General features: G+C 50.0%; 187 protein-coding genes, 1 tRNA gene, 3 rRNA genes, 3 pseudogenes and 3 riboswitches (1 of these 197 cut by a window edge). Of the genes and pseudogenes, 24 read left to right on the forward strand and 170 right to left on the reverse strand.

Annotated features, from left to right (window positions below; genetic code table 11):
* Window positions 1–8: 8 nt before the first annotated feature.
* From rplK to P40081_RS32910, 14 genes are all read right to left on the reverse strand, one after another.
* A complete protein-coding gene (gene rplK / locus P40081_RS32850; protein ID WP_020427083.1) occupies window positions 9–434 on the reverse strand; it encodes a 50S ribosomal protein L11 in 426 nt (141 codons plus the stop codon).
* A gap of 75 nt (window positions 435–509) precedes the next feature.
* Window positions 510–1,043 carry a transcription termination/antitermination protein NusG gene (gene nusG / locus P40081_RS32855; RefSeq protein WP_020427084.1) on the reverse strand — a complete coding sequence of 178 codons (534 nt, stop codon included), beginning with the start codon at window positions 1,041–1,043 and terminating at the stop codon, window positions 510–512.
* A 21-nt stretch (window positions 1,044–1,064) separates the two neighbouring features.
* Window positions 1,065–1,256, reverse strand: a complete 192-nt coding sequence (secE, locus tag P40081_RS32860; RefSeq protein WP_020427085.1) for a preprotein translocase subunit SecE — start codon at window positions 1,254–1,256, stop codon at window positions 1,065–1,067.
* A 20-nt stretch (window positions 1,257–1,276) separates the two neighbouring features.
* Window positions 1,277–1,426 carry a 50S ribosomal protein L33 gene (rpmG, locus tag P40081_RS38060; RefSeq protein WP_074086515.1) on the reverse strand — a complete coding sequence of 50 codons (150 nt, stop codon included), beginning with the start codon at window positions 1,424–1,426 and terminating at the stop codon, window positions 1,277–1,279.
* Window positions 1,427–1,792: 366 nt separating this feature from the next.
* Entirely contained in the window at window positions 1,793–2,437 is a 645-nt protein-coding gene (gene sigH, locus P40081_RS32865) for an RNA polymerase sporulation sigma factor SigH (protein WP_020427086.1), read from the reverse strand.
* Between the two features lie 138 nt (window positions 2,438–2,575).
* A complete protein-coding gene (locus P40081_RS32870; protein WP_039298569.1) occupies window positions 2,576–3,097 on the reverse strand; it encodes an NYN domain-containing protein in 522 nt (173 codons plus the stop codon).
* Window positions 3,098–3,099: 2 nt separating this feature from the next.
* A complete protein-coding gene (gene rlmB / locus P40081_RS32875; protein ID WP_042140140.1) occupies window positions 3,100–3,861 on the reverse strand; it encodes a 23S rRNA (guanosine(2251)-2'-O)-methyltransferase RlmB in 762 nt (253 codons plus the stop codon).
* A 60-nt stretch (window positions 3,862–3,921) separates the two neighbouring features.
* Window positions 3,922–4,359 carry a Mini-ribonuclease 3 gene (locus P40081_RS32880; protein ID WP_042140141.1) on the reverse strand — a complete coding sequence of 146 codons (438 nt, stop codon included), beginning with the start codon at window positions 4,357–4,359 and terminating at the stop codon, window positions 3,922–3,924.
* On the reverse strand, window positions 4,356–5,762 hold the full coding sequence (gene cysS, locus P40081_RS32885; RefSeq protein WP_042141725.1) for a cysteine--tRNA ligase: 1,407 nt from the start codon (window positions 5,760–5,762) through the stop codon (window positions 4,356–4,358). The genes P40081_RS32880 and cysS overlap by 4 nt, the downstream gene beginning before the upstream one ends.
* A 52-nt stretch (window positions 5,763–5,814) precedes the next feature.
* Complete coding sequence (gene cysE, locus P40081_RS32890) at window positions 5,815–6,507, reverse strand: serine O-acetyltransferase (protein WP_042140142.1); 693 nt, start codon at window positions 6,505–6,507, stop codon at window positions 5,815–5,817.
* Between the two features lie 519 nt (window positions 6,508–7,026).
* Window positions 7,027–8,490 (reverse strand): glutamate--tRNA ligase, encoded by a 1,464-nt coding sequence (gene gltX / locus P40081_RS32895; protein ID WP_042140143.1) that lies wholly within the window; start codon window positions 8,488–8,490, stop codon window positions 7,027–7,029.
* A 55-nt stretch (window positions 8,491–8,545) separates the two neighbouring features.
* Complete coding sequence (gene ispF, locus P40081_RS32900; protein ID WP_042140144.1) at window positions 8,546–9,034, reverse strand: 2-C-methyl-D-erythritol 2,4-cyclodiphosphate synthase; 489 nt, start codon at window positions 9,032–9,034, stop codon at window positions 8,546–8,548.
* Window positions 9,031–9,729: a 2-C-methyl-D-erythritol 4-phosphate cytidylyltransferase gene (ispD, locus tag P40081_RS32905; RefSeq protein WP_039298554.1), complete on the reverse strand. Its 699-nt coding sequence runs from the start codon at window positions 9,727–9,729 to the stop codon at window positions 9,031–9,033. The genes ispF and ispD overlap by 4 nt, the downstream gene beginning before the upstream one ends.
* 94 nt (window positions 9,730–9,823) lie before the next feature.
* Window positions 9,824–10,912, reverse strand: a complete 1,089-nt coding sequence (locus tag P40081_RS32910) for a PIN/TRAM domain-containing protein (protein ID WP_042140145.1) — start codon at window positions 10,910–10,912, stop codon at window positions 9,824–9,826.
* Window positions 10,913–11,123: 211 nt separating this feature from the next.
* On the opposite strand from P40081_RS32910, the gene P40081_RS32915 reads away from it, so the two are divergent.
* Window positions 11,124–11,519 carry a nucleoside triphosphate pyrophosphohydrolase family protein gene (locus tag P40081_RS32915; protein WP_039298549.1) on the forward strand — a complete coding sequence of 132 codons (396 nt, stop codon included), beginning with the start codon at window positions 11,124–11,126 and terminating at the stop codon, window positions 11,517–11,519.
* Between the two features lie 122 nt (window positions 11,520–11,641).
* Here the strand turns inward: P40081_RS32915 and pssA are convergent, their stop codons facing one another.
* The 12 genes from pssA to P40081_RS32975 form a co-directional block, all read right to left on the reverse strand.
* Window positions 11,642–12,382 carry a CDP-diacylglycerol--serine O-phosphatidyltransferase gene (gene pssA / locus P40081_RS32920; RefSeq protein WP_039298546.1) on the reverse strand — a complete coding sequence of 247 codons (741 nt, stop codon included), beginning with the start codon at window positions 12,380–12,382 and terminating at the stop codon, window positions 11,642–11,644.
* A 65-nt stretch (window positions 12,383–12,447) separates the two neighbouring features.
* A complete protein-coding gene (disA, locus tag P40081_RS32925; RefSeq protein WP_039298543.1) occupies window positions 12,448–13,524 on the reverse strand; it encodes a DNA integrity scanning diadenylate cyclase DisA in 1,077 nt (358 codons plus the stop codon).
* A 13-nt stretch (window positions 13,525–13,537) separates the two neighbouring features.
* Window positions 13,538–14,905 (reverse strand): DNA repair protein RadA, encoded by a 1,368-nt coding sequence (radA, locus tag P40081_RS32930; protein ID WP_039298540.1) that lies wholly within the window; start codon window positions 14,903–14,905, stop codon window positions 13,538–13,540.
* Between the two features lie 225 nt (window positions 14,906–15,130).
* A complete protein-coding gene (gene clpC / locus P40081_RS32935; protein WP_042140146.1) occupies window positions 15,131–17,608 on the reverse strand; it encodes an ATP-dependent protease ATP-binding subunit ClpC in 2,478 nt (825 codons plus the stop codon).
* A 36-nt stretch (window positions 17,609–17,644) separates the two neighbouring features.
* Window positions 17,645–18,709 (reverse strand): protein-arginine kinase McsB, encoded by a 1,065-nt coding sequence (locus tag P40081_RS32940; RefSeq protein ID WP_039298534.1) that lies wholly within the window; start codon window positions 18,707–18,709, stop codon window positions 17,645–17,647.
* A 29-nt stretch (window positions 18,710–18,738) separates the two neighbouring features.
* The gene (locus tag P40081_RS32945) at window positions 18,739–19,263 is read right to left on the reverse strand and encodes a protein-arginine kinase activator protein McsA (protein WP_039298531.1); all 525 of its coding nucleotides are present in this window, start codon (window positions 19,261–19,263) and stop codon (window positions 18,739–18,741) included.
* 30 nt (window positions 19,264–19,293) lie between these two features.
* On the reverse strand, window positions 19,294–19,755 hold the full coding sequence (locus P40081_RS32950; protein WP_039298529.1) for a CtsR family transcriptional regulator: 462 nt from the start codon (window positions 19,753–19,755) through the stop codon (window positions 19,294–19,296).
* 363 nt (window positions 19,756–20,118) lie between these two features.
* A complete protein-coding gene (locus P40081_RS32955) occupies window positions 20,119–21,291 on the reverse strand; it encodes a GNAT family N-acetyltransferase (RefSeq protein ID WP_042140147.1) in 1,173 nt (390 codons plus the stop codon).
* 434 nt (window positions 21,292–21,725) lie between these two features.
* Window positions 21,726–21,842, reverse strand: a 5S ribosomal RNA gene (gene rrf, locus P40081_RS32960).
* A 123-nt stretch (window positions 21,843–21,965) separates the two neighbouring features.
* A 23S ribosomal RNA gene (locus P40081_RS32965) occupies window positions 21,966–24,896 on the reverse strand.
* 301 nt (window positions 24,897–25,197) lie between these two features.
* Window positions 25,198–25,273: transfer RNA gene (locus P40081_RS32970), tRNA-Ala, on the reverse strand.
* Between the two features lie 102 nt (window positions 25,274–25,375).
* Window positions 25,376–26,933 (reverse strand): 16S ribosomal RNA (locus tag P40081_RS32975).
* The 16S, 23S and 5S rRNA genes sit together here with 1 tRNA gene alongside, the layout of an rRNA operon.
* A 401-nt stretch (window positions 26,934–27,334) precedes the next feature.
* Here P40081_RS32975 and P40081_RS32980 point away from each other — a divergent pair.
* Window positions 27,335–28,585 (forward strand): MFS transporter, encoded by a 1,251-nt coding sequence (locus P40081_RS32980; protein ID WP_042140148.1) that lies wholly within the window; start codon window positions 27,335–27,337, stop codon window positions 28,583–28,585.
* 10 nt (window positions 28,586–28,595) lie between these two features.
* On the opposite strand, the gene P40081_RS32985 is transcribed toward P40081_RS32980, so the two are convergent.
* The 4 genes from P40081_RS32985 to P40081_RS33000 all read right to left on the reverse strand — a co-directional run bounded on the left by P40081_RS32985 (window position 28,596) and on the right by P40081_RS33000 (window position 32,994).
* Window positions 28,596–30,437 (reverse strand): transglycosylase domain-containing protein, encoded by a 1,842-nt coding sequence (locus P40081_RS32985; RefSeq protein ID WP_231575238.1) that lies wholly within the window; start codon window positions 30,435–30,437, stop codon window positions 28,596–28,598.
* The gene (locus tag P40081_RS32990) at window positions 30,434–31,057 is read right to left on the reverse strand and encodes a hypothetical protein (protein ID WP_042140150.1); all 624 of its coding nucleotides are present in this window, start codon (window positions 31,055–31,057) and stop codon (window positions 30,434–30,436) included. Before P40081_RS32990 ends, P40081_RS32985 begins: the two co-directional genes overlap by 4 nt.
* 104 nt (window positions 31,058–31,161) lie before the next feature.
* On the reverse strand, window positions 31,162–32,268 hold the full coding sequence (locus P40081_RS32995; protein WP_052422126.1) for a sensor histidine kinase: 1,107 nt from the start codon (window positions 32,266–32,268) through the stop codon (window positions 31,162–31,164).
* 18 nt (window positions 32,269–32,286) lie between these two features.
* Window positions 32,287–32,994, reverse strand: coding sequence for a response regulator transcription factor (locus P40081_RS33000; protein ID WP_042140151.1), 708 nt, complete (start codon window positions 32,992–32,994; stop codon window positions 32,287–32,289).
* Window positions 32,995–33,171: 177 nt separating this feature from the next.
* Between P40081_RS33000 and P40081_RS33005 the strand changes: the two genes are divergently transcribed.
* Together P40081_RS33005 and P40081_RS33010 are read left to right on the forward strand one after the other, a co-directional pair.
* Window positions 33,172–34,446, forward strand: coding sequence for a molybdopterin-dependent oxidoreductase (locus P40081_RS33005; protein ID WP_042140152.1), 1,275 nt, complete (start codon window positions 33,172–33,174; stop codon window positions 34,444–34,446).
* 193 nt (window positions 34,447–34,639) lie between these two features.
* A complete protein-coding gene (locus P40081_RS33010; RefSeq protein WP_042140153.1) occupies window positions 34,640–35,911 on the forward strand; it encodes an alkaline phosphatase in 1,272 nt (423 codons plus the stop codon).
* 81 nt (window positions 35,912–35,992) lie between these two features.
* On the opposite strand, the gene ligA is transcribed toward P40081_RS33010, so the two are convergent.
* The 19 genes from ligA to rfbA all read right to left on the reverse strand — a co-directional run bounded on the left by ligA (window position 35,993) and on the right by rfbA (window position 59,647).
* Complete coding sequence (gene ligA / locus P40081_RS33015; protein WP_042140154.1) at window positions 35,993–38,005, reverse strand: NAD-dependent DNA ligase LigA; 2,013 nt, start codon at window positions 38,003–38,005, stop codon at window positions 35,993–35,995.
* Window positions 38,006–38,081: 76 nt separating this feature from the next.
* Window positions 38,082–40,445, reverse strand: a complete 2,364-nt coding sequence (gene pcrA, locus P40081_RS33020) for a DNA helicase PcrA (protein ID WP_042140155.1) — start codon at window positions 40,443–40,445, stop codon at window positions 38,082–38,084.
* A 36-nt stretch (window positions 40,446–40,481) separates the two neighbouring features.
* Window positions 40,482–41,198, reverse strand: coding sequence for a heptaprenylglyceryl phosphate synthase (locus P40081_RS33025; RefSeq protein WP_042141728.1), 717 nt, complete (start codon window positions 41,196–41,198; stop codon window positions 40,482–40,484).
* Between the two features lie 219 nt (window positions 41,199–41,417).
* A complete protein-coding gene (locus tag P40081_RS33030; protein ID WP_042140156.1) occupies window positions 41,418–42,284 on the reverse strand; it encodes a phosphatidylinositol-specific phospholipase C/glycerophosphodiester phosphodiesterase family protein in 867 nt (288 codons plus the stop codon).
* A 120-nt stretch (window positions 42,285–42,404) separates the two neighbouring features.
* Window positions 42,405–43,805: an undecaprenyl-phosphate glucose phosphotransferase gene (locus P40081_RS33035; RefSeq protein ID WP_042140157.1), complete on the reverse strand. Its 1,401-nt coding sequence runs from the start codon at window positions 43,803–43,805 to the stop codon at window positions 42,405–42,407.
* Window positions 43,802–44,701 (reverse strand): glycosyltransferase family 2 protein, encoded by a 900-nt coding sequence (locus tag P40081_RS33040; RefSeq protein ID WP_042141730.1) that lies wholly within the window; start codon window positions 44,699–44,701, stop codon window positions 43,802–43,804. The genes P40081_RS33035 and P40081_RS33040 overlap by 4 nt, the downstream gene beginning before the upstream one ends.
* A gap of 460 nt (window positions 44,702–45,161) precedes the next feature.
* The gene (locus P40081_RS33050; RefSeq protein ID WP_042140159.1) at window positions 45,162–46,175 is read right to left on the reverse strand and encodes a glycosyltransferase family 2 protein; all 1,014 of its coding nucleotides are present in this window, start codon (window positions 46,173–46,175) and stop codon (window positions 45,162–45,164) included.
* Between the two features lie 434 nt (window positions 46,176–46,609).
* On the reverse strand, window positions 46,610–47,470 hold the full coding sequence (gene rfbD / locus P40081_RS33055; protein WP_042141731.1) for a dTDP-4-dehydrorhamnose reductase: 861 nt from the start codon (window positions 47,468–47,470) through the stop codon (window positions 46,610–46,612).
* Between the two features lie 8 nt (window positions 47,471–47,478).
* Window positions 47,479–48,501, reverse strand: a complete 1,023-nt coding sequence (rfbB, locus tag P40081_RS33060) for a dTDP-glucose 4,6-dehydratase (RefSeq protein WP_042140160.1) — start codon at window positions 48,499–48,501, stop codon at window positions 47,479–47,481.
* A 239-nt stretch (window positions 48,502–48,740) separates the two neighbouring features.
* Window positions 48,741–50,285 (reverse strand): alginate O-acetyltransferase AlgX-related protein, encoded by a 1,545-nt coding sequence (locus P40081_RS33065; protein WP_042140161.1) that lies wholly within the window; start codon window positions 50,283–50,285, stop codon window positions 48,741–48,743.
* An 11-nt stretch (window positions 50,286–50,296) separates the two neighbouring features.
* Entirely contained in the window at window positions 50,297–51,712 is a 1,416-nt protein-coding gene (locus P40081_RS33070; RefSeq protein WP_042140162.1) for an MBOAT family O-acyltransferase, read from the reverse strand.
* Between the two features lie 47 nt (window positions 51,713–51,759).
* Complete coding sequence (locus P40081_RS33075) at window positions 51,760–53,643, reverse strand: rhamnan synthesis F family protein (protein WP_197074309.1); 1,884 nt, start codon at window positions 53,641–53,643, stop codon at window positions 51,760–51,762.
* Between the two features lie 43 nt (window positions 53,644–53,686).
* Window positions 53,687–54,535: an NAD-dependent epimerase/dehydratase family protein gene (locus tag P40081_RS33080; protein ID WP_042140164.1), complete on the reverse strand. Its 849-nt coding sequence runs from the start codon at window positions 54,533–54,535 to the stop codon at window positions 53,687–53,689.
* Window positions 54,536–54,569: 34 nt separating this feature from the next.
* On the reverse strand, window positions 54,570–55,298 hold the full coding sequence (locus P40081_RS33085) for an ABC transporter ATP-binding protein (RefSeq protein WP_156118806.1): 729 nt from the start codon (window positions 55,296–55,298) through the stop codon (window positions 54,570–54,572).
* Window positions 55,299–55,324: 26 nt separating this feature from the next.
* Complete coding sequence (locus P40081_RS33090; RefSeq protein ID WP_042140166.1) at window positions 55,325–56,098, reverse strand: ABC transporter permease; 774 nt, start codon at window positions 56,096–56,098, stop codon at window positions 55,325–55,327.
* Between the two features lie 25 nt (window positions 56,099–56,123).
* A complete protein-coding gene (gene rfbD / locus P40081_RS33095) occupies window positions 56,124–56,984 on the reverse strand; it encodes a dTDP-4-dehydrorhamnose reductase (protein WP_042140167.1) in 861 nt (286 codons plus the stop codon).
* Window positions 56,985–57,051: 67 nt separating this feature from the next.
* Window positions 57,052–58,089 carry a dTDP-glucose 4,6-dehydratase gene (rfbB, locus tag P40081_RS33100; protein ID WP_042141732.1) on the reverse strand — a complete coding sequence of 346 codons (1,038 nt, stop codon included), beginning with the start codon at window positions 58,087–58,089 and terminating at the stop codon, window positions 57,052–57,054.
* Between the two features lie 86 nt (window positions 58,090–58,175).
* The gene (rfbC, locus tag P40081_RS33105; RefSeq protein WP_042140168.1) at window positions 58,176–58,727 is read right to left on the reverse strand and encodes a dTDP-4-dehydrorhamnose 3,5-epimerase; all 552 of its coding nucleotides are present in this window, start codon (window positions 58,725–58,727) and stop codon (window positions 58,176–58,178) included.
* 47 nt (window positions 58,728–58,774) lie between these two features.
* Complete coding sequence (rfbA, locus tag P40081_RS33110; RefSeq protein ID WP_042140169.1) at window positions 58,775–59,647, reverse strand: glucose-1-phosphate thymidylyltransferase RfbA; 873 nt, start codon at window positions 59,645–59,647, stop codon at window positions 58,775–58,777.
* 134 nt (window positions 59,648–59,781) lie between these two features.
* On the opposite strand from rfbA, the gene P40081_RS33115 reads away from it, so the two are divergent.
* The gene (locus P40081_RS33115; RefSeq protein WP_042140170.1) at window positions 59,782–62,523 is read left to right on the forward strand and encodes an O-antigen ligase family protein; all 2,742 of its coding nucleotides are present in this window, start codon (window positions 59,782–59,784) and stop codon (window positions 62,521–62,523) included.
* A 123-nt stretch (window positions 62,524–62,646) separates the two neighbouring features.
* Here the strand turns inward: P40081_RS33115 and galU are convergent, their stop codons facing one another.
* The 5 genes from galU to P40081_RS33140 form a co-directional block, all read right to left on the reverse strand.
* The gene (galU, locus tag P40081_RS33120) at window positions 62,647–63,534 is read right to left on the reverse strand and encodes a UTP--glucose-1-phosphate uridylyltransferase GalU (RefSeq protein WP_042140171.1); all 888 of its coding nucleotides are present in this window, start codon (window positions 63,532–63,534) and stop codon (window positions 62,647–62,649) included.
* A gap of 246 nt (window positions 63,535–63,780) precedes the next feature.
* Window positions 63,781–66,300: a U32 family peptidase gene (locus P40081_RS33125; RefSeq protein ID WP_042140172.1), complete on the reverse strand. Its 2,520-nt coding sequence runs from the start codon at window positions 66,298–66,300 to the stop codon at window positions 63,781–63,783.
* Window positions 66,301–66,621: 321 nt separating this feature from the next.
* Window positions 66,622–68,583 (reverse strand): stalk domain-containing protein, encoded by a 1,962-nt coding sequence (locus P40081_RS33130; RefSeq protein ID WP_197074310.1) that lies wholly within the window; start codon window positions 68,581–68,583, stop codon window positions 66,622–66,624.
* A complete protein-coding gene (locus P40081_RS33135) occupies window positions 68,564–69,709 on the reverse strand; it encodes a S1C family serine protease (protein ID WP_081970302.1) in 1,146 nt (381 codons plus the stop codon). The genes P40081_RS33130 and P40081_RS33135 overlap by 20 nt, the downstream gene beginning before the upstream one ends.
* Before the next feature lie 128 nt (window positions 69,710–69,837).
* Window positions 69,838–70,047, reverse strand: coding sequence for a DUF2759 family protein (locus P40081_RS33140; protein WP_042140174.1), 210 nt, complete (start codon window positions 70,045–70,047; stop codon window positions 69,838–69,840).
* A gap of 425 nt (window positions 70,048–70,472) precedes the next feature.
* On the opposite strand from P40081_RS33140, the gene P40081_RS33145 reads away from it, so the two are divergent.
* Entirely contained in the window at window positions 70,473–70,712 is a 240-nt protein-coding gene (locus tag P40081_RS33145) for a DUF3977 family protein (protein ID WP_042140175.1), read from the forward strand.
* Window positions 70,713–70,779: 67 nt separating this feature from the next.
* Here the strand turns inward: P40081_RS33145 and uvrA are convergent, their stop codons facing one another.
* Entirely contained in the window at window positions 70,780–73,656 is a 2,877-nt protein-coding gene (gene uvrA, locus P40081_RS33150) for an excinuclease ABC subunit UvrA (RefSeq protein ID WP_039307097.1), read from the reverse strand.
* Window positions 73,657–74,469: 813 nt separating this feature from the next.
* Window positions 74,470–76,461, reverse strand: a complete 1,992-nt coding sequence (uvrB, locus tag P40081_RS33155; RefSeq protein ID WP_042140176.1) for an excinuclease ABC subunit UvrB — start codon at window positions 76,459–76,461, stop codon at window positions 74,470–74,472.
* 181 nt (window positions 76,462–76,642) lie between these two features.
* Here uvrB and P40081_RS33160 point away from each other — a divergent pair, with 181 nt between their 5' ends.
* The 3 genes from P40081_RS33160 to P40081_RS33170 all read left to right on the forward strand — a co-directional run bounded on the left by P40081_RS33160 (window position 76,643) and on the right by P40081_RS33170 (window position 79,038).
* Window positions 76,643–77,431, forward strand: a complete 789-nt coding sequence (locus P40081_RS33160) for a flagellar motor protein (RefSeq protein WP_042140177.1) — start codon at window positions 76,643–76,645, stop codon at window positions 77,429–77,431.
* Window positions 77,428–78,321: an OmpA/MotB family protein gene (locus P40081_RS33165; protein WP_042140178.1), complete on the forward strand. Its 894-nt coding sequence runs from the start codon at window positions 77,428–77,430 to the stop codon at window positions 78,319–78,321. The genes P40081_RS33160 and P40081_RS33165 overlap by 4 nt, the downstream gene beginning before the upstream one ends.
* Window positions 78,322–78,405: 84 nt before the next feature.
* Window positions 78,406–79,038, forward strand: coding sequence for a hypothetical protein (locus P40081_RS33170; protein WP_042140179.1), 633 nt, complete (start codon window positions 78,406–78,408; stop codon window positions 79,036–79,038).
* A 133-nt stretch (window positions 79,039–79,171) separates the two neighbouring features.
* On the opposite strand, the gene gcvH is transcribed toward P40081_RS33170, so the two are convergent.
* A complete protein-coding gene (gene gcvH / locus P40081_RS33175) occupies window positions 79,172–79,564 on the reverse strand; it encodes a glycine cleavage system protein GcvH (RefSeq protein WP_042140180.1) in 393 nt (130 codons plus the stop codon).
* A gap of 184 nt (window positions 79,565–79,748) precedes the next feature.
* A riboswitch (glycine riboswitch) is annotated at window positions 79,749–79,844 on the forward strand.
* A gap of 3 nt (window positions 79,845–79,847) precedes the next feature.
* Window positions 79,848–79,947: riboswitch (glycine riboswitch) on the forward strand.
* Between the two features lie 86 nt (window positions 79,948–80,033).
* On the opposite strand from gcvH, the gene gcvT reads away from it, so the two are divergent.
* The 3 genes from gcvT to gcvPB are packed head-to-tail and all read left to right on the forward strand — an operon-like array spanning window position 80,034 to window position 83,964.
* Window positions 80,034–81,155: a glycine cleavage system aminomethyltransferase GcvT gene (gene gcvT, locus P40081_RS33180; protein WP_042140181.1), complete on the forward strand. Its 1,122-nt coding sequence runs from the start codon at window positions 80,034–80,036 to the stop codon at window positions 81,153–81,155.
* Window positions 81,155–82,507 (forward strand): aminomethyl-transferring glycine dehydrogenase subunit GcvPA, encoded by a 1,353-nt coding sequence (gene gcvPA / locus P40081_RS33185; RefSeq protein ID WP_042140182.1) that lies wholly within the window; start codon window positions 81,155–81,157, stop codon window positions 82,505–82,507. The genes gcvT and gcvPA overlap by 1 nt, the downstream gene beginning before the upstream one ends.
* A complete protein-coding gene (gcvPB, locus tag P40081_RS33190) occupies window positions 82,504–83,964 on the forward strand; it encodes an aminomethyl-transferring glycine dehydrogenase subunit GcvPB (RefSeq protein ID WP_042140183.1) in 1,461 nt (486 codons plus the stop codon). Before gcvPA ends, gcvPB begins: the two co-directional genes overlap by 4 nt.
* Before the next feature lie 118 nt (window positions 83,965–84,082).
* Here gcvPB and P40081_RS33195 read toward each other — a convergent pair whose 3' ends face one another.
* A complete protein-coding gene (locus P40081_RS33195; RefSeq protein WP_042140184.1) occupies window positions 84,083–84,889 on the reverse strand; it encodes a helix-turn-helix domain-containing protein in 807 nt (268 codons plus the stop codon).
* Between the two features lie 221 nt (window positions 84,890–85,110).
* Here P40081_RS33195 and P40081_RS33200 point away from each other — a divergent pair, with 221 nt between their 5' ends.
* The 4 genes from P40081_RS33200 to P40081_RS33215 all read left to right on the forward strand — a co-directional run bounded on the left by P40081_RS33200 (window position 85,111) and on the right by P40081_RS33215 (window position 88,322).
* The gene (locus P40081_RS33200) at window positions 85,111–85,461 is read left to right on the forward strand and encodes a hypothetical protein (RefSeq protein ID WP_042140185.1); all 351 of its coding nucleotides are present in this window, start codon (window positions 85,111–85,113) and stop codon (window positions 85,459–85,461) included.
* A 202-nt stretch (window positions 85,462–85,663) separates the two neighbouring features.
* Window positions 85,664–86,680: an ABC transporter ATP-binding protein gene (locus P40081_RS33205; protein WP_042140186.1), complete on the forward strand. Its 1,017-nt coding sequence runs from the start codon at window positions 85,664–85,666 to the stop codon at window positions 86,678–86,680.
* Window positions 86,681–86,695: 15 nt separating this feature from the next.
* A complete protein-coding gene (locus P40081_RS33210) occupies window positions 86,696–87,505 on the forward strand; it encodes an ABC transporter permease (RefSeq protein ID WP_231575239.1) in 810 nt (269 codons plus the stop codon).
* Between the two features lie 19 nt (window positions 87,506–87,524).
* Window positions 87,525–88,322 carry an ABC transporter permease gene (locus P40081_RS33215; protein ID WP_042140187.1) on the forward strand — a complete coding sequence of 266 codons (798 nt, stop codon included), beginning with the start codon at window positions 87,525–87,527 and terminating at the stop codon, window positions 88,320–88,322.
* Between the two features lie 193 nt (window positions 88,323–88,515).
* Here P40081_RS33215 and P40081_RS33220 read toward each other — a convergent pair whose 3' ends face one another.
* The 3 genes and pseudogenes from P40081_RS33220 to P40081_RS38065 all read right to left on the reverse strand — a co-directional run.
* A complete protein-coding gene (locus tag P40081_RS33220) occupies window positions 88,516–88,902 on the reverse strand; it encodes a hypothetical protein (RefSeq protein WP_042140188.1) in 387 nt (128 codons plus the stop codon).
* Window positions 88,903–89,663: 761 nt separating this feature from the next.
* Window positions 89,664–92,687, reverse strand: coding sequence for an efflux RND transporter permease subunit (locus tag P40081_RS33225; RefSeq protein WP_042140189.1), 3,024 nt, complete (start codon window positions 92,685–92,687; stop codon window positions 89,664–89,666).
* A gap of 238 nt (window positions 92,688–92,925) precedes the next feature.
* Window positions 92,926–93,439: pseudogene (locus tag P40081_RS38065) on the reverse strand (cation:proton antiporter); the annotation flags it as partial.
* A gap of 481 nt (window positions 93,440–93,920) precedes the next feature.
* Between P40081_RS38065 and P40081_RS33240 the strand changes: the two are divergent.
* Complete coding sequence (locus tag P40081_RS33240) at window positions 93,921–94,376, forward strand: hypothetical protein (protein ID WP_042140192.1); 456 nt, start codon at window positions 93,921–93,923, stop codon at window positions 94,374–94,376.
* A gap of 134 nt (window positions 94,377–94,510) precedes the next feature.
* Here P40081_RS33240 and P40081_RS39625 read toward each other — a convergent pair.
* The 3 genes and pseudogenes from P40081_RS39625 to P40081_RS33250 form a co-directional block, all read right to left on the reverse strand.
* Window positions 94,511–94,811, reverse strand: a pseudogene (locus P40081_RS39625) (IS3 family transposase); the annotation flags it as partial.
* A gap of 366 nt (window positions 94,812–95,177) precedes the next feature.
* Entirely contained in the window at window positions 95,178–95,663 is a 486-nt protein-coding gene (locus tag P40081_RS33245) for a hypothetical protein (RefSeq protein ID WP_042140193.1), read from the reverse strand.
* Window positions 95,664–96,493: 830 nt separating this feature from the next.
* Window positions 96,494–96,829 carry an RNA polymerase sigma factor gene (locus P40081_RS33250; protein ID WP_042140194.1) on the reverse strand — a complete coding sequence of 112 codons (336 nt, stop codon included), beginning with the start codon at window positions 96,827–96,829 and terminating at the stop codon, window positions 96,494–96,496.
* Between the two features lie 167 nt (window positions 96,830–96,996).
* On the opposite strand from P40081_RS33250, the gene P40081_RS33255 reads away from it, so the two are divergent.
* Window positions 96,997–97,191: a hypothetical protein gene (locus P40081_RS33255; RefSeq protein ID WP_042140195.1), complete on the forward strand. Its 195-nt coding sequence runs from the start codon at window positions 96,997–96,999 to the stop codon at window positions 97,189–97,191.
* A 397-nt stretch (window positions 97,192–97,588) separates the two neighbouring features.
* Here the strand turns inward: P40081_RS33255 and P40081_RS38070 are convergent.
* The 4 genes and pseudogenes from P40081_RS38070 to P40081_RS33275 all read right to left on the reverse strand — a co-directional run.
* Window positions 97,589–98,190, reverse strand: a pseudogene (locus P40081_RS38070) (cation:proton antiporter); the annotation flags it as partial.
* Window positions 98,191–98,384: 194 nt separating this feature from the next.
* Complete coding sequence (locus tag P40081_RS33265) at window positions 98,385–99,548, reverse strand: ABC transporter permease (protein ID WP_042140196.1); 1,164 nt, start codon at window positions 99,546–99,548, stop codon at window positions 98,385–98,387.
* The gene (locus P40081_RS33270) at window positions 99,541–100,707 is read right to left on the reverse strand and encodes an ABC transporter permease (protein ID WP_042140197.1); all 1,167 of its coding nucleotides are present in this window, start codon (window positions 100,705–100,707) and stop codon (window positions 99,541–99,543) included. Before P40081_RS33270 ends, P40081_RS33265 begins: the two co-directional genes overlap by 8 nt.
* A 15-nt stretch (window positions 100,708–100,722) precedes the next feature.
* On the reverse strand, window positions 100,723–101,658 hold the full coding sequence (locus tag P40081_RS33275; protein ID WP_042140198.1) for an ABC transporter ATP-binding protein: 936 nt from the start codon (window positions 101,656–101,658) through the stop codon (window positions 100,723–100,725).
* A 216-nt stretch (window positions 101,659–101,874) separates the two neighbouring features.
* Here P40081_RS33275 and P40081_RS33280 point away from each other — a divergent pair, with 216 nt between their 5' ends.
* Together P40081_RS33280 and P40081_RS33285 are read left to right on the forward strand one after the other, a co-directional pair.
* The gene (locus tag P40081_RS33280; protein WP_042140199.1) at window positions 101,875–103,035 is read left to right on the forward strand and encodes a sensor histidine kinase; all 1,161 of its coding nucleotides are present in this window, start codon (window positions 101,875–101,877) and stop codon (window positions 103,033–103,035) included.
* Between the two features lie 52 nt (window positions 103,036–103,087).
* On the forward strand, window positions 103,088–103,747 hold the full coding sequence (locus P40081_RS33285; RefSeq protein ID WP_042140200.1) for a response regulator transcription factor: 660 nt from the start codon (window positions 103,088–103,090) through the stop codon (window positions 103,745–103,747).
* Window positions 103,748–104,341: 594 nt separating this feature from the next.
* On the opposite strand, the gene P40081_RS33290 is transcribed toward P40081_RS33285, so the two are convergent.
* From P40081_RS33290 to ftsE, 5 genes are all read right to left on the reverse strand, one after another.
* A complete protein-coding gene (locus P40081_RS33290) occupies window positions 104,342–105,664 on the reverse strand; it encodes a PDZ domain-containing protein (RefSeq protein WP_442950219.1) in 1,323 nt (440 codons plus the stop codon).
* Window positions 105,665–105,833: 169 nt separating this feature from the next.
* Window positions 105,834–107,300, reverse strand: coding sequence for a S41 family peptidase (locus tag P40081_RS33295; protein WP_042140201.1), 1,467 nt, complete (start codon window positions 107,298–107,300; stop codon window positions 105,834–105,836).
* 117 nt (window positions 107,301–107,417) lie between these two features.
* A complete protein-coding gene (locus P40081_RS33300; protein ID WP_042140202.1) occupies window positions 107,418–108,725 on the reverse strand; it encodes a murein hydrolase activator EnvC family protein in 1,308 nt (435 codons plus the stop codon).
* 43 nt (window positions 108,726–108,768) lie between these two features.
* Window positions 108,769–109,683: a permease-like cell division protein FtsX gene (gene ftsX, locus P40081_RS33305; RefSeq protein WP_042140203.1), complete on the reverse strand. Its 915-nt coding sequence runs from the start codon at window positions 109,681–109,683 to the stop codon at window positions 108,769–108,771.
* Window positions 109,673–110,359: a cell division ATP-binding protein FtsE gene (ftsE, locus tag P40081_RS33310; RefSeq protein WP_042140204.1), complete on the reverse strand. Its 687-nt coding sequence runs from the start codon at window positions 110,357–110,359 to the stop codon at window positions 109,673–109,675. Before ftsE ends, ftsX begins: the two co-directional genes overlap by 11 nt.
* A gap of 289 nt (window positions 110,360–110,648) precedes the next feature.
* On the opposite strand from ftsE, the gene P40081_RS33315 reads away from it, so the two are divergent.
* A complete protein-coding gene (locus P40081_RS33315; protein WP_042140205.1) occupies window positions 110,649–112,076 on the forward strand; it encodes a VanW family protein in 1,428 nt (475 codons plus the stop codon).
* Window positions 112,077–112,285: 209 nt separating this feature from the next.
* Entirely contained in the window at window positions 112,286–112,684 is a 399-nt protein-coding gene (locus P40081_RS33320; RefSeq protein WP_042140206.1) for a CBS domain-containing protein, read from the forward strand.
* 19 nt (window positions 112,685–112,703) lie between these two features.
* Here P40081_RS33320 and P40081_RS33325 read toward each other — a convergent pair whose 3' ends face one another.
* The 8 genes from P40081_RS33325 to P40081_RS33360 all read right to left on the reverse strand — a co-directional run bounded on the left by P40081_RS33325 (window position 112,704) and on the right by P40081_RS33360 (window position 121,234).
* On the reverse strand, window positions 112,704–113,306 hold the full coding sequence (locus tag P40081_RS33325; RefSeq protein ID WP_052422130.1) for a DL-endopeptidase inhibitor IseA family protein: 603 nt from the start codon (window positions 113,304–113,306) through the stop codon (window positions 112,704–112,706).
* Between the two features lie 239 nt (window positions 113,307–113,545).
* Window positions 113,546–114,172, reverse strand: coding sequence for a type 4a pilus biogenesis protein PilO (pilO, locus tag P40081_RS33330; protein WP_042140207.1), 627 nt, complete (start codon window positions 114,170–114,172; stop codon window positions 113,546–113,548).
* Window positions 114,156–115,784, reverse strand: a complete 1,629-nt coding sequence (gene pilM, locus P40081_RS36865; protein WP_052422131.1) for a pilus assembly protein PilM — start codon at window positions 115,782–115,784, stop codon at window positions 114,156–114,158. Before pilM ends, pilO begins: the two co-directional genes overlap by 17 nt.
* Window positions 115,785–115,799: 15 nt before the next feature.
* Window positions 115,800–116,549: a prepilin peptidase gene (locus P40081_RS33340; protein ID WP_042140208.1), complete on the reverse strand. Its 750-nt coding sequence runs from the start codon at window positions 116,547–116,549 to the stop codon at window positions 115,800–115,802.
* Between the two features lie 86 nt (window positions 116,550–116,635).
* Window positions 116,636–117,079, reverse strand: coding sequence for a type II secretion system protein (locus P40081_RS33345; RefSeq protein WP_052422132.1), 444 nt, complete (start codon window positions 117,077–117,079; stop codon window positions 116,636–116,638).
* 192 nt (window positions 117,080–117,271) lie between these two features.
* The gene (locus P40081_RS33350; RefSeq protein WP_042140209.1) at window positions 117,272–118,477 is read right to left on the reverse strand and encodes a type II secretion system F family protein; all 1,206 of its coding nucleotides are present in this window, start codon (window positions 118,475–118,477) and stop codon (window positions 117,272–117,274) included.
* Window positions 118,477–119,526 (reverse strand): type IV pilus twitching motility protein PilT, encoded by a 1,050-nt coding sequence (locus P40081_RS33355; RefSeq protein ID WP_081970306.1) that lies wholly within the window; start codon window positions 119,524–119,526, stop codon window positions 118,477–118,479. The genes P40081_RS33350 and P40081_RS33355 overlap by 1 nt, the downstream gene beginning before the upstream one ends.
* Before the next feature lie 43 nt (window positions 119,527–119,569).
* The gene (locus tag P40081_RS33360) at window positions 119,570–121,234 is read right to left on the reverse strand and encodes a GspE/PulE family protein (protein WP_042140210.1); all 1,665 of its coding nucleotides are present in this window, start codon (window positions 121,232–121,234) and stop codon (window positions 119,570–119,572) included.
* Window positions 121,235–121,601: 367 nt separating this feature from the next.
* Between P40081_RS33360 and P40081_RS33365 the strand changes: the two genes are divergently transcribed.
* Complete coding sequence (locus P40081_RS33365) at window positions 121,602–126,296, forward strand: collagen-binding domain-containing protein (protein WP_081970308.1); 4,695 nt, start codon at window positions 121,602–121,604, stop codon at window positions 126,294–126,296.
* A gap of 96 nt (window positions 126,297–126,392) precedes the next feature.
* On the opposite strand, the gene P40081_RS33370 is transcribed toward P40081_RS33365, so the two are convergent.
* Genes P40081_RS33370 through P40081_RS33380 form a run of 3 tightly spaced genes read right to left on the reverse strand, consistent with a single transcriptional unit; the run spans window position 126,393 to window position 129,315 of the window.
* Window positions 126,393–128,165: a hypothetical protein gene (locus P40081_RS33370; RefSeq protein ID WP_042140212.1), complete on the reverse strand. Its 1,773-nt coding sequence runs from the start codon at window positions 128,163–128,165 to the stop codon at window positions 126,393–126,395.
* Window positions 128,166–128,177: 12 nt separating this feature from the next.
* Window positions 128,178–128,726, reverse strand: coding sequence for a type II secretion system protein (locus tag P40081_RS36870; RefSeq protein ID WP_052422133.1), 549 nt, complete (start codon window positions 128,724–128,726; stop codon window positions 128,178–128,180).
* Window positions 128,710–129,315 (reverse strand): type IV pilus modification PilV family protein, encoded by a 606-nt coding sequence (locus tag P40081_RS33380; protein ID WP_042140213.1) that lies wholly within the window; start codon window positions 129,313–129,315, stop codon window positions 128,710–128,712. Before P40081_RS33380 ends, P40081_RS36870 begins: the two co-directional genes overlap by 17 nt.
* 206 nt (window positions 129,316–129,521) lie before the next feature.
* Between P40081_RS33380 and P40081_RS33385 the strand changes: the two genes are divergently transcribed.
* The gene (locus P40081_RS33385; RefSeq protein ID WP_042140214.1) at window positions 129,522–130,325 is read left to right on the forward strand and encodes an alpha/beta hydrolase; all 804 of its coding nucleotides are present in this window, start codon (window positions 129,522–129,524) and stop codon (window positions 130,323–130,325) included.
* 232 nt (window positions 130,326–130,557) lie between these two features.
* On the opposite strand, the gene argH is transcribed toward P40081_RS33385, so the two are convergent.
* From argH to P40081_RS33815, 86 genes are all read right to left on the reverse strand, one after another.
* A complete protein-coding gene (gene argH / locus P40081_RS33390; RefSeq protein WP_042140215.1) occupies window positions 130,558–131,973 on the reverse strand; it encodes an argininosuccinate lyase in 1,416 nt (471 codons plus the stop codon).
* A 138-nt stretch (window positions 131,974–132,111) separates the two neighbouring features.
* Window positions 132,112–133,347 (reverse strand): argininosuccinate synthase, encoded by a 1,236-nt coding sequence (locus tag P40081_RS33395; RefSeq protein ID WP_039302739.1) that lies wholly within the window; start codon window positions 133,345–133,347, stop codon window positions 132,112–132,114.
* A 690-nt stretch (window positions 133,348–134,037) separates the two neighbouring features.
* On the reverse strand, window positions 134,038–135,006 hold the full coding sequence (gene argF / locus P40081_RS33400) for an ornithine carbamoyltransferase (protein WP_042140216.1): 969 nt from the start codon (window positions 135,004–135,006) through the stop codon (window positions 134,038–134,040).
* Window positions 135,003–136,295 carry an aspartate aminotransferase family protein gene (locus P40081_RS33405; protein ID WP_231575240.1) on the reverse strand — a complete coding sequence of 431 codons (1,293 nt, stop codon included), beginning with the start codon at window positions 136,293–136,295 and terminating at the stop codon, window positions 135,003–135,005. Before P40081_RS33405 ends, argF begins: the two co-directional genes overlap by 4 nt.
* 152 nt (window positions 136,296–136,447) lie before the next feature.
* Complete coding sequence (argB, locus tag P40081_RS33410; protein ID WP_042140217.1) at window positions 136,448–137,263, reverse strand: acetylglutamate kinase; 816 nt, start codon at window positions 137,261–137,263, stop codon at window positions 136,448–136,450.
* A 112-nt stretch (window positions 137,264–137,375) separates the two neighbouring features.
* Window positions 137,376–138,608, reverse strand: coding sequence for a bifunctional ornithine acetyltransferase/N-acetylglutamate synthase (gene argJ, locus P40081_RS33415; RefSeq protein WP_042141746.1), 1,233 nt, complete (start codon window positions 138,606–138,608; stop codon window positions 137,376–137,378).
* 22 nt (window positions 138,609–138,630) lie between these two features.
* Window positions 138,631–139,686 (reverse strand): N-acetyl-gamma-glutamyl-phosphate reductase, encoded by a 1,056-nt coding sequence (argC, locus tag P40081_RS33420; RefSeq protein ID WP_042140218.1) that lies wholly within the window; start codon window positions 139,684–139,686, stop codon window positions 138,631–138,633.
* A gap of 183 nt (window positions 139,687–139,869) precedes the next feature.
* Complete coding sequence (locus P40081_RS33425) at window positions 139,870–140,754, reverse strand: YitT family protein (RefSeq protein ID WP_042140219.1); 885 nt, start codon at window positions 140,752–140,754, stop codon at window positions 139,870–139,872.
* A 97-nt stretch (window positions 140,755–140,851) separates the two neighbouring features.
* A protein-coding gene (prfB, locus tag P40081_RS33430) for a peptide chain release factor 2 (protein WP_152679813.1) occupies window positions 140,852–141,965 on the reverse strand; the annotation gives its coding sequence in 2 pieces (ribosomal slippage) (window positions 140,852–141,892 and window positions 141,894–141,965; 1,113 coding nt in all).
* Between the two features lie 574 nt (window positions 141,966–142,539).
* Window positions 142,540–145,044: a preprotein translocase subunit SecA gene (secA, locus tag P40081_RS33435; RefSeq protein ID WP_042140220.1), complete on the reverse strand. Its 2,505-nt coding sequence runs from the start codon at window positions 145,042–145,044 to the stop codon at window positions 142,540–142,542.
* Between the two features lie 312 nt (window positions 145,045–145,356).
* The gene (gene hpf / locus P40081_RS33440; RefSeq protein ID WP_042140221.1) at window positions 145,357–145,914 is read right to left on the reverse strand and encodes a ribosome hibernation-promoting factor, HPF/YfiA family; all 558 of its coding nucleotides are present in this window, start codon (window positions 145,912–145,914) and stop codon (window positions 145,357–145,359) included.
* Between the two features lie 260 nt (window positions 145,915–146,174).
* Complete coding sequence (locus P40081_RS36875) at window positions 146,175–147,623, reverse strand: S-layer homology domain-containing protein (RefSeq protein WP_052422134.1); 1,449 nt, start codon at window positions 147,621–147,623, stop codon at window positions 146,175–146,177.
* 340 nt (window positions 147,624–147,963) lie between these two features.
* Window positions 147,964–148,161, reverse strand: a complete 198-nt coding sequence (locus tag P40081_RS33450; RefSeq protein WP_019915069.1) for a cold shock domain-containing protein — start codon at window positions 148,159–148,161, stop codon at window positions 147,964–147,966.
* A gap of 228 nt (window positions 148,162–148,389) precedes the next feature.
* Window positions 148,390–148,725 (reverse strand): flagellar protein FliT, encoded by a 336-nt coding sequence (locus P40081_RS33455; RefSeq protein WP_042140222.1) that lies wholly within the window; start codon window positions 148,723–148,725, stop codon window positions 148,390–148,392.
* Complete coding sequence (fliS, locus tag P40081_RS33460) at window positions 148,718–149,110, reverse strand: flagellar export chaperone FliS (protein ID WP_042140223.1); 393 nt, start codon at window positions 149,108–149,110, stop codon at window positions 148,718–148,720. Before fliS ends, P40081_RS33455 begins: the two co-directional genes overlap by 8 nt.
* Before the next feature lie 27 nt (window positions 149,111–149,137).
* Entirely contained in the window at window positions 149,138–150,649 is a 1,512-nt protein-coding gene (gene fliD / locus P40081_RS33465; protein ID WP_231575241.1) for a flagellar filament capping protein FliD, read from the reverse strand.
* A gap of 18 nt (window positions 150,650–150,667) precedes the next feature.
* A complete protein-coding gene (locus tag P40081_RS39630) occupies window positions 150,668–151,063 on the reverse strand; it encodes a flagellar protein FlaG (protein ID WP_042140224.1) in 396 nt (131 codons plus the stop codon).
* Window positions 151,064–151,199: 136 nt separating this feature from the next.
* Window positions 151,200–152,693 (reverse strand): flagellin N-terminal helical domain-containing protein, encoded by a 1,494-nt coding sequence (locus P40081_RS33475; protein WP_042140225.1) that lies wholly within the window; start codon window positions 152,691–152,693, stop codon window positions 151,200–151,202.
* Between the two features lie 240 nt (window positions 152,694–152,933).
* A complete protein-coding gene (gene csrA, locus P40081_RS33480) occupies window positions 152,934–153,176 on the reverse strand; it encodes a carbon storage regulator CsrA (RefSeq protein ID WP_042140226.1) in 243 nt (80 codons plus the stop codon).
* A 1-nt stretch (window position 153,177) separates the two neighbouring features.
* A complete protein-coding gene (locus tag P40081_RS33485) occupies window positions 153,178–153,624 on the reverse strand; it encodes a flagellar assembly protein FliW (RefSeq protein WP_052422135.1) in 447 nt (148 codons plus the stop codon).
* A 123-nt stretch (window positions 153,625–153,747) separates the two neighbouring features.
* Complete coding sequence (locus P40081_RS33490; protein WP_042140227.1) at window positions 153,748–154,314, reverse strand: DUF6470 family protein; 567 nt, start codon at window positions 154,312–154,314, stop codon at window positions 153,748–153,750.
* 15 nt (window positions 154,315–154,329) lie between these two features.
* Window positions 154,330–155,247, reverse strand: a complete 918-nt coding sequence (gene flgL, locus P40081_RS33495; RefSeq protein WP_042140228.1) for a flagellar hook-associated protein FlgL — start codon at window positions 155,245–155,247, stop codon at window positions 154,330–154,332.
* Window positions 155,248–155,261: 14 nt separating this feature from the next.
* Window positions 155,262–156,857, reverse strand: a complete 1,596-nt coding sequence (gene flgK, locus P40081_RS33500) for a flagellar hook-associated protein FlgK (RefSeq protein WP_042140229.1) — start codon at window positions 156,855–156,857, stop codon at window positions 155,262–155,264.
* A gap of 57 nt (window positions 156,858–156,914) precedes the next feature.
* Entirely contained in the window at window positions 156,915–157,415 is a 501-nt protein-coding gene (locus tag P40081_RS33505; RefSeq protein WP_039302665.1) for a flagellar protein FlgN, read from the reverse strand.
* A gap of 12 nt (window positions 157,416–157,427) precedes the next feature.
* Entirely contained in the window at window positions 157,428–157,715 is a 288-nt protein-coding gene (gene flgM, locus P40081_RS33510) for a flagellar biosynthesis anti-sigma factor FlgM (protein ID WP_039302663.1), read from the reverse strand.
* Between the two features lie 106 nt (window positions 157,716–157,821).
* The gene (locus tag P40081_RS33515; protein WP_039302660.1) at window positions 157,822–158,229 is read right to left on the reverse strand and encodes a TIGR03826 family flagellar region protein; all 408 of its coding nucleotides are present in this window, start codon (window positions 158,227–158,229) and stop codon (window positions 157,822–157,824) included.
* 142 nt (window positions 158,230–158,371) lie between these two features.
* The gene (locus tag P40081_RS33520; protein WP_052422136.1) at window positions 158,372–158,938 is read right to left on the reverse strand and encodes a ComF family protein; all 567 of its coding nucleotides are present in this window, start codon (window positions 158,936–158,938) and stop codon (window positions 158,372–158,374) included.
* 373 nt (window positions 158,939–159,311) lie between these two features.
* Window positions 159,312–161,408, reverse strand: a complete 2,097-nt coding sequence (locus tag P40081_RS33525; protein WP_042140230.1) for a helicase-related protein — start codon at window positions 161,406–161,408, stop codon at window positions 159,312–159,314.
* A 501-nt stretch (window positions 161,409–161,909) separates the two neighbouring features.
* Complete coding sequence (locus P40081_RS33530; protein WP_052422137.1) at window positions 161,910–162,353, reverse strand: hypothetical protein; 444 nt, start codon at window positions 162,351–162,353, stop codon at window positions 161,910–161,912.
* A gap of 320 nt (window positions 162,354–162,673) precedes the next feature.
* Window positions 162,674–163,396, reverse strand: a complete 723-nt coding sequence (locus P40081_RS33535) for a response regulator (protein ID WP_039303779.1) — start codon at window positions 163,394–163,396, stop codon at window positions 162,674–162,676.
* Window positions 163,397–163,400: 4 nt separating this feature from the next.
* Window positions 163,401–164,558 (reverse strand): sensor histidine kinase, encoded by a 1,158-nt coding sequence (locus P40081_RS33540; protein ID WP_042141753.1) that lies wholly within the window; start codon window positions 164,556–164,558, stop codon window positions 163,401–163,403.
* Between the two features lie 57 nt (window positions 164,559–164,615).
* Window positions 164,616–167,333: a stalk domain-containing protein gene (locus P40081_RS33545; RefSeq protein WP_042141754.1), complete on the reverse strand. Its 2,718-nt coding sequence runs from the start codon at window positions 167,331–167,333 to the stop codon at window positions 164,616–164,618.
* A 252-nt stretch (window positions 167,334–167,585) separates the two neighbouring features.
* Window positions 167,586–171,620 carry an Ig-like domain-containing protein gene (locus P40081_RS33550; protein WP_042140231.1) on the reverse strand — a complete coding sequence of 1,345 codons (4,035 nt, stop codon included), beginning with the start codon at window positions 171,618–171,620 and terminating at the stop codon, window positions 167,586–167,588.
* Between the two features lie 197 nt (window positions 171,621–171,817).
* Window positions 171,818–173,020, reverse strand: a complete 1,203-nt coding sequence (gene metK / locus P40081_RS33555) for a methionine adenosyltransferase (RefSeq protein ID WP_042140232.1) — start codon at window positions 173,018–173,020, stop codon at window positions 171,818–171,820.
* A gap of 203 nt (window positions 173,021–173,223) precedes the next feature.
* Entirely contained in the window at window positions 173,224–173,496 is a 273-nt protein-coding gene (locus P40081_RS33560) for an alpha/beta-type small acid-soluble spore protein (protein WP_039303766.1), read from the reverse strand.
* A 190-nt stretch (window positions 173,497–173,686) separates the two neighbouring features.
* Window positions 173,687–174,256 (reverse strand): hypothetical protein, encoded by a 570-nt coding sequence (locus tag P40081_RS33565; protein ID WP_042140233.1) that lies wholly within the window; start codon window positions 174,254–174,256, stop codon window positions 173,687–173,689.
* An 85-nt stretch (window positions 174,257–174,341) separates the two neighbouring features.
* A complete protein-coding gene (locus tag P40081_RS36880; RefSeq protein WP_052422138.1) occupies window positions 174,342–177,170 on the reverse strand; it encodes an S-layer homology domain-containing protein in 2,829 nt (942 codons plus the stop codon).
* A gap of 584 nt (window positions 177,171–177,754) precedes the next feature.
* Window positions 177,755–178,096 carry a hypothetical protein gene (locus tag P40081_RS33575; RefSeq protein WP_042140234.1) on the reverse strand — a complete coding sequence of 114 codons (342 nt, stop codon included), beginning with the start codon at window positions 178,094–178,096 and terminating at the stop codon, window positions 177,755–177,757.
* 172 nt (window positions 178,097–178,268) lie between these two features.
* Window positions 178,269–181,904 (reverse strand): S-layer homology domain-containing protein, encoded by a 3,636-nt coding sequence (locus P40081_RS33580; RefSeq protein WP_042140235.1) that lies wholly within the window; start codon window positions 181,902–181,904, stop codon window positions 178,269–178,271.
* A gap of 187 nt (window positions 181,905–182,091) precedes the next feature.
* Window positions 182,092–183,219, reverse strand: a complete 1,128-nt coding sequence (locus P40081_RS33585; protein WP_042140236.1) for a glycosyltransferase family 4 protein — start codon at window positions 183,217–183,219, stop codon at window positions 182,092–182,094.
* Window positions 183,220–183,332: 113 nt separating this feature from the next.
* Window positions 183,333–184,091, reverse strand: coding sequence for a WecB/TagA/CpsF family glycosyltransferase (locus P40081_RS33590; RefSeq protein WP_042140237.1), 759 nt, complete (start codon window positions 184,089–184,091; stop codon window positions 183,333–183,335).
* Window positions 184,092–184,098: 7 nt separating this feature from the next.
* The gene (gene csaB, locus P40081_RS33595) at window positions 184,099–185,274 is read right to left on the reverse strand and encodes a polysaccharide pyruvyl transferase CsaB (RefSeq protein ID WP_042140238.1); all 1,176 of its coding nucleotides are present in this window, start codon (window positions 185,272–185,274) and stop codon (window positions 184,099–184,101) included.
* Window positions 185,247–187,286 (reverse strand): DUF5693 family protein, encoded by a 2,040-nt coding sequence (locus P40081_RS33600; RefSeq protein WP_042140239.1) that lies wholly within the window; start codon window positions 187,284–187,286, stop codon window positions 185,247–185,249. Before P40081_RS33600 ends, csaB begins: the two co-directional genes overlap by 28 nt.
* 147 nt (window positions 187,287–187,433) lie before the next feature.
* Window positions 187,434–189,152 (reverse strand): phospho-sugar mutase, encoded by a 1,719-nt coding sequence (locus P40081_RS33605; protein ID WP_042140240.1) that lies wholly within the window; start codon window positions 189,150–189,152, stop codon window positions 187,434–187,436.
* A 50-nt stretch (window positions 189,153–189,202) separates the two neighbouring features.
* Window positions 189,203–189,625: a 3-hydroxyacyl-ACP dehydratase FabZ gene (gene fabZ / locus P40081_RS33610; protein WP_039303787.1), complete on the reverse strand. Its 423-nt coding sequence runs from the start codon at window positions 189,623–189,625 to the stop codon at window positions 189,203–189,205.
* A 305-nt stretch (window positions 189,626–189,930) separates the two neighbouring features.
* Complete coding sequence (locus P40081_RS33615; RefSeq protein WP_042140241.1) at window positions 189,931–190,164, reverse strand: DNA-directed RNA polymerase subunit beta; 234 nt, start codon at window positions 190,162–190,164, stop codon at window positions 189,931–189,933.
* A 9-nt stretch (window positions 190,165–190,173) separates the two neighbouring features.
* Window positions 190,174–190,995 (reverse strand): flagellar hook-basal body protein, encoded by an 822-nt coding sequence (locus tag P40081_RS33620; protein WP_042140242.1) that lies wholly within the window; start codon window positions 190,993–190,995, stop codon window positions 190,174–190,176.
* Window positions 190,996–191,062: 67 nt separating this feature from the next.
* A complete protein-coding gene (locus P40081_RS33625; RefSeq protein WP_042140243.1) occupies window positions 191,063–191,941 on the reverse strand; it encodes a flagellar hook-basal body protein in 879 nt (292 codons plus the stop codon).
* 46 nt (window positions 191,942–191,987) lie between these two features.
* Window positions 191,988–192,986 (reverse strand): rod shape-determining protein, encoded by a 999-nt coding sequence (locus P40081_RS33630; RefSeq protein WP_042140244.1) that lies wholly within the window; start codon window positions 192,984–192,986, stop codon window positions 191,988–191,990.
* 128 nt (window positions 192,987–193,114) lie between these two features.
* On the reverse strand, window positions 193,115–193,402 hold the full coding sequence (spoIIID, locus tag P40081_RS33635; protein ID WP_019915029.1) for a sporulation transcriptional regulator SpoIIID: 288 nt from the start codon (window positions 193,400–193,402) through the stop codon (window positions 193,115–193,117).
* Between the two features lie 226 nt (window positions 193,403–193,628).
* The gene (locus P40081_RS33640; protein WP_042140245.1) at window positions 193,629–194,369 is read right to left on the reverse strand and encodes a M23 family metallopeptidase; all 741 of its coding nucleotides are present in this window, start codon (window positions 194,367–194,369) and stop codon (window positions 193,629–193,631) included.
* A 61-nt stretch (window positions 194,370–194,430) separates the two neighbouring features.
* Window positions 194,431–195,591 (reverse strand): stage II sporulation protein D, encoded by a 1,161-nt coding sequence (gene spoIID / locus P40081_RS33645; RefSeq protein WP_042140246.1) that lies wholly within the window; start codon window positions 195,589–195,591, stop codon window positions 194,431–194,433.
* A 246-nt stretch (window positions 195,592–195,837) separates the two neighbouring features.
* On the reverse strand, window positions 195,838–197,220 hold the full coding sequence (gene murA / locus P40081_RS33650; protein WP_042140247.1) for a UDP-N-acetylglucosamine 1-carboxyvinyltransferase: 1,383 nt from the start codon (window positions 197,218–197,220) through the stop codon (window positions 195,838–195,840).
* A gap of 198 nt (window positions 197,221–197,418) precedes the next feature.
* Window positions 197,419–197,676 carry a DUF1146 family protein gene (locus P40081_RS33655; RefSeq protein WP_042140248.1) on the reverse strand — a complete coding sequence of 86 codons (258 nt, stop codon included), beginning with the start codon at window positions 197,674–197,676 and terminating at the stop codon, window positions 197,419–197,421.
* Window positions 197,677–197,871: 195 nt separating this feature from the next.
* Window positions 197,872–198,288, reverse strand: coding sequence for a F0F1 ATP synthase subunit epsilon (locus P40081_RS33660; protein WP_039309326.1), 417 nt, complete (start codon window positions 198,286–198,288; stop codon window positions 197,872–197,874).
* A 57-nt stretch (window positions 198,289–198,345) separates the two neighbouring features.
* Window positions 198,346–199,743 carry a F0F1 ATP synthase subunit beta gene (atpD, locus tag P40081_RS33665; protein ID WP_039309318.1) on the reverse strand — a complete coding sequence of 466 codons (1,398 nt, stop codon included), beginning with the start codon at window positions 199,741–199,743 and terminating at the stop codon, window positions 198,346–198,348.
* Between the two features lie 124 nt (window positions 199,744–199,867).
* On the reverse strand, window positions 199,868–200,737 hold the full coding sequence (atpG, locus tag P40081_RS33670; RefSeq protein ID WP_039309316.1) for an ATP synthase F1 subunit gamma: 870 nt from the start codon (window positions 200,735–200,737) through the stop codon (window positions 199,868–199,870).
* A gap of 112 nt (window positions 200,738–200,849) precedes the next feature.
* A complete protein-coding gene (atpA, locus tag P40081_RS33675; protein ID WP_042140249.1) occupies window positions 200,850–202,361 on the reverse strand; it encodes a F0F1 ATP synthase subunit alpha in 1,512 nt (503 codons plus the stop codon).
* An 11-nt stretch (window positions 202,362–202,372) separates the two neighbouring features.
* The gene (locus P40081_RS33680; RefSeq protein ID WP_042140251.1) at window positions 202,373–202,924 is read right to left on the reverse strand and encodes a F0F1 ATP synthase subunit delta; all 552 of its coding nucleotides are present in this window, start codon (window positions 202,922–202,924) and stop codon (window positions 202,373–202,375) included.
* Window positions 202,921–203,409, reverse strand: coding sequence for a F0F1 ATP synthase subunit B (atpF, locus tag P40081_RS33685; RefSeq protein WP_039309309.1), 489 nt, complete (start codon window positions 203,407–203,409; stop codon window positions 202,921–202,923). Before atpF ends, P40081_RS33680 begins: the two co-directional genes overlap by 4 nt.
* A gap of 97 nt (window positions 203,410–203,506) precedes the next feature.
* Window positions 203,507–203,719, reverse strand: a complete 213-nt coding sequence (gene atpE, locus P40081_RS33690) for a F0F1 ATP synthase subunit C (protein ID WP_036699216.1) — start codon at window positions 203,717–203,719, stop codon at window positions 203,507–203,509.
* 107 nt (window positions 203,720–203,826) lie between these two features.
* Window positions 203,827–204,594 (reverse strand): F0F1 ATP synthase subunit A, encoded by a 768-nt coding sequence (atpB, locus tag P40081_RS33695; protein ID WP_042140252.1) that lies wholly within the window; start codon window positions 204,592–204,594, stop codon window positions 203,827–203,829.
* A 29-nt stretch (window positions 204,595–204,623) separates the two neighbouring features.
* The gene (locus P40081_RS33700; RefSeq protein WP_042140253.1) at window positions 204,624–205,001 is read right to left on the reverse strand and encodes an ATP synthase subunit I; all 378 of its coding nucleotides are present in this window, start codon (window positions 204,999–205,001) and stop codon (window positions 204,624–204,626) included.
* Complete coding sequence (locus tag P40081_RS33705) at window positions 204,994–205,227, reverse strand: AtpZ/AtpI family protein (protein WP_042140254.1); 234 nt, start codon at window positions 205,225–205,227, stop codon at window positions 204,994–204,996. Before P40081_RS33705 ends, P40081_RS33700 begins: the two co-directional genes overlap by 8 nt.
* A 179-nt stretch (window positions 205,228–205,406) precedes the next feature.
* Complete coding sequence (wecB, locus tag P40081_RS33710; RefSeq protein ID WP_039309304.1) at window positions 205,407–206,567, reverse strand: non-hydrolyzing UDP-N-acetylglucosamine 2-epimerase; 1,161 nt, start codon at window positions 206,565–206,567, stop codon at window positions 205,407–205,409.
* Window positions 206,568–206,634: 67 nt separating this feature from the next.
* On the reverse strand, window positions 206,635–207,264 hold the full coding sequence (upp, locus tag P40081_RS33715; protein WP_020426095.1) for a uracil phosphoribosyltransferase: 630 nt from the start codon (window positions 207,262–207,264) through the stop codon (window positions 206,635–206,637).
* Between the two features lie 444 nt (window positions 207,265–207,708).
* The gene (gene glyA / locus P40081_RS33720) at window positions 207,709–208,956 is read right to left on the reverse strand and encodes a serine hydroxymethyltransferase (RefSeq protein WP_039309300.1); all 1,248 of its coding nucleotides are present in this window, start codon (window positions 208,954–208,956) and stop codon (window positions 207,709–207,711) included.
* A gap of 69 nt (window positions 208,957–209,025) precedes the next feature.
* Window positions 209,026–209,679 (reverse strand): TIGR01440 family protein, encoded by a 654-nt coding sequence (locus P40081_RS33725; protein ID WP_081970317.1) that lies wholly within the window; start codon window positions 209,677–209,679, stop codon window positions 209,026–209,028.
* Window positions 209,680–209,777: 98 nt separating this feature from the next.
* Window positions 209,778–209,861, reverse strand: a riboswitch (ZMP/ZTP riboswitch).
* Window positions 209,862–209,911: 50 nt separating this feature from the next.
* Complete coding sequence (locus P40081_RS33730; RefSeq protein ID WP_042140255.1) at window positions 209,912–210,499, reverse strand: low molecular weight protein arginine phosphatase; 588 nt, start codon at window positions 210,497–210,499, stop codon at window positions 209,912–209,914.
* A 99-nt stretch (window positions 210,500–210,598) separates the two neighbouring features.
* On the reverse strand, window positions 210,599–211,171 hold the full coding sequence (locus P40081_RS33735; protein WP_042140256.1) for a manganese efflux pump MntP: 573 nt from the start codon (window positions 211,169–211,171) through the stop codon (window positions 210,599–210,601).
* Window positions 211,172–211,271: 100 nt separating this feature from the next.
* Complete coding sequence (locus P40081_RS33740; RefSeq protein WP_231575243.1) at window positions 211,272–212,432, reverse strand: L-threonylcarbamoyladenylate synthase; 1,161 nt, start codon at window positions 212,430–212,432, stop codon at window positions 211,272–211,274.
* A 303-nt stretch (window positions 212,433–212,735) separates the two neighbouring features.
* Window positions 212,736–213,515: a stage II sporulation protein R gene (gene spoIIR / locus P40081_RS33745; protein WP_042140258.1), complete on the reverse strand. Its 780-nt coding sequence runs from the start codon at window positions 213,513–213,515 to the stop codon at window positions 212,736–212,738.
* A 76-nt stretch (window positions 213,516–213,591) separates the two neighbouring features.
* Window positions 213,592–214,791: an FtsW/RodA/SpoVE family cell cycle protein gene (locus P40081_RS33750; RefSeq protein ID WP_042140259.1), complete on the reverse strand. Its 1,200-nt coding sequence runs from the start codon at window positions 214,789–214,791 to the stop codon at window positions 213,592–213,594.
* A 600-nt stretch (window positions 214,792–215,391) separates the two neighbouring features.
* Window positions 215,392–216,576 carry an FtsW/RodA/SpoVE family cell cycle protein gene (locus P40081_RS33755; RefSeq protein ID WP_042140260.1) on the reverse strand — a complete coding sequence of 395 codons (1,185 nt, stop codon included), beginning with the start codon at window positions 216,574–216,576 and terminating at the stop codon, window positions 215,392–215,394.
* A gap of 157 nt (window positions 216,577–216,733) precedes the next feature.
* On the reverse strand, window positions 216,734–217,789 hold the full coding sequence (locus tag P40081_RS33760) for a N5-glutamine methyltransferase family protein (RefSeq protein WP_042140261.1): 1,056 nt from the start codon (window positions 217,787–217,789) through the stop codon (window positions 216,734–216,736).
* A 4-nt stretch (window positions 217,790–217,793) separates the two neighbouring features.
* Window positions 217,794–218,861 carry a peptide chain release factor 1 gene (prfA, locus tag P40081_RS33765; RefSeq protein WP_039309100.1) on the reverse strand — a complete coding sequence of 356 codons (1,068 nt, stop codon included), beginning with the start codon at window positions 218,859–218,861 and terminating at the stop codon, window positions 217,794–217,796.
* Window positions 218,862–219,641: 780 nt separating this feature from the next.
* The gene (gene ychF / locus P40081_RS33770; protein WP_042140262.1) at window positions 219,642–220,742 is read right to left on the reverse strand and encodes a redox-regulated ATPase YchF; all 1,101 of its coding nucleotides are present in this window, start codon (window positions 220,740–220,742) and stop codon (window positions 219,642–219,644) included.
* Window positions 220,743–221,150: 408 nt separating this feature from the next.
* Window positions 221,151–221,621, reverse strand: a complete 471-nt coding sequence (locus P40081_RS33775; protein WP_231575244.1) for a GNAT family N-acetyltransferase — start codon at window positions 221,619–221,621, stop codon at window positions 221,151–221,153.
* A 44-nt stretch (window positions 221,622–221,665) separates the two neighbouring features.
* A complete protein-coding gene (gene fni, locus P40081_RS33780) occupies window positions 221,666–222,805 on the reverse strand; it encodes a type 2 isopentenyl-diphosphate Delta-isomerase (protein WP_081970319.1) in 1,140 nt (379 codons plus the stop codon).
* 139 nt (window positions 222,806–222,944) lie between these two features.
* Window positions 222,945–224,420 (reverse strand): phytoene desaturase family protein, encoded by a 1,476-nt coding sequence (locus P40081_RS33785; protein WP_042140263.1) that lies wholly within the window; start codon window positions 224,418–224,420, stop codon window positions 222,945–222,947.
* Entirely contained in the window at window positions 224,417–225,574 is a 1,158-nt protein-coding gene (locus tag P40081_RS33790) for a glycosyltransferase family 2 protein (protein WP_042140264.1), read from the reverse strand. Before P40081_RS33790 ends, P40081_RS33785 begins: the two co-directional genes overlap by 4 nt.
* Entirely contained in the window at window positions 225,571–226,311 is a 741-nt protein-coding gene (locus P40081_RS33795) for a lysophospholipid acyltransferase family protein (protein ID WP_042140265.1), read from the reverse strand. Before P40081_RS33795 ends, P40081_RS33790 begins: the two co-directional genes overlap by 4 nt.
* The gene (locus tag P40081_RS33800; RefSeq protein ID WP_042140266.1) at window positions 226,280–227,065 is read right to left on the reverse strand and encodes a carotenoid biosynthesis protein; all 786 of its coding nucleotides are present in this window, start codon (window positions 227,063–227,065) and stop codon (window positions 226,280–226,282) included. The genes P40081_RS33795 and P40081_RS33800 overlap by 32 nt, the downstream gene beginning before the upstream one ends.
* A gap of 2 nt (window positions 227,066–227,067) precedes the next feature.
* Window positions 227,068–227,925, reverse strand: a complete 858-nt coding sequence (locus P40081_RS33805) for a phytoene/squalene synthase family protein (RefSeq protein WP_042140267.1) — start codon at window positions 227,923–227,925, stop codon at window positions 227,068–227,070.
* On the reverse strand, window positions 227,918–229,438 hold the full coding sequence (locus tag P40081_RS33810; protein ID WP_042140268.1) for a phytoene desaturase family protein: 1,521 nt from the start codon (window positions 229,436–229,438) through the stop codon (window positions 227,918–227,920). Before P40081_RS33810 ends, P40081_RS33805 begins: the two co-directional genes overlap by 8 nt.
* Window positions 229,435–230,686 carry the 3' portion of a phytoene desaturase family protein gene (locus P40081_RS33815; protein WP_081970321.1) on the reverse strand. Its footprint extends 305 nt past the window's final position, so 1,252 of the gene's 1,557 nt are visible here — the last part of the coding sequence; its start codon lies beyond the right edge, outside the window; the stop codon is at window positions 229,435–229,437. The genes P40081_RS33810 and P40081_RS33815 overlap by 4 nt, the downstream gene beginning before the upstream one ends.

A 230,686-nucleotide genomic window follows, 5' to 3' on the forward strand; every position in this document is an offset into this window, starting at 1 on the left:
AATACATATTAGTCTTCGATTGTGATACCCATACTGCGGGCAGTACCTTCAACCATACGCATTGCAGCTTCGATAGATGCAGCGTTCAGATCGGGCATTTTTGTTTCAGCAATTTCACGAACCGCTGCGCGGCCGAGTTTTGCTACTTTTTTCTTGTTTGGTTCACCGGATCCTTTTTCTACTTTTGCAGCGATGCGAAGCAGAACAGCAGCCGGAGGAGTTTTAGTGATGAAGGTAAAGGAACGGTCTTCAAATACTGTAATTTCAACCGGGATGATCAGGCCAGCCTGGTCGGCAGTACGAGCGTTGAATTCCTTACAGAATGCCATGATGTTGACACCTGCTTGACCTAACGCCGGACCTACTGGAGGCGCTGGATTCGCTTTCCCTGCAGGAATCTGCAGTTTCACCATTTTAATAACTTTTTTAGCCATGAGTGACACCTCCTTGCGTAAATAGTGGTATTCGAATGCTAAGCAGCATTCTCCCACAAGAAACCCTTGCGCTTGTTATATCTTCTCCACTTGAGTGAAATCCAACTCGAGCGGGGTTTCCCGTCCAAACATGTTGACATGTACCTTGATCTTGCTTTTGTCTGCCAAAATCTCTTCCACGGAGCCCACAAAATTCGCAAACGGACCGACCATAATACGTACGGATTCCTTAATTTCGAAATCAATCTTCGCTTTAGGTTCAACCATGCCCATATGCTTCAGAATTTGTTCAACCTCTTCAGGGAGTAGAGCGGTAGGCTTGGAGCCCGAACCAGTTGAACCGACAAATCCGGTAACGCCCGGCGTATTGCGGACTACATACCAGGAATCATCAGTCTGAACCATTTCGACCAAAACGTAACCAGGGTAAACTTTGCGCATGACAGTTTTTTTCTTGCCATCCTTGTTTACCAGTTCTTCTTCCATAGGAACAAGAACGCGGAATATTTTGTCTTCCATGCCCATGGACTCAACGCGTTTTTCCAAATTGGCCTTGACCTTATTCTCATACCCGGAATAGGTATGAACGACATACCATCTTTTTTCCATATCAAGCCACCTGGGACCTCTCTAAATAATCGCTTCAATCACAGCGGAAATACCGATGTCCAGAACCCAGAAGTAAAGAGCGATAACTACAATTGTACCGAGAACGATCAATGTATAGTTTTTCAGTTCCTTACGGCTAGGCCAGCGAACCTTTTTGAGTTCACTCCAGCTCTCAGTGAAAAAGGAAAACAAAGACTTGAAACTACGTTTCACGCCGACTACACCTCCAAAGACTATCTGGTTTCGCGATGAGGAGTTTGCTCGTTACAAAACTTGCAAAATTTCTTCATCTCCAAGCGGTCGGGGTGATTTCGCTTGTTTTTGGTTGTTGCATAGTTTCTTTGTTTGCAACTTGTACAAGCTAAAGTGATAATTACCCGCATGATATGCACCTCCCGAAGACGTACTTCTAACCGTTAAATTAGAAGACGCAAATATTGATTCAAAAAAAAAGCCGCGAATTTAGGCCTACCTAAAACACTTTAGCATAATATCATTGCCCGTGTCAACGAAAGAATTCCCCCATCGCACTGGGTTTTTCCGGGTGGTGTAGCCTGGTGCCGTACATAATCTTTGGTCTTGAGTATTCCTTCATCACTCGCTGTCTTCACTACCATTATGGATCATTCCGCCATGGTATAAACCTGCAGCCTACTGTTGTCTGAACAAATTACACTTCCATCACGCCGAAATCTTGCGGGACACTAAAAAAAGACTCGAGTCCCGAGCCTTTCTAGTTCATTATATCATTAATTGTCACGCACTTCCAGATATCTTTCCAACTTACGTTTCACTCGCTGCAGAGCATTGTCAATAGACTTCACATGCCGCTTCAAGTCCTCAGCAATTTCCTGATAGGACCGTCCATCCAGATAGAGCATCAGAACCTTGCGTTCCAGATCACTAAGGATCTCCGCCATCTTATCTTCCAGTCCGATGAACTCCTCCTGGTTGATAATCAGTTCTTCAGGATCAAGCACCTGCGTTCCGCAAATCACATCCATCAGCGTCCGGTCGGAATCCTCATCATAGATGGGTTTGTCGAGCGAGACATATGAGTTCAGCGGAATATGCTTCTGGCGGGTCGCCGTCTTAATGGCAGTTATAATCTGTCGGGTGATGCACAGCTCGGCAAACGCCTTGAACGAGGAAAGCTTGTCCCCCTTGAAGTCACGAATTGCCTTATATAAGCCAATCATGCCTTCCTGTACAATATCTTCACGATCTGCCCCGATCAAAAAATAGGAACGAGCCTTGGCACGTACGAAATTACGGTACTTGTTGATTAAATGTTCCAATGCGCCACTGTCGCCACCACGGAAGATCTCGACAATTTCTTCATCACTTATGAAATCATACTCGGATAGCATTAATTCCTTGAGGTCGACACTCACCAAGAATCCCCCCGGCTGCAACGCAAGACACATCGTTACTTCGCGAAATATAGGATCAGTATATATTATGTTACCTTACAACGTCAACCGAAGATTGTCCAAAAACAATCTTCTATAACATATTATGGCATTTCTTAATTACTGCCTGCGCCAGTCTTCAAGACGTTTCCGCGTTTCCGGAGGCAGCTTGTCTTCCAGGGAGTGACGGGTGCTGCTTACACTTCCCGGTTCAATAGCCTTTTTAACCTGTTTATGATTCTCTTCAATCTCCAGTCTCAGTTCTCTTGCCGAGATCCGGAGCGCCCCTTGTGCAAAAACAACATGCTGCTCCACAAAATCGCTGGTCGCCACAGAAATCTGTCTGCGGCGGTGAGTGAATTCTCCCACCAGCCGCTCAATGCATTCATCTGCCGTTTCCTTTTCCTTAGTGAAGAAGACCTGGACTTTCCCCTGTACAAACGACCGTCCAAGTCCCGGCACACGGTATGCATCGAATACGGCTATGACGCGCAGCCCGGAGAATGCCTGATAATCGGCCAGCATATCGAGCAGCCGGTCGCGTGCCCCCTGCATGCCGGTCTGCGACAGCGCCGCAAGTTCCGGCCAGCCGCCGATCATGTTGTATCCGTCCACGAGCAGTATATCGCGCCAGTCTGCCATAGTTATCCCTGTTCTTGCCGGCGGCGGAGCACCTCGTACATAATTACACCGGCTGCTACGGAAGCATTAAGAGAGTTGATTCTTCCCGCCATCGGCAGCTTCAGCAGCACATCGCATTTTTCACGGATCAGGCGGCCCATTCCTTTATTCTCATTGCCGATAACCACTGCTACCGGTCCGGTAAAAATATCAGATCCGAAGAGATTCTGATCCGTATCCACATCGGTTCCAACCACCCACACCCCTAGTTCCTTCAGGCGGTCTATCGTCTGGCCCAGATTGGTTACGCGTGCAACAGGCACATATTCCACTGCACCGGCAGAGGTTTTGGATACTGTTGCTGTAATCTGCGCCGAACGCCGTTTCGGTACAATGACACCATGCACACCGGTGCAGTCGGCAGTACGCAAGATAGATCCCAGGTTATGAGGGTCCTCAATTTCATCCAGCAAAAGAAGAAAAGGCGGTTCCCCTTTGGCTTCAGCAGCCGCAAGAATATCAGCAACCTCGGTGTAGGCAAACGGTGCCGCCTGCGCTACCACCCCTTGATGCTGAACTCCCGGTGCAAGCTGATCCAGCTTCCGCTTATCTACATGCTGAATTACAATGCCTGCTTTGCGGGCTTCAGCGACGATAGGTGCCGTTAAGTGCTTTTGTGCAGTTTCGGCGATCCATATTTTGTTCAGTGTCCGGCCGGCACGAAGCGCTTCAAGGACTGAATGCTTGCCCGCCAGTATTTCCTCTTCCGTTCTCAATTCTTCCATGTTCATGTCTCCTGTTCTAAGTACCCATATATAACTATAAACTCCGCGGCCTGTTTAAACTCACTTGGTCCGGTTCAACATGTATTCGATGCTGCTGTGAACAAGCTCCTGGATTCTCGTCTGCTGTCCTGTATAATACAAATGCCCGATCAGGCATTCAAAAGCAGTCGCGTGGCGGTATTCCAGCACATCCGCGTTTTTGGGAATCGTGCCGGACTTGGCATTGCGCCCTCGTCTTACCACATCCTTCTCTTCCTCCGTAAGCACCGGCTCAAGGTAGGCAAGAATCGTGCTCTGGGCTTTGGCCGAGACCAGTCCCGTTGCCGAGCGGTGCAGATGATTCGGACGCAGATTGGGCAGCGAAATCAGATACTGCCGCACAGCCACTTCATAAATGGCATCTCCTGCATACGCCAGAACAATTGGCGAGAGCAAACGGGCCGGCTTGGACGGTTCATACGGGAACCATGCGCTGTTCAGATCAAACTGCCCGCTCATTTACGCCGCCACCGCATTCCCTGTGGAGTGTCTTCCAGCAGGATGCCCAGAGCATTCAGCTCATCGCGGATTTCATCGGACCGGCTCCAGTTCTTATTCTTGCGCGCTTCAGCGCGTTCAGCAATGAGACGCTCAACCTCTTCACTGGCGACCTCTTCATCAGCCTCCGGAGTAAGGCGCAGTACTGAATTCATTTCGGAAAAAGCCTTCAGCAGTGCTGCAAAGTCTGCGGAATGAGCGTCATTATCAGCAAGCGTCAAATTGGCCAGGCTTACCCAGTCAAACAGAGCGGTAATCGCATCCGGCGTATTGAAATCATCCTGCATTCTGGCGTGGAAATTGCCAACAATAGCTGCCAGGCGTTCCACGATCTGCGGACTTGCCGCTCCCTCTGCCCCGTCCGTATCCAGTTCAAGGCGATGCTTCACATTACCTGCTGCCGTAGTGATGCGCTCCACGCTTTTTTCAGCAGACAGCAGTGCTTCCTCCGAGAAGTTCAGCTGATTGCGGTAATGGCTTGAAAGCATGAAATAACGGATAGTCCCCGCTTTGAAGCGTGCACGAATATCCTTCACAAGGAGACCGTTTCCAAGTGATTTCGACATTTTCTCATCACCAATGTTCAAAAATGCGTTGTGCATCCAATACTTCGACAGCGGCTCACCCGTCAGTACTTCTGTTTGCGCGCATTCGCACTCATGGTGCGGGAACTTCAAATCCTCACCGCCGCCATGGATGTCGATCGTTGTACCCAAATATTCGCGGACCATTGCCGAGCACTCAATATGCCAGCCCGGACGCCCCTCTCCCCATGGACTGGACCAGTGTACCTCACCCGGCTTGGCTGCCTTCCAGAGCACAAAATCCTCCTGGTTCTCCTTGCGTGAATCCACCTCGACACGGATACCGAAGCGCAGCTCCTCCAGATTCTGGCCTGACAGCTTGCCATAATTGGCAAACTTGCCGGTCCGGTAGTACACATCTCCGCCGTTCTCGTAAGCATATCCCTTCTCCTCAAGCTCCTTAATGAACTCAATGATCTTGTCCATGCTCTCTGTAACGCGCGGATTCATTGTTGCCGGCTTTACACCAAGTCCGGCCAGATCCTCCTGATAGGCGGAGATGAACATTTCTGCAACCTCAGCTACAGTAATGTTCATTTCTTCCGCTTTGCGGATCATTTTATCATCCACATCGGTAAAGTTCGTCAGATAGCGGACTTCATTGCCGAGGGCCTCCAGGTAGTTGCGGACCATATCAAAAACGATAACCGGTCTGGCATTCCCGATATGCATATAGCCGTAAACGGTTGGACCGCATACATACATTTTTACTTTGCCAGGTTCCTGCGGTATGAATTCTTCCTTGCTCCGTGTCATTGTGTTATAAATCTGTACAGCCATTCTGTTCCCAATCCTTTCTGTTCCCCCTGGATTCTCTTGAATCTCCATATGGTTATATTTCATAATCGCCGATATACTGCTGGCTCTCCAGCCGCCGCTGTTCCTTCTTCTGCTTGTCTTCAGACCCCATCTGCTCGCGCAGCTCTTCGATTTCCTTCTGCAGGAAACGCAGGGAATCAATCAGCGGATCCGGCATCTGGGTATGATCCAGCCGGTCGGACACGCGTTCCCCGTTGCGCTTAACCACGCGTCCGGGATTTCCAACAACGGTGCTGTTGCTGGGCACTTCGCGCAGAACCACTGAATTGGAGCCGATATTGCAATTATCGCCGATTCTAAACGATCCCAGTACTTTGGCACCGGAGCCGATGACAACATTGTTGCCGACGGTAGGATGGCGTTTGCCCTTTTCTTTCCCTGTCCCTCCAAGTGTGACCCCCTGATAGATAATGACATCGTCACCAATCTCACAGGTTTCACCAATGACTATACCCATTCCATGGTCGATGAACAACCGGCTGCCGACAACCGCACCCGGATGAATCTCCACTCCGGTCATAAATCTGCTTATCTGCGATACGATGCGTGCCAGTGTAAACCAGCGGCGTTTATAAAAAGAGTGGGCAATCCGGTGTGCCCAGATGGCATGAAGTCCGGCGTAGGTGAAGACAACCTCGAACTTGCTGCGGGCAGCGGGATCGTTGTCGAATACTGCCCGAATGTCCGACTTGATATGCTTAAACATCACGGTTCCCCTCTTCTTTGACTTCCCCACCTCCTGTTTACAGGTGCGCAAAGGAAGATAGTGTCTTCAGCCCACTTGCTCTATTCATCTGTATGCTGTGAGCATTCAATCGGTATCCTTATAGTTCAACAAAAAACGCCCCTGCAGCATTATGCTGCAGAGACGTTTAACCGCGGTCCCACTCTGCTTGAACATTCGCACAATCAGACTGCCGTTAACTTCGCGGCAGGTGCATGCGGTGTTCCTCTTGGCGTCTGTAACGGCAACGTCCCCGGCACAGTCTACTGTCCCCTGACAGACAGGGACGCTCAACTGTGCAGCTCACAGGTGCATGTTCAGCGGCAGACAAATGAATAACTCCCAGCCTGCAAGGGACATCTCCCTCAGCGGTTATTCTCTCTGGCAATTGCCCGTATACGCGTACTTTTCCTGATCACAGCTATTATTAGTTATTATATTCTTCTATCTTAGCGAAAAGCCGCAGGGCTGACAAGGGGTTCTACCCTCATATCCCCCGGTTTATGCGCCTTTGATCTGCGATTTCAGACGTTCGATGACCCGGTCCCGGCTAAGCAGCGCGATGGTCGCATTCAAATCACGGCCATGCATCTGACCGGTTAGAGCGACACGGATCGGCATAAACAGCGCCTTGCCTTTGTGTCCGGTTTCCTTCTGGACTTCTTTGATCAGCACAGCCATATTGGCAGCGCTGAAATCCTCAGCAGCTTCCACTTTAGCGAGAAAAGCGGAGAGCACTTCAGGAACCTGGGCTTCGGCAAGTACTTGTGCCGCTTCCGTCTCCAGTTCCAGATGGCTGCGGAAGAAGAGCTCGGAGAGCCCCACAATATCCGAAGCGGAGTTCATCTGTTCCTGATACAGCGCAACCAGGCTCTCTGCCCAGATCTGCTGCTCATCACTCAGAACCTCCGGCAGACGTCCCGCCTTCTGCAGATGGGGAATAGCAAGTGCCGCGATCCGCTTAGGATCGGCATGCTTGATATAGTGATTATTGAGATGTGCCAGCTTGTTCGTATCGAATACAGCCGGGCTCTTCGACAGACGGTCGGCAGTGAAGATAGAGATCAGCTGTTCCTTGCTGAAAATCTCCTCCTCACCCTCCGGCGACCAGCCGAGTAATGTGATGAAGTTGAAGAGCGCTTCCGGCAGATAGCCAAGCTGGTCATACTGCTCGATAAACTGAATGATCGATTCATTCCGTTTGCTCAGCTTCTTGTGGTCATCGCCGACAATCAGTGTCATGTGGCCGAACAGCGGCGCTTCCCAGCCAAGAGCTTCATAGATCATGAGCTGACGCGGCGTGTTGGAGATATGGTCTTCCCCGCGCAGCACATGGGAGATGGCCATCAAATGGTCATCTACAGCTACAGCGAAGTTATAGGTTGGAATACCATCCTTCTTCACGATAACAAAGTCGCCCATTTCTTTGGTGTTGAACGAAATGCTGCCTTTAACAATATCATTGAAGGTATAAGTACGGTCTTCCGGAACCAGGAAACGGATGCTGGCAATACGGCCTTCCGCCTCATAGGCAAGGCGCTGCTCCTCCGTCAGATTACGGTGTCTGCCGGAATAACGCGGGGTTTCGCCGCGTGCGGTCTGCTCTTCACGCTCTGTTTCCAGCTCCTCTTCTGTACAATAACAGCGGTAAGCAAGGCCGCGGTCCAGCAGATCCTGCCAGTAGACACGGTACAGATCCAGACGTTCTGTCTGGCGGTAAGGGCCATATTCGCCGCCTACATCTACGCTCTCATCCCAGTCCATTCCCAGCCATTTCAAATATTTCAACTGGCTTTCTTCACCTTCTGCGATATTACGCTTAAGGTCTGTATCTTCGATCCGGATAATGAATTTGCCGCCCAGATTGCGGGCGAACAGGTAGTTAAACAACGCCGTTCTGGCATTTCCGATATGTAAATGTCCCGTAGGGCTCGGTGCGTAACGCACCCGGACTTGATCCGTCATGGGTTTCCCTCCGCTTCATATTGGTTAAAATTAGGCTGTTGTTACTTCAGCCATCTCAAGATGATATCACATCTTGGAGCAGACAGACAATAGATTGTGCGGCAATTCCTTCTCCGCGTCCGGCGAAGCCGAGCTGCTCGGTAGTTGTCGCTTTTACATTGACCTTTGAGAGGTCCGCATCCAGTGCACGGGCAATAACCTCGGTCATTTGCGGAATATAAGGCGCCATTTTGGGTTTCTGGGCAATGATGGTCGAATCTATATTTCCCAGCCGGTATCCCCGGTCACGGGCAAGCGCCCATACATGCTCCAGCAGCTTCAGGCTGTCTGCATCCTTGAAGGCAGGATCGGTATCTGGAAAATGTCTGCCGATATCCCCCAGTCCAAGCGCCCCAAGTATAGCATCGCTTACTGCATGCAGGAGCACATCCGCGTCAGAGTGTCCCAGTAACCCCTTCTCATAGGGAATAGTCACTCCCCCAATAATACACGGCCTTCCTTCCACCAGCTGATGCACGTCAAATCCTTGTCCTACAGCGATCATCTCTGTTCCTCTCCCCTGCTTCTTTCTGTGAATTCAGCGAAATCCAGGTCTTCCGGTGTCGTAATCTTAATATTCCTGTAGCTTCCTTCTACTACAGAAACGGTAATTCCGCTGCGTTCCGCCAGACTGGAGTCATCTGTACCGAGGAAGCCGTCACGTTCTGCCTCGTCATAGGCTGACAACAGTTCGGACAGACGAAAAGTCTGCGGGGTCTGAATCGCCCACAGACTTCGCCGGTCCGGCGTAGACAGCACATTGCCTTCGCCATCCACCTGCTTGATCGTATCCTTAACCGGAACTGCAAGCACAGAGGCTCCGGCAGATCTGGCCCGTTCATAACAAGCTTCAATCTCACTGCCCTGTACGAAAGGCCGGACACCATCATGTACCATTACCCAGGTGGTCGTAAGTTCTCCCAGTCCCCGGCGTACCGAGTGCTGGCGTTCAGCCCCTCCCGGAATAACAACAGACACTTTGTCCAGCTTGTAGGCCTGTACCCATTGCCGGCAGCGCTGCACATCCTCTTCACCGGTGACAAGCACGATTTCAGAGATGAGTTCATGCTTCTGGAATACCTCCAGGGTATGCACGATAATCGGTTTGCCCTGAAGCAGCAGATATTGTTTGCTCTCTGCCGTTCCCATTCGTGTCCCTCTGCCTGCCGCCACTATAACGGCGCCTACACTGTTTGACATTCTTTCGGCTCCTGTCTTTCACGTATATCCCCATCATAACGTGTTTGGACGGCATTTCCAAGCCTATAAGACCGCTCCAGGGGCTGATTTACCCTTATTGCGCTTTTTCCAGCAGCTTCGGTTTGGCAAAAATCATCCGGCCTGCGGAAGTCTGTAGCACACTGGTAACCAGGACCTCCATCGTAGTGCCGATATAATCACGGCCGCCTTCCACGACAATCATGGTGCCGTCGTCAAGATAAGCCACGCCTTGTCCATGTTCTTTGCCGTCTTTGATCACCTGCACAATAATTTCCTCACCAGGCAGAACCACCGGCTTCACCGCGTTGGCCAGATCGTTAATATTCAGCACCGATACGCCCTGGAGCTCGCAAACCTTGTTGAGATTGAAGTCATTGGTGACAACCTTGCCATGCAGCACCTTAGCCAGCTTGACCAGCTTGCTGTCCACTTCGGAAATCTCCTCGAAATCACCTTCGTAGATCAGCACTTTGACATCCAGCTCTTTCTGAATCTTGTTTAGGATATCAAGCCCTCTGCGCCCGCGGTTGCGCTTCAGCAGATCTGACGAATCCGCGATATGCTGAAGCTCCTCAAGAACAAACTCGGGAATAACGATGGTTCCTTCAATGAAACCCGTTTTGCAGATATCGGCAATCCGGCCATCGATAATAACGCTCGTATCAAGAATCTTATGCTCCTCAGGTCCCCGTCCCTCCGGTTCAGCAGAACGTCCCCAGCGTCCGGTAGTCCATAGCGAAGCCAGCTCTTCCTTCTTCTCCAGCCCGATCCGCAGGCCCATATAACCCAGAGCCAGGGTTGCTGCCACCTGCAGCAGCTCTCCGGCCTTGCCCAGCCAGGCCATGACTGGATACAGCAGCAGTGACAGCAGCAGACCTCCTGTAAGCCCTGCAGCGCCTGCAGCGAGTTCGCTCATCGGTATACGCGAACAATACTGAACCGCCTCCTGCAGTTTTGTACTCGCCCAATCCGCGCATAACGTCCCCGCAATCAAAAAAATAATGGCACCCAGCACCGCAAACAAAATGCTTCCTTCCACAGGCAAGCTATCACCCAGTTTCCCCATGCCCTTCGGGAACCCTCTTTCTGCCGCATGATATAGCGAATAACCGGACCAGGCTCCACATAACCCGGCAAGCGTCAAAATAATCTTTTTCCACATAACCAGCACCTCCTTCTATTCATCCAAAAATCATCTATACCTCACCAGTATGTTCCAATTTTCAGGACGATAATCCGGGGGGCCGTTATTTTTTCTGAATCCATTAATTTCCTGGTCTGCAAAGCCTGCCGTAAACTTCTATTCCTTGTTGAAAACAGGGGAGACCCTGGCATATAATGAACTCAATTACGAACCCAGGGGTGAATGGAAAATGAGCGCACCAAGTTTACAGGCTTTCCAGGATCAAGTTTCCGAACTGCTGCTCCGTCACCGCAGTCTTCTGGATGTAATGTCCAAGAACGGACAGAGCAGTGCATCCGTCAACCGAGCTGTCGTCAAATCCATTACTGAATGCGGCTGCATTCAGCTGCACGCAACTAAGCAGGTCTTCGAACCGGCTTTGGGACTTGAACAAGCCAAAGAGCTTGCCGGAACCCACCTTGAAGGTGAACTGTGTGAGAACTGCCGGGAAGTCATTGCCTCAGAACTGGGCCGCGAGCTGTTCTATATGTCTGCACTTTGCAATTTGCTCGATATTAATATGGACGAGGTTGTGTCAAAGGAATCTCAAAAATGCGCTACACTCGGATTATTTAACTTGTCCTAGCAGGGCAGCCCGCGCTCTCCTTCATCCGTTACAAATACAGAAAAGGCTGTGCCTTCTCCTGAGTCAGGGAGGGCACAGCCTTTTGTGTATAGATAAAAAAAGTAATAATTACGTAGTTAGGACTATCCGTTCTTGGAGTGATACACCTTATCTTCCGCATGTCTCTTCCTGCGGCGGCGTTGACGACGGGCTGTCAAGAGGCCCAGACTCTGCCTGAACCCGTATAGGGCATATAACGCAAGCAAAGCAAAGATCAGCTTGGCAATCTGTTCAGGGAAAACAACGGCTACCGCTACGGCGATCACAATTACTACAGGTGCACCTATAACTGCCTTTTTGGGGAAGCCGATCTTCTTGAAGTTAGGGTACTTCACCGTGCTAACCATCAGGTAAGACAGCAGCAGGGTAGCGACAATCATAAACGGTGCAGATACATCTTTATGAAAAAGTGCCAGCGTGGCCAGAACGCCACCTGCAGCAGGAATCGGCAATCCTACAAAATATCCCGGAATCCCCGGGCGGACATTAAACCGGGCCAGACGCAAAGCTCCAAACACCGGGAAAATCGCTGTAATAGTCCATCCTAGTGCAGAGTTCAAATCCTGCAGGCTTGTGAGATACATGATCAGCGCTGGTGCCACACCGAAAGAAACTACATCGGATAAGGAATCCAGCTCCTTGCCGAACTCACTCTCACACTTCAGCGCGCGCGCAACACGGCCATCGAGCCCGTCGAGCAGCATAGCGATAATCACCATGATAGCGGCCATGCTCAGCTTACCGTCAAACGCCATCATGATACCAAACATTCCAAGCATCAGATTACCGATGGTAAAAAGACTCGGAATTGATTTTTGTATCATTTCTTCACCTCAATTTTCCTACTTTGAACTTCATGGGTTCCCAATATTACGTGATTGTATGTTATTTACATTTGCCTGTCAATAAGAACTTGTTTCTGGAGCCGCTTCAGTCCGTCCTGAATATTACGTGCGCGAACCTCGCCAATGCCGTCTACCTCATCAAGTTCAGCAATGCTCGCCGTCATCAGATTAGGCAGCATTTCAAAGCGTTCCACCAGATTGTGGATGATCACATTCGGCAGCCGCGGAATTTTGTTGAGCAGACGGTAACCGCGCGGAGTTACGGCTTCCTCGGATGCAATAGCCGTGGAGGAATAGCCCAGCAAGCGGGCAATATGATTGTCATCCATCAATTCATCGTCACTGCTTCGCTTCAGCCCGGCGATAATTTCGCGGATTTTGTCCTCCTGCTCCTCTCTTGCATAGTCTCTGTACAGAAGCCAGGCTTCTTCCTCTGTATTTCCGACCAGTTCTTCCATCTGCATGCTGATCAGCCGGCCTTCATTGCCGAGTTCGTTAATATAACGCTTAATTTCCATTTTGATCCGCAATACCATTTCTACCCGCTGGATCACGCCGACTACCTCAGCCACCGTCACAAGCCCCTCATATTCGGCAGCAGAAAGGTTAGTCAACCCCTGTGTCAGCACGGCTTTATACTTTTCTAAGGTCTGAATCGCCTGATTGGCTTTGGCCAGAATCGCTCCGATCTCCTTCAGCGCATAGCGGATAGAGCCCTGATACAGGGTGATTATATTCCGCCGCTGGGAAATGGAAACAACCAGTTTGCCGGTCTGTTTAGCCACCCGTTCAGCGGTCCGGTGACGGATGCCTGTCTCGATGGATGAAATAGAGGAATCGGGGATCAGCTGGGTGTTGGCATACAGAATCCGCTTCAGATCCTCACTCAGGATGATCGCTCCGTCCATTTTGGCCAGCTCGTATAAATAATTGGGTGAAAAATCGCAGTTAATGGAGAATCCGCCATCGACAACTTCCATCACTTCCGGACTGTATCCGACAACAATAAGTGCCCCGGTCTTCGCGCGCAGCACATTCTCCAGCCCCTCCCGGAAAGGTGTTCCGGGTGCGGCCATTCTAAGCAGATCATTCATATTATCTAATGGATTGTATTCTTTCATGTCCCTGTGCCCCCTAATCTAACGCGACCGCTAGTGCATCTGCTACGGTGCTGACGCCTATAATCTGGATATCCTGCGGATGCTTCCAGCCTTTCATGCTTTTCTCAGGCATAATTACCCGCCGGAAGCCGAGCTTAGCGGCCTCCTTCACCCGCATCTCTGCGCGTGACACCCCTCTCACCTCGCCGGTAAGTCCTACCTCCCCAAAAAACACATCATACGGCTTGGTCGGAATATCCCGGAAGCTGGAAGCAATACTGATGGCGACAGCCAGATCCACCGCCGGCTCATCCAGCTTAACACCTCCGGCAACATTGAGGTAAGCATCCTGATTCTGCAGGAACATGCCCATCCGTTTCTCCAGGACAGCAATGATCAGCGCCATTCTCTGATGATCCATACCTGTGCACATTCTGCGGGGCGAAGGGAAATGGGTTGCTGCAACCAGCGCCTGTAATTCAACAAGCACCGGTCTTGTGCCTTCCATGCTGGCTACAACCGCGGAACCGGCCACTCCGAGCGGCCGTTCAGAAAGAAACAGCTCGGAAGGGTTCTCCACCTCGGTAAGGCCAACCTCACCCATCTCGAAAATACCGATTTCATTGGTTGAGCCAAAGCGGTTCTTCACCGCACGCAGCAACCGGTACGTATGATGACGTTCCCCTTCGAAATAGAGCACACAGTCCACCATATGCTCCAGCATCCGTGGACCGGCAATTGCGCCTTCTTTCGTTACATGTCCTACAAGTACCGTTGCGATTCCACGGATTTTGGCAATCCGCATAAATCTTGTCGTACATTCCCGCACCTGTGTTACACTGCCTGGCGCACTGGTCACTTCAGGCATAAATACGGTCTGGATCGAGTCGATGACCAGAAACTGCGGCTTAATCTGCTCGATTGCTTCTTCAATGCTCTCCATGTTCGTCTCACACAGAACATACAGTTCCGCCGACAACGCCCCGAGGCGGTCAGCCCGAAGCTTGGTCTGGCGCACCGATTCTTCCCCGGAGATATACAGAACACGGAGCCCCTGGGTTGTAAGGGCGTGCGATGTCTGCAGCAGCAGTGTGGACTTCCCGATTCCGGGGTCGCCACCGACCAGTACCAGCGAGCCGGGTACGATACCGCCGCCAAGCACACGGTTAAGCTCTCCGATGCCTGTCAGGATACGCGGCTCTTTGTCACTTTCTATATTTATGATCGATTGCGCCTTTTCTTTACTCTGAAAAATAGGTGCATTCATGCCTTGGGTTTTGACTACGCTTTCCGTTTCTTCCACCATTGAGTTCCATTCCTGGCAGCCCGGGCATTTCCCGAACCATTTCGGTGATTCGTAACCACATTCGGTGCAGAAAAATTTTGTTTTTGGTTTGGCCATGTGCGCTCCTTACGGTCCGAACTTGCTAAAATTGCGGATAATTTCCTCTTAATCAAAGTTTACCATTTCTGCACACTGAACGAAAGGTCACTTAAGATCTACTTTTCGTTTGCGTCCTCCTTAACCTGCCTGATTCAGGGCAGAATTATTAATCATTCCGGACATATAAAAGCTCCCGCCCCTCTATACGGAGGAGCGGGAGCTTTGTTTCATATTGCTGGAAAATTATTCAGTTTCGACTTCCCTCTCTTCCTTCTCCAGGGAGAGCTCGGCCGGCACTTCCACTTTGGTTACCACAAGCTCACCGTTCACCTCATCAATGTTGAGGGAGTCACCTTTCTTGATGTTGCCCTTAAGCAGCTCTTCGGAAAGGCGGTCTTCGATGTGCTTCTGAATCGCCCGGCGGAGCGGGCGGGCACCGAAGGCCGGGTCATAGCCCTCTTTGGCCAGGAACGCCTTGGCGCCGTCAGTAAGCAGGAAGTCTACATCATATTCACGCAGACGCTTGCGCAGCTCCTCGGACATCAGGGTAACGATCTCGGCGATATGCTTCTCATCCAGAGAGTGGAAGACAATAATCTCGTCGATCCGGTTCAGGAACTCAGGGCGGAAGCTCTTCTTCAGCTCTTCCATTACCTTGCCCTTCATATTGCCGTAATCGGCACCGGCATCCTGTACCGCGGTGAAGCCCAGAGTCGAATTCTTACGGATTGCTTGTGCGCCTACGTTAGAGGTCAGGATAATTAAGGTATTGCGGAAATCGACTACACGGCCTTTGGAGTCGGTCAGACGGCCGTCTTCCAGTACCTGCAGCAGAATATTGAATACTTCAGGGTGAGCCTTCTCAATCTCATCCAGCAGGACCACGGAATACGGTTTGCGGCGTACCTTCTCAGTCAGCTGTCCGCCTTCTTCATATCCTACATAGCCTGGAGGCGCCCCGACCAGACGGGATGTAGAATGCTTCTCCATGTACTCCGACATATCGATACGGATTACCGCATTCTCGTCACCGAACATGGCTTCGGCAAGTGCCCGTGCCAGCTCGGTTTTACCGACCCCGGTTGGACCGAGGAAGATGAAGGAGCCCATTGGACGTTTCGGATCCTTCAGACCCGCACGCGCCCGGCGGAGTGCCCGGCTGACAGCCTTAACGGCTTCATCCTGCCCGATTACACGTTCATGCAGCAAAGACTCCATATTCAGCAAACGGTCTGTCTCTTCTTCCTTCAGCTTGCTGACCGGAATTCCGGTCCAGCTGGCAACCACCTGTGCGATATCCTCAGGTGTAACCTGGGAGTCCGTACGGCCCTGCTTCTCTTTCCACTGGTTCTTCGTTGTGTCCAGCTCTTCACGGATCTTCTGCTCGGTATCGCGCAGCGCTGCAGCCTTCTCGAATTCCTGGCTTTGTACAGCGGAATCCTTCTCCTTGCGGATATCATCCAGACGCATTTCGAGTTCCTTCAGATTCGGCGGGATCGTGTAAGAGTTAAGTCTTACCTTGGAGCCTGCTTCATCAATCAGGTCAATCGCTTTGTCCGGCAGGAACCGGTCAGGGATATAGCGGTCAGACAGCTTCACAGCTTCCACAATAGCTTCATCCGTAATCTTCACCCGGTGATGGGCTTCATAACGGTCCCGAAGACCGAATAGGATCTGTACAGCTTCTGCAGGAGAAGGCTGATCCACCGTAATCGGCTGGAAGCGGCGTTCAAGTGCTGCGTCTTTCTCAATGTATTTACGGTATTCGTCAAGCGTTGTGGCACCGATGCACTGCAGTTCACCACGGGCCAGAGCGGGCTTCAGGATATTGGAGGCATCAATTGCACCTTCCGCACCACCGGCTCCGATCAGCGTATGCAGCTCATCGATGAAGAGCACGATATTGCCTGCCTGGCGAATCTCATCCATGATTTTTTTGAGGCGGTCCTCGAACTCACCGCGGTATTTCGTACCGGCAACTACAGAACCCATATCCAGGGTCATTACGCGTTTGTCGCGCAAGGTTTCCGGAATTTCATTGTTGATGATCTTTTGGGCCAGGCCTTCAGCAATTGCTGTCTTACCAACTCCTGGCTCACCGATCAGTACCGGATTATTCTTGGTACGGCGGCTGAGCACCTGAATGACACGTTCAATTTCCTTGCTACGGCCGATAACAGGGTCGAGGTTGCCGTCCTTGGCATAGGCAGTCAAGTCACGGGCCAGACCATCCAGCGTTGGTGTGCTGACATTAACCGGAGCACCGCTATGGCTTGAAGTGGCTTCACTGCTGCCCAGAAGCTGCAGCACCTGCTGGCGGGCTTTATTCAGGCTGATACCGAGATTATTCAGCACGCGGGCAGCTACGCCCTCTCCTTCACGGATGAGTCCGAGCAGGATATGCTCTGTGCCCACGTACGTATGTCCAAGCTTGCGGGCTTCATCCATAGACAGCTCGATAACTTTTTTGGCACGAGGAGTATAAGCGATGTTGGTCGGTTGTTCCTGACCTCTGCCAATCAGCGTTTCCACTTCATCCTGAATCTTCTCAAGACCCAGACCGAGTCCGATCAGTGCCTTGGCGGCAATGCCGTCACCTTCACGAATCAGTCCGAGCAAAATATGTTCTGTCCCAATGTTGTTGTGTCCCAAACGTACGGCTTCTTCCTGCGCCAGCGCCAGCACCTTTTGTGCGCGTTCCGTAAATCTTCCAAACATCATATCTCCTGCACCTCCACGGATAATATATATCTATAATTAATGTTGTGATCCCAGTGTTTCCCGTAGCAGCTTCGCCCGGTACATATCGCGTTCGGTGGACGAAAGCTCGTCGCCGAACAGCTTTTGCAGAAAACCCGGCTGAGTCTTGACATTCAGCTCATTAAGCACTGAAATCGAAGGCCCTTCCAGTATCCCCAAATCTACACCAAGCCTTAGATCGGAGAGCCGCTGTGCTGACTCTTTAAGCTCCATCACAGCCGCGTAGGCTAAAATCCCATATGAACGTTTGATGCGGTCGGTAATCCGCAGGGCGGAATCCACAAGCAAGCGCTCACGTGCGTTCCGCTCATGCTCTATAATCTGGGTGACTACGCTGTGGAGATTCTCAATAATCTCATTCTCGGTCTGACCGAGCGTAATCTGGTTGGAAATCTGAAAGATATTCCCTACTGCTTCGCTGCCTTCACCATAAATTCCTCTAACGGTAAGACCGACCTGATTAACAGCGGATAGAATCCGGTTAATCTGATGGGTCATAACCAATGCCGGCAGATGAACCATTACCGAGGCTCTGAGCCCGGTTCCCACATTGGTGGGACAACTGGTCAGGTATCCTCTGCGGTCATCAAAAGCGTAATTGACAGCAGCCTCAAAGATATCATCGATGGCTGTTGCCCTTACCCAGGCTTCTCTCACCTGCAGACCCGGAAACAGGCATTGAATGCGGAGATGATCCTCCTCGTTGATCATAATGCTGACTGACTCGTCCTCATTAAGAATGACTGCTCCGCCTTTGGAATCATCAGCCAGATTAGGACTGATCAGATGCTTCTCCACCAGTACTTTTTTATCCAGCTCATCGAGCTCATCCAGCCTCAGCAGCTGAAAGTTGCCGAAATCCGCAGAGGCTTCTCCCTGAAATACAGGAGCAAGCTGCTCCAGCACCTCTTCCGACTGCTGCGCAGACGCCAATAGCGGGAAAGGAAGGTGCTCCAGATTACGGGCGATACGCATTCGGCTGCTGATAACAATCTCGGAATGACTCCCGCCGCAGCGCATCCAGTCACTAAGTGCTTGTTCGGTAAACCGGAGACTTGACATGTGGAATCCCCTCCTATATATCAAAGACTTTACTCTTGTGGCATTTCTTTTTCAAGTTTGCGGATTCTGTCCCTCAGCTCGGCTGCAGTTTCAAACTCCTCCTGCATAATGCTCTGCTGTAATTCCTGCTTCAGCTCATCAATTTGGCGTTTACACATGATCTGTGCACCCGCCCGTTTGGGAAGCTTACCCACATGGGCTGTACTTCCGTGTACCCGTCTGAAGAGCGGGTCCAGCGTGCTGTCAAAATATTTGTAGCATGAGCTGCAGCCGAACCGTCCAAGCTTGCTGAACTGTGAGTAGGTCATACCGCAGTTCTCACACTGCAGCCCCTGCACAGTCTGTGCGGCCTCTGACTTGCCCTTGCCTGCGCTCTCCAGATCAAGCAGCCCGGAAAGCAAGCTGTGTATGGAGAATCCTCCGGCAGTACCGGGGATGAGCTCCCCTTTTTCCCGCGCACAGCTTTCACAAATATGAAATTCTGTCTTCTCTCCGTTCACGATCTTCGTGAAATGGAGTGTAGCCGGTTTGACCCCGCATTCCTGGCATAGCATGAGCGGTGTCCCTCCCTCACATTTTGACAATTATTTGCCTAACAAAGAGATTAGCATGGCCTTCATTAGCTTGGCACGAATCTCATCCCGGTACGGCAGATTAACCGTCAGGCATTCCCGGGAAACAGCGGACCGCATAAGACACGCTTCACGCTTGGAGAGAAAACGGGCCTCCTCCAGCTGATAAATCAGTCCTTCGGCGGAATTCTGGTCAATATCATTCCCTATTGTGGAGTTCAGATGTGCATACAGTGCCACATTCTGAGGCAACTCGAAGCGCTGAATCCGGATATACCCTCCACCGCCGCGTTTGCTCTCCACTACATATCCCTTTTCCAAAGTAAAGCGTGTACTGATGACGTAATTGATCTGCGACGGCACACAGGAGAACTGGTCCGCCAGATCATTGCGCTGAATTTCCACCGTACCTTCGGGACTTTCATGCAAAATATTCTTCAGATATTGTTCAATAATATCGGAGATATTACGCATCACTCATCCTCCAGTGTGTAAGCCTTGGTTAAGCTTGTGCTGTATCAACGTCCGCCGTCCATACATAGCTCTAAAGAATTTAACCCGGGGACTGAAGTGCGAATCGGCTGCAATAGCCTTCGTACTGAGCCTGACCTCCAACTGTTACAATCCTAAGAACACTGCTGTCGAGCTCGCGTTGACTTTGACTTTCTTTGACTTTTTTCATATTATAACATATTCTCACTGAATTCCAAGGGGTTGCTCTTATTTTTTACTTTTTAGCCGCATTGTATTCCGAATAGCTTCACGGATCCCATTGCAAGGGGATATGTATTTTAGGCTCTCCTGCTTCTAATGTAAGCGGAAGAGCCTTCAGGTTTGTCAGAAAAAATCAAATAAAGCCGTTTGCGCCTGCGGGATCAGCTTCTCCAGCCAATCTACAGCTTCATGTGTACCGGATAACTGTCCATACCGGGCCATTTCAACTGGACGTCTGTATCCCATCAACAGTGCGGTAAGTGTACCAATACTGCATATAAGATCAGCGTTTGATCTGTCCCCCTGGATCTGAGTAAATGATACCTCCCCATGTTCAGCTACTGTCCACCGCCACAGGCCGTTATTCCAGGGGGCATGCTCATCTTCAATATAAAGCAGCCGCTCCCGGATACCGCTCAGCGCATGGAAAGACAAATTCTCTATAAAGGCTTGGGCGTTGACAATGCGTGCCATGAAGTACGGATAATTCTCCTGGGCAATCCGCGGGTCGGGAAGCAAATACGGCAGAATGTCATCAGAGGGAACCAGCTTCAATGAAGCTCCGGTGATCATAGAGTCATGGTTAGCCAGAAATGTCCACAGCCCTTGCCGGGCCTTCTCATTCAGATAGACAAATTCATCGATGACCAGTTCTTTGTTCACTATTTTATACAGCACATACCCTTCCGGTTCACCCTGCTGCGAATAAAATACACACTGATGTGTATCTTCATCGAGTACTTTTTCCTTCCACCATTCCTCCGTACGCTGCAGTGTGCCGTTGTACCGGGCTGCAAATGAGACATACAGCTGTTGCAATACTTTAATATCAGCCGCCCCGCGCTTCACAGAGCCCTGTATTTCAGCCTTCCGCGGAAATTTATCCACAGGTATGTTGTATTTCTTATATTCACAATAGATCTCCCAGCCGAATTTCCGGTAAAAGGGGATTAAAAACGGGTGCAGAAAAGACAGTGTTTGCCCTGCTTCGTTCATGGTTTGCAGCGCATGGGTCAACAGCTTGGCCACATATCCCTGCCTGCGGTTCTCCGGCCACGAGGCTACGCCCGCAATTCCGCCCATAGATACGGGCTTGCCCTGTATGTATGCCTGAAGTGGAAGAAGTACCAGCTTGGCACTTAAACTTGGTCCTTCGAATACTCCCCATATTTGTTCCGGCTTGAACTTCTCTCTGGCGCGTTCCCTGTCTTCTCCTATCACCTTGTACTGAAAAGCATATTCTGACAAGCCTAAGCCTTCTTCAAAATCATCTGCGTGCAATTGCCTTATTTCCATGCTGCTCACCCCGTTAATGAATTTATAGAGATAGAGTCCAATGGTTGCTCAGATTGAGTATATCAAGCAAATTGTCCAGAAGCTAATGAGGTACAAAAATAGCCCGCGGACAAAAGTTATCCACAGGTTTTGAACAATAAAACAAAAAACCGGAAAGAGTTTCTTCCGGCAAAAATTAGTTATCCACGATTCATATTTATCTATCCACAAAATTCACTTTTTATCCACAAAAACAGTGGATTACTTAGGTTTTCTCTTGACTCATTCGCCTGAATATGCGTTTTAATCCACATTATCAGGGAAAAGACTTCTTCCTGAAATTGTATCCACATGTGCGTAAGTTTTCAGCAGTTACTGAAATTTATCCACAGCTTTTCCACAACCCTGCACAAACCAAAAAAGCCACTGTCGATTACTCAACAATGGCTTCATGTGCTTGGCAACGTCCTACTCTCCCAGGACCCTTCGGTCCAAGTACCATCGGCGCTGGAGGGCTTAACGGTCGTGTTCGGGATGGGTACGCGTGGAACCCCTCCGCTATCGCCACCAAACATGATTTTTCGAAGCTTCCGCTTCTCGAAATCGCTGCAGAAAATATCAAACCATAGGTTTAACATCCTGCCAGGCTTGATCACCTGAAAACTGAATCCGAAACGAATCTGCGCTCTAAGAATTTGGATAAGCCCTCGACCGATTAGTATTGGTCAGCTCCATGCATTGCTGCACTTCCACCTCCAACCTATCTACCTCGTCGTCTTCAAGGGGTCTTACTAATTGGGAAATCTCATCTTGAGGGGGGCTTCACGCTTAGATGCTTTCAGCGCTTATCCCGTCCGTACGTAGCTACTCAGCCATGCTCCTGGCGGAACAACTGATGCACCAGCGGTACGTCCATCCCGGTCCTCTCGTACTAAGGACAGCTCCTCTCAAATTTCCTGCGCCCACGACAGATAGGGACCGAACTGTCTCACGACGTTCTGAACCCAGCTCGCGTACCGCTTTAATGGGCGAACAGCCCAACCCTTGGGACCTACTTCAGCCCCAGGATGCGATGAGCCGACATCGAGGTGCCAAACCTCCCCGTCGATGTGGACTCTTGGGGGAGATAAGCCTGTTATCCCCAGGGTAGCTTTTATCCGTTGAGCGATGGCCCTTCCATGCGGTACCACCGGATCACTAAGTCCGACTTTCGTCCCTGCTCGACTTGTAGGTCTCGCAGTCAAGCTCCCTTATGCCTTTGCACTCTGCGAATGATTTCCAACCATTCTGAGGGAACCTTTGAACGCCTCCGTTACTCTTTAGGAGGCGACCGCCCCAGTCAAACTGCCCGCCTGACACGGTCCCCGTACCCGATTAGGGTACCAGGTTAGAACCTAGATACGATCAGGGTGGTATCCCAACGGCGCCTCCGCAGAAGCTTGCGCTCCTGCCTCTACGGCTCCCACCTATCCTGTACAGATCGTACCCAAATTCAATATCAAGCTGCAGTAAAGCTCCATGGGGTCTTTCCGTCTTGTCGCGGGTAACCTGCATCTTCACAGGTATTAAAATTTCACCGGATCTCTCGTTGAGACAGCGCCCAAGTCGTTACGCCATTCGTGCGGGTCAGAATTTACCTGACAAGGAATTTCGCTACCTTAGGACCGTTATAGTTACGGCCGCCGTTTACTGGGGCTTCGGTTCACAGCTTCGGGTTTAACCCCTAACCACTCCCCTTAACCTTCCAGCACCGGGCAGGCGTCAGCCCGTATACTTCGCCTTGCGGCTTCGCACAGACCTGTGTTTTTGCTAAACAGTCGCTTGGGCCTTTTCACTGCGGCCCCCTCGGGCTATTCACCCTACCGAGGCACCTCTTCTCCCGAAGTTACGAGGTCATTTTGCCGAGTTCCTTAACGAGAGTTCTTCCGCGCGCCTTAGAATTCTCTTCTCGCCTACCTGTGTCGGTTTGCGGTACGGGCACCTTCTCCTGGCTAGAGGCTTTTCTTGGCAGTGTGAGATCATGACCTTCGCTACTACAATTTTCGCTCCCCATCACAGCCCAGCCTTAGTGATGTGCGGATTTGCCTACACATCAGCCTCACTGCTTAGACGGACATATCCATCAGTCCGCGTCACTACCCTCCTGCGTCACCCCATCGCTCATAGCGGATTACGGTGGTACAGTAATTTCAAACTGTTGTCCTTCGACTACGCCTTTCGGCCTCGCCTTAGGTCCCGACTTACCCTGAGCGGACGAGCCTTCCTCAGGAAACCTTGGGCTTTCGGCGGATCAGATTCTCACTGATCTTTTCGTTACTCATACCGGCATTCTCACTTGTATGCTGTCCAGCGCTCCTTACGGTACACCTTCAACCTGCATACAACGCTCCCCTACCCCAGATGCAAAGCATCTAGCCATAGCTTCGGTGGTGTGTTTAGCCCCGTTACATTTTCGGCGCAGAGTCACTCGACCAGTGAGCTATTACGCACTCTTTCAATGGTGGCTGCTTCTAAGCCAACATCCTGGTTGTCTGTGCAACTCCACATCCTTTCCCACTTAACACACACTTGGGGACCTTAGCTGATGGTCTGGGCTGTTTCCCTTTTGACAATGGATCTTAGCACTCACTGTCTGACTCCCGGCAAGAAGTTAATGGCATTCGGAGTTTGACTGAGCTTGGTAACCCTTGCGGGCCCCGCACCCAATCAGTGCTCTACCTCCACCACTCCATTCACCGAGGCTAGCCCTAAAGCTATTTCGGGGAGAACCAGCTATCTCCGAGTTCGATTGGAATTTCTCCGCTACCCCCACCTCATCCCCGCATTTTTCAACATGCGTGGGTTCGGGCCTCCAGTGCGTGTTACCGCACCTTCACCCTGGACAGGGGTAGATCACACGGTTTCGGGTCTACGTCCACATACTAAATCGCCCTATTCAGACTCGCTTTCGCTGCGGCTCCGGCTTCTCACCTTAACCTTGCATGTTAAACGTAACTCGCCGGTTCATTCTACAAAAGGCACGCCATCACCCATAGATCGGGCTCTGACTTTTTGTAAGCACACGGTTTCAGGTTCTATTTCACTCCCCTTCCGGGGTGCTTTTCACCTTTCCCTCACGGTACTGTTTCACTATCGGTCGCCAGGTAGTATTTAGCCTTAGCAGATGGTCCTGCTGGATTCATACGGGGTTTCACGTGCCCCGCACTACTCGGGATCCGTCTCGGAGAGAACACAGTTTAGGCTACAGGGCTTTTACCTCTATCGCGGGCCTTTCCAGACCTCTTCGCCTACCATATTCCTTTGTAACTCCATGTGAGACGTCCCACAACCCCAAGAGGCAAGCCTCTTGGTTTAGGCTGTTCCGCGTTCGCTCGCCGCTACTGACGGAATCACTATTGTTTTCTCTTCCTCAGGGTACTTAGATGTTTCAGTTCCCCTGGTCTGCCTCTGCGTATCCTATGTATTCAGATACGAGTAACTGCGAATTACCACAGCTGGGTTTCCCCATTCGGACACCCCCGGATCAAAGCTTGCTTACAGCTCCCCGAGGCAGTTTCGTTGTTCGCCACGTCCTTCGTCGGCTCCTGGCGCCTAGGCATCCTCCGTGTGCTCTTATTAGCTTAACCGTCACTCCGGTGTTTCGCTTGCTTGCTCATCTTGTTTTGAATGCCGCTCATGGATTGCTCCATTCACTAACACATTCAAAGCCAAAGGTCGCTGCACAATCGAAAACCTTCGTTCTGCACTAATAACTATTTCAACTTGCTTACACAAGTTTCAGCTAAAAGATGTTCTAAAACGCAAATTCGTTTCGGTATCCAGTTTTCAAGGATCAAGGTGCTGTAATCACGGGACAAACACGGTTGTGTTGTTCGAAATTACAGAAGATATTAAAGTTTCTAGACATAACAAATTGATGAAGTTTGTTGGTGGAGCCAAGCGGGATCGAACCGCTGACCTCCTGCTTGCAAGGCAGGCGCTCTCCCAGCTGAGCTATGGCCCCGCAAATTCCATCAAAACCGAACAAATGGATACGCGTTAAGTATCTTTTGGAAGTAATACTTCCGATTTGAATGTTTCCGTTGCAGGAAACGATTCTCCATAGAAAGGAGGTGATCCAGCCGCACCTTCCGATACGGCTACCTTGTTACGACTTCACCCCAATCATCTACCCCACCTTCGGCGGCTGGCTCCCTTGCGGGTTACCCCACCGACTTCGGGTGTTGTAAACTCTCGTGGTGTGACGGGCGGTGTGTACAAGACCCGGGAACGTATTCACCGCGGCATGCTGATCCGCGATTACTAGCAATTCCGACTTCATGCAGGCGAGTTGCAGCCTGCAATCCGAACTGAGACCGGCTTTGCTGGGATTGGCTCCACCTCGCGGTTTCGCTTCCCGTTGTACCGGCCATTGTAGTACGTGTGTAGCCCAGGTCATAAGGGGCATGATGATTTGACGTCATCCCCACCTTCCTCCGGTTTGTCACCGGCAGTCACTCTAGAGTGCCCAGCTTCACCTGCTGGCAACTAAAGTCAAGGGTTGCGCTCGTTGCGGGACTTAACCCAACATCTCACGACACGAGCTGACGACAACCATGCACCACCTGTCTCCGATGCTCCGAAGAGGGGCACTATCTCTAATGCTTTCATCGGGATGTCAAGACCTGGTAAGGTTCTTCGCGTTGCTTCGAATTAAACCACATACTCCACTGCTTGTGCGGGTCCCCGTCAATTCCTTTGAGTTTCAGTCTTGCGACCGTACTCCCCAGGCGGAGTGCTTACTGTGTTAACTTCGGCACCAAGGGTATCGAAACCCCTAACACCTAGCACTCATCGTTTACGGCGTGGACTACCAGGGTATCTAATCCTGTTTGCTCCCCACGCTTTCGCGCCTCAGCGTCAGTTACAGCCCAGAAAGTCGCCTTCGCCACTGGTGTTCCTCCACATATCTACGCATTTCACCGCTACACGTGGAATTCCACTTTCCTCTTCTGTACTCAAGTCACCCAGTTTCCAGTGCGACCCCAGGTTGAGCCCAAGGTTTAAACACCAGACTTAAATGACCGCCTGCGCGCGCTTTACGCCCAATAATTCCGGACAACGCTTGCCCCCTACGTATTACCGCGGCTGCTGGCACGTAGTTAGCCGGGGCTTTCTTCTCAGGTACCGTCACTCCGGTAGCAGTTACTCTACCGGACGTTCTTCCCTGGCAACAGAGCTTTACGATCCGAAAACCTTCATCACTCACGCGGCATTGCTCCGTCAGGCTTTCGCCCATTGCGGAAGATTCCCTACTGCTGCCTCCCGTAGGAGTCTGGGCCGTGTCTCAGTCCCAGTGTGGCCGTTCACCCTCTCAGGTCGGCTACGCATCGTCGCCTTGGTGGGCCGTTACCCCACCAACTAGCTAATGCGCCGCAGGCCCATCCCCAAGCGGCAGATTGCTCCGCCTTTCATTCTCTCTTCAGGAGAGGAAAGAAATTATCCGGTATTAGCTACCGTTTCCGGTAGTTATCCCAGTCTTGAGGGCAGGTTGCCTACGTGTTACTCACCCGTCCGCCGCTAAGTAAGAATGGAAGCAAGCTTCCATTCAAACTCCGCTCGACTTGCATGTATTAGGCATGCCGCCAGCGTTCGTCCTGAGCCAGGATCAAACTCTCCAAATTGTATTTAGAAAGAGCGATTGCTCATTTTGAAACTGACGATTCATTAAATGAATCTTGTAAAAATTAACGCGTTCCATTTGTTCAGTTTTCAAAGAACTTGCTCCCGGCATTTCAACATTATGTATCTTGCACAGGAATTAGATCATATCATGTTTCTATATTTCATGTCAACTTTTTTTCCTTCGCCGCTTGTTTCAGCGTCGATGTCTCATAAGCACAAGAGATAATATATCATGCCGCCCAGATGTTTGCAAGCCTTTTTTATAAATAAAACCAGGAACGCATAATTACGCTCTATACCGCACAAATTGATTCCCATAATACATCGCTTATGGCTACAATAGGATTTATCTTCATCTTATAGATGCTCTTGCTAATTCCCGTCTCTGAAAGGAGTCCAAATGTCCAACAAGTCAATACCCGCTGCTCCTGCCACCGCTATTGAGGAATCCCGCAATTTGCAGCAGGCAACTATTTACCGGATTTTACTCGCAGTCAGTTTTGTTCATCTGTTCAATGATTCCATCCAGGCGCTTATTCCGGCGATGTTTCCTGTACTGAAGGATAACATGCTGCTCTCTTATGCCCAGATTGGCTGGATTGCGTTCGCGCTTAACCTCACCTCCTCGGTGATTCAGCCCATTATCGGCTTTGCCGCTGACCGCAAACCCCGCCCAATTCTGCTTCCTCTGGGGATGTGCTGCACTTTTGCCGGCGTCTTCTTACTCGCTTTTGCCGGGAACTACGTACTTGTCATCGTATCCGTGATGCTCGTGGGCTTTGGTTCAGCCGCCTTTCATCCGGAAGGCATGCGTGTAGCCCATATGGCCGCCGGTCAACGGAAGGGGCTGTCGCAATCTATTTTTCAGGTGGGCGGCAACGCCGGTCAGTCCTTGGGTCCGCTTCTGATGAAATGGGTATTCATTCCTTTCGGGCAGATGGGGGCTCTCGGGTTCACCGTAATCGCCGCTGCCGGGATCGCCGTCCAGACTTATGTGGCCCGCTGGTACCGGGAAATGCTTGATTCCGGGTATACTTTTCGCAAAAAATCAGTGTCCCGCTCCATTGACCCCGCCCGCAGCAAACGTATTCTGATTACAACGGTCATTCTGGTCTTCATTGTGTTCGTGCGATCCTGGTACGGCGCCTCCATCGGCGGCTATTATGCCTTCTACTTAATGGACAAATACGGAATGACACTTGATGATGCCCAGATCTATATTTTCATGTACCTCGCGACTGGTGCAGTCGGGACGTTCTTCGGGGGTCCGCTCGCCGACCGTTTCGGCCGCCGTAATCTCATCCTGGTCTCGATGATCGGGACGGTGCCGTTTGCGCTGGCTCTGCCTTTTGTGAATCAGTTCTGGGCGGCAGTGCTGCTGATCATCTCCGGGTTCATCCTATTATCCAGTTTCTCCGTAACTGTGATCTACGCGCAGATGCTGTATCCCGGCAATATCGGTACGGTCTCAGGTCTGATTACCGGACTTGCCTTCGGTCTTGGCGGTATAGGATCTGTCGTGATCGGACATTTAATTGATACGATCGGAATTGCGACGGTGTTCGTGGCATGCGGATTTCTCCCCCTGCTTGGTCTGCTTGCACTGCTTCTGCCCGGTGACAGGAGGCTTGAGGAATGGGCGGCTGAGTAAACAAATCTATTCAAAGCTTTGAGAGAACCCTGGAGAATAAAGCAGCCGCCAGCCCGCTTCCGGCAGTTATATAGTTGTCAGGGTCGGAGCGGTCAAAGCCCATCCATACCGCCGCTGTCCATCTAGGGGTATAACCGACGAACCATAAATCCCGGTTGGCCTTGCCGGGGACTCCCGGCAGATCCAGCTGTGTGGTTCCTGTCTTGCCGGCCACTGTAACGTTCATACGCGCCCGTCTGCCCGTTCCTTCACTCACCGCCTGACGGAGCATCCCGGTCATATCCGCTGCGGTGCGCGCCGAAATGACCTGCTGCGGCGCAGAGACATGCGCGTACACCTCCCGGCCCTGCGCATCCCTGATGCTGCGCACCAGATATGCCTTATTAAGAATGCCTCCGTTCGCAAAGACGGTGTAAGCCTGGGCCATCGTAAGCGGAGAGACGCCGCTGTGCAGACCTCCAAGGGCAATAGCCAGATGATTGTCCTCTGCCGCGAGTTTCACCCCCAGCCTGGCGGCAAAGCTGCGGGCATAGCTGACCCCCACCTGCTGCAGCAGCCATACCGCAGGGGCATTGATGGACTGCTGCAGGGCTACCCTCATGCTCACCTGCCCACGATATACTCCGTTCAGATTGGCGGGACTGTAGCTGCCATAGGCTGTTTTGACGTCAGGCAGGAGACTGTCCGGCGTATATTTGCCGCTCTCCAGCGCCGGCCCATAATCTATAATGGGCTTGAGCGCGGAGCCTGGCTGCCGGGAAGGGATTACAGCTCTGTTCAGATCGCCTGTACTCGGGTTTCGCCCGCCTAACAGCGCGGCCACTTCACCAGTCCGCTGGTCGATGATGACCATGGCTGCTTCGGCTCTCTGGTCTTTTCCATCCGGAGGGAACGCATCCTCCTGAGAGAATATGTGTTCCATGGCCCGCTGCGCCCCGATATTCATTCCCGTCACGAGAGTGTACCCGCCTGTGCGCAGCTCCTTTTGGGATAACCCGGTCTGCTGCATCGCTTCCTGAAGTGCCGCATCCATATAGGACGCCCCGACAACCTCAGTCTTAGCCATAACTGGAGGCTGATAGGTGCTGTTCATTGCCGCCGTCATCTGATCCGTTGTTATCAGCTTGTGCTGCTGCATAATCCTCAGGACAAGATTCCGTCTGCTTGCTGACCGTTCAAGGTTGTCTGCCGGATTGTAAATGGACGGGCCTTTAGGAATAGCTGCCAGCGTCGCGATCTGCCCAATCCCCAGTTGCTTCAGGTCAGATATGCCAAAATAACGCTCCGCTGCAGACTTTACCCCATATTGCCCTTGCCCCATATAAATTTGGTTGAGATACAGCTGCAGAATCTCATCCTTCGATAACCGCCTCTCCAGCGCCAGCGCTATCGAAGCCTCATTCAGCTTGCGCAGCAGATTCTGCCCCCGGTTCAGATACAATCCCCGTGCCAACTGCTGGGTGATGCTGCTTCCGCCTTCGGATACCCCCATCCGTACCGTATTGTTCACCAATGCGCGGGCTATTCCCTGGTAGTCCAGACCCTCATGGCTGTAAAAACGGCGGTCCTCGACAGCAATAAAAGTATCTATGAGCAGCTGCGGCATCTCTCCAAGTCCGGCATTGGTCCGATAGCCTGTTTCAGGCAGCGGTATTCTCCGCAACACAGTTCCGTCTGAGGCCATAATGACGCTCGATTCCGGTAAAATCAGTTTCTCCGGATAACGGTCCAGCATCAGCCCCCCATACTGAAAAATATAGATAAGTCCTGCCAGCATCGGTATGGTTAGGATGACCGCCAGATCAAAACCGGCATAGCAAATACGCAGCAGTTGCTTCCGTCCTGTTCTCATACCTGCCGTATCCATCTCTCCAGAGTCTTCTCCAGTCCCTGCGCCTCGAGCCTGGCAATCTCCAGCTGCTGCAGAACCGCACCCGGTATGCTGCAGCCCGCCTCCCCTGACTCCGCTTCTGCCTGTCCCAGCATGCGGATCAGCGTTCGTGTCCGCAGAATAAGCGCCATGGACTCCTGCGGGTCCGGCGCCGGTATTTGTATGGCGGAGGCCGCCGCCGGCCGCAACCCGGCCTGCTGAATCCGGCGCAGACTGGCGGCCAGCCGGCCGAATTCCCCGCCGGATTGCACCTCAAGGTCCGCAAGCTCACAGGAGCCGCGGGCCGCCAGCTGCTCTGCGGCGCGCAGCAGCGCCGTGGTATCGTTGGCTGCTTTTTGCGAACGGAGCAGGAACAGCCCTGCACATACAGCGGTGAACATCATGACAGCCGCCGGTCTTGCGCCGATATGATTCATTATCCAATGCGTGAAACGGACAAACAGCGCCGCCGAATCAGGCGTATACCGGGAGTAGAGCATAGCAAACAGCCCCCGCATAGCCAGAAGCAGCCCTGCACTAAGCAGGGCGCTACCGCAGAACATGTAGAGGTAAAGTGAGCGTATCGTGTGTATTTTTGACATCAGCCAATTCCTCCTGCCTTCCCGGGTTTCATCCCCATAGCACAAGGATATCGGCTAAATCTTAAGAATTACCGCTGCCACTTCTTAAGAAACGCTGAAGATTGTTAAGAAGTCACCGGAAACCGGGTAATAAAGTCCGTCCGGGAACTGCTGCTGCGGGCCGTGATCTCTCCATGATGCCGTTCCACAACCCCCTTGGCAATCGCCAGCCCCAACCCCGATCCCCCGGTGACCTGCGATCTGGAGCGCTCCGCCCGGTAGAACCGTTCAAAAATATGCGGGAGATCCCCTTCCGCGATCATCTCGCCGAAATTACTGATCCGCACGAGCGCATCGTCTCCTTCACGGCTCAGCCCGATCTCCAGCCGCTTCCCGTCCTTGCCGTACCGGATCGCATTGGCAATCAGATTCTCGTAAGCGCGCACCAGTTCATAAGGAGCCGCTTCAATCCACAGCGATTCGGTATCATCGTACAATTCATAAGTCATGCCTGCACGGGCCAGAGCCGGAACGGATTCTTCCGCAAGCTGGCGCATAAAGGCCTTGAGATCGAGCCGTTCCAGCACAAGCGGCAGTCTGCTGCTGTTAACCCGTGTGTATTCAAACAGGTCGTCAATCAGTTTGCGCAGCACTAATGCTTTCTGATAGGCAATCCCTACGTAGTAGCGTATCTCCGTCTCTTCCCGGCAGCGGTCCTGCTCAATATACTCCAAGAAGCCAAGCACCGATGTCAGCGGGGTGCGAAGATCATGCGATACGCCGGTAATCAGCTCGTTTTTGGACTCAACAGCCTTGCGCTCTTCCAGCAGCGAACGCTGCAGCCGCTCAGACATAATGTTGATGTTCTCCGCAAGCACCCCCAGCTCGTCCGCCGTACGAACCTCGATCCGGTGCGATTCATCAAGCTTCGTAATCTGCTGGATACCTCTGGTGATCTCTTCGAGGTAGGAGACGATTTTACGCGTGTAGATGAAGAAGAAGATCAGGAAGCTGGCGATCCCGACAGCAGTCATCAGCGGCGCCGAACCGATATGGTTGATAATCCATTTCAGAATACGAGAGTACGGTGCGGAGGGCTCCGCCGGATTCAGATAGATCATGGAATTGACCAGCCGATAGCCACCCAAAAGCAGCACTGCCCCCGACATAATACTCAGCACAAAGGCCCAGATGAACTTCCAGCGGATGGTACTGATATATTTGGTATTCACTACGTTTCACCTCAGCTTTCAGGACGGATGATCCAGCTTGTAGCCAATGCCCCACACGGTCTGCACATAACGGGGCTGCTTGGCGTCCAGCTCGATTTTGTCACGGAGATTGCGGACATGCACCATCACGGTGTTGCCCCCATCCAGAAAAGGCTCATTCCACACCTTCAGGTAAATCTGCTCCATACTGAGCACCTGTCCCTGATGCCGCGCCAGCAGTTCCAGGATAGAAAACTCGCGGGGCGTCAGCTTTACCTTGCGGTTGTCCACGCTCACCTCATGCCGAAGCGTATCTATCAGCAAATCTTCAAAGACCAGTTCATGCTCATTCGTTCTGGCAGGAGCGTCCCGATTCAATTTATGGTAACGGCGCAGCTGCGATTTGACCCGCGCCACAAGCTCCAGCGGATTAAACGGCTTGCCTACATAATCGTCTGCCCCGATGCTGAGTCCAAGAATTTTGTCCATATCCGCATTCTTGGCGGAGAGCATAATAATCGGCATGTTCCGTTCCTCACGGATCTTCATGCAGGCGGCAATCCCGTCCATGCGGGGCATCATCACATCGAGTATAATGAGATCCACCTCCTCTTTGCCAAGGCACTCCAGCGCCTCCATTCCGTCAAAAGCCTTAAGCAGCCGGTATCCCTCATTACTAAGATAGATATCCAGCAGCTCCACAATCTCCACTTCATCATCCACCAGCAGAATCGTTTCTTGGTTCACGGGTACTTGATCCTTTCCAGAGCTCTTTCCATTAGTCTATAAGATAAAGTTCAGGAAAGGCAACCACTCTGTCCAGCCTGGCTGGGGAACATTATTCAACAGGCTTTTTTTGCGGTACAATTAGTTTAAACTTGAATTATCTATTGTCAGGCTGGAAGCTCCGAAGGAGGTAGGCAATTGAAGAATATACTTACGAAAATCCGCAAAGGGTATGGTAAAAAGCTAGTATCCATTCACATGTGGAATGCCTGGCTGGTCTTGTTCCTCGCGCTCAGCGGCCTGATGCTGGTGGGCGGTTTCTGGAGGGAGATGCTGGGCGAAGGCAGAGTGTGGCTGAAATGGGGCCATATTGTGTTTGGACTGGCGCTGCTGATCCCTGTCGTCTATTATCTGCTGCTGGCTGCGAAGCATTGGAAGCGATTGAAGGGCAAAACGGGTCAAAAGGCTAATGTCATCTTCGTGCTCACTCTTCTGATCGGCTGGCTGGTCTCCGGAGTTGTCCTGTGGCAATTCAGACTTGCCGGGCCCAGAGCGGCTAACAGTGCGCTGTTCGTTCATGATCTGCTGACCTGGGTAGGACTCCCGGTGATCATCTACCATTCCGTTACCCGGGTTAAATGGCTGAAGGAGCCTAAGAAGCGCTCTATCATAGCGGAGACGTTACCTGTAGAGAGTAATACTGAACCTACTGTACGGCCACGACCCGCAGCTTCGTCAGAAGCTCAACCTATGTACACACGCCGAGGTTTCATCAAAGTAGCTGTAGGAGCAGGTCTCGCCGTAACGCTCGGCCCAACCTTTGTACGCTGGATCGGCAAATCCCTGCAGCTTCCGGGTACAGCCGATTATGCGGCCTCCAATGCCAATGCCCTGATTCCCGATCCGGTTCCGCTGGCGGAATCAGCCCCTCCCATCGGCGGGGGAGCCGAAGGCAGCTTTCGTGTATACACCGTCACTGACATTCCCGCCTTCGATAACTCCAACTGGTCTTTTACAATCGACGGTCTGGTGGACAAAAAGTTCACCTGGAGCTGGGAAGAATTCGTCAAGCTGCAGCGCGAGGTGCAGGTCAGTGATTTTCACTGTGTAACCGGCTGGTCGGTCTATAAAAACACATGGGAGGGTCTTCCACTCTATAAGCTGCTGGATATGGCCGGTGTGCAGGATGAAGCTGTCACGGTCAAGCTCTACTCGGGAGACGGTGTCTACACGGACTCTCTAACGCTGGCTCAAGCGCGGATGGAGGATATCATGGTGGCTGTAATGCATGACGGCAAACCTATCCCTAATCAGCTCGGAGGGCCTGTACGCCTGGTTACTCCGCAAATGTATGCCTACAAGTCAGTTAAATGGCTGAACCGCATCGAATTGATCGCAGGTGATCATGTCGGCTACTGGGAACAGCGCGGGTATGACATTGATGCCTGGCTGCCTAACGCCAAGCGGGTATAACTTCTCCATTCTACTCTATATATGCTGTAACTTAAGGCTACTCTTAATCTCTCGCTTCCCTTGTTCAGGGACGGGAGATTTTTATTTTATAGAAACAGCCTCATCTTTACATTAAATGTATATTTGAGTAACACTCTCTTAATGAATGCTCTCTAGTATAAGGGAGTAAACCAAAGATTATAGGAGGGTAAATATGAAATCAGCTAAAAAGTATGGAGTGAAGACCGCTTTTGCCGCAACTGCAGCCGCTGCGCTGCTCGTCTCAGGTGTAGTCACCACAGGATCTTCAAGCAATCAGGCCGACGCGGCAACCTCCAAAACCAAAAATGTAATTCTATTCGTCGGCGACGGCATGGGGACTGCTCAGCGTAATGCCATCCGGTTAGCCACTGTAGGTGAAAAAGGCAACCTTGCTATGGACTCGATGCCATACGTCGGCCTGATTCATACAAGCTCCACGGTTCCGGTAACGGACTCTGCGGCATCCGCAACAGCCTACGCAAGCGGTGTGAAGACTTATAACGGGGCCATCGGCATGGATGCCGACAAGAAATCGGTTGCGACTCTTATGGAATATGCCAAAAAAGCGGGTAAGTCCACCGGAGTGGTGACGACGAGCCAGGTTACTGACGCTACAGGAGCTGCTTTTGGCGCACATGTGGAAGACCGTTCCAAGCAGAGCGATATCGCACTCCAGCTGCTGACCAAGAGCAGGGTAGATGTGCTACTCGGCGGAGGGGAGGATTTCTGGTATCCGGCCGGACAGCCCGGCAAATTCCCGGACGAGCCTGCTGAAGATCCTTCCGAGAAGAGCAAGGGAACCCAGGGGAATCTGGTAGAAAAAGCGAAACAACTGGGCTACAGCTATGTCTCCACTAAGACTGATCTGCAGAAGGCTAAGGGCAGCAAGCTGCTGGGGCTTTTCGCCAATGAAGAAATGTTCCAGCAGAATGAAGAAGGCAAAGGGGATATCTATAAGCCTGTAGTCTCCCTGGCTGAGATGACGAAGAAAGCGATCGATACGCTGGACGCCAACTCCAAAGGATTCTTCCTGATGGTTGAAGAAGAAGGCACGGACGAGTTCGCCCACAAAAACAACGCCAAAATGACGATCAAATCCGGCCAGGAGCTGGACAAATCCGTTCAGGTGGCTAAAGACTATGCGAAGAAAAACCCTGACACCCTGGTACTTGTACTGGCTGACCATGAAACGGGCGGATTCTCGATTGAAGCGGTGGATGCAGAGGATGAGAGCGGAGATGCTATTTCTCAGGAAGATGGCCCTTTCGCTATTGCCAACTCCAAGCTTAACTTTGTAGTCGACTGGACGACTTCGGGACATACTGCTGTTGATATTCCGGTTACGGCTATGGGCAAGAACGCTCAGCTATTCACTGGCGTCTATGAGAACACTCTTATATTTGATAAGCTTCTGCAGTCGATGGGGCTGAACGCGGCGAAATAATGCAGGCATAGTCTATATTTGAGATAAAAAAAGTCCCGGTGTCGTTCGCTAAGTGCGAGGACCCCGGGATTTTGTGTATGCTTAGCTTTCCAGAAGCCGAATCAGTTCGTCTTCATCTTCAATGACCTGAATGCCGAGTTGCTGCGCTTTGGCCAGCTTACTGCCTGCCTTCTCACCGGCAATGACCAGATCGGTCTTCTTGGAGACACTGCCGGACACCTTAGCTCCGAGAGCCTCCAGACGCTCAGCCGCTTCCTCGCGGGTCATTTTCTGCAGGGAACCGGTCAGGACAACGGTTTTGCCGCTAAAGAAAGTATTGGTACTGACTACACGCGGAGCTTCGGGTGCCTTAGCCTCTACACCCAGCGCCAGCATACGGTTAATGCTTACAACCACGAACGGGTCGGCAAAATAATTCACGATGCTCTCAGCCACAATCCCGCCGATATCCGGCAGACCGGCCAGCTCCTCCGCCGTAGCGGACATTACAGCGTCCAGACTGCGGTAGTGGTCAGCCAGCATTCGGGTGGTTGCTTTTCCGGTATTCGGGATACCGAGGGCATATAAGAAGGAGGCGAGGTCCCGCCCTTTGCTCTCTTCCAGTGCTTGGAGCAGATTATCCGCCTTCTTCTCCCCGAAACGGTCCAGCTTCACGAGCTGCTCGAAGGTCAATTCATAGAGATCGGCCGGCTCACGTACACTAAGCTCTTCATGCAGCTGAGCAGCCGTCTTCTCACTGAATGTCTCAATGTCCATGGCATCTCTAGAGGCAAAATGCGTAATCCGGCTGACAATCTGCGGCTTGCAGTCCAGCTTGTTATTACAGAACAGATGTGCACCGCGCATCTCCAGCGGGAAGCCGCAGGCCGGACAATTCTCAGGGAAAATAATCTCCCCGCCGTCACTCTCTTCGGTCACCTTGCCCAGAATCTCCGGGATTACATCATTGGAGCGGCGGATGAAAACCCGTGTGCCCAGTGCAAACTTCAGATTCTTCCGTTCAATGTCGCCCACGTTGTTAAGTGTGCAATTCTGCACCGTAACACCGGCAAGCTCCACAGCCTCTACGCGCGCCAGCGGAGTTACTTTGCCTGTACGGCCTACGTTCCAGCTGACCGACTCCAGAATCGTCGTGGTTTCTTCCGCCTCGAATTTATAGGCAACCGCCCAGCGGGGAAACTTATCCGTATAGCCCAGCGCTTCGCGGATCCGGAAATCTGTCACCTTGATGACTGCCCCGTCAATCAGATAATCGAGGCCGGAACGGCTCTCTTCGATCTCAGCCAGCTGCTCGGTAACGTCATCGAAATTACTGAAGTAATTGAGATACGGGTTGACCTTGAACCGGTTGCTGCGCAGGAAATCCATCATTTCCTGATGATCGGCAAACTGTACGCCCTCCGAGTACCCCACATTATAAAAGAAGGCATTCAGTCTGCGGTCCGCAGTCATCTTAGGATTCAGGTTGCGCAGCGCACCGGCTGCACCGTTGCGCGCATTCTTGAGCGGCTCCGCCGCACGTGTATTATAGTCAGCCAGTACAGACAGGTTCATGATCCCCTCGCCCTGCACTTCGATCAGGCCTTCCTTGAACGGGATGTTCAAAGGAACGGATTTGATCGTCTTCACCTGGGCAAGGATACCTTCGCCTGTTACGCCGTTGCCCCGTGTTGCCGCCTGGACAAGTACGCCGTCACGGTAGGTCAGGTTCAGCGTTAAGCCGTCAAACTTCAGCTCCACCGCATAACACGGGTCAGGCAGAGGATTCTCCGGATTCTTGGTGTTGTAGTCATTCACCAGCTTCAGCACACGGGCGTTCCAGGTGCGCAGCTGTTCAATATTCTGCGCCTTGTCGAGACTCCACAGTGGTGCCAGATGGCGGTGTGGCGTGAAGCCCTTCAGCAGTTCCCCGCCCACCCGCTGTGTTGGAGAATGCGGCAGTACAATTCCGCTCTCCGCTTCCAGCGCCACCAGCTTGTCATAGAGCGCATCATATTCCTTGTCGCTGATCTGCGGCGCATCCATTGTATAGTAATGATAGTTATATTGATTCAGCTCGGCTACGAGCTCTTCCATCGTGAACATAATATCCATCCGGCACATCCCTCCGTCAAATAGGTTTCCTACGGTTAGCGTGATCCAAAAACACAATCGTTAATCGCAGCTTGCTTTATTCAACTTTGGTGATCGGTGCAAAGCCGGCCAGCAGCCGCTTCACGCCCACCGGCGCCGGGAAGGCAATCTGCAGCTCCGTATCGTTGCCGCTGCCCTTCACGGCCACAACGGTGCCTATGCCCCATTTGCCGTGGGAGACCTTGTCGCCCGCCTTGAAGCCGGCGGACGCTGCGGCCCCTGCTCCCGGAGCGCTCTGCGCGCCTCCGGTCGTCACTACGACACGGCCCGCGCCCGGCACCGCGCTCGCCGAGCTGCCGCTGCCGAAGCTGGCGGCCCCGCCGCCTGCCGGCGCATTCCCGGCAGCAGCGGTGCGGCTGCCGAAGTTCCCGCGGCTGCCTCCGCCTCCGCCGAAGCCGCGGCCGCCATAAGCACCGCCAACCTCCGCGCCTCCGCGCCGGAAGCGGTCCGATTCCTTCACGGTGTCTTCCTTCAGCTCCTCCGGAATCTCCTCCAGGAAGCGGGACGGCGCATTCGCGGTCGTCCGCCCGAACAGCGTGCGCATCCGTGCACAGCTGAGGAACAGCTGCTTCTCCGCACGGGTAATGCCCACATACGCCAACCGGCGTTCTTCTTCCAGTTCGTCATTGTCCTGGAAGGCACGGCTGTGCGGGAACACGCCCTCTTCCATCCCGATGATGAACACGGTCGGGAACTCCAGGCCCTTCGCGCTGTGCATCGTCATCAGCACAACCGCATCGCTGCGCTCTTCTTCGTCATTCACGCTGTCAATGTCGGCGATCAGCGCCAGATCCGTCAGGAAGGAGACCAGCGACTTATCCTCGTTGTTCTTCTCGAATTCCATCGTTACGGACAGGAATTCATCGATATTTTCCAGACGGGAACGGGATTCAAGAGTATTCTCATTCTGCAGCTCCAGTCGGTACTGGGACAGTTCAAGAATCTTCTCTGTCAGCTCGGTCACCGAGAGGAATTCCACCATGCGGTGCAGGGCTTCGATCATATCATAGAACTCCACCAGCGTATTGCGCGTCCGGCCGGCAAAGCCCAGATCATCCACCGTCTGCAGCGCACGGAAGATTGATACTCCCTGGGAAGCTGCTGCTGCCGCCAATTTACCGACAGTCGTATCCCCGAGGCCACGCTTGGGAACATTGATAATCCGCGTCAGGCTGATATCATCATCGGGATTGGAGAGCAGGCGCAGATACGCCAGCAGATCCTTGATTTCTTTGCGGTCGTAGAACTTGATCCCGCCGACGATCTGATAAGGGATATCCGATTTGATCAGAATTTCTTCTATTACACGTGACTGGGCGTTCGTACGGTACAGAATCGCATGATTCTGGTAGGCCTGGCCCTGCTTCACATTCTTGCTGATCTCACCGGTGACGAAGTATCCCTCATCATGCTCGGAGTCGCCGCGGAACACCTTAATCTTCGCGCCTTCGTCCGAATCGGTCCACAGCTTCTTCGGCTTGCGTCCGGTATTGAGTGCGATAACACCATTGGCTGCGTTCAGAATATTGGAGGTTGAACGGTAATTCTGCTCCAGCAGAATGGTTTTGGCTTCCGGATAGTCTTCTTCGAAATTAAGGATGTTCGAAATATCCGCCCCGCGCCAGCGGTAGATCGACTGGTCACTGTCCCCGACTACGCAGATCCGGTGATGACCCTCGGCCAGCATCTTGCAGAGCATATACTGCGCCCGGTTCGTATCCTGATACTCATCGACATGAATGTATTTGAACTTCTTCTGGTAGAAATCCAATACCTCAGGAACTTCCTTGAACAATTGGATCGTCTTCATGATGAGGTCATCAAAATCCAGTGAGTTATTGCTTCTCAGCCGTTGCTGGTACTTGGTATACACTTTGGCCACAAGGCCTTCGAAATAATCGCCGATCTTCTGCTCATACTGCGCCGGTGTAATCAGCTCATTCTTGTTCGTACTGATCACAGCCTGAATGGCCTTCGGCTCGAATTTCTTGGTATCAATGTCCAGATCCTTCATACAATTGCGGATAACGGATAACTGGTCCGTCGAATCCAGAATGGAGAAGTTCGAAGTGAAGCCGATTCGCTCAATATCCTTCCGCAGGATCCGCACACACATCGAGTGGAAGGTGGATACCCAAATATCCCGGCCCTCCGTCCCTACCAGCTTGGAGACACGATCCTGCATCTCCCGGGCGGCCTTGTTCGTAAAAGTAATCGCCAGAATCGCCCAAGGCGGTGCCTTGCGGTTCGCAATCAGCCAGGCGATCCGGTGGGTAAGCACGCGGGTCTTACCGCTGCCCGCTCCGGCCATGATCAATAAAGGCCCTTCGGTAGCTTCTACAGCCTGACGCTGCGGGGGGTTTAGCCGGCTTACGGCGTCTTGTATGTTAACAAGTTGCATGTGTGACATGCTCCTTTCTGAATATAAGCTTGAAATTTATAAGTTCTCCCGGTCCAGCTGCTGCGTATTTCTCACTGCCTGAACGGTCAGCAGCGCCTGCTCCACATCATAATAAATAATATTGCCGACCACTACTGTATCACATAGAGCAGCTGCCTGCATGGCTTCTTCCTCACCTGTAATACCGCCTCCATAAAAAAGCTGGCTGTGCTCGACCATTGCCCTGACCTCACGCACAGTCTCCATATCTCCAAACCTTCCGCTGTACTCCAGATAAACGACAGGCAGATTCATCAGCTTGTCCGCAATCTGCGCATAAGCCGCTGCCCCGTCTGCGCTAAGCGAGTGGTCTGCCCCTGTAAGCCGCGCTACGGATGAATCGCCATTGAGCACAATATAGCCCTCTGTCAGCAGCAATTCCCATGGAATCAGACTGCCGAACCGTTCAATTGCCCGGCGGTGATGGCCAAGAATCCATGAAGTATCGGCAGTGTTGAGCACCATGGGAATCATATACAGATCAAATCCGGGCACAGCGGCTTCGAGATCCGACACCTCCAGGGCACAAGGCAGATCATACTGCCGGATTCTCGAGAGAAGACTCACCGTATTCTCATAAGTCACGCCAGTGGAGCCGCCTACCAGTATCGCATCGGTTCCCGAGAGACAGACAGCCGCAAGTTCCCTATCAGCAAGCTCCCGGTCCGGGTCCAGCTTGAACACATGCCGCCACGGCTTGATCATTTGCCGCATTCCATTCATTATCGTCCATCCTCAATGTTCATCTAAGTAAATACTCTATTTCCCAGTATTTCAAAACAACAAATATACTCCTGCACATGCAAAAGCCGTATCTCTAGTCTAAGTCAGTACGAAGGCGGGTGTCAATTTAAAGCGAACAAAAATGCGAACATTTTTTCGCATTTTTAGAGTATAAGCTTTTTGATGTACAGAAGCCTGCACGTTCAACTACTAGCGGACACCCTTGACCCTGCTTAAGTCGTCCTCAGAGACAAAATCGGTATAGAATCCGTCCACTCCCATTCGGGACAGCTCCGAAATTTCCTTCTCGTCATTCACTGTATGCACATAGACTCTTGCCCCGGCATTCTTCAGCTTCCGCACGAAACTCTTGGTAGCTCTTACCGTCGGCATGGTGATATCCACTCCGGTTTGACTGGCGAAATCAATGACCCCTTCATCACTATCCTGCGTCTGATATAGCGTAAAGATCACTTCAGGAAAAGCGTACACCCGGTTCACCACATCCAGCATATCCCGGCTGTAAATCTGCGGAACAATCCGCTGCAGCAGGGCAGGGTCCCTCTTCTCGGCCGCTTCCACAATCAGCTGAAATTGTTTCGTTACAAGTTCCGGTTCGAGCTCTTTCGTGTCCGTTACAATGTAGGCATCCGGGTAGATCACCATCAAGTCCATGATCTTATCAATATCCAGCGGGGAGTAGAGTTCAAGAATCGGGCTGCTCATGACATCCGCATAGTTGAGTACGATCCCTTGCTTCGCGGCAGGAAGAACACCCTGCTGGCCCAGAAGCTTGCTCATATTAGCGGTCCATTCATGGCGGGCCACCAGCTTGTCATCACTTGTCAGCAGCAGGTCTGCCTCAAAAACCCGGGTTCCCTGCTCATAGTTAGCGATAAAAGCATCCAGCGTATTCGTATACGTATAGTTATGAATCCCTCCCATAGCATGAGCTACAACTCTATGGGCTGCAAAGCCGGTAGCCGGCTGTTTCTCTTTTCCCCCAAGTGTGAGTACAAGCAGGAGTACAATAGCTCCGATCATAATGACGGAGGCGATAATCTTTTTTCTATCCATGATGGCAGGTTCCTTTGCAAGTGTTAGAGTAGTTGGCCTGAAAACAAGAAGAAACGGCTGTGTCGTCCTCAGGGGGGCAGCAACCGTTTCTATGGAATGATATAGTATGAGACCGGTCCATTAATAAGCGTTCTTGAAGCCGTTGCGGATGGTTTTGGCGATGATCCGGATGTCGAACAGTAGTGACCAGTTTTCGATATAGAAAATGTCGTGTTTGATCCGGTCCTCAATCGACGTGTCCCCGCGCAGACCGTTGCTCTGAGCCCAGCCGGTAATCCCCGGACGCACATGGTGCTTCACCATATACTTCGGAATCTCACCGCGGAACTGCTCTACAAAGTACGGGCGCTCCGGACGCGGACCGACCACACTCATCTGGCCAAACAGCACATTGAAAAATTGCGGCAGCTCATCCAGACTGGTCCTGCGGATAAAGGTCCCAAAACGTGTGCGGCGCGGATCCTCACGCGTACTCCAGCCCGTATCCACTTCACCGTCTGTCTGCATCTTCATCGAACGGAACTTGTACATCATGAAGTTACGGCGGTTAAGTCCTACACGCTCCTGCTTGAAAATAATAGGTCCGGGCGAGGTTAGGCGCACACCCAGCGCTACAATCAGCATTACAGGAGACAACATAATAATGGCGAACAGGGAAAACACCAGATCAAACGCCCGCTTCGCCATTTTGTTGCCGGCCATATCCAGCGGAATGTCGCGTACGTTAATCATCGGCATCCCGGCGAAGTTATCGAAGTAAGGACGGGCTGGCAGGTAGTCGAAGAAGTCAGGGATAATCAGTGTCCGTACACCCGCCTTCTCGCAGGTAGCGATAATGGTCGGATATTTCGAATGGGCATCCAGCGGAAGCGCCAGAATGACCTCATCGACCGGCAGCATCTCCAGCATGCCTTCCAGCTGATCCACGGTGCCGAGAATCGGCTTATACCGTTGTTCCTCAAGACCATCCCATTCATGAAAATCATCCAGGAAGCCGATGGCCTCGTACCCCAGCTCAGGATACTGCTCCAGATTATTGTAGAATCTCTTACCCAGCGTACCTGCGCCGAGAATCAGTACAAACTGGCGGTTGAAGCCTTTTTCACGCAGCGATTTCAGCATCTTCTTCAGCACATAACGGTACAGCATAATGGAAAGAATATTGAAGCCCATATATATAGCGAGATATTGACGGGAGACGTCAATCTCCTTCAGGAAGAACATCAGGCCGAGCAGAATGAAGATACCCATGGCGTGAACCTGAAAGATTTTGATGAATTCGTCAATGAACCGTTTCTTGCGCTTCGGCAAATACAATTGAAGCACAATTCCGATCAGAATAGCGATGGCTCCGTAGATAATACTCCAGTAAGCATAAGACTCTACAGGAAGAGTCCTGTAGGATTCCAGCAAACCGCTTTTGAACTTCAGCCACCAGGCAGCCAGAAAGGCCACTTGAATGACCAGGAAATCGGCAACCATATATAACTTTGTTAGAAACTTTTGATTACGGCGGATCATAATCTCACCTCAGCATTCGATTCATTGCGTAAACCGGCTTCCCCGGGGACAGTCAGACTCTGTGCTGGTGTTGGAACCTTGCGTGGAGCAATCAGCGCATTGCGCAGCAGCGAAAGCGTGAACTTGACGCCAACTCCCGCATATACCGCTCCGTTTATCATACTGTTGTACCGCCTGCTATAATGCTTCTTATGGAATAAAATCATCGCCCGGTGAAATTCGTACACGATCTTAAACGGTCTGCGGCGCGCACTGCCACCTTTGAGATGCACGATCGATGTCTGCGGATAGTAATAAATCCCCCAGCCGGCCGCTTTGATCCGGTAACACCAGTCCAGATCCTCTCCATACATAAAAAACGTCTCATCCAGTCCGCCCACCTGCTCGATGGTCTCCCGCCGCAGCAGCATGAACGCTCCCACCAGACAATCTACCGGGTAGGAGTCGTCGGGGTCCAGATAACCAAGCTGATAGCCGTTGAACCTTGGACGGTCCGGAAACAGCTTACTGAAGCCAAAAGCATAATAGAAGGAAGCGGATGGCGTCGGGAATCCTCTTTTACACGCCTTATCCAGCGAACCATCCGGCAAAATCACCTTACAGCCAGAAGCCCCCAGATCCGGACGGGTGTCCATAAAAGCAACCATTGTCTCCAGCGTATCCTTACGCACCACCGTATCGGAATTGAGCAGCAGCACATATCGCCCGGAGGCCGCTTCCATCCCCTGATTATTACCCTTGGCAAACCCTACATTCTCCGAATTGGCAATCAGCAGCACATCCGGGAATTCCTTGCTTATCGTCTCTACCGAGTGATCATGGGAGTTATTATCTATTAAAATAATTTCATAGGAGTAGCGGGTCTCGGAGTCATATACCGACCTCAGACAGTCCATCGTCAGGCGGCATGTGTTGTAATTAAGAATGATTATACTAACATCTACATTCACTGCTATACTCTCCTGACAAATATAGTAATCTATCGACAATTATTATAACACAAAAACCTCCTTGATAGGCGCAGCCTGTTCAGGGAGGTTTTTACAAGCGTGAGGATAATGTGGGAGGAACAGTGCTATAAGATTGAACTTGTATTTTATCTATTATCGGATTGCCGTGACTCCAAAGAAAGTTTGGCCCTCCGGCCGCTGTTGTCTGCAGATTTCTTGATTTTTACCGCTGTTCTCGGTGGAAATCCGCAGACAAAGGCGGACGCTATCGCTCCTACAGTTCCAAAATTCTCCTCCGCCACTTTTCCCTGTCCATTTATTTTTAAGTTCAATCTAAATAGCTGACGGAAATCCGGGGAATAGAAGAATCTTTTTCACAATCGGTTGAGTTCTCTCTCGTTTCGCTTCATAATCCCTGACGCTTAGCCTTCTCCTGAATATAACGGCGCTTGCGTTTCAGAGCTGTCCACTGCGAGAAGAAAGATGGCCAGGCTCCTAATAACTTAGGTTCCTTCAATAACGAGTAGCCATGTGCGGCGATCTCATAAGGCAAGGAATATAACAGGGTAAGCAACATCCTGCGGGAGGACTCGTTCTTATAAATCATTTTATAACGGTTGATATAAGAAATCCGCTTGATGAACATCGCCTTGCCGCTCCGCCCGGATGTCTTCCAGCCCCGTTCGTGGTAACCTATCGCTTCCGCATCATAGTAGGCCTGCCACCCAAACAATCCGGCGCGCCAGGCTACATCCACATCTTCCTTATAGGCAAAAAAGTCCGCATCAAAAAACTCGCCTTCGACGCTGACATCCTCAATCATCCGCCGGGAGTACATCGCTGCTGCACCGGATACACCGAATACCACACCAGACTCGTTCCACAGATCAGCGGACTCTCCCGCTCCACGGTCAAACGCCCGGCGTGCTCTATTCATCCGCAGTCCCGTGCTGTCAACGAGTGAGTGATCCGCCTTCAGCAGCAGTTTGCCTGTGGCACTGCCGATCTGGAGATTGTCTTCAAAGCGGGCGACAAGTCTGGATATATAGTCCGGGGCAAGCGTAAGATCAGGGTTCAACACCAGCACATAATCTGTATTTGTACCGGCAATAGCCTGATTGTGTGCTGGGGCAAAGCCGGTGTTATGTTCATTCTCAAGTAAGACAAGTGAAGGTGTCAGGGTACTGCTACTTGCAGAATCGGCTACTCCTTGGGCAGTTGTAGCTCCTTGGGCCGAGTTCGAGTTTAGCCCGTGGTAGAACGCTCTGACTTTATCCGCCGAACCATCCGTTGAAGCGTTGTCCACTATGACAATTTTTTTGACCGGATAATCCTGAGCTAATACAGCCGACAAGCATTCAATGATGTCATCCGCGCTGTTATAGGTAACGATATGTACACTGACTGTTTTAGGGTTCATAGGTGACCTCGAATTCCTGGTTCTTTATTGGGAAATCTATATCTATTATAGCGAAAAGAAGGTTGACAGGCTATGTTAAGCACATTAGAAGGTAATGTTAGTTACATAGTTATTGTGGTTCAACCCTATTGCTATATTGTCACAGACAGCAAAAAACTCCTTACCGCATAAGCGATCAGGAGTTTCATTAGTTGCTATATAAGACTCACTTTTAATTTGAACTTGAAGCTTAGTCGTCACTGCGGTGAACATTTGGACTTCCGGCCGCTGTTGTCCCATATTTCTTGATCCGCTATTCGCGGTAGAAATCCGGTGACAAAGGCGGTCGCTACCGCTCCTACAGTTCCAAATTTGTCCTCCGCTTCTTTCGCTTTTTGTTTATTTTTTAATGCGGCTTATATAGTTAGTTATTTATGCAAATCCCGCGCCAATGGTTACTTCAGCTCCAGCAAAAAGTCTCTCAGACCTTCCCGCCATGGGCGGATGTCCTGAAACCCGTTGGTACGGATGGCCAGATGCTCCATCACCGAGTTGCGCGGACGCGGCGCTGGACGTGGAAACTGTTCGGTAGCACACGGCTCAAGCTTCGCTGTGAACTTCAGCCCCAGAATATCTTCTGCTTCCGCAAAGATGGCCTGGGTGAATTCATACCATGTACAAGACTCTGTGTTCGAGGCATGGTACACTCCATACTTTTCAGTCTGGATAAGCTCAAGCAAGAATCTTGCCAGGTCCACCGTATAGGTAGGCGAGCCCTTCTGGTCATCTACAACCTGCAGCAACGGCTTTTCCTGCCCCAGCTTCAGCATGGTTTTCACAAAGTTATTGCCGTATTTGCCATAAACCCAAGAGGTACGTACGATAAAGAATTTAGACGATAAAGACTGGACCAGGATCTCTCCAGCCCGCTTAGACTTACCGTAGATACTCTTAGGATCTGTATTATCATATTCATGGTAAGGCTGAACCCCCATGCCATCGAACACATAATCCGTGCTGATATAGACCAGCTTGGCGCCCGCCTTTTCTGCAGCAAGAGCCACATTCCGGCTTCCGGTAGCATTAATCAGGTACGCTGCGTCAACATCGGTCTCTGCCGCATCAACCGCGGTATGGGCCGCACAATGAATAACAGCATCAGGAGCAAAAGCACCGATAACCTCCTGGCACTGGTCCAGATCAGTAATATCCATCTCCTGACGGTCACAGCCCAGAACCTCATAATCCTGACCTTGAAGTAAGAGCATAAGATCTTGCCCCAGCTGTCCTCCCGAACCTGTAACGAACACTTTCATTTTCGCCATTACAGTGAATCCCCCAGACGGCTGCCGTACTGGAGTGCGGCATACTTCTGGTATTCTCCGGACTGAATGCGGGTCCACCATTCTTTGTTATTCAGATACCACTGAATGGTTTCCTTAATGCCCGTTTCGAACGTATGCTTTGGCTTCCACCCCAGCTCGTTCGTGATCTTGGTCGGATCTATACCGTAACGGCGGTCATGTCCAGGACGGTCCTGAACATAAGAAATCAGCGAATCCGGTTTGCCCAGCTCCTGTAACACGGTATTCACGATATGCACATTCGTCCGCTCATTATTGCCACCGATGTTGTACACTTCACCGTTAACACCCTCATGAATTACCAGATCGATTGCGCTGCAGTGATCCTCAACATACAGCCAGTCACGGATATTCATTCCGTCACCATATACAGGCAGCGCCTGATCAGCCAGCGCACGGGAGATCATCAGCGGAATCAGCTTCTCCGGGAATTGATAAGGCCCGTAGTTATTGGAGCAACGGGTAATATTAACCGGCAATCCGAATGTTTCGTGATAAGCTCGAACCAGCAAATCCCCGCCCGCTTTGCTCGCGGAATAAGGACTGTTCGGTGTCAGCGGTGTTTCTTCAGTGAACAGACCCGTAGCGCCAAGCGATCCATAGACCTCATCCGTGGATACTTGCACGAATTTAGTTATACTGTATTTCTTAGCTGCATCCAGCAGCACCTGCGTACCGAGAACATTCGTCTTTACAAATATATCAGGCTCCAGAATACTCCGGTCCACGTGAGATTCAGCTGCAAAGTTGACTACAATATCAACGCCTCGGCTGAACAATCCATCCATCGCCTGGACACCCCTAATATCCGCCTTGGCAAAGGAATAGTTAGGATGACTCTCGATGGATTTCAAATTCTCCAGATTACCCGCATACGTCAAGGCATCTACGTTTACTATTTGATATTCCGGGTGCTGCTGCAGCATGTATATTACGAAGTTGCTGCCGATGAAGCCGGCTCCGCCGGTAACGAGTATCCTCATTTTTCCACCCTATCCATTCAATAATATTAATTGGCGCTAAATGTCCTCATGTATAATATTCTTGAATGGATATGTGGTGAATAAAATCTAAAAGACAGGCGAATTTTAAATAAGTCATTAAATAATCCATAATAAATAAAAAAATAACTACGATAGAAAACTACTATAAAATCCAAATAAACTGAACTCATTAGAGAACAAAGCTGCCTTGAAGCCGTAGCTTCAAGGCAGCTCTTGTATTACTTCCAATTGATATTAATATCAATTGGTGCATATTGATAAGATCTATCATTTGAAACAATCACCAAACTAACTTTATTAGCATTGATAATATCATCTTTATTTATATTAAAAGTAAAGCCCGAATTAATAAGTTGCGGGTTCCCAAAATAATCAGAAACACTTGACCTACCTATTCCATAATATCCATTGTAATATTTATCATTAATTTTGAGGTAAACATCAGCAGCAGTTTTCCCAGCGTTTTTATCTAAAGCCCAGCCAGTTAGCTTAAAAAATTGATCTTCCTTTTCCAATATAATACCAGTTTGTGATTCAACTAATTTTTTATTCACAGTATCCAACCACATCGAACCATCCTGACTAGCGACAACAGGTAAATCTTTATATGCTTCATATTCATTAAAATATCCATCCGGATAAGAAATTGAATCAGTGAATTGTTCAAGTGCTGGCTCCATAAACTCTAAAAGGATTAAATCGGGCTTATAAATATTCACCAATCCTTTAACTGAACCCATATTAAACCAGTGAACAAAATTAACTTCCGAGAAACTTTCAGCAATATTATTTAGCATAAAGGAATATATATAACTATCCCCTATGATCAACAATTTTGGTAGTTTATCATTCGTTTTATTAACATATTTGAATGCCAAATTATTAGAAATCAAATTCAGATCATCAAACGAACCGGTTTCTTGAGTTGCACTATATGTTTTTTTGTAAGTAAATTTATAATCCGTTTCTTTAAAGGGAAGCACTCCATATAATTTCGACTCTCTAATATAAGGTTCAACTGAGAAGTCGTTAAAAGATAGTATCTTCACCCCCGGCTGATATTCTTTAATTTTATTCATTAATTCTAGATAAGCTATGAATGCTCCATATGAATTCCAATGCGATAGATCATAGTTTTGAGAATATAAAGTTGCATCCTTTTTACTACGCAATAAGGAATCCTTTGTATAGAAAATATCAATATTATCTTTCTCGGATAAATTTTTGACGATTGTATCTACTTTTGTTTCATTATCCTTTCTTAAATAAGTATCCGGCATATTCTCAGGATATATTGTCTCTTTATCCGGATTAACCATAGTAATAAATGGAATATCCTTTACATCAAAATATTTCTTTAGTCCAATAAACTTTTCAGCTATCTGGGAATAACGTTCATCTGTTAACGGATTCATGTTTTGGTAACTTTTTATCATTTCAGGATACATTAAGTATAGCCAATCGTTTTTCCCCAATACTGTATCAGGTCTCGTTATTTTTCCAAAAAGGTTGTACTGAAATACTGTGTTCGCCGCAACCAGTTCATTTCTAAAACCTAAGTTATCATTAAACCAAGACTCAAACTCACTCACAAAATTCCGATTATAGCTACTATTTTTCTTCAATGAAGGAAAACTAGCCAACACTCGATTTTCTGCAGTAGAAATCTTTCCAGGCTCTTTATTTACAAATATTATCGGAATAGAAATACCTATTACAAAACAGAAAACTAACAACAAGTTGAATATCTTATGCAACTTCATATTTTTACTCCTTAAAATCTAAAGTAAATGAAAGGGTTATAGGTCGATGTTGCCAAGAACATTATACAAAGTATAAGCAACAACGCCACATATAAATTCTGTACAACTTGGCTAAAAGTACTATGTGATTCATATTCACCAATACTTACTCTGACATACTTGGTTATTGGAACAGATGCAATACAAGCGATTATTATAGTCGTTATAACCATCGGACTCAAATAGTAACCAACACTAAAACCAACTTGATTAGGTTTTATTATACCAAACATCACTTTTATATAGTCGACAGCATAAGTTAAATTATTCGCTCTGAATATTACCCAGCCAATTACTACTATAAAGGAAGTGTAGCACCATGAGATAATCTTGAAGGAATGAATATTTATCCCTTTCTTTTTTAGTACACGTTCGATAATAAGGAATATTCCGTGCCAGAGACCCCATATAATAAAATTCCATGCTGCACCATGCCATAGTCCCGTAACAATAAAAACAATTAGCAAATTAAGATATACATTCCCTTTTCTATTACCCCCAAGTGGAATATATAAATAGTCTTTAAACCACGAGGAAAGAGAAATATGCCATCTTCTCCAAAACTCAGTCACTGACTTTGATATATATGGAAAATCAAAATTTTCCTTAAATTTAAATCCGAACATTCTCGCCAGTCCGATGGCCATGTCGGAGTAACCAGAAAAATCAAAGTAGATTTGGAATGTATAACATATCGCTCCTACCCATGCAATAGCTGAAGTGTTTTGATCAGCAGGTAAGGAGAATATATTATCAGCTACCTGTCCTAACGTATTGGCGATAATTACCTTTTTGCCCAAACCCATAACAAATCGCCTAACACCATAAGCAAAATCATCAATGGTGGTTACGCGCGAGTCAATCTGATCATGAACATCTACATATCTGACAATTGGACCAGCAATTAGTTGCGGGAAAAACGCTTTAAAAAGTGCGAATTTCAATATATTTTTCTGAACATCAACTTTATTTAGATATAAATCAATTACATAAGAAAGCCCTTGAAATGTAAAGAATGAGATACCAATAGGCAGTATTATATTTCGCAAAGGTATTTCCAATCCAGAAATACTATTAAAGCCAGAAATAAAAAAATCGAAATATTTAAAATAGAATAATAAACCACAGTTTGCCGCCACACCTATAAGCATTGTGATTTTACTAAGCAGATGACCTTTTTTCTTAGATAAATAGATAAGTAACCCGAAACCGTAGTTTATCAAAATGGATAATATTATTACGAAAACGAATTTGGGTTCTCCCCAAGCATAGAAGGCTAAACTCGCAATTAATAAAAGCCCATTTCTGTAGCTTTCCTTTAACAGATAGTAAATAAGTAACAGGGCTGGAAGAAAGCAAAACAAAAAAACAGAGGAACTGAAAACCATCAGGTACTACCTCTTTCCACAAGTTTTGTTACTAACCTTTTTTAAGCTTAAGACACTAAACTTTTTAATCTTTTAAGTCTGTTAATAACGGGAGACGGTAAGTATTTCTTCATTGCCATCTTAAGTTTATGTTTAATAGACTTATTAACAATTGGACGATTCCGCAAATCAGATAAAACGCCGTAATGGGCATTTCCACCACGCATTCTAAAGTATTCAATATTAATTGTTCTAAGCATGTAATAAAGATTTGTCACCTCAATTCTCGCGTATGAGTCCGCCATCAACCAAGCTGGATAATAACCCTCGTGTTGCGCAACAAAAGGATAAATTCTCTCAATGGCATGTAGAATTGTACCATCATTATTATTTGGTTCTTTAGGGAAATCTTCGTACTTCCAACCATGATTTATTAATGTGGCGAGTGCCTTTGGTCTAAACCAGAACATTGTTCCCAGAGGGGCAATGGGTTCCTTATTAGGATCCATACTTACTTTCAGCTTTAATTTGTCAGCTAACTGCGCTGTGGTATTAAAGTTATTACTCCACTCATACCCAATAGTAGGATAAAAATCAGCATGATTAGGCGGAGGCGGAGACATAATACCCAATCTCGGATTTTCTTCGAATGTGTTGATTACATTATTAACAAAGTGACTGTTTTTCAATACATTTTCAAAACACTTATAGGCAAAAGATTCACCTTTAATATATGGCTCTAATTGTTTTGTTTTCTTATCGTGTGCAAAACAAACATAATCATAGTCAAGCAAAAAATCTTTACAACCAACCAATAGTGCACTTATATCTCTACCTCTATTTCCAATCAAAATAACTTCTACTTTTGCACAATTCATTTGCTCAAACGCAGTTTCAATCAATCTTTTTTTAACTTCTGTATTAGTGGTTATATAAACATCCGTTTCTGGAGGCATTGCTTGAGCATAGTGAAGACAATAATCTATTAAATCCTCAAAGTATATATGCATTACTAATGCTATTTTTTTCTTAATTGAACCTTGATTTTCGTTTTTAGATGACGAAGTTGACAAGATGTAATTTAAATTCATAGCATTCTTTATATCAGTCTGATTATTCGTTCGTAATATATTATCCCAAATTAGATTAACATCATAATCAGTTTTGTTTTTTATATATTCATAAAGCTCTAAGGTTTGTTCACCGGTTGTATTGTTAATAAAATCAGCAATTTGATGAAAAAAACTTCTGCGTTTAAATATTGGACACTTTCTATTTTTAACCAATTCTAAGGGACTCATAAGTATAGGATGAAACACATGTTTTTCCAAATCATCTGTATTCACATAAACATCCCATTTGAATCCTTTATCACTAAAAGTTTTTGTGAAAATCGCTTCATGGAAACCAATTGCTTCTTCATAAGAGTTAATCATTTTCATTTCGTTCCAATATCGCTTAAACTCATAACTTCTCAGCATAGTATTACGAACAACAATAAAATGAGATTGTATATGTTCTGGCGTATATCCATATTTAATAGTTCCAAATGGATCATGGCTCATTTTGTGATATTTTGTTATTCCCCAAAAATCTAAGTCTCTCTTATCCATCTCATTAAACATTTCCTTAAAAGGATATACTGGACCAAAGATAGTAGAGTTAAATAGAACGAGTTCGCTATAATTCAGAAGAGCAACCTCTCCTATATATTCCATGCCTTCCTTATAGGCCCACACATCAAATCCTTTGTTATCCCTAACTAAAACTTTATCTGTTAAACGTAGTAATTGGGCTCTTCCTTCAACAGTTAGTTTGCCGTTACATACTACTAATAAATCTTTTAAACTCTTTTTAATATCTGTAAGTAGTTTTATTACGTATTCATCTACAATCCCATCTTCATCATAAAAGAAAAATACACCTAAACGATTATTGTCCTGAACCAGCAAAACTAAATCCCCCTCATTCCTAATCGATTAATTCCTAACTATATTACTGTTTATAGGCACTTAGGATATTTTGTATTTTTTTACTGTCTCCCCATATCCCAGGTGAATCATACGCCCTCTCGGGAAAGGCACCGTATTCAAGGCGTATTGAAAAATTATTAATCTTTAAGAACTCTTCTACTTTGTCTTTTAGGCTAATCGGAATACCAGAACAACAGTTGATGATCCCTTTGACTTTTGTTTGCATTGCAGCCAAAGAAATTTGTTCGGCCAGTTCCTCTATGGTAATGAAATCGTATTTATTTTCACCAGTAGTGAATGGAAATACTTCTTTCCCTTCCTCTTCTGCTTGAATAATTTTAGAGAACACAGATTTACTTTTAGAATCATCGCCATAAATATAGAACGCCCTCAACCATTGGAATACAACAGCTTTATCTTGTAATAGTAGATTTAAGGATTGACGCAGACTATTTTTGGCAATTCCATACAATGAATGAGGGTTAGTTGGGGTATCCTCATTTATTTCACCTTCAAAATATCCAATCTCATGCATTGTCCCCATAACTGCAACATGTTGCAGCCCACCATCAACCATGCTGCGTATGAATTTATAGTGAGAGTATAGGTTTTGCAAATGCGACTCTGAATTATGAACGAACCCATCCCTCCAGGCTAAATGTAAACAGACATCAGGTTTTCCTAATTCTTCATAAATGTTGTCATAGTCTGCAAAAATATTAAATTCAAATTTCTTTGCTCTTTCATCAATAAACTCTGTATTATAATCAACCGCAGATACTTGAACACCAAGATTCAGTAAGTACTTTACAACAAACCTACCTATATACCCTCCCGCACCAGTAACTAATATTGTTTTATTTTTATACATTTCCGCACTCCCAACTAAATAAATATTCAATTACTCAAGCGTTTTGGTAAGCCTCAAATACTTCATCAACTGTTCCTACCGCCTTGATTTCTCCTTTGTCTAGCCAAATGGCATTCCTGCAAACCTTTTTCACTTGCTCAAATGAATGTGACACTAATATTAGAGTGGCTCCCGCTGAAGTCATTTTATCCATTCTTTCTTCACATTTTTCCTGAAATGCAGCATCGCCTACTGCCAAAATTTCATCAACAATAAGTACATCTGGATCAACTATTGTAGCAATAGAAAAACCCAGTCTGGCAACCATCCCAGATGAAAAATTTTTCAATGGAACATCTACAAAGTCGTGTAATTCTGAAAATTCTATAATATCCTCATATCGTTCTATCAAGAACTTTTTAGAATAACCCAATAGTGCACCATTGAGAAATATGTTCTCTCTTGCGGTTAGTTCCATATCGAATCCAGCTCCCAACTCGATTAAAGGAGCAACTGACCCCATAACAGAAACCTTACCGGTAGTAGGACGGAAAATTCCTGATATAATCTTCAAAATCGTGCTTTTTCCAGACCCATTGCTTCCTACTATGGCAAATGAATCACCTTTTTCGACCTTAAATGATACATTTTTCAGGGCATAGAATTCATCATGATTGACATCACGTTTCAGTACTTTTATAAAATATTCCTTAAGACTATTTATTTTCTCTTTTTCCAAATTAAATTTCATTGAAACATCAGTTACTTCAATTGCATAGTCCAATGTAGTCCCAATTCCTTTCATTAGTTTCAAATGTGGAGAACAAAATTTTTCTGATTCTTATAAAAAATCGTTAAACCAAGCCCTAGTGAGATCACAGAAAACAGAATACACATTAAGTTTGTATGAAAATCAGGAAGCTGATTATATAACACGACATCACGGAAAGCTTCAACATAATAATACATTGGATTACTATAAATTATTGTTTTTACATAATCAGGAACAATGCTAATAGGATAAAAAATAGGAGTGAGATATGTCCAAGCCGATAATAATATGGTGTAGAGGTGTAGCATATCTCGAAAATAAACTGCTAGAACAGACATAATTAGCCCCATACCAATTGAAAAAATCAAAATATACAAAAGAGGAAAAGGAAAAAAAAGAACTTCAGGGGTTATTTTCACTCCAGTAAATAATATAACGATAAAAATAGCTACTAAAGAAAATAAAAGCGTCACAAATGATGAAAGCACTCTGGAAACAGGAAAAATGTACTTAGGTACGTACACCTTTTTAATCAAGGAACCTCCACTCAATATTGAAGTCATCGACATTGAAGTTGATTCAGAGAAAAATGTAAATATAATCTGTCCCGATAACAAATATACAGGATAGTTAGGGATATCGAACTTGAAGAAACTAGAAAATACAGCAGTCAATACAATCATCATCAGTAATGGGCTTAGCAAACTCCATAAATAACCCAAAAATGATCGTCTATATTTAACTTTTAAATCGCGTGCTACAAACTCACGTAATAACCCTTTATATTTCCAGAAATTTTTAAAATATCTCAATTGAAATCATTCCTTATTCTTATCTCTATTTATCATCAAATTCATAAGCGATTTTTTTCATGTAGGATTCTAAGGAAATCATCCAGTGCGGCAAACGAACAAAGCCATTAATATCCAACACCTTTTTTGACATAGTAGAGTTTTTAGGGCGTATCACATTAACCGGGTACATATCAGTGGTAATAAAATTCACTTTCGTTGAAAGATTAGCTAGTCTAAATATCTCAACTGCAAATTCAGCCCAGCTACAAAAACCTTCATTCGTAGCATGATAAACTCCATATTTTTCAGTTTTTATCATGCTAACTATCAATTTAGAAAGATCAGCAGTATATGTTGGAGATCCCACTTGATCAGATACTACATCGACTGACTCCTGTTTCTTACCAATTCGTAACATGGTACTAACAAAATTTTTTCCGCTAACTCCGTATGCCCAAGAAGTTCTTATAATGAAGAACTTATCAGTTTTTTTCATCACTTCGAACTCGCCGTCTAATTTTGATCTACCATAAACTGAAAGGGGACCTGGTTCAGAATCAATCTCATATGGTTCTGCACTATCACCCGAAAAAACATAATCTGTACTTATATATACAAGTTTTGCGTTAATACTATTGCACAACATTGCAATATTGCCTGTGGCATCAACGTTTATACGTCTGCATTTCTCGACTTCCATTTCTGCCTTTTCAACATCAGTAAAAGCGGCAGAATGGATCACAACATCTGGCATGTACTCCATGAATACTTCTCTCGTAGATTGAAAATCAGTTAAATCCAACTTATTTATATCCAGTCCTGTGTATTTAATTCCCTCATTCTTCAATTCAAGAATTATATCTGAACCAAGTTGGCCCTTTGCTCCGGTTACTAAAACTCTCATATAATTTGTACTCCTAAGCATATCAGCATATTTAAAGCACCGTAAAGTTTGAATGTTGCTTTCTACACTAAAGAATTTCTAATTGATATTCACCATTCTTCACTCTATTTAGCCAAGTCTGGTTATCGAGATACCATCTTATTGTCCTACGAATACCTTCTTCAAACATAACCGTAGGTTCCCAATTTAATTCATCTTTCATTTTATTTGGATTGATAGCGTATCTTTTGTCATGCCCTAATCTATCTTCAACATATTGAATTAGAGTATTAGGTTTCCCAAGTTCCTCTAGAATGATTTTAACAATGTCAATATTTGTTTTTTCATTATGACCACCAACATTGTAGACTTCTCCCGCCTTACCTGAGTGAAGTACACTGTCTATTGCTATACAATGATCCTCTACATATAGCCAGTCTCTTACATTAAGCCCATCCCCATAGACAGGTAGTTTTTTGTCTTCTAAAGCATTCGAGATTATCAGCGGTATTAATTTTTCCGGAAATTGAAAAGGTCCATAATTGTTTGAACATCTTGTTATGGAAGTATTTAGACTAAATGTCTCATGATAAGCTCGTACGAACATATCCGCAGAGGCTTTACTTGCTGAGTACGGACTATTGGGAGCTAGCGGCGTCGTCTCTTCGAAGTAACCTGTTTCTCCCAAAGAGCCATATACTTCATCAGTAGATACTTGAACAAATCTTGCTTCAGGATTCGATACCCAATGATTCTTTGCCGCATCAAGTAATGTCTGTGTACCTAAAATGTTAGTTCTAAGAAAAACTTGCGGGTCAAGGATACTACGATCTACGTGAGACTCAGCAGCAAAGTTCACTACAGCTTCAGGTTGGTATTCTTTAAAAATACTATCCACAAACTGCGAATCACAAATGTCACCCTTCAAAAATACATGAGACTGGTTTCCTTCAATACTTTTAAGATTATCCAAATTCCCTGCATACGTTAAAGAATCCAGATTGATTATTTTATAATGCGGATATTTAGAAATCATATGAAGAACAAAATTGCTGCCAATAAACCCAGCGCCACCTGTAACCAATATCGTCTTTGATGTTTCGTTTTCTTGATTAGCGCCCACCATTTGATCTTTAACTTTATCATTCATAGCCAATTCATTCTTCCCCTTATTGTTTATTTATTCCCATGTAATTAAAACACCGAAAAAGTTTAAAGTCCTAGTTCTTTCAATGTTTTGAGCACCTTATCTTTGTCTGATAGGAGTACATCCTTTATATCATTTAGATGCCAATCAATATTCAACTCCGGATCATTCCAGAGTATGCCACTTTCGAATTCAGGGCGGTAGTAATTAGTACACTTATACACAAATTCCGCCTCATCAGACAAGACTACAAACCCATGGGCAAATCCTTCTGGTACATAAAATTGCTTTTTGTTGTCCCCTGAAAGTAATACGCCATGCCATTGTTTATATGTCGCAGATCCTTTCCGCAAGTCAACAGCTACATCAAACACCTCACCAGATAAAACTCTGACTAATTTGCCCTGAGGATATTGGGTCTGGAAATGCAATCCCCGAAGAACTCCCTTTTTGGATTTAGATTGATTATCCTGAACAAAAACCATATCCAAACCTTCATTTTTAAAATCGTTATAATTATAAGTTTCCATAAAGTATCCTCGATCATCGCCAAAAATCCTGGGTTCGATTACTACCAGATCTTCAATATGAGTTTTAATAAAAGTAAACTGTCCCATATGATCCTCCTAAGATAATTGTTTATTATAGTAGACAAAAATAAATATCAAATGAAATCGTCAGCAACTTGAACTAAATACTTACCGTAATCTGTCTTCAAAAGTGGTTTTGCTAAAGTTAATAACTGTTCCTTTGAAATATATTTTTTCTTAAATGCAATTTCCTCTAAACAAGCAACATATAAGCCCTGTCTTTTCTGAATAGCCTCAACGAAATTACTCGCTTCCAGCATTGCATCATGAGTTCCAGTATCCATCCATGCCATTCCTCGTCCTAACAATTTAACATTCAGCATACCCCTGCGCAAATATTCATTGTTAATTTCAGTAATTTCAAGTTCTCCGCGTGCTGAAGGTTTAATCCCCTTGGCAATCTCTACTACCTGATTATCATAAAAGTATAGACCAGGAACTGCATAATTAGACTTGGGATTTAGCGGTTTTTCTTCTATTGATAATACTTTACCATTCTCATCCGATTCAATTACTCCGTATGCCTCTGGGTTCTTAACAAAGTAGCCGAAAATTGTACCACCAGTTTGTATCTCAGCAGCTTCTTTAAGAAATTTACCAAAGCTCTGTCCATAAAAAATATTATCTCCGAGTATCAGCGAGACAGGTTCCCCTCCAATAAACTCTTCACCTATAATGAATGCTTCTGCTAAGCCTCTTGGTTCATCTTGTATTGCATAAGAAATCTGCAATCCTAGATGGGAGCCATCTCCAAACAACTCTTTAAAACCCTTGATGTCTCTGGGAGTCGAAATAATCAAAATTTCTTGAATTCCAGCAAGCATCAATACCGACATTGGGTAATAAATCATGGGCTTATCATACACTGGAATAATTTGTTTGGATATGGCAATTGTTAGAGGATAGAGTCTTGTCCCTGAGCCTCCAGCTAATATAATTCCCTTCATAACAAAAGAGACCCCTTTCGACAATCTAATAATTTTATGTATTTCCTCATTCTGTAAAAATCATTTTTATACTAACTCTGAGCGCTTGCATATGTTAAAATATCCACGTACCTACAGGAAAAGGAGATCATAACGTGTCGAAACCAGTATACGGTAAAAATGCTGTACAGTCGAGAAATGTTGAAAAGATATCCAGTTACATATGGGCTTTGGTTATTGGTTTCATTGTGTTTTTGGTTTGGACCCCGTTTCAAGTGGGATTGTTTAATGGGCAGCAGATCGACTTCGAGAAGCCGATTTATGTGTCATCGCTGCTGAGCAGCCTCTTGCTGCTGGTATGGGTAGGCTTGTACTTCACAAAGTTCAAGCTGGAAGGTCAGCGTGACTTGTTGGCTGTAGCCTCGCTCCTGCTTCCCGCTACGTATGCGTTGTCGCTTATTGGCGCTGTTTCGCATTATATGGCGATGAACCTGCTGTTTATACAGAGCATGTATGTCGCAATATTCATTATAGCGTTATATCTGCTCCAGCAAAAGCAACTAAATGTTGTCATTCAGAATGCCATTCTGGCGATTGCCTATTTCATCGTGGGCTTTGGCCTGCTGAACTGGCTTGGAAGCTGGAAATTCGCTGGAGGCCTTATAGGCTGGTTCTCCAACACAGTACGCAGTGGTAAATACTTGGATGCCGTGATGACAGACTCGAACGGCCTGCGTCTGACTTCTATTTTCCAGTATGCCAACACTTACGCTGCTTTCCTGATGGCTTTCTTGTTTGTTGCAGTGTTTGCACTCGTCCGCTCTAAAAAGTGGTACGGTACATTGACTCACAGCTTCATGCTTGTACCGATTATTGTATCTCTGCTGCTGACCTTATCCCGTGGCGGGCTCGTAATGCTGCCTGTAGTGTTTATTCTTCTGCTGTTGTTCCTGAAGCCTGCTCAGCAGATTCTGTGGATTATGCATCTTGCGATTTCCGGTATCGCTGCTCTGCTGGTTACCAGTCCGTTAACTACACTTGGAACTGAGCTGAACACTACCTTCACTTCATCAGCTGCATTAAATGCCTGGGCGTACCTGCTTGTTGCCTCAGCGGCTGTTGCTGCTCTGGGCTGGGCAATTCAGCGTTTCGCCGCTCCGTGGCTGCAAGAGAAGCTGGGAAGCTGGGAAACACGTAAATTAACAGGGCTGTGGATTCCACTCGGTTCAATCGTTCTTGTAGCTATTGTTGCTTTCCTGCTTATCGGGACAAGCGTACGTAGTATATTACCTGATAATATTGAAACACGGCTGGAGAACATTAACTTTAAACAGCATAGTGTACTGGAACGCATCACTTTTTATAAGGATGCTATGAAGGTTGTGAAGGATTATCCGATAATCGGATCCGGCGGCGGCGGCTGGGCTTCCTTATATGAGCATTATCAGAACAACCCTTATGTAAGCCGCCAGGTTCACAATTTCTTCCTGCAGTATTTGATTGAGGTTGGAATTGTCGGATTTATCGTGTTTATGGGCTTTATCGGATATATTTTCTATAAATACATCCGTGCATACCTGAAACGGGACAAGGACGAGTTCAATAATGGATTCTTCTTCTACATTATTGCTCTGTCCATTCTTGTTCACAGTCTGCTGGACTTTAACATGAGTTACGCGTTCATGGGGATTCTGGTATTCATTGGTTTGGCAGGTATGGGAGCAGGTATGGACAACAAGCCTCTACGCCAGAGCTGGAACAAGGCTGGACTGCGCTTCGGGTACTTTGCTGTGCTGGCCATCGGTTCTGTGTTCCTGCTCTTCCTGTCCATCAGCTACATCGGGTCCAGCAATGCTGCACTCAAAGGTAAAAATTTAGTTAGCGTAAGTCAATCATACGAAGAGATTAAGACTCCGCTGGTCGAGGCGCTGAAGAGCCGTCCGTTCCAGCCGGAAGCAGCAATCTACCTTGCATCCCTTGACCTGACGGTCTTTAAACAAACACAAGATGAGCAGTATCTGGCTGAAGCTTATAATGTTCTGAGCCGTGCACTCAAGGATGAGCCTTACAATAAAGATCTACTGAAACAATTGATCAGTTACTACGATCTCAAAGGACAAAGTGATCTGGGCTTCAATGTCTACCGCGACAATGCAGATAAATTCAATTGGGATATCGATTGGTATGAAGCATTGATTCGCCGTGCACAGGCTTTTGCAGCTGCTGCCGATGTGCAAAAAGACGAAGCTAAGAAACAGGAGTACCTGACTGCCGGTCTTGAAGCGTACCAGCATGTGGTTGACGGGGTAGAGCACCTGAAGACTTTGCCGCCTGAACAGCTGCAGGGCCGCCCGTTCTCAATCACGCCAACAATTGCATTGAATGCCGGAAAGCTGCAATTGCTATCAGGACAAGCTGAGCAAGCTGCTGCTACCTTGAAGCTCGGTTTTGCAGACAATTATGCAGATATCGTCAGTAGCACAACACTATGGGACACTAACTGGTATGGTTCTCTGATTGCCCGTGCCTTTGAACTGGCACAACAATCCTTCACTCAGCAGGATGAGGCTAACAAGATGATTCATCTCAATATTGGACTGGATGCCTACAATCAAGTGGCATCTGATCTGCAAGGCCAGCCTCTTCCTTCGTCAATCAACTTGAACACAGGAAAACTTCAGTATATGGCAGGTCAGATACAGGCAGCTGCGGCGACTTTAAAACTTGCCTTGAGCGATGACTACAGCGATGCAGCCAACCGCGATGCAGCCCGCTGGTATTTAGCGGCACTGAAAAAGGCTGGAGCGGCACAGGATCAACCTGTGTACGATAAGCTCATTGCAGCTGATCCTGCAGAGGCCGCAGAGATTGATACTATTGTAAATACACAATACTGAACCGAATAACTGAACACATATAGAAAAGCGGCCCCTGTCAGAGTACAGTGGGCCGCTTTTTACATTTTAATAATGAATAGGCAAGGGTACATAGTAGCTGATTGTTAGCCTCAAGATGAACTTTTATCTGCTAATGAGTCTTTCCTCATTCTCGATTACTTCTTTAAGATACTGCAACAGCCCTTCTTTAAGCTCCTCATGCTGAAGCGCATAATGGATGCTTGTCTGAATGAAGCCCATCTTCTCACCGACATCATGACGTTTGCCTTCAAAATCATAAGCAATGATCCGCTCCACTTCACTTAAACGGGAGATAGCATCGGTAAGCTGGATTTCTCCGCCTACGCCCACCTGCTGTTCACCAAGCATGTCGAAGATACGCGGAGTCAGGATATACCGTCCCAGGATCGCCAGGTTGGATGGTGCATCTTCACGCTTCGGCTTTTCGACTAGCCGGTTGGCCTTATAGACACGTTCTGCCAGTTCAGATCCATCGACCACCCCGTAGCGGGAAACCTCTTCCCAAGGCACGGGCTGAACGCCTACGATAGAGGACTTGTACTGCTCGTACACTTCAATCATCTGTTTAAGACAAGGTTTATTTGATTCTACGATGTCATCTCCCAAAAGCACCGCAAACGGCTCATTACCGATGAACTTCCGTGCGCACCAGATGGCATGTCCAAGGCCGCGCGGTTCTTTTTGACGAATGTAGTGGATATCGGCCATTTCCGAGGATTTACGCACCGATTCCAGCAGCTCCCACTTCTGCTTCTCAGCCAGGTTAAACTCCAGTTCGAATGAGTTATCAAAATGGTCCTCAATTGCACGCTTGCCCTTCCCGGTCACAATAATGATATCTTCTATTCCGGAAGCCACTGCTTCTTCAACAATGTATTGGATAGTTGGTTTGTCTACAATCGGCAGCATTTCTTTGGGCATTGCCTTAGTTGCGGGTAGGAAGCGGGTACCTAGACCAGCTGCGGGAATAATAGCTTTACGGATCTTCATCACATAGCTCCTTCTGGCTTCATGTTTTATCACTAATTCCTTATGGAAAAATGGCATATTTGATTCAATTATAGCAGTTATGGGCTATATTGGGCAGATCGATTATGATGCTTAGAATGTATATGTAATGCTGTTTATGATAGAAGAGGCACTTTCAAATGAAAGTCTAAAAAAAGAGGCCAGCCTGTTCCGAAGATTATCCATTAATACTTCGGTAAGACTGGCCTTGTATACAGTTTTCAATCCTTACTTCGCATTAACCAACTGCCCGCGTGTAACCCCAAGCTGGTTGGTGGCCTTCAGGCTTTTCCAAACCTGCGTTCCGGAGATTTCTCCGCGCAGTGCGCGGCTGTACAGGCTGATAACCTCAGCTACCTGCTCCGGTGTTTCCTCCAGGAACTCTACGCGGAAAGAAGATACGCCAAGCTCACGGAAGTGATTCAGGTATTCTGCACCTGACTGTTCAACGGCGTTATAGACGGTGTTGCGGCAGCCTTCGTCTACACGGACAGGATGGGACATGCCGATCCGGTCCTGCAGCGAAGCACGCTGCTCCTCGCAAGGACGGCCACAGTTAGTGTAGTCAGTACCTTCACTCATGAAGGTGCAGTATACGCAGTGCTCAGTGTGGAACATTGGCAGATGCTGGTGAATAACAACCTCCATCCGCGAGGTGTCGCTGTGTCCGAGCAGATCAACCATCTGCTGGATGTTCAGGTCATACGACGGTGTCACCACATCAAGGCCGGCATTCAGGAACAGATCAACCGCTCTGTGGTTGGCGATATTCAGCGAGAAATCGCCGATTAGCCGGGGATGCACAGCATCCGGATGCTCCATCCGGTGGCGCAGGTAATAATACAGCGCGCCGGTATTGCGCACCAGCACAGCATCCGGCTGCAGCCGCAGGATGTTGGCATGGTAGCCGTTCTCGTTCGGCATATGGATGCGCGGTGTGGCCAGCGTGATGCTGGCCCCTGCAGCCCGCACAGCGTCTACTGCCGCCGGGAACTGCTTGATGAACTCGAAATCGGCGTAAATGCTCGTCACGCCGGCTTCGAGCGCAGCCTGCACCTGCGGCAGGCTGCGGCACAGCGCGGTGAGCTCTGCTTCACCGCGCGCCTCTGCGGCGCCCCTGCGGGAAGCGCCGCCGTAGACCTCTACCTCCCGTTTCACATACACGGGAGGCTTCGGGCGCTCGCCTGCAAGCAGGTCCACCGCCTGGCGGCGGATGCTGTTCAGCTCGCGCATAGGCACAATCACGTCGCCTTGCAGATGCGACTCCAGCGCTTCAAGCTGGAATACGGTTCCGCCCAGGCGGCCAAATTGTTCTTCCAGCAGCGCGGTATCCATCGGACGCTTCTGCGCTGTCTCCAGCGCGAGCTCCGAATCCACACGGACGGTTACCTTCTTCTGAATGTCCGTCCACCAGGTCGTCAGCTTCTCCCCCGCGCAGCCTTGCACTCTCACGTGAACCGGGAAGACCCGGTAAGGCTTCTCAGTCTCATACGACTGGCGCAGCGCCTTGTCGAGCGCCGGATCATTCGTCTTCCAGATGCGGTCGCCAACATGCAGACGGCGCAGATCCACGTCATTACGGCCGGGTACGATGTCGATAATCCAGCCTTCACCGGCTTCGCCCTCCAGCTTGACGCCTTTGCGGCGCAGATCGTAGACGCGGCCGCCCTCCTCCTTCTTGGTCGGATCTCCGGCATCGAACACGATTCCGTCTCCGCGCTTAAGCGGAGCATGAATACGGCAGACTACACCGTCGCGCAGAATCTGTTCGACGGTTCCCATGAACACACCCCGGCTTTTCGGGAAGGTGCCATCAACTAATTTCTTATTGTTAGTACCGTCCAGGAAACCATGAGTGAAGCCGCGCGAGAAGCTCTGCTGCAGCTCACGCATGTCCTCCTTCGAGGTCGGTGTCCAGTTACCGTCAAAATACTTATCAATCGCTTTGCGGTATTTACTAACCACATTCGCAACGTATTCGGGAGTCTTGAGCCGGCCTTCAATTTTGAAAGAGGTCACTCCAGCTTCAATCAGTTCGGGCATCAGATCAATAGCGGCAAGATCTTTCGGGGACAGCAGGTAGGTTACATCACCCATCGGCTTCACTTCTCCGTCTACCACCAGGTCATACGGCAGGCGGCAGGCCTGGGCACATTCTCCGCGGTTCGCAGAGCGTCCGCCCCACATTTCGGAAGTCAGACATTGTCCGGAATAGGATACACATAGTGCACCATGCACGAAGACTTCCATCGGCAGGCGGGCTTGTTCGCCAATCGTGCGGATCTGCTTCAGATTATTTTCACGGCCAAGGACTACACGTTCCAGCCCCCAAGGCTTCGTGAACTCCACCGCTTCCGGTGAAGTAATCGTCATTTGCGTAGAACCGTGAATCGGGAAATCCGGAGAGATCTCACGAATCATCTGGACCAGACCCAAGTCCTGTACTATAACCGCATCCACACCGGCATCCACGCAGGCATCAATCAGTTCTTTGGCATCCGGCAGCTCATTCTCAAACACCAGTATATTAAAGGTCAGAAACCCCTTCACTCCATAGCTGTGCAGAAAGGCCATAATCTCCGGCAGCTCGTCCATACGGAAATTGTTGGCTCTGGCCCGTGCATTGAATTTCTCTACGCCAAAAAAGACAGCATCCGCCCCGTTCGCCACTGCTGCACGCATGCAGTCCCAGTCTCCCGCCGGAGCCAGCAGTTCTACGTCTTCTCTGCGTATTTGTTGCTCTTTCATTTATATCCTCCTAAACCGCCTGTTCGGCGGGTCATTTACAGCTTTTTAACTTATTAATTGTATCAAATATCACACCTCTGCGCCATCAAAATGGCAAGAATTATATGAATAATAGGAGGACAGAAACATCATGCTGCAATTTTTTGTCTTTTACATCGCAAATCACCAGTGTACGGAATACCGTCCGGCTGTAGTAAATCATATCTTATCCATGATTCATATACCTTCCTCGAGCTCTTTCCCTTACAGAAAAAAAACGCCCCACTGCCTGCCGGCAACTGAGACGTTCTTAGTCATAGCTAATTTTACGCTAACATTAAACTATGAGGATTCCCCCCACCCAAACGACCCCAGCACCCTCTCCAACACCGCCAGCTGGCTGGCCGTCGCATTGGCATCGTTCAGTGTGACGGTGATCGTAAACACCACTTCATTCTTGCTGAAGATAATGTTTCGCGTGCTCACAGGGATGCTGCTCTTGGTCTGTTCTACTGTGAGGATGGTGGCGGGCACTCCCGCAAAGGTGGTTTCCTCCACACATTTCACCTGCGGCCCTTTCGGGTCTTTTTTGGTGTTCTGATAATAGCTCTGCAGCTGGCTGACGGCATATTCCATGGTAACATCCGGACTGGCATAAATCTGGAACCGTCCGCCGGTGAAGCGGTATTCCACGGTCTGGCTCTCAAAAAGATCCTGATATGGCGTCCACAGGCGCGGAATATCAATACTGTAGCCGTAAGCTTTGGAGCTCTTAGGGATCGACTTTGTGCTGAGCAGCGCGTAATCATCGGTTTCCAGACGGCCAAAGTTCTCCTTGATCTGCGCAAAATCAATATCGATGGAGTTAAGCACATCTGTGAACCGCGCCTTGTCGCCATCCTGTCCTGGCGCTGTCCGGTATTCAAAATAATAGCGGTAGCCGTTCTTCAGCAGCAGAATCTGATATTCCGTACTCCAGCTGTTGCCTGGATTGAGTCCGATTTCATGGATCAATACCGGCTCACCGGAGACTTTGCCTGCGATGCCGTTCTTCAGCGTATAAACTTCGGCCACGTAGGTGTCACGCAGCTGCGACTCCAGTTCCCGGCTCCAGCTCTCGAGCGTTGATCCCGCAGGGGCAGAGCTCACTTTTACACGCAGATAGCTTCCCTGTTTGCTCTCATAATATAAATGCTGGTCATCCACACTCCAGTCTGCCGGCACCAGCAGTGAGATTCCGTAGTCTTCGTTATATCCTTCGCGCAGGCCGTTTGTGACTGTGGAGAGATCACGGATGCTTTTGTCAGAAGAATTATAGGAAGGTTGGAAGGAGTCCAGCAGCACGGCATACTGATCCAGATCCTTATAGTTCACCGCGTTATCGTCCGTCAGATAAATTTCATACAGCCTGCCGCTGGCATAATATTGCCTGCCCTCCCACAGCGCTCCACTGGAATCCTTGCTGACTATCCGGGCGTAAGGAACCTTGGCTTCAGGTACGACCTCCCGGTCCAGTACAGTCTCTCCGCCCTCCTCCGATGACCGCACCAGATTCTCCAGCAGCCCTTCCGGATCAAGCGGTACCTCCTGCGGTGAAGCATGGACCTCCAGATAATAATTATTCTCTGCACTCATAAAAGTCGCTACATTCTCATTCCCCCCGCTGTCACCCACAACAAGTCCGGACGGATAATTCATACTCCATTCAAAATAACTGTTGCCGATCCGGGTTTTGCCGACATCACTGTCGATGCCGCTCTCCGGTTCTGCTGCCGCCTCCTTCTCCGAAGGAGTAAGTGTAACCAGCAATCCCCCGCCATCTGCCGCAGTAATCCGTGCACCGAGCACTCCGGTCACGAACCGCAGGGGCACCATCAGCACACCGGAAACCATACGCGGCGGCGCAGCAAGCTTAATTTTGACGCCATCCTTCCAGGCAGAGGTACTGCCTATCGTCATCGCTCCGGTATGCGGACCGTACATCACCTTCACTACATCGTTACCTTCAAGAGAGACTGTGCTGCCGAATGCTTTTTTGAAAATCCCCAGCGGCACCATGACCGCCCCGCTCTCCGTAAAAGGCTTCTGAATCACTATCGGTTCCCCGTTAACCTTTGCAGATGCGCTGCCTACTTTGAGGCTTAGCTTTAGAATCGGAGTTTCTGCCGCATAGGCATTCATGCCCGGAAATACAGCAAGCAACAATAGCACTACCAGCATGACAGACAGTCCGCGGGGTATAGATTCCCTCCCCAATCGCCGCGTTCCTGCTTCTGCAAGTCTTCTACTCTTCCGCCTGTTCATCGCCATCCACCTCCGTCTCTTCCGTATTCACCAATGGATCACCTTGCCCCAGAACAAGGCTTCTGGCGACGATATCGCCGTCACTTTGCATGAGCAGCTTGACCACTGCTCCCGGCTTGTATTGCTTGAACCATTCGTTAATGTCCACAAGGGACGCGACCCGGTGGCCGTCTATCGCATACAGTGCATCTCCCTCGGCAATCCCCGCCTTCCGTGCTTCTGCAGTGACCACCTTCGTAACCGTTAAAGGCTCCTGGGTAGGCAGCCCGACAATGACGGGCCAGCTCTCCTCCAGCTCAACTCCGAGACTCGGACGGCGGACTTCACCGTATTTGAGCAGCTGATTCATAATATACTGCACCGTATCTGCCGGAATGGAGAAGCCCATATTTTCCACGCCTACTGCCGCAAATTTCAAGCTGTTGACCCCAAGCACCTCACCTTTCATGCTGACCAGCGGCCCTCCGCTGTTGCCGGGGTTAATCGCCGTGTCGCTCTGAATCAGCCGGTAAGCCGCATCCACCGAACGGTTGAGGCCGCTAATCACTCCTACGGTAGCCGAATTTCTGAGGGAGAACGAAATAGGTGTGCCGATCGCTATGACTTTCTCTCCAACCTGTAACCCTGCCGGGCTAGCGGCGAACTTTGCCGGCTTCAGGGATTTGGCTGTAATCTTGATCAGAGCGAGGTCACTCACCTCATCCATATATGTATCCGTAATGTTATAGCTCTTGCCATCTGAGGTAACCACTACTGCATTCTGCAGCCCCTCCATGACGTGGGCATTGGTAATAATCCACCCGTCTGCTTTGACGATAATTCCGGACCCGTGTGTCAGATTGTAGCGGTCATCCGGACCTCCAGATTCACCACTGGCTTTGCCGATAATGCCCACGACCGATGCCGACACCGCGCGGATAATTTGTGGTACCGGATCCACTGCAGGTTTAGCCGCTTGCTCCTTGTTAACGGGCTTGAGTCCGCCTATTTGTCCAGCCATTACAGGGCCTGTCCCTCCGTACACTGTGCCAAGTGCAGACAGCGGACTACCTGTGAATCCCGACAATATCAACCCGCACAACAGCACAATGCCACTCCGGGCAACTGCATTCTTTCCCGCGTTCATCGCCTTCCCCCTTTCTCCTGTACAGCTGATTCCTTCATCATTTTAAAAAAAGACGCCTTTAGGCTCGCCGGGTGGCGGATAAAGGTGTCTTTGAAAGACCTTGCTTCTGAAGTTAGTTGTGCCTGAACTTAGCTGAACCAATTCATAATCATTGCATAGTCAGAGACTGCAAAAACCAGCAGGCTCACCACTCCGAAGCCGATTGCAAATTTGTTCTTCTGCGGAGCTTTCAATAGCCGGACCACACCGATAAATATCAGGATCGTGAATAGAATCATAAATACATCGAAGGTATGAAATGTAGACGGTTCTTGCGCGGCAGCTTCTGCAAGCAGCATGGCAATCCCTCCCTGAAAGTGTTGTCAAGCAAGTTCATCTAATCCATATCACCTTCTATGTTATCGCTACCATTTCAGTGACGCAATAGAAATTGTCTAAAAATTATGTATTTGTCATAAAAAATATTTCCGAAGCCGGAAATCAGCTAAAATACAGAGATATTTATCATTGACCATTTGTTGTGATATGTGATTTTCAAGGAGCTGACTCCTATTGCAACCGCAAACAGCCTCTGCTAATCATTCAACGCAAAACCCTCTCTTTGAATCTTACTGCGGACATGCTTTAGTTATGCCAGTTCTGCTTCTCTGCCGCCCGTTTAATTTTTGTCTGCGCACATGAAATCGCCTGCCACAACCCTCACTGTAAAACTCCTGACGACGATGTTATGATCAGTCATGCAGAACTGGAGGTGCCCGCCGGCTTGAAATACATCGAATTCGGAATAGGAAACAGATGGCTGGTACGAACTGAGACCGAGAAGCCTGATGGTACAGAGACCGAAGCACGGGGAATTATCGGGCCTGTTAAATGCCGTTCCCTGTATATAAGAGTCTGGATCAGAAGAACGGTATGGATTCTGGATTCACAGGACGGCTTCAAGAAAGCCACCAAAGCGCGCAATCACTTCAAAGTGATCTTTGGTATCCGGAGTGAGTTGTAGTAAAAAAACAGCCCATGCCCCACCTCGCAGTGGACCATGGGCTATTTAAGTTTGCAGCTTCCTCCGGTTACACCGTATCAGAGGTCTGAAGTTCAAGCGCCTGAGTACGTTCGGTGTCGCGGATGAGGACCGGCTTCAGATACCGGCCTGTGTAGGATTCCTCGACAGTAATCAGCTTCTCCGGTGTTCCGGTCGCAAGCACCGTTCCTCCGCCGCTGCCGCCTTCCGGACCCATATCAATAATATAGTCAGCAGTCTTGATTACATCGAGGTTATGCTCAATGACCAGGACCGATTCACCGGAATCCACCAGACGGTGCAGCACCTCAAGCAGACGGCCAATGTCATCTACATGCAGGCCGGTCGTCGGCTCATCCAGAATGTACAGCGTCTTGCCGGTACTGCGGCGGTACAGCTCGGAAGCCAGCTTCACGCGCTGCGCTTCACCACCGGACAAGGTTGTCCCCGGCTGGCCGATGTTGATATAGCCCAGACCCACATCAAGCAGCGTCTGCATTTTGCGGTGGATACGCGGGATATTCTTGAAGAATTCCGTTGCATCCTCGACGGTCATCTCCAATACATCGGAGATACTCTTGCCTTTATATTTCACTTCCAGCGTTTCGCGGTTATACCGTTTGCCCTTGCAGACTTCACAAGGCACATACACATCCGGCAGGAAGTGCATCTCAATCTTGATAATCCCGTCTCCCCGGCAAGCCTCACAGCGGCCGCCCTTCACATTGAAGCTGAAGCGCCCCTTCTGGAAGCCGCGTACCTTAGCCTCATTGGTCTTGGAGAACAAATCGCGGATATCATCGAACACACCTGTATACGTGGCCGGATTGGAACGTGGTGTACGCCCGATCGGTGACTGGTCAATCTCAATTACTTTATCCAGATTCTCCAGACCGCGGATTTCTTTATGCACACCGGGACGGACCTTGACAGCCTTGTTAAGCTGGCGTGCCAGGCTCTTATAGAGAATTTCGTTAATAAGTGAAGATTTGCCGGAACCGGATACTCCGGTGACCGCTGTAAAGACACCAAGCGGAATCTTCACATTTACATTCTTCAGATTATTCTCTTTAGCCCCGCGAATCTCTATCCAGCGCTCATTATCGGTAGGCCGGCGCGTCGAGGTGACAGGGATGAATTTGCGTCCGCTTAAGTATTCACCTGTCAGGGAGTTCGGATCGTCCATAATCTCCTGAGGTGTACCTTGAGCAATTACCTGTCCGCCATGTATTCCGGCACCGGGGCCAATGTCAATAATATAGTCGGCAGCCATCATGGTATCCTCATCATGCTCAACGACGATCAGAGTATTGCCCAGATCGCGCATATGAGCCAGCGTAGCAATCAGCCGGTCATTATCCCGCTGATGAAGCCCGATGCTCGGCTCATCCAGAATATACAGGACACCCATCAGACTGGAGCCAATCTGTGTAGCCAGCCTGATCCGCTGCGCTTCACCGCCGGATAACGAGCCCGCTGCACGGCTAAGCGTCAGATAGTTCAACCCTACATTTACGAGGAATCCTAAGCGGCTGCTGATTTCCTTAAGAATCAGGTTAGCGATGGCCGTTTCTTTCTCACTGAGCTTGAGATTCTCGAAGAAGTCCAGACAATCTCCAATCGAAAGATCCGTAACATCGGCAACATTCTGCTGATTAATCGTCACGGCCAGAATCTCTTTCTTCAGTCTTTTGCCTTTGCAGACATGGCATGGCTTGGCGCTCATGAAGCCTTCGATAAACTCACGGATGCCTTCAGAGGCAGTGTCGCGGTAACGGCGCTCCAGATTCGGGATGATTCCTTCAAAAGCAACAAGTGCATCCTTGCGCTGGCCAAAGTCGTTCTCATAACGGAAGCGGATCTTCTCACTGCCCGTTCCGTGCAGCAGCTTGGTCATATGCTCCGGTGACAGGCTGCTGACAGGAACATTCTGCGGAATTTTGAAATGCTCACATACCGACTTCAGGAACTGCGGATAGTAGTTCGACGTACTGCCTGTCCAGGCTAAGAATGCACCTTCTTCGATGGACTTCTCCGCATCCGGGATCAGCAGATCCGGATCGACTACCATCTTCACACCAAGCCCGTCACATTCCGTGCAGGCACCAAACGGGCTGTTGAACGAGAACATACGCGGAGCAAGCTCTTCTATACTGAACCCGCAGATTGGGCAGGCAAAGCTTGCGCTGAATAAAAGCTCTTCCTGGCCCATCACATCGACCAGAATCTGACCGCCCGACAGCTTCAGTGCAGTCTCCAATGAATCGGTAAGACGGGTCTCAATATCGTCCTTAATGACAATCCGGTCGACAACAACTTCAATCGTATGCTTCTTATTCTTCTCCAGCACAATATCTTCCGTAACTTCGCGAAGCTCACCGTCAACACGCACACGAACGAAACCTTGCTTGGAGATATCGGTGAACAAGCCTTTATGTTCACCCTTACGGCCGGAAATCACAGGTGCCAGAATCTGCAGGCGGGTCTTCTCCGGGTATTGCATAATCCGGTCAACCATCTGTTCCACAGTCTGTGATGTAATCTCTATGCCATGATCCGGACAATGGGGATGCCCAACCCGGGCAAACAGCAGCCGCAGATAGTCATAAATCTCTGTAACCGTACCTACGGTCGAACGCGGGTTACGGCTTGTAGTTTTCTGGTCAATCGATATGGCCGGGGATAGCCCGTCAATGGAATCCACATCCGGCTTCTCCATCTGACCCAGGAACTGGCGGGCATAGGCAGACAGCGATTCAACGTAACGGCGCTGGCCCTCGGCATAAATCGTGTCGAATGCCAAAGATGATTTACCCGAGCCGCTCAGTCCCGTCAGCACGACGAAGCGGTCACGCGGAATCGTTACGTCGATGTTCTTGAGATTATGGGCCCTTGCGCCCTTGATTATTATACTTTCGTTCGCCAACGGTACCTCTCCTTTATAAAAACCTATTAAAATGGAAAAACATTTAGCAAAATATTTTCGATCCCTCCCAAACCCTCCCTTCCAAGGGAGGGCCCCAAGGGTTGCACCCTCTGGACACCCGCAAGCTCGGCGGAAAGAGTTAGGACTGGGATGGAATTGGCTACTGGGGCAATGGGAGCGCTAGTCCCTACGGGACCGCTATACTATAGGCGCAGGATACGGCTCGCTGCATGCTACAGCGGGCCGACAACCGCTGTCCCTACGGGATGCGCGAACTGCGGCTGTTCCTACGGAATGCGCTAAGAGCTTAACTACAAGCTGTCCCTACGGGATACGCGCGAACTGCGGCTGTTCCTACGGAATGCGCTAAGAGCTTGACCACAAGCTGTCCCTACGGGATACGCGCGAACTGCGGCTGTTCCTACGGAATGCGCTAAGTGCTTAACTACAAGCTGTCCCTACGGGATGCGCGAACTGCGGCTGTTCCTACGGAATGCGCTAAGTGCTTAACTACAAGCTGTCCCTACGGGATACGCGCGAACTGCGGCTGTTCCTACGGAATGCGCTAAGTGCTTAACTACAAGCTGTCCCTACGGGATGCGCGAACTGCGGCTGTTCCTACGGAATGCGCTAAGGGCTTAACTACAAGTTGGCCCTACGGGATGCGCAAACTACGATTGTTCCTACGGAATGCGCTAAGGGCGTAACTGCAGCTGTCCCTGCGGGATGCGCGAAGGGCAATCTATCTTCAAAAAGAACGGCCAGTGAAGCGCCGTTCCGTGATCATTAAGTGTAAGTGCTGGCGGGGCCAGCTTACTCGGCCCGCAGTTCAAGCAACGCATCGCGCAGCTCTGCGGCGCGTTCGAATTGCAGGTTCTTGGCCGCGTCCTTCATCTCGGCCTCCAGACGCTGCATCAGGCTCTGCTTCTCTTTCTTGTTCAGCTTGCCGCCGGCGCCGGTGAGATAATCGGCCTTGGACTCGGCCACCTTGGTGGCCTCGATGATGTCACGCACTTTCTTATTGATTGTCGTTGGCGTGATGCCGTGCTTCTCATTATGGGCAATCTGAATTTCACGGCGGCGCTGGGTTTCGCTCATCGCCTTCTCCATGGAATCCGTAATGCGGTCGCCGTACAGAATGACACGTCCATCAGAGTTACGGGCCGCCCGGCCGATGGTCTGAATGAGTGAACGCTCGGAGCGGAGGAAGCCTTCCTTGTCAGCATCTAGGATGGCGACAAGGGAGACCTCCGGCAGGTCAAGACCTTCTCTTAATAAGTTAATACCCACCAGTACATGGAACGTACCGAGCCGGAGATCACGCAGGATGGCCATCCGCTCCAACGTCTTGATATCGGAGTGCATATACCGCACCTTAATCCCGATTTCCTTGAAGTAATCGGTCAGATCCTCGGACATCTTCTTCGTAAGTGTTGTAACGAGTACACGCTCATCACGCTCTACACGGTCACGGATTTCGCTGATCAGATCATCGATCTGTCCCTCTGTAGGGCGTACTTCGATGATCGGGTCCAGCAGGCCGGTAGGACGGATAATCTGCTGCACCATAGTATCGCAGTGCTCCATTTCGTATGGTCCCGGTGTAGCAGACACATATACAATCTGGTTCACTTTCTCTTCGAATTCCTCGAACTGCAGCGGCCGGTTATCCAGCGCGGACGGGAGGCGGAAGCCATGCTCCACCAATACTGTCTTACGCGCACGGTCACCATTATACATAGCCCGGATCTGCGGCAGCGTTGCATGGGACTCATCAATAACAATCAGCATATCATCCGGGAAGTAATCCATTAAGGTATATGGAGTCGCTCCCGGCTCACGGAAGGTAAGCGGGCCGGAATAGTTCTCGATACCGGAGCAGAAGCCCACTTCCTTCATCATCTCAATATCGTACCGCGTCCGCTGCTCCAGCCGCTGGGCTTCCAGCAGCTTGCCCGCATCACGAAGCACGGCCAGCCGTTCCTCAAGCTCCCGCTCAATGTTGATAATAGCTACACGCATCGTTTCTTCCTGGGTGACAAAGTGCGAAGCCGGGAAGATCGCTATATGATCGCGCTCACCAATCAGCTCTCCTGTGAGAACATCAATCTCGGTAATGCGCTCTATCTCATCTCCGAACAGCTCCACACGGATCGCATGCTCCCCCTGTGAAGCCGGGAAGATCTCGACCACATCGCCGCGTACCCGGAACGTCCCGCGTACGAAGTTAATGTCATTGCGCTGGTACTGGATCTCCACGAGCCTGCTCAGAATCTGATTGCGCGGCTTCTCCATCCCTACCCGCAGTGTCAACAGCATACTTCCGTATTCCTGCGGCGAACCGAGGCCATAAATACAGGACACACTCGCAACAATAATAACGTCACGCCGTTCGAACAGCGAACTGGTGGCGGAGTGCCGGAGCTTGTCAATTTCTTCATTTATGCTGGAATCTTTCTCTATGAAGGTATCGGAGGAAGGAATGTACGCCTCAGGCTGGTAGTAATCGTAGTAACTGACGAAGTAGTCAACGGAATTGTTCGGGAAAAATTCTTTGAACTCACTCGCCAGCTGCGCCGCAAGCGTCTTGTTGTGCGCAATGACCAGCGTCGGGCGGTTCAGTTTGGAAATCACTTGTGCGATGGTAAAGGTCTTGCCTGTACCTGTCGCTCCCAGCAGCGTCTGGTGCTTCTTGCCCTGCCGGATGCCGTCCAATAATTCTTCTATGGCATGAGGCTGATCGCCCTGGGGTGTATACTCGGACTCCAGTTCAAATGTCTTTGTACTGACGACAATATCACTCATTTGCCCGTCTCCCCTCTATCGTCTAAAATATATGAATATATTATAATTGTAGCCCTAATAGTTGCCTATCCATACCGTACTGAAAAATATGGAAGATAGGAATACACGTTCCCGTTTATTATACAGCGTTGCCCAGATTGATGCAAACCATAATATATAGAAATTTAAGGAGCTTGAACTTATGGATATCACTTCAATTATCGGCCTGCTGGCAGGCATTGCCGCAATGATCGGCGGCTTTCTCTGGGAAGGCGGAAGCTTATCCGGCCTGCTGCAGCTGAACGCCGCGCTGATCGTATTCGGCGGCACCCTTGCCGCTGTACTCATCAGTTTTCCGGCCTCCAGATTACGCAGCGTCCCGGCGGCTCTGCGCCTGGCATTCGGCAGACATCCCGACACCACCCAGGAGAAGGCCGAAGAGCTGATCTCCATGGCTGCAATCACTCGGCGCGGGGGTGTGCTTGCGCTGGAGAAGAGAGCGGAGGAGCATCCGGATACCTTTACCCGCGAAGGGCTGTTTCTTATTGTCGACGGCACCGATCCTGATCAGGTCCGGCAAATTCTTGAACTGGAGATGGACGCCAAGGAACTGAAGTATGAAGGCTATGCCAAAATCTTCGAAGCCGCCGGCGGCTATGCTCCGACTATGGGCATCATCGGCACCGTAATGGGATTAATACGGGTACTGAGCAATCTGACGGATCCCTCTAATCTGGGGGCCTCGATCGCTGTAGCTTTTACAGCAACGCTCTATGGCGTAGCCAGTGCTAATCTTATATTTTTACCCATCGCCTCCAAAATCAAATCCCGCAGCCAAAGCGAACTGGGCAGCATGGAGATGCTGCTTGTCGGTATCCTGTCCCTGCAGAATGGGGATCATCCGCATCTGGTCCGCAAAAAACTGACCGCCTTTATTCCCGATGCCTCACCTAGACGCAGCAGCAATAATAACCCGGGAGACCCGCTATGAGACAAAGAAACCGCCGCCAGGGACGTAGTAGAGGTAAGGAGAACCGGGACCGCTGGATGATTACCTATGCGGATCTGATTACGCTTCTGCTCATTTTTTTCATCATCCTGTACGCCATGAGCAGTCTGGATACGCAAAAATACGCGATCGTTACCGGTTCATTATCTGATACCTTTAAGAGCGGCAGTCCTGTGCTTGAAGGCGGAAATGGAGTGCTGGATGGTAATCAGGGGAACACGGGAGCCGCAGTCTCGAATGAACAGGAAGCAGGCGGAAGCACCGGTGGCGGTCTTTCTTCCGGGGGCAATGTGAAGGAGAATGGTTCGAACGGAACCGGGACGGGCACGGATACCTCCGGGCAAAACGGGGAGACTGCCGAACACCAGCCTTCGGCGCGTGAGCTCGCTTTTCGTGAGCAGGAGGCCAAACTGGCCGCGCTCATGGGTGTAATCACCAAATACGTGGAAGATAACAACCTTGGGGAGCAGATCTTTGTAGCGGATAAACCGCAGGGCATTGCCATCACGCTTAGCGACCGGTTCCTGTTCGATGCCGGCAAAGCCGAGCTGAAATCACCTGCCTTCCCGGCACTGCGCCAGCTCTCCGGCCTGTTCCGCGGAATCGGTGCCACGATCAGCATCGAAGGCCATACCGACAATGTCCCGGTAACCGCCGCTTCAGATTACACGGATAACTGGGAGCTATCCGGCGCCCGCGCACTCTCTGTGCTGCGCTTCTTCCTGGATAACGAGGGGCTTAGCCCCGATACTTTCCAATATGCCGGTTACGCGGATACCAGACCTGCTTACGATAACACTACCGTTGAAGGACGGCAGAAGAACCGCCGGGTCGAACTTATTGTCCTGCGGCAGCTTCAAGAGGAAGAATAACACGTATCTGCAAGCGAATCAGCTCAGAGATCTGCAGATGAGAAGGCACGGCAACCATTTGCTAGTATAAGGAGATTGAACGCTATGCAGACTACAAACGGAACGACACCGGACGCCACCCGTTTTCTCTATTTTCTGCGGCAGCTGGTTTCGCTGATCATGATTGTTTTTGCCCAGGGAATAATTACCTTTTTCATTGGTTTATTATCTGTATTTATGATGTTCTTCTCCTCCGATTACTTCTGGGGGGACCTGGCCCATGTGTATCCTCCCGATAAACTGATGTATATAGGCATTGACTTCCTTATTGCCGGCGCAGCCTTTGCCCTGCCCTGGCTCGGGGTCTGGTGGATGCTGTACGGTTTGTCCGAGGATGGACGCATCCGCTGTTTCCCTCTTCTTTTACTCTTCGCTTATCTGACATTTGTGATCCTCTTTCTGCAGATCAATCCGGTCTATAACCCGGAAGCCATGATCCCTTCCTCCGCCGGGGAATCCACCTTTCTGGTCTGTATGGGCATGTCTGCCGTGGTGCTTTTCCCGTTTTATTCGGCCGGTGTGTATTACTTCGTGCTCAAACCCAATACCCGTCCCAGAAAAAGATACCGGTTCCTATTGCTGTGCCTTATCTTTGCCGTTGCGGGTCTGGCTCTGCTCCCCGCCCTTTGGCACTTGGCTCCCCGCATTTATCCGGGGCTGCTCAGCTTTCCGGAGTGATACAGAAACGCAAAAAGACAGACCTCTCACATTAGTGACATCTAATGTAATAAGAGAAGCCTGCCGTGTTCATCTGTCCGTAAATCCAGTTCAGTCATCTATTCTAATAATCCGGGTACATAAACGGTTGAAACTATTCCCCAACCAATTCCTTATAAGCAGCCGCATCCAGTAGGCCGGAACCTGCCTCGGCAAACTCACCGTCAAGCTCCAGCTCAAAAATCCAACCGCCGCCGTATGGCTGATCATTGATCAGCTCCGGACTGGATTCGAGTGCGTCGTTGATCTTGGTTACCTTGCCGGATACCGGCGAGTACAGCTCCGACACCGTCTTAACAGACTCGATACTGCCTACGCTGTCGCCCGCGGAAATGGCTGCGCCGACTTCCGGAAACTCAACAAACACGATGTCGCCCAATAAATGCTGCGCATGATCCGTAATTCCCACACGTACTACGCGTCCTTCACCCTGCTGTGCCCATTCATGCTCTTCGCTGTATAGCAGGTTGTCCAACACTTCACTCATTTCCAAGCCGCCTCTTTTCCACATTTGGAGTTCTAAATTTAGTTATAGCCTAAGTTATGACCTTGCCTAATGTCAATATAACTGACAGGAAAATTAAATTTGTCATCTTTTTGACGTTTTTTGATTGACAGCGTGCTTGTAAACCCGGTTTAATGGAGTCAGTAGAAAAACATATGGTTTGCGAATGATGGCATAGGGAGAGACTGACCCTCAGGGGCAGCGCCGAAGGAGTAAGCCCGGGATGGGTGAATCTCTCAGGCAAAAGGACCTTTGCCGGACGCATCTCTGGAGAGCATCCACAGCCTGGACAACAGGAAACGGATCACCAACGGGGAAACCTGCGGGCATAATAGCAGGGTAACTCTCAGGTACAAAGGACAGAGCGAACGTCTATTGATGCATGTTTGATGTGCATTGATGGACTTTCGCCTGTCCTTTTTTGCATGTAAACAGACTAAGGGGTGACACGATGGAGTCTTTGAGAAGAACGCCTTTTTATGATCTCTATGCCGCTTATGCGGAGTCCAGATGCATTGATTTCGGCGGCTGGGAGCTGCCGGTGCAGTTTACTGGCATCGTTAAGGAACATGAAGCGGTCCGCCAGCAGGCCGGACTGTTCGATGTATCGCATATGGGTGAATTCATGGTTGACGGCAGCGGCGCTGAAGCCTTCCTGCAGCAGTTGACCACAAATGACGTCAGCCGCCTTGCAGACGGCGCGGCGCAGTATACCCTGATGCTCTATCCGAGCGGCGGCGTAGTAGATGATCTGCTCGTCTACCGCCTGGGCCATGAGCGCTATATGCTCGTCGTGAACGCCTCCAATATCGACAAGGACTTCCAGTGGCTGCAGGAACATCTCACCGCTGAATTCAGCGGTGTCAGCCTGAAGAACGTCTCTGATGAGACGCTGCTGCTCGCTCTGCAGGGTCCGCTGGCTGAGACGATTCTGGCCGAAGTTACCTCTGCCCCGCTCGCAGAGCTGAAGCCCTTCCACTTCATCGAACACGCCGAGGTCTGCGGCGTATCTGTACTGCTCTCCCGCACCGGCTATACCGGGGAGGACGGCTTTGAGCTGTACGCCCCGGTCCACACAGCGGCTGCACTCTGGAATGGTCTGCTGGCCGCAGGCGCGCCGCATGGCCTGACCCCTGCCGGACTGGGCGCACGCGACACGCTCCGCTTCGAAGCCAAGCTGCCGCTGTACGGCCAGGAGCTCTCGGCGGATATTACGCCGCTCGAAGCGGGTGTCCAGTTCTTCGTGAAGCTGGACAAAGCGGATTTCATCGGCCGTGATGCCTTGCTGAAGCAGAAGGAAGCCGGTCTCCCGCGCCGCCTTGTGGGGCTTGAAATGATCGACCGCGGGATTCCCCGCTCCCATTATCCTGTATATGCCGACGGTGTGAAGATCGGTGAAGTCACAACCGGTACCCAATCCCCAACGCTGAAGCGGAATCTCGGACTTGCCCTGCTGGATGCTGCCTATACTGAGATCGGCACAGAGGTGTATGTGGAGATCCGCGGCAAGCAACTGAAGGCTGCCGTGATCAAAGCCCCGTTCTACAAAAAGAGCCAAGGAGTGAAGCCGTAATGAAGCACCGCTATCTGCCTATGACGGAGCAAGACCGCGCAGAAATGATGGAGACTGTCGGGATTCAGTCCATCGATGAGCTATTCGCTGATATCCCTCAATCTGTCCGCTACCAGGGAACGATGCCGATGTCCGGCCCGCTGGACGAATATGCGCTGCTGCGCCATATGAAGGGTCTGGCTGACAAGAATGCCGACTTTGATACCCATGCCAGCTTCCTTGGCGCCGGCCTCTATGACCACCACATTCCTGTTGTCATTAACCATATTATTTCCCGTTCGGAATTCTATACTGCCTATACCCCTTATCAGCCGGAAATCAGCCAGGGCGAGCTTCAGGCAATCTTCGAATTCCAGTCCTATATCTGTGAGCTGACCGGTATGAAGGTCGCCAATGCCAGTATGTATGACGGCGCAACGGCCTTCTCCGAAGCAGCCGTGCTGGCCACAGGCGCCACGAAACGCAAAAAGCTGATTGTCTCCCGTACGGTTCATCCGGAAGCCCGCCAGGTGCTGCGTACTTCGGCCAATGCCTGGGGCCTGCAAATCGTGGAAATCGATTATAAGGACGGGGTTACCGATCTTGCCAAGCTGGCTGAGGCCATTGATGCCGATACTGCCGCCGTTCTGGTCCAGTCGCCCAACTTCTTCGGCGGCATCGAGGATCTGCGCCAGATTGAGCCGTTGATCCACGCCGTCAAGGGATTGCTCGTGGTCAGCGCGAATCCCATTGCACTCGGCGTGCTGGAAACGCCCGGCAAGCTGGGCGCCGACATCGTAGTCGGCGATGCACAGCCGCTGGGTATCGCTGCATCGCTCGGAGGACCAACCTGCGGATTCTTCGCGGTTGCCGAACCGCTGATGCGCCGCATGCCGGGCCGGATCGTCGGCCAGACCGTTGACCGTAACGGCAAGCGCGGCTTCGTCTTGACCCTGCAGGCGCGTGAGCAGCATATCCGCCGCGAGAAAGCGACGTCGAATATCTGCTCCAACCAGGCGCTGCTGGCGTTATGCGCATCCGTCTACTTGTCCGTGATGGGCAAGGAGGGCATGCGTGAGGTTGGTGAGCTTAATATCCGCAAGAGCCATTACGCCGCCGGAAGGCTGGCTGAAATTACCGGAGCGGAGCACGTCTTCACCGCCCCGTTCTTCAATGAATTTGTCCTGAAGCTCCCGGAAGGCAGCAGCGTCACTGAAGTGAACTCCAGGCTGCTGAAGGCAGGTTATCTGGGCGGCTACGATCTGGGCCGCGAGTATCCCGAGCTGGCCGGACATATGCTTGTTGCCGTGACCGAAAAAAGAAGCAAAACCGAAATTGACGAATTCGCCACTGCACTGGAGGGCTGTATATGAAACCGGAACAAACCCTGATTTTTGAATTAAGCCGTCCCGGCCGCTCGGCGTACTCATTGCCGCTATGTGATGTGCCGCAGGAAGAGAGCATCAGCTCACTGATTCCTGAGGGCTTGCTCCGCAGCGAGCCGGTAGTGCTGCCGGAAGTCTCCGAAGTGGATGTTATCCGCCACTATACTGCCCTGTCCCGGCGTAACTTCGGGGTCGATAACGGCTTCTATCCGCTCGGCTCCTGTACGATGAAATATAATCCGAAGATCAATGAGGATGTGGCCCGCTTCCCCGGCCTTGCCAAGATCCATCCGTACCAGCCGGAAGAGAGTATCCAGGGTGCACTTGAGCTGATGTATACGCTGCAAAAGGATCTCGCCGGACTGACCGGCATGGATGCCGTCTCCCTGCAGCCTGCCGCCGGTGCCCATGGCGAATGGACCGGCCTGATGATGATCCGCGCCTACCATGAGAGCCGCGGCGAGGTCCGCTCCAAGGTCATCGTGCCGGATTCCTCGCACGGTACCAACCCGGCCAGCGCCGCAGCCGCCGGACTCGACACCGTCACCATCCCTTCCAATGATAAGGGAATGGTCGACCTCGAAGCGCTGAAGGCCGCGGTCGGCAGCGACACCGCCGCGCTGATGCTCACGAACCCGAGTACTCTCGGACTGTTCGAGACGCAGATCGTCGAGATCGCCGCGATTGTCCATGAAGCCGGCGGATTGCTCTATTATGACGGAGCGAATTCCAACGCCATCATGGGCATCACCCGCCCGGGCGATATGGGCTTCGATGTGGTCCATCTCAACCTGCACAAGACGATGAGTACGCCGCACGGCGGCGGCGGTCCGGGAGCCGGACCGGTCGGCGTGAAGGCGAAGCTGATTCCGTTCCTGCCCCAGCCGTCGGTTGCGCAGAACGAAGACGGCAGCTTCTCGCTTGACTCCGGCGGGCCGCAATCTATTGGCCGCGTCAAAGCCTTTTATGGCAACTTCGGTATTCTGGTCCGCGCTTACGCCTATATCCGCACCTACGGCCCGGACGGACTGCGCGAGGTGTCCGAGAACGCTGTGCTGAATGCCAATTACATGATGCACCGTCTGGCACCTTATTTCGAAATTCCATTCCCGGGTGTCTGCAAGCATGAATTCGTCATGTCCGGCAGAAACCTCAAGCAGTACGGCGTACGTACCCTGGATGTTGCCAAACGGCTGCTGGACTTCGGCTACCATCCGCCGACTGTGTACTTCCCGCTGACCGTAGAGGAATGTATGATGATCGAGCCGACTGAAACCGAAAGCAAGGAAACGCTGGACGGCTTCATTGAGACGATGATTCAGATCGTTAAGGAAGCGCAGGAGACACCTGAGGTCGTTATTAATGCTCCGCATACCACGGAGATCAGCCGTCTGGATGAGACCCAGGCCGCGCGGAAGCCGGTCCTGAACTGCTCCTGCGGCTAAACGCGACTTGCGGCAACACGCAGGCGAATTAACTTCACCGCAAATAAATAGCCGGGCAAGCGATACGCTAGTATCACTGCCCGGCTATTCTTATGTATATATAGGCTTTGCGCGCCTTCTATGGCGTAAGCCGTTTGACGAACTGGAAGCGGTCATTCACCCGCATTTTACTGTAAATACTCTTCAGCATATTCCGAACCGTGCCTTCACTGATGCCCAGATCACTCCCGATGTGCAGCGCGCTTTTCTCAAGTAACCATAGCCGTGCTACATCCTGCTCCCGCGCTGTCAGCTTATATTCCTGTAAAGTGGCTTCCAGGCGGTATTGCTGCATCTCCGGGTTCTTCTCCATCCACTTCTCCATAATATTCTCGGCAATCTGCTGCACGAACGGAATCGCGAATTCAATCGGTTCTCCTCTATTAAAAGAAATGTCCACATATCCGAAGACGGTATCCTCATTCTGCAGCGGAGCACACACACAGTTCCAGTTCTGGAAGGCCTGGTCGGAATGTTCCACCCCCCTCACTACCCCGATGCAATTCATCTCCATGGCCAAGGATACGGCATTCATGCCCGAGCGCTGCCTGCATAAGCTAACCCCCGGACGCAGCTCCGCCTGTTCCATCTCATCCCGGGTAACCGGAGAAGAACAGACCAGCTCCAGAATGGTACCCGCCTTGTCCGTCAGGAATACAACATAAGGAATAGAGAGCAGCTGGCTTAATTTATTCATTTCACTGCGGATGGAAGATATCATGGCTCTGTGATAGATATGCTCCTTCGATTCTTCTGGAAAAGAAACCCCGGACTGCCCGCTATGTAATTCGATTTGCTCTGCGTCAAGCGGCCGGAAAGCTTCAAGCTGCTGTGCTTCCAAATCTCCGGGCACGCTCCATGCTCTCGATTGATCAAAGATTCTCACGACGATCCTCCTCCATTTTTACCATTTCCTATATAACCGATTTTAAAAGAAAGTATTATAACATACAATCACGGAATAAAAAACATTCAGCATTGGACCTGTAAATGAACCTGCAAGCGCTGTAAAATAGAAAAATCTGCAGTCAAAAATCACAAGTGAAAACGGCTATGTTGTCTTGAAATAAGGATAAGGACCGTACCGTTTGAGCAAGGAGGTTCTACATGCTTCGCATCGGCTATATCTCGGCACTCCTGAATCTGGCAACCGCTATGGTATCATTCATGCGCTTCGGCAGTAATTATGCACTGGCGATCATGATAAGCCATACACTAATGATCTTCCTGGGTTACAGGCTGCTCCGCTCCAAAAGCAATCTGGCCCTAATCCCGCTGCTCACGGTCAGCTGCTCCTTCCTGATGTACAACGTGGTCTATGTTCTATTGAAGCAGATCAACCTTGTAGACCTGTACGCTGTAGACTGGAGACTGGAAGTTCAGCTGTTGCTGCCACTATTAATAGGGTTACTCCTCAAAGCCATTCTCGAACGAAGCGGCAAATCCCGGTTAGTCTAGTTAACCAGGGTAGCCGCTTTTTTGCAGCATCATTCGCCATAATAATCTAAATAAATATATTCATTCGATGGATTATGATAGTTTTCGACATTGCCGCAGTGATATATTTATTCATACGTCTTTTACATAGATTAGGATTCAGAAATTTATATGCTGCGATAAAGCGAACGCGCTTTCAAAGTAACTTTCAGGAGGGTTAGCCTTGAGTATTATTGAAGCCAGAGGGCTGAGCAAGTCATTTATGCAGGCAGTGAAGGAGCCGGGCCTGGGGGGAGCGGTTAAGCACCTCTTCCTCCCCCGGCATATTGAGAAGGTGGCGGTTAAGCCGCTGGATTTGAGTGTAGAGGCAGGCGAGACGGTGGCCTACGTGGGCCCGAACGGTGCAGGCAAATCGACCACCATCAAGATGCTGACAGGAATCCTCATGCCCTCAGCCGGCACTGTTTCTGTAAACGGTATCAATCCGTACAAAAAAAGAATGGACAATGCCGCCCAGATTGGTGCCGTGTTCGGCCAGCGTACCCAGCTGTGGTGGGATATCCCGATTGTGGAGTCTTTCTCGCTGCTGAAGGATATTTATCAGATTCCTGGCGCCGTCTACAAGACGAATATGGAGCTGTTCACTGAAATGCTGGGAATGAGCGAGTTCATCCATCTCTCTGCCCGGAAGCTCTCCCTGGGTCAGCGGATGCGCGCCGATCTGGCCGCAGCCCTGCTGCATAACCCGCCGATTCTGTATCTGGATGAGCCGACCATTGGCCTCGACGTATCCGTGAAGCAGAAAATCCGCGAGTTCATCAAACAGATCAACCAGGAGCAGAACACTACGGTGATGCTGACCACCCATGATCTGGGGGATATTGAGGATCTGTGCAAACGGCTGATTATCATCGACCATGGGGCGATTATTTATGACGGCAGCCTGAGCGAGGTGAAGGCCCGTTTTGCCAAAAACCGTGTCATCTTCTTTCAGGTCGGATCGCCGATGCCGGAGTTGTACGCGCAGCTTGCGCAGACACCGGGAATGAAGCTTGCGCAGCAGAGCGCGCAGGAATTTTCGGTCTCTTTTGACCGGTACGAATATACCGCCAGTGAAGTGGTGGGCCGGGTGATGAGATATGGCGAAGTTGTCGACTTCCGAATGGAAGATACTAATATTGAGCAGGTCATCAAGGCCGTCTATGACGGCAAGCTGGATCTGACCGGAACCGGGGAATAAGGAGGTTTACACACGATGATGACTGCTGCCCAGTTTAAAATGTACAGAAGTATCGCGAACCGCTCCCTGCAACGGGTTTTGGCCTACCGGATTTCTTACATCATTACCTTTCTGGCGAACTCTATCAATCTGCTGGCCATTTACTTTCTGTGGCAGGGCATTTACAGCGGGCGGGAGGTGGTAGGCGGCTATACCTGGGACCAGATGAAAACCTATCTGCTGGTTACCTTCCTGGCTAACTCTGTGTTGTCCTGGTATTCGGAATCGGCCATTTCCGGCAAAATCCTTGACGGCAGCGTCGCCGTAGACCTGCTTAAGCCGATCGATTTCCAGACCGCAAGATTCGCGGAAACCTTGGGCTCGAGCCTGCTTGAAGGCGGCATGAGTACGGTCCTGCTGATCCTGTTCGCCACCTTCCTGACCGGAGTCACCTTTCCGGGTTCGCTCTCTGTCTATATCTTGTTCGCAGTCAGTCTGCTCGGTGCAATCGTGGTGAAATTCGGCGTTGTCTATCTGGCGGCACTTTTATGCTTCTGGTCCACCGGATCGATGGGCATCGTCTGGACACGGATTGCTCTGACCAATCTCCTGTCCGGAGCTTTGGTGCCCCTGGCCTTCTTCCCGGACTGGCTGGAAAAGCTGGCGCTCCTGCTGCCCTTCCAGGCCATCATCCACACGCCGTCGATGATTTTTCTGCAGCAGGCAGATACCGGGGAGAGTCTGCGGCTGATCGGTATTCAACTTTTCTGGGGGGCAGCACTCTGGATTGCCGGCAAGGCAATGTGGAACTGGGCGGTACGCCAGGTGACCATCCATGGAGGCTAAGGCAGGAGGAGGCCGCAGAATGAAAATGTCCCAAATGCTCTACCTCTACAAACGGCTGTATGTGCAGCAGCTTAAAGCGATTTTGGAATATAATAAGGACTTCTATATTTTGATGTGCTCTGCCGCCTTGACACAGATTCTGGGGTTTGTCTTCCTCTGGGTGATCTATGACCGGATTCCGGATATTAACGGCTGGAAGTTCTGGGAAGTTACGTTTATGTACGCCATGATCTTTCTGACGGAGGGCATCGGCTCTTTGTTCTTCGAAGGCACCTGGCGCCTCGGGCGGCTGGTCAACATGGGCGAGCTGGACCGTTATTTGCTGCGGCCGGTGCCCGTTGTACTTCAAGTGTTCTGCACCGGGATCGGCATCAACGGACTCGGTAATCTGCTGATTGGCGGAGTGATCGTCTGGCAGTCGCTCGTGCATAGCCCGGTTCACTGGACGCTGGGCAAAGCCGCCATCCTGATCCTGCTGTTTATTACTGCGGTTATCATCCGGGTATCGATCAACCTCGCGGGGAATTCCGCCGCCTTCTGGATCCGCAATGCGGGCAATGCCTTTCCGCTGATGGTGCATAACCTGTCCGATCTGGCCAAATATCCGATTACCCTGTTTCCGCAGGCGATCCGCATCTTTATTTCTACTGTGCTGCCCTATGCGTTCATCAGCTTTTATCCGGCAACCTATATTTTCGGCAAAAGCGGATGGTCCGGCTGGTGGCTGCTCGCCCCTGTTGCGGCAATAGGAAGCGCGGCTGCGGCTTATGGTATCTTCCGGTATGGATTGTCTAAGTATGAGAGTACGGGGAATTGAACGTCCGTTAAGTTATAAAAAGTCTAGTTTTGGAGTAGGATCAGTGGTAGTTCATTGATGGACGCTCCGCAAACGGAACGTTGTTCCAATCGCTGTTGTGTCCAGATTTTTTTGATTTTACCTTATCGGTGAAAATCCGGACACAAAGGCGACCGCTAACGCTTCTCCACAATCGTTCCGTCCGCTCCGCTGTTTAAGCGGGAATCGGTTTAACACCTTTAATCACATAAATGCCCGAAGACCGGAATACCTGAATACTGCAAAAAAGAAACCTACCTTTTAAAACTGAAAGTGTTAGCAACCAGTTCAATAGGGAGTTTTGATTATCCTCCCTATACACGATGGAGTAATCCGCCTGATAGGTCTGATCCCCTTCCACACCGTCAATGGTGGAGACATTCAGGTGCCCCCGCTCTTCCGGACCGCTGGAGATCATCAGCAGTTCGCCCAGCTCCGTCGCTGCTCTCGCCCGGATGGTCCCCTCATCATTAACGGAATCAATCAGCGCTGAACTGGCCTGTCCCTCCAGGGGGAACAGACTGATTACTTCTTCAAGTGCCGGAATTTCCACTACAGCCATTGAGAATATCCTCTCACAAATTTAAATCTTATCTTCTATGCATTAAAAAATAGTAACTACTATCTCTATACGCCTCATGCGCAATAATAGCCCCGGTTTAGTTGTTTAAATCACAGTTAGCGCTTAGATTGAGCTTAGATTGAACTTAGTTAGAACTTAAGTGGAGGTCTCGTAACGGAACCACCTGCAACTCAAGCATAATATCCGGCTGCAACTATCGTATTTCTCGAAAATCCTGCCCAAAATACAACAATTCCCTCATACAAACGGCCGTAATCCAAAATTGTTGTACAAAAGACAACAATCCCACTCATCCAGGCGCCTTAGCGGAACAATTTTTGCATTTCATACAACAATCTTCCTAAACACCCGTGTATCCTTAAGTCAAAGTTGTAATACGTACAACATTTTTGCCTACGAGTGTGAACTTGAGATTCTCAACCCTGCCAGCAACAAATCCGGTATGCAAAATGAAGGCTTCTCTGGTCTGGTTCCACCAGCGCAGGATCAGTTACTTGCTTGCCTGCGGTCTCAAGTGCGGCCTAGTTTGGAAGAAGCTGACGAAGAAGGCTCCATGACCGCCGTCCCGCAGACGGCGAAGAGCAGTGCGGACATTTCCGCACTGCTCTCATTTATGCTCTCACTACTGCTGCCAACTGCCATTGCTGTCCCAATAACTACTACTTTCCACTACTACTTTCATCAACTTCTACTTCCAGCTATTCCATCCCGTTCCCTTCTTCTTGCAGCTACTTCCCCAATCAGCTGGGCAGATCCGTTGACGCCACAGTTCCGGCTGCGGCAGGCTGCTTGCGTTCTTTGGCCGATTTGCGGAAATAGAGCAGCTCATAGATTGCCGGAACTACGATCAGAGTTAACAGGGTTGCCGCAGTCAGGCCGCCGATAACTACAATGGCCAGACTCTGCGAGACGATGCTTCCCTGCTCGGACTGCCCGAACAGGAGCGGCAGCATGGCGCAGACGGTAGCAATGGCTGTCATCAGAATCGGACGCATCCGCGTGCCGGCTGCCTCCAGAATGGCTTCGCGGACCGTCATATGCTCCTCATTATGCTTAATGCGGTCGATCAGCACGATCGCATTGGTGACCACGATGCCGATGAGCATTAATGCGCCGAACAATGCGGTGAAGTCAGGGGTCACACCCGAGATCAGCAGGGCTACGATGGCCCCGATTGCTGCGAGCGGCAGGGAGAACATGATCGCCAGGGGCGCACGCAGCGTCTTGAAGGTCAATACCATGATCAGGTATACCAGACCAATTGAGATCAATGCGGTGATGCCCAGATCACTGAAATCTCCGGCCTGATCGGCCGAGGCACCACCTGCGAACAGGGTTACTCCCTCTGGCAAGGTAATGCTGTCAGTCGCTGCTTTAATATCTGCACCGATCTCCGAGACCCTCTTCGGATCTGCCTCTGCGGTAATCCGTACATAAGGCTTGCCGTCTTTATGATACAGCATTGCCGGCTGGTCAGTGACCGTAAGCTCTGCCACCTGTGACAGCGGCTGCGGGCCGGCGGATGTCATAAGCATAATCTTCTGCAGTTCCTCCTGCGATGCAGGCTGAACCACTGGCTCCAGCACTACTGAGGCAGGGGAACCATCCAGCTCGATCTGGCCCAGCGGAACCGGATTCAGCATCGCACTAAGCTGCATGGAGATTTCCTGGGCATTCGCCACAGCCGGATCTACTTTGAACGCAAACACCGGCTTGGTATCCTCCATGTTGCTGGCTACTTTCCCTACGCCTTCGATCGTTTTCACTTTGGCAGCGACTTCCTTGGCAACCGCATTAATGGCTTGAAGATCATCGCCCACAATATCAATGTATTCATTGGTTGAGCTGGAGCCCATCATGCTGGCTGCTCCCACGGTCAATGCTGCTCCGTCATAGGAAGACTGCAAGCTGCGGATATGGTCCATGAATACCTGCGCATCTGCATCTTCCTTCATCATGACGGTATAATCCACTTGGGTCAGCGACACCACACTGCCCCATTGTGCCGAATCTGCGCTATTACCAGATTGCATAATGACGATCTCCGCCTGCGGCTGCTTCATCAGTTCAGCTTCCAGCTGCTTGCCGTTCTCCAGCACCTCTGATACCGGAACATTATTCGGATAGACCAGCTGAACGGTTACCGTGCTGGCATCTGTAGCATCGAGCGCCCCTTTGGGCATCGTGACATAGGCGCCAATGGACCCCACAAGCAGCAGCAGTCCGAGTGATAACGTAATCCACTTCCGCTGCAGATTCCACTCCAGGAAGCGGCTGAACTTGCGGGAAGGCTCATGCTCCTTCAAGGAGGAGCCCTTCAGCAGCAAGGAGCTGAGCAGCGGTACTACCGTTAAGGCAACTATAAGCGAGGTCAGCAGCGAGTAAGTGACGGTCAGGGCAAACGGCAGCAGGAAGGCTTGCAGCCCGCCGCGCAGCAGCCCCATCGGCAGGAATACTGCTACCGTGGCAATCGTAGAGGTAGTAATCGCCCGGGCGACCTCTCCAGTTGCGCTGACTACCATTTCGCGGGACAAGCGTTCTTTTTGCATCCGCCGGTAGATGTTCTCGATCACCACGATACTGTCATCGACCAGCCGTCCAACCGCAACGGCAACGCCGCCCAGCGTAACTATATTCAGCGTGATCCCGGACACCTTCAGCAGGTACAAGGTAACCGCCAGTGATAACGGAATGGAGATAGCCGTAATCAGCGTTGCCCGTACATTGCGGAGGAAGATCAGGATCACAATCGTGGCGAATAAAGCACCGAGCAGCACCTCACGCAGCATGCTGTTTACCGAGGTCACGACCATATCCGAAGTGCTGAAGATCATGGATACCTCGGCATTTTTGACGCTGGCGCTAAGCTCCTCTGCTGTACTGCGCACCTTGTCGCCCACATCCACCGCGTTGGCACTTGCTTCTTTGGTGATAATGAGGAATAGTACATCCTTGCCGTTCGAGCGGCTCACACTCTCTTGGTCCAGCTTGGGCTCGACAGCAGCAATATCTCCTAGTGTTACTCCCGCTGCCACCGGCAGCTTTTGAAGCGTATCGACGCTCTCAATGGATGAAACCACGTTCACATTGCCCGTCTGGCCGCCAATCGTCTGCTCACCCACAGATGCCGATACGCTTCGGCCCTGAAGCAATCCCATGACCTGCGCCGTGTTTACTCCCTTCGCCGCCATGGCTGCCGGATCAAGCTTCACCCGGACCTGCGGAGAAGTTTTGCCGTAGAGGGCTACGCTCGCTACACCATCAATTTTCTGCATCTCGGGAAGGATCTTGTTCTCGGCAATCTCCAGATTCTCCTTGGTGAGCCCTTCATCGAACGCTACAGTGACCTGCGACACAGGAATCATCGAGGTATTCAGCTGAATGATGAACGGGTCCATCACACCTTGCGGGAATTGCAGGGCATGAACTGCCTTCTCAACCTCCTGCGCCGCTTCTTTCATATTGGTTTTGCCGTCAAAATAAATATCCACCTTGGCATAGCCGTCAGCGGAAGTGGACATCTGCTCCGTCTTGCCTTTCACCAGTGAGGTCGCAGCCTCAATCGGCTTCGTCACTTGCGTCTCCATCGCATGCGCATCCTGGCCAGGACCCAGAACCGCAACGGTCACCTGAGGATTATCTGCCTCCGGCATGAATTCCATCGGCAGCGAGGTATAACTCATGATACCGACCACAAGCGCCATAACCACCAGAAGCCCGACTGCCCCCTTATTGCCAAACGACCATTTCGTAAGCCATGTCATTTCTTTTACCCCTTCCATTTCATCAAATGTATTGGACTCTTTATGTCTGTTCTCTTATGTATGAGCTGCAGATTCTTGCTTAAGTGTAGAAGCTTTGGGCTGATGCCAAAACGGTCCGGCGGAGGGTTTCGTTCTCGGTCTTAAGGCGGGTGGCGGCTCCTTCTAGAGGTACAACGCAAAAAAGCTGCCCTGTAGAGGACAGCCTGTTAAAGAATAACCTGGTATCGCCGCATAGCAATTAAAGCGAATTCCGTACCACTTCTTCCCGGAACATACTCTTTAGCAGCGGCGGTGTCACCAGTGTGGTAATACTTACAGCAATGATAACGCCGGTGAAATATTGCGGCAGCAGCAGCCCGCTCTCAAGCCCCGTGGCTGCAATGATCAGGACGACCTCGCCTCTGGAGATCATTCCCGTACCAATGACCAGTGATGAGCGGGTATTGAAGCCGGTAAGGCGTGCGCCGATTCCGCCGCCAAGCAGCTTAGCCAGAATAGCGACCAGTGACAGCACCACCATGAATCCAAGCTGGCTGCCGAGGCCCTCAAAGCTGACACTGAGACCGATGCTGACAAAAAAGACCGGCACATACAGCGAGTACGCAATCGGCTCTACTTTGGACTCCATCACATAACCCGGGGTACAGCCAGCCGGCGAGGACGGCAACGGCGAAGAACAGCAGTTTTTTGCCGATAAGCAGACTTAAGGAAATCTCATCGCCCGTACCGAAGGAGCACAATAAAAAAGCAAGGGAACTGTGGGCAGCGGCTTTAACTGATTCTACTAATATCCCTTTTGCTGAAAAAAGTTTTAAAAGTAACTCTTCTCTCATTTTACTAATGTCCCTAGCAACCAGGGAAGCAGTTGCCTTGTAATTTGCAATCGTCCAATCGGCTATTCCTGTCTGATCTAGTTGTTGAATAAAATCGTCGAACATTTGCTGCATTATTGAATCGCTCATTTTTTCATTTTATAGAAGATAACGAGTTTTTTGCCGTAAGGAACGGTAGAATGCGATCAAATCTTCTCTTCTTCTGTATAGAGAAGACGACGAAAGTACAGAAGTTTCAACACATAAATTATTTAATGTTTCTACCTTGGTTGTTAAGTGATATTCAAAATCTCCCTAATAGGTGAGGAGGAAAGTAAAGGGCACTTTTCTTACCTTAACTAAATGAAGTGTTTAGCCGAGAACGCCCTGCTAGGCTAAATACAAAACAGGAGGAATTTAAATGTCCGTTTATACAAATGAGTATACGCAGGTTGTTGTGATGACCAAATCTCAAGTGTCCCAAGCGCTTACTGAACAAAATGCTATTATTCAGCATGGTATCAAGGTACCAAATAGTTCTAATTTCATTTCTGCTGTGTCTGCAGTTACTTCAGTTTTGTCTCTTCTGATATTTAAGAAAACTATACCAAGTCTTGCATCTGGAATTGTCGCCGTATTTTCTTCATTGTTCCCAGATGAAAAAGCATCTGCCGAATTCATGGCAAATAAAGGACTCTCATTTCTTGCAACAGTAAACACTGCTATAAACAGTAGCGCACAATATGATCAAATTGAAGTTCAGCTTCCATTTTTAGAATACACTTATAACAATAGTGCCGATAACTGGAGATTTGTTTCGGGCTATGGGACAATTACTCGTCTTCATACACCTTCGGGTTGGATCAATGCTAACTAATAAAAGCCTTGTCTGGTATTATGAGACTGCCCCCTGTAAATGAGACTGGGATCGAAACACCTTACAAGTCTAAGCAGCCAGTCGTCGGAATTTAATCGGCGACTGGCTTTTAGCTTCGTTTGAATTCGAATTTAGTTGTAATAGATACTGTAGTCTCGAACGGTCTGTTTAACGATTGCAGGCGTTTTGCAGGTTAACCCTTCGAGATAGAATGTTTTTAGACTTTAGCGTTGGAATGAAACGATTCAATGGGAGCATTATCAGCAGGCGCTCCCTTGTGGGATATGCTCATGGTAATGCCTTTTCCTTTGACGGCCTCTTGTACCCAAAGGAGGTGTAGACACTGCCCTGGTTACTATGGAGTAACACCGTTTCCTGCTTTGGAAGTTGGTTTAACGTATCCAAAACCAAGGAAGTGTCTTGCTTATCTGCTATACTGTAAGCCACAATTTTTCCGTACTCTGAAGAGTGTTACGGACCTAACTATACTGCTTACCTACAGCTACAGGGGTGAATTTTACCTTTTCGATACCACTTCATCCATACCTTTAGTGAAGTCACATTTCGGATGCCTAACTGCTCCATGACCTCCCGCACTGTAACTCCGGTTAATTTCTTTCATCTCAATGGATTCCATCATAATTTCTACTGTAGCTAACTCATTTGCCAACGCAAAAACACCTTCAAGGTTATCTCCATATCTTACGACATGGTTTCATTCTCTTGAAGGTGTTTTGATTTGTCTCACGTTAGGGGGGTAATCCCGACCAGGCATGAAAATGACATGGGTTTTTTTAATTATCAATTTATTTTCTTTTCCATTATGGTGCTTACTAAATTATTAATATCCTCTTTGTTAATGATAGAATACCAACGGTTGATTTTTTTCTCATCGTTAAGATCAATTACAAGCAGTTCATTCCTATCTTCTGAGACATTCAGAATAATTTTTAGGGTTCCCTGAACATCTAACCATATCGAGTCAAACTGATCTGTTGAATTATGATCACTTTTTATCTTTTCCTTGACTTCCAAGTTTGAAAGTCGATTAATCATATCGCTAAGAATATCATCGTCTGTAAGTTTGATTTCGTTTTTTATGTCATTTTTAGCAAGAAAAGCAATTGTTGTTATATCCTTTTTAGGTAGAACGGTAACCACATTTCCTAAGGTTGTTTCGGAACTTAACAAAATTCGAAGAGTGTTACCATAACTTTGGAATAAGAGGAAAATAAGAATGGCAGCAAATATAATTCTTAATGTTAAATGAACCTTTCGACTACGCATAAAAATATTAGACCTCCCTTGTTTTCTGTCAATCCGGTGGAGGAAAAACCGAACCTTGAAATATTCCCTGTGATCGCACTTTGGATATCGACACCTGACGGATTGCCCTATATTGTCACGACAGTACAGTCCTGAGATTTCTCGTTCTGCCTCTTAAGAGGTTGACAACTGCTACATGCTCCTTGCAGGATCGTTGCTTTGTATGCCAAGACTTAGATGAATTTACAGCCTAAACCCACTCATTTCACAATGTTATCCTCCTCTGCAAATATATACTAAAACCATCATATCACTTTATTCCAAAAAATAAAAAATATACCGACATGAAAATCAATGGTGTTGATTTTGCATAATAAGGATTTTATATCCTTAATAAGAAAGCATTTAAGATAGGTTTCCACGCAGTGCCACCAATCTTATATACACCACCTTCACACTAAGGAAATTACCCATCACTATTTGCATACAGATAAATTCTCCACAACGATCGAACCTATTGTGGCAGTCTACAACCTTATTTTCTTTCGACTTCTTCTGAAATAAAGGACCGCTTCATTTGAAGTGGTCCTCTTAAGGTTAATACGTAGCTTATGAGTGGTTTACAATTAATTTCCACTGTGGCCGGAACTATGACTTTGAATCAAAATATGAATTATGAAAAATGCTTATTTATATAAAATTTCTAGTAACTCAACGATAATCATAGAGACTACATCTTCATTCGGTAAATAAATATATCGACTTATTCTTTGTATATCTTCCTTATATAGATCTATCGGTTTTAAAGTGGCTTCCTTGTCTCTTTTCTTGGCAGCGTGCAATAAAATTCATCATCTCATCGTCTGAGATAATTTCTGTATCATCTTTCTTTTCCATTTGTTCACCGCCTGTTGACTGATATGATATTGTTTTGCAATTTCAGCCTCAGATAGGTTCTGAAAATATATTTTTATCAGTAGTGATCTTTCTTGCGGGGTTAAAGTGGCAAACAACTGCTGAACTATTAATTTTTCATCAGATACTACTGTAAAGTCAGGTGTGCTAGGATTATGGTCGTCAATAGAACATTCTCGGCTTCTGATCTTTTTGGCTCTGTACTGTAATCTCCAACCTATTCGGTAAATTTCGGTTTTGTAGCGCTCGTAAATTGATGTGTCTTTTCCCATTCGAGATATCACCTCACTGAATGTGTCTATATATAGGGAAATTTGGGATTAATTTAACAACTTAAATAAGAACATATGTTTCTATTAATTATATTTTACATCTAAGTTGTAGAACGTGGCAATTCTTTTCCCTATTGGTAAAGAGAAAAGAGAAAGGAGTAGCACTGATGCAAGTTGCAGATTTAATATCGCTAGTAACTAATGTCGGTTTTCCCGTGACGCTTTGCTTTATTCTGATTCGCTATGTATTACAAACTGTTGGCGAAAAATCAGATAATTTGGACGCCTCTTTAAAAGGGCTAACACAAGCTATAGAATCCATTAGAAATAAAGAAAAGGTTCCAGAGCCAGAAAAAAAGTAGGGTATTCAACCTCTGACTGTGGCCGAGTCTATTCTGATGCTGCGGTCAGTTACTTTACCTTGGCTACTCCGGATCCCTATACGGAGATCGAGGAGCATAGGGCTACTTTATTTTGCAGTATGAAATGGAGGATGGCTATCGGTTGGATTTTGGCACCAAGCGATCGATTGAGCTGCCCACGGTAGAAGCAGCCTGGGAACTGATGGATATCATCATCTAATAGAGCATAATGTTATGCTTTTAGTCCTGAAGCATTAAAATATCCCACCAGTTTAATTTCACTGGCGGGATTTGCTTAGTTGATCATTCAAAGGCCGTTCTGTTGAGGACAGCCTGGAAACGAGAGATCTATTTAAAAAGAATATGGACAAGTTGCTCTGCTGCTCTTAACCCGGATTCATACCCCCTGTATCTCTTCTTCCCGGAACACCACCTTAAGCAGCGGCGGTGTCACCAATGTGGTGATAATTACGGCAATGATAACACCGGTGAAATATTGCTTCCGCAGCAGCCCGCTCTCAAGTCCCGTGGCCGCAATGATCAGGGCGACCTCGCCTCTGGAGATCATTCCTGTACCAATCACCAGTGACGAGCGGGTATTGAAGCCGGTAAGGCGTGCGCCTATTCCGCCGCCAAGCAGCTTGGCCAGAATGGCGACCAGCGACAACACCACCATGAATCCGATTTGGCTGCCGAGGCCCTCAAAGCTGACACTGAGACCGAGCTGACAAAAAAGACCGGCACATACAGCGAGTACGCAATCGGCTCTACTTTGGACTCCACCACATGCTTGAAGGAGGTTTGTGCACTGGCAATCCCGGCGGCAAACGCGCCGATAATGCCTGCCATCCCCATCATTTCAGCGAAATAAGCATATCCGAACAGAATCACCAGCGCTGCCGTGATCGTCGCTTCGGTCACCCGCAGCGGAGCAAGCCAGCGCATCACCCGGGGTACAACCAGCCAGCCTGCAAGGACAGCGGCGGCGAAGAACACCAGGCTACCCCAGCTGCACGGACAGTTCCCCCGCCAGTTTGGTGAATAACAGAATCAGCAGCAAATATAAGATGAATTCCATGATGCATTCTACTCCCTTTACTCTGTATTGGATCCCTAAAAAAGACAAAGAGGAACCCTTGGTGACGGGCTCCTCCTAAAAACACATGGCTATAAACCACGACGCATGTTAAAGCTCAGCCACTGATTCCCGCTTCATTCGGACGCAGTATGGTGGAGCCAATCGTCAGCAGGACTGCCGCCATCAGGCCCAGAATGGCAAAAGGCAGCCACAGCTCGTTCCAGCCTCCGCCCGTTGCGGCGATATCTACCGCCTGGATGGCCCATTTCTGCGGTGTGAAATTAGCTAGCTTCTGCATATAATCCGGCATGATCGAGATCGGCCAGAAGCAGCCGCCCAGCATACAGGTGGGTATAAGGATCAACGAATTGAGCATGCCGGCATTGCGCGGATTACGGATCAGTCCCGCTACGGTGCTGGCGATGCCCATGGATACCAGCATGAATGCGGCCAGAACCAGGAAGTAGAGAAACATCGGCATCTCATAATCGTAGCGTAGCACCCATCTCCCAAGCGAGAGCACCACGATGATCTGAATAATCCCTACGAGAAAGCTGCCTAGGAAATTGCCGAGGGCAATTTCGTAAGAGCGGACCGGGGCGCTGAACATCCGCATCATCGTGCGCCCCCGGCGGTCATCGTTGATCAGGGACACGGAGCTTGTCACCAGTGTCATCAGGAACATGAGCGTCAGACCGGTAATCACACCCAGCGTCTCCCGGGGGTATAAATCATAATCCGTACGAATGCTTCCCACATGATGCTGCTCCGCCTGCTTCAGCACAGCAGCGAACTGCGCCTGCTGATCTGCTGCCGTGCCGCCGCTGAGTGCAGCAACGGCATGCGCAGCTTCAGCCATGTTTCCGGCAATCGCATTGACCTTCATCTTGACGATAATGGAACTCTCGCTCGCGCGAAGCTCATAGATGCTAATCTTCGGCTCCTGCCCGGCAATCAGGGCGGCTGAATACCCCTCTGGAATCCATATCCCTGCCGCCCCCTCCTGCCCGATCGCCGCTTCCTTCAATGCCGCCTCATCCCTGCGCTGCTCAAACTTGTAATCGCCGGTCTGCTCCAGTTCGGAGAGCAGATGCTTTCCGGCAGCACCCTTATCCATATTGGCGTACAATATGGTCGCCGGACCATCGCCAACGCCCCCAGTGAGCGAAATGATTCCTGCAACCACAACACTGGGCAGCAGAATAAATATCAGCACCCCTTTGACAGAGCCCAGGCTTCGGCGGATCATATTCCAGGCAATGGTTATTATTTTATTCATGGTAGCCCACCTTCCGGTATGAGACAGTCATTACACACAGCAGAACTGCACAAATCAGACACATCACCCATAAGTTCGGCAGAATCTGCTTCAGACCGGAATGGAGCATCATGCGGATAATCGCCTGCTGTGCCCAATGGTTGACTGTGAATGCACCGATGCTGTTCACCCAGGAATCAGGGAGCGGAGCCATCCCACCGCTGACGAAGGTCATCACTACGGCGAGAACATTAATAACATTCGTTGCGCTGGCCGAAGTTTTGCTGAACAGGCAGATGACAATGGAGAACGTCATGGACGCGATGATCATCAACAGGCAGAACAACAACAGAAGTCCCGGCCGGTTGCCCCAGTAGACACCGAACAGCCAGTCTGACAGCACAATGATCGCCAGACACTGAAGGATGCTGACAAGGCCTACCCCCAGCATTTTGCCGATAAACAGCTGGGAGCCCTTGACCGGCATCGAATTGATCCGAAAAAGCGTATGGTTCTCTTTATCACTGAAGAGAGAGCCCGTTACCGTCAGCCCGCTGTACAGAAGAAACATCATCAGCATGGAAGCCGCGTAGAACTGGGAGGCTGTATAGGTTTTACCCCCATTATTCAGATCACCCATCACCACTGCCCCTGTCTCTGCCGTTACCGGAGGAACTGCAAGTGCTTCCGGCCCAAGCGCTACCGCTGCCGATTGCTTGTAATTGATCGTACTAAGAAAATTGTCAAAAGCCGTTCCCGCCACCAGATTATCGGTATGATCCTTGCCGAGAATAAACTCCAGCCGGGCGTGTTCTCCGCGCTGTACCTCTTCATCGAAGCCGGAAGGGACAATGACCGCATAGGCGTATTTGCCTGTACGAAGCCCGCTTTCTGCCGCCTCCCGGCTCTCTGGCTTGTGGGCGATGATGAGATCCTTCACTTCCGGTGCCTCCAGAAAAGCAGTTATCATAGCAGAGGTCCCTGCTTCTCCGCCTGCGGCATTCACAACAGCTACCCGTACTGGGTCGATCTCATCGGCTTCTTTCACACCCACCACCCCGGAGAGCGAAGCCCCCAGCAGAAAGATCAGCACCAGCGGGAGCAGAAACATATTAAGCAGCATCGAACGTGAGCGGAACAATCTGCGCAGTTCATAGTTCATAATGGTCCAGGTATTCATCTCGCTGTCCCCCCTCTAATCCCGTAATGTCCGTCCGGTCAGACTGAGGAACAACGTCTCCAGATCCGGCTCTTCAATGTTAAGGGAGGCAATTACCCCTTCATGCTTGGCGAAAATAAACAGAATGTCCTGCAGCTCATTTTGTGAAGAAGGCAGATACATCTCCACAGCATCCTGCACAACCTCCACCCGGCTAATCCGTGGATGCTGACGAAGCTCGTTAATTAGAGCTTGAGTGATATTCGCCGCCTTAACTACGATTTTCTCCTCATGGGCTACCCGTTCCCGTAGCTCGCTTTCCGTGCCGCAGGCAATAATATGACCTTTATCCATAATTGCCACCCGGTCACAGACCGCCGCTACCTCCTCCATATAGTGGCTGGTATAGATAATCGTTGAGCCCAGCTTATTCAGTGTTTTGACCGATTCCAGAATGTGATTGCGGGACTGCGGATCAATGCCGACGGTCGGCTCATCCATAATGATCAGCCGCGGCCGGTGCATGATGGCACAGGCGATATTGAGGCGCCGTTTCATCCCTCCCGAGAAGGTGGACGGCTTATCCCTGGCCCGGTCGCTAAGACCTGTGAATTCGAGCGCTTCCTGGATCCGTTCCTTCAGCAGCTTCCCGCGCAGGCCATACAGCTTCCCGAAGAAGCTTACATTCTCTGCCGCCGACATATTCTCGTATAAAGCCAGCTCTTGAGGGACAAGCCCTATACGCTTCTTAACCTCCAGCGGCTTCTCCCTTACGGACAGGCCATCGATCATAATCTCGCCGCTGTCCGCCTTAAGCAGACCGCAGATCATGCTGATTGTTGTGCTTTTCCCGGCACCATTAGGGCCGAGCAGACCGAATATTTCACCTTCCTGCAGACTGAAATTCACATGGTCCACGATCAGTTTGCTGTCATACCTTTTCACCACATCGGTTAATACCGCAAGTGCCATTTGCCATCGCTCCTGTTCCCTTAGTTCTCGTATTCTCATTGTAGCGCAACGAAGGCGCCGCCGAAGGTACAGAAGGTCATCCTCCAGAGGTGACCAAAGTCATCTCCTGAACGATGGCGCTCTTATGCTAAGATGGAGATACCTGAGAAGGGATAGAAGGATAAGTTATCGCGTAAGACATATAAATTCATATATTCCAAAAAAGGATGACCCTAATTGACCAGAGAACTGAATATGCTGCGTTACGGTCTCATTATCATTCCTGCAGTACTGTCTATCTATGTCTATGAGTACGCCGACTATGAACAGTTCACTCTTCATTTCCTCCTGCTGCTCCTGATCGCGACGCTTGGCACAAAACTGCCGCAGCCCTTCCCTCTGCTCACCGGGGGCATTGAGCTGATCTTCACAGCCTGGCTGTGTTACCAGTACAGCACATTGATGATTTTTCCGGCCCTGTCGGCGGTACTGTCCTATTCCTGGCTGCAGCGTAAGAACACGGCAATTGCCTTCTTCTGTATTCACCTGGTGCTGCTCAATGTTGCCTTCCGCGATGCTGCCCCGGCTGTGCAGGCGTTCACGAACCTCACCTTCCTGCTGGCCGCCGCACTGAATATACAGCTGATCCGGACAGGGCGCGGCCGCACAGATACCTTGTTTCTTTACGATGAGTTGCGCAAGAAGCATTTCGAGCTTGAGGAAGCACGCTCGCGTCTGCTCCAGTTCACCTCGCAGGTAGAGGTTGCCGCGCAAGCGGAGGAACGGGTGCGGATCGCACGCCAGCTGCATGATGATATCGGACACCGGCTAATCCGGGTCAAAATGATGACCGAAGCCGCCATCCATACGCTGCCGGCTGCTCCCGAAACTGGCCTTGGCATGATGCATCAGGTCCGGGACCAGCTCTCGGCCAGTATGGAAGATATGCGGGCTGCGCTGAAGCGGATCAACTATACGCCGCAGCTTGAAGGTGCGTATGCGCTCGACCGGCTGCTGGAGGAGGTAGGCCGTGATACCGGTATTGCAACCGCCTATACTGTGCAAGGGATTCCCTATCCGCTCTACCCGAGCATTCAGGTCGTGCTCTACAAAAACGCCCGGGAAGCCATCACCAATGCACTGCGGCACGGCAAGGCGGACTCTGTCTGGATTACCTTATCGTATAGGGATCACGAGATCATGATGGAGGCAGGAAATAACGGCCGGCTGCCCGAAGAAGACGTCCTGCATAAACTGCAAAGCGGCGGAGGCATGGGTCTAACCGGTATGACGGAACGCACCGTCCTGATCGGCGGAACCCTTGAGCTGCGGCCAGTGCCGCAGTTCACAGTCATTACCCGGTTGCCTGTGTACAGGCAAGGAGAGGATTTTCAGTAATAGTTATGGGCTGGCAGAGCCCCATTTACAGTGAGAGGGAGCTAAACATAGGATGATTAAAGTATTAATCGTGGACGACGACTCTTTTATCCGTGAGAGCTTGAAGGTGCTGGTTGGGCTGGACCCTGAGATTGAGGTGGCCGGAACGGCAGGAGATGGCTTTGAAGCGCTCGCTTTGCTGGGGGCGCCAGGCGGCGGGGCTGATGTCGCACTCATGGATATCCGGATGCCGGGCTGCGGTGGCGTCGAAGGCACACGCCTGATCAAAGAAGCTTATCCGCACGTAGCCGTTCTGATGCTGACTACCTTCGACGATGATGAATATATCATTGAAGCACTGCGTAACGGAGCCAGCGGTTATCTGCTCAAGAACATTCCGCCGGACCGGATCATTCAGGGCATCAAGACTGTACATGAGGGCAACATGCTCATTCATCCGGATATCGCCCGCAAACTGGCCGGCTTCCTCCAGCCGCCTGTCCGTCAGGAAGCCGCCCATAGGCAGGCTCTGGAATCCTACGGGCTGACTAAAGCAGAGCTGACCATAGTGTCCTCAATTGCAGAGGGACTTACCAATAAAGAGATTGCCGGGAAGCTGTTCTTAAGCGAAGGCACAGTCAAAAACTATATTACCGATATCCTCAGCAAGCTTGGTCTGCGGGACCGGACACAGATCGCCATTCTCTATTTGAAGAGTCAGGGGATCGGGTAGGGGCTTGGGTAGGGGCTTGGGTAGGGGCTTGGGTAGGGGCTCGTGGCGGCTCGGGTAGTACATGGGGAGCGGCACGGGGAGCAGCACGGTAGTACATGCGGGGCAGCGATTCCTCCTCAGGAGGGTAGTCTCGATTTCTGGAGACTTTAGGTTTTTCAGGTGGAGATAGAACGGGGACTTCTGTGGGACATTAAATTTGGCGTATACGAGATTGGAATGAACCATAGGTTGGCGGTTGGCCGGGTTTGGGTAACCGGGACATATTGTTGTACGTAATGCAGGATTTTCGCCGGATTGGCGGGTGCTGAGCGCATATTGTTGTATTTTTTGCAGGATTTCCACCAGATGAGCGGGTGGTGGGCGTATATTGTTGTATTTCATACAGGATTTCCATCGGATTGGCGGCTACTGAGCGTACATTGTTGTACTTTCTACAAGATTCTCGCTGGATTGGCGGGTTTGCGGGATGATGGTGTCTTCAAGTTGCATAATTAAGCAGGTATTCTCTCAACTTTCTCTAAAAAAGGCCAGTTCTCCCTGGATGATAATCAGGGAGAACTGGCCTTCAGGGTTTCATTCAGTTATGCTGCCCCGTCAGACTCCGGCAGATTTCTGCTTAGCATCCGCAGAGGCGGACGGCTTCTTCCGGCCCCGCCGCCCGGGCGTATGCCCCCGCTGGCGGGTTCCCGTCTGCATCCCGATGATGCTGAAGATGCTGGACGGCTTGGCCTCTGCGGTCACGCTTCCGTCCGGCTCCGGCACCAGAATGATGCCGAGCTGATGGTGATCGCCATCGTAGATCGCGCGCTGGAGGTATTTGCTCTCGCCTTCGCGGTTCAGCACCTCCAGCTTGCAGAACGCCGAATTCATGCGCAGCGCCTCATGCAGCTGCGCCGCGCCGGTCAACAGGACCCCGTTGACCTTCAGCAGGACCTCGCCGGGCAGGATGCCCAGCTCCTGCCCGGGGCTGCCCGGCAGCACGGCCAGCACCTTGCGGCCGGCCGGGGGATGCACGAAGACGGGACTGATACTGCGCTCCTCCAGAGCGCTGTACCAGCTTAACCCTTCGTGCAGGAGCACTGCACTTAGCGCCGCGACCAGGGTCAGCGGGCTCCACCAGTCCGCAAGCAGGCTTAAGCCGAGCAGGACGATGCTGTACACCAGCAGCCGTCCTGAAGTGCGGGCCGCCTTGCGTCCGGGCAGCATGCCCTGGGTCATCTCGCTGAAGCCGATGATGACCGGCAGGGAGACCAGGCCCAGGCCCCCGCCCAGCAGCGGATGCCAGGGCAGTTCACCGATTCCCGCACCCGGGGGAATCAGCAGAAACAGCGGCAGCGGCCAGAAGGCCTGCAGCTGGTAGCCGCCGACTACCTTGCCGCGCTTGCCGGCCAGGAAGAGCGGGGTCGCCAGCCTGGCGCCCTGCCAGCGCGCCAGCAGCGCTTCAGCCAGATGGAGCAGCGCGGCCAGCACCAGCAGCGCCGGGATATCCATCTCCCGCAGCGCCCCGGCAATCGTTCCCGCAGCTCCGCTCTGCAGCGTATCCGGAAAGAACGAAAGAACAAACTGTACAATTCCCAGCACACCTATAGAATACGCAAAGCATAAATAGCGCACACGAAAAAGCATTAATACCAGACTGACCACCCAGATGCAGGCTACAGCCGTATAGGACAAAGAGATACCCAAGGCTACAGCTGCTAAGGAAACAATAAGTCCCGCAACCCCGCCGGTCCACACCGTCCGCCATGTTTCCCGGCCCCAGCTGTGCAGCTTCACATGGATGAGCTTCCGCTCCAGCGCAACCTGCCTGCGGTAATAGAGTGCAATAAATATAAGAGCGATATAGTAATAAGGCTGAATCAGCAGATGAATGACCGCTGTACCCCAGCTAGCAAGCAGTTCCAACATCACATTCAAACCGTTCGTCACACTCCTTTTCGTCCGGAACCAGTGGAAATGTATTAGGTGTCCTCTAAAATGAGTCTATGTTATCGAAGCAGCAATACTCTGTATCGCCTTCAGCCTTTAGCGTACAACATAAACTTTCTTCTATTTGTAGAAAAAAAGAAGGCTGGAATCAGCCTTCTTACTTGTTCGACGCCGTAGCCTTGATTTCCTTCCGGATCTCTTCGATTCCCTTATTCCGCTGATTGTCTTTGGCCGGGTCCTGAATGACCTTGATCAGCGCCAGCTCCAGCGCTTCTGCGGTCTTGGCATCAATCACGCCTGTTGACTTCAGCTTAGTGGCGCTCTGGAATTTCTTGACCGCTTCCTTGGTTCCAGCATCGAAATATCCATCCTTGCGGCCCGGCTTATAGCCCAAACCATCCAGCATCGTCTGTGCGCTTTTGACATCCGTGCTGTTCATATTATATTGCAGCGTTACACTCTTATTAATCGGCGCCACCGAGAAGTAATCCGGCTGGGCGACCGCAATATCCGGCTTGATGCCCTTGCCGTGAATCCAGGTGCCGTCTGGTGTCAGCCACTTGGCAATCGTAATCTTCAGCAGACTGCCGTCACCCAGCTGCTCTTCGAAGCTGGTCTGGACAGTGCCTTTCCCGAACGAGTCCTCACCGATCAGCTTTGCACCCGCAGATTGCTGCAGTGCTCCTGCCATGATCTCCGAAGCGCTCGCGCTGCCTTTGTTCATCAGCACAACTACCGGATACTTTTTACTGGAGCCCTTTGAGGTGCTGACCTCGCGCTGTTTGTTTTTGTCTTCGACCTGCACGATGGCTTTGCCGGCCGGTACAAACTGCTCTGCCATTTCGATAACGACCGGCAACACACCGCCGGGGTCATTGCGGACATCAATGACAAGTCCCTTCATGCCTTGCGTTTCCAGCTTGGTCAGCTCTTCCTCGAACCGCTTCCCAGTATTCTGTGAGAATTGCGTAACCTCGATCACTCCGATATTGTCCTTCTCCATCGTAGCGTAGACCGTTTCCAGTCTCACATCATCGCGGGTAATGACGAATTCGAGCGGCTCTGCTGTACCGGTACGCTGAATCTTCAGGGTTGCATCGCTTCCCTTGGGGCCGCGGATTTTGGCTACAGCATCATTAAGCTCCAGCCCCTCCAGCGATTCCCCATTTACGGAGAGGATTACATCCTTGGCCTGAATGCCGGCCTTCTCAGCCGGTGATCCTTTGATCGGCGAGACTACAACGACCTTGCCGTTATCCGAGGAGACTTCAGCACCGATGCCCGAGAAGGAGCCTTCGATACTCTCTTCGAATCTTGCTGCCGTTTCCTTGCCCATATAGTTGGAATAAGGGTCGCCCAGTGCTTCCATCATACCGTTGACAGCGCCGTCGATCAGCTTCTCGCGGTCCACGGTCTCATAATAATTGCTCTCGATCAGGCTGAGGGCGGTACCTAGCTTCTTGGATTCCTTGTCTTGCAGTCCGGCTGTCTGCAGGACCGTCGCAATTCCCTCGCCTGCCGCTTGTCCGAATACATGCGCATAGCCGGTCACGCCCAGGGTCAGCAGGCTGCCGCACAGCAGCGCGGCGACGATCATAAAGGCCGCGGTACTCTTCTTTAACATGATGTTCCCACCGTCCCTTCTTGTCCATCTTATCACCCGCAAGGGTCCGTTCCATGAGAAACGGCATCTCTTCCAGTATATGCCGCTGAATGAAATTATATTTATTAGAGCTTAAATTTACAGATAAGGCATAGGATTAACCGTCTTGCCGTCGACCCGCACTTCGAAATGCAGATGCGGGCCGGTCACGCGTCCGGTGGCACCGGATTCGGCAATGGTCTGTCCGCGTTCTACCCGTTCACCCGGTTTCACTTTGATTCCGCCTTCGCGGATATGGCCGTACAGCGTCCATACCCCGCCGCCATGGTCAATGATTACGCAATAGCCGTAGCCGCTCCACCATTCCGCCACCAGGACAGTACCGGAATCCGCCGCATGAATATTCGTACCCTGCGGAACCGCAAAGTCTACGCCAGTATGCATTTTGCCGACTTCACCTGTAACCGGATGCGTCCGGACACCATACGGCGAGGAGACACGCGCCGAGCCTACCGGCAGCAGGAACGGCCCGTCACCGCCGGCATATTCCTCTACGCTGGCAATGGAGCTTCCGCCGCTGCTCGCAGACTTGGCGGCCTTGGCCGCTTTGGCTGCAGCTGCCGCCGCCCGGCGTGCCGCTTCAGCTTTGGCCGCCGCTGCCCGGCGTGCTGCTTCCTCAGCCTTGAGCTTGTCCTTCTGCTCCTCCAGGGCAGAGCGGTTGCTGGCCAGCTGCACCAGCTTGGCATTCTGCTCTTCGGAGATCACCTCAGCCTCTTGAATCTCTTCATCGTAGTAAGCGATTAGCTCCTGCTTCTCCGCTTCCTTCTCCTTCAGCACACTTCGCTGAGACTCCAGATCGGTATACAACTGCTTAGCCTGGGCGTATTGCCCCTCCAGCTCCTGCTTCTTCGCGATGACCGTCTGCTTGTCCAGCTTATGCTGCACCAGCAGATCCTGATCCTGATCCACGATCATCTTCAGGGAATCGGCCCGGTCAAGGAAATCCGAGAAGCTGGTGGAGGACAGCAGCACATCCAGATAAGAGACTGCACCATCCGTGTACATCAGGCGGACACGCGATTCCAGCAGTTTTTCGCGGGAAGCCACACGTGCCTCTGCATCGTCCAGTTCAGTTGCCGTCACATTAAGCGACTCCTCCGTACTGGCGATTTTACCGGAAATGGTCGTCATCTCGCCCTTCACCTGGTCAATCTGGTCCAGCACATACTGGAGATTCAGCGTCGTCTTATTCTTATAGTGCTGCGCTTCCTGATTGCGGGATGCCGCCTTCTCCTGCGCCGCTTTGGCCGCCTGGACCTCCTGCTGCAGCTGCTTCAGCTGCTTGTCAATCTCGGCAACACTTGTTTTCTTGGCATATCCGTCAGAGGGCCCGAACATTGTGACAGCCAGCAACATTACGGCTATTCCGGCGACAATCTTCTTCAACTCGCACTCCCCGTCCTTTGTTCAAATGTGAATTTTATTTATGCTATACCTTCAAGAACTTGCGGATCGATACGGTACTTCCCCACACACCAATCAATACTCCGAGGCCAACCAGCAGTCCGCACAGCAGCAGCCAGATATCTTGAAATGGGATCAGCTGCAGCCCCAGCATCGGATCTCCCTGCACCGAAGAGACCAGACTGCTATAGCCCACATACAGCGCACCCGAAGTAACCAGCGAGCCGATCAGCCCGATGAGTGCTCCTTCAATAAAGAACGGCCAGCGGATAAAATAATTCGTTGCCCCTACGAGCTTCATGATGCCGATTTCCTTGCGGCGGGCGAGAATCGTTACGCGGATGGTGTTCGAGATCAGGAACATGGACATCAGCGCCAGACCTGCCACAAAAATAAACCCGATGTTGCGCACAGCCTTAGTTACTTTAAACAAGGTCTCCACCGAGCCTTTGCCATAATTCACTTTGTAGATCGGCTGCTCTTCATGGGTCTTGTTCAGCGCTTCTATCTTCTCAGCTACAAACGGAACAGTTGTCGGCTCGATCACCTCTACGAGTAGCTTGTCCGGCAGCGGATTATTATCTTCATCGAAGCCTTCCAGGAGCTCGGCGGCATCCGGCCCCATATCTTCACGGAATTCCTTCAGACCCTGTTCTTTGGAGACGAACTCCACCTTGCTGACTTCCGGCATACTGCCGATTTCGTTTTCCAGCTTCTCCCGCATTTTCTGGTCCGTATTCAGCGTCAGATGCACATTGATCTGCACCTGGCTGTCTGCTTTGTCCGCTACTTCATTGACATTGAGCACCAGCAATATAAACACTCCGAGCACGAAGAGAGAGACAACGATGGACGTGATGGAGGCCACTGACATCCAGCCGTTGCGGAATACGTTTTTGAAGCCTTCCCGCACATGCCGCAAGAAGGTTTTAAAACTCATAACCGTAATCCCCTCTCAATTGGTCTCTGACAATCGTCCCGTTCTCAATAGCCAGCACCCGTTTGCGCATTTTGTTGACAATATCCCTGTTGTGGGTAGCCATTACGATCGTTGTTCCGCGAAAATTAATCTCATCCAGCAGCTGCATAATGCCCCAGGAGGTCTCCGGGTCCAGGTTGCCTGTAGGCTCGTCCGCAATAATGACGGAAGGATTGTTGACAATGGCTCTGGCAATGGCGATCCGCTGCTGCTCTCCCCCTGAGAGCTGTGAGGGCTCACGTCCCGCTTTGCTGCGCAGTCCCACCAGATCGAGCACTTCATTCACACGTTTCTTGATAACCTTCTTCGGCGCCTCGATAACCTCCATGGCAAAAGCGACATTCTCATAAGCCGTCATCTTCGGCAGCAGGCGGAAATCCTGAAACACCACGCCGATGTTGCGGCGGACATAAGGAATCTTGCGGGGCTTAAGCTTGCCGATATTGAACCCGCCTACTGAGATCTGTCCTTTGGTCGGTGTTTCTTCTCTATAAATTAATTTCATGAACGTTGATTTACCTGCGCCGGACGGTCCGACGACATACACGAACTCATTACGGTCGATCTTGACAGATATCCCCTGGAGCGCATGGGTTCCGTTAGGATAGGTCTTCCATACATCCTGCATCTCGATCATCTTTTCACTTCCCGATTCTGACATATTCCGCCGGGCCTTGTCCACCGGGCACCAAACTGCGGAAGCTTCCATAAACTGCATTATTATCGCAGGCGTATCTATTGTAACAAATCCCTAACCCCTTGAGTACCCGAAAGTTTTACCGAATCCTTACATATACATAAAAATATCAGGTTTACTCCAGCTCCAGCTCTTATATATATCGGCATTCCCAGGCGTTCCTTAACACTTGTGTCCATGGCCCGCGCCGCTTCCGGCGCAAATCCGCCCCTACAGAAGGAGATTGCTTATGAAAAAAGTACACGCTGCCCTCATCGCGGGTTTCGGCCTGATTCTGGCCGGCTCGCTGGTTGCCGGAGGGTTTCATTTATATGGCACCCAGACCACCCTGCCCAAGGGAACAGCCATTGCCGGCTGGGATATCAGCGGCCAGGACATCACCGAGGTGACGGCCGCACTGGAGGCAAGACTTCAGGCGCTGGAAGCTACGCCGCTCACTCTGAAGGCCAAGGGGGATACCGGGCTGAGTGTCTCACTGCAGCAGGCAGGGGTAACCTATGAAGCCCAGGAATTCCGGCGCGCCCTGAAGACGCTGACGGACGGTCCGCTAATGGACCGGGTACAGGCCCGGTACAATTGGAACGGGAACTGGAATATCGGAATTCATCTGGAGATTTCGCAGCTCATGAACAGCCTAAGTCCGGCCTGGGAAAAAGAATCCTTCGGCGTTCCTGTCGACGCGGTGCGGCAGATTACCAGTGATGACCGTGTCGTCTATACTCCCGGGACCACCTCCTTCGAGGTAGACTGGCATGCGCTGGAGCTTGCCCTGCAGGCGGCCGTACCAACCCGGCTTGCCGGCAACGGGGCACTGGAGGGTAAACGCATTTTGCTGGAGGTGCCCTTAACGGTCAAGCAGCCGAATGTCACACTGCAGGCGCTCAAGGATCAAGGCATCGAGCGCAAAATCACCCAGTTCAGCACCTCACTCGGGGCCAGCGGACCCGGGCGCAGCTTCAATGTGGAGGCTGCCGCCAAAGCAGTCAACGGGACTATACTGCCGCCTGGCGCTATTTTCGATTACGGAAAAGCGATCCAGAAGGCCCAGGCGGAATATGGCTTCCGCGAGGCCCCGGTGATTGTAAACGGCAAGCTGCAGCCCGGCACGGGCGGGGGAATCTGCCAGGTCTCCAGCACCCTGTATAATGCCGCGCTGCGCTCCGGGCTTGAGATCGTTGAACGGCGCAACCATTCTCTTCCGGTCAGCTACCTGCCCAAGGGCCAGGATGCCACTTTTGCCGAGGGCTATATCAATTTCCGCTTCCGCAACAATACCGGCAAATATCTGATTATCAAATCCACAGTCCAGGGGCGCACGCTGACCGTCAAGCTGTTCGGTACTTTTCCGAGAAACGTTACTTATTCCGTAGAATCCCGCACTGTTGAGGTACTTCCTCCCACCGACAAGTATGTGAGCGATGCCTCGCTTCCGAAGGGCGGAACAAGGGTCCTGCAGGCCGGCAAAACCGGCTATGTAGTAGAGACTTACATTACCCGCTATGTGGACGGTAAAGCCATGGAGAAGAAGAAACTTTCGCGCGATACCTACTACGCCCAGAAACGCGTCATTGCCATCAACCGCGGCGGCATGAGCAAATCTGCGCAGCCGGAATCCCCGGGCAGACAGCTGGTGGAGGACGGAGTAAAGGGCCAATAAGCTGCTGCAAGTAAAAACGGCTGTGCCCTCCTTGTAAAAGGGAGGCACAGCCGTTCGTGCGTAACATTAGGCGGAAACTTAAACTGTAGCCCAAGCATGCTTTTTAATAAATAATGACATCCTTTACATAGGGCTTACCCGGGAAGCCATTATAATTTACGATTGCGCGCTACAGTTGAAGTAGACCTCTTCAGAAAGGATGAATTCTTATGACTACAGCATCAACAACCGATCTGTCCGCGATCCTCCGCCAGGCTCCTGCTGTTCTGCCTTCCCTTACCTGCCGTGAAGCTCTGAGGGTATTGTTCCAGCATCCGGAGTCCAAATGCATCATCGTCCGCAGCAGCAGCAATGAACCCGTGGGACTGATCATGTGCGAACGCTTCTTCCTCAAGGCTACAGGCCGGATGGGCATGGACAGATTCTACCATGAACCCGTATCCCAGCTGATGAACCGCAAACCTCTGGTGGCAGACATCTCCACCCCGGCTGAAACACTCTGGGCCGAAGCCATGCAGCGTCCCGAACCGATGAGAAACGACTGCATTATCGTGACCGATCAAGGCCGGATTGCCGGTATTCTTCATCCTGCGGAGCTGCTGCACTGAGTGCAGTTCTCCATCCCCTCTAGAAAAGAGTATCCGGCGACATGTCGATTCTCCAGTAGCCGCTTACCTTCTTCAGCTTCACCGTTACGGTTTCGGTAACTCCATCTGAACCCTCACTTGGCACAGTCAGTTCAAACACTGCAGCTTGTGCCGTTTTTGAGATCATCCGGGCTGTTGCCTTCGTATAATCCAGTGTATTGCCTAAGTCCGCATGGACCTGGGCCATTCTTCCGTTATATTCCAGGAACTGTGTCTGTACATAGAAAGCTGCAGCATTATGCGTGTACGCTTTCTTAATATAGTTCATCAGCTGCTGCTTCGTGCCAAGGTCACTGGACAGATAACGGTATTCAAGCGTTTTGTAGGTGAATAGCTCCGGCTTGTATTCGTTGCCTCCCCGGCTTGCGTAAGTATACAGTGCTTTGGCATGGACAACCAACGGAATCACACTCCGTACCGTAAGGTTATTAATCGTAGCGGGACCTTCCTTGCCTGGTGCAGACACTGCTACTGTTCTTACTCCCTCTATTCCCACCGCTGGCGAAGCCGCGAGCGCTCCGCTTCCCGCAGAAACCAGACCCAGTGATAGTGCTAATGAACCGATCAACATTTTTTTGTTCATCCTGAATGCCTCCTTGTAATCCTGTTTTATAAATTGAAGAACTATTTCTCTCCAACTGCTGCGATAAGTACTATATAACTTACGATAGCCCGTAAGCTAAAATACCCAATACTACCCCATGTGTAAACGGTTAAACCCCAAAACAGCATAAAAAAGCTCCGTCCTCCTGTTTATAGGGGCCGGAGCTGGAATAAATGGAACTATATAGGGCAAAAAGCACTACCTATGCTTGCCTAAGCTCAGGGCTGCTGCTCTTGATCCAGAGCCGCAACTTGTGCCGAAGTTTCTAGGGGTTCTGACGACTTCTCATAGTAGGCCGTAAAAGTAATATTGGCTGAAATAATGTTGCCGGAATCGCTGGAGTGCTGGAAACTGAATGCGTCCACATTAATAATGCGGGGCAGAAGCTGTAGTGCAGTCATCCAACTTCGCACATTAGTATAAGTTCCTTCCACCAAGGCCGTCATCTTCAGGGCCTTCACGGTAGGGAACACTGCTTCGGAGGAACCGGTCATAACCTGAATGGGATTTGTATCATCCAGCGTGAACCCGATATCTTTCAGTCTGGCATTGGTCATTGTTCCAATGGCTCGCAGATCGAGAATAAGCTGCTCGCTGTCGTCACCGCGCGGAAGCTGGGCCAGAAGTGCATCCTGAGTATCGTCATTCACCGATGAACGGTTCAGCTCTTCTATTTTATTCTCCATGAGGCTGTTTTGCTGCTCCAGCTGCGACATCTCTGATTCCTGCTCCGCAATCTTGCTGTTTGTAGGCTGGAACCCCAGAAGGAAGAACGCGAACAACAGCAGGAACAGGACAAGAACCCCCAGCACAATAGGCGAGCGGTATTTATTGATTTGTTCCATTTTCATCCGCCTCCCCCGGGTTAGCTGCATCAGCATCCTGCTGCGTGCTTTTCGCCAAATTCACATGATATATTGCCGTGTAGAATCTCGTTAGAGTCGCTGGAGATTGCGTACTTCCGGACGGATCTCCTTCAGACAGCTTCTGAATACTCACGTCAACCGTGAAGGACATTTTGCGCAGTTCAGCGAGATATTCGGAAGCATCCTCCATTCTGAGCATCTTGACGGTCAGATCAATGGAGGTGAGGTATGTGTAACCAATATTGCTAAGCGAAGCCCCTTGTGGCAGCCCGGAAGCCAGCTCATTTAATACAGAAACAATATTCAGCTTGTACTTCAGGATCTCTTCAACGGCCGCTTTACGGTCGAGCTTGCCTGAACCGCCGTTATTAGCTTTGGCCAGCTCCAATTGAAGCAATGCGCTCCGGTCCTGCAGACCCTGGATCTGCTCCGACTGATCGTTAATCTGCCCCTTATTCGCTGCATAAAAGATCCCGGTGCCCACTATGCCCAGCAGCCAGATTCCGACCAGTGCAATGGCCAAATAGGGAAATAACATGGCCTCACGATCTTCTCGGGGCAAGAGATTAATATGCTGTGCACCCGAACCCAGTGCAGCTCCGGTTGCAATCCGGTAGCTATTCAATTGCAGGTTCTGGCTTCTAGCCGCACTGGTCTCCAACTGATCCAGACTTACCGGGATAATCTCCTGTTCGGATAAAGACAGGCTAAGCTCCTCATGCAACTGGCTGCGGATGCCTGAAGTCCCAGTAATCAGAATATTGTTGATACGGGTACTGCCATCGTGCAAGCTGTATTGGTAGAAGTTCAGCATCCGCGAGATTTCAGCTGTAATCTCCAGCATCTGTTCAGGTGACAGATGTTCTTCCACACTCTCTTGCGTAGCGGCGGCCTCCGACCTGAATTTGATCTCTTCCTGCATAGGTGGAGCTACCGGCTCTGCTCTACCCGCTTGCAGATCGGCAACATTAATCGTACGGATAAAGACTGGATTGCCATCACGGAACATATAGATATCCAGCAGTGACTGCTCCAGATGGATCAGCATCGTTTCTGCAAAGGCTTCGCCCTGATTCAGCATGATGCTTCTTGCTAACGCCGTAGCGGAAATCTCGACACTGCCCACCCGTAAACCTGCCGCTTCCAGGACATCGATATAATCCTGAATCGGCTTGCGCGGCGCGGCAAATACCAGCAGATGGCTCTGATTTTCATCCACGCTTGTTGTAACGTAATCATACACCGGATTTTCAAAAGGCAGATGCAGACCCGTTTCTACCTCCAGCTTCACAAGCTGCTCCAGCTGTTTTTCATTAGTGCTGGGAATACTCATTTTACGGATAATGATTTGAGCAGGTGGAATAGCCAGGGACACCTTCGAACCGCGAAGGCCTTGTTTTTTAACCCAGGGCTTAAGGATATCCAGCAGCGACTCACCGTCAGCAATCTGATTCTCGACAATCATGCCCGGATGCAGCGGAAGGACTTTCTTCTTGCGGAATTCCCATGTTTTATTCTTCTTCAAGCTGACGCAGCGTATGGCGGATTCCTCAATGGAAATCCCGACCGCTTGTTGACCTAATCTCAGCATCCGATGATGTTCCTCCTAACCGATAAACGAAAGATATGCGCCGATGATGTCCGGGCCGAACAGATATGAGAGCAGTGAACCCAGAGCCAGGAAAGGTCCAAACGGGATTGGCTGTTTGCGCTGGACTATGCCTAACAGCTGCATAATTCCTCCGATGGCGGCACCCAGCGCACAAGCCATCAGAAACGCCACAATGACATTTGGCCAGCCGATGATCCAGCCCAGTAGTGCAAACAGCTTGACGTCACCCATTCCCATGCCCCCAAACAGGGCCAGCAGAAGGAGAACGCCTCCACCGCTTAAAGCGCCAAGCAAATGATACCATAGCGGGACTTCCGCCATGAAAGGAACCAGTACCAGAAATACCGGCGCAAAGAATATCAGCACCTTGTCAGGAATCAGCATATATCTCAGATCAGAGACTGTAATAATGACCGCCAGACTGACCAGCAGCATCCCTGTAATTCCCTCAAGCGTGAGGCCGAATTCCAGATACATCACCAGAAATAATAGTCCAGTTGCGGCTTCTCCAAATAGATACATTGGTGACACCCTAGTTCCGCAATGCCGGCACTTCCCCCGCGATAACAGATAGCTGAGAACCGGGATCAGATCCAGTGGCGTAAGCCGCGTCCCGCACTTGGGACATTGCGATGGCGGATGCAGCAAAGACTCTCCTGCCGGTACCCGCAGTCCTACTACGTTAAAGAAAGATCCTAGAATTAGGCCTAGTAGAGTTATATAGATTGCGATAAAAATAGTCATGATTGGCTGATGTCCCTTTCGGGGATTTTAAAAAAGGAATCGGAATGGTTCCGATTCCTTTCTATAAACGAATAATTCAAATATATTTATTTGGTAATGATTTGGGAAGCTGTATAAAGACCATTTCTAACTTTTGCAGGGGCAGGAGTTAAAGTAACAGACTGCAATATTCCATCTGCAGTAAATTTCACCAATGTTGTAGCCGGGGTGAGTGCAACTTTTGTACTAGGCAATACTAAGCCGGCTTCAATATAGTGATTTGTTTGAAGTGTTTCTAGAGTAACCGAAGTATTAGATACAAAGTTACCATTTTGTTCTCCAATGACATAGAGTCTTGCTGCTTCATAAACTTGACGTGCTGTGGCCAGATCTGCATCCTCACGTGAATTAGTAACGATATTACCAATGAGCGGAATTGCAATAACCGCAATTATCCCCAAAATAACGATAACCGCCAGTAACTCAATCAGCGTAAACCCTTTCTGATTCTCTTCCTTGCTGATTCTTCTCTTAATTGCCTGTGCCAACATTTCGTTTCCCCCTTGATATTAGTAGTGTGTGATGTTCCGACAGAAACTCATCCTATGTTGCTACCTTCCTGCTGTATTGCTCTTGGTATAGAAGCAGCTCTCTCCATCGTCCAGCACCTGCGCAAGCAGCTTCAGCTTCCGCTCCGCCTTTCCGGCGTCACCCCTCTCAATAATTGCAAGGAACCGCAAGGTTCACATATTACTGTACAGACTGAACATCGGCAGCATGATAGCTGCTACGATCACCCCGACTACTCCCGCCAGGAAGGCAATCAACAGTGGTTCTAGTAGAGATTTTAGACGGTCAACTGTATTCTCTACATCCATCTCGTAGAAGTCAGCGACCTTGGATAACATCGTATCCAGCGCTCCGGTCTCTTCACCAATGGCAATCATCTGTGTAACCAGCGGTGGGAATACCCATGCCTTCTTCAGCGGCTCAGAGAGCGGGTTCCCCTGTCTTAGGGAATCACTTGCACTGCGGATATAACGCCCGATTACCTTATTACCTGCCACTTCCTCTACAATAGCCAGGGATTGGAGGATGGGCACGGAGCTGGCGTAGAGGGAAGAGAATGTCCGGGTAAACTGCGCAATCGAGCCCTTCTGATTCAACTTGCCAAAGACCGGAATCTTCAGCTTGGCGTAATCAAGTGCATAGGCACCTTTTTCGGTACGTTTAGTTATTTGATAGGCAACTACTAAGAGAAGTACCCCCAGAATCCAGAAATACCATTGCCCCTGAATACTTTTGCTGAGTGCCAGTACCATCTTGGTAATCGCCGGAAGCTCGGCATCAAAAGACTCAAACATGGTGACAAACTGCGGCACAATTGCCCATAACAGGTAAATCACTGCTCCTATTGCCATCACCCCAACAGTAATCGGGTAAGTCAGCGCAGATTTTATCTTCTCGGTTGTTGTATGCTGCTTCTCAAAAAATATTGCCAGCCGCTCCAGCGTTCCTTCCATATTCCCGGATTCCTCACCGGCGCGAATCATGCTGACAAACAGCGGTGGAAAGATCCGCTTGTGATCCTGAACTGCCTGCGAGAATGAAACCCCTCGCAGCAAGCTGGAACCAACATCTTGAAGCGCCTTACGCAGCGGTTTGCTGTCCGTCTGCTCTGCCAGGATACGCGTAGCATCTACAATGGACACTCCGGCACGCATAAGTGTCGCGAACTGGCGGCAGTAAATAATAAAGTGAATAGTTTTAACCGGATTGCCTATATAAATATCCATTTGCAGAATGGAAGTTTTACGTTCCACCAGCGAGAACACCGTCAGACCGCGTTTGCGGAGCTCATCCATGGCTGCCGGCTTATCCGTAGCGGTAAGCTTGCCTTTGATCGGCCTGCCCGCCGCTGTTTTGACCTGATATTCGAATAATGCCATCAGCCATTCACCTCACTCATATACGCTTTGGCCGCCGCAGGATGTACAAGCCCTCCCGCAAGATATTCACGGATGTTCATCTCCAGTGTGTGCATACCCAGCGCCTTGCTTGTCTGCATGACATTCTTCAGTTGATGCGTCTTCTCCGTCCGGATCAGGTTGGCAACAGCCGGCGTATTCACCAGAATCTCTGTTGCACATAACCGCCCGCGGCCCGAAGCTCTCGGGAATAAGCGCTGGCTGACTACAGCCAGCATAACCGAAGCCAGCTGGGAACGAATCTGATTCTGCTGATGGCCTGGAAAGGCGTCGATAATCCGGTCAATCGTCTGCGGCGCATCTGTCGTATGTAGCGTTGCTAATACTAAGTGTCCAGTCTCAGCAGCAGTAACGGCTGCCGAGATCGTCTCCAAATCACGCATTTCCCCCACCAGAATGACATCCGGATCCTGCCGCAATGCTGCCCGGAGACCGCTGGCGAAGCTGTTTGTGTCACTCCCCACTTCTCTTTGATCCACCAGACATTTGCCATGGCTGTGCAAGAATTCTATAGGATCCTCAAGGGTCACGATATGCTTGCTCTCGGACTGGTTGATGGAATGAATCATCGCCGCCAGCGTTGATGATTTACCGCTGCCCGTAGGACCTGTCACCAGGATAAGACCTTGCGGTTTCTTTGCCAGAGATGCCAGAATCGGAGGCATGGACAGCTGCTCCAGCGACGGAATCTCAGCGGGAATAGACCGGGCTGCGATGCTTACTCCGCTCCGCTGACGGTACACATTTACTCTGTAACGCACTCCATTATCAAGCGGGTAGGAGAAATCAATCTCACCGGTCTCATTAAAAATACTGTTATGCCGCTCCTCCATAAGCACCTCTGCCATTGCCAGCGATTCCCCGGCTGTGACCTGTTCCCCTTCAACCGGATACAGGGTTCCATCAATGCGTATTACCGGCGCTGAACCTACAGAGATATGCAAGTCGGAAGCCTTGGAGGTATAGGCCATATGAAGCAGTTGTATAATGTCTCTCGTGAATGTCGGCACTGGCTATCCTCCTCAACGTTTTGTCAGCTTAATTAAGACTTGTTTACTGCGATACCGTTTCCCGCAGAACCTCTTGGAGCGTCGTGGTTCCCTGTGTAACCTTGAGGAAGCCATCCTCCATTAGCTGCACAAGCCCGCGTTCGCGCGCGGCAGCTTTCAGTTCATCGACGGATGCCAGATCCGTAATCAATTGCCGCATATGGTCATCGATAGTTAACACCTCGTGAATGGCAATACGTCCACGGTAACCTGTAGTGCTACAACTGCCGCAGCCCCGTCCGCGATGGAGACTGTCTGTTGGCAGACTATATTTTCGCAGCATGATCGCTTCCTGCTCAGACGGCTTGTACTTTTCTTTGCAGTCCGGGCAGATTTTACGCACCAGCCGCTGGGCTACTACCCCAATCAGGGAAGATGCAATCAGATAAGGCTCAACGCCCATATCTCTAAGGCGCGATATAGTACTGATAGCATCATTGGTATGGAGCGTCGAAAGGACAAGATGACCGGTTAACGATGCTCTGACTGCAATTTCTGCCGTCTCGGTATCTCGAATCTCCCCTACCATTACGATATTAGGGTCCTGCCGGAGAATCGAACGCAACCCTGCTGCGAAGGTAAGGCCAACAGCAGCATTCACATGCACTTGATTGACTCCTTCGAGCTGGTACTCTACCGGATCTTCAACCGTTATAATATTTGTGCTCTCCACATTTAATTGGTTCAACGCCGAGTACAAGGTTGTCGTTTTGCCGCTCCCTGTTGGGCCAGTAATCAACAAAATCCCGTATGGTCTGGCAATCATTTCTCTAAAAACAGCAGCATTCGACTCACTGAAGCCAAGACTGTCCACTGATTTCACGCCTGTGCTGAGATCCAGCAGCCGGAGTACAATTTTCTCCCCGTGCATGGTCGGCAGTGAAGATACGCGGATATCAACCATTTTGTAATCGAATTGCATCTTGATACGCCCGTCCTGCGGAAGCCTGCGCTCCGCAATGTTCAGCTTCGCCATGATCTTCAGTCTGGCTGTAATAAAGCCCTGCATCTGTTTGGGAATTACACGTTCCGTACGCAGCGTGCCGTCAATCCGGTAACGGATAGAAAGGTTATTCTCACCCGGGTCTACATGGATATCGGATGCCCGCAAGGCCACTGCCTGCTGAATCATCTGATTGACCAGCCGGACTATAGGCGAATCTTCATCGGTAATCTCCGTCTCTTCAATTTCTTCCTGGGTGGGCAGTTCAACCATCATCTGGCTCATAGAATCACGCATGCCGTAATGCCGGGCAATCGCCCGCTGCAGCTCATCCCGGGTGGAAATCGCAGGTTCGATTCTGAACCCTGTACTCATCCGCAAATCCTCAATGGCGAAATAGTCCAACGGATCAGCCATAGCCACCATCAGCTTGCCGCCTTCCTTCATGAACGGGAGCACCTGATATCGTTTGGCCATACTCTCCGGAATAATCTGCGTAATGGCCGGGTCAATCTGATATTTGAACAAGCTTACATGAGGTATGCCAAGCTGGAATTCCAATACTTCAATTAGCTGCTGCTCGGTAATATAACCCTGCGAGATCAGCAGATCACCAAGCTTGCGTTTGGTTTTGCGCTGTTCGGCCAGAGCCTCGGTCAACTGCTCCTGCGAGATAATGCCGTTATCTACCAGCAAGTCTCCCAGTCTTTTTTTTATGATTGGCAAAGTTACTCATCTCCAGCTCTCACCCGTTTAATTTTTCTTACTGGTTAGAAACTTACATAATTTAGCAAAAAGAGGATCCAAAGCTGCTAACCTTCTGGAAACTCATACCGATTTCGTATATGTAGTCCTTTGCGTGTTACAGAAATCATTTTCCCGGAATTTCAATGGTTTTCTAGTTCTAATTACTTAAATTTGAGGTAAATTTTTCATATATTATGATTGCCTATAGAGGTAAATTGTCCTAGAATGATATATAGCATATAACCGTTATTTTTACAATTAGGATTTCCAATACTTGGTCAATTTTAGCGAAAGTTTCGATAAATCTACCAATCGATTATTAATATCTTTACGGGGGAGATGCTAGATGAAATCATTCCGGCGGAGAACATGGTTTCTAGTTTCAGGAGGTACATTTTCGGCTATATTAATTGCTTTGTTTGTCCATTCTTTTGTTCTTTCAGTCAATGCAGTAGTAGATAGTTCGTATACCATCCGTATTCTTGAGATCACTGATCCAACCAGCACTGCGAGCTTGGCACTGGATGCCAATGATAAATACCCCAAGAGCGAACTCGATGGTCTTCAGGGATTAGCCAACGTCAAGATTGATACAATGACTATGAAGCGCTTCGTATCCCTGCGTGATAACTGGGACGGCAAATACGATGCTGTCTATATCGGTAAAGGGGCATTCAGCAAGACATTGATTAAAAGTACAGGATCCACTTCCGAAGCTGATCGCAAGATTGCCCATAATACCACTGCGGTCGAGAATGATATTACCCTCCTCAAAGCTAAAGAGATCACCGACTACTATATCAGCAAAGGCTTGAATGTCTTCCTTCGCGAGGAGACCTTCAGCCAACAGACTACAAGCAACACTCAGGGTGTCCTGTATGCAACGTTCAATCCCTACCGCACAGCTACTCGCTCCAATGTAATTTTCCTAAAGAACCTGAACGAACTCAACACACTTACGGCTGCGATAAAGGATGGCAGTTGGTCTAACCTATCCACTCTTGAGCAGCGCCCTAGACTAACCATTACCAACAAACCTGATAATTACAGCGAGGGTTCTGCTACCGTATATAAGTCCGGAGACACACTGGTCTTCCCCATCAAGATCGATAACATCTCAGACCCCAAAACATCAGTGCGGGTCAAATTATATATGAATGTGGACTCTTCTCTGCCCGTAACTGAAGATACGGTAGTTGCTACCAAAGAAATCACTTCTCCAACAGATACATTGAGCTATACGCTGCCGTCTACTTTCTCAGGGCCGTTGTATTGGAGAATGGAAATCAGCACAATTGCCGGACTGAAAGACTTTGATACAGGGAACATCTTTTATAAGGGTATAAAGCCCGTCATCAAAGTACTTCAGATTATGCCTTCGGGCAAGACAGACAGCAACCTGTTGAATTCAAACAATATGCAGACTTCATATTTGTCCAGCGATAATTACGAGTTGCAGATCACTCCAAAGGACATGAGCTGGTTCAACACCTATATTACCGACCATGCCAGTACAAGTGATACAACTTCAGGCCTGAACGGAAAATTTGACATGGTGGTCTTCGGTTTCCAGGATATGTACGACCGTGTCAGTACGCCAATGCTCTCCAAGGCAGCTGCAGAGGCGGTTAAAGCTTTTGCTAAAGAGACCGGACAGAGTCTGATGCTTACACATGACACTATCTTCCGTGAGGTAACGGCTCCTTACCAAGAGAGTACCAATAATTATAACTATTGGAGCCCTTACTTCCACGATATGGTTGGTCAAGCTTTGCCCCGGACTTATCTGGGCGGCAACGCGGTGAATCCGTCTACCAAGGTAGTTTCGGTCAACCAAGGGCTTCTGACGCAATACCCGTTTAACCTTGATACAACCGGTATGACCGCGAACCGGTATTCAGTGGCTACGACCCATGACCAGTTCTTCCCGCTGAACCTGGAGCGGGCCGATGTTATTCCCTGGTATAATATTTCGGGTTCCAGCCGTGACACGGACGACAGCTATAACCATTTCTACACCTATTCAGTTGGCAATATTACATTCTCGGGTACCGGCCACACGAACACAAGGTTTCCCGAGTGGGAGCAGAAGTTATTCGTCAATACCATGTATCGTGCGTTCACCGGCGCCAATCACGCGCCTGATATTACCGTCTATACTCCGCAGGACATGAGTACCAAGCCATCGTACCAAGACAAATTGACTGTTAGCTATGCCGCTACTGATTTTGATTTCAAGGACAAGGAACTGATCACAGCAATACAGATTAATAAGCTAACCGACAAGGGAACATACGTAAAGGTCGATGAAATGCTTGAGAAGACTGTCCGTTCGGGTGAAACAGTAACTCAAATCTTCAATAATCCTCTGCATGAGGATGGCAAGCTGCAGATTCAGATTACTGCAAAGGACAAGCAAGGTGCCCTTGCTACGAAACTTATCACCCTTAATGTCAAAAAGGTAGATTCCAATCTGTCTATCAGCCGCACTCTCTCTTCTGATACAGTGGAAAGAGGACAGCCTCTTACCATTACGTATAGTGTAAAACCTAACCCTATTCCGGTTAATACCGTAGACGCAGGCGACAAAGGTGTTACACAGTTAGTGATCTCAGACATTCAGTATTCAGAGGTATTCCCGGCATATCTGAAATTCAATGATTTGGAGGCTGAAGGCCTCACCCATAGCGGGAATGATGCATCAGGCTACACGATCACCAAAAATCTCGGTAATCTCACTTATCATTTGTCAGAGGATGGTCTGACTTATGTGCCTGATGTAACTACAGGGATCAGCTTCACCGTTACTACAGTACCTACTGAGAAGATACATTATCTGCTTGATAACTCTAATTTGAGCTTTGAGGATCTGCATTCTCTGCCGGCTGCTACAGCAACTGCCAGTGCTACTGTCAGCCCTATTGCTACTGCCAGTGCTGCAACAGCTCCTGCAACAGCTTCACCTACAGTTGCTGCTACTGCTACCCCAGCACCAGTAAGTTCATCAAAGATATTCAGTTCGATAAGTAGTATTAGTAGTGAATTCAATGCATTTGTTCTTGGTAATGTTTATCTTAGGAGTACCAATACGGATGGACGTATCGCTGCGGCTGGAGACGTAGAATTCACCAGCTACAGTCTTTATGGGAATGGAGGTACCCTCAGTAATTCATTGGTAGTGGGAGGGAATTTCATCTTTAACGGAGGCAATGGAGCTACAGTTAATGGTAATGTGGCTTATGGAGGCAACTCGACAGTCACTGTTAACAATTCAGTCACTGGTTCATTGACTAAAGCTACTCCTATTAATTTTGAAGAAACCGAAAAATATCTTTTAGCACAATCTACTGATTTCACTTCATTAACTGCAAATGGCACTGTAGGCACCGATCTTAGTTTTGTCGGAACCGATGCTTTACAAAATGTGTTTAACGTTACAGCCAGCACGCTGAATAACGTCAAAATCAATGCACCACAAAGCTCAACGGTTGTCATTAATGTCTTAGGACAAATCATAAACATCAGTGGCGGATTCGATTTAACAAATATACAAAATAACCATATTATTATGAACTTTCCTCAGGCTACATCTCTTACTATTAACGGTGTAGCAGTAAAAGCAACGGTACTTGCTCCTTTAGCCAACGTTCAATTCGATAATGGCCAAATGCTGGGCACACTTATTGCGAAATCACTGCGAACAGATAACGGCGGTTATCTTAAGTTGGGGGTATTTAACGGTACATTGCAGCCTGTAACAGTAGCTACACCAACGCCAGTCATAACACCTGCGCCAACTGCAACACCAGAACCGACCGCGGAACCGACACCGAGTCCTACCCCGGCCCCGGTTCTGGCTAGAGTGACAATGAAATTTGATGCTCTGAGTTTTGATGCAATTGTTAAATTAACCGGTGTTACTTTGAGTGATGCCACCATTCGAGTTAACACCAGCCTGAACATGCTGCCTCAGGCTAATATTACTCCCTTGGACGTAAGTAATCCTACCTATACATGGGTTTCAGACAATCCTTCCGTGGCAACAATCACGCAAGAAGGAATAGTCACAGGAGTAGCACAGGGTGAAGCCTCTATTACACTTACAGTTAGAGATATTGTTGGAACTGCCTTCTCAGCTACAGCTAAGGTTGAAGTCATAACACCGGCACTTAATATCTCTGGTCCATCAACGGGGATTGTTGGCATACCGAACGAATACCATGCCACTTATAATACCGTAAATGATACTATCAAGGGTTATGAATGGTCGATTAAGCCCGACAGTAATACGGCAGGTGCAGTACTGGATTTTGATTCCACCAAATCACTTAATGATTATGCAACCTTAGTAGCTTCCCAATCCGGTCAAGTCGTACTAATTGCAGTCGCCAAAACCGAAGCTTTCCCAAATGGTTCTGCACCTAGAGAAGTTACGGTTACCTTCACCAATCCAGTCCAAGAGTTTGTCATTGAAGGACCACCTTCAGTGAAGGTTAACGATACAATCTCACTAACGATTAGGGTCATTAGACCATTGCCTTACGATCCGGCCGAATATGCTTGGAGCTTTGTAGGCGACGGTCGCACATACGCAACATTCACGAATGAACCGGACAGCAGTAGTCATATTAAACTGACTGGCCTAAAGATTACAGATATCAACCAGCCGGTGGTTGTGAAGGCCTCCTTGAAGGGAGCACCAGCAGAACAACCCGTCGAAGCAATATTCAATGTAACTGTGGGAACCCGCTTGACTGACCTGAAGTTAATTGAATCCATCGATATTGGTGTGGGAAAAGAAAACTCCCGTGACCTGTGTGATTCCAAGTACCTTACGTTGTACCCGGAGGATATAGAGTTGAAGGACGTAATAGACAAGTTGGAATGGAGCAGCAGCAACCCGGCAGTGGTCGCAGTGTCTTCTGACGGCAAAATTACAGGCTTGATTAAAGGATCTGCAAAAGTTACGGTCATATTCAAAGATGATCCTTCAATCAAATCTTCAGTCATGGTCAACGTACTTAACGAAGACCGTTACTAATTTAACAGCTCCATGAAGAAACCCCGGCCAGCATCCAGTGGATGTGAACCGGGGTTTCTCATGGTTATAACTTCTTTTGATAATCAACCTAATTTTCTATTTCAGTTTAAGTTCCTCCACACTGATATTGATCGATTGAACACGGGGCAATCCCGCTTTTTGGTCGGCGAATACCTTATTGTTATAGGAAGCATTAAATCGAATCTGGCTATCATTCTGAATAACCAAGAAGTTCCCATCCTCATCTGTCGCACTGCCACGTACCGCGTTAATCGTCAAGTCTCCTTTGGCAAAAAATCCTCCACTTAAAGAAAAGACAGAACCTACACCGTACAGCAAAGCATCTGAATCGGTATAAAAGAAGGCCTCCAATGGCTTAGCCGATGCAGCATCGGTGAAGGCTGCCAAACGGTTAATTAGAATAGGGCCCTGCGAAATTAGAACCAGTTCTTTATCGTTCATCCCCTGAATTGAAGCATCCTCTACAAGAGTGGTGTACTCCTTATCACTGCCTGTCAACTGTGACTGCTGCAAAGCGAAGATTGTGGAATCGAATTCAACCTTGCCTCTAATCTCTACTTTTCCCGTGACGAGGATATTCGCTTGTACTTGCACAGGAGTAGAACGTCCAGAATTGTCAATCTTCAGATTTCCGTCAATGATGTACCAGTTTTTATCCTTATTGGCATATTGAATTCCCTCAAGCTCAATACCGTCCAAGGTTAAATCACCTTCGTAAACAAGAGATCTGCTAGGTTTGGTTAGTTGTTTCACTATTTCATCATAGGACTTTTGGGCTTTCAGGCCAATTTCTGTAGTATCAGCCGGATCAGGCTTTGGAGGTAGGACCTCCGGATGATCAAATATTGTATCATAGGTTCCAATAAGATATTCGGCTAAAGTTCCTTTCTCCACATTGTTGAGAATTTCCGAGCGTATGGCAAGACCACCCATTGCCTCTGCAACCTTATCTGTAAAAGAGGAAATAACATTCACTTCTACAAAGCTGCGGTGATTCTTGATCTTCACATTATCTGATTTAATCTTCCCCGTCATATCAGTAGTTGAGGTTATTTTATCTGCAGTAAGGTTGCCCAAAATCTGATCCTGATATATTAACTTCTGTAGTGATTGTACATGCGCCTCTCCTTCAAGCTGAAAAAGCTTGGAATAAAACGTATGGTCTACTCCTTTATATCTGTAATTAGCAGTATCACTGATTGTTAAAGTGTCCCCTGCGTATATATTGCCCTTAATATATGGAGAACCATTTATAGTCAGGTTATGCTCAGAACCCAGTGTGTAGTTGAGAAAATCGGGAAAAGTATCAATAACAACTACCTGTGATAAATTTCGGACAACCCCATTAATCTCTGCCTGGGAGTTCAAAGTCAGGCGATAGCTGACAGGCATACCACTCGTCGGATCTTTTTTCGTCTCGTAGTCTATACTGGTAATTTTGCCTGATGCCTTCTTTCCATCTGCCTGTAATAAATCAGTGCTGGCGAGCAGAATATTCTGATCATCATATAGATTCCTCAAAAAAAGATCAATTGCATTATCCAGATCTGACTGGCTAACCACAATGCTAGCTTGGATGGTCTGATTCAGCCGAGCCGTAATATAGGCCACCGCCTCATCCAGCGTCTTCTCCGCCAAATGCAGACTTTGCACATCATTCTTACGCGTCTCTGTACGCTGTGCGCCTCCAACTGCTGCAGTAAGTACACTCAATCCCAAGATCGTAAGAAGCAGAACAATAAACATAACCAGCACTAGGGCAGAACCACGTTCCTCCCGGAAGCGCCTGGCGAATTCCTTCAGTTCTTTAAGTCTCATATGACGCTGTGACGGTCCAGCTCCACGCATGGCAGCATCCTCCTAGAATCCAAATTTACTCTTCATTTCCATGGTGTAGTCCCTGCCGTCATACTCCTGTGCCAATTGGAGTGTAATCTCAATCAGTCCGCTGCCACACGGAGAAGCGCTTGTACAGAACCTGCCGTCAGGCGTTGCGGAGGAAATGAGTGAACCGGTCAGATCTGATTTAACTGACGTCCGGGAGTCATTGGAAGGCTCCTCTGTTTCGGTGCCAATAACCAGCTTCCCTTGAGTGAAAGCTATCTTGACCACCTCAAAGCTAGGATCTGTATCGCTTTTCTTCTTTTTTAGAAGAATTCCATCGTTGGTGTTCGTTCTCTCTACCCGCTCCGGGGCAAATGTATATAATTCATTTATAATTGAAGACATAATAATATCCGCTTCATCTCTGAGAGAATTTTCGATTGTTATTTTATGATAGCTGCGGAATCCAAACATAGTGACCATAGAAATGATGCCCACAATCATTGAAAATAAGGTTATGGCGGCAATAAGCTCAATTAGCGTGAAGCCCTGCTGTGACTTTAGCCGGTCAACGTATTTTTTCATCGGTAATATAACCCTCCACCACCGTGCTGACTGTATTCGCATTGGGACCGCCCGGTCCAGTAACTTTTACTTGTACCGGAATCAGATAAGGGGCCATTTCTTGTTTGCGGGTGTCTATGGCATCCTTCCCTCCACTGCTGCTCTTTCCCGCCAGCATATCCTCATGCAGCTTTGCCTGATAAGTTATATTTACCTCATATTGGATATTGTTGATAAAAGGATTCAGCACTTCAGGCAGCACCCCCGAATTGATAAACCCCGCATCATTATATAAACAAGCAGCATCTTTACACTGCTCTGCTTCAATAACAGGGTGTACAGCACTTTGGCTAGTTTCTTTTACATTAAAGTATTGGCCCATAGCCTCAAAATCCTGCTTCTCCATATAAAAGAGCGCATTACGCGCCAGATTGACCATGATCGTCTTATTCTGGTTCGATTTCGAATAGGACAGCGCGTTGGTGAAGTAGGAGGTTAGCACCAGAGAAACTATCGACAAAATCACGATGGCTGCCAGCACCTCAATCAGCGTAAATCCCTCTTCCTTGCCCCGCTCACGGTTTCGGTTCCACTTGTCTCTCCAAGACATCCTGTTCGCTCCCTATGCTCTATTGGATTCAATCATCGGTCTTGAGTCCTGTACCCTTCTCCGTCTCTCTGAATCTTTCTACCTACTTCCATTATATTCTTTCAACTCCGGCACCAGCAATGCTTGCAAGGAATAAATCTAGAGATTTCTACAATTTATATCGTTTAGCGGCTGTGCTATTATTTGGGCTGAAAGGGGATATGCAAATGGCTTTAATCGAATGCAAGTTTTATTCGGAAGTGCTGGGGCTGAACACCTCGATGACCGTGATTCTGCCGCAGCAGACTACTACACAGATCGGAATGAGTAATGTGTCACGGGGGAACCTTCACCCTACGCTTTACTTGCTGCACGGCTTGTCCGATGATGATTCGATCTGGCTGCGCCGGACCTCGATAGAGCGTTATGTAGCGCAGATGGGCATTGCCGTTGTTATGCCTCAGGTCCACCGCAGCTTCTATACCGACATGGCGGCGGGCGGACAGTATTGGACATTTATCAGTGAAGAGCTGCCGGCGCTGGCCCGTTCCTTCTTCCCGTTGTCGGCGAAACGCGAGGATAACTTCGTAGCCGGACTGTCGATGGGCGGTTATGGAGCGATGAAGCTGGGGCTGCGCAAGCCTGAAGATTGGGCCGCTGCCGCGAGTCTGTCCGGTGCCCTGGATATGGCCCATCATTTCATGAACTGGGAAGATAAATCGCAGAAGACGAAGGAGTATGTGCAGATTTTTGGAGACAAGGACATTGCAGGCACTCCTGAAGACCTGCTGTGGCTGATGAAAGAAGTAGACCGCTCCAAAGGGCCGAAGCCCCTTCTCTATCAATGCTGCGGCACCGGGGATTTCCTCTATGAGGACAATCAGACTTTCCGTAAGGCCTGCTCCAAGACCAAGCTGTCACTGACTTACGAGGAAGGGCCGGGCGAGCATGAATGGGGATATTGGGATACCAAGATCCGTGATGTACTGAACTGGCTGCCACTCGGCAAAACAAAGTCCGCTGACTTGTAAGCGGGTACCCGCCACGCATGTGAATTATAACTTCATTTTCTGCAAAAAAAGACTGTCCTCCCGCATCCTATCGATGCGGTAGAGGACAGTCTTTTTGAAAAGATAAGAATTTATATGCTTTGCACAATAAATGATCCTTATCTTTCTCGCTGAAACGATACCGTCCTTATTAAAGGACGGTATCGTTTCCACTTGTTGATTCAGTTATATCCGCTGCCAGCTTAGCTGCTTCTTATTGTGCAGCATCCCCATGCTGCACAACCCATTCGTTAGCCGCCAGCAGAGCTGCCTCGGCCCGTTCAATGGCTGCCTGCACCTGAACAGTAGCTGTGCCGCCGTATACGTTACGGGCGTTCACAACAGCCTCCGGCTGCAGTACAGCGTAGATCTGGTCATCGAACAGCGGCGAGAACTGTTTGAATTCCTCCAGGGTAAGATCCAGCAGGAATTTGCCTTCATTGATGCAGTACAATACGGTCTTGCCTATAACCTCATGCGCCTGGCGGAAAGGCAAACCCTTGCCCACCAGGAAGTCAGCGATATCGGTCGCGTTGGAGAAATCGGTATTCACGGCTTCGCGCATCCGCGCCTTGTTCACCTTCATCGTGGAGATCATCGGCGCGAACAGCTGCAATGCTCCTGTCAAGGTGGCTACAGTATCGAACATGCCTTCCTTGTCTTCCTGCATATCCTTGTTATAGGCCAGCGGCAGCGATTTGAGGACGGTCAGCAGCCCGATCAGGTTGCCGTAGACACGGCCTGTCTTGCCGCGTACAAGCTCCGGCACATCCGGGTTCTTCTTCTGCGGCATGATGCTGCTGCCGGTGCAGAAGGCATCGTCCAGCTCCACGAAGCTGAATTCCGTGCTGCTCCACAGCACCAGCTCTTCGCTGAGCCGGGACAGGTGAGTCATCACCAGCGCTGCATTGGCCAGGAACTCAACGATGAAGTCGCGGTCGCTGACGGCGTCCAGGCTGTTCTCATAGACGCTGTCGAAGCCAAGCTGCTCTGCCACGAAGTGGCGGTCAATCGGGAACGTCGTTCCCGCCAGCGCCCCAGCGCCCAGCGGCAGCACGTTGATCCGCTTGTAGCTGTCGGTCAGGCGCTCCGCATCGCGGCGGAACATGGATACATAAGCCAGCAGATGATGCGCGAACAGAATTGGCTGAGCGCGCTGCAGATGCGTGTAACCCGGAACAATGGTCTCCACATTGTCCTTGGCTTGCGCGATCAGCGCTTCCTGCAGCTCATGCAGGAGAGCCACCAGCTCTACTACACGGTTACGCAAGTAGAGATGCATATCCGTCGCCACCTGATCGTTACGGCTGCGGCCGGTGTGCAGCTTGCCGCCGACCGGGCCGATCTCTTCGATCAGATTCTTTTCAATATTCATATGAATATCTTCATCGGCTACGGAGAACACAATCTCTCCCGCACGCACCTTATCCAGTACCTTATTCAGTCCGTTCTTGATCGTCTCCACATCATCCTGCGGCAGAATCCCGCATTTGCCCAGCATCGTGACATGCGCCAGACTGCCCTGCACATCCTCTTCCGCAAGTGCCTTGTCGAATCCGATGGAAGCCGTATATTCCTCCACCAGCTTATTCGTTCCCTTGGTAAACCGTCCGCCCCACAGCTTGCTCACCTGTTGTTTCCTCCTCGATTGACGTTAGAAGGGCCGCCCCTGTCCGGATGGGAGGAACGGCCTTCTTCTGTCCGCTTATATTGTGTGATGCTGTATAAATTCTTATATTTTGAAAAACCGCTAAGCGGCTATATGCTGCTACTTGTTGGACTCTGCTACGCCAGCCGATACCTTCAGACGCAGAGCGTTCAGACGGATGAAGCCAGTTGCATCTCCCTGGTCATATGCCTGTGTAGGATCTGCTTCCATAGTAGCGATATCCGGATTGTACAGGCTGACCGGACTCTTCACACCCGCTCCGATGATGTTGCCCTTGTACAGCTTGACGCGTACAGTACCGGTTACGTTCTTCTGGCTTTCCTTCACCAGAGCCTGCAAGGCAAGCCGTTCAGGAGCGAACCAGAAGCCGTTATACACAAGCGTGCTGTAACGGGTGATCAGGCTGTCGCGCAGATTCATCACTTCACGGTCCATGGTGATCGACTCCATTTTGCGGTGAGCGGTGAACAGGATCGTGCCGCCCGGTGTTTCGTACACGCCGCGGCTCTTCATGCCTACGAAACGGTTCTCCACCATATCAACGCGTCCAATACCATGCTTACCGCCAAGCTCATTCAGCTTCTCCATGACTTGCAACGGGGATAACGGTTCGCCGTTCAGCGCTACGCAGTCGCCCTTCAGGAAGTCCAGTTCCAGATATTCCGCTTCATCCGGAGCATCTTCCGGCGCATTCGACAGCAGGAACATTTCTTTGTTCTCCGGTGCGCTTGGATCAAACCAAGGATCTTCCAGCACGCCGCTTTCATAGCTGATATGTAGCAGGTTACGGTCCATCGAGTACGGCTTGGCTGCTGATGCTTGTACCGGAATACCGTTGGCTTCAGCGTAAGCGATCATTTCCGCACGTCCCGGGAACTGGTTGCGGAACTCTTCCAGACGCCAAGGTGCAATCACTTTGATGCTTGGGGACAAGGCTGCGGCGTTCAGTTCGAATCGCACCTGGTCATTCCCTTTGCCGGTTGCCCCGTGAGCAATAGCTGTTGCGCCTTCGGCGATGGCGATGTCCACCATACGCTTAGCGATCAGCGGACGGGCGATGCTTGTGCCCAGCAGGTATTGGCCTTCGTAGAGTGCGCCCGACTGGAACATCGGGTAGATGAAATCATTCGCGAATTCGTCGCGCAGATCATCGATGTAGACTTTGGAGGCACCGGTCGCCAGTGCTTTTTCCTCCAGGCCGTCCAGCTCTTCCTTTTGGCCGATATCGGCTGTAAAAGCAATAATCTCCGCGTCATAGGTTTCTTTCAGCCATTTCAGAATGACTGAGGTATCGAGCCCGCCTGAATAGGCGAGTACAATTTTTTCTTTTGCCATGGGGGTGCAACTTCCTTTCGTTGTGGGGAGGTTATAAGATCAACTGCAATCTCATAATCGGGTTCTGGACGTCACTGCAGAGAATATTTGGACTTTCGGCCGCTGTTGTCTCCAGATATCTTTGAATATACCGCTGTAGCGGCGGACAATATCCGGAGACAAAGGCGGATGCTACCGCTCCTACAGTTCCAAAATTCCCTTTCGATCCTTCTATCCCTCTTATTTCAATCCAGTTCATCTTATATAGGTTTGTATATAAGATAAGATCCAAACAGGCTTACCCCTGTTTTACTCTAAGATTCAAACAACTAACAGAACTTACATAGGCCTAGTACAATGTTAGATTTAAACTAGTGAAAAACTACTTTGGTAAATCGCTTGCTGAGGGTTTGCAGTAAACCAGTTACGGTATATATGCAAGCTTAATTGTACTTTATACAACTAAATCGTCTGATTTTCAACCGATTATCCATTTAGTTGTATTTCGTACAATTAAACTGCCAGTTGTACGCGGTTTTCACCTATTCGGGCAGATTTAGTTGTACAGACTACAGTTATAAGAGGCAAGCCTCCCTTTTCGCTGTTTTTAATTGCACAGTATACAACTATCACTGAATTTCACTTGGAACTGAATACATCAATTGCTTCTTTGTTGTATTAAATTACTTCTTCAGTTCTGGTTGTACTAGGTTAGCCCATCAAAGCAGCCATAAGCGCCTTCTGCGCATGCAGGCGGTTCTCCGCTTGATCGAAAATAACGGAGTTCGGGCCGTCAATGACACCGGTGCTGACCTCTTCCTCACGGTGGGCCGGCAGGCAGTGCAGGAACAGATAGTCGCTTTTGGCTCCCTTCACGAGTTCCTCATTGACCTGATAGTCCTTGAATGCCGCCTCACGCGCCAGCTGTTCAGCCTCGAAGCCCATGCTCGCCCATACATCCGTATAGATCACGTCAGCGTCCTGTACCGCCTCCTGCGGGCTGCGGGTAACGGTGATGACCGAACCTGTCTCCTTAGCGATCTCGCGCGCCTCGGCTACTACAGCCGCATCTGGCTCATAACCTTCCGGTCCGGCGATCGAGACATGTACGCCCAGCTTGGCTCCGCCGATCAGCAGGGAATGCGCCATGTTGTTGCCGTCGCCGATATACGCGAGCTTCAAGCCCTTCAGCTTGCCCTTGTGCTCGTATACAGTCTGGTAATCCGCCAGCACCTGGCACGGATGCGCCAGATCGCTCAGGCCGTTGATAACCGGAACGGATGCATAACGGGCCAATTCTTCCACTTTATCATGGCCGAAGGTACGGATCATAATACCGTCCAGATAACGCGACATCACCTGCGCTGTATCACCAACCGTCTCACCGCGGCCGAGCTGGATGTCATTCTTGCTGAGGAACAGCGCATGACCGCCCAGCTGATACATCCCCACTTCAAACGAAACACGTGTACGGGTTGAGGATTTCTCAAAAATAAGCCCGATCGTCTTGCCCAGCAGCGGCTGGTAGACTTCGCCGTTCTTAGCTTTGCGCTTCAGCTCAATCGCCAAATCAATCAAATACGTAATTTCCTCCGGGCTGTAATCATTCAGCTCCAGAAGATCACGTCCTTTGAGCTGTGCGGCGATAGCCTCTGTAACGCCCGTTGTTCCCTGACTCATGAATCTGCCTCCCCGTTTCCTTTGTTAGCATAAGTATGAATTAGTTCCGAAAGGATGTCCACCGCCTGGTCGATCTCCTCATAGGTTACGTATAAATTAGGCAGCAGGCGAACGACATTCGGTCCGGCTTGGACGAACAACAATCCGCGTTTCTGTCCGGCCAGCACAATCTCGGCCACAGGCTCTGCACATTCAATTCCGATCAGCAGGCCTTTGCCGCGGATATCCTTCACGAAGGTAGTGTCCGCCAGCTTCTCTCTAAGCAAGCCGGTCAGATAATCGCCCATCTCAGCAGCCCGCTGCGCCAGCCCGTCTTCCAGCATCGTCTCAATCGTCGCTTCCATGACCGCTGCGGCCAGCGGTGTGCCGCCGAAGGTAGTCGCATGACTGCCCGGGCTGAACGCTTCACGAAGGTAACCCTTGCCCAGCATAACACCGGCCGGGAAACCGCTGGCCACGCCTTTGGCCAAGGTGAAGATATCCGGCTCAATGCCGTAATGCTGATGGGCGAACAGCTTGCCGGTACGGCCCATGCCGGTCTGCACCTCGTCTACGATCAGCAGCAGTCCATGTTCCTTGCATAACAAGACTACAGCGTCAAGGAATTCCTGCTGCACTTCAATCACGCCGCCCTCAGCCAGCACCATCTCCAGCATGATCGCTGCCGTATGCTCCGTGATTGCAGCTTTCAGTGCCTCCAGATCATGCAGAGGCACAGTCTTGAAGCCTGCCGGAAGCGGCAGGAAGCCTTCTTTTACCTTCGCCTGCCCTGTTGCTGTCAGTGTAGCCAGCGTACGTCCGTGGAACGATTGCTCGAACGTGATCACTTCATAGCGGTCCGCACCCTTCACCTTCTGGTGATACCGGCGCGCCAGCTTAATCGCAGCTTCATTCGCTTCCGCTCCGCTGTTGCAGAAGAATACCTGATCCGCACAGCTGTTGTCTGTAAGCAGCGCAGCAACCCGGTCCTGGCCCGGAATGTGGAACAGGTTCGAGACATGCCACAGCGTATCAATCTGCGCCTTCAGCTTCGCGCCTACCTTCTCTGGAGCATGGCCCAAGCTGGTTACAGCGAGTCCGCACATGAAATCCAGGTATTTGTTCCCCTGATCATCCCACACCCAGCTGCCCTTACCCTTGACCAGACTAATATCATATCTGGCGTACGACGGGAATACCGCACTCAGCTTGGCAGGAGCAGCAGCGGCCCCCTGTTCCTTCGTTTCCACAGAACGTTCCCTCGGCGCCCCCGTCAAAGAATCCTTATCTGCCTGTGTAAGCTCACTCATTCTCAGTCACTCTCCCACCATGCTGCTGCCGGATTACCGTCAGCGCCTCTAATTTACTTTCCACTATGACCGGGTATCCAACTGCCAGATACCCATCAGATCAACTTTGCACTCCCTATACCACTCCGGCAGCTAAGCTGCTAACTGCATAATTATCGGACAATCCGCGTCCCCAGCTCTTCGCCCTGCAGCACCCGGCTGAGCACATTCGGCTCTTTGCCGTCGACAATGACAACCTCGGACACCTTGCCCTGAATGCAGTCCATCGCAGCACGCACTTTAGGAATCATTCCGCCGTAGATTTCACCGCCTTCGATCAGCGCCTCAATCTGCGCCACCGTGACGGACGGGAGCACAACCTTCTCTCCATCCAGCACACGCATAATTCCCGGCACATCCGTAACCACGATCATCGTAGGCGATTCCACAAAAGATGCCACCGCTCCGGCAGCTGTATCCGCATTAATGTTGTAACGCTGACCCCCGCCGTCCACACCGATAGGTGCGATTACAGGAATGTAGCCCATCGCGAGGATACCCGTCACAATCTCCGCTCTGACCTCGGTTACTTCTCCCACCATGCCCAATACATCGCTGTTCGCAACCGGACGCGCCATAATCAGGTTGCCGTCAACTCCGGATAATCCGAGCGCCTGCCCGCCGGTGGCTTGAATCCGGCGGACAATCGCCTTATTAATGCTTCCAGCCAGCGTCATCTCTACCACATCGAGCACTTCCTCCGTCGTCACCCGCAGGCCGTTCACGAAGCTGCTCTCAATCCCAAGCTTCTCCAGATTCCCCGAGATCGCCGGACCGCCGCCATGAACAATGACAGGCTGAACCCCGCTTCGCTGCAGCTCCCGCAAATCCTCAAAGAACGAATCCGGCAGCGCAGCCAGCGTACTCCCGCCGCATTTCATCACGAACAGGCCACTGCCCGGCTGCTTCTCTATAGGTTCAAACGTCATCTCTCAGTTACCTCCCTATATAAGCTGAACTTAAGATACTAACTTAAAGCTCAGTCGTCACTACGGTGAATATTTGGACTTCCGGCCGCTGCCCGCCGCCAACCAGCGCAGATCAGGTGCGGTATGCGGCATTAATGCGCACATAATCGTAAGTGAGGTCGCAGCCCCAGGCTGTGGCACTTCCGCTTCCGTCTGATAACGTTACTGTAATCAGCACCGTGTCACTTTTTTGCAAATAATGCAGCGCCTTCTCTTCGTCAAAAGCCACCGGACGCGACGCCCGCAGCACCTCTATATCTCCCAGCTTAATATCTACCCGTTCCGGCGATACCGGCACTCCCGCGCGGCCTACAGCAGCGATAATCCTTCCCCAGTTGGCATCCGCTCCGAAGATCGCTGACTTCACCAGGCTTGATCCGACTACAGTCTTGGCAATCGCAGCAGCACCTTCATCATGCACTGCACCATTCACCTGCACTTCGATCAGCTTCGTGGCACCTTCCCCGTCACGGGCAATCGCCATCGCCAGACTGCGGCACACATGCGTGAACGCTGCGGCAAAAGCCTCCCAATCCGGATGCAGACGCGTCAGCTTCTCATTTCCCGCCAGGCCGCTCGCCATAGTTACCAGCATATCATTTGTGCTAGTATCTCCATCTACTGTAATCATATTAAAAGTAGAGTTGGTTGCACTGCGCAGCAAGCTAAGCAGATCCTCAGCATCAATGACAGCATCTGTAGTCATAAAGCCAAGCATCGTCGCCATATTAGGATGAATCATACCTGAACCCTTGGCCGCACCCGCAATCGATACCTCTGTACCGCCAACCGTTAGCTTGACGCAGCTTTCTTTTTTGACCAGATCCGTTGTAAGAATCGCCTGGCTGAACTCCTCTGCACCCGCAGCGCCGCCATCCAGCTTCTCCGGCAGTCCGGCAATGCCGCTGCGCACACAGTTCATCTTTAGCAGCTCCCCGATTACCCCGGTCGAGGCTACCGCAACATCCAGCTCGTTCACGCCCAAATAACGGGCAGCCGCAGCGCGCATCTCATACGCATCCGCTTCACCCTGATCACCTGTGCAGGCATTGGCATTCCCGCTGTTCACAATTACCGCCTGCAGCGTGCCATTCGCCAGACTCTCCCGTGTCACCTTCAGCGGAGCCGCCTGAAACACATTCGTGGTAAAAACCGCAGCAGCCGTCGCCGGAACCTCGCAGAGGATAGCTCCGAGGTCGTTACGTTCGGTTTTTTTGAGACCGCAATGCAGCCCTCCTGAAGTGAAGCCCTTAGGTGTAGTAATACTTCCGCCTTCCACGACGGTATATAGTTTGTTCTCGCTCATGTTATAGTTTGACCGCTGCACTTTATGGATACACTGGTGTGTAGCCAAGACCGCGGGTTTCCTCCCATCCCATCATCAAATTCAGGTTCTGAATCGCCTGTCCTGCAGCGCCTTTAACGATATTGTCGATGACCGACACAATGGTGACCCGTCCGGTACGTGCGTCTGTGGCGAAGCCGATGTCGCAATAGTTCGATCCGCTGACTTCCTTCGTCGCCGGAACCACTCCGGGCTCGCGCACCCGCACATACGGTCTGCCTGCATAATACTTACGGTATAATTCCACGAGCTCCTGCTCGCTGTGTTCTCCGGTCAGCCCGGCATACATCGTGCTCATAATTCCCCGGGTCATCGGCACAAGATGCGTAGTGAACGTTACCGTTACTTTTTCCCCCGCGATATCCGTAAGCACCTGCTCAATTTCCGGGATGTGCTGATGTTTGTTAATTTTGTAGGCTTTGAAGTTCTCATTGATCTCGGCAAAATGAACCATCAGGCTTGTTCCCCGTCCTGCCCCGGACACCCCGGATTTCGCATCAATAATGATGCTGTCCGGTTTGATCCAGCCTGCCTCAAGTGCCGGAACCAGTCCCAGCAGCGTAGCTGTGGGATAACAGCCGGGATTAGAGATGAAATCCACACCGGCCGCACGCTCGCCGTATACCTCGCATAACCCGTATACCGCCTGCTGCAGATAAGCTTCCGGAGGAGCGGGATGCTTATACCACTGCTCATACTCCGCGCCATCCTTCAGCCGGAAATCCCCGGACAGGTCGACGACCTTGAGTCCGGCTTCGAGCAGCTGAGGCACCAGCTTCGCGCTCACACCCGAAGGAGTAGCTGTGAATACAACATCCGCCCTGCCGGCAATCTCTGCCGCATCCACACCATCCAGATTACGCTGCACAATCCCTGTTAAATGAGGGAAGCCTTCCTCAATCGGCGCACCGGCGCTCGAAGAAGATATTACTGAAGTAATCTCTATATCAGGGTGGCTCTGCAGCAGCCTGATCAGCTCCACGCCCCCATATCCCGTTGATCCGACAATCGCCGCTCTCAGCTTACCTGTCACTGTCATCCCCGCTTCCCGTTTCTGCTTTATATCATTATTACCTGTGAATAACCGTTCTGCAAATATGTATTATTATACGACCGAATTAATATAAATACAACATGTAACGTTAACTTTATTCCGATGTTCCCACTGGAAACAGCCATGCCTTTTATCAAAAGAAAAGCGCAGAGCTCCCCTAAAGGGAGTCTACGCTTCTCTTTTGAAACCTTCGCCCAGCACTTCATGGGCCTCCGTAATAATTACAAATGCACTCGGATCTACCGAGCGGACGATCGCCTTGAGTCTCGTAATTTCATTCTGGCCTACCACAGCCATCAGGACAGTACGATTGTCTCCAGTGTAACCGCCTTGCGCATTCAGCTTGGTCAGCCCGCGGTCCAGATCATTCAGAATCGCCTGCGAGATATCCTCCGTCTGATCGGAGATAATATACGCCACCTTCGTGGTGCTGAAGCCTACCTCCAGCGCATTGATTACCTTGCCCGTCACGAACAGCCCGATCAGTGCATACATTGCCTGTTCCATGCCCAGCACAAAAGCAGCCAGCGTAATCACCGTACCATCCAGCAGCACGACGGACAGCGAGAAGCTGAAGCCGGTAAGCTTTTGAATAATCTGCGCGAGTATGGTCAGTCCGCCCGTAGATCCGCGCCCGCGGAAGACCAGGCCAAGCCCCAGACCCACACCAATTCCTCCATATATAGAGGCAAGCAGCGGATTCGTAGTCGGCACCGGTCCGTCTTTCGTCAGGAAGATAAACAGCGGCAGCACAAAGCTCCCCAGCAGCGAGCGGATGCCGTACTGTTTACCAAGGAATATGACCCCGAGAATAAAGAGCGGAATATTAAGCGCCCACTGGGTAAAAGCCGGCTCCGCCCCAAACCAGGCCTCGGCAAGCACGGATAACCCCGATACCCCGCCGGAAGCAATCTGGTTCGGGAGAAAGAACAGATTGAACGCCAGCCCTGTAATCAGCGAGCCGATCAGAATGAGCGCAATATCCACTGTATGACGCAGCGGCCCGTTTAGCGGGATGAGCGGAGGTTTGTTGCGTGAATTGATTTTTTGCATGGATGCCCTGCTCCTTAGATGTGATCTTACTGTCCTTGTTATTCTTTTCAGAAAAAAATCCCTACACCTCCGAAGACGCGTAGGAATATCCATGCCCTTATTCAGTTTCCGTCTTAATCTGACTGCGCAGGTAGCCGTCAATGAAGCCATCCAGGTCGCCGTCCATCACCGCTCCGACGTTGCCCGTTTCTACAGAAGTGCGGTGATCTTTCACCATGCTGTAGGGGTGGAACACATAGGAACGAATCTGGCTGCCCCAGGCAATCTCCGATTGTTCGCCGCGGATCTCATCGAGATGCGCCTGCTGCTCCTGGATTTTGCGCTCATAGAGCTTGGAACGCAGCATCTTCATCGCTTGTTCCCGGTTCTTGATCTGCGAACGTTCATTCTGGCAAGTTACCACGACTCCGGTTGGCAAGTGGGTAATCCGCACCGCTGAGTCCGTAGTATTGATATGCTGACCGCCCGCGCCGCTGGCCCGGTACGTATCAATCTTAAGATCCTCTGTACGAATATCTACTTCCACATCGTCCGCAATCTCCGGTACCACATCGCAGGATACGAAGGAGGTATGCCGTCTGCCCGAGGAGTCAAAAGGCGAAATGCGCACCAGACGGTGTACACCCTTCTCTGCCTTCAGGTAGCCATATACATTGTAGCCCTTAATCAGCAGCGTTACACTCTTGATGCCCGCCTCATCACCCGGCAAATAATCAAGCACGTCTACCTTGAAGCCCCGCTTCTCCGCCCAGCGTGTATACATGCGCAGCAGCATCTGGCCCCAGTCCTGGGATTCTGTTCCGCCCGCACCGGGATGCAGCTCCAGGATCGCGTTCAGCTTATCGTACGGCTGATTGAGCAGCAGCTGCAGCTCGAATTCATCTACCCTGCTGCTTACACTGCGGATCGTTCCGGCAATCTCAGACGCAAGCGCGTCATCGCCTTCTTCATCCGCCAGCTCCGCCATCATCGCCGCATCGTCATAATCCTGCTGCAGCTTATCGTATTGATCGACCACCGACTTCACGGCGTTCATCTCGCCAATAACGCTTTGCGCCTTCTCCGGCTCATCCCAGAACCCGGGCGCTGCCATCTTCTCTTCAAAGTTCGCTATAATCTCCAGCTTAAGATCTAAGTCAAAGTGACCCCCTAAGATTGGTTAGTTTCTTGCCTATTTCACGCAGGTCCTGCTTCACATTAGGATCGATCACTTGGATCACATCACCTTTCAAAATAAAATATTGCGCCGGCCGCTGGGTTTGGGTGTTTTGCGGAATGGGTGATTCAGCTTCTTCCTGCTGATGAATCGCCCTTAAGAAATGCCTGTCGGTGTACACCGTAACTGCGGGGAATGTTTGGACTTCCGGCCGCTGTTAGGATTGAATTTCCTCATTCAAACTGCTCAGCGCAGTTGAAATTCAATCCTAAAGGCGGACGCTACCGCTCCTACAGTTCCAAACTTCCCCTCCGTCACTCCCACCTCAATTGCAGTTTTACAGAGCCATTCCGTTCGCTTCGCTTGAAGCAACCGCCCCATTCCTTCAAACATCCAAAAAAGCGGCCGGGCCGCAAACGGGGAGTCCCCCGGGCCCAGCCGCTTTTATTGTCATTATAACCTAAGTGACAGTGAACAAAACTCGAGGTGCATTACGGTGAAAGGTATTCGCAGCGCGATGACTGCTCATTATTTCACCTTGATCAAACAGAAACATTTTTGCCACTTTTCATAAATGGCACCGTTTCAGCGGGAAATTATTATACAACCAGACAAGTGAATTACTTCTCTTACGCCTGACCGTGACAGTTCTTATATTTCTTGCCGCTGCCGCAAGGGCAAGGATCGTTACGGCCGACAGTAGACTCCACATGCACCGGACGTTTCTCAGCAGGCTCAGCGTTCGTGGAGATCTTATCTTCTTCCACTACCGACTGACGCTCCTGATTCGTCTCAATATGTGCCTTCATAATGTAGGTCGCCACTTCTTCCTGAATGTTCGCCGTCATGGCATTGAACATTTCGAAGCCCTCGAATTGATATTCGCGAAGCGGATCGGTACCGCCGTAAGCACGGAGGTGAATCCCTTGACGAAGCTGATCCATGGCATCGATATGATCCATCCATTTGCTGTCTACGGAACGAAGTACAATAACCTTCTCGAATTCACGCACCAGCTCAGCGCCGAGACGTTCTTCACGTGCTGCATATTTCTCCAGTACACGGCCAAAGATGAATTCGATGATTTCTTCTACTTCTTTGCCCCATAGATCATCACGGGTCAGGGAATCTTCCTCCAGCAATTTGCTGTTCACATAATCCGCGACTTCCTGCAGCTCCCAGTTTTCCGGGATATCGTCACTGCAGTGGGCATTCACAATACGGTCAACGACCGGTTTGATCATTTCCACTACAATGTCTTTGATATTGTCAGACTCGAGAATTTCGCGGCGCTGTTTGTAGATAATCTCACGCTGCTGATTCATCACGTCATCATATTGCAATACGACTTTACGGATATCGAAGTTGTTGCCTTCCACCCGTTTCTGGGCAGATTCAACCGCTTTGGTAATCATACGGCTCTCAATCGGCTGATCTTCTTCGAATCCAAGACGGTCCATCATGTTCAGCACGTTGTCCGCGCCGAAACGTTTCATCAGTTCATCCCCAAGTGACAGGTAGAACTGCGTGGAACCCGGGTCACCCTGACGTCCGGCACGTCCGCGCAGCTGATTATCGATACGGCGTGATTCATGACGTTCTGTACCAATAATATGCAGACCGCCAAGATCGGTCACGCCTTCGCCCAGTACGATATCCGTACCGCGTCCAGCCATATTCGTAGCAATCGTTACGGTTCCCGGCTGACCGGCAAAAGAGATGATTTCAGCTTCTGCAGCATGATGCTTCGCGTTCAGCACCTGGTGTCTGACACCTTTGCGCTTCAGCATTTCAGATACGCGTTCGGAGTTCTCAATCGATACCGTACCTACAAGCACCGGCTGATTCTTTTTGTGGCGCTCCACAATTTCAGCGACTACAGCGTTGAACTTGCCATTCTCGCTTTTGTAGACCACGTCAGGCATATCAACACGCTGATTAGGTTTGTTGGTAGGTACCTGGAGGACTTCCAGACCGTAGATCTTCTTGAATTCCTCTTCTTCTGTCTTCGCAGTACCGGTCATTCCACCGAGCTTGCGGTACATACGGAAGTAGTTCTGGAAGGTGATTGTAGCCAGCGTCATGCTCTCATTCTGGACTTCAATCTCTTCCTTAGCTTCGATAGCCTGGTGCAGCCCGTCGCTGTAACGGCGGCCCTGCATCAGACGTCCCGTGAACTCATCGACGATCATAACCTCGTCTTCGTTAACCACATAGTCTACATCGCGGCGCATAATTGCATTCGCCTTCAGCGCTTGTACGATATGATGGTTCAGCGTAACGTGACTGTGATCATACAGATTCTCTATGCCAAAAGCACGCTCAGCTACAGCAACGCCCTTCTCGGTTAAGGCAACAGACTTCACCTTAATATCAACAGTGTAGTCTTCTTCAGCAGTCAGCTTCTTCACGAAACGGTCTGCTGCATAATACAGTTCTGTCGATTTCTCAGCTTGTCCGGAAATGATCAGAGGTGTACGGGCTTCATCGATGAGGATGGAATCGACTTCGTCAATAATACAGAAATACAGCGGACGCTGTACCATCTGTTCCTTATAGAGCACCATGTTGTCACGCAGATAGTCAAAACCAAACTCATTATTCGTGCCATACGTAATATCGCAGGCATATGCTGCTTGTTTATCATTATGGTCCATGCCGTTGAGGTTGACCCCAACCGTCATGCCCAGAAAGTTATAGATTTGCCCCATTTGTGCGCTGTCGCGCTGAGCCAGATAATCATTTACGGTTACGACATGCACGCCTTTGCCCAAGAGTGCATTCAGATATACCGGCAGTGTACCTACCAGCGTCTTGCCTTCCCCGGTCTTCATTTCGGAGATCCGGCCTTCATGCAGCGCCATACCCCCAACTAACTGAACGTCAAAATGCCGCATGCCCAGCGTCCGTTTGGAAGCTTCGCGTACGGTTGCAAATGCCTCGGGAAGAATCTCTTCCAAGGTTTCACCCTTCTCAAGACGGGCACGGAACTCTACTGTCTTAGCCTGCAGCTCTTCATCCGTAAGCGATACGAAATCCGGCTCCAAACCATTAATTACTTCGACCGTCTTCATGAGACGTTTGACATCACGTTCATTAACGTCGCCAAATATTTTTTTAACAAGTCCTAGCATGGTTAACCCCTTTCATGCAACACAGATGGTGGAACCGAGCCCATCCTCAACAAATTGAAAGGGCCATATATGATTTCGATTCCGCTGCTTCATAAATTGTAACAGTTTGTAAGAGAAGCCGCAATACAAGCTGCCGCAACCTTATTCTGCATAATGCCTTTTCATAGGAACAGATGCAGGTATTCTTAACTCTACCTTCTGTATATACGCACAAGAGCCCTATTCGCTTCAAGCGAATAGGGGCTCGTCTAATTGTCCACGTCAGGCTGAAACGGAAGCCCTTCCTTATACCAGCAATTTCCGGTTAGCAGGTTAGTTCTGTTCGATCAAACCATACTTGCCGTCATCACGTTTGTAAACAACGCTAACTTCAGAAGTGTCGATGTTGGAGAACACGAAGAAAGTATGTCCAATCATGTTCATTTGCAGAATCGCTTCTTCCACATCCATAGGCTTCAAGGTGAAGCGTTTGTTCCGCACAACCTCAAGATCATCATAATCCTGTTCCTGATCCTCAACAGCTACGGCACTGGCCGAACCTTCTACGAACAAGGTCTTCAAGCTGCCTTCCTGGCGGAACTTGCGGTTAAGTTTGGTCTTGTGCTTGCGGATCTGACGTTCCAGCTTGTCCACTACGGCATCGATGGATGCATACATATCATCGCTGCGGTCTTCCGCACGAAGCGTCACACCTGCCAGAGGGATTGTAACTTCCACCGTATGAAGGCCGCGAACGACGCCAAGCGTCACATATCCTTCTGAGGTAGGGGGTGCATCGAAATACTTCTCAAGTCTGCTGAGCTTCTTATCAACATAGTCTCTCAAAGCGTCGGTCACTTCAATTTGTTGACCTCGAATGCTGAATTGCATGGGCACTCCTCCTTTGTTTACCTTTTCATTATAGCAAATTGTCAGAGCTAAGTAAAAAACAAATCATGACAGCCTTTACATTTAGCTAACAAAAGATGTCATAGCCTTGCCCTAAACAATAAACAGGCCCGGCTAGCGCATGAACTCGCCCTGGCCGGACCATTACAGCTACAGTATTATCTCACTTTGAAGTCTAGATTATGAATGATTGCTGACATATTGCATATTGCAGACAGTAGCGTCTGATTTATTTGTCTTACTTATTTGGTCTGGATGCGCAAAATCTCTACTGGGGAGAAGTTACCATTAGAACCAGTGATGAAAAAGACTTTATAGGCTGTGTTGGAAGTCAGTCCGCTCAGCGTAAAGGTATGCTTGACACCTGGAGATACTGTAGAATTCGGACCCGCAAAAGTTCCCGTTAAGACAATGCCAGCACTATCCTTTCCTTCAGAAATTTGTTGTGCTGTAGGATCAGCTTCCGTTGCCTTGACCACAACATATTTCAGGGGTGCAGGGAGACCCTCTGTCTGCCCATATTTGGCATACACAGCGGCAGTTACAGTTCCTATGCTTTCCACTCCCACCTGGGTGAGTGAGGTGGTGCTGCTTGCTGCTGTTTTCAATCGAAGCGGTGTTACGCCAGACCAATTGCCTGAATTATCAGCCAGAGCGACATATACGGTATATTCAGTATCTGCACTCAGACCATATACAGAGAACACAACGGTTGTATTAGCTGTTGTTGCGATTGTGCCGGAATGAACGCCTGCTGTTCCTGCACTAGTCAATCCGTTTTTCACTTGCGCTACAGTTGGTGCTGTTACATTGATGCTGTAAGGAGCAACTACATAGTATACTGCCCCTGTTACCGAAGGCGTAACATATACATCTGCAGTAACCGAACCCACATGACCATAGGTCACATTGCTTACAGAAGGCAAGGTAACGTTGCCGCCACCACCACCGCCACCGCCAGTGCCGCCACCACTACCACCGGTGACCGGGGTTGCTGTTGGGCTGGTGCTTGGCACAGGTGTTGCTGTAGGAGCAGGCGTTGCCGTAGGAGCCGGTGTAGGTGTCACTCCACCAGTGCCTGACGGTTTATAGACAACAGAGTTACTGATGATTCCGACTGCTTCGGCCCGTGTAAGTGATCTCTTCGGTCCGAAGGTTCCGTCCGGATAACCATTAATAATCTTCTTGTCTGCTGCTGCTACCACCGCACCTTTGGCCCAGGCTGCCACTTGGGCACTGTCCTTGAACTTAAGTGTAGTAGAGCTTGTACTCAGCTTCAGGACTTTGGCTGCAATGACAGCCGCTTCCTGCCGGGTAAGCGGATTATTGGCACGGAAGGTATTATTCTCATACCCGCCGATGTAACCGGCCTTTACGGCTTTGGCTACTTCGCTGTAAACCCAATTTGTGCTTTTGACATCCGTGAAGCTAATGGAAGCCGTTTCGGTGAACCCGAACAGGCGATTGATCAGTGCAACATACTCGCCACGGGTAATAGCCTTGTTCGGCTTCACCGTTCCGTCAGGATAACCGCCCAGGTATCCTTTATCCAGCCAGCTCTGCAATTGCTTCTGCGCCCAGTGACCTTGAATGTCTTTGGGGGTAGCCGCAGCTGACACACTGCCTAATGATCCGAGCAACATCGAAATACCAAGTAATCCGGCCATAAGGCCACGCCATGTTTTCTTCATTCTTTTGTTCATCCTCCTGAGTGTTTGATGGGCATAGGCTTCACTGCATGTCTTCTTATCTAGGTTCTTTTCGGAAGCATACGCCTAAGCTAATAATGGGGTGCTATCTAGGCAACAAAAAGCCCAACATCTCTCATTACCCATATTTTGGAGGGAATTAACGGATTCTTGAAATAAAACTTTACAAAGTGTCTAATGATGTGTCTTTTCCGCCTTATGTTGCGCGTCATTTGTGAAATGAACGTAAAAAAGACCTCGGGGAGTATTCCCAAGGTCTAACGCTAGCGTTGTCTCAATTGCTAACCATCTACCATATATGTAGGTCGGCTTCGCCGGATGATTATAATTTGATGACGTTAGCTGCTTGTGGTCCGCGTGCGCCTTCAACGATATCGAACTCTACGGATTGGCCTTCGTCCAATGTCTTGAAACCGTCAGTTTGAATCGCGGAGAAGTGTACGAATACGTCGCCACCATCGGCAGTTTCGATGAAACCATAACCTTTTTCTGCGTTAAACCATTTTACTTTACCTTCCATTGACTAAACATTCCCTTCGTCATCAGATGAACGTGAGTCTTGCTCACAATTCGACTATACCACCGCTGCTTCTCTATTGTCAATTGGAATAGTAAATGATTACTTTCAATATTTTACCATCCTTAAATCTCTCATAAAAAAGGCAGATTCCGTGATACAAGATACAAAAAAAGGAGCAGACGCTATTTAAATACCCGCCCGCTCCCCAGCTGAAACATCTGGAATCTATTATTTTTTTCGGTCCATTAGAATGCTGTCGGGGGTGTATCCCGCCTCGTATGCATTGCGCTGTATCTTGGCTTGGCCGCGTTTCTGCAGAAAGTTCTGGGCTTCCTGACGAATAGCATTCATCCGGTCCAGCAGCTCATTATCGTATCCTAGAATCCGATGAATCTCTTGCTTTTGTGCAGCCGACGAAGGATAAATTGCGACTTTTTCTGCAATGGAATCGACAAGTTTCTGCCGCTCCTCTACAAATACTACAAGCTCCTCGTATGTTGCTTCCTGAAGCCTGCTCATCATCTCACGGGTAAGCAGGTCCAGACTACGGATTAGTTCATCCATTAGCAATCTCAGTCTGAGTCGCTGCTAGCTTAGATGCCTGCAGCCAGGTTTCGCGGAGATCCGTAAGGTAACCAAGTGCTTCTTCGGCTTTCGCCGGGTTCTTGTGGATGTTGGCTTCGATTAATAAGTAGTTCGTATATTCGTATAGAGAGTAGAGACCTTTGGATACCTCAATCGAATGATCCAGGGTACTCATTAACTCGCTGATGATCGTCTGAGCTTTACCGAAATTCAGATTCGATTTCTCCAGATCCTGTTTACTCATCCCATCCAAAGCCGTCTTCACGAAACGGATAGCCCCGTCATACAGCATAATTACAAGTTGCGCGGGTGTGGAGGTCTGGACTGATGACTGGCGGTATTTATCATAAGGAGATTTAATCAATGTTGTCACCCTCTAATTTAAAATTACTTAACTGGAAGTTGAGAATAGATTTGAAGACTGGGACTGCAGCTTACTCATGGCTGTTTCCATGGCGGTAAACTGTTTATAGTAACGGGTCTCGGCATTGTCCAGCATTGTTAGCATCGAGCTTATCCGTGTGTTGTATTCCTTTAGCTTCTTCCCCATAACACTTTCTGTTTTAAAGGAAGTGGTAATATCTGTTGAATATCTATCAGTACCGGCTCTTTTGTTCAATAGATCAAGACTTCCATCTATTTTTTTCGCAAGGGTATCAAAAAGTCCGCTGTCAGTTGCGCTACTGGGGCCTTGAAGAATATCTTGAATTCCTTGCGGATTATTAGCTATAGCTTGTTTCAGCTTGGTTTCATCGAGGACTAACTTCCCTTTGTCAAAATATGATCCCGTTGTAATACCATAGGCACTCAACACTCCCAATTTATCCGTTATCATTTCACGCATAGATGATAAAGCTTGCTTAATAATATCATCATTTTTTAACAATCCACTTTTTGCTTTTTCCGTCCAATTGGTGATATCCGTTTCTTTCATGTCAGCTTTTTGCTCATCTGTAAGTGGAGCATAATCCCGATATTTCTCTTCTGAAATTAAGCTATTCAGTGAACCTATAAGAGTGTTGTAATCCTCAATAAAAGCTTTGATGTTTGTAACAGCAACCGTTGGATCTGTCTCAGTAGTAATTTTAGAGTTTTCTCCGTTGGAGCGCACCTGAGCCGTAATAACTACGCCATTTACAGTCACTTTATTATTCTCTGGATAATATGTCTGGGCCGCTGTTGGATCACTAGTATTTGTCACAACTATTTCAGCATTAGTAGCTGCGATAATCTTACTTGAGGTAATCCCTAGTAGACCTAAGAATGGATTACTTGTCTTTGTTTCACCATTTTTATCAGTCAGAATAATATTATTTGTTGTTCCATAATCCTTTGCAACAACAGTGAACTTCCCACTAAGGTCGTCGAACGTAGCCTTGACATTAGCGGTTTTATCTCCATTAATCTTGCTTATTACAGAAGATATTGTATCACTCGCCTTAAAAGTAATTGTTGTCTTGTTAATATAGAGATCAAAGCTCTCGGGAGCACCTGTTCCAAAAAGATCTCCCAAAGTAGTAGATAAACGTGCCATACTACTCGGCGAGCCTGCCGTTTGAAGCACTCCTGTAGTAAAAGAAGATTTGGTTGCTAGTTCTTTGACCTCAACAGTCATAGGAGTTCCATTTGAGTCCGCAGTTGCATCTACCTTCACAGCACTGGTATTCCCCGTAACAGTTGCCTTCTGAGAATTCAAGGCAGAAGATACTCCGTATTTATCCGTCAACTTATTAGTCCTAAAATCAACCAATTTGCTGTTCACTTCGCGATAACTGTCTCTTGTCCAATTCAACAGAATCTTTTGTTGGTTTAATTTATCAAGTGGAGCTCGCTTAGCAGTCATCATGTTCTTAACCATACTGTCAATATCCATTCCGGAAAATCCGTTAACCCGTGTTACCAAAACAAGCACCTCCTGATACTAGATTTTCTCGTCAACAAGTATTCCTGCGATTTCCATCATCTTGGCTACAAGATCCAGCGTCTTTTCGCGGGGTACTTCTCGTATCAATTCACCGGTATCCTTATTAAGAACCTTCACCATAATATCATGTGTCTTCTCATGGATGCTAATCTCCAGTGTAGTCTGGGGTCCCTGCAGAGATTTCACTGCCCGTTCAATGGTACGAATCAGTTGTTCTTCCCCTACAGATATATTCATACTCTGCTTCTCTTTCAGGTTAATATCATCGATATTACGGATCACTGGATCTTGATTTAGAGGTGATACCAGTCCGTTACTTGATGCTGTTGTTGCCTCAACCCTGCTTGATCCACTTGCTCCAGAACTTGCTGTAAGTGAAAATTTTACATTCATTAGCCCCGACCTCCACCATACACTTTAATACTATATATATCGGTTAGTCTCAGGGATAATTTAGGACTTTGTTTAAGTCAAGTAAAAAAGAAAAGCCCCGGAATTTCTCCGGGGCTTTGCGTAAAACGAGATGAAATTAACGAAGTAATTGTAGAACGCCTTGCGGCTGTTGGTTAGCTTGTGCCAACATAGCTTGTGCAGCTTGTGCAAGGATGTTGTTTTTAGTTTGTTCCATCATTTCTTTAGCCATATCAACGTCACGGATACGGGATTCAGCTGCAGTCAAGTTTTCGGAAGAAGTCCCCAAGTTATTGATAGTATGCTCTAAACGGTTTTGGAAGGCCCCTAGTTTAGAACGCTCACCGGAAACAGTTTCGATAGCTTTATTAATAGTTTCAACAGCATCGCCAGCACCTTCTTGATCCAATACATTCAGAGCAGAACCGATGGCCTTGTTGTTTGTACCATTAGTAACTTCCAATCCCTCTTTTACAGTGTCAGATGTAAGACCAAGAGCCTTTGCTCCCATGTCCTTAACATCAATTTCCATAGTTTGGTTTTTGTTTGCTCCAATCTGCAGAACTGCAGTAAACTCGTTACCAGTTTGGCCAGGTGTTGCAATAGATACATTTGCTACGCTAGGAGATCCAGTACCTGCCACTTGTGTAAGAGTTAGCTTTCCACCTGCAGATGCTGCTGTATACACACCTTTAGCAGCGACAGCTGTTGCTAACTCATCAAGGTTTTTGAAATCACCTGTTCCATCAGCCTTGAATGTAAAGTCTTCAATACCGACTTTAATTTTCTGACCATCCTTCAGTTTAGAAGTGTCCAAGTCAAATTCAAATTTACCTAATACTTCTGTAACAGCTGCTTTAGCTGCCACACCAGCAGTAGTTACTGCTGCTGATGTTTTAACAGTCGCATTAGTACTGTCAATTGTCGTAGCAGTTGCAGATCCAACCTTTTGCTCAAATGTAATTACATCTGCAGCATCGGAAATCGTATATTTTGCCGCTAAATCTGTATCTGCAGAAATATTTGCAATTGTAGTAGTAATATCTGTATCAAACGTGAACTCTTTACCATCAATTGTTACCTTTTGTCCAGCACTCAAACCAGTCAAATCAACAGTTGACTCACCCTTAACCTCAGTAACTGCAGCTTCCGCTTTAACACCAGCTGTTACAGTCTTGATACTTACATCGTCTTTACCACCATTCAACAATTTCTTAGTGTTAAATTCAGTAGTATTGGAGACACGGTTAATTTCAGTAGTAAGCTGATTGATTTCTTTTTGAATTTCTTTCAAATCGCTATCAGCATTTGTTCCATTACCAGCTTGTACTGCCAGTTCGCGCATACGTTGCAGAATGCTGTGAGTTTCGTTCAGCGCGCCTTCAGCTGTTTGAATCAAGGAAATACCGTCTTGAGCATTACGGGAAGCTTGATCCAAACCGCGGATTTGGCCGCGCATTTTTTCGGAGATTGCCAGACCAGCAGCGTCATCACCTGCACGGTTGATGCGAAGACCGGAAGACAATTTCTCGATATTTTTGTTAGTGTTAGCAGTGTTAGCAGACAGTTGGCGGTGAGTGTTCAGCGCCGCGATATTATGGTTAATAATCATTTGATATTTCCTCCCTGAAATTAAGTTAGTTCCACATCCATGTGGTAAACGCTGAGCCATTAAGGTCGGCCGCCCTGCTGGCTCAGCGCCTAATACATATATCGACTTCAAGTCCTCAACTGTTTAGAGTATTTCAAAAGTTTTTTAGAAATTCAGGAATTATTTATTAATAAAAAAGGAGATACCCTGGCAGCTATGTAAATAGCCGCTGGGATACCTCCTCTGAATCTTAATTTGATTTTATTCATTGCTCTGCGGCCCACGAAGCCGATGAATCAGTGCATTTAAATCAGACTGCTGTGGAGCCACAGACTCCTTATTGGATTGCTGTATGGAGAGATAAACTTCTTTACGGAAAATATCGACATGTTTGGGGGCAGAGATGCCAACCTTTACAGTATCACCATCCACACTTAAGATCGTCAGTTCAATCTGGTCCTGAATAACGATGGTCTCTCCTTTTTTGCGGGACAGTACGAGCATATCATCCACCATCCTTTCCATCTATTGCTGTTTGCTCTTGCAGCAGGCTATGTTTCGTGTGATAGGGTGTCCGGTGGAGAACAATTTGTTTACCGGTCAATCCGATTGGATTTAGTACAATGGGTGCTAAGAGATTTATAGTAGAAGCTTCTACATCTTCCTTCAGGGTAATAATACAGCGAACGAGCACTTCTGATTCAATTGCAAGCTCCTCTGCTTCATCATCCGGAAGTTCAAATTCATAAGATGGATAGAATACGAACGGATCACCTAGTAGAAAGGACAGACCTTGCTCTTGTACAGACTGCAATACCCAAAACGGGGCGTCAGGCATAGCAATTAATGCGAAATCAACTTCTTCATCAAAGCCAGGAATACCCTTTGAAAAACGATAAATCTGATCTTCATTTACTTCAAGTTTGCCCATTGTATATGTTTCTATAATCAAGTTATTCACTCCTTAAAAGTTCTGCATAGCAAAACTGACTACCTCAATAAATCCACATGGAAATTTGCATAGATAACAGAAAAGCTATAGAAGCGCTCTCTGGCACATCCATAGCTTATTACATTACATTTGAACATTCAATTCCGGTGGAATGAATTGAATAGAAGCATACTGCTGCATATAGATATTTAACTTCCCGCGAGTATACTCCGTCTCTGGCCGGTGCCTTTCCACCTGAATATCCACCTGTGATGGCTGAAACCTGACTTCAGGAGCTCTCGTCTCAAAATGAATATCCACATTGTCATAGGATGCCGTACCACATGGCTCCGGAAAAGAATTAGGCTCAGTATCCATTCCGTAAACTTCTGCAATTGTATTTCCCGGCTTAAAAAACTCAGCCATTCTTGTCCCTTGCTCCATCCGGCGGGCAATCGCTTGAAGATATAACTGTTGAATCCCTGAGTAAATTCTCCGGTTCATATCTAACACGCTGCCTCCATTATAAGCAGCACGTGCTCTTGTCTGATCAATCGTCAGCTCCGGACGTGAAGACTGAACACTCAGTTCTCCAGGTGTTGTCTTGATACTAACATCTGCTCTAGGTTGTGTTATAGAAAATGCGCCTAAATCAGCATCAATCCCTAGAATTGCAGGCGACTGTCGAATTTGCAGAACAGATTGCAGCAACTTGAACCACCTCCATTATCTAATGAAGTCCACTAGAGTCGTAGAGATAATCTTGGCTCCTACAGAAAGAGATGCATTATAGATATTCTCTTGAATTTTCGACTGCATAATCAACGCTTCATAATCTGCGTCTTCCGTCTTTGCCTGTAAATCTGTAAGATTAATATTCAGATCACTCAGACGATCCTGCATTAATTCTACACGGTTAGTCTTAGCGCCTATCTCGGAACGGGCTGACAGTAGGGTTTCTACGCGAGTATCAATGTTATCAAGTTGTCCGGAAACCGCTTCAATGTTGCCAGATTTCAATCCTTCAGAAATACTGTTAATAATAGAAAACAAATTATCTGCTTCTCCAGTATGACCAAATACATCATTACCAGTCATATTAATAGGCATTTGCACACCTTCACCAACAACATATTGAATTTGGCCGAAATCCGTGATAACAGGCTGCGTAGTATCGTATGTGCCATCAGTCCCCTTGGCATAATCATAAGGCTTGGTATTATATTGCTCACCATTAAATATATACTTCCCATTCAGTTTGCTATTGGATATGTCCACTAGTTGCTCTTTAAGCTGCATTACTTCCGCATTTATACTATCCAAAGCCGACTGTGGATTACTTCCTGTTGATGCTTTAACGGTAAGCTCACGCAAACGTTGGACAACATCCCCCGCCTGTCCCAATACCGTGTCATTGTAATCAAGCCACGACAGTGCACTGTCTACATTCTTCGTATACTGTTCATTCGAGGACAACTCGGCACGATACCGCAGTGAATATGTGATACCTACCGGATCATCGGAGGGCTTGTTGATTTTGCGGCCGCTCGCCAGTTGTAGCTGCGTATCATTCATAGTGCGAGCATTACGGTTCAGGTTAAGCAACAGCTGTGAATTCATCATATTGGAGGTCACCCTCAACATATGCCGTTCCTCCTTTATCTGCCGACTGTGCCGGTAGAATTAATCAATTTATCAAGCATCTCATCATAGGTTGTCATGAACCGGGCAGCAGCGCTATAGGCATGCTGGAATACCAGCATATTAGCCATTTCCTCATCTAGAGAAACACCACTTACTGATTGACGGCGAGAGTTCACTTGGTCCACCAGATAATCGGCGTTACTTGTCTGGCGTGTGGCTTCTTGGGATTGAATTCCTAATTGCCCAACCATTGAGCTAAGGTAGGATCCTACAGTACCTGATTTGAGGCCATCTGCTGTAGTGAAAGTATTGTTATCCTTCATATTGCTGAACAAAAGCGCTAATGTGTTATTCCCTTTAACGACGGATACATTTCCGGCACTGTCCGTAGTAGTGCGAAGAGAAGTAGCAAACAGCGTAGGATCAGCAGCGATTTCGGGATTAAGCTTAAGATTGGCTGCCGTGATCGCCTCACCGGCCACAGAAGCTGTAAAGAATGGCCGGCCTGAGCTTCCATTCATGGCATACCCCAGTTGATGTAGTCCATTCAAGCCTTTGACTGTAGTTTTCAAATCACCCGTCAATGGAATAGGCACCGCGCTCCCGGCTGGAAGAGAGGTTTTGGTTCCGTCCGCATTAATGATTTCTGAATCTTTAAGTACTGTGGTACCTGCAGGTAAAGTTGAGCCTGTTGGAATGGTAACCTGCACCTCGCCATTAGCGATCGTGTTGGCCATAGCATCCAGTTGTTTCCTGTAATCAGCCACATAGGTTCTACTGGAAAAGATCATTCCATAAGCTTCGCCAGCCTTCAGGTCACCAGAAGCATAGGCAGTATTGAGAAAGGCACTGTCTACAGCCGCAGTAACCGTTGCTCCTTGAACCAGTTGCTGTGTGCCCAGTGATATGTTATATCCGGCATCGGTCTCCAGGATTGTAATATTGGCAATCTTGGATAGCTTGTCGGTCATCAGATCACGCTGATCCCGCAGATCGTTCGCCTGATCCCCCATGCCTTCTATTTTAGAAATAGATTGGTTCAAGTCAGCGATAGAGCTCAGGTAGCTCTGTATTTCTTTCCCTTTGACATCAACGTTGGTGCTGAGATCCCGATCCAGATTGCTTAACTGTGTACTCATATAGTTCATGGCATCAGTTAGTGACTGTGCAGTCTGTACTACAATCTTGCGAGCTGTTGGATCTTCCGGGTTCTTGCTGAGATCTGACCAGGATTTCCAGAAGTTATCAAGCACGGTACGAATACCGGTATCCGAAGGCTCATTAACGATGGCTTCCAGCTTATCCAGTGTATCTGATTGGATGCTCCAGTTGCCGCTGGCGGAACTCTCTCCACGGTACTGATCATCCAGAAACATCTCACGGATCCGCTCGATGGAAGTGAACTCCACACCGGTACCCATTTGTCCCGGCAGCGTTGAGTTATTGAGACCATAGGCCTCGATAGGTATAGCCGCCTTCATGTTCACACGCTGACGGGTATAACCCTCTGTGTTGGCGTTGGCAATGTTGTGGCCGGTTGTATTGAGCGCAGCAGTCTGGGTAAACAGGCTTCGTCTTGCTGTTTCAATCGAGTGAAATGTGGATGTCATGCTACTTGTTCCTCCCTTGTGATTGCTGCGGTGAAAGAGGCCATGAGGATAAACGGGTTATCCTCGGGCATCAAAAAGGCCCGGCCGAGTCACACTGCTGCCCTTGTCGGACGGATGATGGTATGTCATTTCCTGATTTGGTCTTCCGACAAGCAAATCCAGGGAATAATCTATAAAGGTAAGCGACTGCTCAATCAGCTTCTGATTCAGCTCATTGGCTAGTTTCAATTGCTGCAATGTGCCGGAAAGCTTCTGCTGGATATGCAGCAGGCGCGATTTGTCCTCAGGATCAAATACAAGGCGGGACAGCTCGGTAAGATTCAGATTCAGATTGGAACGGATTCCAACCCCCTGCAGAAAAACGAATGCGGCTTCTGCACGCTTCTCTTCCAGCTGTCCGATCACCTTCATAAGCTTGGACTCACGGTTCAGGATGTCGATGAGACCCTCCACCTTGTTGTCCATGATGGTCTGTTTCTTGACAGCGGCCAAATCCAGCATTTGCACATGCGCTTCGTCCAGCCGCTCTAGCAATTCTAATAATGTCGTAAGTGCCATGGGTGTGTTCACCTAATTCTCGGAGGATTGCTTAAAGTAGGGGGCGAGTGTCTCTGCGAGCTTAGCTGCGTCAACCTGGTAGGTACCTGCGGATACTTGCTGTTTCAGGCTTTCGATCTTGTTCGCACGTTCAGCGTCAATCTTGCCGCTTTTCTGTGCCTGGAGCAGCTTAATGGCTTCATCCGAAATCGATACCTCATCCTTGCGTGTGCTCTTCTTCATTTGTTCCTGCCTTTGCGATTCCGCACTCCGTTGATACGGATTCATCGCGTTAATTCGTCCGGTCTCGTTAATTTTCATAACTTCCACCTTCCTTCTGATATAAAAAAGCCGATAATCTTTACTAAGTTTATCGGCCTTTGTTGAAACATTCTTTATAGCTGCAAACGTTTTTTTGCAGATTTTATTAGTTGCGGAACTTGTCCACGGCGCGGTAAGCGGCATCTGAAGCCTTTTTGGTACTGCTTTTGTCTACAGTTTCCTTGGCAGCATTTGCCAGATCCTTGGTCAAACGGCTGCGGCAGCTATCGCACATATGCCCGTCCCGGATCAAGGTCCCGCAGACTTCGCAAGGGTACATCATGTTAGGTGCGTTCGCTATGGAAATCCGGCCCTCACGAATAAAACGGGTGATTTCCTTAATGGAGATCTCCGTGGCATCGGACAGTTCCTGAATATTAGTGCCTCTATTTTTGCGCAGGTAGTCTACACAGATTTCATATTCATGCTCTAAATCTTTGATACAAGGCTGGCACAGGTTCATTAAATTCTTAACATATAGCCGGCCGCATCTTGGACAATTATCTACATTCATTTCTACCGCGGCTCCCTTCCTTACATTCTGCACAGCTTATAAATATCTTATGCTAATAAGATTACATGATAGCTGAAGTTCCGTCTATGATTAGTATCGGTTGTGGAGCAGGTTTAATTTAATTTTCGAACGGCCGAAACCGCTAAGAACGTGCCCATGTCAGACTGTATATCTCCGCCGCATAGCCCAAATCACCAATGAGCCGGTGAAGTGCTTCAGCGCAGGCCCTCATCGTGCTCCCTGTGGTGTAAATATCATCGATGATTATAATCTGGAGAGGGCGATTCTGCAGCCGGACTGCGATTGACTCCAGGTGTCCGCCCAGCCTTTGCAGAAGCTTCTGCTCTGTATTCCCGGCAAAAACCTGCTTCATATCGGCCAGACGTTCACTTCTGCTTTTGAAGCTTTGTTTGCCGGTATGCCGGGTACGAATCAGCAGCGGAAGCTGAGGAATTCCCCTCCGTAGAGATAATATATCTGCCAGTTGCTCCGCCTGATTAAACCCTCTTTCAGCCAGGCGGGCTGAGCTTACAGGTACAGGGACCAGCAAATCGGCTTGCCATAGGGCCGGGTGAAACCTACTCTTTGACGCTGAAAAAAGTTTGCCAGAAGATGTACCCACTTGCGGAGCATTTCGCCCTCCCTCACTCTGCTCTTGTTGAAGTATGGTATATGCCTTGTCCAGCATCAGGCCCAGTATAGGGGCCAAGCGTTCATTCCCCCTGTATTTGTACTTACCCAGCAGCTCTCGCATCTCACTTGTATAGGCCACCGCGCTGCGGTTGCAGCGGATCGGTACAGGCTCGCGGCTGCGGCTGCAATCCGGACAACCGACATGGCGACCGCAGGTCAGGCACCGGGGACAGCGGATCCACGGGATCCCTGTATGACAGCTTACGCAAATTCCGGGCAGTCCGGATGAAGGACGGCCTCTTTTACCACAGAACAGACATTGAGGCAGGGAAGGAGTGATTAATAGTCGGGCTTTTTTTATCCAGGACATTATGGAATTCATCTATAACCTCCTCCTTCAGGCGATGTGCGCATTATTATGAATAAAAGAGTGTATGTAGCGTCTTATCTCACAGGTATCCCTGCCTATGGGCAATCGCGTTCATGCTGCGAATCTGTGAAATGGCTCTGCGCTGCGACTTGCTCCACTCTGCGGAAGCGAATACGACGTGGCCGTCCGGATCATCTTTGGAGCGTCCTGCCCGGCCTGCCATCTGCACCAAAGCTGCCTCGTCAAACAGACTGCTGTCCGCATCCAGAATAAACACATCACTGCGCGGAACCGTAACTCCCCGCTCCAGAATTGTCGTCGTCACCAGAAGCGATATCGCACAGTTACGGAATTCCAGCACCTTCTCTGCTCTATCCGGATCTTTGGAGGAGGTTCCTTCCATAGCTATTCCGGGGAAAAGCCGCCGGAGAAGCTTCAGCAGTCCTGCGATATGGGCAATCCTTGAGACAAAGAGAAAAATCTGTGCTTTGCGGGCAAGAGATCTTTGTAAGGCGCGGATCAGACTTCTAGGGAGTCTCCCCTGCTTCAGACAACGATAGAGCGGCGGCATATGTAAATGCACTGGGACCGGCAAGGGATGACCGTGAAAGCGGACGGGCACCCTCGCATGCGGCAGTTTTCCTGAACGGGCGAGGCGCTGTAATTCTGCCGGTGGTGTGGCTGAGAGGAATATGAATGATCCGGAGGGCTTGCAGACCTGCTCAGCGGCGTAGGCCAGCATGGGATCATTGTGGTAAGGAAAAGCATCGAGCTCATCAATTATGACGAGGTCAAAGGCTTGATGGAACCTCATTAGCTGATGGGTTGTTGCCAGCGTTATGTTGCTCGCGCTCCAGCGGTCCTCGCTGCCTCCATACAGCACGGCGGGTATGTCCGCCGGGAAGGCCTTGACGAGACGCGGCGCCAGCTCCAGCACGACGTCGCGCCGCGGCGACGCGATTAGCGCCCGGCCTCCGGCTGCGAGCGCCGCCTCCAGGAGCGGGAACGTAATCTCCGTCTTTCCCGCTCCCGTCACTGCCCAGAGCAGGAAACGCTCTGGGCCTCTTGGGGCGGAGCGCTCCCGCGGCTCCGCCAGGAACCCCAGCGCAGCGGCGGCCGCAGCCGCCTGCGCTGCGCTAAGCCCCCACCGGCGTGCCGCTACGGCGGGGGAGACGCCTGCCGTGCAGCGCACGGCAGGCAGCGGCGCGCTGCGCAGCAGCAGCGCGCAAGCCCGGCTGCGCCCGAGTGCGAGGCAGGCCTCGCAATAGGCGCAGCCGGCAAGGCCGCACGCGGCGCAGGCCGTGCGGCCCGTGGGTACGCTGCCGCAGCGCAGGCAGCGTGGTGCCCCGCGGCGGGCGGCAGCGCCGCGCCGGGTAACTGCCTCGCTCACCCGTCTCAACACATGCACACTCTGCTTCACCTGACTCACCCACCCCAACACTCCCCCACCTTGCTCCCGGCTACCTATTCGCTCCGTCTCTTTCCCTCTCTGCTTCGCCTGACTCACCCACCCCAACACTCCCCCGCCATGCTTCGGGTTATTATAAGCAACTGCCGCCTCAATCCTTATCCGCCCCTGCAGATGCGCCAGCTGCGCTGCAGCAGGCCAATTTCCTGCCAGCTCAGGCAGCCGCTCTGCCACCAGCGCATCCACTTCGCCCTGCAGCAGGGAACGGCCGGCAAGCACTGCTGCCAACTGATTAGCTGCCGCTGCCAATGCAGCGGAGCCGCCCCATCCCAACAAGTTTTCCTTAGGAAATACCGGCTGACCACCGTAGTTCCCGGAAATCGCAACCTCCTTCACACCTCCTTCCGTTCGGTCTAGCATGGATTCTCCACTGATATTTCCCGCAGTCAGCCACTCCTCCTCCCGGAGACCTCCCTCCTCCTGTTCTAGCCTGATTTCAGCCTTCAAGCATTTAGCAACATATCTTTTCCAGTCCTCCTTGCTCCAGAGACGCATGGCAGGGGAAGCTCTGAAGCCCTCGCTCAGCTTCACCCCCCAGCCCAATGGGAGCGATGGCGATAACAGCACAAGCCTGTCCACTTGTCTGCCGCCCCAGCCTTCACCTCCATTTCCCTCAGCATTCCACCACAACCTGTCCACAGCCATATTTAGCGATATCCTGATCTCCCAAGCGGCATTGCGCTCTACCGCATATACTGCTACTCTCATCAATTCCTTCCCTCTCTCCTTCAAAGTGGCACATCACCGAGACCATAGATTACGATCCCCCCCGAATCCACACTAAATTAATTGAACTTTTTATTTTTCTACTCCGCGATAGCCGTGACTACAGCAAATGTTTAGACTCCGGCCACTGTCAGGTTTGGATTTAGCTGTACTTGAACAGCAGACAGCCTAACTGCAGTTACTGCAACTATTTATTGCTGTAACAGCCTATCTATCCACTGAAGTGTATTTCGTACAACTATAATCCGGGAAAACCGCAGTTTGGCCTCATGTCCGCAATAATAAATGTACGAAGTGCAGCTATCTCCAGATATCCTGTCTAAATCTGAATAATAGCTGCACGAAATACAACTAAAGCAGCTGGCCTTAAGTTTGGTGTCCGGCTGAACCACTAAGCAATCCGTGTTTGCTCATCAAACACAAAAAAGCACACTCCCCCATTACTGGAGAGTGTGCTTCACCCGTTGCCGACATATTTAATTATCATTCGCCATGCTTCGATCCGTATCCCCTGCTTCCCGGCAGCCGCATCATCTTCAGCGGAAAAGGCTGCTCCTGCGTCCGCAGATCCAGTACGTTTTCCTTCAGGTGTTCCGCTTCGCCAAGAGTCTTGTAGTGCGGCATTATCGGGGCGAACCTGATAGACGAGCCGCTGCAGTCTAACCGTGAGGCAACCGCCAGCGTTCCATCCAGGGAACCATCATCCATCAAAGTGACATACAGCGGTCTGCCCATCCAAAAAGCATAAACTGCGAGCATTCGGATATACCATTCCACAACAGCTTCATGATTGCGGGTGATCAGAATATAATGAAGCCGCTTTCCAGGCCGCATTGCCTCCCGGCTCTCTTCTCTGCGATGCAGAATATGAACAAGGGCTGCTGCGGATGCATAGATAGACACAATCGAGATTAACTGGGCGATCATGGAGATGCACCTCCCTCTTATACCGACACTATATGCCGGCGATAAAGGGACGGTGACAGCCCAGCCTCCCGGGACAGATGACCCGGTTATTCTGACTCTTTATATATCGCAAAGCACAGAATTTCCGCCTTCCTGCAGGAAGACAGATTAAAGCTTCCGGTTTCGGGTACATATTTAAATCAGCATTTTGCAAAATTCGAATATCATGCGGACTGAAACAATACTTTGACTGCAGCTGGACCGCTGCAATCAAGTTATGTACCGTTTTATAAGGATCATTAGGATTCTCCAAAACGCTCAGTTAAAAGTTTACGTGTGAATTATAATGTTACCCAGCCATATTTGATCGAATTGATGACAGCCTGCGTGCGGTCGTCGACTTCCATCTTTTGCAGAATGCTGCTGACATGGTTTTTGACTGTTTTTTCGCTGATAAAAAGGTATTCTCCAATCATCTTGTTGCTCTTGCCTTCAGCCATAAGACGCAGCACTTCTGCTTCGCGGCGGGTCAGCGGATTGTTGTCGCCTGCGACAAATTTCACGCCTGCTTCCTTAACCGGAGTCTCGGCCATGGCACCTGTCTCGTTAAGATAAGTCATGCGGCGCAGCTGATTGATCAGCTTGCCGGTTACCTTGGGATGAATGAAGGCATGGCCTTCACATACAGAGCGGATCGCATTAATAAGCGACTCTGCCTCCATATCCTTCAGCAAATATCCATTCGCACCCTTGCGCAGGGTTTCGAAGACGTAACTTTCGTCATCATGGATCGAGAGTATAATCACTTTAACATCCGGGAACATTTCCCGCAGCTTCTGTGTAGCCTCCACACCGTTCTCAATAGGCATATTAATATCCATCAGCACGATATCCGGCTTGTTGATATTGCAGAATTCAAGCACCTGGATGCCGTCACCGCACTCACCTATGACTTCAATGTCGTCCTCCATATTCAAAATACGTTTAAGCCCTTCACGAAACAACTGATGATCATCCGCCAAAAGAACCTTTATGGGCGATTTTCCAGAATTCTGGTTTTCCATCACATTACTCCTTTCCTTTGTCCACATTCGTCGGAATGTGAATTATGATTGTTGTGCCCTGGTTCTCTGCTGACTGTATTTCCACTCTACCTTCCAGCAATTCCACACGTTCACGCATTCCCACCAGCCCAAAGCTTTCACGGTTGGCTTGCTCACTGATCTTTTTCACATTGAAGCCTAAACCATTGTCTTTCACTACGATCTTAATTAACTGTGCCTGATACGTAATTTCCACCAGAACATAACTTGGATAGGCATGCTTCGCCGCGTTGGACAAAGCTTCCTGAACAAGACGGTAGACTGCAGCCTCCATCGCTGAGGACAGACGGTGCTCTTTCCCCCTTGTTTCAAAAGAAGTGCGGATCTTCGTCTTCTCCTCATAATCATGCACGTATTTCCGGAGTGTCGGAATCAGTCCTAGATCATCGAGGGCCATCGGACGGAGATTAAAAATCACTTTACGCATTTCTTCCAGGCTGTACCTTACCTGTCCCTTTAAGTCTATTACTTCGGCTTGTACCAGCCCAAATTCCTGCTTTACCAGCATTCTTTCTACAATTTCCGTCCTTAGGACTAGATTTGCCAGCATTTGAGCAGGACCATCATGAATTTCCCGGGCAATTCTCTTCCGTTCCTCTTCTTGGGCCTGGATAATTTTGAGTCCAACCATTTGCGTGTTTTTCGCAGATTCGACAATTCTTGTCACTTGACCTAGTTCTCCAGACAGATATTCCAGGACAACGCTCATTTGCGAACCAATCGATTCGGCCCGCTCCACAGAATTTTCGACACTCCGAGCCCGCATTTGCAGCTCATCCCGTCTGCTCCGCAGGTAGGCTTCCCTCTCCCTCGTCATCATCAGCTCTAACTGAAGCTCCGTCGCTTTCTCGTAAGCAACCCGGATATCCTTCTCCGTGTAGCGGACAAAGTCCCGGCTGACCTCAGTCAGCCGGATCCGGGAGCGGTGATACTGCAGCTCCAGCTTGTCTACCTTTTGCAATGTTTCATCCGTTTCTTCCATAACCCGCTGCAGTTCTTTGGTGAGTGCAGCAAGCTCATCACGTGCAACCTGCAATATTTCAAAAATCTGATACTTGCTGCTCTCCATCACGTCGATGGTATTCTTAATGACGCGATCAATCGCATCGGCTTGAAATTCCACGGATGCTTGCCCCATTTCTATCGGATCGTATTAAAGGCTTTCCTTTATACTAACATATCACGATTCGATAGTTACGGTCTTCGTTATCTGTTCCCATTTTACAGTGAGTCCTAGCTGTTCTGTCACGAGTCTAAGCGGTACTAAAGTCCTGCCATTCAGGATTAAAGGTGCTACATCAGCACTCTGGCGTTTCCCGTTAAGCAGGAATTCCTTCTTGTTTACCGTCAGATCCAGCGCTTTCGCTCCGCGAAGCACCATGATCTTCTTGGTATTCTGATCCCATATGGCATTCCCGCCAAAGGCATCAAGCACATATTTAATCGGCACATACGTGCTGCCATCCTTTACAATCGGCGCTACATCGATCGCCTGCTTTGTGCCGTTTACAAGCATCGACTTGGCTCCGATACTCATGGACGCCGTTCCCTTAGGCAATCCGGCTTCACTGGACAGCGAAGGCATAACGAAGGAAATATTATCAAAGTCTACCGTACCTGTCTTAGCCCGCTCGTCCTGGCCTTCCTCTACATTTACCACGTAAAGTCTCTTTAGGGAAGCTGGGAATTTAATCCCTGAACCGGAAAGATCAATATTGAGGTTCTTCCAGCCATTCCAGTCGATCACTTTGGCCAGATCAATATACGCTGTTGCCCCGCTGGCATCCGTTACCTCTGCACGCAGCCAGTTAAGACTCATATCCCCCATCACGTCTACGGACATAGACGTTGCCGTTGCCGGAATACTCTTGCCTGTTGTCCCGTTGAACTGGGCATAAGCATACATTTTACCGGTGCCAGCCGTCATGTCATAGCTAAGCGACAATACCTTCGAGCCAGCCCGTTCCGCACTGCCCGGGACAACTACCGCCGTACCCGTTACCCCTGCCGCGTTGGTTGTGAAGGCAAATGGATACGTGGCATTTTCGAAATTCTCCCAAGCCGTTGACGCCGCTGCAGAGAACACAACAGCTGTGCTGAAGCCGTCATAACGGGCAATGGCATATCCGGTTGTTACCCCCGGATCCACGGATTCGACAGTAAGCTTACCGTCACCTACATTCCCTTTAAAGCCGATAAACTCCCATTTCAGCGATGCAGCCGGAACGGCAATCGTTGCCCCGCTCTTCGACACCGCATTAACTGGAACAGATACGGAGGCTCCAGCTATAAGCGGCGCAGTAGTTGTGCTTGAAGTCAGACTTGTCAGGTCATCTCCGCCCAGAACGGTTACCTTGGTCTCTGCACTGGCCGAACCGCTGGTAGCCTTCAGGTTAACGGTTCCCGCCTTGACTGCGGTTGCTTCCCCTGCATTCACCGTAACACTACCGCCGCTAGAGCTCCAGGCAGGATTAGCTGCAGCTACATCAATTGGATTGTAGTAAGTATCATAGCCTTTTAGAGAATACGTAGCTTTTTGACCGATTAACAATACAGAACTGCCGCTGATCTTAATTCCTTTCACTTCACCTTGTGGAGCAGAAGTATATACACCAACGCCGTTAACGATGCTGCGCTGCTCTGTGCCGTACTCTGTATTAAAGGTAAGGGTAGTGGAGGTTTCCGCAAGCGGACGGTCTACCATCGTTGTAGAGCCACCTCCGTCCAGGTTGATCCCTTTCCAGACACCGATATTGGTCATGAACGATTGCAGCTCCGTCAGAGACAGTCCTGCACTATTGTTATTTTTCTCAGCTGCAATGACATATACATATCGTCCATCCTCTGAATAACCCAGAGCTGTGCGGGCACGATATCCGCCGATGCTGCTGGTGGAGCGGGAGAAGGGCGCTGCTTTCCCGTTATTAACGAGAATGGTATGCCCCCCGATCATCATCTGCAGTGTGGATGGGTCAAGCTCCTGCTGAGTAGTTTTGGAACGAAGCGTGTAGACACTGCTTAGCTTCTGGCCTACCACCAGATGAGCTTTTACAAATTGGGCTGCAAGCCCGTGAGTGCGCAGAATGTACGCCCCTTTAGGCACGGTTATCGGCAAGGCGGCATCAGGGGAAATCTGGGTAACGATATCATTCTCCACCAGTACCTCTGTAGGCGTCGTAGAGCTATTCTTAGGCCGCTCCAGTGCTGTCCAGGCATCAGTGTAGATATAGGCGGCATTGGCATGACTGTAGGTGGAGCTGCCGCCCTCAGGGTTATAGGCCCCTTTATTGATACCGGATAACGGAAACTGTGAACCATCCTCAGCAGTCAGCATGCCTTCGAATGTATATTCATCGATAACCGGCTTACGGTCTTTGGTCACAGCAAAAGCATACATTCCATCAAGCTGGGAAGGTGTAGATACTACAACCCCGCCTGATACTTGACCGCCGATCGGTGCACCTTCCCCGCCGGTATTGAAGTAATCCCCATTAACTGCAGCCACTGCTCCAGTTTCTGCCGCCATTCCTCCGGTACTTTGCCGCGTAGTCAGATTACCGCCTTTGCCCGTCATTACATCTACAGACACATAAGGGTTATTCAGATCGACCCGGACCACGTCAGCCAGACCTGTTACACTTTTGCCGGACCGCACGGTCGTAAATTTATATTTCATCATCATCGCGCCTGAAGTAATGACTTCTTCGCTCAGCTTTGTCACTGAGAAGGAGGCTGTAGCAGCTTGCGCTACTGAAGCGGAATTTGAGCTTAACCATCCGATGCCTTCATTTCCGATAACCGGCATGATCCATATTACACCTGCTATTGATGCCGCGATCCACTTTTTAGCAGGAGACCATTGACTTTTGTTTACTTGCTCTTTACTCTTTTTCCCCATGAAAAGCTCATTCATTTCAGCGTTACTCTCCCATCTATTTTGTACTCTTCAATCTCACTATCAATATCTGGATATCAGTTCCTATTTTAGGCTACATCTTTAATAGACTGATTTCCGGCTGAAAAGTTGCGATTTAAAGAGATTACCAGAAGGGATTTCAGACTATACCGAGTCATACCAGACCTCAAGCAGCCGCGCAAAAAAGCACCCGGCACATTGTGCCGGATGCTCCATTATTGTATAAAGTTCCACTTACATATAAACTGCCATCTTCAGCATCCGATGCAGCATTACAGCAGCCTGTCCTCTGGTAGCGTTGCCTTGCGGCTGAAATTGCGTGGTGCTTATCCCCTGGATAATTCCTGCTTTGACCGCTTTGGCTACGAATTCCGTACTCTGGCTTAGAATTTTCGCCCTATCCTTAAACGGACTGAGGGTATCCATAACCGATGCGCTAAGCGTTATAGGCTGTCCTGTATACTCCATTGCCCTCACCATCATAATTGCCATTTGCTCACGGGTGATCTTATCCCCCGCACGGAAGGTCCCGTCTGTGTTCCCCGTTATTATACCGGCCTTCGCTGCTGCACCGATGTAATCGCCGGTTTGACTGGACGACTGCACGTCCGTGAAACGCTGCGCTGTCCCGCTGTCCCCTGGCAGACCTAGTCCTCTGCTCAGCATAACAGCAAATTCACTGCGGGTAATGGCTTGCTCCGGTTTAAACTGGCTTCCATAGCTATTATCGATAATATTCTTGGCTGCCAGTTCCGCTACAGCTGTATTACTCCAGTGTGTACCCATATCTGTAAAAGAGCGCGTAGAGGTGAATGCTCCTACAATCTGATTCCCGCTGGTCAAAGCACGCATGACCGTATAAGTCCCTTTAGTAATACTTGTTGTAGGAAGATAAGCGGCATCGTAATAGGAAAGATCCAATCTGGCTACAGAAGTCTGCTCACTATTATTAGGTGTTGTCGTTCTCACCGAATATTTCCCGGGTAAACTAAGAGCATTCTCGTTGCTATAATTACCCGTCACCGATGCTGCCAAACGAAGATCAGCAAGAGGAGTTATACTTGTAAGCCCCTGAGTTTGCAGTCTTTGGGCAAATGGGGCAAAAGCCTCTGATGGCATTTTCTCTATACGATAGATAAGTGAGATATTACTGCCAGTTGTATTGAGACTGGCCACAATTCCGTTCAAATCTACCTTTCCGAGATCAACACTAAAGATCTGATCCCCGTAGCGTATACCAAATTTCGAAGCCTTGTTGCGATTGAACGCATCCATTAACGGCTGCAGAGGTACCGTAACATAAGCAGCTAATTCTGTCGAAGGCACCTCAAATAGAAGAGCAGCTGTCCCTTGTGTATTTAAAAAAGTATAACTGGCAGCTAATCTCTCCGCATTAAGACTGTATCTTTTGACATTTTGGCTGTAGATGGAATGATCTGCCGCTATCACCGAAGAATCGCTTTTGAGCAGAGGAACCGCTTCTCCAAATTCACTTGCCTCCAGCGTACCCAGATAGGACGGCCGGTTACCGTCCGTTGTTACGGTCGTAACTCCAGTAAGGTTCTTCACCGGCAGCAGCGAGAAGGAAGCCAGTGCATTTCCATTGAGATCTCTAATAAAAGATGTACCTGAGGTATAAGAAAGATCGACCGTCTGTCCGCTCGTCACAGAACCGGAAAGCACCAGCTTGAGCACTGTCCCTGTTAGAGTATAGCTTTGCACTAACATACTTGTTCCATTCACTCGAACTGCAAACTGGGAGGTGCTAAGCACTGAAGAAGTCAGCATGCTTTGGGCAAAAGTTAGTGTAAGCTCATTCCCTGACACCGTTGCACTGCTGATTTCCGATACTACAATATCGCTAAGATCGACTGGTTTAAGATCAACATAGGCTGCACGGTTGCCGTTAAGATCGGTAATGCCTTTAACGCCAGGTACATAGGAGACTGTCACCGTCTGCCCAATAACCATGCTGCTCTGAAGCGTTAATTTCACACTGCTTCCGCTTACTGCCACGTTGGTGACATAGTTAGGAGTACCTCCTACCAGCACTGAGAACTGGCTGTTCATCGGCAGATTGCTCTCTGACAGACCTTCATTATAGTTCAGCACAAGCTTTGTTCCGCTTCCCGTTGCATTCTGAAATACCGGAGCTACGCTGTCATTACTGTTTCGGATATTAAAATCAGAAAAATCGGCAATATTCTGTCCCAGTGAGTTGAGCAGCGGATACGAGCCTGCATAGTAGGATACCCTTACCACCTCTCCATTTCCAGCTTCCGCGCCCGTCGTTATATATACTGTGTTTCCGCTGGATCTAATTGAATCCACTCCAAGCGAATATCCTTCAGATGTTACTATAAACTGTTCCCGGGCATAAGAAGATACTGTTTTGAGCGTATCATTGAAGGTCAGTGTCACCGTTTTGCCTGTAATTCTGCCTTCCTTAGGTGTAGGAAGTGACGATTCTATACTGTTGGTTATTTGCATTGCTGAAAAGGTTACTGCTGCATTGCCGCTGGTATCCTGGATGGTCCGCACTCCGCCAGTATAGCTTATTTTGACATTCTGCCCTACGGCTATCCCTGTACTAAGAGTAAGATAGACACTGTCGCCCTGAACATAAGCGCTATCTACAGTACGATTCTCATCATTCACACTGACCGTAAAACTGGATGCCAGCAAAGCTATCGATGAATTGAGCATCTCATTATATTTCAAGCGGATCGTCCGGTTGTTATCCAGCGTTGCCCCCGTAAGTAGCGGAGCCGTCTTATCCACAGCCACAGTGCGGAAACTCCATGATTTTGTACCGCTCAATCCCTCATATTGTGAGCTGGGATCTCCCGCATCCGTGAATGCCCCCTTAGCGATGTCTATATAATAAATAGTATCTGATTCGAGAGCTACGGTTGGCTTAATAATGAAATCCTTGGCTGTAGCACCTTGCTGGACAGCTGCCGCCACTTTTGTTCCATTGCTTTTGTATAGAACAACTCCATTAGTGACGGCGCTATTATAGACCGCCTCCTTGTTAAAGCTAAGTGTGATCGACTTAGATAATTCTACCGACTCACTCCGGTCTGCTGGCGATATAGCAGTTGCCGACAAACTTGTAAGTGAAGCCGTTGTAAACGTCCATGAATACGAACCCGCAGCCGGAAATATATGCCCATCCTGATCATAAAAAGCCCCTTGCGGAATTGTAACTGTATACAACGTACCATTCAACAGTGGCGAGGTCGCCGAGGCTGGCAGCAGTGTAATCGTCGAACTTCCCCCGCCAGTGACGCTCGTCGAGTTGACATTAATCCATCTCGTTCTGGAGTCATCCTGAGTACCTGGTGAGACAGAAATCGTTCCGGCTGCCGGACTCATCGGACGGTCAAAGTACAGTTTGATTGCCCCGCTTGCCGATGCACCAAATGAAGCATTTGCCGGGGCAGTGGATGCTGAAATTGTACCGCTGCCGGTCGTGGAGAAGCTCCAGCCGTTACCGCTCGATATTCCCGGAAAATTAGTATTATTGGCATCTTTGAACGCGTAAGAATCGATAAGCACATAATAATTTCCGCCTGCTGGAAGCTTATTGGCCAGAGTCAATGTAACAGTAGTGGAAATGGCATCGCTCAACAGCCCTACTTTGGGCTCTCCGTCCCTTATGAGAAATTCCTGTATTACAGAGTTATCCGCAGAAGAGATCAGCCTGACGGAACCACCTCCTCCTGTAAGGACTCCAGCTAAGCGCAGACTCAACTGAGTTAATGCTCCGGATTCCACCCTAGAATTGTTCGCAGGGAACAAACTGCTTGCTACAATAGCCGGATTACTCTCTCCAGCCGTTGTGAAAGTCCAGCTGGTTAGCGCCGATTCATTACCTGAGCTATCTTTGAACAGCCCCTTAGGCACACTCACGCTGTATGTCTTATAAGGCGCAAACTTCAAGCTGGAGCCTAATTTGATTTCGTAATTAGTAGAATTGCCGATCAATCCTGAACTGCCAATAGCAATTTCCGTAAATATTGTTCCGGAGTCCTGCTCTGTAATTGTGATTTTCCCCGTTTGCGGAATAACCTGACGGTCAAATTTAAGTCCCAAAGAAGCCCCTACATTCACAAAAGCAGCACCATTAACTGGAGATGTTGTTATTCCGAACTCCGAAGCGGCATATACCGCAGATGTATGTACACCGATAGCCGGACTGCCCAGACCAAACAGCAGATTGCCTGCAATGATAATAGCCGTCCCTATTGATAATTTCTTGTTCATTCTTAATAAAGCTCCTTTCAGCCACTCGAGCATTTCTTCTATACTGTTATATTTCGGTTAAAGGGCTTCCAAAGTTTAGAAGATAGCCTCAAGCAGCACGGGCATCATCCCCTCGCTTATAAGAAGGCACAAAAAGCCCGTACAGACCTCCTCACTTCAAAGAAGGGGCTTGTACGGGCATAGTTAAATTTATATTTTTAGATCCCTGCCTGGGCTTTCAACATATCTGCTTTGTCTACACGTTCCCAAGGAAGGTCAATATCTGTACGGCCAAAATGTCCATACGCTGCGGTCTGTCTATAAATAGGCTTACGCAAATCCAGCATGGAGATGATGCCTGCCGGACGAAGATCGAAGTTGCTGCTGATAAGATTCGCCAGTTTCTCTTCACTGATCTTGCCTGTTCCGTATGTATCTACATTGATCGAGACAGGATTAGCTACACCAATCGCATAAGCCAGTTGAATTTCACATTTGTCAGCAAGGCCTGCAGCAACCAGATTCTTCGCTACATAACGTGCAGCATAAGCCGCAGAGCGGTCTACTTTGGTTGGATCCTTACCGGAGAATGCACCGCCGCCATGACGCGCATACCCGCCATATGTATCAACGATGATTTTGCGCCCGGTCAGACCGGCGTCACCCTGAGGACCACCAATCACAAAGCGGCCTGTCGGATTAATGAAATATTTAGTAGCTTCATCGAGTAGCTCAGCCGGGACAACAGGTAGAATAACATGTTCTTTAATGTCCCCCTGAATTTGCTCAAGAGAAATTTCTTCCGCATGCTGCGTGGAAACAACGATTGTATCTACACGAACCGGTCTCTCATCCTGATATTCAATTGTTACCTGAGTCTTGCCATCCGGGCGCAGATACTCAAGAGTTCCATTCTTACGAACCTCCGCCAAACGACGGGCAATCCGGTGCGACAAAGCAATCGGAAGCGGCATAAGTTCAGGAGTTTCATTAGTAGCAAAACCAAACATTAACCCTTGGTCACCAGCACCAATGTTAGCCGTTTCTTCAGCTACAAGGTCAGGATCCCGATTCTCCAGAGCTGCATTTACCCCTTGGGCGATGTCAGCAGACTGCTCATTTAATGAACTAAGCACTGCACAAGTGTTAAAATCAAAACCATATTTTGCACGGGTATAGCCGATTTCCTTAATCGTATTACGTACAATTGCCGGGATATCCACATATTCGGACTTGGTGCTGATCTCCCCAATAACAAGCACGAGGCCTGTTGCTACGGCTACCTCGCAGGCTACCCGGGCATTGGGATCGTTAGCAAGAAATGCATCGAGTACCGCATCGGATATCTGGTCACAGATTTTATCCGGATGTCCCTCTGTTACAGACTCAGAAGTAAACAAATGACGCCCTTTAATAGACATGTACAACTACCTCCCATATTGTTAGTCTGACACTGTATAAGGGGGCACCTTAGTAATTAACAGGCCAAATATATTAAGTAGAATAATAAAGACTGATAAGCCGGTTTATTCAAAAAATGAACCTTTTCCGCATGGAAAAGGTCTAAGGCTTTCCTCAAAAGTCATATTATCTTATTTACCGGTTGCTGTCAATTGAAGGCAGCTTATGCGAAAAGAGACTGCTCCGCCTGTTTGATCAACCTCTTTGTAATTTCCCCGCCTACAGATCCATTATCTCTGGAAGTAAGGTGTCCCAGATACGGAGTACCACCGGTTGCACCGGCCCCGCCCGTCATTCCCAACTCAGAAGCAAATTCCGTATCCATGCCACCGCCATATGATGCTCCATATAATCCAAATTCAGAAGCGATCTCATATTGCATTTGTTTCAGCATTGCCCGGCTCTCTGGTACAACTGTACGATTAGTGCGTGCCATGTTACAGCACCTCCTGTGAATTTTTTAAGATTACAGGTAGTATTGTGTGCGAATTCCAGAGGCCTCAGTCCGATCAATGTTTGTCAGCTGTGGGAATGAGTTCCGGGTGTATGTTCATGCATATTATAGGGCATTCTTAATATAAGAAGGAAACATTCATTTACTGCTTACCAATGCGATGTGCAAATGCTTATTTCAAAGTGTATGAACCGCGGACCATAACAACAAGACCTAATGTCTGACCGTTCTGGACCGTGATTCCACGTCCATCCCTTGGGAAAGATAACAGGTGATTCGTTGGAGCAGCCGCGCCGTTTGCCAGATCTACACCATCTGTCAGATCAGCGACACCGTTAGCATCCTGGGAATAAATAATCGCCTTACCTGCGCGGACAATAAATTCTGCACCTGCACCGGCAATTAGAGTCTGTCCGGGTTTTACATCAACGATTTCGCTGGCATTCCCAGCAGTTCCGGTATTTCCGGTACTTTTAGTTGGTGCAGGTGTCGGAGCTGTAGTTGCGGCAGGCTCATTAGTTGCAGTTGCACTTGGAGCTTGCGTTGGTGTAGTAATGGTCCCACCTTGCAAAGCTTTTTGAATCTGTTGATCTACATAACTCTTGGTGACAACAGGATCATCTGCTGTACCTGGCTGTGAACCTACACCGGCACCTTCAGCTGTAATATTAAGCATCGAACCTGCCCATAGGCCACCAGCTAACAGTACCGCAGACATCGAGACTTTCCAAACCGTTTTCAACTAAATTCCTCCTCCACTCGGGATAAATGGCTATAAAAAAAGAATAGCCTCCGAAGAGGCTATTCTTTGCTTCAGTAATCGGAGATTACTTAGCGGAAATTTCAGTACCATCAGTGAGGACGTTACCGTCCGCATCATGTGCAGTTACAGTTGTTGGTCCAGCAATCTTAACGATGATTCTGTTAACGTTATTGGAGTTCAGATCCAAAGTATCAGCAAGCGCTGCGCTAGAATCGATAGCTTTCTTGGAGAAAGTAACCGACCATTTGCCTTTATCCGATCCGTTAACAATCTTAGTGATTGTGTAGTAATCCGGATTGATAATGTTGGAAGTAATAGCATCATTGTTGATAAAGAATTGCAGATCCGACTCAGGCAGCACTGTTACTTCTTTAGAGAATCCAAGGATCAGCTCATAAGAGTTGCCACTGGATACTACTGCCGAATTGAAGACTGGGCTAGTTCTGCTAGTCAATTTACCTGTTTTGCTAACTGCTTCGATAGGGTTACCAGATGTATCAGTAACACCATTAACTACGAACTTGTAATCAGCCTTAGTTTCAGTGACAGAAGAGCTAGGGATATGAATTGTTGCACGAGCAAACTTCGGACTGGATGAATAAGTTGTTACAACACCAGCATCTGTAAGAGTCTGAATTGTTACATAAGAACCAGCAGGCAATGCCTTGTCATCCAAAGTATAGCTGTTAATTTCCAATACAGATGCAGTGTTCAGACCGCTTGCATCTTTAAGGTCAACAGTAACAGTAGCATCACCGTAAACTGCATCAGTTACAGCAGCTTTTGCACTGTCATTGATTACAATGCCATTGTTAAACAACACTGGAGCATCGCCATCAGTAGTTGCCGATCCAATAGTCACTGTCAATACAGTTGCAGCAAGTTTGTTAGCAGAGAAGGATTTATCTTTGAAGAGTCCTTCTGGCAGACGCACAGTGTATTCACCAGCTTCTACATTAACAGCAGTCAAGATGAACGATTTGCCGCTACCGCTTGTAGTGTTAGCAATCGAAGTAGATTGACCAGTTTTGTTGTTGATCAGAACTACAGAACCAACTCCACTATTTACAACATCTTCGGAGAATGTCAATTTAATACCTTTAACAGAACCGGAAGTTGTGTAAGTAACACCAGTAACTGTAGGAGCTACAGTATCCTTAGTGAAAGTGATCGCTTGACTCGACGCAGTTCCCAGTGTGTTACCGAGTGTATCCTTAACAGTTGCTCCGAATACAACGGATCCAGTGAAAGTACCAGTGGATGGGAAGCTAGACAAAGGACTCTGCAGAGTGAACTTTTTGCCGTTAGCAGTAGTAATCACGCTGAATGTACCTTGGCTTTCACCAACAGCATTCAGGAGACGAACATTACCCACCAAAGATGCGCGGTCAACATTCTTGTCAAACTCAACTTCAATGAACTTGTCGCTCACAGCTGTTACGCTCTTGATTACAGGAGCAGCAACATCAGATACAACAGTTACAGTTGTTTTGATTGGGTTTGGTGTAGCTACGTTACCTGCAAAGTCAGTTACATTAAGCAGGGATACGTCATAAGTTTTTCCGCTATCCAATGTTACTCCACTCAATTTGAATTCCGTGTAAGTATCATTCTGGACAGTTGTGGAAGCAGCAGAACCATTTACGTAAGCCACGATACCAGTAGTTTTAACTGGTTCGCTGAAAGTTACATAAACATCTTTAGTAGTTGCTTTAGCAGAAGAAGTAACAGAAGCAACAGTTGGGGCAACAGTATCAGCCACAGTCAGCAAAGTGGTGAATGCTGGGATAGCTTCGCCAGCTGTAGTTTTAACAGCATCGCTTACTACAACTGTGTAGTTGCCTTTAAGCGCCTTAACACCTGGAAGAGTAATAGTAGCTTCTGTATTATCAGCACTGAAAGTTACATAAGCGTTGGAAACTTCATCATCCTTGCTTCCTACCTTAGTTACTTTCACAACGCCGTCGATAACTTTGCTGGATTCAGCCAGTGTATCAACATCAATAGCGCGGTTGAATTTAACTACCACTTGCTTAGCGTTTGGAGCTGTTGCAGAAACAACCTTAGGCGCTTGCAGTGTTACTTTTGCAGTGTAGTCTTTTTCAAGATGCTTGAAGTTAATTGTAGTTTCAACGCCTGCTACCAGAGCAGTTGTCAATTCAACGTCTGCAGTTGTTTTGTCAGAGAAAGTTACAACTACTTTGGTTGGGCTTACTGCTTCAGCAGAAGCTACAGTCAATGTAGGTTTTACGGACATTTGATCAACTGCATAAGCTGTTTCTACTACCAAAGAGCGAGTAGCGTTAGCTTTGAAGTTAGTTGTTTGAGCAACCAGACCAGCGTTGATAACTGCTTGAGCATAGCCCTTAGCCCATACAGAAGCGGAGTTATCAGTTGTTGTAGGTTGTTCCAGTTTCAAAGCGCGGAACAATACAGCCGCTACTTCTTCAACTGTTACTTTACCGTTGTAGTCGAAAAGACCTTTAACAGTATCTTTACCTTGCATCAAGTTAGCTGCAGTAACAGCTTCGATGTAAGGAACAGCCCAGTTAGTAGCTGTGTAACCTTTATCTTTGTAAGACAACTTGCCAGTTACTTCAGTAAGACCGAACAATTTAGTAACGATCTTAGCGAATTCTGCGCGAGTCAAGTCTTTTTCAAGATGAGCTTGACCGTCTGGGTACCCATTGAGAATACCTTTAGCTGCCAAAGCATCAAATGCCTGTTGTGGAGTTGCTTTTGCTGTTTCACCAAATGCTACAGAGGCAAACATCGAGAATGCCATTGCTGTAGATAATGCTACGGATAAAATTTTCTTCATAACCTTTTTTTCTCCTCCTTGGACGTTCATGAACTGAGATTTTTCTTTAGTTGGGTAGCTCATGTCACTCATTAGCCGATGCACCCCCTTTCCCGAGTTGAGCATATTAAGTATAAATAATGTCTGTGACGGGTATCACAGAAACTTGTAAACAGCTTCAAGGCATAGTAATACTAGATTCCTAATTCTACCTAAGTATTATACAATGTGCCTCTAGTCACGTAAAGCTAATTTTTCCATTCGGCAATACGTTGTACCTCTAAGGGTCAATCCGCATTTGCCTTGTGCAAGTGACTCTACACCTTAAACGCAATAGTTTCGAGAAAGTTGCGCTTTGTTCAAAAAAAACTTTTTTTCTTTTGTATCCCGGCCCCGTTCCGATAGAAGATACAATATGTATGTTCTACTAACTATTGTTAATGTTGGGTGGCTACGGGAATCAGTATAGCATAGACACTTTCCAAACGTCATTAAGCAATATTTGTTAAGATAATAAACAAACATTTCCTTATACAGAAGCTCAATGAGTTAATAATAGTTACCCATATTTATATAGTACAAACGCATTTATCTAATGCATTTATCTAATAATGAACATAAAAACAGGCTACCGAGCTTATGCCGGCAGCCTGTTACACTGTTTCTATACAAAGGGTCTATCGGATCTTCATGGAAAGCTGTATCAATTCCTGACGCTTCTCAGGACTAGCGTTCACATTCTCATACATAGCATCGATCGCTGCGCGGTTCTCGCGGTAGCTCTTCTCATGTTTGATTGTGGTATGGGACCATTCAATCAAGGCATTCTCGGAAATGACCAGCTCATTATAGGCGTCATGGAATCCTGTAGATTGAACAAGTTCTTCCATTACTTCCTGAGTGATTTCCTGCAGCGCCCGTTTAGCTGCAATTTCCTTTTCCATAACCTTAGCTCTATTCTCAAACATATTCTTTGCTTTCATGTAATCCAATTGTGCTTTTGATAAAATCGGTTTCATCGATGGCTTTCTCCTTCTTGCTTTAAATGTTGTACTTACAGCTTCTTAGGCCATTGTAACGCAAAGTAACCCACAATTCAAAGATTTGTATATGGAAAATGCAAAAGAGAAGCCTCTTTCCCGCAAACAGGGAGTCAGAGGCTTTCTTCGCTTCATATATAGAGGTGTTATACTACAATCTCTTCATTTTAGCCATGATGCGTTGTGCCATGACAGCCGCATCCGCTCTTGTAAAGTTAGCCTGAGGATCAAACCGGTAAGTCGCCTTCTTTTGTCCCGCTACCAGCTTATTCTCAATTCCTGATATCACACCAGCCTTGTAGGCCGCAAGGATGGAAGGTGCAGAGTAAACTGATCCAATTGAACCCGTGTCTGTAAAGAGCTTCTGTAGGGCTGCCAGGTCAGTAGCATTGCTGCCCAGCTTAAGGCTCATCGCTCTGGCGATCATCACCGCTGCATCCTCTCTGGACAACGTACGGTTAGGCGAGAAGATTCTCGGTGCTGTCCCACGTATAATCCCTTTGCGTACGGCTGTCTCGATATACCGGTAATCCCAGTGATAGTCACTATACTTAACTACATCCGAGAAGGTTAGATTGTTTGGCTCGTAATCAAGCTGTATACCCATTATTTTGACAAGCATGGTAGCAAACTCACCACGGGTAACATTCTCATACACACCAAACTCATTGGCATCCTTTGCGTTCATAATCCCTCTGGAGAGAATAGTCTCCAATTCGCTGCGTGCATACGTATGAGATACGATGTCATCGTAGCTGTAGCGCAGACTCATTACGGTGTAATACCCGAAACCGTCAAAAGTAGCAGTGATCGTCTTGCTGCCTGTATTAACTACCCCGCCCATGTTGTACCACGTGCCGTCAACATTCTTCCATACAGAGATATTAGACGTTGCAGCATTAACAATGCTCGAGTCGTATTTCAGTGTGATCTTCCCTTGCTGGGTAGGCTCCATCCATCTGCCCATATGCCCGAGGAAAGATTCATTACCTTTCTTATATGGATGAGAGGCAACTACAGTTGAGTAATCATTAATCGAAGTTGCTGAAACAAAGTATCCCGGGTCGATCCAATACAGATTTGAAGCATACCCATAATGAAGCTTTGGTGTCATATACGCAGCAGCCAAGCTACTTGCGGGAACTTCAACCAGCTTGCCGTCCTGGTATCCCGTTCCATCAAATTCACCAACCGGATTGTATTGTTTCACAGTACGTCCGTCCTGCTTATCAGCAATACCTACCAGGATGTATTGATCGTTGAACAGATTGATTTGCCGTGTATTAGTTGTCCCTGGGGTTGGTGTAGAATCCCGCAGCATCGTTCCTTTTGGGAAAACAAGGCTAACCGCATTCTGGAATGCTGTGAGCTTACCTGAAGAGTTAAGGGTTGTTTTCAACTGCGCCCCTTGCAGCACTTCATCTGAGTAAGTTACATCAAAAGTTCCGTTCGTTTTGGTCGTGCCTGTTGTGACTGTAAATTTGATTGTGTTTTTCCCTTTTTTCAGACCCTTCAGCTCCAGGCGGAAGATATCTTTAGCCCCTTTGATCATTGCTTCCTTACCAATAACAATGCTCGTAGCTCCTTCTGCCTGAATACTTACATCAACGAAATTTTGCTTAATGATGCTTTCATTAGGAAGCTTAGGCGAAAGAATGCTGTAAGGAGGAACCTCACGGGTAATCAGCAGTGTCTGTGTAACACCGACTGTACCCAGTCTCGCCGAAATCACAAAGGTCTGCAGGCCTGTTGTGGGCAGTTCCTGGTTTTTAATGATGAATTCCCCATCTTTATTAGTAGGCACAGTTAGATAAGCGGACTCTGTAGTCCAGAATCCATTATTATTAGTATCCGTCTTATAGTCAGCCACAGCATACTGTTTACCATCCTTCATAACGACAACCTGGGTAGCGTTGCTTGCGACAAAACGGATGTCCGCAGTAGATTGGTTAGTTGTATAATTAAGATTTGAATTTTTAATGAATAACTTGTCTGGGTCTGTAGTTTGCCCTACCGGGTATGGGGCAACTCCATCGATATTAGGAGCATTATCCGGGAACAAATATACAGTAAGATTCGTGGAAACAGGAACGCCATTTGCTACACCCGTTATGGCAATTTTGTTCGGGCCAGAAACCAGCGGAATACCGGTAGGAACTGTATAACTAAATTCATCATTCACAATCGTCGGGACAACCGCCGTTCCGTTAATGGTGATTTTGATGGATGATTTATCACCGGCGGGGAAGTTTACCAACCGTCCTTGAATAGAAGTGAATTCTCCAGTGTATTTGAACACCTGGTTATTATAAATATTAGTCACATCGATAAATGGGGCCGAAACATAATTGACGGAGAGTACCTTGGTATCAATAACTGCCCCATTCTTCTTCAAGTCAATCTGCAGGGTCTGTTCGCCTGAAGGCATACCTGTAATCTTAAATACTTTATACCCATCTGAAGTCTTCTTCGTAGAATCCACAACAAAACGGTCAGCAGAGACCTTTGTTCCATTCTGGTAAGTGCTGATCTCCAGGTTATCCGGAGCAGTTGCGGTCTCGCTGGTCTTGACCATCAGCCACAGGGGAAGCTCAAACAGGTTGGAATTACCGGTGAACACACCGGATGAAGAATACGTAACCGGGTTGCCCGCCGATGGACTGTAAAGCTGTTCCACACCTGTAATGGAAGGGTCATTCGCATTCCGGTAGGTGAAATCAAGCGGATTGATGCTCTTGCCGTCATAGGTTCCATTGTTAGTATTGAAAGTAATGATGTATTTGCCATTGGCCGAAATAGTAACATCCTGAGTACTGGTATATTTAAAGGTGATAAACTCTCCCGACTTAACTCCATTACTGTCAACCGTAGTTTCACCATTCGTAGGTACACTGTTGCCAGTAGTGGCATTCTTTATGCTAAAAGTTAAATTTGAAAGAGGCGGCTTGGAAGTATCCTCAGCCACTCTGAAGGTAATGGAGCCGGAAAGTCTGCCGCTAACCGTGGTATCTGAGCCTGTCGGAGAGACCAGATTCCCGTTGTCCAAAGCGTAAGCACCGATTTTGGTTTTATTCGGAGTTCCCTTATCAATAGGTGAATACACCACTTCACGTGTTACCGCATAAGTACGTGTGCCTGAATCTGTAGTCGCAACAAACGTGAGCTTGTTAAGCCCCGCTGTCAGCGGAATATCAGCAATAACGAAGGTACTGCTGCCGCCGTTAAACATCTTGGTGTTATTGACCATAACCTCAGTTGCATTTGGTGCTTCCAGTGTTAAGGTCAGCCCGGCGGTATTCACCATTGCAGGTGTATCAGCACTCAACAACGTACCATCCGGCAAAGCTATATTATAAATGGCAGGTACGTTTGAAAAGTTAACATAGGCTTCACCGCTGGCCAAGCTTCCCGTAGCCGTTGTACCGTAAACTGTAATCCGGTTAAGGCCCTGGCTTAGCTTAACGCCTGGAAAACGGAAGTTTTTCTCGTTCTCAATGATCGGCTTAACGTCGGCACCGCTCGCTCCCGGAACTACGTTACCATTGACAATCCCATCCACCTGATAGTAGATGCTGTCTGCAGAAACTCCATTGAACGTGCCTTCTACGTCGACAGTGTTAGTATTCACTGAGGTTGGAGCGGACTTATCTGTACTGAATTTGGTGAACTGAAAATATTGGCCCGTTGCGGCATCCGCTGCGTAAACAGCACCTGCTGATGAAAGAGTGGATAGCAGGATCACCATCGATAAAAACATGCCGCCTATCGTCTTTAATCTTTTTTTCACGTAAGAAACCTCCTACTGCTTTTTGGTTTATTGTCGGCCTGTGCAGCATTCCGCGTCTTAACCAACTCTATAATTTTTATCGGACAGCAATTGACTAATAATTAGCAAAAAAATAAAAAACCTTACTCCAGAGGAATAAGGTTCGATGATCACTACAATTAAAATGGTATGGATGACAAATGAAGAATTACGATTTAGAACTGCGCTCAGGATCCAGCTTCATGCGCATTCTTAGGATTAAGTCTATGACCGGGCGTTTGGTTTTGCTGATCACACCAGTGATCTCCGCACCAATCTGCAGGAAGAAGAGCATGACGCAGATAACCACAAACGTAACCCAGTTGGCTTCATATAGCGAAGCGGAGGTCTGGATAACAGCCAGAATTCCGAAGAAGGCTGCGATGCCATAAATAATCAATACGGTCTGGCGGTGGCTGAAGCCAAGTTCACGCAGGCAGTGATGAAGATGGCCTTTGTCCGGTGCAAAGATTGGTTTCTTCTGCAGCTTACGCCGTACGATGGCAAAGAATGTATCCGATAAAGGAACCCCGATAATCAGGAGTGGTGTGATAAACGATACCACTGCAATCTGTTTGAATCCGAGCAGCGCGAGCAGCGCCAGGCAGAAGCCCAAAAACAGCGAGCCTGTATCACCCATGAAGATTTTGGCGGGATGAAAGTTAAAGAACAGAAAACCGAGTATACTGCCCAGAAGCAGTAAGCACAGCAGAGCAACCATGGTATTGCCCATCAGGAAGGCCATTACAGCAATGGTGGCAATCGCAATACCGGATACACCGGCTGCAAGCCCGTCCAGTCCATCGATCAGATTCACGGCGTTCGTGACGCCGACAATCCAGAAGATCGTCAGAGGGATGGCAATCCAGCTCTCCAGTGAGGAATAGCTATTATGAAAAGGAATGTTTACGAAATCAACAGTAATTCCAAACCCGAAAACTACGATGCAGGCTGCGGCAATTTGGCCCAGCAGCTTCACCTTGGCTGATAGCTCGAACCGGTCATCGAGACCGCCGATCAGCACAATCAGACCGCCGCCACAGAGCAGCGCTTTGATGAAGTTAGCCTCCCGCGGAGTGAAGTCATACGGAATAATCGGTAATACGGCAAGCAGGCCTAACACAAACGCCAGAAATATGCCGAGTCCGCCAAGGCGGGGCATGATCTTCGTATGCACTTTACGGGCATTAGGCACATCTGTCGCACCGATCTTAATAGCAAATTTCTTAACGAGCGGCGTCAAAAGCAGTGCAAGTCCCATGCACACAATAAATCCGGCGATGTATATGATTAACATTTGTTCAGTCGACCCCCATTTCTCTACCGCATTGAATTATACGCTGAACCAAAAACAAATTCCAATACCGTTTTTAGGCTGTTACACGGATTTTTTCAGTAAATATCCTCAAATTACTGGTCTTTTGTCACTTTATCTTTCTCTCGTACCACTTTTACTGCAAATTTCGGCAGCGCAAGCATTCTTTTGTAACGTGTAGGTTCCTTAATCAGCCGGTATAACCATTCTGCCCTCAATTTCTGGAAGGCTTTGGGGGCACGGCGGCTCTTGCCGGAGATTACATCAAAGCTCCCGCCGACGCCCATCATGACCGGAATCTGGAGACGGGACTTATATTTAGCAATCCATGGCTCCTGGCTGTCAGCCCCTCTGGCAACGAAGAGCAGGTCAGGCTTAGCTTCGAGAATTCCAGCGAGGATCTGCTCATCCTCATCCGGACCAAAGTACCCGTCATGATAGCCTGCGATGACAATGCCGGGATATCCAGTTTGTAACCTAGAAGTCGTCTCGCGAATCACCTCGGGGGTTGAGCCCAGCAAATATACTCTCCAGTTGTAGCTTTCACCCTGGCGCAATAATTCATGTAAAAGATCAAAACCCGCTACACGCTCAGCGACTGGCTCTTTGCAGTAATCCGCTGCCCACACTACACCAGTCCCGTCGGGAACTACAAGCTCTGCTGATTTCATAATCTCCATATACGACGGATTCTCAAGGGCCGCCATGACCATGATCGGGTTAGCGGTAATGACCTGGTGGGGAACACGATTATGAACCGCCTCCGTCAAATAAGAAACCGTTGTCTTCATATCAACTTTGGATACTCGAATGCCGAAAATCGGCACTGTTGGTATCGCGCTATCTGCTTTCACTTGTCACTCATCCTTTACGGCGGAAATATTGGGCAACTTGCCGGGCCGGAGCCTCAGCTTCTTCAACCAGCGAAGCAATCAGCGGTTCACGCTCACGCTTCCATGCCTCTCCCGATTTCAGCAGCTCCAGAAGTCCCGCTGCAACCATATCACCTTCCAGCGCAGCTGTCGAACCTACCGGCCGGCAACCGATCCGTTCAAGGAAATGGTCGATCTTCGGATCATAGGAAACCCCCATTAGCGGTACCCGTCTTCCGGCAGCATAGATCAGGCTGTGGAGCCGCATGCCAATCAGCGCCTGACACTGTCCTACTTCACGCAGCATCTGCTGCGGATGGAGCGCATCCTCGCAAATACTGACGGTTCCCCCATGCTCCTCTACAACTTGTCCCAGCTTCTGCATGACATAACGTGAAGCCTCATTGTCCGCAGAATGATGAAAGGGCAGAAAACGTAAGTGAAGCGGCAGCTCTGCTGATACCTTCACCAGGCCTTCAGCCAATGCATCCAGCTCTTTGCGCGACTGCTCCCAGAAACGTACGGAGATGCCCACGGTATAAGGTGATGTCTGCAGATTAGAGATATCTGAATCATGGATATGCGCATTGCCGCTACTCGGCTCATGTGTTTCTTTGCGTACATCTTCCGGTAGCGTAAGGCCCATAACCGGGTCAGGGACGACATCTATCTTGTCCTTGTCCAGACCCATAGACTGCAGCAGCAGGCGGGACTGCTCGTCCCGTACGGATAGATAAGCACATTTACGGAAAGCCGATTTGATCAGCGGATGAAACAGCTTGCGGTTCACCGGGCCGACTCCCTGGGCATAGATGAAGGTTGGCTTGCCCATCCACTGGGCCAGCTTAATGATGGCCAGATAGTACGGAATAGTCTTGCTGCTTGTTACATCCTGAAGCAGACTGCCCCCGCCGCTTATCAGCCCGGCACTCCCTGATATGGCCTTCCGGACTTCCCCCAGCTTCATCCGGTGCACGGATTCGACACCGTAAGCAGCGGTTGTCCATTCCGGATCAATGGAGAGCACCACGGGCGTCAGCGTTATTCCAGCAGCCTCGGACTGCTTACGGAGTGCGTTCAGAATGGACTGCAGAACCGCCTCGTCTCCGCTGTTGCGGAATCCGTAATAACCCGAAATTATAATTTTTTGAGCAGCGGCGACCATCGTTTCCAACACCCTTCCGCAATCTGCCATACCCCTATAGCGATAATGCCGATGATAAGACCGAGTCCAAGACCCAGAAGTCCGCGGACCAGCGAGATCAGAACCGGCGAATGAATATGGGCAAAGGTATCTACCATGGACAACTGGCCGATAACCGCAATAATCATAATAAAAGCAGCATTCCGGTATTTATAGGCCATGAATGCGCCAAGGATAAAGAGCGGATGTGCCAGCAGGAACTCTTTGTTACGCGGTCTTACTCCGACTGTATTCTCCAGGAAGGTGCGGAACGACATCTCGAGCGAGCTTACACTGCCGCTGTTGCCTGTACGGCTTAAATAGTACATCCCCAGAATACCCAGCACGCCGGCAGCAATTACCATTGCGAGCGTGATCGGCGTCCGCAGCAGCTTGCCGGTCTTGTTGAAGGCGAATTCCCCACGGTACAAAAGCACATATAGCGCAGTCAGTCCAATCGGTGCTAAATGAAGCAGACTTACGCCGCGGAACTGATTGAGCACCAGGGCATAGGTGACATTATTCAAGAGCGCAATTACAAAGGGTACTGCACTAAACGAGATGAGCGCTGTTTTGACGTAAAGAACCAGACTATGTGTCAGCCTGCGGCGCGGGCCCATCACAGCAAAGGTCAAGGCATTGGGACGCAACGGCGGTCCCATTTCATTAATCTTGCGGATAGCCAGCACCATAGCCACGGTAGGCGCACTTATAGCCACTGCAAGAGCGAGTGCCTGTTCAAATAACGCAGGCTTCAGGACCATGAGTCCTGCACTGCCCAGCAGCCCCAGCACCCATGCAGGCAGTGTAAGCCAAGGAACAAAGTAGGAAACCAGGAGGGCAACCATGGCTACAGCCCCGATTACAGCAATTAATTTGAAATAACGCTGGAAAGAGGAATCCACCACATCAAACGCAGTAGCTTGTCCCATTTCAAAACCGTTAGCTTCAATTTTTGCAACCGCACCATCAGGCCCGCTTAGGCTGGTAACCAGATTGTCGAGCGTATCGGTAACCTGTGCCTTGGATGTATCCCGTGACGGAATCGTATTAAGATAGATCATCCGGATGTTACGGTCTTTCGTAGCAAGTGCAAAGCGGTCGGCAATCACTTCTGTGGACAGGCCGGAATCAGCCTCACTGAGCGAGTACAGCCGTGTCACGTTATAGTCCAGCAGATAGGCCAGTTTGGAGAAGCCTTTTTGCTGTACCTTAATATTCTCAATGGCTGCAATCCCCATCCCGCGTTCCTTCAGCAGATCAGCGAATGCTGTGATACTGGCCAGATCGGCATCATCGGAGTAGCCTTTAACAGACTCGCCTTCGAAAAGCAGACGTTTGACGCCAAGCTCCGCGTAACGGTCCAGCAGACTCTTAACGGCTTCCTGATTATACGCCAGCGAATCTACAAGGCGCGGCACAATATTGAAGCCTTTGTCATGCAGCATCTCCAGTGTAGACGGATCCGGCTGCAGCGGCTTGAGCGTTGCATCCTCCAGGGGAGTTTTGATAATCAGGCCCTGTTGTCCGCGGTAGGTCCAATCTTCTGTTGCAATATCCAAGCCGGCAAATGCCTCCCGGATGATCGGTGAGAGCGTTCCACTGTTCTTCGCACTGGTAAAGAGGACATATGTATAGTTCTCATTCTCAGGAATTACAGTATCGGTCAGATTAGCGATATCAGCCGCTCCCCACAGCATCAGGCGGCGGGCCTTGCGGAAATCCTCCAATGTGCTTTCGTATATTGCCATACTCTGAACACCGGCAGACTTCAGCCGGTCGAGCTGCTCGGAGATATAATCCTGCGGATTCCCCCGGTAGCTGGCTACTTCGACCAAATCGCGGTAATCAAAGACAAATTCAACCGTTTTGGAAGACTTCTCCGTCTGAAGACGATCATACACAACCGGGAGAGCAGCAAGCAGGCCAATCACCACGATAATCCACAACCATTTGCGCGAAGCTATATTCCAGCGTTGCCATTTCTGATGCACCAAAAGTACCTCCTCTTTCACTTTAAAGCTAATTGCCAATCCGTCATAATAAGCTCAAACACTCTTGCAGTGGTCAAATTTAAGCGGAAACGGATGTCCCTCTACCAGGAGCAGCTCCGTTTCCGCAGGCATGTTCTATATTTAGTATTATTTCCCGTCTACACGGGCCATAACCTGATTAGTCAATTCAGCCACTTTGTCTTTGGCATTCTGAAGCGATTCGCCAACGACGGCGAAATAAACCTTGATCTTCGGCTCGGTGCCGGAAGGACGCAGGCAGAACCATGAGCCGTCAGAGAGCAGATATTTCAGCACGTTCTCCTTAGGCAGACCGTTCAGTCCGAGTGAATAGTCGAGTACCTCTGTAACTGAGGCTCCGGCAATTTCATGCGGCGGGCTGGTGCGCCAGTCATTCATGATTCCCTGAATTTGTGCTACACCGTCTTTACCTTTAAGGGTGCGCGATTCGAGGCTTTCGAGGAAGTAGCCGAATTGTGCATACAGCTCCTGAAGCACATCGTACAGCGTCTTACCCTGGGCTTTGTAATAAGCCCCCGCTTCAGCGATCAGCATCGCAGCCAGTACAGCATCCTTGTCACGGGCGTAGTTGCCGGCCAGGTAACCATAGCTCTCTTCATATCCGAAAAGATAAGTGTATTCGCCGGACTGCTCGAATTGGTTCATCTTCTCGCCGATATACTTGAATCCTGTCAGCGTGTTGAACACGGTAGCGCCGTAATGGCTGGCTACAGCCGCTCCCATCTCACTGGTCACAATAGTTTTAACTACTGCACCATTGCTTGGTAGCTTGCCCTGCTCCTGCAGGCGGCTCAAATAATAATGAATCATGAGGGCGCCCGACTGATTACCGGACAAGACCACAAACTTGCCTTCATTGTCCCGCACAACCGCACCCATACGGTCTGCATCGGGGTCTGTACCAATTAACAGATCGGCATTCAGTTCCTCACCCAGCTTCATAGCCAAGGTGAAGGCTTCACGCTCTTCCGGGTTCGGCGATTTCACCGTGGAGAATTCTGAATCCGGCTGTTCCTGCTCGGGCACCACATGTACCTGGGTGAAACCGATCTTCTCAAGTACACGGCGGACCGGAAGGTTGCCTGTCCCATGCAGCGGTGTGTAGACAATCGAGAAATCACGGCCAAGCGTAGAAGCAATCTCTTCACGGCCGACACTGACTGCGGCTACTGTATCCGTAAACGCTTCATCCTCAGCTTCACCCAGCCAGTGCAGCAAGCCTGCACTCTCTGCGGCTTCACGGGAAATACGCTTTACGCCGTTAAAGGAGTCCACTTCCAAAATATTAGCAATTACCTTCTCCGCTTCGTCAGGCACCAGTTGCCCGCCTTCTGCGTTATACACTTTGTACCCGTTGTACTCAGGCGGATTATGACTTGCAGTAATTACAATGCCTCCTGAGGCCTTCAGATGGCGAACTGCAAAGGACAGCTGCGGTGTGGACCGCAAGGATGGGAACAGATGCGTCTCAATTCCGTTGCCGGCCAGCACAAGTGCAGCTTCCAGCGTGAATTCCGGCGAAAAGCGGCGGGAATCGTGGGCAATGACCACGGAAGGAAGTCCTTCTCCTGTATGCTGTCCCAGAATATAATTAGCGAAGCCCTGTGTCGCTCTGCCTACGGTATATCGGTTAATCCGGTTGCTGCCGGCGCCGATCACTCCGCGCAAACCGCCTGTCCCGAATTCGAGGTCTCTATAGAAACGTTCTTCCAGTTCCTTCGGCTCATCCGCAAGAGCCTTCAGCTCTGCCTTGGTGCTCTCGTCAACGGAAGGGTCCTGCAGCCAGCGTGTTAGGGTTTCTGCGGCCTTTGGGCTTAATCCAGTCATGTGAATCTCTCCTTCTCCATCTATAATTTATAATAATTTTATAACAGGATCTAGCTGAGTGCGAACATAATTTCCCCGGAAGCTACAATCTTGCCTTCCACTTTAGCGGTAGCCTGGCCTTTGCCGATGCTGCCTTTAAGCCGGGTAATCTCCACCTCAAGCACAAGAGTATCGCCAGGTACGACCTGGCCGCGGAAACGGAAGCCGTCGAGGCCGGCCAGGAAGCCTATTTTACCGCGGTTTGCTTCCAGCCCCAGAATAGCTACTGCGCCCACCTGAGCCAGCGCTTCCGTGATTAGCACACCCGGCATTACCGGATATCCCGGAAAATGTCCGGTGAAAAAAGGTTCATTCACCGTCACATTTTTGATGCCGACAGCCCGTTTGCCCATTTCTATTTCAGTGATTTTGTCCACCAGCAGAAATGGGGGCCGGTGGGGGATGATTTCTTGAATTTGATTGATATCCAGCATGATCAGCAAAGCTCCCTTCGGATGTAACCGCGTCTATAAAACCTCCGCCTACAGCAGCGCTTTTGTTTTATTCTTCACCGCCCTGCATAAATATGGGCAGCTTCGGCAAAAACTATAACTATCCTTCACCACCTGCAGCAGTGGAGGTTGAGATAAGGGGCTTTCTCCACCGCACGCGGCAGCATGGCGGAGAGGGCCCTTTTTGGCGCTCTTAGGGCACGCCATCATTATACATTTTTCAGTATAAAAAAGAAAACTCCCCTGTACAACAAGGGAGCTTCCGAAATCCTGTATTCAGGAATTATTTAGGGTGCAAACACCAAATCATATACATGCTTCCAGGTGCTCCACAGGAGCACATCGCTAAATTCTTTTTTGCCGAGAATCACGTAACCGACGACCAGGCCGCCTCCAAGCGCGGCAACAAGCAGCAGGGGAATCAGGAACCACTGGATAATGGTCCATGCCGAAATCCCGCGCCGCCTTACCGGCTGCTGCTGTTGTTCTTCTTCCGGTTTGTTGACCTTCTCACGACTCATTCCGTCACCTCACGCGCGCATGTTATTAGCCAGGCCCAGCATCTGGTCACTGGAGGACAACGCCCGGGCAGCAAGCTGATAGGTGCGCTGAATCTGCATCATCTCGGTCATTTCCTTACTTAGATCCACGTTGGATGACTCCAGATATCCGGTACGTACGCCCACATCCTTCGCTTCACCTGCGGCTCTTTGCACAAACGCCTGCTGTGCAGTCACACCATCGGCAAGCGTATAGAAGTTGCCGTCCACAGCTTGCAGAGCATTCTTGCTCAGCGGCTCTACAATCATAAGTGTGCCCGCTATAATAGCAGGATCATTCTCACCGGTCTTGGTAAGTACCCGGCCGCTCTCGTCAATAGCAGCACTCACATTGGCTGGCACTGTGAGCGGATTCCCGTCTGTGTTCAGCACAGGGTTACCGGTATTATCTACAAGCATCATATTGTCAGGATTCGCGGTATCCGGGATGAAATGGAAATCACCTTGACGGGTATACGCAGTAGCTCCGTTGACCTGAACACCGAACAATCCATTACCCTGAAGCGCCAAATCCGTTGGATTCCCCGTTTCCTGAAGAGTGCCCTCTTCCCAGTTGCTTGTAACCGAAGGCACACGGACACCAAAGCCGATATTGAAGCCCAGAGGCATACTGCGGCCAGGCTGGTCATAGTCTTTGGATTGCTGCTGCACACGTGTGAGCACGTCCTCGAAAGAGCCTTCTTTGCTCTTATAGCCGTTTGTGTTCATATTGGCAATGTTATCCGCTATGATATCCAGCCGCTGCTGTAGGCTGGACATGGACACAGCGGCACCGATTGTCGAGTTGTTCACAGATCTAACCTCCCAAAAGCTTAATAACTAAGAAGAAACCGGTTCACTTCATCAGTGCACCTGCAGTCTATATTCTGCCGACATCATTAACAGCCTTCTGCAGGCTGCTGTCATAAAACTGGATTACCTTCTGATTCGCTTCATAAGCCCGGTAGGCGGCGTTCATATCCACCGTTACCTGAGTGGCATCCACATTAGAGTTCTCCAGATACCCCTGACGCACCTGCAAATTATCGGTGGCATTGGAGTAACGGATTTCAGCGGCCTCCGCATCATCGGCATGGAAAACGCCGTTCCCGTCACGTACCAGCTCCTGCGGTCTTGTAATTACACTGATCCCGATGCGGGTTCCTGAAGGCAGTCCGGTCGCATTGTTAATCAAGTTACCCTGCCCGTCCACTTTAAGGCTATCCTCAGGGCCTGTCAATCTCAGCGGATTACCGTTACTGTCCAATACGCTGAATCCCCCGGAGCTAAGCACCTCTCCAGTAGGTCCTACCGTAAAGCTTCCGTTACGTGTATATAAATTGTTACCTTCATTATCCTGTACTGTAAAGAACGCCTGCGGACGGTAAGTTACCTCGCCGTCAGGACTAATATATTTACCTGAGCCGTCAAAAGCAAGATAAGCGCCCGCATTATCCGGGTCCTCTACCTGCAAATCGGTTGACAGCGCGAAATCTGCGTTTTTGCCGCTTTCGATAAGGTCACCCTGCAAATACTGGGAAACAGACTGTTCGGCAAAAACCCCTGTGTTAAGCCGGCCGACAGGCTTCGTAACGCCACCGCTCATCGCCGAGATCAGCACCTCGGGAAATGCATGACTGACGCTGTCGACCTGCTTGTACCCCGTAGTATTCAAATTGGCAATGTTCTGTGTCGCTGTATCATGTCTGCGCTGCTGCGTTACCATTCCTGCAGCCGCCGTATATAATCCTCTTAGCATGAGGTCAGTCCCTTCCTGAATCTGCTGTTAACTTATTATCGGCAGACTAGAACTTTTTCTTAACAACCTTATCTAAATGGTCAAGCATAATTCCCGTCCCCTTAACTACACAGTGCATCGGATCTTCGGCAACCCAGACCGGAACATGCAGCTGTTCAGAGAGCAGCTCGTCCAATCCGTTAAGGAGTGCACCGCCGCCGGTCAATACGACTCCGCGGTCAATAATATCTGCCGACAGCTCCGGCGGTGTACGCTCCAGCACTGACTTCGCCGCAGCCACAATAGCAGAAACCGGATCCCACAGCGCTTCCTTCACCTCACCGGATGTGATGGTCAGTGTCTGGGGAAGTCCGCTCACCATGTCACGTCCGCGTATATCCAGCTCAGCCTTCATGCCGCCCGGGCGTACGGACCCGATAGTAACCTTGATATCCTCAGCTGTACGTTCACCGATCAGGAGTTTATATTTCTGTTTGATATATCTTAAAATGGCTTCGTCGAACTTGTCCCCTGCGACCTTAATCGAAGAGGCGGTAACAACGTCGCCCATGGACAATACGGCTACATCCGTTGTTCCCCCGCCAATATCGACGACCATATTTCCGCTTGGCTGATAAATATCCATCCCTGCTCCGATTGCCGCAGCTTTGGGTTCTTCTTCCATGAAAACTTCCTTGGCTCCGCTGCGTTCCGCGGCTTCACGGATTGACTTCTGTTCAACGGACGTAATATTCGTAGGCGCGCAAATCAAAATACGGGGCCTTGAATACCAGGTCCGGCCCCCGACGCGGTCGATAAAATATTTCAGCATCATTTCTGTAATCGCAAAATCGGCAATGACTCCATCACGGAGCGGACGAATTGTAGTTATGTTTCCAGGTGTGCGCCCAACCATCCGGCGTGCCTGTTCACCAACCGCAAGGACTCTCTTCGTATCACTTTCAAGTGTGACCACGGAAGGTTCATCCAGAACGACTCCCCTTCCCTTGACATGAATGAGCACATTGGCCGTGCCGAGATCGATTCCGATATCCTTGCTAAGCATAATGAAAGAGCCCCCAAAGTGTTATTTTAAATGAGAATAGTTAGATAGTACCAAATTTAAAAATACCATACTTTAGGGGGTGTACACAATGTAGTAAAGCTGAATTATTACTTAAAATTCCGAAAATCTTATGGCTTTGATGCTACGGCTACCTCACGCTTTTTGCCTGTCGTTTTCTTATATTTGATTTTTGTGGCTTCTCCCCCCCGAAGATGACGGATTGATTTGTGATATTCGAGAATGTGCTTCACCTGATCGGCCAGATCCGGATTGATTTCCGGCAGCCGTTCGGTTAAATCTTTATGCACCGTGCTCTTTGAAACGCCAAATTCCTTGGCTATGGTCCGGACCGTGTGCCTGGTTTCCACGATGCAGCGTCCGATTTTGATCGTACGTTCCTTGATGTAATCGTGCACGCTCCCGCCTCCCAACTGTGGATAGTTTGGTACATTATATGAGGGGCGGGCCTATATATTCGCGCTTTCAAGACATGACAAGCTCCGGAAGGCCCATTTTATTTCTCGGACAACCTATTTATGAGCCGTTTGCAGTTCCATTCTCCAGATAGAACCGGTCCCGCCGTCCATTTCGGGTAGAAAAATAAAAAAACAGGAGGCTTTCGCCCCCTGCGGAAATTTCGGCTCAGCGCTGTGGAAGCAGATCCGAAGGATTCACAATCTTGCCGTCCTCGTGCACTTCAAAGTGCACATGGTTGCCGAGACCTTTCTCCAATTCGTTCTGTCCCGCTGTTGCCAGCGTATCGCCCTGCTTCACTTCATCACCCTGCTTGACTTTGGTATCGCTAAGACTCTGGTAAACTGTCTTCAGATCACCCGGAGATGTAACCTCGATCACTTTACCGAGTACTGCCACATCTTCGACTCTGGTGACTTCACCGCTGAGGGCTGCCTTTACGTCAAACGTCTTGTTGTCTTCGCGGGCAATATCGATCCCGGTGTTGGTAATAAAGGTGTTATTGTACTGCACCATCGCCGCCACATGATTTTCTTCTGTGCCGTTTTCATCATAGTACGGTTTGACCACTTCGACTTCACTTGGGCTCGCTACCGGCCAAGCCAGGCTTTCTGCTGAAGCTACGACTTCCAGGGCTTCCGGATCACCGGTCAGGGCTCCGGTTTCATTCCCGGCAACACCTTCCTGTGAAACGACCGCGGCGGTGTCCGGATTCAGCGGCTTCTGGCCGGCATCCTGATAGACCCACACCAAGGTTAGTATAATTGCCGCTGCTGCCGTGTAGACTGCCGGGAATACCCACCGTTTGGATAACAGTCTGGTCCATGAAGAAGGCTTAGCGCCTGAATCTCCCTGCTTGTTTTTGAGAGATTCATCATGGTTTGGTTTGTTTTTGTCTTGTTCATTCATATGGTTATCACCTCAGTAACCAGTGTTACCGGGCGCTTCGCTTTTATACGTATCTTGCAAGTTATTTTTTCAGAAGAGTTGAGATCCCCGTAAAAGAGACCCCGCTGTAATAGTGTTTGAGAATCTGCGTGGCTGTACTTCCCTGCTTCGCCATACCGTTCGCCCCCCATTGGCTCATGCCGACGCCATGGCCGTTTCCATAGGTTGTGATCAGCACCTTCCCGTCCTTCCGCTTCCAGGTGAACTGGCTCGAACGAAGTCCCAGCTTCTCTCTTACCTCCCGGCCTGTGAACACAGTACCTCCGATAGAGATCTTCTTGATCCGGTGTCCTGCTGTCAGCGAGATCACTTCTGCGGGCAGTCCGGCCGAAGATGAAGAGACTTGCAAGGCCTTGCCTGAGGCAGCCAGATTCGCCGCAGCGGGAAGCTCCCTGGCAGTAAGCCCGAGCTTGCTGCGGAGCTCCGAATTGCTGAAGGTGTAGGTGACCGCGAGGTTCGGGGTAATCTCCCGCTCCCAGGGGCTGGCTACACTGCGCAAATAGGGAACCTCAGCATTCCAGTAATCCTCGGAGTTCTCCGTATACCCTCCGCTGGAGGCAAAAAAGGAGGCCGTAATCGGCTGCCCTTTATAGGTCATGATGATCCCGCGCGTCTCCAGGACCGCGCGGCGGAGCTTCGCCAGTCCGGCGCGCTTGCTGCCGGACGCAAAGTCCCGTTCCAGCACGGCCTGCGAGATGTAAGCCTGATGGCTTACCGTATCGCTCACATCCGCCTCAGGAACGGGTACCCCGCTGTGGTCGCCGGCCAGCAGGCGGCGGGCAATGAATGTGCGGGCGGCAACGGCCTGGGCCTTGAGCGCCTCGAGCTCAAAGTCCGCCGGCATCTCCGCCGCCAGCACGCCGCTGACGTATTCCTCCAGCGGCAGGGTCTCGATTTGTCCGCTCTGCGACAAATAGACGGAGACCTCCGGCTGCGGCGCTTCCGCAGCAGCCGTTCCCGGCGGTGCCGGCGCGGCCGTGGCCTGCGGCACGGCCGGAGGTGCTGGCTGTTGTCCGCCTCCGCGCAGCGGGACAACAGCCAGTGGCAGCAGCAGCGCCGCCAGCAGCGGCGCTGCGAGCCAGGCGGCGGGGGCCAGCCGCCTGATCCGGGGCGCCCCGCGCCGCGCACGCGCTACGCTGCGCGGGCGCTTCAGGATGCGCCGCAGCAATCTTAACTCTTTCATCTCTATGGCTCCTTCCATAAGCACCGGTGATTCTTATAGATATGAATTTCCGGCACCTGCTAGAACGTGATTCTGAGAGAAAGAGAGTTGCCCGGAGGCGCAGCAAAATAACCCCACAAAGTGGGGCTTTAGCATCGATGATGGTAAAGGTACTTTGCGGGGACCCCAAACATATAAATTCCAGTCTATCAAAAAAGGGACCAGCCGCTTATTCGCGGGCTGGTCCCTTCATGTTAAAAATTGCTATTATACCCAGGACGGCTGAATCTGAAAGCGCGGTTTGACCTCATCGCTCTTGAAGGATTCACTTCTTGCCGGTTCCGGCTTAAGTACTTCTTCCTTCACAGCTGCAGTTGCAGCCGCTGATTCTTCCATGGAAATACGCCATATGTCCGCACCAAGACCCGACAGCTTCTCGGCCAGATGCACATAACCACGGTCAATATGATGCGTTCCGCTAACCTCTGTAGTGCCTTCAGCCACCAGGCCCGCCAAAATAAGCGCAGCGCCTGCACGCAGATCCGTAGCACACACCTTGGCACCGACAAGACGGGCATTACCGGTAACGATGGCGGAACGGCCTTCAATCTTAATCTCAGCATTCATGTTATGGAATTCATCCACATGCATGAACCGGTTCTCAAAAACAGTCTCTGTAACTACAGAGGTACCTTCGGAACGCAGCAATAACGCCATCATCTGCGACTGCATATCGGTAGGGAACCCAGGGTAAGGCAACGTCTTGAGATCCACAGCCTTCAGCGGCTTGTCGCTGATAACGCGGACACCGTTCTCGTCTGGAATAACCGTAACGCCCATCTCTTCCATCTTGGCAATAACCGGGCCCAGATGATCAGCAATGGCGCCTTCCACATATACATCGCCGCCCGTAATTGCTGCAGCTGCCATATAGGTTCCAGCCTCAATACGGTCCGGAATGACATGATGTCTTACCCCATGCATACGTTCAACACCTTCGATCCGGATCACTCCGGTGCCTGCACCGCGCACAATACCGCCCATGCCGTTCAGGTAATTCGCAAGATCAACAATCTCCGGCTCTTTCGCGGCATTCTCGATTACAGTAATGCCTTCGGCAAGTGCCGCAGCCATCATTATATTTTCGGTTGCACCTACGCTGGCCACATCCAGATAAATCTTGGCTCCGCGCAGCCTTCCGTTACTTTTCGCATCAATGTAGCCCTGGCCCAGACTGATCTCTGCACCCAGTGCTTCAAACCCCTTCAAATGCTGGTCAATCGGCCGAGTCCCGATGGCACAACCGCCAGGCAAGGAAATACGTGTATGCCCCATACGGGACAAGAGTGGACCCATTACCAGGAAAGAAGCCCGCATTTTGCGCACCCATTCATAAGGCGCTTCGCAGGAAGTAATATTTCTGGCATCAACCTCAATGATATCGTTCTGGTATGTAATACCTGCACCCAGAGATTCCAGCACTTTGCTAATCGTGATTACATCGTCTAGCGGAGGTGCGTCCACAATGACGCTAACTCCTTCTTCTGCCAATAGAGAGGCGGCTATGATCGGTAGTACGGAATTTTTTGCGCCGCTAACTTTCACGCTCCCGGTCAATCTGTTGCCACCGCGGACGATAAATTTGCTCATTTCGGTTTCCCTCCGCGTCCATTATTTCTGAAATTAATTTGAGTTTGAAATTCGTCAGTTAAAATATTGAATATTCCGTCACTGCGCCTAATGTGCAGACGCATTCCTTAAACTTCAGTGTTGACATAATAAAACCTTATTATTCGACACTTTTTTCACTGCATTGGCCTATGACAGATATAACCAAACCAACCGTCATTAAAACATCCGGGTGATAAGTCCGCTCCAGCCCAGATAATCCAGCAGAAATCCGGCCACGAAATGGCCGAGGACAATGGCCAGCAGCAAATGCAGCAACCTGCCCTGGGGACTCTTGGGATATCTTATGACCAGATCGAGCTTTAGGTTCTGAAGTGCCCACCAGGATAACGCGACACAGACTAGAGAAACTACCATCGAAATTAAACTGCTGCTGCCGATCGCACTTGACAATTCAGCGGATAAGCTTGTGTTCATCATTAGCCCCCCGTGTAAGGTTACTCGGAAATCGACTCTTATATCATACTTGCGCAGGGGAAAAGAATCCAGTACTTTTACGAATTTTTAAACAATTGGCGCATTATCTGCCTAAGTGTTTACGATATGTTCATACTCTGCTAGATTCAGTTAAGCAAAAAAAGCAGTCAAGCCCTGGGCTTGACCGCTTCTCTGCTACTGTTGTCCTTTTCCGGTCGAAACTTTGATCCGCGTTACAGCGCGCTGCAAGGCCAGCTCAGCACGGCGGTGATCAATTTCATCTTGCTTGCTTTGCAGCTTAAGACGGCGCTCAGCCCGTTCCTTAGCTGCTTCAGCGCGCTCCACATCAATATCTTTGGGCAGCTCAGCACTTTCAGCCAGCACCGTTACCTTATCTTTGTGCACTTCAACGAAACCGCCATGAACGGCGATAGACACCGTTACGCCGTCTGCTTTGACGCTAAGCGGAGCAACCTGAAGCGGAGTTACCAGCGGAATATGTCCCGGCAAAATGCCCAGTGCACCATTCACGCCACGTACCGTCAAGCTATTCACTTGCTTGGAGTAGACCAGATGCTCCGGAGTGACAATTTCGAGCAAAAAGGTATTCACTTCCATTCCTCCTCAAAGCTTTACAGAATAAAGCTCACTACCCGGCTCATGCCGAGATTACAACGTTTTGGCTTTTTCCACTGCTTCTTCAATCGTACCTACGAACAGGAACGCTACTTCCGGAAGATCATCGTGCTTGCCTTCCAGGATTTCTTTGAAGCTGCGTACTGTTTCTTTGATCGGCACGTATTTGCCTTTGAAGCCTGTGAACTGTTCTGCTACATGGAAAGGCTGGGACAGGAAGCGCTCAACCTTACGGGCGCGGGACACAATGACCTTATCCTCTTCACTCAGCTCATCCATACCCAGGATTGCAATGATATCCTGAAGCTCAGTATAACGCTGCAGCAGCTGCTTAACGCCTTGTGCCACGTTATAATGCTCTTCTCCGACAATTTCAGGTGCCAACATACGCGAGCTTGAAGCCAGAGGGTCAACCGCAGGGAAAATCCCTTTTTCGGAGATTTTACGCTCCAGGTTGGTAGTCGCATCCAAGTGGGCAAACGCAGTAGCCGGTGCAGGGTCTGTATAGTCATCCGCAGGCACGTAGATCGCCTGGATTGAAGTAACAGAACCTTTCTTAGTGGACGTAATACGTTCCTGCAGCTGACCCATTTCTGTAGCCAGTGTAGGCTGGTAACCTACCGCAGAAGGCATACGGCCGAGAAGGGCCGATACTTCGGAACCCGCTTGGGTGAAGCGGAATATGTTATCGATAAAGAGCAGCGTATCGCGGCCTTCAACATCACGGAAATATTCCGCCATGGTCAGACCGGTCAGAGCTACGCGCAGACGCGCGCCCGGCGGCTCATTCATTTGTCCGAATACCATCGCCGTTTTCTTGATAACGCCGGAATCCGTCATTTCATGATACAGGTCATTACCTTCACGGGTACGCTCGCCAACACCTGCGAATACGGAGATACCGCCGTGTTCCTGTGCGATGTTGTTGATCAGTTCCTGGATGGTTACAGTTTTACCTACGCCGGCACCGCCGAACAGGCCGATCTTACCGCCCTTGGCGTAAGGGGCAAGCAAGTCGATAACCTTAATGCCGGTTTCCAGAACTTCTGCCTGAGTGGACAATTCATCGAATGTAGGAGCCAGACGGTGAATCGGGTTTCTTGCAGCCACCACTTCAGCGCCGTTATCGATTGGATTACCAAGCACGTTAAATACGCGGCCGAGTGTTGCTTCACCAACAGGAACCGAGATCGGTCCTCCCTGGTCAATGGCATCAATACCGCGTACCAGTCCATCTGTGGAAGACATGGCGATACAACGCACCAGGTTATCTCCAAGATGATTGGAAACTTCAAGAGTCAGATCCATGTTACGGCCATCGCTCAGAGTCCCAACAATTTTGATAGCGTTGAATATCTCGGGCAGCTGGCCGCGTTCAAATTCAATATCGACAACCGGACCCATAATGCTCACAACGCGTCCTTTGTTCATCTTCATTTCCCTCCTCGAAAGCTGTTACATATGTAGAAACGGTCCATTACCCTTTAAAGGCATCATCCGTTTCTGCGGATAAATACAAGGCAGGGCCAAGCCCGGAGGCATGGACCCACTCATATTAAGACTGCGCGTTCGCACCAGCCACGATCTCGGTAATTTCCTGCGTAATTGCCGCCTGACGGGCGCGGTTGTACGTAAGTCTTAGTTCTCCGATCATTTTTGACGCGTTCTTCGTTGCACTGCCCATAGCTGTCATCTTAGCTCCCAGCTCACTGGCCTTGCCGTTCAGAAGAGCACCGTAGATTAAAGTTTCGGCGTATTTAGGAAGCAGAACTTCCAGCACGCCTTCAGGAGAAGGTTCGTATTCATAGGCAGCTGTCGCTCCGTGATGCTCGCCTTTTCCTACACCATCCATAGGCAGAAGTCTGTCTACAGTCGGAACCTGGCTGATCGCATTGATAAACTGGTTGTAGCAAATGTACAGCTCATCGTAGACGCCTGTCTCAAACTGGTTTACCGCCGAATAAGCAATCGACTTGATGTCAGCAAACTTCGGGGTATCAGACAGCTCGGTGATTTCCTCTACAATGGGGTACTCACGGCGGCGCAAAAAGTCACGGCCCTTGCGGCCGATAACAAACAGTGCATACTCATCCTTGGACTTATGCCGCTCTGCGATCAGCATCGTTACTTTACGCAGAATGTTGGCATTGTAGCCACCTGCAAGACCTCTATCCGAGGTGATGATCAAATACCCTGTTTTTTTGACAGGCCGGCTGACCAGCATCGGATGCTGAACATCCTGCGTACCGGCAGCAATACTCGAGACCACCTCTTTAAGCTTCTCTGAGTAAGGACGCGCAGCTTCAGCTTTCTCCTGCGCTTTGCGCAGCTTGGAGGCGGCGACCATCTCCATCGCTTTGGTGATCTGTCTGGTGTTCTGAACGCTCTTAATTTGACGTTTAATATCGCGCATGCTTCTTGCCATGATTTCACCACCTCTGAGCTTTGGCGTAGCCAAAGCTAACATCGTAAGCATAAGCTGAGCTTTGGCACAGCCAAAGCTGACTTCGTAAGCGTAACTGAGCAAACTCTATATATTAGCTTGTAGCAAAGCCTCTTTTGAATTTCTCGATCGTTTCTTTGAGTGCTGCCTCGTTGTCTGCTGTCAGATCCTTGGTATCCGTAATGGATTGAAGGATTTCAGTTGCACTGCTGTCGATATACGCCAGGAATTCCTTCTCGAAACGCTTCACGTCTTTGACAGGAATATCATCCAGATGTCCTTTGACAGCGGTGTACAGACTGAGCACTTGGTGCTCAACATTAAGCGGCTGGTTTACGCCTTGTTTCAGAATCTCCATCATACGCGCACCGCGGTTCAAACGGGCTTGCGTAGATTTATCCAGATCGGAACCGAACTGGGAGAAGGCCTGAAGCTCACGGTATTGAGCCAAATCCAGACGCAGGGAACCGGCAACCTTCTTCATTGCTTTGATCTGCGCGGAACCCCCTACACGGGATACGGAGATACCGACGTTGATCGCCGGACGCTGACCGGAGTTGAACAGATCGGATTCAAGGAAGATTTGACCATCGGTAATCGAGATTACGTTCGTAGGAATGTAAGCCGATACGTCAGAAGCCTGTGTTTCGATGAAAGGAAGGGCGGTTAATGAACCTCCACCAAGCGCATCGCTGAGCTTAGCCGCACGTTCCAGCAGACGGGAGTGCAAGTAGAATACGTCACCCGGGAATGCTTCACGGCCCGGTGGACGGCGGAGCAGCAAGGACAATTCGCGGTAAGCCGAAGCCTGCTTCGAAAGGTCATCATAAATAACAAGAACATGCTCGCCTTTATACATGAAGTATTCGCCCATTGCGCAGCCTGCGTATGGAGCAATATAGAGCAGCGGAGAAGGCTCGGAAGCCGACGCGGTTACAACGATAGTATATTCCAGCGCGCCGTGACGGCGGAGGGTTTCTACTACCTGTGCTACTGTAGATTGTTTTTGACCAATCGCAACATAGATACACTTCATGCCGTTGCCTTTTTGGTTGATGATTGCATCAATGGCGATCGCAGTCTTACCGGTTTGACGGTCACCAATGATCAGTTCGCGTTGTCCGCGGCCGATTGGTACCATGGCATCGATCGCTTTCAGACCTGTCTGCATCGGTTCATGAACCGATTTACGGTCGATAACGCCCGGTGCATTATGTTCTACAGGACGGAATTCAGTCGTTGCAATTGGACCTTTGCCGTCAAGCGGCTGCCCCAGTGCATTCACTACACGGCCCAGCATGGCTTCCCCAACCGGAACCTGCATAATTTGTCCTGTACGTTTGACTTGATCGCCTTCACGAATGGCTGTGTATTCACCCAGGATAACAACACCGACGTTGCTTTCTTCCAGGTTAAGCGCCATGCCTACTACACCGTTGGAGAACTCCAGCAGTTCCCCTGCCATTGCGTTTTCCAGACCGTAGACACGGGCGATACCGTCTCCGACTTGAATGACGGTGCCAATTTCGGCCACTTCGATATCGGCTTTATATTGCTCAATTTGATTTTTGATCAAAGTGCTGATCTCTTCAGGTCTGATGCCCAATATCCTCACCCCTATCTTCTTTGCTTATCATTAAAGGATTTCTCAAGACGCTCCAGCTTGCCGGATAGACTGCCGTCATACAGCGTATCGCCGATGATGACCTTCAGTCCGCCTAGCAGGCTCTTATCCACCACATTGGTAACACGAATCTTGCGGTTTGTAAGCTGGCTGAACTCTGCCGCTACACTATCCTGTTCCTCTTGATTCAGAGAATAGGCGGAGTAGACAGTAGCATCGCCGATGCCAAGGGCGTCCCCTTCTATCTTGACGTACGTGGCCAGCAGTTCTGCGAAAATATCGGTTCTGCCCCGCTCTACCAGCAGTTCTACCATGTTCATTACCGCTTCCGAGACTTTACCTTTAAGCGCTCCGCGCAGCACATTCAGCTTGTCGGATTGCGAGATGCGCGGTGCCAGAATGAACTGTTTCACCTCTGCATCATAATGAAGCACTTCGACTACTAACCTAAGCTGGGCTTCCACTTCAAGTGTAATGCCTTCATCCACTGCTGCACTGTACAAGGCTTTGGCATAGCGTTTGGCAACTACCGTATCGCGGCTCATGGTCGGCCTCCTACCTCTTTGAGGTATTGATCAACGAGTTGTTCCTGTTCGCCGTCAGCCTTAACTTCTTTTTCAAGCAGCTTGGATGCAATGCGGACCGATGCTGTACCCAGCTCGCTGCGCAAAGCTTCCACAGCCTTGTTCTTCTCGCTCTCAATATCACGGACTGCTTCGTCCTTAAGGCGGGTAGCTTCAGCTTTAGCCTGATCCAGAAGCTTGTCAACCTGATTGTTGCTTGTAACCTGGGACTGCTGAATGATAGCCTGCGCCTCTTGGCGTGCCTGCTGCAGAGCCTGCTTCTGTTCTTCTACGTAAGCGACCGCCTGTTCTCTGGTCTTGGCTGCTTCATCCATTTGCTGCAGCACCATTTCGCGGCGCTTCTCCATAATTCCGAACAGCTTGCTGAATGCAAATTTGCTGAGCAGGAAATACAGGATCCCAAAGGCGATAATGGAAAACAATATATTTGTCCAAACGATAGTCACTGAGGTCACTCCTTTCCGTTACCGCGGCATGCGGACATATACAAAAGTAAGGCGCGGATGGCACTTGCCCTCCCCGCCAAACCGTAAAAACGGTTTATTAAGTAAACATGATCAGGAATGCGATAACTGTAGCGGCCAAAGGAATAACTTCCACGATACCTACACCGATAAACATTGTTGTCTGCAGTGCGTTACGTGCTTCCGGTTGACGAGCGATGGACTCAACTGTTTTGCTGACGATCATACCGTTACCAAGACCTGCACCGAGTGCGCCTAAACCAACCGCGATTGCTGCTGCCAAAAATTCCATTTGTAAATATCCTCCTTTAATTTCGGTTCTTTTTGTAATGACTTAATGATATAAAAATCTCCCGCGAAGAGTATTCCGGCGGCTGCCGCTATCCTCACGGCAGTTCATTAATGTGCTTCTTCCTCGTGGATCGTCATCTGCGCGATGTACACCATCGTCAGAATCGTAAAGATAAACGCCTGAAGCGCACCAACAAAGATACTGAAGCCCTGCCAGACAGCCAGGAACGGGATACTGAATATCCCCAGCTTCAGAATTACGGTGATCAGAACCTCGCCGGCAAAAATATTAGCAAATAGACGAATGGCAAGCGCCACCGGCTTCGCCAGGTTCTCAATGATGTTAAGCGGCAAGAAGATCGGGAACGGCTCAATATAGTGTTTGAAATAATGTTTGCCATTCAGCTTGATTCCCAAATAGTTCATTAGTACAAACACGACAATCGCCAGCCCGGCGGTTACATTGATATCTGCAGTCGGCGATTTATACCACAGAATCTCTACATGCTCGCCATGTGTCAGATTTTTGGTTGCTTCGATAACATGTCCAAAAATGTGAACCGGACCTTCGGCTTCTGTAATGAAGGAAAACGGCAGACCAAGGAGATTGGAGACGAAGATAAACAGTATCAGCGTCAATCCCAGTGATATGTAAGGCTTCCCTTTCTTCAAATCCATGGCGCTGCTGATCAGTCCCTGTACAAATTCAACGACCCACTCCATGAAATTCTGGAGTCGTGACGGATTATCAACAGACAGGTTGCGGACGGACAGCATGACCAGAGCGAACACGATCACCGAACTGATCACCAGCATCAGTACCGCTGACAAGTCAATCGGTATTCCGCCAACATAGATTAAAGGCATTTCGTGCATAGTATCATCCCCCTTTCTCTTTAATATGGCTACAGCTTATTCTTGATTCCTAAATATATCCCCACGGGAATAGATAGAAGCTGGGGGATGAACAGGCCGGCAATCGTTGCCTCCAGCGAGAAATGCTCGATTTTGACCGAAAACATGGTGACCAGAATAGCGAAACTGATTCTTGTAGCGAAACCAAGGCTGAAAGAACTTTTCTGTTTATCCGCAACCGCCTGTGTCACCCTTCTTACTTTGAGGGCAAGATAACGAAAGTTAACGAGTCCTGCCAGCAAGCCCAGCGACATGCCCAGAGTAACTGCACGGGTCTCATGATGAAGAGCCCATCCCATTAACAAGCCTGCCATAATGATTACTGTCACCCTGGTAACGGTATTGATTACGGGAGTCATATTATCCATTTTGCTCCCCCAGAAATTTTTTGATTAGCAAAGCAACATTCACAACCCCGAGAACCATCCCGGCAATTGTTCCGATGGCCAGCCAAAGCTTAGGTCCGTCCATCAGGTTCTGCAGCCACCTTGCCACAAAAAAACCTATAACAATGTAAGCGGCAAGCAAGCTGCCTGCACCCCCGAGAACCAAAGCAATACGTCCCAGGCCGGCCTCGTTCTTTTGTTCCTTCATAGGCTACAATCCCAACTAATTTTACTGAATATCCAGACTCTTTGTCAATTCACCGAAAATTGCTCAAAAGTGCTTGAAAACATGAAAATAATCACAGCAAAACATACCAAAACCATATAAACCGTACAGTTTCACTGTATGCTGCTTTTATTTACTTTAGTATATTAGTTGTCGTGCCATCATTTATTATTTGTGAACATTCTGTGAAACTCTTCCGGACGTTCTTTAACAGCTCCGAAATGGTGCAAAATCGCATTGACAATTCTCTCGGAGGCTTTGCCGTCTCCATACGGGTTGGCGGCCCGGCTCATGGACTGATACAGATTCTGATCGGTCAATAGAGCATGTGTCCGTTGATACACCTTCTCCTCGTCCGTCCCCACAAGCTCCAATGTTCCGGCCTCGATCCCTTCCGGGCGCTCGGTTGTATCACGCAGCACAAGCACGGGAACTCCAAAGGAGGGAGCTTCCTCCTGCAGGCCGCCGGAATCGGTCAATATCAGGTGGGTATGCGGATAAAAATTATGCAGGTCAACGACATCCAGCGGATCAATCAGCTTAATTCTAGGGTGTCCGCCGAGGATCTCATGCGCCGGTTCCTTCACTGCAGGACTCGGGTGCACAGGATACACAATGGCTACATCTTCAAATTCATCAGCGATTCTTTTGACAGCACGGAAAATATGACGGTGCGGTTCGCCTTGGGATTCTCTGCGGTGCGCCGTCATCAAAATAAGTCTTTTTCCTGAAGCAAAATCCAGTACAGGATGCCGGTAGTCCGGCTGTACGGTATATTGAAACACATCAGTTACAGTGTTGCCTGTGATATAAATACTTGATTCTTTTTTGTTCTCGTGTCTCAGGTTGCCGGCTGACCAATCGGTCGGGGCAAAGTGCAGATCGGCAAGCACGCCGGTCAGCTGACGGTTCATTTCCTCCGGATAAGGCGAAAGCTTGTTCCATGTCCGAAGACCTGCTTCCACATGCCCAACCTGAATTTGCTGCAGGAAAGACGCATAGCTGGCCAGGAAAGTGGTAAGCGTATCCCCGTGTACAAGCACCAGGTCAGGTTTGACCTCGCGAAGCACTGGCTCTAGTCCTTCAAGCACCCGGATAGTAATCTCATTAAGGGTCTGCCGGTCCTTCATTACGTCCAAATCATAATCCGGCGTAATTTTGAATACCTCCAGCACCTGATCAAGCAGTTCACGGTGCTGGGCAGTTACACAGACAATGGATTCAATCTGCTCAGGGTGTCTGTTCAGTTCCAGAACCAGAGGCGCCATCTTGATCGCCTCGGGGCGCACTCCGAAAATCGTCATTACTTTAATTTTGGACATAACCCCTACCCTCTCTTCTGAAGACTACAGAAATTGTATTTGTTCTATTAATACCTCAAGGGTATTATTACTTGGTTCCATACAGTCTGTCGCCGGCATCTCCGAGGCCTGGGACAATATAACCATGCTCATTCAGATGATCATCAAGTGCGGCTACATAGATGTCCACATCCGGATGTGCAGCCTGCACCGCAGCGACGCCTTCAGGAGCAGCAATCAGGTTCATCATCTTGATCTGGGTGCATCCGCGGTTCTTAAGCGAGGTAATGGCCGCAATGGCTGAGCCGCCTGTAGCCAGCATCGGATCGATTACGATCAGCTCGCGTTCCTGTACATCTGTAGGAAGCTTAATGTAGTATTCAACCGGCTGCAGTGTTTCCGGATCACGGAATAGCCCGACATGTCCTACCTTCGCCGCTGGAAGCAGCTTCAGGACACCTTCCAGCATACCAAGACCGGCGCGCAGAATCGGAATCAGTCCCAGCATTCTTCCCGAGATCACTTTGCTCTGCGTTTCAGCCACCGGTGTCTGCACCGTAATGGTCTCAAGCGGGATATCACGGGTAATCTCATAAGCCATAAGTGTTGCTACTTCATCGACATGCTCTCTGAATTCTTTCGTGTTGGTCCGCACATCGCGAATAAATGTTAATTTGTGCTGAATCAATGGATGATCGCAAATCACCAATTTTCCCATTTTGTCCCTCCGGTAATTGTAAGTCTTATTTATAGCCAGAGTAAGCGCTTTGCTTCCCGCGTGGCTAAATCTTGTCTATTATATCATCACCAAGGCCGCTTTTCACCTACAGAAGGGGAAAACCGCCTGCAAAGGCAGTCTCCGCAAATTTCATAGCTGCACGGAAAGTTTAGGAAATTCCCCCAAGCCTCTGGATATAAAACAAAACTTAGTTTGTGCCATTAGGCACTTTTAATACTATTCACATTTCTTTCACTACTTTTATTGAAAATTCCATGAACTTTCATGATTATTACATGATAATTCATACCATTTTCTTACTATAATTTGTGAACATTATGCAACAGAAACCGGCCACAAAGCATTTGAAATCTCACCTATCAAAAAAACCTTTGCGGAATCCGGTGGAACCGGACCCGCAAAGGCAGAATAAGCAGCTTAATATTAGTACTGCAAACCAGGATAGATCGGATACTTTTCAGTAAGCTCGGCCACCTCACGTGCAGCCTGGGTCAAATTAGCGTCATCTTTCGGATTCTTCAGCACATTGGCAATAATCCGGCCGATCGTTACCATAGCCGGCTCGTCCATACCGCGTGATGTAACAGCAGGTGTACCGATCCGGATACCGCTTGTTACAAACGGACTGGTAGGATCGAACGGAATCGCATTCTTGTTGACTGTAATTCCAATGGAATCAAGCACCTTCTCCGCATCCTTGCCGGTAATGCTCAGATTACGGGTATCCAGCAGCATCAGGTGGTTATCCGTACCGCCGGAAACAATATTAACGCCTTCGCCGATCAGCGTATCTGCCAGAACCTTGGCATTCTTCACTACATTCTCGGCATAGGTCTTGAACGACGGCTGCAGTGCTTCACCGAATGAAACGGCTTTGGACGCAATGACATGCATGAGCGGTCCGCCTTGGGAACCCGGGAAAACCGCTTTATCAATAGCAGCAGCCCATGGCTGTCTGCACAGAATCATCCCTCCGCGTGGACCGCGCAAGGTTTTGTGCGTAGTTGTTGTAACGAAATGGGCATGAGGAACCGGACTCGGGTGAACACCGGCTGCAACCAATCCGGCAATGTGGGCCATATCGACCATAAACAAGGCACCCACATCATTTGCAATGGAACCGAGTGCGGCAAAATCAATGGTCCGCGGATACGCGCTTGCTCCGGCTACGATCATTTTGGGGCGGTGTTTGAAGGCTGCTTTACGCACTTCGTCATAATCAATCAGGAAAGTATCCTCCTGTACGCCATAAGCCACAAAGTTATACAGGATACCGGAAGCATTAACCGGGCTGCCGTGGGTCAAATGGCCGCCATGCGCCAGATTCATACCCAGTACGGTATCGCCAGGATTAAGCGCGGCAAGGTAAACGGCCATATTGGCCTGTGCACCGGAATGCGGCTGCACATTGACATGCTCGGCACCAAACAGCTGCTTGGCACGGTCACGGGCCAGGTTCTCCACGATATCCACATCTTCACAGCCGCCATAATAACGTTTGCCGGGATAACCTTCGGCGTATTTGTTCGTAAGCACGGAGCCCATGGCTTCCATTACGGCTTCACTTACAATATTCTCTGAAGCAATGAGTTCAATGTTTGCACGCTGACGGCTCAGTTCCAAGCCCATCGCTTCCAGTACTGCCGGGTCACTCTTACGTAGTTGTTCCATGTTTCTTATTTCCTCCCTGTTACTCTAATTTATGTGGTGTTAAGACGAAACCAGTTATATACGCTGCTCTCAGTCACAATTCGCGGAGCCGCTTGTCTCCGGCGTGCGGTACACTGCCCGTTCGCCGCCGATCAGCGGCGGTCTGCTCCATGCTGCGTTCACCCGGGCTGCCCCGATATAGCGCAGGCTAGGCCGGAAAGGTACGGCTACGCGGCGGAGGTGCATGCCAATTAGCGTCTCCCCGATATCAATACCGGCGTGGGCCTCTATAGTCTCGGCCAGCACCGGATCTGTCATAGAGCGGTAAGCGGCCGCAGCCATGGAACCTCCGGCTCCCGGAACCGGCACAGCCGAAACCTCCCTAAGCCCCAGTGATTCCAGCAAAGAACGTTCCATCACCAGCGAACGGTTCAGATGCTCGCAGCATTGGTACACGGGATGAAAGCCAAATTCAGCAGCGGCCTGCGTAATCCCCTGCAGCAGCAGCTGTGCAACCTCAAGCGCACCTCCGGTGCCGATCCGCACACCCGCCACTTCACTGGTGCTGGCCCCGACGACGAGAATTTTACCCGGACCGAGCTTACCCGCTTCCGCCAGTTCGCGGACTACCGCCGCAGCTGCGGCGTCCAGGGTCAGCTCTGCACTGTCCGCTTGTTGCCCGGCTGCTGAAGGCGCACCGGACGCGCGCTCTCCCCATAGATCCTGCTTACGGACTTCGTCCATCTTACCGCCCCCTTCAAGCGTTGATAATGCCACAATTCCCACTACAGATACGACATTTAAACAAAAAAGAGCAGTCCGCAGATTTAGCTGCGGATGTGCTCTTTTGCCCAGGCGACCGGCCGTTTATTCCAGGTGCTCCATCGTGGTTTGATCCACACTTGTCGCCAGTTACACCGGAACCGGATAATATTTATTTCATCTTAAGGGATAGACGGCGAAAAATCAACCACCTTCACAACCGCCGTAAGGATTCCAGCTTATCCAGTAAACTGTACAACGCAGTCCGGATCTCAGCAGCCGTCAGCTCATAATCTTCACGGGAGCCGCCGAACGGATCACTGATATCGAAGCTCGGAATCCGTTGCCGGATCTCAATAATCCGTTGCATATCAGCGGCGCTCGGCTCTCCGCCCAGCGAAATGCTGAGTTCGGCATCTGCATACAGGCTATCCAGTTCACGGATATCGGCGTTCACAGACTCTTGCGTATGCACATATTCCTTAAGAGTATAAGTCTTGTTAACTGCGTCAGGGAAATATTGCAGCAAATGCCGCTTATGTCCTCCGGTCAGGGTAAGCACCAGATCAGCCCAAGAGACAGCCTCTCCGGTCAGTTGCGAGGATACTATACGATCTTCAATGCCTTCATCCTGCAGGATTCCGGCAGCATGCCTGGATATGGAAGTACCTGAAATGGCGGAAACTCCGGCAGACCGCACCTCCACATCGATCCCCCGCTCTCCCGCCAGCTTCCGCAGAAGACCTTCAGCCATAGGGCTGCGGCAGGTATTTCCTGTGCAGACGAATAAAATATGCAGCATACTTTCCACCTCCGGTAAAAATATAATTTCGGATAATCCACAACTTCCGAATGAACTGAACAATGAAATGTTCTATTTATTTGTATTTCCGTTATTGTATCAGAAGATGAACAGCAAGCCAAACGCCAGAAGTATAGCTCCGCCCAGTGCTTCACCGTAATCCCCGAGCCCGCGGCTTACTCTCCTGCCCAGCAGCAGTCCGGTAATAGACATCATGCCGCCGCAGACACCGAAGGCCAGCACTGTAATAACTATGCTATTCACAAACATTCCCAGTGAAACCCCGACCGAAAAGGAATCTACACTTACACTGAGCGAGATCAGCAGCATGCCCCATACCGTCCGGTGATCCACCGCCCGGCTCCCGCCGTCACCCTTGCGGAATGAATTCAGAATCATATGTCCGCCCAGCAGTACAAGCAGCCCCCCGGCGGCATAGGTGGTCACCTGACCCAACAGATGGCCGACATAGCTGCCTGTGAACAAGCCGAGCAGCGGCATAAGCACATGAAAAAAAGCAATGAGCAGACTGAGCTGCAGCACATGCAGCAGACGGATACCCTTCATCCCGATCCCTACACCGAGCGAGAACGCATCCATTCCAAGCGCAACTGCCATAATGGCAACTGTTACGAGCTGGCCCCAGCCCTCATATATTCCGCCTATGCCCATGAATATACCCCCAAAGTCCGTAAGTTCTTGTACAACAACGATATGCGGACAAGATGGTATTCATGACTATGAGGCGGATAGCAGAGCCGGGAAGAGGCTGTTAACCGGCGTCGATCACCGCTTCACCGGCGGCTTTCATCAGCCGGTTCATTATGGCAGCGCCGAGGCCCGTGACCGGGCAGGCCTCGGCCAGAATATAGGTCGCTCCCGCTTCATCGAAGCGCCGCAAGGCGGCATACAGGGAGCGGGCCGCTTCCTCCGGCGAGGCTAACGAGCCGAGAGAAACAACGCAGGCGGCCGGGTCGGCGGGATACAGGGCCCTATGCTCCTCGAAGAGGAGCAGGCCCGTGATCCCGCCCTCCCGCTGCGCCGCCTGCAGCAGGCTTGCGGCGGTCTCCGCCACGCGCTGCGGGGAGGAGCCGCGTACGATGCCAAGCGCGCCGCGCGGGGCATAGTGCGTGTACTTCATGCCCGGCGCGCGCGGCGCCGGGCTGCCGTCTCCGGCGGCTTGCGCAGCAGCGCCGCCCGTCCCGCCGCCGCTCACCTGCGGCGGCAAAGCCGGGGACTGGCCGCCGGAATGTCCGGCGGCAGCGTCCGCCAGGTCCGGTGCCGGGGCTGGGGCCACAGCCCCGGCACCCGCCACCGCCGCGAGCTGCTCGGCGGTGATGCCCCCGGGACGGAGCACCGCTACCGTCCCGTCCGGCTGCACCTGCACCACGGTCGACTCCAGGCCGACCCCGGCCGCGCCGCCGTCCAGTACCCCGCCGATATATCCGGCGAGGTCTTCCATCACATGGGCGGCCAGCGTAGGACTCGGCCGCCCGGAGCGGTTGGCGCTGGGCGCGGCAACCGGGCATTCCGCGGCGCGCAGCAGGGCCAGCGCCACCGGATGGTCGGGCATGCGCACGCCGACCGTATCCAGCCCCGCTGTAACCAGCGGCGAGAGGACGCCGGGGCGGACCGGCAGCACCAGCGTCAAGGGGCCGGGCCAGAAGGCATCCATCAGCGCCGAGGCGGCCGGAGCCACTTCTAGGACCAGGCCCTCCAGCTCTTCCCGCCGGGCTATATGCACGATCAGCGGGTTGTCGGAGGGGCGGCCTTTGGCCGCGAATACCGCTTCTACTGCCGGGGTATTCCGGGCATCCGCCCCCAATCCGTAGACCGTTTCGGTCGGAAAAGCAACGGTGCCCCCGCTCCGCAGCATAGCTGCCGCAGCAGCGATTGCCTCCCTGTCACTCTCTGCTGATGGAACAGAAAGCATGTCCTGCCCCGCAGCAGGTCCGGGTCCGGTAATCCCGGACGTCAAACTCCAATAAAGAGTTGCATCTATATTGCCGCTCCGGCGCTGAACCGCAAACGAAGAATCCTTAGGCTCTGTCATTTCATCACAAGCTTTCCTCTGTAATCACTTCACACTTCAATACTGCATCGTCCGGAAAAAGCCAAAAACGGCTCCACCAGGTGGAGCCGCAGCCACTTCCGCTCAAGTTCTGCATTTATCGTACCATATCCGGCAGGAAAACTGTAGATTTCGTAAACCGCCATTCCGCAAATTCCCGGAAGCTTAGGCGAACAATCCGCAGATCCAGCTCCACAAATTCTGCAGCAGCTCCCATACGAAGAACTTCACCTTCGGCGCTTCTGCATCAGCGTCCGCACCGCCGTCCCCGCCGGCCGAAGCCGCTACACCGGAAGCAGTCTTATCAACCCCGCCATCCGCCGTTTTCACCTTGGCTCCGTCTCCGGAAGCCTTAGCAGAGATTGCCGAAGCCTTCTTGGCTGCAGCGGGTTCCGCAGCTGCCGCATCACCGGAGCCGGCATCAATGAAGCAGAGCGGCGGAAACAGCACACACCACCAGTTCTGACCTTTGCCTGCGCCAAGCGTGACCCGCAGCGCTTCATATTCCCCGGCAGGATAGACCCGGCCGCCATACATTTTCGTCGGGAAAGGTACGGTGCCCAGTTCGACTTTATAGCTATAATCAATTCCCCGCCGCGCAAGCTCTCCGCCCACCAGATCATTCAGCTCCGGGAGATGACTCTGAATCAGCGCCCGCGCCTGCTCCAGACTCTGGGGATCCTCCAGTCCGGCCACCCACTGGTTAATCTGCTCCACCACCTGGTCGCGGATCTGGCGTTTGACCAGCTGATCTCCCGCACCATCCGAATTCGCCAGAATACGCAGACGGATCGACTCCTGCGGAATAGATACCTCCGCTACGGCAGCATCGCTTTTTTGCCCTTCCCAGGCCATCATCAATATCATAAAAAAACAAATTAAAATGGCAGTATACTTGAATGTAATCCGCAGAGAATCCCTTTTATCCAGCTGATCGTTATTCATCTTGCGCAGCCCCTCTCCCTCTGAAACTCTTATGTTCCCAGTATGTCCGGGAATGAGAGACTGCAAACCTAGTAATCTATGATTTTGAGAATAAAGTAGTCTCATCCTTCAGCTTGGGCAGCGGAAGCGGCAGATCATCCTCCACATCCTGCCCGTAGAGCCGCACACTCATGGCAATCCCCATACAGGCCATGTTAATCAGAATTGAGGTCCCCCCATAGCTGATAAACGGAAGCGTAATCCCCGTCAACGGCATCAGCCCGGTCATTGCCCCGATATTCTCCAGAATCTGATACAGCAGCATAGCTACGATCCCGACAATCAGGAGCGGGCCGCCGCGGTCCCTGCATTCCAGGGCAATCACAATTAATCTGTGGATCAGGATAAAAAAGAGCATCAGCAGCGCCGCTGCACCCAGAAAGCCGAATTCTTCGCCGATCTGCACAAAAATCGATTCAGAATACAGATAAGGCACCCGGTCACTTTGCACCGTGCCGCCCTGCAGATAACCTTCGCCGCTGAGTCCGCCCGAGGCAATCGCCGTCTTGGCATTCTTGGTCTGATAGCTCGCATCGCTGCTTGCCAGATCCGGTACCAGCCAGGGGTCAAAGCGCCTGACGAAGTGATCCCGGCCCAGCGTCTGCTCTATGAAGCTTACCGTCTGCTCATGATAGTGGACATAGCACAGAATGAAGCCCAGCACCGATCCCGCCAGAATAACCATCCCGATCAGCGCATGTGAGAATTTAATATTTCCGATCCACAAAAGCCCAAGCAGAATCACGATATAGCTGAGCGCATTGCCCAGATCATTCTGGATGATGACCAACGCGAACGGCGCCAGGGCGATTAGGCTAAGCGGCACCACGTCACGCCAGAAGCGCAGCGGATTTCTTTGTTTGCGGACAAGTACAGTGGTCAGAAAAAGAATCAGGATCAGCTTAAACAGCTCCGCCGGCTGGAGGCTTAATTCACCGATGCCGATCCAGCCCTGGGCGCCATTTTTTACCTTGCCGAAAAAGCTGACCAGCAGCAGAATACCGATCCCAAGGATGTAAATATAGAGTCCATACCGGACCAGAAGGCGGTAATCAAACAGGGTAAGCAGAAAAAAAGCAACAAAACCCAGCACATAATACTGAATCATCCGTATGTGTGTGCCATCCAGGTCAACTCTCCCGTGAGTCACGCTGTATATCGAGAAAATACTGACACACATCAGCAAGAGCAAAATCAATACGATGGAGCCGTCAATCCGTCTGATTCTCTGTAACATCGGAATACTCCTTAACCTACGCGGATTATGGACCGGCCTCCTGCAGTATACCCAGGGAACCGAATCCACTAATTTCCATTGTAAGACAAGTGGGGGCGTAAATACAATTTATGTGATCGTTGCCAGCCGGGAATAGCACCAGCCTTAAACTAATGAGGTGACAACCATTCTGCTAAATCGCTTGCCAAGGGCTTGGAGTGATCCAATTTCCGCAATTACAGGATATGCGGTAGCTTAATTGCACTTTGTACAGCTAAAACATCTGACTTTCAACCAATTATCCGTTTAGTTGTATTTCGTACACCTAATTCCTTTATATAGCTGGGTTCTCAGCGATTCGGGCAGATTTAGTTGTACAGATTACAGTTATACGGTGCGACCATACCCTTTTCGCTGTTTTTAATTGTACAGTATACAACTATCACTGAATTTCCCCTTGGACCTGAACATGTCCATCGCTGCATGGTTGAGAATCAACTCACTTCTTTGGTTCTGATGCTGTCTAGCGTAGAACGAAACAAAATGCCGGAACCCTTCCATTTCGAAGAGCTCCGGCATGCGGATTACCTCTGATTGAATCAGAGATATTATAGTATACAGTTAACCTTGCTTGACCGGAGAAGAATAGATTGTAGGACTCGGCAAATCTTCCTCTACCTCTTGACCATGCAGGCGTACGCTCATTACCAGACCGATACTGGCCATGTTGATCAGGAGTGAGGTCCCCCCGAAGCTGATGAACGGCAGCGTAATCCCGGTCAGCGGCATCAGGCCGATGAAGGCACCGATATTCTCAAAAATCTGATACAGCATCATCGCGACAATGCCGACAATCAGGAACGGCCCTCCCCTGTCCTTGCACTCCAATGCAATCAGAATCATCCGGTGAATCAGGATAAAGTAGAGCAGCAGCACCAGCGCCGATCCGACAAAACCAAACTCCTCGGCAATCTGCACAAAAATCGAATCAGAATACGTATACGGCACGCGATCTGTCTGTACCGAGCTGCCCTCCATATAGCCTTCGCCGCTCATACCGCCGGAGGCTATGGCCATTTTGGCGTTTTTGGTATGATAGCTTGCCTTGGCCGTCGCTTCTTCCGGCACCAGCCACGGATCAAAGCGCTCTACCCAGTGGGAACGGCCGATATCTGTCAGGAAATCCTTGATTTCATCGTGGTAATGAATGTAGCTCATGATTCCGGCAGCCGCGCTTCCGCCAATAATTAACAGCCCGATCAGCGCGTGCGTGAACTTGATATTGCCGATCCAGAGGAGGCCAACAAGAATCACGATATAGGAGAGCGCATTCCCAAGGTCATTCTGGCTTAGTACGATCAAAAACGGCAATAGGCTCATTAGACCCAGCGGCACGACATCGCGCCAGAACAGCAGCTTATTCTTATTTTTGCGGACCAGCACCGCAGCCAGAAACAGGATCAGTATCAGCTTAAACAGCTCGGCGGGCTGGAGACTGAAGCTCCCGAATTTAATCCAGCCCTGCGCGCCATTCTGTTCTGTACCGATAAAGCTGACCAGCACCAGAATCCCAATGCCTGTAACGTAAACATATAGCGCATATTTAACAAGCAGACGATAATCCACGAAGGTGAGCCCAATGAAGGCGATGAAGCCCAGGATATAGAATTTGATCATTTTGATATGCGATCCGTCCAGCTTGTCGCGCCCGTGGGTAACGCTGTATATGGAGAAAATGCTGACTACCATCAGCAGCACAAGAATGACCAGGATGACGCCGTCTATCTTCTTAATCTTCTGAAGCATATTCTGTCTCCTTACTCAGTACTGGTTCCTCTTGTCACCTGGCCGCAGCCGCATACAGAGGTCCCGTCATTTCTATTGTAAAGGAAGGGGCAGCATAAATACAATTTCACCGTTTGGCGGTTTCTGCCTACTGGCAGCCGCATCCAGGACGGGGACGCTAGCGGGCGATCCCCAGCACATGCCGGGGAATCCCGGCGAGATCCTCGATTGTGATGATCTCGTTCCAGTGGCCGGCCGCCCGCAGCAGCTCAGCTACCTGCCCGGCCTGTCCCTGGCCGAGCTCGAAGCCGACCAGGCGCGGCGGAGCCGGGAGCAGCGGCAGCTGCTCCATCATGCGGCGGTAGGGATCAAGCCCGTCCCCGCCGCCGTCCAGAGCCGTGCGCGGCTCATGGTCGCGCACCTCGCGCTGCAGCCCGGCGATGTCGCCGCCGGGAATGTACGGCGGGTTGGAGACGAGAATATCCGTCTCCATCCCCGCGAACGGCTCGAGCAGATCGCCGAGCCGCAGGTCAACGGACGTGCCGAGCCGCTGCGCATTGCGCCCGGCCACGGCCAGCGCGCCGGGCGAGATGTCGCCAGCGCAGACCCGCCACGCCGGCGCTTCCGCCGCCAGCGTGACGGAGATGGCTCCGCTGCCGGCGCCGATGTCGACGGCGGTCAGCGGACGCACGGCGCGCGGGCGCGCCGCCTCACTGCCCGCGGCTCTCTCCCCCGCGGGCCCATCGGCTTCTTGCGCGGCTTCGCCCCGCGCAGGCCCCGGCGCCTTACCGCCCGCGGCTCTTCCCCCCGCGGGCCCATCGGCTTCTTGCGCGGCTTCGCTCCGCACCGCAACCGTCCCGTCCGGCCACAGCTCCGCGCCGTAGCGCAGAATCGCCTCGACGAGCAGCTCCGTTTCCGGACGCGGAATCAGCACATCGGGCGTAACCTCGAAGGCTCGGCCGTAGAATTCCTGCTCGCCTATGATGTACTGCACCGGTTCACCCGCCGCCCGGCGGGTGACCAGTGTTTCCCATTGCGCCTTGAGCGCTGGCGGGAATGGATCAGCCAGCGCCATATAATATGCCGCTCCGGACAAGCCCAGCACATGCTCCAGCAGCAGCTGGCTGCTGCGCTGCGGCTCATTGCATCCGTGCCCGGCCAAAAAAGAAGAAGCCTCCGCAAAGGCTTCCCGGATGCTTTGCAATTCCGACATGACGTAAGAGTCGTGTTTCAAAGCATTATTCTCCTTTTTCCATCAATTCCGCTTGTTCCGCAATAGACAGTGCCGAGATGATCTCGGTGATATCTCCGTTCATGACCTGCTCCAGACGGTGCAGGGTAAGGCCGATCCGGTGATCCGTTACACGGCTCTGCGGGAAGTTGTAGGTACGGATACGCTCACTGCGGTCCCCGGTTCCTACTTTGCTCTTCCGTTCTCCGGAGTACTTGGCTTCTTCTTCCTGACGCTTCAGATCCGAGATACGGGCACGCAGCACCTGCAGCGCCTTCTCCTTATTGGAGTTCTGGGACTTGCCGTCCTGACAGGTAGCTACGATACCGGTAGGTACATGGGTTACACGCACCGCAGACTTGGTCGTATTAACGGATTGTCCGCCCGCGCCGCTGGAACAGAAGGTGTCGACACGGATGTCCTTATCATGAATTTCAATTTCGAATTCTTCCGCTTCCGGCATAACCGCAACGGTAGAAGTTGAAGTATGAATTCGTCCGCCGGATTCGGTTGTAGGAATACGCTGCACACGATGCGCACCGCTTTCGAACTTCATTTTGCTGTAAGCGCCGCGGCCGTTGATCAGGAAGATAACTTCCTTGAATCCGCCGAGATCGTTCGTGTTCACATCCATCAGCTCTACGCGCCAGCCCTGGGTATCGGCATAACGGGTATACATCCGGTACAGGTCAGAGGCAAACAATGCTGCTTCGTCCCCGCCGGCTGCGCCGCGGATTTCCACGATTACATTTTTATCATCATTAGGGTCTTTGGGGAGCAGGAGCAGACGGATCTTCTCCTCCAGAACCACCTGTCGCGAGGACAGGTCGTCGATCTCCATCTTGACCATTTCCTTCATTTCATCATCAAGCTTCTCAGCCTGCATCATCTTGGCGGCTTCGAGCTCTTCCATTACATTTTTATATTCGCTATACGCCTCAAAGGCGGGCTGCAAGTCGGATTGTTCTTTGGAATAGTCCCTCAGTTTCTTACTGTCGTTTGCAACATCCGGGTCACAAAGCAGTTCACTGAGTTTCTCATAGCGGTCCGCCAGGGATTGCAATCGGTCCAACAAGGGAATTCACCTCTCCTGATTCAAATTCTTCGGTTATACATACTTAACATTGTCGATACAACATAAATAGATATACGACTTTATATTATACCACCACTCCAGCCAATTGGCTACAGTACAAAGCGCGGAATCAGGAAATCTTTTGAATCCTGAGCTGCGCCACCTTATGATGTAAAAGCTGCAGCCAAGTTATGCATCAGGCGCTTGTCCTGATTACAAAATAACCCGGTACTGAATAAATATCTGATGCCGCTCCCGGCCTCATTCCCATGGATATTAATAGTTGTATAGCTTGGCGGTCATACGGCGATTATACGGCGGTCATAGGAGGAGGAGCCACTCTGCATGAATAGTTGGAAAAACGTATCTTAATTTCGGTGTTTTGCAGCGTTAAAGTGAATTAATTGGATAAACGTCATTAAATTTCAGGCGTTTCCTCGAAAGTGATCTATTTGCTGAATATTAAGTGCTGTTTTTCCAACTACTTCCTGGCAAGGATCACTCTGTTCATAAGCAAGTGGAGATTATCCAACTGCTTTTCCGCCACAGGCGGCAGGCGGTAGCGACAGACCAGACGGTAGACCAGACCGCAGACGCTCGCCGTCCGCCACTGACCCAGCCGAACCCTTGTTCATCGTACCCCCGGCTTCTGAAGCCGCCTTTTCGGGTTTTCCACAAATAGGAGCTGACCCTTATCCTTATCCAAAATTCAAAAAGAAACCATCCAGCAAGTAATAAACTCTACTCTGGATGGCCTCTCTGCCCTACACTATAAATGGTCTATACGTTGAAGCGGAAATGCATAACGTCGCCGTCCTGCACCAGATATTCCTTGCCTTCCAGACGCAGCTGGCCGCGCTCTTTGGCACCGTTCATCGAGCCTGCTGCTACCAGATCCGTATAAGCTACTACTTCAGCGCGGATGAATCCGCGTTCGAAGTCCGTATGAATAACTCCGGCCGCTCCAGGTGCTTTGGTGCCTTTGCGGATAGTCCACGCACGGACTTCCTGCACGCCCGCTGTGAAATAGGTGTAGAGTCCGAGCAGTCTGTATGCTGCTTTGATCAGGCGGTTAAGCCCGGATTCCTGCAGACCCAGCTCTTCCAGGAACATCGCCTTGTCTTCGCCTTCCAGCTCGGCAATCTCAGCCTCCACCTTGGCACTGATCGGCACTACTTCAGCATTCTCAGCCGCTGCGAATTCGCGTACCTGCTTAACATACGGGTTCTCTTCAGCAGTCGCCACTTCATCCTCGCCCACGTTCGCCGCATACAGCACCGGCTTCAGGGTCAGCAGGTGAAGATCCCGCACGATCAGACGCTCATCATCGGATAATTCCAGGCTGCGTGCAGGCTGATCCAGATAAAGGGCTTCCTTAACGCGCTCGAGTACTTCAACTTCCTGAGCGAATTTCTTATCGCCGCCCTTGATATTTTTGCGGGAACGCTCGATCTTCTTCTCGACGCTTTCGAGGTCGGCCAGAATCAGCTCCAGGTTGATCGTCTGGATGTCGCTGATCGGATTCACCTTGCCGTCAACATGGGTTACGTTCTCATCGACGAAGCAGCGGACCACATGAACAATAGCATCCACTTCCCGGATATGAGCCAGGAACTTGTTGCCCAGACCTTCGCCCTTGCTCGCACCGCGCACGAGTCCGGCAATATCTACGAATTCAAAAGCGGTCGGAACCGTCTTGTTCGGCTGCACCAGCTCGACCAGCTTATCCAGACGTTCATCCGGCACTTCCACGACACCCACGTTAGGGTCAATGGTGCAGAAAGGATAGTTGGCGGATTCCGCCCCCGCTTGTGTTATAGCATTAAATAATGTCGATTTCCCAACATTGGGAAGTCCAACGATTCCAGCTTTCAAAGCCATTTATATGACAACTCCTATTTTCGGTTGAATTGATCACCGCATGAAATACCGTACTGATCTAAACCATTATATATTAGAACAAAACCTCCAGCAACAGCAGATGTCAAGGGGATGTGTCTAATCTCCATACAGTGAGGCCTTAGCCCGAATAATACTCCGTTACTTTCCCGGAACCCCGGCGTATCCATTCAGCAAGAAGAAACGGCTTCATCGTCCTCTGAAAGAGGCGGCATCCGTTTCTCCAAAATTAGAAGGATAATTGATAGCGTGAAACATATAAAATTCTTATATTTCAAAAAAGACCCCTCGCGGAGTCTCCATATACGATAATGGCGGACTCTCCATTCCAAAGCAGAATCCGCCTGTCTGACTGACTAGATTGAAAAACTGCAGCTAATTGCCCTGCACCTATAGCATTTTAGACATCGTAATATCCGTAACCAGGAAGCCCATTTTTTTGTACAGCTCAAAAGCACGGTCATTCTGGCCAAAGACATGCAGTCCGATCCGGGTCACATTCATCTTCCGGGCTTCTTCATCTAATGCAGCCAGTGCCTGCTTGCCGTACCCCTTACTCTGGAAAGGTTCGAAAATATAAAAGTCATAGATGAACGCCTCCCGGACTCCCCGGTTCTCGTTCACATTAAACCAGATGTACCCGGCCTCAGCTTCACTCTCAGCCTCTACTATAGAATAGAGATAAGCTCCCTCTGTGTAGAGTCCTTTGGGCAGGAAACGTGTCATTTCTTCCTGGGACAATTTCATGGCGGTCTCAGCATCCCAGGCTCCGGCCTTTATTTTGTCCTCTGCGTAATCACGGGTGGATTGTCTTAAGAAAAATTGAAAAGTCGATTCGTCCATTTGGACCAGTTTAATCATTGTTTTTTAGCCCTTCCTTTAATTCCATATTCATCGGCTTGCTTCTAGCGCCGGATAAGACGCGGGGTACCGCGCAGGGAAGCAAGATCCGGCGCACCGATGCCGAACATGACCGTGCGCAGCTCCAGTTCAACCTGTGCCAGCGCCTGGTCCAGTGCCTCCTCGGAGCTGACGGCCGGACCCAGCAGATTCCGCCCGAAGCCGGCCAGATCGGCCCCAAGCGCCAGCGCCTTGGCGGCATCCACACCATGCTTCAGCCCGCCGCTGCCGATCAGCGCGCCGCGGGGCGAGATGGCCCGCACCTCTCCGATGCATTCCGCCGTGGGAATCCCCCAGTCCGCGAAGGCCTCCGCAGCCGCGCGCCGTACCGGGTCCGTACTGCGGAACTTCTCCACCTGGCTCCAGGATGTGCCGCCCGCACCTGCAACGTCGATAAAGGCAGCACCAGCATTATACAGCAGGGCTGCGGTTTCTCCGTCAATGCCCCAGCCTACCTCTTTGACACCTACCGGTATCTCAAGGTTACGGCATAACGCCTCTATCCGCTTCAGCAGGGAAGCGAACCCGGTGTCTCCCTCCGGCTGGAATACCTCCTGCAGCCCGTTCAGATGCAGAACCAGCCAGTCTGCCCCGGCAATCTCTACCGCGCGGCGGCACTCTTCTACACCGAAGCCGTAGGAGAGCTGTACCGCCCCGACATTGGCTATAACCGGAATCGTGGGAGCCTTATCGCGCACATGAAAAGAAGCCGCCAGCTCTGCGCGCTCTACAGCGGCGCGGACAGAACCCACGCCGAGGGCCCAGCCCCGGCGCTCGGCCGCTTCGGCGAGCCGGGCGTTAATGTGCCCGGTCGCCTCGCTCCCCCCGGTCATGGAGCTGATCAGCAACGGTGTCCGCAGCCCCCGGCCGAGAAATTCCGTACCGAGCCCGATCTCCTCAAAGTCCAGCTCCGGCAGTGCGTTATGGCGGAACCTGTACTGCTCGAAGCCGGTTGTAATTCCGCTGCCGGCAACGTCTTCATTCAGGCAGAGCCGCACATGCTCAATCTTGCGCTCCCCGGTTCTGGAGTCAGGCAGCAGAGATTTATGTCCCTCAGTGCCTGCTGCCCGCGATGCTGACCCGTACTCTGTGCCCGGCTGCTGCTCCGGACTTCGCGGCACACCGTCCTGCGGCATATGATTCATGCTGTCTTCCTCCGTTCTACCCTGTATTCATATATGTCCGGTAGCGTGAGACGCTACTTATAGGCTTCTTAAGCACAAGTACATTTCATTATAGCACAACACCGCCCGGCAGTTGACACGGGCGGATTTCTTCTGTCTTTTATTGACTCCCGGCAATATACTCCCCCACCAGCCTTCCGGACAAGGATACAACTGGCGTCCCTCCTCCGGGATGTGTAGTTCCGCCGACGTACCAGAGCCCCTTAACGTCCCTGGAGCGGTTCCCCGGGCGGGAGAAGGTCTGCCGCGCTGAATTGGAGGATATCCCGTAAATGGCCCCCCGGTGGGCGAGAGTATCGTCAGCGATATCCCGGGGGGTATAACGCTGCAGGACATCCGCTTGGGATAACCCTGTAATTCCATGGCCCTCCAGCACGGACAGCACACGTTCCCCGTAAGCAGCGGTTTCTTCGTTCCAGTCACAGGCAGGGCTCAGATACGGCGCATTGGCCAGTATAAAAAGATTGCTGCCGCCCGGCGGCGCCAGCTCAGGCTCGGAATAACCCGAGTGGCATACATAGACCGCAGGCTGCTGCGGAGGACGTTTATGCTCAAAGATATCCTTGAATTCCTGTTCATAATTCTCAGGGAAAAAAACCGTATGATGCAGCAGGGTATCATATCTGCGCGGCACTCCCGCCAGTGTCACCAGCCCGGACAAGGACGGCTCGTAGGCTTCAATCTTGCGGTCTGTCATGCCCGGACGGTTCTCTTCGGGCAGCAGCATACGGTTGATGCTCAGCACATCACCGCCGGCTATAACAGTCTTGGCCGGATAGAACCCTTGAGCCGTATCCACCCCTTCCACAGCGCCGGAAACTACCGAAATCCCCGTAACCTCGGTGCCTGTAACCAGCTGTACGCCCAGCTCCCGGGCAAGTGTAGTTAAGCCTTTGATCAGCTCATAGGTCCCGCCCCTGACACCGTAGACCCCTTCCCTGATCTCCAGATGTCCAAGCATCGCAAATATCGAAGGCGCACGGTACGGCGAGGAACCGACATATGTGGCATAACGTCCCAGCATAGCCAGGGTGTTCGCATGACTGAAATAACGGAGCAGCAGGGCATGAAGATTAAGAAAAGGCCTGACGCGCAGCAGGTCCCGTACAAGAGACGGCGATAATTTGTCCCGCCAGGACAGCAGCAGCCTGTTCAGGAACTGCTGCCCGCTGAGCTCGTATAGACGCGAGGCCTCGGCCAGAAAGTCCGGATAGCGCACAGCATCTTCAGGACTATAAGACGCAATTTGCTCCTGCATAGCCCCGATATTGCGGGAGCAATCAACAATTGAGCCGTCAGTAAATACATTGCGGGTTCGCGGCTCCAGTTCATACAGCCGGACATACTCCTCCATGCGGGTCCCGGCAAGCTCATACAACGAACGGAAGACATGCGGCATCGTAATGGTGCTCGGGCCACGGTCGAACATGTATCCTCCCGCTTCGACACGCTGCAGCTTGCCGCCCGGCTGCTGCTGCCGTTCCAGGACGGTTACTTCCCAGCCTTTGACGGCCAGTGTTACCGCACAGGACAGCCCTCCGAATCCGGCACCTATAATCACAGCCTTCGGTTTCATAAATAACGCCTACCTTTCCATTCGTAGCCCCCGCGGGACCGGCTTCCGCGCCAGGATGCCACGGCAATTAAGGACAAGCAGAGTATACCGGCCGGCAAAAGCAAACAGAACCAGACCGGCTGCCTGCCGGCCGCATCACTGGTCCGCTTGATGGCGATACCAGTCAGCACTGCAACAGCCGGCATAACTGCTGATGAAGGCTGTCCGGTCATGCAATAGTATAAGACTGCTGCAACCGGCAGCATATAGAGTGATAAATACATTGTAAGCACAGCCAGCAGAAGCACGGGGCTGCGGCCGGTACCGGCATAGATATTCTTGCGGTAGCCGTTCCACACTTCCCTGGCATTGTGATACATCCGCATTGAAGCATGACCGGTGATATCTGCGAGGATCACCGGTTCTCCTGCCCGCTTCACCGCACGGGCCAGCGCCATATCATCGACCAGTTCACCACGGATCGATTCATGCCCGCCGCAGCGGGTATAAGTATCCCGGTGGATCAGGATGAAGCCCCCATGTGCCGCAACAAAACGCGGGTCTCTTGAACCGCGGACGAGCGGAACCGGCAGGTGGCAGATGATCGTGAAGACCATCAGGGGAACTACCAGCCGCTCCAGCCATGTGCCGGTAACCTGGCGGGGAAATCCTGTGACCATGCCGCCGCCTTGAGCTTCGGCCGCAGTGAAGGCCGCCTCCAGAGCCAGCGGCTGCAACCGGACATCCGCATCCAAAAACAGCAGCCAGTCACCCTCTGCAGCCTCCGCCAGTTGGGCACAGGCATGGGATTTGCCCAGCCAGCCTTCCGGCAGCTCCCGTCCCCGCAGAACGGCTGCCCTGTCTCCAAGGATTGCAGCGGCAATCGCTCCTGTGCCGTCTGCCGAGGAATCATCCAGCACTCTTACTTCCACTTTCCTTCCACTGGAGCTGCAAGCCAGCACAGAGGTTAGGCAGTCCGCAATATTATCCGCTTCATTCCGTGCGGGGATCAGCACGGACAGGCGCCGTACTGCTGATGCTGCCGATACCGGATGTACTTCTGAAGCCTCTCGGCTAATCCCCGCGCCCAGCTTGGGAAGCTGCGCTGCATTCCACACCGCAAACAGCAGCTGGAGCAGCAGCACAACCGATATGATCTGTAAGACCGTGATCATCGGCTCCCCCTGCCCGGCCTCAGCATGTCAAGCCATTCATTGGTGGATCTTCCCCTCTTCAGAAGCGGCCTGAATTCTTCCGGCATGTAACCTTTATGATTAAGAATCCGATTGCGGTGTGCCTCCAGTTGTTCACCAAGCGCAGCCTCCAGGCTGCGGGCAATGTCTGAGCGGTCCATGTCGGCCCAAGGCAGCAGCTGCGGGGTTCCGGCGAGCAGTGTCGCTTCCGGTTTGGTATGGCGGAACAGGCCATGATATAGCGTTACCGGCACTACCGTAGTCAGCGGACTGAGACGCAGCACCAGTGCCGCCCCCTCTTTCAGGCTCAATGGACGATGCTCCAGCGGCAGGATCTCACCTTCCGGATACATCCAGACACTCTCTCCCGCCTGCAGCAGTCCCGCTGTATAACGCAATGAAGCCCGCAAGTCTCCCGTACTGGCGGAGTTAATGGAGTAGGCGCCAAGCTTCCGGAAGAAGGCATATTTGCGCAGCTGCTCCTCTTCCATCATGAAGTAGTGCCTGCTTCCCGCCAATTTCCCTGCCGCGTGATAGGCGAGCAGGCCATCCCACCAGGAACTGTGATTCATGAGATAGAGAATACCTCTGCCTTCGGCCGCTGCAGGCTGCAAATCCCCGCATATTCCGATGGAATGGAAATGCCTGCGCAGCAGATAAAATGAATTATAGCGGTAGAACAAGCGGTCAAAGCTTCCCGACTTGACGGCTTCCAGCATAACGCAAGCTCCCTTCCGCCAGAGCAGTGCCTAATCCGGCAATCACTGCACAGGCCGGCAGACCCTCTGTAAGACTGATAAGACCGAACAGAATCAGAATCGCCTGGTACAGACGGGTACCGCGGCGGGCCGCCAGGCAGGTAACCGGCACAGCCGGCAGCAGCATGGACAAGGCAGCACCGGCAATCAGCCAGCCGCCGAAATTGCTCCAGGGCACCTGATAGAAGCCGCCGCCGCCCTCCCAGTGCCAGAAGTTTCTGGCATGGGCAACAGGATCAAGCACCAGATCCAGAAGCACCGTCCAGAAGCCAACCTGAACAGCCCGCAGCAGCCGCAAGAGCAAGCCGCGCTGCCCGAAATCATAGCTGATAAGTACGGCATTGCAGACGACAGCGATCCAGGCGAAGCCCAGCGTAACAGGCACGCCAAACAACAAAGGTCCGAGCACCGTAGAGTAGTGATACTCACCGAACAACCGGCCTGAATGAACGCCGACCCATTCGACTGCCATTCCTCCCATCCAGATCAGGCCTGCAGCACGCCACATGGAAAGTTTACGGCGGCGTTCAACAGATATGACTGACCAGTCAGACATGAAGGGCCAAGCCTGCCCGGAGGATAATAAATGCGCGGCATATGCACCATAAAAGACTAGAAACAAACCATTGGAAAAGCTCAGACTTTCCGGAATCCCAAACCAGATCAGCAGCAGAGCGCCGACTCCATACCAGATCCAAAATAGGGCTCTGATCATGATTACACCACCACGGTTGTGATACCGGTATAGCGCACCACCGTACGCCGGAACAGCTTGAGCTTGGCTTCATCGCTGACATAAGACCGCTTGTGGAATACGTCATAGCCGTCTGCCTCTACGGCATCAAGAATGGCGGCATAGAAGGCGGCAGCGAGTTCAATTGACATGCCGCTCTCCCAGGGATACGTATGCACATTCTCCAGGCCCTTTTCAAACCAGTGCAGCGCCTCCGCCCTAAGCTCCTGAAGCACAGCGATAAACGGCTCATTAACCTCTCCGGCTTCCAGCTCCTGCTGGCTGTAACCCTGTCGCTCCATAACCTCAAGCGGTACATATCTCCGCCCTCTCCGCAGGTCCTCGCCTACATCACGGATAATATTCACCAGCTGCATGCCTATACCCAGCGATATCCCTGCGGCCCGTGCCGCTTCATTCTGATCATCCCGCAGAACGGGCAGCAGCATTTCCCCTACAGTCCCTGCTACAAGATAGCAATAGCTCTTCAGCTGCTCCATCGTTTCGTACCGGGTGAAAGAGAGATCTCTGATCTGGCCTTCCATCTGCAGGTGAAAAGGCTCACGCTGAAGCTGCGGGAAGCTGCTGAACAGCCAGCGCAGCGCCGGCCAGATGAAATGTCCGTCCGCCTCCTCCAGATCCCTGAAATGCGCCTTCAGTTCATGAATACTGTACGGCGAGCTGTCAGGCTCATCCACACTGTCATCAATAATCCGGCAGAAGGCATAAATAACATGCACTGCCTCACGCCTGGGACTTGGCAGAAAATTAAAAGCCTTATAAAAGGAAGTAGACCCTTTCTTCATCAGTTCTTCACATTGCTGCAATATCCTTTCATTCATGACCGCTCATCTCCTTTATCAGTTCTTGAACTGCCAGCCTGGCTCCCTGCATCACAATCGGCACACCGCCGCCGGGATGGACAGATGCTCCTGCGGCATACAGGCCTTGGAGCGGATACGGCTTCGGTTGAGGCCGGAATACACCGGATTGGCTCAACATCGGGGCTATTCCGAAGCTCCCGCCCCCGTACATCCCTTCCTTACGGGCATCCCCCGGCGTTCTAAGCCTGCGCCAGACTATACTGGCTGTAAGCCCCGGGAATCCGCGCTTCTCAGCATCCCTTAGCACCTTGACGGCGAGTGCTTCGGCGATATCATCCCAATCCTTATCCGGTGCTGCCGGAACAGGGACAAGGAAATACAGTATACTTTCTCCGGGAGGAGCGGCACTGTCGTCCAGCACTACCGGGTTAAACACATAATATGAAGAATCAGCAGGGATCTGCCCGCGGTCAAACACCTCATGGAGACTGCTATCCAGACTATCCGGCAAGAAGAACTGGTGAACCTGAGACTGCGGCCAGCGCTTGGATACAGCTGCATAGATGAGCAGGCAGCCTGAGGAAGGTGTGAAGCTGCCGTGCCGGATCGGTTTATCAGTAGCGCTGCTTGTCTTATTTGTAGTTCCGGCCAGATTATTGTCCCGCTTGAACACCCCGGATGGAAGCAGCTTCTCAATATGCGGGAAATCACCGTTGTACAGCACGGCATCATAGGTTATCTGCCGGCCTTGAACAACAACCCCGCGGCATCTTCCCCCTTCTACCATCAGGGAATCAACTTCTGTACTGGTATGAATCTGTACTCCGCGGCCCTCCAGCTCCCGGGCAATGATCTGCGGCAGGGTGCCGTATCCCCCCTTCAGCATCCAGATGCCGAAGGCATGCTCCGCGTAGGGAAGCATCGTATAGATTCCCGGTGTGCGGAAGGGGGCTCCGCCGATATACAGGCTCTGCAGGGAGAAGGCATCCCTCAGCTCCTCATGCCTGAAATATTGCCCGACTGCAGAGCGCAGACTTCGGTACGCCCGCAGACGGACCATCAGCGACACATTGGCCGGGCTGAAAAATTCGCGCCCGTTCTTATAGCCTCTCTCCAGAAACGAAGCCCTGCCCTTTGGATACAAGTGTGACATATCTTCCATAAACCGCAGGAAGCCCTTACCTTCTCCGGGATACAGCCGGTCAATCTCCTCTGCCTGCTCTGCGGCCCCCGCGAATTTGGTCAGCACGCGCCCGCTCCTGAAGTGAACCCGGTAAAGCGGATCACAGCGCAGCAGCTCCAGACTTCCGCGCGGCAGCCCGCCTTCCTCCAGAATATCCAGAAGCATCTCCGGCAGCAGCACAATGGTAGGCCCGCGGTCAATCCGGTAGCCGCCTTCTTCTTCAAAGGCAACGCGCCCGCCCACCTGCTCTGCGCGCTCGTACATTACAACCTCATGCCCCTGCCGGGTAAGCAGCAGCGCTGCGGTCAGCCCGCCGATTCCGCTGCCCACAACGGCTACGCGGCTCATAGCGGAACCCCCGCGCCCGCGCCGGGAGCGCCGGCCGGCACGGTGAAGCTGCCCCGCAGGGCCTGGTCATGCTCCCGCAGCAGCCGCGCACTGATCTTCGCCGACTCGAAGATCGTCGGCAAACCGCTGCCCGGATGGGTTCCGCCTCCGACCAGCCAGATGCCGCCCACCTCCTCGAAGGTGTTATGCGGCCGCAAATGCATCATCTGCCCCAGATTATGGGCCAGATTAAAGGTTGCGCCGTTATATACATTCAGCTTGTTCTGCCAGTCCAGCGGAGAGAAGAATAAGCTCTCTTCCACCCGCCCGGTTATTCCCGCAAGCTGGGGAATCTGCTCCAGGCGCTCCATCATCCGCGCTTCAACTTCCGCACTCGTCTGCTGCCAGTTGACCTCTGCACTCAGATTAGGCACCGGCATCAGCACATAGAGCGAAGACTTGCCCGGCGGCGCCAGCGTCTTATCGATAACCGACGGATTATGGACGTATATGGAAGGATCTTCGGATAATACCCCAAGCTTAGTAATTTCTTCGACATTACGCCGGTAATCGGCGGAGAAATGAACCGAATGATGGCCCAGCTCCACCTCCCCATCGATACCCAGATACAGCATGGCTGTTGAACAGGAGTATCTTTTCCGGGCAACCTTGCGGGGGGTGTATTTCTTCAGAATGCCGGGCTCGAACAGCTGCGTCATCGCAGAGCCGAAGTCGGCCCCGATCACAACGTAATCCGCTTCCACCCGCTCCCCGTTCTCCAGCAGCAATCCTGCCGCATCCCCGTTCTTGACCACTATGCGCTTCACTCCGCTGGAGGTGTGCACATGCCCGCCATGCTCCTGAATCACCTCAGACATCGCCTGAAGGACACGGTTAATTCCGCCTATCGGATGGTACAAGCCGTAACGGTGCTCCATATAGGACAGGATCGTGAACGTACCGGGACATTCCCAGGGCGACATCCCCAGATATTTGGCCTGAAAGGTAAACGAGAACCGCAGCCGTTCATCATCAAAATACCGGGACAGCCGGTTGTATACATTATCTGCGGCGTTCAGCTTAGGCAACGCGTGCAGTACATCTCTTTTCATATAGTCACCCAGGGATTGAAACGGACGCTGCAGCAGCGGAATGACTCGCTCCAGCTTGTCGGCTTCATCGGCCATAAACCGGCGGTAGCCGCTCCCGTTGCCGGGAAACAGCCGCTCAATCTCTCCGGCAGTCTGCTCCTGGTCCGTAGAAGGCGTA

Source organism: Paenibacillus sp. FSL P4-0081 (genome assembly GCF_000758565.1).
GTDB lineage: Bacteria > Bacillota > Bacilli > Paenibacillales > Paenibacillaceae > Paenibacillus_AQ > Paenibacillus_AQ phytohabitans.

Coding starts and splice junctions, on each gene's coding strand:
- P40081_RS33530 (WP_052422137.1), bottom strand. CDS start 162,353: ATGATCGCCCAGTTAATCTCGATTGTGTCTATCTATGCATCCGCAGCA.
- P40081_RS33575 (WP_042140234.1), bottom strand. CDS start 178,096: ATGAAACCGATTTTATCAAAAGCACAATTGGATTACATGAAAGCAAAG.
- P40081_RS33810 (WP_042140268.1), bottom strand. CDS start 229,438: ATGAGCCGCGTAGCCGTTGTGGGCAGCGGAATCGGCGGGCTGACCGCA.
- P40081_RS32870 (WP_039298569.1), bottom strand. CDS start 3,097: ATGGCAGACTGGCGCGATATACTGCTCGTGGACGGATACAACATGATC.
- P40081_RS33200 (WP_042140185.1), top strand. CDS start 85,111: ATGCTTCGCATCGGCTATATCTCGGCACTCCTGAATCTGGCAACCGCT.
- ispF (WP_042140144.1), bottom strand. CDS start 9,034: ATGATCGCTGTAGGACAAGGATTTGACGTGCATCAGCTGGTGGAAGGA.
- gcvH (WP_042140180.1), bottom strand. CDS start 79,564: ATGAGTGAAGTGTTGGACAACCTGCTATACAGCGAAGAGCATGAATGG.
- uvrB (WP_042140176.1), bottom strand. CDS start 76,461: ATGAGTGATATTGTCGTCAGTACAAAGACATTTGAACTGGAGTCCGAG.
- P40081_RS33740 (WP_231575243.1), bottom strand. CDS start 212,432: ATGCTTTCTGTTCCATCAGCAGAGAGTGACAGGGAGGCAATCGCTGCT.
- fabZ (WP_039303787.1), bottom strand. CDS start 189,625: ATGCTGGATATCAATCAAATTCAAGAAATCATCCCCCACCGGCCCCCA.
- P40081_RS32940 (WP_039298534.1), bottom strand. CDS start 18,709: ATGTCAAGTCTCCGGTTTACCGAACAAGCACTTAGTGACTGGATGCGC.
- P40081_RS33220 (WP_042140188.1), bottom strand. CDS start 88,902: ATGGCTGTAGTGGAAATTCCGGCACTTGAAGAAGTAATCAGTCTGTTC.
- P40081_RS33030 (WP_042140156.1), bottom strand. CDS start 42,284: ATGGATAGAAAAAAGATTATCGCCTCCGTCATTATGATCGGAGCTATT.
- atpG (WP_039309316.1), bottom strand. CDS start 200,737: ATGGCAAGAAGCATGCGCGATATTAAACGTCAAATTAAGAGCGTTCAG.
- nusG (WP_020427084.1), bottom strand. CDS start 1,043: ATGGAAAAAAGATGGTATGTCGTTCATACCTATTCCGGGTATGAGAAT.
- P40081_RS33165 (WP_042140178.1), top strand. CDS start 77,428: ATGAGACAAAGAAACCGCCGCCAGGGACGTAGTAGAGGTAAGGAGAAC.
- P40081_RS33265 (WP_042140196.1), bottom strand. CDS start 99,548: ATGAATAAAATAATAACCATTGCCTGGAATATGATCCGCCGAAGCCTG.
- argC (WP_042140218.1), bottom strand. CDS start 139,686: ATGACAGTGACAGGTAAGCTGAGAGCGGCGATTGTCGGATCAACGGGA.
- P40081_RS39630 (WP_042140224.1), bottom strand. CDS start 151,063: ATGAATGTAAAATTTTCACTTACAGCAAGTTCTGGAGCAAGTGGATCA.
- P40081_RS33560 (WP_039303766.1), bottom strand. CDS start 173,496: ATGGCACGCACTAATCGTACAGTTGTACCAGAGAGCCGGGCAATGCTG.
- P40081_RS32985 (WP_231575238.1), bottom strand. CDS start 30,437: ATGAGAACAGGACGGAAGCAACTGCTGCGTATTTGCTATGCCGGTTTT.
- P40081_RS33455 (WP_042140222.1), bottom strand. CDS start 148,725: ATGGATGAACTAATCCGTAGTCTGGACCTGCTTACCCGTGAGATGATG.
- P40081_RS33295 (WP_042140201.1), bottom strand. CDS start 107,300: ATGTTAAAGAAGAGTACCGCGGCCTTTATGATCGTCGCCGCGCTGCTG.
- galU (WP_042140171.1), bottom strand. CDS start 63,534: ATGAAGATCCGTAAAGCTATTATTCCCGCAGCTGGTCTAGGTACCCGC.
- P40081_RS36880 (WP_052422138.1), bottom strand. CDS start 177,170: ATGAGTGACATGAGCTACCCAACTAAAGAAAAATCTCAGTTCATGAAC.
- radA (WP_039298540.1), bottom strand. CDS start 14,905: ATGGCCAAACCAAAAACAAAATTTTTCTGCACCGAATGTGGTTACGAA.
- P40081_RS32980 (WP_042140148.1), top strand. CDS start 27,335: ATGTCCAACAAGTCAATACCCGCTGCTCCTGCCACCGCTATTGAGGAA.
- rlmB (WP_042140140.1), bottom strand. CDS start 3,861: ATGGAAGAATTGAGAACGGAAGAGGAAATACTGGCGGGCAAGCATTCA.
- secA (WP_042140220.1), bottom strand. CDS start 145,044: ATGCTAGGACTTGTTAAAAAAATATTTGGCGACGTTAATGAACGTGAT.
- P40081_RS33405 (WP_231575240.1), bottom strand. CDS start 136,295: ATGAGTGAGCTTACACAGGCAGATAAGGATTCTTTGACGGGGGCGCCG.
- P40081_RS33010 (WP_042140153.1), top strand. CDS start 34,640: ATGAAATCAGCTAAAAAGTATGGAGTGAAGACCGCTTTTGCCGCAACT.
- pilM (WP_052422131.1), bottom strand. CDS start 115,784: ATGCTGAGATTAGGTCAACAAGCGGTCGGGATTTCCATTGAGGAATCC.
- P40081_RS32910 (WP_042140145.1), bottom strand. CDS start 10,912: ATGTGGAAAAAGATTATTTTGACGCTTGCCGGGTTATGTGGAGCCTGG.
- atpE (WP_036699216.1), bottom strand. CDS start 203,719: ATGGAATTTTTGGCAGCAGCAATCGCGGTTGGTTTAGGCGCACTCGGT.
- P40081_RS33345 (WP_052422132.1), bottom strand. CDS start 117,079: ATGTTGGCACAGGCAATTAAGAGAAGAATCAGCAAGGAAGAGAATCAG.
- P40081_RS33505 (WP_039302665.1), bottom strand. CDS start 157,415: ATGGCACTTACGACATTATTAGAATTGCTAGAGCGGCTGGACGAAGCG.
- P40081_RS33755 (WP_042140260.1), bottom strand. CDS start 216,576: ATGCTTCAGAAGATTAAGAAGATAGACGGCGTCATCCTGGTCATTCTT.
- P40081_RS33750 (WP_042140259.1), bottom strand. CDS start 214,791: ATGTTACAGAGAATCAGACGGATTGACGGCTCCATCGTATTGATTTTG.
- hpf (WP_042140221.1), bottom strand. CDS start 145,914: ATGCAATTCAGCATTCGAGGTCAACAAATTGAAGTGACCGACGCTTTG.
- P40081_RS33250 (WP_042140194.1), bottom strand. CDS start 96,829: ATGGGAAAAGACACATCAATTTACGAGCGCTACAAAACCGAAATTTAC.
- cysS (WP_042141725.1), bottom strand. CDS start 5,762: ATGGCTGTACAGATTTATAACACAATGACACGGAGCAAGGAAGAATTC.
- P40081_RS33080 (WP_042140164.1), bottom strand. CDS start 54,535: ATGTATAAAAATAAAACAATATTAGTTACTGGTGCGGGAGGGTATATA.
- argB (WP_042140217.1), bottom strand. CDS start 137,263: ATGACGTTTGAACCTATAGAGAAGCAGCCGGGCAGTGGCCTGTTCGTG.
- pssA (WP_039298546.1), bottom strand. CDS start 12,382: ATGATACAAAAATCAATTCCGAGTCTTTTTACCATCGGTAATCTGATG.
- argJ (WP_042141746.1), bottom strand. CDS start 138,608: ATGAGCGAGAACAAACTATATACCGTCGTGGAAGGCGGAAGTATTACT.
- P40081_RS33340 (WP_042140208.1), bottom strand. CDS start 116,549: ATGACTATTTTTATCGCAATCTATATAACTCTACTAGGCCTAATTCTA.
- P40081_RS32880 (WP_042140141.1), bottom strand. CDS start 4,359: ATGAGCGGGCAGTTTGATCTGAACAGCGCATGGTTCCCGTATGAACCG.
- P40081_RS33170 (WP_042140179.1), top strand. CDS start 78,406: ATGCAGACTACAAACGGAACGACACCGGACGCCACCCGTTTTCTCTAT.
- csaB (WP_042140238.1), bottom strand. CDS start 185,274: ATGGTCGCCGCTGCTCAAAAAATTATAATTTCGGGTTATTACGGATTC.
- cysE (WP_042140142.1), bottom strand. CDS start 6,507: ATGTTTAAGCATATCAAGTCGGACATTCGGGCAGTATTCGACAACGAT.
- P40081_RS33475 (WP_042140225.1), bottom strand. CDS start 152,693: ATGATTATTAACCATAATATCGCGGCGCTGAACACTCACCGCCAACTG.
- P40081_RS33285 (WP_042140200.1), top strand. CDS start 103,088: ATGATTAAAGTATTAATCGTGGACGACGACTCTTTTATCCGTGAGAGC.
- P40081_RS33785 (WP_042140263.1), bottom strand. CDS start 224,420: ATGAAACCGAAGGCTGTGATTATAGGTGCCGGATTCGGAGGGCTGTCC.
- ychF (WP_042140262.1), bottom strand. CDS start 220,742: ATGGCTTTGAAAGCTGGAATCGTTGGACTTCCCAATGTTGGGAAATCG.
- P40081_RS33725 (WP_081970317.1), bottom strand. CDS start 209,679: ATGGACGAAGTCCGTAAGCAGGATCTATGGGGAGAGCGCGCGTCCGGT.
- P40081_RS33325 (WP_052422130.1), bottom strand. CDS start 113,306: ATGAACAAAAAAATGTTGATCGGTTCATTAGCACTATCACTGGGTCTG.
- P40081_RS33775 (WP_231575244.1), bottom strand. CDS start 221,621: ATGATTAAACTGGTCCAAATGGACGAATCGACTTTTCAATTTTTCTTA.
- P40081_RS33640 (WP_042140245.1), bottom strand. CDS start 194,369: ATGAATGAACAAGACAAAAACAAACCAAACCATGATGAATCTCTCAAA.
- P40081_RS33625 (WP_042140243.1), bottom strand. CDS start 191,941: ATGCTAAGAGGATTATATACGGCGGCTGCAGGAATGGTAACGCAGCAG.
- gcvPA (WP_042140182.1), top strand. CDS start 81,155: ATGAAGCACCGCTATCTGCCTATGACGGAGCAAGACCGCGCAGAAATG.
- spoIIR (WP_042140258.1), bottom strand. CDS start 213,515: ATGAATAACGATCAGCTGGATAAAAGGGATTCTCTGCGGATTACATTC.
- spoIID (WP_042140246.1), bottom strand. CDS start 195,591: ATGAAAGAGTTAAGATTGCTGCGGCGCATCCTGAAGCGCCCGCGCAGC.
- rfbC (WP_042140168.1), bottom strand. CDS start 58,727: ATGGGACAGTTTACTTTTATTAAAACTCATATTGAAGATCTGGTAGTA.
- P40081_RS33790 (WP_042140264.1), bottom strand. CDS start 225,574: ATGATCACGGTCTTACAGATCATATCGGTTGTGCTGCTGCTCCAGCTG.
- P40081_RS33680 (WP_042140251.1), bottom strand. CDS start 202,924: ATGAGCCGCGATACGGTAGTTGCCAAACGCTATGCCAAAGCCTTGTAC.
- pcrA (WP_042140155.1), bottom strand. CDS start 40,445: ATGCAACTTGTTAACATACAAGACGCCGTAAGCCGGCTAAACCCCCCG.
- P40081_RS33125 (WP_042140172.1), bottom strand. CDS start 66,300: ATGAAAGAGCAACAAATACGCAGAGAAGACGTAGAACTGCTGGCTCCG.
- csrA (WP_042140226.1), bottom strand. CDS start 153,176: ATGCTCGTACTGTCCCGCAAAAAAGGAGAGACCATCGTTATTCAGGAC.
- pilO (WP_042140207.1), bottom strand. CDS start 114,172: ATGGAACAAATCAATAAATACCGCTCGCCTATTGTGCTGGGGGTTCTT.
- rfbA (WP_042140169.1), bottom strand. CDS start 59,647: ATGAAGGGAATTATATTAGCTGGAGGCTCAGGGACAAGACTCTATCCT.
- P40081_RS33350 (WP_042140209.1), bottom strand. CDS start 118,477: ATGGCATTATTCGAATATCAGGTCAAAACAGCGGCGGGCAGGCCGATC.
- flgL (WP_042140228.1), bottom strand. CDS start 155,247: ATGTTGAGGGTGACCTCCAATATGATGAATTCACAGCTGTTGCTTAAC.
- P40081_RS33210 (WP_231575239.1), top strand. CDS start 86,696: ATGATGACTGCTGCCCAGTTTAAAATGTACAGAAGTATCGCGAACCGC.
- gcvT (WP_042140181.1), top strand. CDS start 80,034: ATGGAGTCTTTGAGAAGAACGCCTTTTTATGATCTCTATGCCGCTTAT.
- P40081_RS33550 (WP_042140231.1), bottom strand. CDS start 171,620: ATGAACAAGAAATTATCAATAGGGACGGCTATTATCATTGCAGGCAAT.
- gltX (WP_042140143.1), bottom strand. CDS start 8,490: ATGACGGATCAAGTCCGGGTGCGTTACGCACCGAGCCCTACGGGACAT.
- P40081_RS33275 (WP_042140198.1), bottom strand. CDS start 101,658: ATGGCACTTGCGGTATTAACCGATGTGGTGAAAAGGTATGACAGCAAA.
- rfbB (WP_042140160.1), bottom strand. CDS start 48,501: ATGAGGATACTCGTTACCGGCGGAGCCGGCTTCATCGGCAGCAACTTC.
- wecB (WP_039309304.1), bottom strand. CDS start 206,567: ATGTCCAAAATTAAAGTAATGACGATTTTCGGAGTGCGCCCCGAGGCG.
- P40081_RS33315 (WP_042140205.1), top strand. CDS start 110,649: ATGAAAAAAGTACACGCTGCCCTCATCGCGGGTTTCGGCCTGATTCTG.
- P40081_RS32990 (WP_042140150.1), bottom strand. CDS start 31,057: ATGTCAAAAATACACACGATACGCTCACTTTACCTCTACATGTTCTGC.
- atpD (WP_039309318.1), bottom strand. CDS start 199,743: ATGAACAAAGGACGCGTTGTGAGCATTATGGGTCCGGTTGTCGATATT.
- P40081_RS33070 (WP_042140162.1), bottom strand. CDS start 51,712: ATGGTTTTCAGTTCCTCTGTTTTTTTGTTTTGCTTTCTTCCAGCCCTG.
- P40081_RS33245 (WP_042140193.1), bottom strand. CDS start 95,663: ATGCGTAGTCGAAAGGTTCATTTAACATTAAGAATTATATTTGCTGCC.
- ftsX (WP_042140203.1), bottom strand. CDS start 109,683: ATGAGTTTTAAAACCTTCTTGCGGCATGTGCGGGAAGGCTTCAAAAAC.
- P40081_RS33215 (WP_042140187.1), top strand. CDS start 87,525: ATGAAAATGTCCCAAATGCTCTACCTCTACAAACGGCTGTATGTGCAG.
- P40081_RS33800 (WP_042140266.1), bottom strand. CDS start 227,065: ATGATCAGAGCCCTATTTTGGATCTGGTATGGAGTCGGCGCTCTGCTG.
- P40081_RS32915 (WP_039298549.1), top strand. CDS start 11,124: ATGAGCGCACCAAGTTTACAGGCTTTCCAGGATCAAGTTTCCGAACTG.
- upp (WP_020426095.1), bottom strand. CDS start 207,264: ATGGGAAAATTGGTGATTTGCGATCATCCATTGATTCAGCACAAATTA.
- P40081_RS33370 (WP_042140212.1), bottom strand. CDS start 128,165: ATGCGTGGAGCTGGACCGTCACAGCGTCATATGAGACTTAAAGAACTG.
- clpC (WP_042140146.1), bottom strand. CDS start 17,608: ATGATGTTTGGAAGATTTACGGAACGCGCACAAAAGGTGCTGGCGCTG.
- murA (WP_042140247.1), bottom strand. CDS start 197,220: ATGAGCAAATTTATCGTCCGCGGTGGCAACAGATTGACCGGGAGCGTG.
- P40081_RS33040 (WP_042141730.1), bottom strand. CDS start 44,701: ATGGACTGTCTGAGGTCGGTATATGACTCCGAGACCCGCTACTCCTAT.
- glyA (WP_039309300.1), bottom strand. CDS start 208,956: ATGGAACAACTACGTAAGAGTGACCCGGCAGTACTGGAAGCGATGGGC.
- P40081_RS33730 (WP_042140255.1), bottom strand. CDS start 210,499: ATGCTGCATATTTTATTCGTCTGCACAGGAAATACCTGCCGCAGCCCT.
- flgM (WP_039302663.1), bottom strand. CDS start 157,715: ATGAAAATTAACGAGACCGGACGAATTAACGCGATGAATCCGTATCAA.
- metK (WP_042140232.1), bottom strand. CDS start 173,020: ATGTCTATTAAAGGGCGTCATTTGTTTACTTCTGAGTCTGTAACAGAG.
- P40081_RS33270 (WP_042140197.1), bottom strand. CDS start 100,707: ATGAATACCTGGACCATTATGAACTATGAACTGCGCAGATTGTTCCGC.
- rfbD (WP_042140167.1), bottom strand. CDS start 56,984: ATGAGAGTTTTAGTAACCGGAGCAAAGGGCCAACTTGGTTCAGATATA.
- P40081_RS33225 (WP_042140189.1), bottom strand. CDS start 92,687: ATGACATGGCTTACGAAATGGTCGTTTGGCAATAAGGGGGCAGTCGGG.
- atpB (WP_042140252.1), bottom strand. CDS start 204,594: ATGCACGAAATGCCTTTAATCTATGTTGGCGGAATACCGATTGACTTG.
- P40081_RS33240 (WP_042140192.1), top strand. CDS start 93,921: ATGTCCGTTTATACAAATGAGTATACGCAGGTTGTTGTGATGACCAAA.
- P40081_RS32955 (WP_042140147.1), bottom strand. CDS start 21,291: ATGGAAATAAGGCAATTGCACGCAGATGATTTTGAAGAAGGCTTAGGC.
- P40081_RS33425 (WP_042140219.1), bottom strand. CDS start 140,754: ATGCAAAAAATCAATTCACGCAACAAACCTCCGCTCATCCCGCTAAAC.
- P40081_RS33065 (WP_042140161.1), bottom strand. CDS start 50,285: ATGAAGTTGCATAAGATATTCAACTTGTTGTTAGTTTTCTGTTTTGTA.
- P40081_RS33320 (WP_042140206.1), top strand. CDS start 112,286: ATGACTACAGCATCAACAACCGATCTGTCCGCGATCCTCCGCCAGGCT.
- P40081_RS33135 (WP_081970302.1), bottom strand. CDS start 69,709: ATGAACGCGGGAAAGAATGCAGTTGCCCGGAGTGGCATTGTGCTGTTG.
- P40081_RS32945 (WP_039298531.1), bottom strand. CDS start 19,263: ATGCTATGCCAGGAATGCGGGGTCAAACCGGCTACACTCCATTTCACG.
- fni (WP_081970319.1), bottom strand. CDS start 222,805: ATGAATCATATGCCGCAGGACGGTGTGCCGCGAAGTCCGGAGCAGCAG.
- P40081_RS33380 (WP_042140213.1), bottom strand. CDS start 129,315: ATGTCTTGGAGAGACAAGTGGAACCGAAACCGTGAGCGGGGCAAGGAA.
- P40081_RS33050 (WP_042140159.1), bottom strand. CDS start 46,175: ATGAACCCTAAAACAGTCAGTGTACATATCGTTACCTATAACAGCGCG.
- P40081_RS33160 (WP_042140177.1), top strand. CDS start 76,643: ATGGATATCACTTCAATTATCGGCCTGCTGGCAGGCATTGCCGCAATG.
- P40081_RS33255 (WP_042140195.1), top strand. CDS start 96,997: ATGCAAGTTGCAGATTTAATATCGCTAGTAACTAATGTCGGTTTTCCC.
- P40081_RS33450 (WP_019915069.1), bottom strand. CDS start 148,161: ATGGAAGGTAAAGTAAAATGGTTTAACGCAGAAAAAGGTTATGGTTTC.
- P40081_RS33795 (WP_042140265.1), bottom strand. CDS start 226,311: ATGCTGGAAGCCGTCAAGTCGGGAAGCTTTGACCGCTTGTTCTACCGC.
- P40081_RS32950 (WP_039298529.1), bottom strand. CDS start 19,755: ATGCGTAATATCTCCGATATTATTGAACAATATCTGAAGAATATTTTG.
- P40081_RS33655 (WP_042140248.1), bottom strand. CDS start 197,676: ATGAACACAAGCTTATCCGCTGAATTGTCAAGTGCGATCGGCAGCAGC.
- P40081_RS33735 (WP_042140256.1), bottom strand. CDS start 211,171: ATGGGCATAGGCGGAATATATGAGGGCTGGGGCCAGCTCGTAACAGTT.
- rplK (WP_020427083.1), bottom strand. CDS start 434: ATGGCTAAAAAAGTTATTAAAATGGTGAAACTGCAGATTCCTGCAGGG.
- P40081_RS33525 (WP_042140230.1), bottom strand. CDS start 161,408: ATGAGAGTAGCAGTATATGCGGTAGAGCGCAATGCCGCTTGGGAGATC.
- P40081_RS33395 (WP_039302739.1), bottom strand. CDS start 133,347: ATGGCAAAAGAAAAAATTGTACTCGCCTATTCAGGCGGGCTCGATACC.
- rfbB (WP_042141732.1), bottom strand. CDS start 58,089: ATGGTGGGCGCTAATCAAGAAAACGAAACATCAAAGACGATATTGGTT.
- P40081_RS33515 (WP_039302660.1), bottom strand. CDS start 158,229: ATGAATGTAGATAATTGTCCAAGATGCGGCCGGCTATATGTTAAGAAT.
- argF (WP_042140216.1), bottom strand. CDS start 135,006: ATGAGTCAGGGAACAACGGGCGTTACAGAGGCTATCGCCGCACAGCTC.
- P40081_RS36875 (WP_052422134.1), bottom strand. CDS start 147,623: ATGAAGAAAACATGGCGTGGCCTTATGGCCGGATTACTTGGTATTTCG.
- rfbD (WP_042141731.1), bottom strand. CDS start 47,470: ATGAAAGTGTTCGTTACAGGTTCGGGAGGACAGCTGGGGCAAGATCTT.
- flgK (WP_042140229.1), bottom strand. CDS start 156,857: ATGACATCCACATTTCACTCGATTGAAACAGCAAGACGAAGCCTGTTT.
- P40081_RS33700 (WP_042140253.1), bottom strand. CDS start 205,001: ATGGATAATATGACTCCCGTAATCAATACCGTTACCAGGGTGACAGTA.
- rpmG (WP_074086515.1), bottom strand. CDS start 1,426: ATGCGGGTAATTATCACTTTAGCTTGTACAAGTTGCAAACAAAGAAAC.
- P40081_RS33535 (WP_039303779.1), bottom strand. CDS start 163,396: ATGGAAAACCAGAATTCTGGAAAATCGCCCATAAAGGTTCTTTTGGCG.
- P40081_RS33630 (WP_042140244.1), bottom strand. CDS start 192,986: ATGCTTAGCAAGGATATCGGAATCGATCTCGGCACGGCCAATGTGCTC.
- P40081_RS33130 (WP_197074310.1), bottom strand. CDS start 68,583: ATGAACAGGCGGAAGAGTAGAAGACTTGCAGAAGCAGGAACGCGGCGA.
- ligA (WP_042140154.1), bottom strand. CDS start 38,005: ATGGATATTATGTTCACGATGGAAGAGCTCGTAGCCGAGCTGAATCAA.
- P40081_RS33585 (WP_042140236.1), bottom strand. CDS start 183,219: ATGTTAATCATATACATCGCCGGATTTATTGTGTGCATGGGACTTGCA.
- P40081_RS33805 (WP_042140267.1), bottom strand. CDS start 227,925: ATGAATGAAAGGATATTGCAGCAATGTGAAGAACTGATGAAGAAAGGG.
- P40081_RS33025 (WP_042141728.1), bottom strand. CDS start 41,198: ATGCGGCAAATGATCAAGCCGTGGCGGCATGTGTTCAAGCTGGACCCG.
- ispD (WP_039298554.1), bottom strand. CDS start 9,729: ATGTCAAACAGTGTAGGCGCCGTTATAGTGGCGGCAGGCAGAGGGACA.
- disA (WP_039298543.1), bottom strand. CDS start 13,524: ATGAAAGAATACAATCCATTAGATAATATGAATGATCTGCTTAGAATG.
- P40081_RS36870 (WP_052422133.1), bottom strand. CDS start 128,726: ATGAAAAAATACGTTGACCGGCTAAAGTCACAGCAGGGCTTCACGCTA.
- P40081_RS33605 (WP_042140240.1), bottom strand. CDS start 189,152: ATGACTGGATTAAGCCCAAAGGCCGCAGAAACCCTAACACGCTGGCTG.
- P40081_RS33365 (WP_081970308.1), top strand. CDS start 121,602: ATGAAATCATTCCGGCGGAGAACATGGTTTCTAGTTTCAGGAGGTACA.
- ftsE (WP_042140204.1), bottom strand. CDS start 110,359: ATGATCGAGATGCAGGATGTATGGAAGACCTATCCTAACGGAACCCAT.
- P40081_RS33705 (WP_042140254.1), bottom strand. CDS start 205,227: ATGAAGGAACAAAAGAACGAGGCCGGCCTGGGACGTATTGCTTTGGTT.
- gcvPB (WP_042140183.1), top strand. CDS start 82,504: ATGAAACCGGAACAAACCCTGATTTTTGAATTAAGCCGTCCCGGCCGC.
- P40081_RS33385 (WP_042140214.1), top strand. CDS start 129,522: ATGGCTTTAATCGAATGCAAGTTTTATTCGGAAGTGCTGGGGCTGAAC.
- P40081_RS33140 (WP_042140174.1), bottom strand. CDS start 70,047: ATGCTGCTTGCAGAAGCTGCCGCGCAAGAACCGTCTACATTTCATACC.
- P40081_RS33545 (WP_042141754.1), bottom strand. CDS start 167,333: ATGGGGAAAAAGAGTAAAGAGCAAGTAAACAAAAGTCAATGGTCTCCT.
- P40081_RS33615 (WP_042140241.1), bottom strand. CDS start 190,164: ATGAGTCGTGAGAAGGTCAACAAACCGGAAGAAGAACAACAGCAGCAG.
- P40081_RS33035 (WP_042140157.1), bottom strand. CDS start 43,805: ATGATCCGCCGTAATCAAAAGTTTCTAACAAAGTTATATATGGTTGCC.